212 protein-coding genes, 4 tRNA genes and 1 riboswitch (2 of these 217 only partly in view) are annotated in these 230,686 nt (G+C 60.1%); of the genes, 141 read left to right on the top strand and 75 right to left on the bottom strand.

Annotated features, from left to right (window positions below; translation table 11 throughout):
• The 44 genes from BLU71_RS13955 to BLU71_RS13740 form a co-directional block, all read left to right on the top strand.
• Positions 1-138: the 3' end of a flagellar hook-associated protein 3 gene (locus tag BLU71_RS13955; protein ID WP_042607508.1), read on the top strand. 1,431 nt of this gene lie to the left of the window's left edge; 138 of the gene's 1,569 nt are visible here — the last part of the coding sequence; its start codon lies off the left edge, out of view; the stop codon is at positions 136-138.
• A gap of 109 nt (positions 139-247) precedes the next feature.
• Entirely contained in the window at positions 248-3,841 is a 3,594-nt protein-coding gene (locus tag BLU71_RS13950; RefSeq protein ID WP_083353321.1) for a glycosyltransferase, read from the top strand.
• A 701-nt stretch (positions 3,842-4,542) separates the two neighbouring features.
• On the top strand, positions 4,543-5,316 hold the full coding sequence (rfbF, locus tag BLU71_RS13945; protein WP_064362095.1) for a glucose-1-phosphate cytidylyltransferase: 774 nt from the start codon (positions 4,543-4,545) through the stop codon (positions 5,314-5,316).
• Entirely contained in the window at positions 5,298-6,380 is a 1,083-nt protein-coding gene (gene rfbG, locus BLU71_RS13940; protein ID WP_083353320.1) for a CDP-glucose 4,6-dehydratase, read from the top strand. The genes rfbF and rfbG overlap by 19 nt, the downstream gene beginning before the upstream one ends.
• Positions 6,377-6,937: a dTDP-4-dehydrorhamnose 3,5-epimerase gene (rfbC, locus tag BLU71_RS13935; RefSeq protein WP_083353319.1), complete on the top strand. Its 561-nt coding sequence runs from the start codon at positions 6,377-6,379 to the stop codon at positions 6,935-6,937. The genes rfbG and rfbC overlap by 4 nt, the downstream gene beginning before the upstream one ends.
• Positions 6,934-8,160, top strand: a complete 1,227-nt coding sequence (locus BLU71_RS13930; RefSeq protein WP_083353318.1) for a class I SAM-dependent methyltransferase — start codon at positions 6,934-6,936, stop codon at positions 8,158-8,160. Before rfbC ends, BLU71_RS13930 begins: the two co-directional genes overlap by 4 nt.
• The gene (locus BLU71_RS13925) at positions 8,157-9,014 is read left to right on the top strand and encodes an NAD-dependent epimerase/dehydratase family protein (protein ID WP_083353317.1); all 858 of its coding nucleotides are present in this window, start codon (positions 8,157-8,159) and stop codon (positions 9,012-9,014) included. The genes BLU71_RS13930 and BLU71_RS13925 overlap by 4 nt, the downstream gene beginning before the upstream one ends.
• Positions 9,015-9,078: 64 nt before the next feature.
• Positions 9,079-9,813: a cephalosporin hydroxylase family protein gene (locus BLU71_RS13920; RefSeq protein ID WP_083353316.1), complete on the top strand. Its 735-nt coding sequence runs from the start codon at positions 9,079-9,081 to the stop codon at positions 9,811-9,813.
• Between the two features lie 52 nt (positions 9,814-9,865).
• Positions 9,866-12,781 carry a glycosyltransferase family 2 protein gene (locus BLU71_RS13915; RefSeq protein WP_065617413.1) on the top strand — a complete coding sequence of 972 codons (2,916 nt, stop codon included), beginning with the start codon at positions 9,866-9,868 and terminating at the stop codon, positions 12,779-12,781.
• A 23-nt stretch (positions 12,782-12,804) separates the two neighbouring features.
• Positions 12,805-13,806 (top strand): UDP-N-acetylglucosamine 4,6-dehydratase (inverting), encoded by a 1,002-nt coding sequence (pseB, locus tag BLU71_RS13910; RefSeq protein ID WP_064362069.1) that lies wholly within the window; start codon positions 12,805-12,807, stop codon positions 13,804-13,806.
• On the top strand, positions 13,803-14,966 hold the full coding sequence (pseC, locus tag BLU71_RS13905) for a UDP-4-amino-4,6-dideoxy-N-acetyl-beta-L-altrosamine transaminase (RefSeq protein WP_083353315.1): 1,164 nt from the start codon (positions 13,803-13,805) through the stop codon (positions 14,964-14,966). The genes pseB and pseC overlap by 4 nt, the downstream gene beginning before the upstream one ends.
• A gap of 6 nt (positions 14,967-14,972) precedes the next feature.
• Positions 14,973-15,668: a pseudaminic acid cytidylyltransferase gene (gene pseF, locus BLU71_RS13900; protein ID WP_065617412.1), complete on the top strand. Its 696-nt coding sequence runs from the start codon at positions 14,973-14,975 to the stop codon at positions 15,666-15,668.
• Complete coding sequence (gene pseG / locus BLU71_RS13895; protein WP_083353314.1) at positions 15,665-17,170, top strand: UDP-2,4-diacetamido-2,4,6-trideoxy-beta-L-altropyranose hydrolase; 1,506 nt, start codon at positions 15,665-15,667, stop codon at positions 17,168-17,170. Before pseF ends, pseG begins: the two co-directional genes overlap by 4 nt.
• Positions 17,163-18,215 carry a pseudaminic acid synthase gene (pseI, locus tag BLU71_RS13890; protein ID WP_083353313.1) on the top strand — a complete coding sequence of 351 codons (1,053 nt, stop codon included), beginning with the start codon at positions 17,163-17,165 and terminating at the stop codon, positions 18,213-18,215. Before pseG ends, pseI begins: the two co-directional genes overlap by 8 nt.
• Positions 18,216-18,442: 227 nt before the next feature.
• Positions 18,443-19,369 carry a ketoacyl-ACP synthase III gene (locus BLU71_RS13885; RefSeq protein WP_083353312.1) on the top strand — a complete coding sequence of 309 codons (927 nt, stop codon included), beginning with the start codon at positions 18,443-18,445 and terminating at the stop codon, positions 19,367-19,369.
• 87 nt (positions 19,370-19,456) lie between these two features.
• Complete coding sequence (locus BLU71_RS13880) at positions 19,457-20,746, top strand: motility associated factor glycosyltransferase family protein (RefSeq protein ID WP_083353311.1); 1,290 nt, start codon at positions 19,457-19,459, stop codon at positions 20,744-20,746.
• Positions 20,743-21,009, top strand: a complete 267-nt coding sequence (locus tag BLU71_RS13875; protein WP_042607524.1) for a hypothetical protein — start codon at positions 20,743-20,745, stop codon at positions 21,007-21,009. The genes BLU71_RS13880 and BLU71_RS13875 overlap by 4 nt, the downstream gene beginning before the upstream one ends.
• Before the next feature lie 242 nt (positions 21,010-21,251).
• Positions 21,252-22,103 carry a flagellin domain-containing protein gene (locus BLU71_RS13870; RefSeq protein ID WP_042607525.1) on the top strand — a complete coding sequence of 284 codons (852 nt, stop codon included), beginning with the start codon at positions 21,252-21,254 and terminating at the stop codon, positions 22,101-22,103.
• A gap of 72 nt (positions 22,104-22,175) precedes the next feature.
• Positions 22,176-22,532 carry a flagellar protein FlaG gene (locus tag BLU71_RS13865; protein WP_042607526.1) on the top strand — a complete coding sequence of 119 codons (357 nt, stop codon included), beginning with the start codon at positions 22,176-22,178 and terminating at the stop codon, positions 22,530-22,532.
• 82 nt (positions 22,533-22,614) lie between these two features.
• Positions 22,615-24,063: a flagellar filament capping protein FliD gene (fliD, locus tag BLU71_RS13860; RefSeq protein ID WP_083353310.1), complete on the top strand. Its 1,449-nt coding sequence runs from the start codon at positions 22,615-22,617 to the stop codon at positions 24,061-24,063.
• Positions 24,064-24,192: 129 nt separating this feature from the next.
• Positions 24,193-24,591, top strand: a complete 399-nt coding sequence (gene fliS, locus BLU71_RS13855) for a flagellar export chaperone FliS (RefSeq protein WP_041479013.1) — start codon at positions 24,193-24,195, stop codon at positions 24,589-24,591.
• 11 nt (positions 24,592-24,602) lie between these two features.
• Positions 24,603-24,899: a hypothetical protein gene (locus BLU71_RS13850; protein ID WP_016771085.1), complete on the top strand. Its 297-nt coding sequence runs from the start codon at positions 24,603-24,605 to the stop codon at positions 24,897-24,899.
• Between the two features lie 172 nt (positions 24,900-25,071).
• Positions 25,072-26,547, top strand: coding sequence for a sigma-54 dependent transcriptional regulator (locus BLU71_RS13845; RefSeq protein ID WP_041479014.1), 1,476 nt, complete (start codon positions 25,072-25,074; stop codon positions 26,545-26,547).
• A gap of 110 nt (positions 26,548-26,657) precedes the next feature.
• Complete coding sequence (locus BLU71_RS13840) at positions 26,658-27,869, top strand: sensor histidine kinase (protein WP_042607529.1); 1,212 nt, start codon at positions 26,658-26,660, stop codon at positions 27,867-27,869.
• Positions 27,870-27,874: 5 nt separating this feature from the next.
• A complete protein-coding gene (locus BLU71_RS13835; protein WP_065617490.1) occupies positions 27,875-29,257 on the top strand; it encodes a sigma-54-dependent transcriptional regulator in 1,383 nt (460 codons plus the stop codon).
• A 128-nt stretch (positions 29,258-29,385) separates the two neighbouring features.
• A complete protein-coding gene (gene fliE, locus BLU71_RS13830) occupies positions 29,386-29,715 on the top strand; it encodes a flagellar hook-basal body complex protein FliE (RefSeq protein WP_016771081.1) in 330 nt (109 codons plus the stop codon).
• Between the two features lie 14 nt (positions 29,716-29,729).
• Positions 29,730-31,517, top strand: coding sequence for a flagellar basal-body MS-ring/collar protein FliF (gene fliF, locus BLU71_RS13825; protein WP_042607530.1), 1,788 nt, complete (start codon positions 29,730-29,732; stop codon positions 31,515-31,517).
• Positions 31,510-32,529, top strand: a complete 1,020-nt coding sequence (gene fliG / locus BLU71_RS13820; RefSeq protein WP_039761172.1) for a flagellar motor switch protein FliG — start codon at positions 31,510-31,512, stop codon at positions 32,527-32,529. Before fliF ends, fliG begins: the two co-directional genes overlap by 8 nt.
• Before the next feature lie 4 nt (positions 32,530-32,533).
• A complete protein-coding gene (gene fliH, locus BLU71_RS13815; protein WP_064362065.1) occupies positions 32,534-33,340 on the top strand; it encodes a flagellar assembly protein FliH in 807 nt (268 codons plus the stop codon).
• Positions 33,330-34,688, top strand: coding sequence for a flagellar protein export ATPase FliI (gene fliI, locus BLU71_RS13810; protein WP_083353309.1), 1,359 nt, complete (start codon positions 33,330-33,332; stop codon positions 34,686-34,688). Before fliH ends, fliI begins: the two co-directional genes overlap by 11 nt.
• Positions 34,689-34,694: 6 nt before the next feature.
• On the top strand, positions 34,695-35,144 hold the full coding sequence (gene fliJ, locus BLU71_RS13805; RefSeq protein WP_064362064.1) for a flagellar export protein FliJ: 450 nt from the start codon (positions 34,695-34,697) through the stop codon (positions 35,142-35,144).
• Positions 35,145-35,306: 162 nt separating this feature from the next.
• A complete protein-coding gene (locus BLU71_RS13800) occupies positions 35,307-35,612 on the top strand; it encodes an STAS domain-containing protein (protein ID WP_065617405.1) in 306 nt (101 codons plus the stop codon).
• 5 nt (positions 35,613-35,617) lie between these two features.
• Entirely contained in the window at positions 35,618-37,321 is a 1,704-nt protein-coding gene (locus BLU71_RS13795; protein ID WP_083353308.1) for an ATP-binding SpoIIE family protein phosphatase, read from the top strand.
• A gap of 30 nt (positions 37,322-37,351) precedes the next feature.
• Positions 37,352-37,699 (top strand): Hpt domain-containing protein, encoded by a 348-nt coding sequence (locus BLU71_RS13790; protein ID WP_083353307.1) that lies wholly within the window; start codon positions 37,352-37,354, stop codon positions 37,697-37,699.
• 105 nt (positions 37,700-37,804) lie between these two features.
• Positions 37,805-39,172 (top strand): flagellar hook-length control protein FliK, encoded by a 1,368-nt coding sequence (locus BLU71_RS13785; protein WP_083353306.1) that lies wholly within the window; start codon positions 37,805-37,807, stop codon positions 39,170-39,172.
• Positions 39,173-39,386: 214 nt separating this feature from the next.
• Positions 39,387-39,890 carry a flagellar basal body-associated protein FliL gene (gene fliL / locus BLU71_RS13780; protein ID WP_016771071.1) on the top strand — a complete coding sequence of 168 codons (504 nt, stop codon included), beginning with the start codon at positions 39,387-39,389 and terminating at the stop codon, positions 39,888-39,890.
• A 9-nt stretch (positions 39,891-39,899) separates the two neighbouring features.
• The gene (fliM, locus tag BLU71_RS13775) at positions 39,900-40,868 is read left to right on the top strand and encodes a flagellar motor switch protein FliM (protein WP_003222890.1); all 969 of its coding nucleotides are present in this window, start codon (positions 39,900-39,902) and stop codon (positions 40,866-40,868) included.
• Between the two features lie 55 nt (positions 40,869-40,923).
• Complete coding sequence (fliN, locus tag BLU71_RS13770) at positions 40,924-41,382, top strand: flagellar motor switch protein FliN (protein ID WP_016771070.1); 459 nt, start codon at positions 40,924-40,926, stop codon at positions 41,380-41,382.
• Complete coding sequence (gene fliO / locus BLU71_RS13765) at positions 41,383-41,835, top strand: flagellar biosynthetic protein FliO (protein WP_083353305.1); 453 nt, start codon at positions 41,383-41,385, stop codon at positions 41,833-41,835.
• Entirely contained in the window at positions 41,835-42,593 is a 759-nt protein-coding gene (gene fliP, locus BLU71_RS13760) for a flagellar type III secretion system pore protein FliP (RefSeq protein WP_042607538.1), read from the top strand. The genes fliO and fliP overlap by 1 nt, the downstream gene beginning before the upstream one ends.
• Positions 42,590-42,859: a flagellar biosynthesis protein FliQ gene (gene fliQ / locus BLU71_RS13755; RefSeq protein WP_016771067.1), complete on the top strand. Its 270-nt coding sequence runs from the start codon at positions 42,590-42,592 to the stop codon at positions 42,857-42,859. The genes fliP and fliQ overlap by 4 nt, the downstream gene beginning before the upstream one ends.
• Before the next feature lie 3 nt (positions 42,860-42,862).
• A complete protein-coding gene (fliR, locus tag BLU71_RS13750) occupies positions 42,863-43,648 on the top strand; it encodes a flagellar biosynthetic protein FliR (RefSeq protein WP_064362059.1) in 786 nt (261 codons plus the stop codon).
• A gap of 3 nt (positions 43,649-43,651) precedes the next feature.
• Positions 43,652-44,791: a flagellar biosynthesis protein FlhB gene (gene flhB, locus BLU71_RS13745; protein WP_039761196.1), complete on the top strand. Its 1,140-nt coding sequence runs from the start codon at positions 43,652-43,654 to the stop codon at positions 44,789-44,791.
• A 178-nt stretch (positions 44,792-44,969) separates the two neighbouring features.
• Positions 44,970-45,644 (top strand): hypothetical protein, encoded by a 675-nt coding sequence (locus BLU71_RS13740; RefSeq protein WP_064362057.1) that lies wholly within the window; start codon positions 44,970-44,972, stop codon positions 45,642-45,644.
• 186 nt (positions 45,645-45,830) lie between these two features.
• Here the strand turns inward: BLU71_RS13740 and BLU71_RS13735 are convergent, their stop codons facing one another.
• Together BLU71_RS13735 and BLU71_RS27570 are read right to left on the bottom strand one after the other, a co-directional pair.
• Entirely contained in the window at positions 45,831-46,190 is a 360-nt protein-coding gene (locus BLU71_RS13735) for a DUF6124 family protein (protein WP_042607541.1), read from the bottom strand.
• Between the two features lie 735 nt (positions 46,191-46,925).
• Positions 46,926-50,948: a hypothetical protein gene (locus BLU71_RS27570; protein ID WP_197680930.1), complete on the bottom strand. Its 4,023-nt coding sequence runs from the start codon at positions 50,946-50,948 to the stop codon at positions 46,926-46,928.
• Positions 50,949-51,757: 809 nt separating this feature from the next.
• Between BLU71_RS27570 and flhA the strand changes: the two genes are divergently transcribed.
• The 14 genes from flhA (at position 51,758) to BLU71_RS13660 (ending at position 66,297) form a co-directional block, all read left to right on the top strand.
• Positions 51,758-53,887, top strand: coding sequence for a flagellar biosynthesis protein FlhA (flhA, locus tag BLU71_RS13725; protein ID WP_064365467.1), 2,130 nt, complete (start codon positions 51,758-51,760; stop codon positions 53,885-53,887).
• A gap of 11 nt (positions 53,888-53,898) precedes the next feature.
• Complete coding sequence (gene flhF / locus BLU71_RS13720; protein WP_042607545.1) at positions 53,899-55,239, top strand: flagellar biosynthesis protein FlhF; 1,341 nt, start codon at positions 53,899-53,901, stop codon at positions 55,237-55,239.
• A 116-nt stretch (positions 55,240-55,355) separates the two neighbouring features.
• Positions 55,356-56,186: a flagellar synthesis regulator FleN gene (gene fleN, locus BLU71_RS13715; protein WP_016771060.1), complete on the top strand. Its 831-nt coding sequence runs from the start codon at positions 55,356-55,358 to the stop codon at positions 56,184-56,186.
• Complete coding sequence (gene fliA / locus BLU71_RS13710; RefSeq protein ID WP_016771059.1) at positions 56,183-56,923, top strand: RNA polymerase sigma factor FliA; 741 nt, start codon at positions 56,183-56,185, stop codon at positions 56,921-56,923. The genes fleN and fliA overlap by 4 nt, the downstream gene beginning before the upstream one ends.
• A 167-nt stretch (positions 56,924-57,090) precedes the next feature.
• Positions 57,091-57,462 carry a chemotaxis response regulator CheY gene (locus tag BLU71_RS13705; protein WP_024012118.1) on the top strand — a complete coding sequence of 124 codons (372 nt, stop codon included), beginning with the start codon at positions 57,091-57,093 and terminating at the stop codon, positions 57,460-57,462.
• Between the two features lie 18 nt (positions 57,463-57,480).
• Positions 57,481-58,269, top strand: a complete 789-nt coding sequence (locus BLU71_RS13700; RefSeq protein WP_042607546.1) for a protein phosphatase CheZ — start codon at positions 57,481-57,483, stop codon at positions 58,267-58,269.
• Positions 58,270-58,305: 36 nt separating this feature from the next.
• The gene (locus tag BLU71_RS13695; RefSeq protein ID WP_083353304.1) at positions 58,306-60,579 is read left to right on the top strand and encodes a chemotaxis protein CheA; all 2,274 of its coding nucleotides are present in this window, start codon (positions 58,306-58,308) and stop codon (positions 60,577-60,579) included.
• 49 nt (positions 60,580-60,628) lie between these two features.
• Complete coding sequence (locus BLU71_RS13690) at positions 60,629-61,768, top strand: protein-glutamate methylesterase/protein-glutamine glutaminase (RefSeq protein ID WP_083353303.1); 1,140 nt, start codon at positions 60,629-60,631, stop codon at positions 61,766-61,768.
• On the top strand, positions 61,768-62,508 hold the full coding sequence (locus BLU71_RS13685) for a flagellar motor protein (RefSeq protein ID WP_039763601.1): 741 nt from the start codon (positions 61,768-61,770) through the stop codon (positions 62,506-62,508). The genes BLU71_RS13690 and BLU71_RS13685 overlap by 1 nt, the downstream gene beginning before the upstream one ends.
• 12 nt (positions 62,509-62,520) lie before the next feature.
• The gene (gene motD, locus BLU71_RS13680) at positions 62,521-63,414 is read left to right on the top strand and encodes a flagellar motor protein MotD (RefSeq protein ID WP_371919904.1); all 894 of its coding nucleotides are present in this window, start codon (positions 62,521-62,523) and stop codon (positions 63,412-63,414) included.
• A gap of 43 nt (positions 63,415-63,457) precedes the next feature.
• Positions 63,458-64,246: a ParA family protein gene (locus BLU71_RS13675; protein WP_024012121.1), complete on the top strand. Its 789-nt coding sequence runs from the start codon at positions 63,458-63,460 to the stop codon at positions 64,244-64,246.
• Positions 64,247-64,364: 118 nt separating this feature from the next.
• On the top strand, positions 64,365-65,324 hold the full coding sequence (locus BLU71_RS13670) for a CheW domain-containing protein (RefSeq protein WP_083353302.1): 960 nt from the start codon (positions 64,365-64,367) through the stop codon (positions 65,322-65,324).
• A gap of 90 nt (positions 65,325-65,414) precedes the next feature.
• Positions 65,415-65,900: a chemotaxis protein CheW gene (locus BLU71_RS13665; RefSeq protein ID WP_016771050.1), complete on the top strand. Its 486-nt coding sequence runs from the start codon at positions 65,415-65,417 to the stop codon at positions 65,898-65,900.
• 1 nt (position 65,901) lies between these two features.
• On the top strand, positions 65,902-66,297 hold the full coding sequence (locus tag BLU71_RS13660; protein ID WP_042607551.1) for a DUF2802 domain-containing protein: 396 nt from the start codon (positions 65,902-65,904) through the stop codon (positions 66,295-66,297).
• 126 nt (positions 66,298-66,423) lie between these two features.
• Here BLU71_RS13660 and BLU71_RS13655 read toward each other — a convergent pair whose 3' ends face one another.
• Complete coding sequence (locus BLU71_RS13655) at positions 66,424-66,753, bottom strand: EscU/YscU/HrcU family type III secretion system export apparatus switch protein (protein ID WP_042607552.1); 330 nt, start codon at positions 66,751-66,753, stop codon at positions 66,424-66,426.
• Positions 66,750-68,324 (bottom strand): flagellar hook-length control protein FliK, encoded by a 1,575-nt coding sequence (locus tag BLU71_RS13650; protein ID WP_083353301.1) that lies wholly within the window; start codon positions 68,322-68,324, stop codon positions 66,750-66,752. Before BLU71_RS13650 ends, BLU71_RS13655 begins: the two co-directional genes overlap by 4 nt.
• Before the next feature lie 197 nt (positions 68,325-68,521).
• Here BLU71_RS13650 and ccmA point away from each other — a divergent pair, with 197 nt between their 5' ends.
• From ccmA to BLU71_RS13600, 10 genes are all read left to right on the top strand, one after another.
• Positions 68,522-69,157, top strand: coding sequence for a cytochrome c biogenesis heme-transporting ATPase CcmA (gene ccmA / locus BLU71_RS13645; RefSeq protein ID WP_065617395.1), 636 nt, complete (start codon positions 68,522-68,524; stop codon positions 69,155-69,157).
• The gene (ccmB, locus tag BLU71_RS13640; protein WP_039763615.1) at positions 69,154-69,822 is read left to right on the top strand and encodes a heme exporter protein CcmB; all 669 of its coding nucleotides are present in this window, start codon (positions 69,154-69,156) and stop codon (positions 69,820-69,822) included. The genes ccmA and ccmB overlap by 4 nt, the downstream gene beginning before the upstream one ends.
• 97 nt (positions 69,823-69,919) lie before the next feature.
• Positions 69,920-70,675, top strand: coding sequence for a heme ABC transporter permease (locus BLU71_RS13635; protein WP_065617489.1), 756 nt, complete (start codon positions 69,920-69,922; stop codon positions 70,673-70,675).
• Complete coding sequence (gene ccmD, locus BLU71_RS13630; protein WP_039763617.1) at positions 70,672-70,848, top strand: heme exporter protein CcmD; 177 nt, start codon at positions 70,672-70,674, stop codon at positions 70,846-70,848. Before BLU71_RS13635 ends, ccmD begins: the two co-directional genes overlap by 4 nt.
• The gene (gene ccmE, locus BLU71_RS13625) at positions 70,845-71,300 is read left to right on the top strand and encodes a cytochrome c maturation protein CcmE (RefSeq protein ID WP_083353300.1); all 456 of its coding nucleotides are present in this window, start codon (positions 70,845-70,847) and stop codon (positions 71,298-71,300) included. The genes ccmD and ccmE overlap by 4 nt, the downstream gene beginning before the upstream one ends.
• 3 nt (positions 71,301-71,303) lie before the next feature.
• Positions 71,304-73,292, top strand: a complete 1,989-nt coding sequence (locus tag BLU71_RS13620) for a heme lyase CcmF/NrfE family subunit (protein WP_064365458.1) — start codon at positions 71,304-71,306, stop codon at positions 73,290-73,292.
• The gene (locus BLU71_RS13615) at positions 73,289-73,825 is read left to right on the top strand and encodes a DsbE family thiol:disulfide interchange protein (protein WP_064365457.1); all 537 of its coding nucleotides are present in this window, start codon (positions 73,289-73,291) and stop codon (positions 73,823-73,825) included. The genes BLU71_RS13620 and BLU71_RS13615 overlap by 4 nt, the downstream gene beginning before the upstream one ends.
• Positions 73,822-74,292: a cytochrome c-type biogenesis protein gene (locus BLU71_RS13610; RefSeq protein WP_083353299.1), complete on the top strand. Its 471-nt coding sequence runs from the start codon at positions 73,822-73,824 to the stop codon at positions 74,290-74,292. Before BLU71_RS13615 ends, BLU71_RS13610 begins: the two co-directional genes overlap by 4 nt.
• Positions 74,289-75,488: a c-type cytochrome biogenesis protein CcmI gene (ccmI, locus tag BLU71_RS13605; RefSeq protein ID WP_042607559.1), complete on the top strand. Its 1,200-nt coding sequence runs from the start codon at positions 74,289-74,291 to the stop codon at positions 75,486-75,488. Before BLU71_RS13610 ends, ccmI begins: the two co-directional genes overlap by 4 nt.
• A 25-nt stretch (positions 75,489-75,513) precedes the next feature.
• Positions 75,514-75,918: a hypothetical protein gene (locus BLU71_RS13600; protein WP_042607560.1), complete on the top strand. Its 405-nt coding sequence runs from the start codon at positions 75,514-75,516 to the stop codon at positions 75,916-75,918.
• Between the two features lie 44 nt (positions 75,919-75,962).
• On the opposite strand, the gene BLU71_RS13595 is transcribed toward BLU71_RS13600, so the two are convergent.
• Entirely contained in the window at positions 75,963-76,538 is a 576-nt protein-coding gene (locus BLU71_RS13595; protein ID WP_042607561.1) for a PIN domain-containing protein, read from the bottom strand.
• Positions 76,535-77,002: a helix-turn-helix domain-containing protein gene (locus BLU71_RS13590; RefSeq protein WP_042607562.1), complete on the bottom strand. Its 468-nt coding sequence runs from the start codon at positions 77,000-77,002 to the stop codon at positions 76,535-76,537. The genes BLU71_RS13595 and BLU71_RS13590 overlap by 4 nt, the downstream gene beginning before the upstream one ends.
• 215 nt (positions 77,003-77,217) lie before the next feature.
• Between BLU71_RS13590 and BLU71_RS13585 the strand changes: the two genes are divergently transcribed.
• Positions 77,218-77,622 carry a type II toxin-antitoxin system HicB family antitoxin gene (locus tag BLU71_RS13585; protein WP_064365452.1) on the top strand — a complete coding sequence of 135 codons (405 nt, stop codon included), beginning with the start codon at positions 77,218-77,220 and terminating at the stop codon, positions 77,620-77,622.
• A 112-nt stretch (positions 77,623-77,734) separates the two neighbouring features.
• Here BLU71_RS13585 and BLU71_RS13580 read toward each other — a convergent pair whose 3' ends face one another.
• From BLU71_RS13580 to gcl, 9 genes are all read right to left on the bottom strand, one after another.
• Positions 77,735-78,934, bottom strand: a complete 1,200-nt coding sequence (locus BLU71_RS13580) for an MFS transporter (protein WP_083353298.1) — start codon at positions 78,932-78,934, stop codon at positions 77,735-77,737.
• 408 nt (positions 78,935-79,342) lie between these two features.
• A complete protein-coding gene (locus BLU71_RS13575) occupies positions 79,343-80,341 on the bottom strand; it encodes a sulfate ABC transporter substrate-binding protein (protein ID WP_042607566.1) in 999 nt (332 codons plus the stop codon).
• A 175-nt stretch (positions 80,342-80,516) separates the two neighbouring features.
• The gene (locus tag BLU71_RS13570) at positions 80,517-81,341 is read right to left on the bottom strand and encodes an ion transporter (RefSeq protein ID WP_064365449.1); all 825 of its coding nucleotides are present in this window, start codon (positions 81,339-81,341) and stop codon (positions 80,517-80,519) included.
• A gap of 21 nt (positions 81,342-81,362) precedes the next feature.
• Entirely contained in the window at positions 81,363-82,277 is a 915-nt protein-coding gene (locus BLU71_RS13565) for an urea transporter (protein ID WP_083353297.1), read from the bottom strand.
• A gap of 145 nt (positions 82,278-82,422) precedes the next feature.
• Positions 82,423-83,838 (bottom strand): pyruvate kinase, encoded by a 1,416-nt coding sequence (pyk, locus tag BLU71_RS13560; RefSeq protein WP_065615110.1) that lies wholly within the window; start codon positions 83,836-83,838, stop codon positions 82,423-82,425.
• Complete coding sequence (locus BLU71_RS13555) at positions 83,835-85,109, bottom strand: glycerate kinase type-2 family protein (RefSeq protein ID WP_083353296.1); 1,275 nt, start codon at positions 85,107-85,109, stop codon at positions 83,835-83,837. The genes pyk and BLU71_RS13555 overlap by 4 nt, the downstream gene beginning before the upstream one ends.
• A 154-nt stretch (positions 85,110-85,263) precedes the next feature.
• Positions 85,264-86,157: a 2-hydroxy-3-oxopropionate reductase gene (locus BLU71_RS13550; RefSeq protein ID WP_016771028.1), complete on the bottom strand. Its 894-nt coding sequence runs from the start codon at positions 86,155-86,157 to the stop codon at positions 85,264-85,266.
• 160 nt (positions 86,158-86,317) lie between these two features.
• Entirely contained in the window at positions 86,318-87,100 is a 783-nt protein-coding gene (gene hyi / locus BLU71_RS13545; RefSeq protein WP_083353295.1) for a hydroxypyruvate isomerase, read from the bottom strand.
• 179 nt (positions 87,101-87,279) lie between these two features.
• Positions 87,280-89,055, bottom strand: coding sequence for a glyoxylate carboligase (gcl, locus tag BLU71_RS13540; protein ID WP_042607573.1), 1,776 nt, complete (start codon positions 89,053-89,055; stop codon positions 87,280-87,282).
• A gap of 268 nt (positions 89,056-89,323) precedes the next feature.
• Between gcl and BLU71_RS13535 the strand changes: the two genes are divergently transcribed.
• Entirely contained in the window at positions 89,324-89,764 is a 441-nt protein-coding gene (locus tag BLU71_RS13535; RefSeq protein WP_064365443.1) for a GlcG/HbpS family heme-binding protein, read from the top strand.
• 212 nt (positions 89,765-89,976) lie between these two features.
• Positions 89,977-90,435, top strand: a complete 459-nt coding sequence (locus BLU71_RS13530; RefSeq protein ID WP_064365442.1) for an REP-associated tyrosine transposase — start codon at positions 89,977-89,979, stop codon at positions 90,433-90,435.
• A gap of 102 nt (positions 90,436-90,537) precedes the next feature.
• Here the strand turns inward: BLU71_RS13530 and BLU71_RS13525 are convergent, their stop codons facing one another.
• The gene (locus BLU71_RS13525) at positions 90,538-91,143 is read right to left on the bottom strand and encodes a TetR/AcrR family transcriptional regulator (protein WP_042607576.1); all 606 of its coding nucleotides are present in this window, start codon (positions 91,141-91,143) and stop codon (positions 90,538-90,540) included.
• A 135-nt stretch (positions 91,144-91,278) separates the two neighbouring features.
• Between BLU71_RS13525 and BLU71_RS13520 the strand changes: the two genes are divergently transcribed.
• On the top strand, positions 91,279-92,193 hold the full coding sequence (locus BLU71_RS13520) for a DUF808 domain-containing protein (RefSeq protein ID WP_083353294.1): 915 nt from the start codon (positions 91,279-91,281) through the stop codon (positions 92,191-92,193).
• 174 nt (positions 92,194-92,367) lie between these two features.
• On the opposite strand, the gene BLU71_RS13515 is transcribed toward BLU71_RS13520, so the two are convergent.
• Both BLU71_RS13515 and BLU71_RS13510 read right to left on the bottom strand, forming a co-directional pair.
• Entirely contained in the window at positions 92,368-93,156 is a 789-nt protein-coding gene (locus tag BLU71_RS13515; protein ID WP_024012144.1) for a VacJ family lipoprotein, read from the bottom strand.
• Entirely contained in the window at positions 93,149-94,447 is a 1,299-nt protein-coding gene (locus BLU71_RS13510; RefSeq protein ID WP_064365440.1) for a hypothetical protein, read from the bottom strand. Before BLU71_RS13510 ends, BLU71_RS13515 begins: the two co-directional genes overlap by 8 nt.
• 224 nt (positions 94,448-94,671) lie before the next feature.
• Here BLU71_RS13510 and BLU71_RS13505 point away from each other — a divergent pair, with 224 nt between their 5' ends.
• Together BLU71_RS13505 and BLU71_RS13500 are read left to right on the top strand one after the other, a co-directional pair.
• Positions 94,672-95,055, top strand: coding sequence for a hypothetical protein (locus BLU71_RS13505; protein WP_083353293.1), 384 nt, complete (start codon positions 94,672-94,674; stop codon positions 95,053-95,055).
• A gap of 254 nt (positions 95,056-95,309) precedes the next feature.
• The gene (locus tag BLU71_RS13500) at positions 95,310-96,281 is read left to right on the top strand and encodes an IS110 family transposase (RefSeq protein ID WP_083353292.1); all 972 of its coding nucleotides are present in this window, start codon (positions 95,310-95,312) and stop codon (positions 96,279-96,281) included.
• A 75-nt stretch (positions 96,282-96,356) separates the two neighbouring features.
• Here BLU71_RS13500 and BLU71_RS13495 read toward each other — a convergent pair whose 3' ends face one another.
• Positions 96,357-97,952, bottom strand: a complete 1,596-nt coding sequence (locus tag BLU71_RS13495; protein WP_083353291.1) for a beta (1-6) glucans synthase — start codon at positions 97,950-97,952, stop codon at positions 96,357-96,359.
• A 297-nt stretch (positions 97,953-98,249) separates the two neighbouring features.
• Here BLU71_RS13495 and BLU71_RS13485 point away from each other — a divergent pair, with 297 nt between their 5' ends.
• The 3 genes from BLU71_RS13485 to BLU71_RS13475 all read left to right on the top strand — a co-directional run bounded on the left by BLU71_RS13485 (position 98,250) and on the right by BLU71_RS13475 (position 101,308).
• On the top strand, positions 98,250-99,101 hold the full coding sequence (locus BLU71_RS13485) for a glycine betaine ABC transporter substrate-binding protein (protein WP_056783890.1): 852 nt from the start codon (positions 98,250-98,252) through the stop codon (positions 99,099-99,101).
• Positions 99,102-99,341: 240 nt separating this feature from the next.
• Positions 99,342-99,653 carry a DUF485 domain-containing protein gene (locus BLU71_RS13480; RefSeq protein ID WP_042607582.1) on the top strand — a complete coding sequence of 104 codons (312 nt, stop codon included), beginning with the start codon at positions 99,342-99,344 and terminating at the stop codon, positions 99,651-99,653.
• A complete protein-coding gene (locus BLU71_RS13475) occupies positions 99,650-101,308 on the top strand; it encodes a cation acetate symporter (RefSeq protein WP_083353290.1) in 1,659 nt (552 codons plus the stop codon). The genes BLU71_RS13480 and BLU71_RS13475 overlap by 4 nt, the downstream gene beginning before the upstream one ends.
• A gap of 391 nt (positions 101,309-101,699) precedes the next feature.
• Here the strand turns inward: BLU71_RS13475 and BLU71_RS13470 are convergent.
• A protein-coding gene (locus BLU71_RS13470) for an IS3 family transposase (RefSeq protein WP_408980746.1) occupies positions 101,700-102,841 on the bottom strand; the annotation gives its coding sequence in 2 pieces (ribosomal slippage) (positions 101,700-102,580 and positions 102,580-102,841; 1,143 coding nt in all).
• Positions 102,842-103,241: 400 nt separating this feature from the next.
• Positions 103,242-104,531: a citrate synthase gene (gene gltA, locus BLU71_RS13465; RefSeq protein WP_042607584.1), complete on the bottom strand. Its 1,290-nt coding sequence runs from the start codon at positions 104,529-104,531 to the stop codon at positions 103,242-103,244.
• Between the two features lie 363 nt (positions 104,532-104,894).
• Here gltA and sdhC point away from each other — a divergent pair, with 363 nt between their 5' ends.
• The 12 genes from sdhC to BLU71_RS13405 all read left to right on the top strand — a co-directional run bounded on the left by sdhC (position 104,895) and on the right by BLU71_RS13405 (position 119,331).
• Positions 104,895-105,269 carry a succinate dehydrogenase, cytochrome b556 subunit gene (gene sdhC / locus BLU71_RS13460; protein WP_016773673.1) on the top strand — a complete coding sequence of 125 codons (375 nt, stop codon included), beginning with the start codon at positions 104,895-104,897 and terminating at the stop codon, positions 105,267-105,269.
• Positions 105,263-105,631: a succinate dehydrogenase, hydrophobic membrane anchor protein gene (gene sdhD / locus BLU71_RS13455; RefSeq protein ID WP_008049683.1), complete on the top strand. Its 369-nt coding sequence runs from the start codon at positions 105,263-105,265 to the stop codon at positions 105,629-105,631. The genes sdhC and sdhD overlap by 7 nt, the downstream gene beginning before the upstream one ends.
• A gap of 3 nt (positions 105,632-105,634) precedes the next feature.
• Positions 105,635-107,407: a succinate dehydrogenase flavoprotein subunit gene (gene sdhA / locus BLU71_RS13450; protein ID WP_042607585.1), complete on the top strand. Its 1,773-nt coding sequence runs from the start codon at positions 105,635-105,637 to the stop codon at positions 107,405-107,407.
• 11 nt (positions 107,408-107,418) lie between these two features.
• Complete coding sequence (locus BLU71_RS13445; protein ID WP_016773675.1) at positions 107,419-108,123, top strand: succinate dehydrogenase iron-sulfur subunit; 705 nt, start codon at positions 107,419-107,421, stop codon at positions 108,121-108,123.
• A 251-nt stretch (positions 108,124-108,374) separates the two neighbouring features.
• Positions 108,375-111,206 carry a 2-oxoglutarate dehydrogenase E1 component gene (locus BLU71_RS13440; protein ID WP_042607586.1) on the top strand — a complete coding sequence of 944 codons (2,832 nt, stop codon included), beginning with the start codon at positions 108,375-108,377 and terminating at the stop codon, positions 111,204-111,206.
• A 44-nt stretch (positions 111,207-111,250) separates the two neighbouring features.
• The gene (odhB, locus tag BLU71_RS13435) at positions 111,251-112,477 is read left to right on the top strand and encodes a 2-oxoglutarate dehydrogenase complex dihydrolipoyllysine-residue succinyltransferase (RefSeq protein WP_024012151.1); all 1,227 of its coding nucleotides are present in this window, start codon (positions 111,251-111,253) and stop codon (positions 112,475-112,477) included.
• A 108-nt stretch (positions 112,478-112,585) separates the two neighbouring features.
• Complete coding sequence (gene lpdA / locus BLU71_RS13430; RefSeq protein ID WP_042607587.1) at positions 112,586-114,022, top strand: dihydrolipoyl dehydrogenase; 1,437 nt, start codon at positions 112,586-112,588, stop codon at positions 114,020-114,022.
• A 184-nt stretch (positions 114,023-114,206) separates the two neighbouring features.
• Positions 114,207-115,373 carry an ADP-forming succinate--CoA ligase subunit beta gene (gene sucC, locus BLU71_RS13425; protein WP_016773679.1) on the top strand — a complete coding sequence of 389 codons (1,167 nt, stop codon included), beginning with the start codon at positions 114,207-114,209 and terminating at the stop codon, positions 115,371-115,373.
• Positions 115,373-116,257, top strand: coding sequence for a succinate--CoA ligase subunit alpha (sucD, locus tag BLU71_RS13420; protein ID WP_016773680.1), 885 nt, complete (start codon positions 115,373-115,375; stop codon positions 116,255-116,257). The genes sucC and sucD overlap by 1 nt, the downstream gene beginning before the upstream one ends.
• 361 nt (positions 116,258-116,618) lie before the next feature.
• On the top strand, positions 116,619-117,932 hold the full coding sequence (gene brnQ, locus BLU71_RS13415) for a branched-chain amino acid transport system II carrier protein (protein WP_042607588.1): 1,314 nt from the start codon (positions 116,619-116,621) through the stop codon (positions 117,930-117,932).
• Between the two features lie 260 nt (positions 117,933-118,192).
• Positions 118,193-118,930, top strand: coding sequence for a DUF599 domain-containing protein (locus BLU71_RS13410; protein ID WP_042607589.1), 738 nt, complete (start codon positions 118,193-118,195; stop codon positions 118,928-118,930).
• Positions 118,930-119,331 (top strand): MAPEG family protein, encoded by a 402-nt coding sequence (locus tag BLU71_RS13405; protein WP_065615116.1) that lies wholly within the window; start codon positions 118,930-118,932, stop codon positions 119,329-119,331. The genes BLU71_RS13410 and BLU71_RS13405 overlap by 1 nt, the downstream gene beginning before the upstream one ends.
• 62 nt (positions 119,332-119,393) lie before the next feature.
• Here the strand turns inward: BLU71_RS13405 and BLU71_RS13400 are convergent, their stop codons facing one another.
• Positions 119,394-119,630 carry a hypothetical protein gene (locus tag BLU71_RS13400; RefSeq protein WP_007959016.1) on the bottom strand — a complete coding sequence of 79 codons (237 nt, stop codon included), beginning with the start codon at positions 119,628-119,630 and terminating at the stop codon, positions 119,394-119,396.
• A gap of 158 nt (positions 119,631-119,788) precedes the next feature.
• On the opposite strand from BLU71_RS13400, the gene BLU71_RS13395 reads away from it, so the two are divergent.
• From BLU71_RS13395 to BLU71_RS13380, 4 genes are all read left to right on the top strand, one after another.
• The gene (locus tag BLU71_RS13395) at positions 119,789-120,265 is read left to right on the top strand and encodes a PaaI family thioesterase (protein ID WP_083353289.1); all 477 of its coding nucleotides are present in this window, start codon (positions 119,789-119,791) and stop codon (positions 120,263-120,265) included.
• Entirely contained in the window at positions 120,262-120,714 is a 453-nt protein-coding gene (locus BLU71_RS13390) for a PaaI family thioesterase (RefSeq protein WP_083353288.1), read from the top strand. Before BLU71_RS13395 ends, BLU71_RS13390 begins: the two co-directional genes overlap by 4 nt.
• A gap of 81 nt (positions 120,715-120,795) precedes the next feature.
• Positions 120,796-122,700, top strand: a complete 1,905-nt coding sequence (gene htpG / locus BLU71_RS13385) for a molecular chaperone HtpG (protein WP_042607640.1) — start codon at positions 120,796-120,798, stop codon at positions 122,698-122,700.
• Positions 122,701-122,769: 69 nt separating this feature from the next.
• Positions 122,770-123,498, top strand: coding sequence for a dienelactone hydrolase family protein (locus BLU71_RS13380; protein WP_083353287.1), 729 nt, complete (start codon positions 122,770-122,772; stop codon positions 123,496-123,498).
• Positions 123,499-123,955: 457 nt separating this feature from the next.
• On the opposite strand, the gene BLU71_RS13375 is transcribed toward BLU71_RS13380, so the two are convergent.
• Positions 123,956-124,822 (bottom strand): pirin family protein, encoded by an 867-nt coding sequence (locus BLU71_RS13375; protein ID WP_083353286.1) that lies wholly within the window; start codon positions 124,820-124,822, stop codon positions 123,956-123,958.
• A gap of 61 nt (positions 124,823-124,883) precedes the next feature.
• Positions 124,884-125,300, bottom strand: coding sequence for an OsmC family protein (locus BLU71_RS13370; RefSeq protein WP_042607595.1), 417 nt, complete (start codon positions 125,298-125,300; stop codon positions 124,884-124,886).
• A 129-nt stretch (positions 125,301-125,429) separates the two neighbouring features.
• Between BLU71_RS13370 and BLU71_RS13365 the strand changes: the two genes are divergently transcribed.
• Both BLU71_RS13365 and BLU71_RS13360 read left to right on the top strand, forming a co-directional pair.
• Entirely contained in the window at positions 125,430-126,476 is a 1,047-nt protein-coding gene (locus tag BLU71_RS13365; RefSeq protein ID WP_083353285.1) for an amidohydrolase family protein, read from the top strand.
• A 139-nt stretch (positions 126,477-126,615) separates the two neighbouring features.
• Positions 126,616-128,241, top strand: a complete 1,626-nt coding sequence (locus BLU71_RS13360) for a methyl-accepting chemotaxis protein (protein ID WP_065615122.1) — start codon at positions 126,616-126,618, stop codon at positions 128,239-128,241.
• A 241-nt stretch (positions 128,242-128,482) separates the two neighbouring features.
• Here BLU71_RS13360 and BLU71_RS13355 read toward each other — a convergent pair whose 3' ends face one another.
• Genes BLU71_RS13355 through purM form a run of 3 tightly spaced genes read right to left on the bottom strand, consistent with a single transcriptional unit; the run spans position 128,483 to position 130,913 of the window.
• Positions 128,483-129,196 carry a DUF3108 domain-containing protein gene (locus tag BLU71_RS13355; RefSeq protein ID WP_083353284.1) on the bottom strand — a complete coding sequence of 238 codons (714 nt, stop codon included), beginning with the start codon at positions 129,194-129,196 and terminating at the stop codon, positions 128,483-128,485.
• An 8-nt stretch (positions 129,197-129,204) separates the two neighbouring features.
• Complete coding sequence (gene purN / locus BLU71_RS13350) at positions 129,205-129,855, bottom strand: phosphoribosylglycinamide formyltransferase (RefSeq protein ID WP_083353283.1); 651 nt, start codon at positions 129,853-129,855, stop codon at positions 129,205-129,207.
• Positions 129,855-130,913 carry a phosphoribosylformylglycinamidine cyclo-ligase gene (purM, locus tag BLU71_RS13345; RefSeq protein ID WP_039763675.1) on the bottom strand — a complete coding sequence of 353 codons (1,059 nt, stop codon included), beginning with the start codon at positions 130,911-130,913 and terminating at the stop codon, positions 129,855-129,857. Before purM ends, purN begins: the two co-directional genes overlap by 1 nt.
• Before the next feature lie 373 nt (positions 130,914-131,286).
• Between purM and BLU71_RS13340 the strand changes: the two genes are divergently transcribed.
• The 5 genes from BLU71_RS13340 to BLU71_RS13320 all read left to right on the top strand — a co-directional run bounded on the left by BLU71_RS13340 (position 131,287) and on the right by BLU71_RS13320 (position 135,913).
• Positions 131,287-132,345 carry a DUF2066 domain-containing protein gene (locus tag BLU71_RS13340; RefSeq protein WP_083353282.1) on the top strand — a complete coding sequence of 353 codons (1,059 nt, stop codon included), beginning with the start codon at positions 131,287-131,289 and terminating at the stop codon, positions 132,343-132,345.
• Positions 132,346-132,380: 35 nt separating this feature from the next.
• Complete coding sequence (locus tag BLU71_RS13335; protein WP_042607601.1) at positions 132,381-133,454, top strand: AI-2E family transporter; 1,074 nt, start codon at positions 132,381-132,383, stop codon at positions 133,452-133,454.
• Positions 133,455-133,660: 206 nt separating this feature from the next.
• Complete coding sequence (hda, locus tag BLU71_RS13330) at positions 133,661-134,365, top strand: DnaA regulatory inactivator Hda (RefSeq protein ID WP_007919828.1); 705 nt, start codon at positions 133,661-133,663, stop codon at positions 134,363-134,365.
• A gap of 178 nt (positions 134,366-134,543) precedes the next feature.
• The gene (locus BLU71_RS13325) at positions 134,544-135,161 is read left to right on the top strand and encodes a C40 family peptidase (protein ID WP_016773699.1); all 618 of its coding nucleotides are present in this window, start codon (positions 134,544-134,546) and stop codon (positions 135,159-135,161) included.
• A 215-nt stretch (positions 135,162-135,376) separates the two neighbouring features.
• Complete coding sequence (locus BLU71_RS13320) at positions 135,377-135,913, top strand: C40 family peptidase (protein WP_042607602.1); 537 nt, start codon at positions 135,377-135,379, stop codon at positions 135,911-135,913.
• 133 nt (positions 135,914-136,046) lie between these two features.
• Here BLU71_RS13320 and BLU71_RS13315 read toward each other — a convergent pair whose 3' ends face one another.
• Both BLU71_RS13315 and BLU71_RS13310 read right to left on the bottom strand, forming a co-directional pair.
• A complete protein-coding gene (locus BLU71_RS13315; protein WP_083353281.1) occupies positions 136,047-137,360 on the bottom strand; it encodes a PQQ-dependent sugar dehydrogenase in 1,314 nt (437 codons plus the stop codon).
• 66 nt (positions 137,361-137,426) lie between these two features.
• On the bottom strand, positions 137,427-138,011 hold the full coding sequence (locus BLU71_RS13310) for a hypothetical protein (protein WP_064365427.1): 585 nt from the start codon (positions 138,009-138,011) through the stop codon (positions 137,427-137,429).
• A 162-nt stretch (positions 138,012-138,173) separates the two neighbouring features.
• A riboswitch (cobalamin riboswitch) is annotated at positions 138,174-138,403 on the top strand.
• 80 nt (positions 138,404-138,483) lie between these two features.
• Between BLU71_RS13310 and cobO the strand changes: the two genes are divergently transcribed.
• The 14 genes from cobO to BLU71_RS13245 all read left to right on the top strand — a co-directional run bounded on the left by cobO (position 138,484) and on the right by BLU71_RS13245 (position 150,027).
• Positions 138,484-139,095, top strand: coding sequence for a cob(I)yrinic acid a,c-diamide adenosyltransferase (cobO, locus tag BLU71_RS13305; protein WP_083353280.1), 612 nt, complete (start codon positions 138,484-138,486; stop codon positions 139,093-139,095).
• The gene (locus BLU71_RS13300) at positions 139,092-140,474 is read left to right on the top strand and encodes a cobyrinate a,c-diamide synthase (RefSeq protein ID WP_083353279.1); all 1,383 of its coding nucleotides are present in this window, start codon (positions 139,092-139,094) and stop codon (positions 140,472-140,474) included. The genes cobO and BLU71_RS13300 overlap by 4 nt, the downstream gene beginning before the upstream one ends.
• A complete protein-coding gene (bluB, locus tag BLU71_RS13295; RefSeq protein ID WP_083353278.1) occupies positions 140,471-141,121 on the top strand; it encodes a 5,6-dimethylbenzimidazole synthase in 651 nt (216 codons plus the stop codon). Before BLU71_RS13300 ends, bluB begins: the two co-directional genes overlap by 4 nt.
• On the top strand, positions 141,118-142,026 hold the full coding sequence (gene cbiB, locus BLU71_RS13290) for an adenosylcobinamide-phosphate synthase CbiB (RefSeq protein ID WP_041479543.1): 909 nt from the start codon (positions 141,118-141,120) through the stop codon (positions 142,024-142,026). Before bluB ends, cbiB begins: the two co-directional genes overlap by 4 nt.
• Positions 142,019-143,011 carry a threonine-phosphate decarboxylase CobD gene (gene cobD / locus BLU71_RS13285; RefSeq protein WP_042607608.1) on the top strand — a complete coding sequence of 331 codons (993 nt, stop codon included), beginning with the start codon at positions 142,019-142,021 and terminating at the stop codon, positions 143,009-143,011. The genes cbiB and cobD overlap by 8 nt, the downstream gene beginning before the upstream one ends.
• Positions 143,008-144,459 carry a cobyric acid synthase gene (locus tag BLU71_RS13280; protein WP_083353277.1) on the top strand — a complete coding sequence of 484 codons (1,452 nt, stop codon included), beginning with the start codon at positions 143,008-143,010 and terminating at the stop codon, positions 144,457-144,459. Before cobD ends, BLU71_RS13280 begins: the two co-directional genes overlap by 4 nt.
• Positions 144,460-144,582: 123 nt before the next feature.
• On the top strand, positions 144,583-145,104 hold the full coding sequence (cobU, locus tag BLU71_RS13275) for a bifunctional adenosylcobinamide kinase/adenosylcobinamide-phosphate guanylyltransferase (protein WP_083353276.1): 522 nt from the start codon (positions 144,583-144,585) through the stop codon (positions 145,102-145,104).
• Positions 145,101-146,156: a nicotinate-nucleotide--dimethylbenzimidazole phosphoribosyltransferase gene (cobT, locus tag BLU71_RS13270; RefSeq protein WP_083353275.1), complete on the top strand. Its 1,056-nt coding sequence runs from the start codon at positions 145,101-145,103 to the stop codon at positions 146,154-146,156. Before cobU ends, cobT begins: the two co-directional genes overlap by 4 nt.
• A complete protein-coding gene (gene cobC / locus BLU71_RS13265; RefSeq protein ID WP_083353274.1) occupies positions 146,153-146,728 on the top strand; it encodes an alpha-ribazole phosphatase family protein in 576 nt (191 codons plus the stop codon). Before cobT ends, cobC begins: the two co-directional genes overlap by 4 nt.
• A 1-nt stretch (position 146,729) precedes the next feature.
• Positions 146,730-147,452, top strand: a complete 723-nt coding sequence (locus BLU71_RS13260; protein ID WP_083353273.1) for an adenosylcobinamide-GDP ribazoletransferase — start codon at positions 146,730-146,732, stop codon at positions 147,450-147,452.
• Positions 147,453-147,627: 175 nt separating this feature from the next.
• A complete protein-coding gene (locus BLU71_RS13255; RefSeq protein ID WP_064365418.1) occupies positions 147,628-148,032 on the top strand; it encodes a MarR family winged helix-turn-helix transcriptional regulator in 405 nt (134 codons plus the stop codon).
• Positions 148,033-148,084: 52 nt separating this feature from the next.
• Entirely contained in the window at positions 148,085-149,293 is a 1,209-nt protein-coding gene (locus tag BLU71_RS13250) for an MFS transporter (protein ID WP_083353272.1), read from the top strand.
• Positions 149,290-149,412, top strand: a complete 123-nt coding sequence (locus BLU71_RS27915; RefSeq protein ID WP_258640897.1) for a hypothetical protein — start codon at positions 149,290-149,292, stop codon at positions 149,410-149,412. Before BLU71_RS13250 ends, BLU71_RS27915 begins: the two co-directional genes overlap by 4 nt.
• Positions 149,413-149,466: 54 nt before the next feature.
• Positions 149,467-150,027: a glutathione peroxidase gene (locus tag BLU71_RS13245; protein WP_064365416.1), complete on the top strand. Its 561-nt coding sequence runs from the start codon at positions 149,467-149,469 to the stop codon at positions 150,025-150,027.
• Positions 150,028-150,237: 210 nt separating this feature from the next.
• Here BLU71_RS13245 and BLU71_RS13240 read toward each other — a convergent pair whose 3' ends face one another.
• The 3 genes from BLU71_RS13240 to BLU71_RS13230 form a co-directional block, all read right to left on the bottom strand.
• Entirely contained in the window at positions 150,238-151,509 is a 1,272-nt protein-coding gene (locus tag BLU71_RS13240) for an OmpP1/FadL family transporter (protein WP_042607617.1), read from the bottom strand.
• Positions 151,510-151,655: 146 nt separating this feature from the next.
• Positions 151,656-152,138 (bottom strand): hypothetical protein, encoded by a 483-nt coding sequence (locus tag BLU71_RS13235; RefSeq protein ID WP_083353271.1) that lies wholly within the window; start codon positions 152,136-152,138, stop codon positions 151,656-151,658.
• A gap of 272 nt (positions 152,139-152,410) precedes the next feature.
• Positions 152,411-152,635 carry a hypothetical protein gene (locus BLU71_RS13230; RefSeq protein WP_083353270.1) on the bottom strand — a complete coding sequence of 75 codons (225 nt, stop codon included), beginning with the start codon at positions 152,633-152,635 and terminating at the stop codon, positions 152,411-152,413.
• Positions 152,636-153,546: 911 nt separating this feature from the next.
• Here BLU71_RS13230 and BLU71_RS13220 point away from each other — a divergent pair.
• Both BLU71_RS13220 and rmuC read left to right on the top strand, forming a co-directional pair.
• Positions 153,547-153,870, top strand: a complete 324-nt coding sequence (locus BLU71_RS13220; RefSeq protein ID WP_065615135.1) for a hypothetical protein — start codon at positions 153,547-153,549, stop codon at positions 153,868-153,870.
• A 175-nt stretch (positions 153,871-154,045) separates the two neighbouring features.
• Positions 154,046-155,410, top strand: a complete 1,365-nt coding sequence (gene rmuC / locus BLU71_RS13215; protein WP_173867402.1) for a DNA recombination protein RmuC — start codon at positions 154,046-154,048, stop codon at positions 155,408-155,410.
• 438 nt (positions 155,411-155,848) lie between these two features.
• Here the strand turns inward: rmuC and BLU71_RS13210 are convergent, their stop codons facing one another.
• Both BLU71_RS13210 and BLU71_RS13205 read right to left on the bottom strand, forming a co-directional pair.
• Entirely contained in the window at positions 155,849-159,319 is a 3,471-nt protein-coding gene (locus tag BLU71_RS13210; RefSeq protein ID WP_083353268.1) for a PAS domain-containing hybrid sensor histidine kinase/response regulator, read from the bottom strand.
• Between the two features lie 222 nt (positions 159,320-159,541).
• On the bottom strand, positions 159,542-160,084 hold the full coding sequence (locus tag BLU71_RS13205) for a TetR/AcrR family transcriptional regulator (RefSeq protein WP_083353267.1): 543 nt from the start codon (positions 160,082-160,084) through the stop codon (positions 159,542-159,544).
• Between the two features lie 90 nt (positions 160,085-160,174).
• Between BLU71_RS13205 and BLU71_RS13200 the strand changes: the two genes are divergently transcribed.
• From BLU71_RS13200 to BLU71_RS13185, 4 genes are all read left to right on the top strand, one after another.
• On the top strand, positions 160,175-161,374 hold the full coding sequence (locus tag BLU71_RS13200; RefSeq protein WP_083353266.1) for an MFS transporter: 1,200 nt from the start codon (positions 160,175-160,177) through the stop codon (positions 161,372-161,374).
• Between the two features lie 49 nt (positions 161,375-161,423).
• Entirely contained in the window at positions 161,424-161,735 is a 312-nt protein-coding gene (locus BLU71_RS13195) for a cupin domain-containing protein (protein ID WP_042607622.1), read from the top strand.
• Between the two features lie 105 nt (positions 161,736-161,840).
• Entirely contained in the window at positions 161,841-162,992 is a 1,152-nt protein-coding gene (locus tag BLU71_RS13190; protein WP_064365412.1) for a TDT family transporter, read from the top strand.
• Between the two features lie 96 nt (positions 162,993-163,088).
• The gene (locus BLU71_RS13185; RefSeq protein ID WP_064365411.1) at positions 163,089-164,960 is read left to right on the top strand and encodes an MFS transporter; all 1,872 of its coding nucleotides are present in this window, start codon (positions 163,089-163,091) and stop codon (positions 164,958-164,960) included.
• Between the two features lie 114 nt (positions 164,961-165,074).
• Here the strand turns inward: BLU71_RS13185 and sugE are convergent, their stop codons facing one another.
• From sugE to rdgC, 3 genes are all read right to left on the bottom strand, one after another.
• Positions 165,075-165,389: a quaternary ammonium compound efflux SMR transporter SugE gene (gene sugE, locus BLU71_RS13180; RefSeq protein ID WP_041479526.1), complete on the bottom strand. Its 315-nt coding sequence runs from the start codon at positions 165,387-165,389 to the stop codon at positions 165,075-165,077.
• A gap of 117 nt (positions 165,390-165,506) precedes the next feature.
• Positions 165,507-166,472 (bottom strand): bile acid:sodium symporter family protein, encoded by a 966-nt coding sequence (locus tag BLU71_RS13175; RefSeq protein WP_083353265.1) that lies wholly within the window; start codon positions 166,470-166,472, stop codon positions 165,507-165,509.
• A gap of 148 nt (positions 166,473-166,620) precedes the next feature.
• Positions 166,621-167,541, bottom strand: coding sequence for a recombination-associated protein RdgC (gene rdgC / locus BLU71_RS13170; protein WP_042607627.1), 921 nt, complete (start codon positions 167,539-167,541; stop codon positions 166,621-166,623).
• Positions 167,542-167,700: 159 nt separating this feature from the next.
• Here rdgC and BLU71_RS13165 point away from each other — a divergent pair.
• The 4 genes from BLU71_RS13165 to BLU71_RS13150 all read left to right on the top strand — a co-directional run bounded on the left by BLU71_RS13165 (position 167,701) and on the right by BLU71_RS13150 (position 168,234).
• A tRNA-Val gene (locus BLU71_RS13165) sits at positions 167,701-167,776 on the top strand.
• A 19-nt stretch (positions 167,777-167,795) separates the two neighbouring features.
• Positions 167,796-167,872 (top strand) — tRNA-Asp (locus tag BLU71_RS13160).
• Positions 167,873-168,062: 190 nt separating this feature from the next.
• Positions 168,063-168,138, top strand: a tRNA-Val gene (locus tag BLU71_RS13155).
• A 19-nt stretch (positions 168,139-168,157) separates the two neighbouring features.
• Positions 168,158-168,234: transfer RNA gene (locus BLU71_RS13150), tRNA-Asp, on the top strand.
• An 89-nt stretch (positions 168,235-168,323) separates the two neighbouring features.
• Here BLU71_RS13150 and BLU71_RS13145 read toward each other — a convergent pair.
• Together BLU71_RS13145 and BLU71_RS13140 are read right to left on the bottom strand one after the other, a co-directional pair.
• Positions 168,324-169,493, bottom strand: a complete 1,170-nt coding sequence (locus BLU71_RS13145; protein WP_083353264.1) for a catalase family protein — start codon at positions 169,491-169,493, stop codon at positions 168,324-168,326.
• A complete protein-coding gene (locus BLU71_RS13140; protein ID WP_083353263.1) occupies positions 169,490-171,301 on the bottom strand; it encodes a di-heme-cytochrome C peroxidase in 1,812 nt (603 codons plus the stop codon). Before BLU71_RS13140 ends, BLU71_RS13145 begins: the two co-directional genes overlap by 4 nt.
• A gap of 269 nt (positions 171,302-171,570) precedes the next feature.
• Here BLU71_RS13140 and BLU71_RS13135 point away from each other — a divergent pair, with 269 nt between their 5' ends.
• The 7 genes from BLU71_RS13135 to BLU71_RS13105 all read left to right on the top strand — a co-directional run bounded on the left by BLU71_RS13135 (position 171,571) and on the right by BLU71_RS13105 (position 179,705).
• Positions 171,571-172,287: an FKBP-type peptidyl-prolyl cis-trans isomerase gene (locus BLU71_RS13135; protein ID WP_016773732.1), complete on the top strand. Its 717-nt coding sequence runs from the start codon at positions 171,571-171,573 to the stop codon at positions 172,285-172,287.
• A gap of 293 nt (positions 172,288-172,580) precedes the next feature.
• Complete coding sequence (locus BLU71_RS13130) at positions 172,581-173,036, top strand: YkvA family protein (RefSeq protein WP_064365408.1); 456 nt, start codon at positions 172,581-172,583, stop codon at positions 173,034-173,036.
• Positions 173,037-173,148: 112 nt separating this feature from the next.
• A complete protein-coding gene (locus BLU71_RS13125) occupies positions 173,149-173,490 on the top strand; it encodes a helix-turn-helix domain-containing protein (protein ID WP_042608528.1) in 342 nt (113 codons plus the stop codon).
• Positions 173,487-173,858, top strand: coding sequence for a hypothetical protein (locus BLU71_RS13120; RefSeq protein WP_003223109.1), 372 nt, complete (start codon positions 173,487-173,489; stop codon positions 173,856-173,858). Before BLU71_RS13125 ends, BLU71_RS13120 begins: the two co-directional genes overlap by 4 nt.
• Positions 173,859-174,266, top strand: a complete 408-nt coding sequence (locus tag BLU71_RS13115) for an SEL1-like repeat protein (protein WP_042608527.1) — start codon at positions 173,859-173,861, stop codon at positions 174,264-174,266.
• Positions 174,267-174,504: 238 nt separating this feature from the next.
• Positions 174,505-179,289 (top strand): RHS repeat-associated core domain-containing protein, encoded by a 4,785-nt coding sequence (locus tag BLU71_RS28155; RefSeq protein ID WP_083353262.1) that lies wholly within the window; start codon positions 174,505-174,507, stop codon positions 179,287-179,289.
• Positions 179,286-179,705 carry a hypothetical protein gene (locus tag BLU71_RS13105; RefSeq protein ID WP_083353261.1) on the top strand — a complete coding sequence of 140 codons (420 nt, stop codon included), beginning with the start codon at positions 179,286-179,288 and terminating at the stop codon, positions 179,703-179,705. The genes BLU71_RS28155 and BLU71_RS13105 overlap by 4 nt, the downstream gene beginning before the upstream one ends.
• Positions 179,706-179,769: 64 nt before the next feature.
• On the opposite strand, the gene BLU71_RS13100 is transcribed toward BLU71_RS13105, so the two are convergent.
• Both BLU71_RS13100 and BLU71_RS13095 read right to left on the bottom strand, forming a co-directional pair.
• Positions 179,770-181,515, bottom strand: a complete 1,746-nt coding sequence (locus tag BLU71_RS13100; RefSeq protein WP_083353260.1) for a bifunctional diguanylate cyclase/phosphodiesterase — start codon at positions 181,513-181,515, stop codon at positions 179,770-179,772.
• A 118-nt stretch (positions 181,516-181,633) separates the two neighbouring features.
• The gene (locus BLU71_RS13095; protein WP_162276424.1) at positions 181,634-183,718 is read right to left on the bottom strand and encodes a carboxy terminal-processing peptidase; all 2,085 of its coding nucleotides are present in this window, start codon (positions 183,716-183,718) and stop codon (positions 181,634-181,636) included.
• A 138-nt stretch (positions 183,719-183,856) separates the two neighbouring features.
• On the opposite strand from BLU71_RS13095, the gene BLU71_RS13090 reads away from it, so the two are divergent.
• The gene (locus BLU71_RS13090; RefSeq protein WP_083353259.1) at positions 183,857-184,819 is read left to right on the top strand and encodes a zinc-binding dehydrogenase; all 963 of its coding nucleotides are present in this window, start codon (positions 183,857-183,859) and stop codon (positions 184,817-184,819) included.
• Positions 184,820-184,887: 68 nt separating this feature from the next.
• Here BLU71_RS13090 and BLU71_RS13085 read toward each other — a convergent pair whose 3' ends face one another.
• The 6 genes from BLU71_RS13085 to BLU71_RS13060 all read right to left on the bottom strand — a co-directional run bounded on the left by BLU71_RS13085 (position 184,888) and on the right by BLU71_RS13060 (position 190,321).
• Positions 184,888-185,541, bottom strand: a complete 654-nt coding sequence (locus BLU71_RS13085) for an HAD family hydrolase (RefSeq protein ID WP_083353258.1) — start codon at positions 185,539-185,541, stop codon at positions 184,888-184,890.
• A 112-nt stretch (positions 185,542-185,653) separates the two neighbouring features.
• Positions 185,654-186,643, bottom strand: coding sequence for an ABC transporter ATP-binding protein (locus BLU71_RS13080; protein WP_083353257.1), 990 nt, complete (start codon positions 186,641-186,643; stop codon positions 185,654-185,656).
• The gene (locus BLU71_RS13075; RefSeq protein ID WP_042608520.1) at positions 186,640-187,440 is read right to left on the bottom strand and encodes an ABC transporter permease; all 801 of its coding nucleotides are present in this window, start codon (positions 187,438-187,440) and stop codon (positions 186,640-186,642) included. Before BLU71_RS13075 ends, BLU71_RS13080 begins: the two co-directional genes overlap by 4 nt.
• Entirely contained in the window at positions 187,427-188,263 is an 837-nt protein-coding gene (locus BLU71_RS13070) for an ABC transporter permease (protein WP_162276428.1), read from the bottom strand. The genes BLU71_RS13075 and BLU71_RS13070 overlap by 14 nt, the downstream gene beginning before the upstream one ends.
• Positions 188,264-188,268: 5 nt before the next feature.
• On the bottom strand, positions 188,269-189,075 hold the full coding sequence (locus BLU71_RS13065; RefSeq protein ID WP_064364636.1) for an alkaline phosphatase family protein: 807 nt from the start codon (positions 189,073-189,075) through the stop codon (positions 188,269-188,271).
• Positions 189,076-189,253: 178 nt separating this feature from the next.
• Positions 189,254-190,321, bottom strand: a complete 1,068-nt coding sequence (locus tag BLU71_RS13060; RefSeq protein ID WP_042608517.1) for an ABC transporter substrate-binding protein — start codon at positions 190,319-190,321, stop codon at positions 189,254-189,256.
• Positions 190,322-190,670: 349 nt separating this feature from the next.
• Here BLU71_RS13060 and phnR point away from each other — a divergent pair, with 349 nt between their 5' ends.
• On the top strand, positions 190,671-191,384 hold the full coding sequence (gene phnR, locus BLU71_RS13055; RefSeq protein WP_042608516.1) for a phosphonate utilization transcriptional regulator PhnR: 714 nt from the start codon (positions 190,671-190,673) through the stop codon (positions 191,382-191,384).
• Between the two features lie 609 nt (positions 191,385-191,993).
• On the opposite strand, the gene BLU71_RS13050 is transcribed toward phnR, so the two are convergent.
• Entirely contained in the window at positions 191,994-193,106 is a 1,113-nt protein-coding gene (locus BLU71_RS13050) for a M20/M25/M40 family metallo-hydrolase (protein WP_083353256.1), read from the bottom strand.
• A gap of 311 nt (positions 193,107-193,417) precedes the next feature.
• On the opposite strand from BLU71_RS13050, the gene BLU71_RS13045 reads away from it, so the two are divergent.
• Both BLU71_RS13045 and BLU71_RS13040 read left to right on the top strand, forming a co-directional pair.
• Positions 193,418-195,328, top strand: coding sequence for an S-type pyocin domain-containing protein (locus BLU71_RS13045; RefSeq protein ID WP_083353255.1), 1,911 nt, complete (start codon positions 193,418-193,420; stop codon positions 195,326-195,328).
• Positions 195,328-195,582 (top strand): bacteriocin immunity protein, encoded by a 255-nt coding sequence (locus BLU71_RS13040; RefSeq protein WP_083353254.1) that lies wholly within the window; start codon positions 195,328-195,330, stop codon positions 195,580-195,582. Before BLU71_RS13045 ends, BLU71_RS13040 begins: the two co-directional genes overlap by 1 nt.
• A gap of 48 nt (positions 195,583-195,630) precedes the next feature.
• On the opposite strand, the gene BLU71_RS13035 is transcribed toward BLU71_RS13040, so the two are convergent.
• The 7 genes from BLU71_RS13035 to minC form a co-directional block, all read right to left on the bottom strand.
• Positions 195,631-197,787, bottom strand: a complete 2,157-nt coding sequence (locus tag BLU71_RS13035; protein WP_083353253.1) for a mechanosensitive ion channel family protein — start codon at positions 197,785-197,787, stop codon at positions 195,631-195,633.
• Positions 197,788-197,861: 74 nt separating this feature from the next.
• Positions 197,862-198,038 carry a hypothetical protein gene (locus BLU71_RS27500; protein ID WP_165839208.1) on the bottom strand — a complete coding sequence of 59 codons (177 nt, stop codon included), beginning with the start codon at positions 198,036-198,038 and terminating at the stop codon, positions 197,862-197,864.
• 193 nt (positions 198,039-198,231) lie between these two features.
• Positions 198,232-199,521 carry a M18 family aminopeptidase gene (locus BLU71_RS13030; RefSeq protein WP_064364632.1) on the bottom strand — a complete coding sequence of 430 codons (1,290 nt, stop codon included), beginning with the start codon at positions 199,519-199,521 and terminating at the stop codon, positions 198,232-198,234.
• Positions 199,522-199,698: 177 nt separating this feature from the next.
• Positions 199,699-200,334, bottom strand: coding sequence for an RluA family pseudouridine synthase (locus tag BLU71_RS13025; RefSeq protein WP_024012204.1), 636 nt, complete (start codon positions 200,332-200,334; stop codon positions 199,699-199,701).
• 91 nt (positions 200,335-200,425) lie between these two features.
• Positions 200,426-200,680 (bottom strand): cell division topological specificity factor MinE, encoded by a 255-nt coding sequence (gene minE / locus BLU71_RS13020; protein ID WP_003223146.1) that lies wholly within the window; start codon positions 200,678-200,680, stop codon positions 200,426-200,428.
• Positions 200,680-201,492, bottom strand: a complete 813-nt coding sequence (gene minD / locus BLU71_RS13015; protein WP_007913953.1) for a septum site-determining protein MinD — start codon at positions 201,490-201,492, stop codon at positions 200,680-200,682. The genes minE and minD overlap by 1 nt, the downstream gene beginning before the upstream one ends.
• Positions 201,493-201,661: 169 nt before the next feature.
• Positions 201,662-202,399 carry a septum site-determining protein MinC gene (gene minC, locus BLU71_RS13010; RefSeq protein WP_038861964.1) on the bottom strand — a complete coding sequence of 246 codons (738 nt, stop codon included), beginning with the start codon at positions 202,397-202,399 and terminating at the stop codon, positions 201,662-201,664.
• A 117-nt stretch (positions 202,400-202,516) separates the two neighbouring features.
• On the opposite strand from minC, the gene BLU71_RS13005 reads away from it, so the two are divergent.
• Positions 202,517-203,449, top strand: coding sequence for a lipid A biosynthesis lauroyl acyltransferase (locus BLU71_RS13005; protein WP_042608512.1), 933 nt, complete (start codon positions 202,517-202,519; stop codon positions 203,447-203,449).
• Positions 203,450-203,484: 35 nt separating this feature from the next.
• Entirely contained in the window at positions 203,485-204,657 is a 1,173-nt protein-coding gene (locus BLU71_RS13000; protein WP_083353252.1) for a patatin-like phospholipase family protein, read from the top strand.
• Positions 204,658-204,747: 90 nt separating this feature from the next.
• Here BLU71_RS13000 and BLU71_RS12995 read toward each other — a convergent pair whose 3' ends face one another.
• From BLU71_RS12995 to puuE, 8 genes are all read right to left on the bottom strand, one after another.
• Positions 204,748-205,533 (bottom strand): outer membrane protein OmpK, encoded by a 786-nt coding sequence (locus BLU71_RS12995; RefSeq protein ID WP_042608510.1) that lies wholly within the window; start codon positions 205,531-205,533, stop codon positions 204,748-204,750.
• A gap of 372 nt (positions 205,534-205,905) precedes the next feature.
• Positions 205,906-206,691, bottom strand: coding sequence for an outer membrane protein OmpK (locus BLU71_RS12990; protein ID WP_083353251.1), 786 nt, complete (start codon positions 206,689-206,691; stop codon positions 205,906-205,908).
• A 159-nt stretch (positions 206,692-206,850) separates the two neighbouring features.
• Positions 206,851-208,203 (bottom strand): nucleobase:cation symporter-2 family protein, encoded by a 1,353-nt coding sequence (locus BLU71_RS12985; RefSeq protein ID WP_042608508.1) that lies wholly within the window; start codon positions 208,201-208,203, stop codon positions 206,851-206,853.
• 210 nt (positions 208,204-208,413) lie between these two features.
• Positions 208,414-209,733, bottom strand: coding sequence for a urate hydroxylase PuuD (locus BLU71_RS12980; RefSeq protein ID WP_083353250.1), 1,320 nt, complete (start codon positions 209,731-209,733; stop codon positions 208,414-208,416).
• Between the two features lie 51 nt (positions 209,734-209,784).
• Positions 209,785-210,288 (bottom strand): ureidoglycolate lyase, encoded by a 504-nt coding sequence (locus BLU71_RS12975; RefSeq protein ID WP_083353249.1) that lies wholly within the window; start codon positions 210,286-210,288, stop codon positions 209,785-209,787.
• 148 nt (positions 210,289-210,436) lie between these two features.
• Positions 210,437-211,432, bottom strand: a complete 996-nt coding sequence (alc, locus tag BLU71_RS12970) for an allantoicase (RefSeq protein ID WP_083353248.1) — start codon at positions 211,430-211,432, stop codon at positions 210,437-210,439.
• An 86-nt stretch (positions 211,433-211,518) separates the two neighbouring features.
• Positions 211,519-212,034 (bottom strand): 2-oxo-4-hydroxy-4-carboxy-5-ureidoimidazoline decarboxylase, encoded by a 516-nt coding sequence (uraD, locus tag BLU71_RS12965; protein WP_064364561.1) that lies wholly within the window; start codon positions 212,032-212,034, stop codon positions 211,519-211,521.
• On the bottom strand, positions 212,031-212,957 hold the full coding sequence (gene puuE, locus BLU71_RS12960) for an allantoinase PuuE (RefSeq protein ID WP_042608504.1): 927 nt from the start codon (positions 212,955-212,957) through the stop codon (positions 212,031-212,033). Before puuE ends, uraD begins: the two co-directional genes overlap by 4 nt.
• Positions 212,958-213,376: 419 nt before the next feature.
• Here puuE and uraH point away from each other — a divergent pair, with 419 nt between their 5' ends.
• Complete coding sequence (gene uraH / locus BLU71_RS12955) at positions 213,377-213,730, top strand: hydroxyisourate hydrolase (RefSeq protein WP_041479332.1); 354 nt, start codon at positions 213,377-213,379, stop codon at positions 213,728-213,730.
• Positions 213,731-213,856: 126 nt separating this feature from the next.
• Here uraH and BLU71_RS12950 read toward each other — a convergent pair whose 3' ends face one another.
• The 5 genes from BLU71_RS12950 to BLU71_RS12930 form a co-directional block, all read right to left on the bottom strand.
• Positions 213,857-215,704, bottom strand: coding sequence for a hypothetical protein (locus BLU71_RS12950; RefSeq protein ID WP_156889234.1), 1,848 nt, complete (start codon positions 215,702-215,704; stop codon positions 213,857-213,859).
• Between the two features lie 90 nt (positions 215,705-215,794).
• Complete coding sequence (locus tag BLU71_RS27565; RefSeq protein ID WP_197680941.1) at positions 215,795-219,319, bottom strand: calcium-binding protein; 3,525 nt, start codon at positions 219,317-219,319, stop codon at positions 215,795-215,797.
• A gap of 194 nt (positions 219,320-219,513) precedes the next feature.
• Positions 219,514-220,143 (bottom strand): LysE family translocator, encoded by a 630-nt coding sequence (locus BLU71_RS12940; RefSeq protein WP_064364565.1) that lies wholly within the window; start codon positions 220,141-220,143, stop codon positions 219,514-219,516.
• A gap of 85 nt (positions 220,144-220,228) precedes the next feature.
• Positions 220,229-221,578, bottom strand: coding sequence for an NCS2 family permease (locus BLU71_RS12935; RefSeq protein WP_024012217.1), 1,350 nt, complete (start codon positions 221,576-221,578; stop codon positions 220,229-220,231).
• Positions 221,579-221,866: 288 nt separating this feature from the next.
• Positions 221,867-222,313, bottom strand: a complete 447-nt coding sequence (locus BLU71_RS12930; protein ID WP_064364566.1) for a MarR family winged helix-turn-helix transcriptional regulator — start codon at positions 222,311-222,313, stop codon at positions 221,867-221,869.
• A gap of 81 nt (positions 222,314-222,394) precedes the next feature.
• Here BLU71_RS12930 and BLU71_RS12925 point away from each other — a divergent pair, with 81 nt between their 5' ends.
• Positions 222,395-223,561, top strand: a complete 1,167-nt coding sequence (locus BLU71_RS12925; protein WP_083353246.1) for a PLP-dependent aminotransferase family protein — start codon at positions 222,395-222,397, stop codon at positions 223,559-223,561.
• 155 nt (positions 223,562-223,716) lie between these two features.
• Here the strand turns inward: BLU71_RS12925 and BLU71_RS12920 are convergent, their stop codons facing one another.
• The 5 genes from BLU71_RS12920 to BLU71_RS12900 form a co-directional block, all read right to left on the bottom strand.
• Complete coding sequence (locus BLU71_RS12920) at positions 223,717-224,088, bottom strand: glutathione S-transferase N-terminal domain-containing protein (protein ID WP_042608536.1); 372 nt, start codon at positions 224,086-224,088, stop codon at positions 223,717-223,719.
• A gap of 103 nt (positions 224,089-224,191) precedes the next feature.
• The gene (gene folE / locus BLU71_RS12915; RefSeq protein WP_016773769.1) at positions 224,192-224,737 is read right to left on the bottom strand and encodes a GTP cyclohydrolase I FolE; all 546 of its coding nucleotides are present in this window, start codon (positions 224,735-224,737) and stop codon (positions 224,192-224,194) included.
• A gap of 77 nt (positions 224,738-224,814) precedes the next feature.
• Positions 224,815-225,372, bottom strand: coding sequence for a Smr/MutS family protein (locus tag BLU71_RS12910; RefSeq protein WP_065615163.1), 558 nt, complete (start codon positions 225,370-225,372; stop codon positions 224,815-224,817).
• Between the two features lie 73 nt (positions 225,373-225,445).
• Positions 225,446-225,766: a hypothetical protein gene (locus tag BLU71_RS12905; RefSeq protein WP_065615164.1), complete on the bottom strand. Its 321-nt coding sequence runs from the start codon at positions 225,764-225,766 to the stop codon at positions 225,446-225,448.
• A gap of 131 nt (positions 225,767-225,897) precedes the next feature.
• Positions 225,898-226,488 carry a cysteine hydrolase family protein gene (locus tag BLU71_RS12900; protein ID WP_042608497.1) on the bottom strand — a complete coding sequence of 197 codons (591 nt, stop codon included), beginning with the start codon at positions 226,486-226,488 and terminating at the stop codon, positions 225,898-225,900.
• A 239-nt stretch (positions 226,489-226,727) separates the two neighbouring features.
• On the opposite strand from BLU71_RS12900, the gene prmB reads away from it, so the two are divergent.
• The gene (gene prmB, locus BLU71_RS12895; protein ID WP_042608496.1) at positions 226,728-227,636 is read left to right on the top strand and encodes a 50S ribosomal protein L3 N(5)-glutamine methyltransferase; all 909 of its coding nucleotides are present in this window, start codon (positions 226,728-226,730) and stop codon (positions 227,634-227,636) included.
• A gap of 100 nt (positions 227,637-227,736) precedes the next feature.
• Here prmB and BLU71_RS12890 read toward each other — a convergent pair whose 3' ends face one another.
• Together BLU71_RS12890 and BLU71_RS12885 are read right to left on the bottom strand one after the other, a co-directional pair.
• Positions 227,737-228,528, bottom strand: a complete 792-nt coding sequence (locus BLU71_RS12890) for a hypothetical protein (protein ID WP_042608495.1) — start codon at positions 228,526-228,528, stop codon at positions 227,737-227,739.
• Positions 228,529-228,627: 99 nt separating this feature from the next.
• Positions 228,628-229,581, bottom strand: a complete 954-nt coding sequence (locus BLU71_RS12885; protein ID WP_064364628.1) for an alpha/beta hydrolase — start codon at positions 229,579-229,581, stop codon at positions 228,628-228,630.
• Positions 229,582-229,711: 130 nt separating this feature from the next.
• On the opposite strand from BLU71_RS12885, the gene aroC reads away from it, so the two are divergent.
• Positions 229,712-230,686, top strand: the 5' portion of a protein-coding gene (aroC, locus tag BLU71_RS12880; protein ID WP_064364608.1) for a chorismate synthase. It continues 117 nt past the right edge of the window; the window shows 975 of its 1,092 coding nt (coding positions 1-975); the start codon lies at positions 229,712-229,714; its stop codon lies beyond the right edge, outside the window.

Below are 230,686 nucleotides of genomic sequence, written 5' to 3'. Positions count from 1 at the left end.
AGCACGACCCAGGGTTCGATCCGTGATTCCGATCCGGCTGAAGTCATGACCCGTCTGACGCTGCAACAGACCATGCTGCAAGCCGCGCAACTGGCGTTCAGCAAGATCAGTCAGTTGGGTCTGTTCAACAAGATCTGATGCCTGGCGGGCGCGTGAGCGCCCGCTAACGTTGTCCCTCTGTTAATGATTTTTTGCGGTATCAAGGGCTCGTTTTTCCGAGCGGGCTCGTACCGCCTGTGAGCCCGCCGTGAATTCACTTCCTCTCGTCAGCATCGCTATTCCTGCCTTCAATCCGCGCTTCTTCGAGCGGACGCTGAGCAGCGCCGTCAGTCAGACTTACGGCCATCTGGATATCGTCGTGTGCGATGACAGCTGTGGCGACCAGATCGAGTCCATCGTCAACGCGGTCGTGGAGCAGACGGGCGTGATGGTGCGTTATGTGCGCAATCCTCAGACGCTCGGGCTGGTAGGCAATCTGAAGGTCTGCCTCGAGCAGGCGCGTGGCGAGTTCATCAAGTTTCTGTGTGACGATGACTTGCTTTATTCGGCCTGTATCGAACAGCAAGCCCATGAGCTGCAACGCGAAGAAGTCAGTCTGGTAATCGCGCAGCGGCTGTTGTGGGACGCTAACGACATCATTCTGCCGGGGCGTCTGGAAAATAGTTCGTTGTCGCCGGTCAGTGGGTTGCTCAAGGGGGACGATCTCCTGAGCATCTTCGAAAAATTTCCGGTCAACGTCCTCGGCGGCTTCAGCAGCGCGTTGTTCCGCCGTTCCGACGTTGCCGAGCTGTTGCCGGCCCTGACGGAAGAGGGCGCGTGCTTCGTCGCCACTCTGGATTTTGCCTTGTATGTCTGCCTGCTGCGGCGCGGCAACATGGTCACCTCCAACAATGTACTGAGCGCCGAGCGACTTTATCCTGAGCGTCTGAGTGCGCAGCAGGCGATGAAGGACGCGGCGGAAACCGAGCGCGAGTGGATTTCGCAAATGCTCAAGGTCCGCAGCGGTGAGTCGGCACCCGCACCAGGCTGGGTTCGCTTTGTGCGACTGACCAGGGCGGACGAGTCACCGCGTATTTGGGAAGAGTTGCCGCTGAGCCGTACCCTTGGCACCAAGCAGAGCCGTCAGGAGTTGGGCGTGGGTGTCGACAGCTTCAGTTTCGGCGAGCTCTATGCGCAGTGGCTGGCGTGTCGGGTGCTCACCGAGGCGCAGCGCAAATGGCTGCCAGAAACCCTCGCCGGCTGGCCGCATCAACCCCGAATCGTACCGATCATTATCGACGTGCAGGGCAGTCGCGATGCTCTGGAGCGCACCTTGGCCGCGCTCGCCGCCCAGGACTATCCGCCGGAACTGGTGCTGGTGTTGTCCGCGGCCTGTAGCGAAGCGCAGTTGCAGGAAAGGGTGTTCCATATGCCGTTGCAGGATGACGGTCTGGAACAGATCAACACGCTGCTGCCGCAACTCGAAGGCGCCGACTGGTTCTATCTGCTGCAACCGGGTGATTGCCCGGTGGCGCCGGCGTTGCTGGTGATGGCCGACCGCATTGCGCATTCGCGGTCGCTGACCTGCCTGTACAGCGACGAAGGCAGTCTGCGCGACGGCGAATCGGCGGAGCCGGCGTTCAAGCCGGATTTCAACCTCGACCTGATGCGCAGCTATCCGTACGTCGGCCGTGCACTGGCATTCCAGCGTGAACGCTTTCTGGCGCTCGGCGGTTTTGCTCCGGCGTTCGCCGAACTGGCACCCCACGATGTGCTCTGGCGGATGGTCGAAAGCGATGGCCTGCAAGTCGTCGGGCATATCGCCGAGGTGTTGCTGGAATCGAAATTCGACCTGTCGCAATGGCTCACTGAGCCGGGCGTCGTCGAACAGAGTCCGCGCATTCTCGAGGCGCATCTGCAGCGTCTGGGAATTGCTCACGACATCCGCCGCGGCAGCCGGGAACTGCTCAACCGTGTCGACTACCATCACCCACGGCGCCCCTTGGTTTCGGTGATCATCGTCACCCAGGATCAGACCGCAGCCTTGCAGCGTTGCGTCGAGACGTTGCTGGAAAAGACCGCTTACAGCGAGTACGAATTACTGCTGGTCGACAACGGCAGCGAAAGCGCCGAAGCGTTGGCCTGGCTGGATGGCATGGCGCAATTGGGTGGTGAGCGCATTCGCGTGCTGAGGTGTCGGCAAAAGGGCAATGCTGCTGCCGTGCACAATTTTGCCGTGCAACAGGCGCGCGGTGAGTACGTGCTGATGCTCAATGCCTTCGCTGTGATCACCCAGGCTGACTGGCTCGATGAATTGCTCAATCATGGGCAACGACCGGAAGTCGGTGTGGTCGGTGCCAAGCTGTTCAACCCGGACGGCGGTATATTGCACGCCGGCCTGATTCTCGGATTGAACGGGCCGGTCGGGCTGCCGTTCTATGGCCAGCCGATGCAGTCGGAAGGTTACATGTACCGCTTACAGGCAGTGCATGACCTGAGTGCCGTGGGCGGTGATTGCCTGATGATTCGAAAGTCGGTGTTCGACGCCGCTGGTGGCCTGGATGAGCAGGATCTCAAACAAACGCTGAATGTCGCAGACTTGTGTCTGCGCGTCGGCCGCGACGGTTATCTGGTGGTGATGAATCCGCACGCCGTGCTGGCCGTTGGCGCACGGCCAAGTGCGGCGACCACCCCGCAAGAGGAAGCGCAGCACGCCGAGGAAAAAGACACGTTTTATCAGCGCTGGTTGCCACTGGTTGCCCGTGACCCGGCTTACAATGTCAACCTAACGTTGCAGGGTGTGGGCGCCACCAATTTCAGTCTGGAACCGGGTCTGCGCACCGGCTGGAACGCTTTCTCCACGGCCCTGCTGCCTAACGTGCTCGCGGTGCCGATCAACGCTTCTGCCATCGGCCACTACCGGATCAGCCAGCCGATGATCGAGCTGGAAGCAGCCAATCGGGTAGAAGGGCGCATCTGCTATGGCTTGCCGTCGATCATCGATATCGAACGGCAGTCACCCGATGTGATCGTTCTGCAGGGGCGTTACTCGGAGCACACCATCGATGAAATCCCGCCGCTGAAAAAGTTTTTCAACGCGCGACGGATCTTCGAACTCGACGATTATGTCATCGACGTTCCCCATCGCAACGCACACATCCGCAATATGCCGGGCAAGGCGGACATGGAGCGCATGGTGCGCCGGGCGATCGGCCTGTGTGATCGCGTGGTGGTCTCGACTGCGCCGCTGGCCAACGCATTGGCGGACATGCACCACGACATTCGTGTGGTGCCGAACATGCTGGCCAAGGATTTGTGGGGGCACCTGCGCAGCCAGCGTCGCACCTCGAAAAAACCGCGCGTCGGCTGGGGCGGCGGCACCAGTCACCATGGTGACCTGGCGGTGATCGCCGACGTAGTGCGGGAATTGGCCAACGAGGTGGACTGGGTGTTCTTCGGTATGTGCCCGGATGATTTGCTGCCGTACATGCATGAGTTTCATGGCGTTATTGCGCTGGATGTCTATCCGGCAAAACTGGCCAGTCTGAATCTGGACCTGGCGTTGGCGCCGTTGGAGTTCCACATCTTCAACGACTGCAAAAGCAACCTGAGGCTGCTCGAGTACGGCGCCTGCGGGTTTCCGGTGGTCTGTACCGATACCGAGGCTTATCGCGGCTACCTGCCGTGTACGCGGGTCAAGACAAACACGACCGATGAATGGCTACAGGCTATCCGCATGCATTTGGCTGACCCGGATGCCAGTTATCGCATGGGCGATGAATTGCGTGAGGTGGTGCTGCGCGACTATGTCTTGCGGGGGGATAACTTGCGGCATTGGGAATATGGGTGGTTGGCGGATTGATTGGAATGCAGTCGTGACCATACGAACAGGCGCCTTTGACAAAAGCCGCCTGTTTTTTCTAGCTTGTTATTTACGCTTCTCTCGAAAGAATTTCTGTTCACGGCTAAAGCTTTAATCATTTGCTGTCGGTATTTACCTAATCGTCTGTCTTCAACGTTCGCTGCAATGACCTGTGATCACCACACGAACCTGTACCGATTCACAACAAGGCAAGGAAGAAAAATTGGCGGTCATAAACGGAACAAACGGCGCGGATACGCTGGTGGGTACTGCCATGTCATTGCAAAGGACGAGGGTGGGCGATGACCTGATCCTTAATGACTCCGGCAGAACCGATCAGGGAGTCAAGCTGCAGGACTGGTTCGCAGGCCAAAACACTATCGAGTAATTCGAGGCGGCCAACGGCGATGTTCTGCCAATCAATGATGGGTTCAGTATGTTTGGCTAGTTTTCCGACTCGTCTGAGTAATTGAATGAAAGGGATGAATCCGCCAAAGGATTCATCCCTTTTTTGCTCTACGGCCCATCCAATACGGAAGCCATCGAGCTGGCGCGTTTCCTGCAGGCTCCCCTCAAATCGCCATAAAACGAGCGCTCGCGGTCATTCCTCCTGCGCCCGGATCGGCAGAAGGTTCAGCGAGAAGGCCCGCAACGCTCAACAAAGCAGTGCGCAGCGCGGTGAACGTACGAGAGGGGAGATGATGAAGGCAGTTATTTTGGCGGGTGGCCTCGGCACCCGCATCAGTGAAGAGTCGCACCTCAAGCCCAAGCCGATGATCGAGATCGGCGGCAAGCCAATTCTCTGGCACATCATGAAGCAGTATTCCGCCCACGGGATCCACGACTTCGTCATCTGCCTGGGCTACAAGGGCTACGCAATCAAGGACTTCTTCGCCAATTATTTTCTGCACACCTCCGATGTCACTTTCAACATGCGTGAAAACCGCATGGACGTGCACCAGAACTACAGCGAGCCGTGGAGCGTGACCCTCATCGACACCGGCGAGGAGACCATGACCGGTGGACGCCTGTTGCGTGCCGGCCGTTACCTCAAGGATGAAGAGGCGTTCTGCTTCACCTACGGCGATGGCGTTTCCGATTTGAACATCCGTGAATTGGTCGATTACCACAAGGGCCATGGTCGTTTGGCTACCGTCACCGCCGTGCAGCCACCGGGGCGCTACGGTGCACTTGAGCGTCAAGGCGATCAGGTCCTCGGCTTCACTGAAAAACCCCGTGGCGACGGCGGCTGGATCAATGGCGGCTTCTTCGTCCTGTCGCCGAAAGTCTTGCCCTACATCGCTGGCGATGAGACCACCTGGGAAGCCGAGCCATTGGCGCGTCTGGCCCGCGAGGAGCAATTGAAAGCGTTTGAACACGACGGCTTCTGGCAACCGATGGACACCCTGCGCGACAAGAACCATCTCGAAGCGCTGTGGCAAAGCGGGGAGGCCCCATGGAAGCAATGGGCCTGAATGCGGATTTCTGGCGTGGCAAACGCGTGCTGGTCACCGGACACACCGGTTTCAAGGGCAGTTGGCTGACCCTGTGGCTGCAAAGCCTCGGCGCGCAGGTCAGCGGTTTTTCGCTAGACCCATCAACCGAACCGAGCCTGTTCGAACTGGCGCGCGTACACGAAGGCATCAACGACCAGCGCGGCGATTTGCGTGACCTCGGTGCCTTGCTCGAGATCATCGCCGAGACCGAGCCGGAGATCGTTCTGCATCTGGCGGCGCAGCCCTTGGTGCGCGAGGGCTATCGCGATCCGCTCGGCACCTATTCCAGCAACGTCATGGGCACGCTGAATCTGCTCGAAGCGATCCGTCAGGTCGGCGGCGTGCGGGCATGCGTGCTGGTGACCACCGACAAGGTCTACGCCAACAAGGAATGGCTGTGGCCGTACCGCGAAGACGAAGCCCTCGGTGGCCACGATCCTTACAGCAGCAGCAAGGCCTGCTGCGAATTGCTCGCGCAGTCCTATGCCGCGTCGTTTTTCCCGGCGGACAAACATGCCCAACACGGGCTGGCCCTGGCTACCGCACGCGCCGGCAATGTGCTGGGCGGTGGTGATTTTGCGCCGGAGCGACTGATCCCCGACGTACTGAAAGCCTGGACCGCCGACGAGCCGGTGACCCTGCGCTACCCGCAAGCCGTGCGCCCGTGGCAGCACGCGCTGGAGCCGCTGGCCGGATATCTGCAACTGGCTGCCGCGCTGTACGAATACGGCCCGGAATACGCCGGTGCGTGGAACTTCGGCCCCGGTGAGGCAGACATGTGCAGCGTCGGTGAAGTGGTTGAACTACTCGCCAATCGCTGGCCGCTGGCCCGTGGCTTGCGCATCGAACCGAGTGAACTGCACGAAGCCGGTCTGCTGCGTCTGGACAGCAGTCGCGCGCGGCAGGTGCTCGGCTGGCAGCCGCGCTGGTCGTTGCAGGCTTGCCTGGCGCAGACCCTCGATTGGCACTTGGCGTGGCAGAACGGCGATGACATGCGCGCCGTAACTCTGGGCCAATTGAATTTGTACCGAGGCGCGCTGTGAGCGAGTTTTCCCTGAAAGCGTTGCCGCTGGCCGGTCTGTTCTGCGTTCAGCACAAGCGCTTCGAAGATCAGCGCGGGCACTTCGCCCGGTTGTTCTGCGAGGGCAGCCTGAGTGCGTTTGGCAGCGCTTTCCACATCCGCCAGATCAACCATTCCTGCACTCGCGAGAAGGGCAGTGTGCGTGGCCTGCACTATCAGAATGCCGACGCCCCGGAAGCCAAACTGATCACGTGCCTGCGCGGTGAAGTCTGGGATGTCGCGGTGGATCTGCGTCCTGACTCGGAAACCTTTTTGCGCTGGCACGCCGAGCACTTGAAGGCGGCCGATGGCCGCAGCCTGTTGATTCCGGCCGGTTTCGCTCATGGCTTTCAGACGCTCACCGACGACGCCGAATTGCTCTATCTGCACAGCGCCGATTACGCGCCGGAACACGAGGGCGGCTTGTCGGTAAACGATCCTCGACTGGCGATTGCCTGGCCGTTGCCTGTCAATAATTTGTCAGCGCGTGATTCCAGCCATTCCGCGCTCGATCAACACTTTGCTGGAGTGCGTCTATGAATTGCCGTGGGTGCGCCGCACCGCTGAGCCTGCCGCTGATCGACCTCGGCACTTCGCCGCCGTCCAACGCCTATGTGCATGCCGATCGCCTGGAGAAGGCCGAGCAATGGGTGCCGTTGAAGGTTGCCGTGTGTGAGCAATGCTGGCTGGTGCAGACCGAGGACTACACCAGTGCCGACAGCCTTTTCGACGCCGAATATGCCTATTTCAGCTCGTTCTCCAGCACTTGGCTGAATCACGCCGAGCGCTATGTCGCCGAGATGAGCGAGCGCTTCGGTCTCAGCGCCGACAGTCGCGTGGTCGAAGTCGCCGCCAACGATGGTTATCTGCTGCAATACGTCGCCGCGCGCGGCATCCCGTGCCTGGGTGTCGAGCCGACCCGCAGCACCGCGCAAGCGGCACGGGAAAAAGGCCTGGAAATTCGCGAGCTGTTCTTCGGCCGCGACACCGCCACGCAATTGCGCAGCGAAGGCTGGAGCGCTGACCTGATGGCGGCCAACAACGTGCTCGCCCATGTGCCGGACATCAACGATTTCCTCGCCGGCTTCGCGACGTTGCTCAAGCCGACCGGTGTCGCCACTTTCGAGTTTCCGCAACTGCTGACGCTGATGGCCGGCGCGCAGTTCGACACGCTGTATCACGAACACTATTCCTACCTATCACTGACCGCCGTGCAGACCTTGTGCGAGCGCAATGGCCTGGAAGTGTTCGACGTCAGCCAGTTGAGCACTCACGGTGGCTCGTTGCGTGTATTCGTGCAACGCAAGGACGGCCAGCGCCGTGCTGTTCTCCCGGCAGTGCAGCAACAACTGCAGGCCGAACTCGTTGCCGGGGTGAAAACCGCCGAGTACTACGCGACCCTCGCGCCGGCTGCCGAACGCATCAAACATGACCTGCTGCGCTTCCTGTTGCGGGCCAAAGCCGACGGTAAACGTGTGGTCGGATACGGCGCGGCGGCCAAGGGCAATACCTTGCTCAATTACGCCGGCGTCAAAGCGGATCTGCTGGCCTGGGTGGCCGATGCCAATCCGCACAAGCAGGGCAAATTCTTGCCGGGCAGTCGCATTCCGATCGTGGCGCCGGCGCAGATCGAAATCGACAAACCGGACTACGTGCTGGTGCTGCCGTGGAACCTGCTGCAAGAAGTCAGTCAGCAACTGGCGCAGGTGCGTCAGTGGGACGGGCGCTTCGTCATCGCCGTGCCTGAGTTGAAAGTACTGTGAAGGTTCTGGTTACCGGCGCTACCGGTTTTGTCGGTCGGCATCTGGTTGCTGCATTGCTTGAACGCGGCTGCGAAATTCGTGCGGTGGCGCGCAACGCAGAAACGGCGCGAAGCATGCCGTGGATCGATGACGTGGAGTTCGTCAGCGCGGATATTCACGCTGCTGATCTGAATGTCGTCGCGCTGACCGAAGGCATCGACGCACTCGTGCATCTGGCCTGGCCGGGGCTGCCGAACTATCGGGCGCTGTTTCATTTCGAGCACAACCTGATGGCCGATTACCGCTTTATCAAAAGTGCGGTCGAGGCGGGCGTGCAGCAGGTTCTGGTGACCGGTACCTGTTTCGAATACGGCATGCAAAGCGGCCCGCTCAGCGAGTCAACCGAGCCACGGCCGAGCAATCCTTACGGTCTGGCCAAGCACACGCTGCACCTGTTTTTGCAAAACCTGCAGCAGGAGCGGCCGTTCACTTTGCAGTGGGCGCGGTTGTTCTATCTGCATGGCGAAGGGCAGAACCCCAACAGCCTGTTGGCCGCGCTTGACCGGGCGATCGATAGCGGTGAGCCGACCTTCAACATGTCGGCCGGTGAGCAGTTGCGCGATTTTCTCGCAATTGAAACCGCTGCGAGTCATCTCGCCGCGATCCTCCATCAGCGCGACTTCGCTGGCGTAGTCAACTGCGCCAGCGGTCAACCGGTGTCGGTGCGTGCGTTGGTCGAACAGCGCTTGCGTGAGCGTGGCGCAGCGCTGGATTTGAACCTCGGCCATTACCCCTATCCGACCCATGAGCCCATGGCGTTCTGGGCTGTGGTGGAGCGGTTACAACAATTACTCGAGGCCCAGCGCAGCAACTGATGCGCCTGCCGCGAAGGCCTTTTGGCCATGTGCAAACCCAATGAATTTTCAGTGAGACCGGACAATGAGCGATAACCTGATCAAGACCTTCGAAGCAGAGTGCCAGGCTGAAGTGGTTGCCCAAGGCCAGAACAAGGAACTCAAGGCGCTGGCCCAGGAGTTCTACAACCAGTCGGCCAAGCACAAGTACACCTATCACTTCTCGTGGATGGGCCGACCGATCATTCAGTTGCCGCAAGACATGATGGCGATGCAGGAACTGATCTGGCGGATCAAACCGGACTTGGTCATCGAGTGCGGTATCGCCCACGGCGGTTCGATCATTTACTACGCTTCGTTGCTGGAGCTGCAGGGCCATGGCGAAGTGCTCGGCATTGATCGCGATATCCGCGCGCACAACCGTGAGGCCATCGAAAGCCATCCGATGATCAAGCGCATCAGCATGATCGAAGGTTCCAGCCTCGACCCGGCGGTGGTCGAGCAGGTTCGTCAGGCGGCTGCTGGCAAGAAAGTCATCGTGGTGCTCGACTCCAACCATACCCACGAACACGTCCTTGAAGAGTTGCGTCTCTACGCACCGTTGGTGTCGGTGGACAGCTATTGCGTGGTCATGGACACCGTCGTCGAGGACATGCCGGCCGATGCTTTCCCGGATCGTCCGTGGGGCCCTGGTGACAACCCGAAGACTGCGGTGTGGGCTTATCTCAAGGAAAACGCTGATTTTGAGATCGATCAGCAGATGCAGGACAAGTTGCTGATCACCGTTGCTTCGGACGGTTATCTGCGTCGGGTTCGTTGACAGTTTTTTCATTACAGCGTTTTCGCACGGTTTGATCGCGGCAGGAGAAGTTATGCAAGGCAAGTACGGTTCTGAAAACACGCTGCCATTGAGCGAGTTGCTGACAGTGGTACTGATCACCCACAACCGCCCGGCTTTTTTGCGCCGAGCGCTGCAGTACTACAGCAGCCTGCCTTGCAAGGTGCTGGTGCTGGACTCTTCCCCCGAGCGCCCGGAAGGTGATTTTTCGGCGGTCGATTATCAGCACTTGCCGCAATTTGCCTACTGGGGCATGCAGGCCAAACTGACTTACGGCGTTGCGCAGTTGACCACGCCGTACATGGTGTTTGCCGCCGACGACGACTTTATCCTGCATGAGTCGCTGGCCGAATCGGTCAGGTTCCTCGAAGCGAACCGTGACTACGGCCTGTGCCACGGTTACTGCCTGATGTACCTGGCGCTGGCGGGCAGCGTCAGCTACTACCGTCGCGACAAGAAGATCTGTGAAGACTACGCGTCCGAGCGCGCCGAGGATCGCGTCCTCGATTTCATGCATCAGTACGTACCGCCCTTTTACGGCGTGTGCCGTACTTCGATCATTCAGGACTGGTACGCCGCTTTGCCGGCGGGCACCAGTTTCCAGTGGCAGGAAATCGGCCATACCTATTATCTGCTGGCGAACGCCAAGGCGCGGATCCTGCCGATCCCGTACGTCGTACGCGAAATCAACGTCGGCTTCTCCGATCACAACACCGATGTCTACCACTCGCTGTCTTATACCGACGCCAAGTCGGTGGCCGAGCGGGAGGCCTTCGCCGAATTCCTCGCGTCCTTGCCGACCGCTATTACCGGCCTTGATCAGGCGCAGCGCAAGGCATTTGTCCTGAAAAGCTTCGAAGCCATGACCGACAGTCTGGTCTCCGGGCGGGCATTGACCAACGAGCTGATTTTCGAGTCGACCTGGAATCAGGTCACCAAAGAGCCAGAACGCAAATTCGGCCCACGGCAATACGTCGAGATGCCGTTTTACAACCAGCACTTCTTCGACTTGCTGACCCAGTTCGAATTCCTCCTGCATGCGATGCCCGCCGGGCGTATTCAGCTTGAGAAGCTTGAAGGCGTCTGGGCCCGGCAGGAGTATCTGTTGCAGGCGCGAAATAACGACACTCCGGAAAGCGTCATCGACCGGCTGTGGCAAGCCCATGACAGCAACGCGTTCAACCGTCGCGTGGTCAAGCGTCTGGCCGAGCAACTGCAGTCGGCTGGCGAGGAAGCTCCAGCGCAGGAAATGCTTGAGTGGGGCGCGCGTCTTCAAGCCGTGTCGAACCTTGATCACTACCCGGTCTTTGGCAAGATGCGCTCGGGGCGTTTGCTCGATTGGCTGGCGGCGCGCAAGCCTGACGCCGAACAATCTGCTTCAATCGCTGCCCGTCTGGCCGCCAGCAACGGCGGACCGCAGTTCGGTATTTTCCTGCTTGACCTGGATGACAGCGTCGAGAAGCTGCAAATTACCCTCGACAGCCTCGTCGAAGGTGTCAGCAAAGCGTTCAAGATCGTGGTCTTCACCACTGGCGAACCGCAGACCGCGACCACCGCGCAAAACACCTTGCACTTTGTTCGGGTTACCCCGGGCAATCTCGTCGACAAGCTCAACCAGAGCGCTGCGCAGTCGCCTTGCGACTGGTTGCTGCTGGCGAACGTGGGCGACGAATTCACACCGGCCGGCCTGGCGCGCGCCGGTCTGGAACTGATGGCGGCCAGCGGTGTTCGCGCAGTAGCGACTGATGAAATTCAGCGCACTGCCGAAGGCGCACTGGTCGACGTATTCCGCCCCGGTTTCAATCTTGATCTGCTGCACAGCGTGCCGTCGCTGATGGCGCGGCACTGGCTGATCCGCCGCGAAGTCCTGCTTGAAGCCGGCGGTTATCAGGCCGACTTCAGCAAGGCGCTGGAATTCGATCTGTTGCTGCGCATCATCGAACAGGGCGGCCTCGACGGCCTGGCGCATCTTGATGAGCCGCTGCTGATCACCGAGCAGGCGCCTCTGGAAGAAAACGCCCATGAGCGTCTGGCGCTGCTGCGTCACTTGGGCAATCGCGGTTACAAAGCCAAGGTCACCTCGGCGCTGCCGGGTACCTGGCAGATCGATTATCGCCATACCGAACAACCGCTGGTGTCGATCATTGTGCCGGTCATTGATGATCTGCCGGCACTGCGTCGCTGCCTCGAAGGCGTGCTGCTGCGCACCCGTTACAGCCGCTACGAAGTGCTGCTGGCCGCCAACGGCAATCAGTCGGCCGAGGTCAACGATTGGCTGGGCACGCTGCGCCACGCCAAGGTCAACGTACTGCGTGCCGATCAGCCGCTCGGCGAAATCGCGTTGTATAACGCCGCCAGCGAGCAGGCGCAGGGTGAATACCTGGTGCTGCTGGCCGCCGACAGCGAAGTGGTCAACCCGAACTGGATCGATTCGCTGCTCAACCATGCCCAGCGTCCGGAAGTCGGCGTCGTCGGCGCCAAACTCGTCGATCGTGACGGCAAGGTTGCCCAGGCCGGTCTGATTCTCGGCCTCAACGATGGCGTGTGTTCGCCCTTCATCGGCGAGAAACACAAGGCCGAGGGTTACATGCAGCGTCTGGCTGTCGAGCAGAATTACTCGGCGGTTTCCAAGGTGTGCCTGATGATTGGCAAGGACATGTTCAATGCCCTTGGCGGCCTGGACGAGGTGACCTTCGCTGCGGGCTATGCCGATGTCGATCTGTGCCTCAAGGCCGGTCAGGCCGGTTACCTCACCGTGTGGACGCCACTGGTGCAGGTGCTGCACACCGGCGAGCTGCCACAGGCGCCAGCGGCATTGGCGGCATTGCGTGAAAAATGGCCCGACGCCTTTGCCCAGGATCCGGCGTACAACGCGAACCTGGCCCTGAGTGGCAAAGGTTTCACTCTTGGCGAAAACGCCTCGATCAATTGGGCGCAGTTGCTCGCCTGAGCAGGCCGGACAGGAATCACCACATGTTCAACGGACAATCGATTTTCATCTCCGGCGGCACTGGCTCGTTCGGCCGTAACTTCATTCGCCGCTTGCTCGAGCAATACCAGCCCAAGCGCGTCGTGGTGTTCTCTCGCGACGAGCTGAAGCAGTACGAGATGCAGCAGACGTTCAACGCGCCATGCATGCGTTATTTCATCGGTGACGTGCGTGACGCCGAGCGCTTGCGTCAGGCCATGCGCGGCATCGATTACGTCGTCCATGCCGCTGCGTTGAAGCAGGTGCCGGCGGCGGAATACAACCCGACCGAATGCATCCGCACCAACGTCAATGGCGCGGAGAACATCATCGCCGCCGCCATCGACAATGGCGTGAAGAAGGTCGTCGCGCTGTCCACCGACAAGGCGGCCAGCCCGATCAATCTGTACGGTGCGACCAAGTTGCTCTCGGACAAATTGTTTGTCGCCGCCAACAACATTGCTGGCGAGCAGCAGACCCGTTTCGCTGTGGTGCGCTACGGCAACGTCGCTGGCTCGCGCGGTTCGGTGGTGCCGTTTTTCAGCAAGCTGATCGCTGACGGCGCGCAGGAGCTGCCGATCACCGACGAGCGCATGACGCGGTTCTGGATCACCCTCGATCACGGCGTGCAGTTCGTCCTCGACAGCTTCGCGCGCATGCACGGCGGTGAAGTGTTCGTACCGAAGATTCCGTCGATCCGCATCGTCGATCTGGCGCGGGGCATGGCCGAGCATTTGCCGCACAAGAACGTCGGCATCCGTCCCGGCGAGAAGCTGCATGAGCTGATGGTGCCGCTGGACGATGCGCGGATGACCCTTGAGTTTGACGACCACTACACGATTCAGCCGTCGATTCGTTTTACCAGCGTCGATGTCGATTTCGCCGTCGATAAACTTGGCGAACGCGGCCGTGCCGTGGGCGAGGATTTCGAGTATCGCTCGGATACCAACCCGCATTTTCTTTCGGTCGGGCAGATCGCCGATCTGCACGCGAAGCTGTCGGTATGATCCCTTACGGTCGGCAGAGCCTCGATCAGGCAGACATCGATGCGGTGGTCGAGGTGTTGCAATCGGACTGGCTGACTCAGGGGCCGACCATCGAACGCTTCGAGCAGGCCATGGCCGAGCGCTGTCAGGCGGATTTTGCCGTGGCGGTGTGCAATGCCACGGCGGCGCTGCACATTGCCTGTCTGGCGGCGGGTCTGGGGCCGGGCGATCGCTTGTGGACTTCGCCTAATACCTTTCTCGCCTCGGCGAATTGCGGGCGCTATTGCGGCGCCGAGGTGGATTTCGTCGACATCGATCCGCTGACCTGGAACCTCGATGCGTTCGCGCTTGAGGCAAAGCTCGAACAGGCCGAGCGCGACGGCACGCTGCCAAGAGTCCTCGTCGCCGTTGCCTTCTCCGGGCAGAGCTGTGACCTGCGCAAGATTGCCGATCTGGCGGTGCGCTACAACTTCACCGTGATCGAAGACGCCTCCCACGCAGTGGGCGCGAGCTACGCCGGGCGTCCGGTCGGTTGTGGTGAATTCGCGGCGATGACGGTGTTCAGTTTTCATCCGGTGAAAATCATCACCAGCGCCGAGGGCGGCATGGTCCTGACCAATCGCCCGGCGCTGGCCGAACGTCTGCGACGCCTGCGCAGCCACGGCATGACCCGCGATCCCGAGCACATGACCGAGCCGAGCCACGGGCCGTGGTATTACCAGCAGATCGAGCTGGGTTTCAATTATCGGATCACCGATCTGCAAGCGGCGCTGGGTCTGTCACAACTGCGCAAGCTCGACGAATTTGTCGCACGGCGCCGCGAACTCGCAGCGCGTTACGATCAGTTGCTCGCCTACCTGCCGCTGACCTTGCCGAGTGCGCAGCCGGAGGCCGAATCGGCGTGGCACTTGTACGTGGTGCGTTTGCAGGCCGAGCGCTGCAATCTCAGTCATCGCCAGGTGTTCGAAGGTTTGCGTGCCGCCGGCATCGGCGTAAATCTGCACTATATTCCGGTGCATCTGCAGCCGTACTATCGCGAGCTGGGTTTTGCCGAGGGCGATTTCCCCGAGGCCGAGCGCTATTACGCCGAGGCGATCAGCTTGCCGCTGTTCCCTTTGCTCAGCGAAGAACAACAGGATCAGGTGGTCGAGCAACTGCGCCGGCTGCTGCTTGAGGAGTAAGGCACCGTGAGCTGCGTCGCGATCATCCCCGCCCGTGGTGGCAGCAAGCGCATCCCGCGCAAGAATCTCAAACCGTTCGACGGCGTACCGATGATCGTCCGCTCGATTCGCACGGCGCTGGAATCAGCGCTGTTCGACGCCGTGGTGGTCAGTACCGACGATGTTGAAATTGCCGACGTCGCACGGGCGCACGGCGCCGAAGTGCCGTTCATGCGACCGGCCGATCTGGCGGATGATTTCACCGGTACCGCTGCGGTGATCGTGCATGCCCTGCAGCAGCTGCCGGCATTCGATTACGCCTGTTGCCTGTATGCGACGGCACCGCTGTTGCAAGTGCGCTACCTGCGTCAGGGCCTGGAATTGCTCAAGCAGCATCCGCACAAGGCGTTTGCCTTTTCGGTGTGCGGCTTCGGGTTTCCCGTGCAGCGCGCCCTGACCCTCAACGAGGAGGGCGCCCTGATGTCGCTTTATCCGGAGTTTCGTACCACCCGTTCGCAGGATCTGCCCGAAGCGTTTCAGGATGCCGGGCAGTTTTACTGGGGGCGCAGCGAAGCGTGGTTGCGCGGCGAGACGCTGTTCTCGCCAGCCAGCCTGCCGGTGATCCTGCCGCGCCATCTGGTCCAGGACATCGACTCCCCCGAAGACTGGCAACGCGCCGAATACCTCTACGCCGCGCTCAAGGCCGGCGGAGAGCTGCCATGAGAGTGCTGATCCGTGCCGACGCTTCGCCGGCCATCGGCAGCGGCCATATCGCCCGCTGCCTGACGCTGGCGCGAGTGTTGCGCGGGCAGGGCAGTCATGTTGCGTTTGCCTGTCGGCGCTTGCCGGGACATCGACTCGAAGCCTTGAAGGCCGAAGGCTTCGAGACCTTCGCGCTGCCCGAGCGCTATCGTGATGAAGACCCGCTGCAGGCCATCGAATCGATGTTGCCGTGGCAGTTCGACATTGATGCGCTGGGCTTGCTGCTGGACGGGCAGGCGCCGTTCGACTGGATCATCGCCGACCATTACGGCCTCGATCATCACTGGCAAACCGCTGCCCGGCGCTGGGCGCATCGAATCGCCGCGGTGGATGATCTGGCGACGCGGCGCTACAGCGTCGATCTGCTGCTCAATCAGAACCTGTCCGGCTTAAGTGAAAACTACGCGCCGCTGCTGCCGCCGGGCTGTCGCACCTTGCTCGGCCCGCGCTACGCCATGCTCCGTGAAGAATTCAACTGCGAAGCCATCGAGATCAAACCGAAGGCGCGGCGGGTGCTGGTGAATTTCGGCGGTTTCGACGCGGCGATGCAGACTCATCACGCGATGTTGGCGCTGGCTGATTTCACTGAGTTGCAGGTTGATTTCGTCGCGGGCGCCGACAACCCGGCGTGGGCGCAGATGCAGGCCTTGGCCGAGACACGGCCGAACTGGCGCCTGCACAGTTTCGTCAGCGATTTCCATCAACGCATGACTGAAGCCGATCTGTTTATCGGCGCCGGCGGCGGCACCAGTTGGGAGCGTGCGGCGCTCGGCTTGCCGACCATCTGCATCGCTGTGGCGAACAATCAGCAGGCCAACGGTGAAGTCATGGCGGCGGCCGGCGCGCATGTGTTCATGGGAGCGCGCGAGCAGGTCAGCGTCGAGCAACTGCGCGATGCGGTCGGCTTTGTGATGGACAATCATTTTCTGCGCCAGAGCCTCGCCGAGCGCTCGCGGCAACTGGTCGACGGACGCGGTGCCGAACGCGTGGCGGCGGCGCTGGCCGGCGCGGTACTGAAACTGCGCCCGGCGACGCTGGACGATGCGCAGTTGCTGTTCGATGGGCGCAATGCCGAGCCGGTGCGGCGCTGGTCGCTGGAATCCGGCGTGATCGATTGGGCGCAGCATCTGAACTGGTTGATGGCAAGTTTGCGCAATCCGCAGCGGCTGCTGTTGATCGCCGAGGCGGATGACGGCCCGGTCGGGGTGCTGCGCTACGACTTGCGCGGATTCGAAGCGGAAGTGTCGATCTATCTGCTGGAAGGGCGTTTCGGCCTCGGTTGGGGCAGGGCAGTGCTCAGCCGTGGCGAAGCGTTCGTCGCTGCGCACTGGCCGCAATTGACGCGCATCAATGCCCGGGTCATGCCCGCCAATCAGTCTTCATTGAAAGTCTTCCGCGACGCCGGGTTCATCCAGGAAACCTGCGCGTTCAGCCGTGTTTTGAAGGATCACTCGCATGCCTAGTTTCAAGATTGGCCACCGCACGATTGGTGCCGACGCGCCGCCGTTCATCATTGCCGAGATGAGTGGCAATCATAACCAGTCTCTCGATGTCGCCCTGCAAATCGTCGAGGCTGCTGCGAGGGCTGGTGCGCATGCCTTGAAGCTGCAAACCTACACCGCCGAAACCATGACCCTGGATTTGGCCGAAGGCGAATTCTTCATCAAGGATCCCGGCAGTCTGTGGGCCGGCACTTCGCTCTACGATCTGTATGAAAAAGCCCACACACCGTGGGAATGGCACGCGCCGATTTTTGCTCGAGCCAAGGAGTTGGGGATGCTCGCGTTCTCGACGCCGTTCGACGACAGCGCGGTGGATTTTCTCGAAAGCCTCGAGGTGCCGGCGTACAAGATCGCCAGTTTTGAAAACACCGATCTGCCGTTGATCCGCCGTGTCGCCGCCACCGGTAAACCGCTGATCATCTCCACCGGCATGGCCAGCATTGCTGAACTGGATGAAACCGTGCGCGCCGCACGCGAGGCCGGCTGCAAGGATCTGGTCCTGCTCAAGTGCACCAGCACTTATCCGGCCACGCCCCTCAACAGCAACGTGCGCACGATCCCGCATCTGCGTGAGTTGTTTGGCTGCGAGGTCGGGCTGTCGGATCACTCGATGGGCGTCGGCGTATCGGTGGCGGCGGTGGCGCTGGGAGCGACGGTGGTGGAGAAACACTTCACCCTCGATCGTTCGGCCGGTGGCGTCGACGCGAGCTTTTCCCTGGAACCGGCGGAACTGGCCAGTCTGGTGGTCGAAACCGAACGTGCCTGGCAGGCCATGGGGCAGGTGCATTACGGCGTGACCGAGGCTGAGCGAAAATCGCTGGTCTATCGCCGTTCGCTGTACGTCACCGCTGACATGGCCGCCGGTGAAGCATTTACCGTGGACAATCTGCGCGCCATCCGTCCTGGCCTCGGTCTGCCGCCCAAGCACACCGATGCCGTTCTCGGACGCCGCGCGCGCACCGCGATCAAGCGTGGTACGCCACTGGATTGGTCGCTGATCGAATAAGCCAATCTGCCATCGATTCGGCAAAATAGCGTGACCTGCGAGTCATAACGCGCATCTTCACTGTATTGTATTGACCGGGGAGATGGCGCCTGGCCCGTTTTGCGGTTCCAGTGATAGCCCTTTGCGCTTCCCGTGGCTGCCCGTCGTGGCGGCCGTTTTCTGTTTGTCGGCGCCCCTCGAATCCTTGCGAGCGGTGGTTTTGGGCTGTTTTTTATTGGGAAGCCGTAATGATTGGCATAAAAAGCATTGCGAGCTACGTTCCTGTAGCCGGCGTGGACAATTACGCACAAGGTGCAAAATTCGAGAAGGATGAAGAATTCATCCTTGGCAAGATCGGTTCGGCGTTCCTGCCGCGCAAAGACGCTGAGCAGGAAACCTCCGATCTGTGCGTGGAAGCGGCCAATGCGCTGTTTGCCAGCAACCCTGAACTGAAACGTGAATCCATCGATGCTCTGATCGTCGTCACCCAGAACGGTGACGAAGAAGGCCTGCCGCATACCGCTGCCATCGTCCAGGACAAACTCGGCCTGCCAACCAATGTTGCAGCGTTCGACATTTCTCTGGGCTGCTCCGGTTATGTCTACGGCATTTACGCGATCAAGGGCTTCATGGAAGCCGCCGGCCTGAAGAACGGCCTGCTGATCACCGCGGACCCGTATTCGAAAATCGTTGACCCGGAAGACCGCAACACCACCATGCTGTTTGGCGATGCCGCCACCGCTACGTGGATGGGCGAAAACCCGAGCTGGGCGCTGGGCAAGGCCAAGTTCGGCACCGACGGTTCCGGGGCACCGCACCTGAAAGTCAGCAACGGCGTGTTCTTCATGAACGGTCGTCAGGTCTTCAATTTCGCATTGCTGAAAGTCCCGGCGCACTTGCATGAACTGCTTGACGATTCGGGGCTGAAAGCCGATGACATCGATGCATTCTGCATTCACCAGGGCAGCGCGGCGATTGTCGACGCCGTGGCGCGACGCTTCGAAGGCGAGCCGGAGAAATTCATCAAGGACATGGTCGAGACCGGCAACACCGTGTCGTCGAGCATTCCGCTGCTGTTGGAAAAGCACGTGCTCGACTCCGACTGGCAGCGCGTTGCGCTGAGCGGTTTTGGTGTTGGCCTGTCGTGGGGCTCGGCGATCATCTATCGTCCGTAAACTGCAGCAAAAACCACTGATACAAAAATAGCGTTCAAGGTTAACCTTGAACGCTATTTTTTTGCCCGAGAAGGAGCGCGAGGCGCCATGAGCGAGTTTTTCCAAGCCAATGCCGAGGTGTTGCAACGGCGCTGGCCGGCGCTGTTCGAGCGATTGATGGCTGAAGACAGCGCGTCCGTGCAGGCCGAACTCGTGCAAGGGCTGGGCTCGACGCTGAGCGTCGACGGCATTCAGCTCACCAGCCGCCATGATCGCCTGCATGAGGCGAAGATTCAGGCGGCGAGCCTGCCGGAAAAACCGCAACTGCACGTCTATGGCACTGGCTTGGGCGACTTGCCCGGTGTGCTGCTCGAGCGCGCGGGGCTCGAGCGCCTGTACGTACACATCCTCAATGGCGCGCTGTTCGCGCTGGTGCTGCAACTGCTCGATCAGCGCCAGTGGCTGCAGGACCCTCGGGTCGAACTGTTTTACGCCGGCGATCACCCGGACTTCTTCACGCCGTTCTTTGCCCTGCCGGCCGAGATGCTGCTGGCCGATGACTTCAATGCGAAGATTCGCGACCGGCTGATCAATGAAGTGCACCTGACATTCAATAACCGCGATTTCGATCCGCAGTCACCAGAAATCCGGCAGCGCTTGCAGGAAAGTCTGCCAGTGTTGCTCGGCGATGGCGATGTGGCGCAATTGTTCGGTAGCTGCGCTGGCCGCGAAGTCTACGTAATCGCCACCGGGCCGACACTGGAGCAGCATTTCGAACGTCTCGCGGCGATCCGTCAGCTTGCCGAGCGACCGGTGTTCATCTGCGTTGATACGGCCTACCGACCATTGCGCGAACACGGCATCGTGCCTGATCTGGTGGTAAGCATCGATCAACGCATCGGCTTTCGGCATTTGCCCTTCGAGAAGTCTGACGGCATTACGCTGGTGTACCTGCCGATGAGCGATCCGCAGATATTGAAGGCATGGAAGGGCAAGCGCTATGGCGGCTATTCGGCCAGCCCGATCTATGCCGAGCTGAAAGAACAGTATCCACGCGGCGAGCTGCACGTCGGCGGCAGCGTGATCCATCCGGCGGTGGACCTCGCGGTAAAAATGGGCGCGCCCCGAATCACTTTGTTTGGCGCCGACTTCGCCTTCCCGATGAACAAGACTCACGCCGGTTGGGGCGACGGCGATCTGGGCCCGCCGCTGGCCCAGGCGCGGCACTGGGTGCGCGATGGCCATGGTCAGCGCGTCAGTACCCAGCTGAATTTTCGCGGCTATCTGTGTGTGCTCGAGCGTTATATCGCCGCGCACCCACAGGTCGAATTTCTCAACAGCAGCCGCGCCGGCGCGCTGATCGCCGGCACCGCTTTCAATCCGGAGTTCGTGCAATGAGTGCGCTGAATCACAGTCAGGATCAGTGTCGCCAATGCGCTGCATTGTTTCGTCTGGGGCGTGACGTAGAAGCGGCGTTGACCATGGTCGATGTGTTCGAGCAGGCCCAGCAATGTCTGTCGTCTGCCCCAATAGAGATCCAGCAGGCGTGGGCGCAGGTGCTCATGCAAATGCTCGATTGCCAGGAGCGCCAGGACTGGTTGGGACTGGCCGACTCTATGGAATACGAACTGGTTGAATTGCTGGAAAGTGCCAGGCGCTGAACTGCTGCGCAGCACTGGCCCGCGGCTTTGCGTGACAGGCAGTTTTATGACGTCATTTTTATGCGGTTGAAGTACAGCTAAGTCATTGTTTTCTCGGGGGTGGCGTGGTGATGGCAAAATTTTTTCAAAAAGCCCTCAAGCAACCTGCAAACCCGACGATAACTATTACGAAGGTTCTCTAGGCCATACCCGGCGGTTGCCAGGGCCGGAAGCCGCAGTACCCAACCAACGAGGAATTCGTCATGGCTTTAACAGTAAACACCAACACCACATCGTTGAACGTTCAGAAAAACCTGAACCGCGCTTCCGACGCTCTGTCCACCTCGATGCAGCGCCTGTCTTCCGGCCTGAAAATCAACAGCGCCAAAGACGACGCCGCTGGCCTGCAGATCTCCAACCGTATGTCTTCGCAGATCCGCGGTAACACCCAGGCCATCCAGAACGCCAACGACGGTATCTCCGTTGCCCAGACCGCTGAAGGCGCTCTGCAAGCCACTACCGACATCCTGCAGCGTATGCGTGAACTGGCTGTTAAAGCCCGTAACGGTACCAACGGCACCGCTGACCAGACCGCTACCAACTCTGAATTCGCTCAGATGTCGGACGAGATCACCCGTATCTCCGCTTCGACCAACCTGAACGGCAAGAACCTGCTGGACGGTTCGGCTGGTACTGTGACTCTGCAAGTGGGCGCAAACACTGGTTCGGCTAACCACATCGACCTGGTACTGAGCTCCAAGTTCGACGCCGTCAGCCTGTCGGTTGGTAGCGGTACTCTGGCCCTGACCGGCGCCAGCCCGTCTGACGCAGCCGTTGCCATCGACAGCGCGATCACTGCAATCGACGCCGCTATCGCTGCAATCGGTGCAACCCGTGCCAGCCTCGGTGCTTCGCAGAACCGTCTGACCAGCACCATCTCCAACCTGCAGAACATCACTGAAAACACCACCGCTGCTCAGGGTCGTGTACAGGACACCGACTTCGCCGCAGAAACTGCTAACCTGACCAAGCAGCAAACTCTGCAGCAAGCTTCCACTTCGGTTCTGGCCCAGGCCAACCAACTGCCTTCCGCTGTACTGAAACTGCTTCAGTAATTCGGAACAGGTTTGAGCGGGGGAGTGCGCTGGTCGTGCTCTCTCGCTTTTTTTCGTTAAGAGGTGATGGGCATGGACATGAGCGTGAAGCTTAACGTGTCTTATCCGGCTCCCAAGCCAGTGCCACCGGTTGCTGACAAAACGTCAGAGCTGCCTAAAGTCCAAAAGACTGAAGCGCCGGTCGCTGCCAAGGATCAGGATTCGGACGGCGCCAAGTTGAAACTGGCGGTGCAAGAGATCGAAAAATTCGTCCAGTCGATCAAGCGTAATCTGGAGTTCTCGATTGACGAGCATTCCGGCAAGGTCATCGTCAAGGTGATTGCGAGCGAGACAGGTGAAGTGGTTCGACAGATTCCTTCCGCTGAAGCCCTCAAACTGGCGGACAGCCTCGCCAACGCAAGCCACGTGTTGTTCGACGCCAAAGTCTGATAAATGGCATGAATAGTGTTTGCTCGTTCTCAAGACGCCTGTAACGGTCAAAAGAATGGCAACAATCTGAAGGGAGATGCACATGGCAAGTCCAATTCTACCGGGTTCCGGACTGGGTTCCGGCCTGGACATCGGCGCGATCGTGACCGCGCTGGTCAACGCCGACAAGTCTGCCAAGCAGACGCAGATCGATACCGCGACCAAAACCAACAGCCTGAAGATCTCCGGTGTCGGTTCGCTGAAAAGTGCACTGGCTGCGTATCAGAAAGCGATGGGTGATCTGAACAAAGCTTCGAGCCCGGCGTTTGCCGGTTTCACTGCGACGTCGGACACGCCGACTGTTGTCGGTGCCACATCGGATAAAACCGCCGTACCGGGTACCTACAGCGTTGTTGTGAAAAACCTGGCCACCGGCTCGAAAGTAGCCAGTGCCGCCTTCGCCGGCGGGGCCGCCAGTGCCATTCCGAGTGGTACTCTGAAAATCAGTCAGAATGGCATTGATTACAATGTCGCGATTCCGGCCAATGCCACTTTGCAGTCCACGCGCGATGCGATCAACACCGCTCAGGCCAGCAACGGTATTTCGGCCAACATTGTGACCGACAGCACCGGCTCGTCGCGGCTGGTGCTCAGCTCGAACAAGACAGGTGCCGGCATGGACCTGCAGGTCAGCGGGATCGCTGGTCTGGAAATCGACGGTACCCAGAAGATGGGCGCCAGCCCGGCGGCAGGGGCGTCGGGAGCCGTCGGTGAACTGGCCATGGATGCCAGCCTGACCATCGACGGACTGGCCGTTACCAGCAAGACCAATACCGTGACCGGTGCGATCAGCGGCATGACACTCAATCTGGCCTCGGCCAGCCCGGTGGTCAATGGCGTTGCTACTCCAGCGACCGTTTCGGTTGCGACCAATACCGCCGGCATCCAGACTTCCCTGCAATCGTTCATCGATTCCTACAACACCCTGAAGAAAACCATCGACACCTTGTCCAAGGCTACGCCGGATGCCGATGGCAATCTGACCGTGTCGGCGGCGTTCACGGGCGATGCTCTGCCGCGTTCGTTGATGGCGGATGTGCGTGCTCAGTTGACCGATCCGGGGGCGGGCGGAGCAGGACAATTGTCCGTGCTGTCGCAGATGGGCGTGTTGACCGATAGCAAGACCGGTTTGCTGACGCTCGACACTGCGGTGTTCAACAAGCGTATGGAAACTCCGGGCATGGCTGGCCAGGTTCAACAGCTGTTCAGCGGTACCGATGCCAAGAATGGTCTGTTGGCGCGTATGACTGCGGCGGTTGATCCGTACGTCAAGACTGGTGGACTGCTCGATCAGCGCAGCTCCAACCTTACGAATCTGACATCGAGCCTGCAAAAGCAGCAGGCGGCGCTGGATCTGCGCGTGGCTAACCTGACGTCGACATTGACCGCCAAGTACAATGCCATGGACTTGCTGGTCGGGCAGATGAAGGCAACGGCGAGCAACATCACCTCGTTCTTCAGCTCGCTGAACGCGCAGCAGTCGGCGAAGTAACAGTCAGTCACGACAAAAACCCGGCTACGCTTTATCGGCGTGCGCCGGGTTTTTGTCTTTTGATCTAAAGTTTTCGGAGCGGTTGGCGATACACTGGTTATACGAGTCAACGTGGCAATGAGGTAGAACATGAACCCGATGTTAGCCCTTCGGCAATACCAGAAAGTCGGCGCGCACGCGCAGACGTCCGAAGCGAGCCCGCACCGCCTGGTGCAAATGTTGATGGAAGGTGGCCTGGCCCGTATTGCTCAGGCCAAAGGCGCCATCGAGCGCAAGGACATCCCCGGCAAATGCACGGCGATCAGCAAGGCTATCGGCATCGTCAGTGGCCTGCGCGAAGGTCTCGATCTCGAAAATAATGCAGAGGCGCTGGCCGATCTGGATGGCCTGTACATCTACATGATGAAGCGCCTTGCCGAAGCAAATATCAGCAGCGATCCACGTGTCCTCGACGAAGTGGCCGGCCTGCTGACAACGGTCAAAGAAGGCTGGGACGCCATCGCGCCTGTGCCGGCTCCGCAGTTCTGAAGGAGATCACCATGAGTCTTGTATTGCAGCGAATAGCCGATACCCGTGAAGCGTTGGTCGGTGCTCTGGCCGAGCGAAACTGGGAAGCCATTGGCGAGCTGGATCTGGCTTGCCGTTCCTGCATGGAAGACGTCATGGCGGAAGCTTCGCTGGACGAAGTTGCGTTGCGCGATAACCTTGAAGAGCTGCTATTCGTGTACAAAGAGCTTCTTGAGGTGGCAATGGGCGAGCGGCAGGCGATAGCCAACGAGATGTCGCAGATCACCCAAGCGCAAAAGGCTGCAAAGGTTTACCATCTGTTTGGTTGATTAACCGTCAGTTGAACCAGAGATGTGCGCCATAAATTTGACTGTGCACGGTTTTTTGACTTAACTAGTGGCTATTATCAGGTTTAGGGCGTCTACAGGCACATGGTGTCCTGCAAGCGTCTCGCTTGCCTTATTTTTCGGGCATTGAGTTGACTAGGGAAGTTGCTATTGCATGTGGCGTGAAACCAAAATTCTGCTGATCGATGACGATAGCGTCCGCCGCCGCGACCTGGCGGTGATTTTGAATTTTCTTGGCGAAGAAAATTTACCCTGCGGCAGCCATGACTGGCAGCAGGCAGTCGGCTCTTTGTCGTCTAGTCGTGAGGTCATTTGCGTACTGATCGGGACCGTCAATGCTCCTGGCGCGCTTTTGGGCTTGCTAAAGACACTCGCAACCTGGGATGAGTTCCTTCCGGTTTTGTTAATGGGCGATAATTCTTCCGTTGACCTGCCTGAAGACCAGCGTCGCCGCGTCCTTTCGACCCTGGAAATGCCGCCCAGCTACAGCAAATTGCTCGATTCGCTGCACCGCGCCCAGGTCTATCGCGAGATGTACGACCAGGCCCGTGAACGCGGCCGTCATCGCGAACCCAATCTTTTCCGCAGCCTCGTCGGCACCAGTCGTGCGATCCAGCACGTCCGTCAGATGATGCAGCAGGTGGCCGACACCGACGCCAGCGTGCTGATCCTCGGCGAGTCCGGCACTGGCAAGGAAGTGGTCGCGCGCAACCTGCACTACCACTCCAAGCGCCGCGACGCGCCGTTCGTGCCGGTCAACTGCGGGGCGATCCCTGCTGAGCTGCTGGAAAGCGAACTGTTCGGCCACGAGAAGGGCGCCTTCACCGGTGCGATCACCAGCCGTGCCGGACGCTTTGAACTGGCCAACGGCGGCACGCTGTTCCTCGACGAAATCGGCGACATGCCGCTGCCGATGCAGGTCAAACTGCTGCGCGTGCTTCAGGAGCGTACCTTCGAGCGCGTGGGCAGCAACAAGACCCAGAGCGTCGACGTGCGCATCATTGCCGCGACCCACAAGAATCTCGAAAGCATGATCGAGATCGGCTCGTTCCGCGAAGACCTCTACTATCGCCTGAACGTGTTCCCGATCGAGATGGCGCCGCTGCGCGAGCGTGTCGAAGATATCCCGCTGTTGATGAACGAACTGATCTCGCGCATGGAGCACGAGAAGCGTGGTTCGATCCGTTTCAACTCGGCGGCGATCATGTCGCTGTGCCGTCACGGCTGGCCGGGCAACGTCCGCGAACTGGCCAACCTCGTTGAGCGTATGGCGATCATGCACCCGTACGGGGTGATCGGCGTGGTCGAGCTGCCGAAGAAATTCCGCTACGTCGACGACGAAGACGAGCAAATGGTCGACAGTCTGCGTAGCGATCTTGAAGAGCGCGTGGCGATCAATGGCCATACTCCGGACTTCAGCGCCAACGCACTGCTGCCGCCGGAAGGTCTGGACCTCAAGGACTACCTCGGTGGCCTGGAGCAGGGCCTGATTCAGCAGGCGCTGGACGATGCCAATGGCATTGTCGCCCGTGCTGCTGAGCGTCTGCGTATTCGTCGCACCACGCTGGTCGAGAAGATGCGCAAGTACGGCATGAGCCGCGCTGGAGGAGATGAACAGGCGGATGATTGACGCCTGTTTTTCAACCGCTTCATTTATAAGCGGTTTTTTTTAGGCACGGGTATTGCTATAGCCCTCGCAACGTTCCGTTTCACTGACGGTCAGCCAAGCGAGAGAGCCCAATGCCCCAAGCCGCCCAGATCTCTTCTGCCTCCAATATCGTGGGGCAACCCTCGTCCGTAGAGCAGGCAAGTCGTCAGGGACTTGAGCAGGCCTTTCAGCTGTTCAACCAGATGTCGAGCCAGCTGACTGACTCTTACAGTCTGCTCGAAGCGCGCGTCACCGAGCTCAAGGGTGAGCTGGCGGTGGTCAGCGCCCAGCGCATGCAGGAGCTGGCGGAAAAAGAACGCCTGGCCAATCGCCTGCAAAACCTCCTCGACCTGTTGCCCGGCGGCGTGATCGTTATCGACGGCCACGGTCTGGTGCGCGAAGCCAACCCGGCCGCCATCGACCTGCTTGGCTCGCCACTCGAAGGCGAGCTCTGGCGCCATGTGATCGCACGCTGCTTCGCTCCGCGTGAAGACGACGGTCATGAAATCTCTCTAAAAAACGGTCGACGCCTGTCGATCTCCACCCGCTCGCTGGACGCCGAGCCGGGGCAGTTGGTGCTGCTCAATGACTTGACGGAAACCCGTCATCTGCAAGATCAACTGGCACGGCACGAGCGGTTGTCTTCGCTGGGGCGCATGGTTGCGTCTCTGGCCCATCAGATTCGCACGCCGCTGTCCGCCGCTTTGCTTTACGCCAGTCATTTGACTGAGCAGCAATTGCCGGTGGAAACCCAGCAGCGCTTTGCCGGACGCCTGAAAGAGCGTCTGCACGAACTCGAGCATCAAGTGCGCGACATGCTGGTGTTCGCCCGTGGTGAATTGCCCCTGACCGATCGCCTCACCCCCGATGCCTTGATGCAGTCGCTGCAGGCCGCGGCGCTGACCCACGTGCAGGATCTGCCAATCCGCTGGCAGTGCGACAGCCATGCCGGTGAGCTGCTGTGCAACCGCGATACGCTGGTCGGCGCATTGCTGAATCTGATTGAAAATGCCATCCAGGCCAGCGCCGGCGAGGCGCGCTTGAAAGTGCATTGCTACACCAGAGGCAACACCCTGCGGGTGTGTGTCAGCGACAGCGGCAGCGGCATTGAGCCGACAGTTTTGGCGCGCCTCGGCGAGCCTTTTTTTACTACCAAAGTCACCGGGACCGGCCTTGGCCTGACCGTGGTCAAAGCGGTGGCGCGTGCCCATCAGGGAGAATTGACCCTGCGTTCGCGGGTCGGGCGCGGTACCTGCGCGCAGGTCAGCCTGCCGCTGTTTTCCGCTGCACAGGGAGTTGAATGATCGTCATGGGCATCAAGGTGTTGCTGGTCGAGGATGACCGTTCGTTGCGCGAAGCGCTGGCCGATACGCTGTTGCTCGCCGGCCACGACTATCACGCCGTCGGCAGCGCCGAAGAAGCACTGACGGCCGTCGCGCAGCAAGCCTTCAGTCTGGTGGTCAGCGACGTCAACATGCCGGGCATGGACGGCCATCAATTGCTTGCCCTGCTGCGCGCGCGCCAACCGCAATTGCCGGTGCTGCTGATGACCGCCCACGGCGCAGTCGAGCGTGCGGTCGATGCCATGCGCCAGGGCGCGGCGGATTATCTGGTCAAGCCGTTCGAACCCAAAGCGTTGCTTGATCTGGTGGCCCGGCACGCGTTGGGCAGCATTGATGCTGGCGAAGCGGAGGGCCCCGTTGCTGTCGAGCCGGCCAGTGCGCAGTTGCTTGAACTGGCCGCACGAGTCGCGCGCAGTGATTCGACTGTCCTGATCTCCGGCGAGTCCGGCACCGGTAAAGAAGTATTGGCGCGCTACATTCACCAGCAATCGCGGCGGGCCAGTCAGCCATTTATTGCGATCAACTGTGCGGCGATTCCCGACAACATGCTTGAAGCGACACTGTTCGGGCATGAGAAAGGCTCGTTTACCGGCGCTATCGCCTCGCAGGCCGGCAAGTTCGAGCAAGCGGACGGTGGCACCATTCTGCTCGATGAAATTTCCGAAATGCCGCTGGGTCTGCAAGCCAAACTGTTGCGGGTCCTGCAGGAGCGCGAAGTCGAGCGCGTGGGCGCACGCAAGCCGATCAGTCTGGATATCCGCGTGGTCGCCACGACCAACCGTGATCTGGCTGGCGAAGTGGCAGCGGGGCGCTTCCGTGAAGACCTGTTTTACCGCTTGTCGGTTTTTCCTCTGGCCTGGCGTCCACTTCGCGAGCGCACTGCCGATATCCTGCCGCTGGCGGAAAAGTTGTTGGCCAAACACGTCAATAAAATGAAGCACGCTGCGGCGAAGCTTTCCCCCGAAGCACAAGCCTGCCTGACCGAGTACCCGTGGCCGGGCAACGTGCGTGAGCTGGATAACGCCATTCAGCGCGCGCTGATTCTGCAGCAGGGCGGCTTGATCCAGCCGCAGGATTTCTGCCTGACCGGTGCGGTGACATTTGCCTCGTTGCCGGTCGCGGCACCGGTGATTCGCGAGGTGGAAATCGAGGCGGATTCCACCGGAGCCCTGGGCGACGACCTGCGCCGCCGGGAGTTTCAGATGATCATCGACACCCTGCGCGCCGAGCGTGGCCGCCGCAAGGAAGCTGCCGAAAAGCTCGGCATCAGCCCCCGCACCCTGCGCTACAAACTGGCGCAAATGCGCGACGCCGGGATGGACGTCGAAGGCTATCTGTTCGCCACCTGACAGAAGCTGCAAAACATTCCAGATGCTTTTCTCAGAAGGGTGCCCATGAGCTGGCACCCTTGTTGCTAATACCTGTGTACCCGCCGAGTGAGTGTCAAAAAATTGCGGGCCGCCCAAGAGAGTAGACCATGAGCCAAGGTATTGAATTTAATCGGTTGATGATGGACATGCAGGCCATGAAAGTGGATGCCATGTCTGCGCGTAAATCGACTGCCGCTGTCCCTGAAATTGCCGGCAGCAGCTTTTCCGACATGCTCGGTCAGGCGATCAATAAAGTCAGCGATACCCAGCAGGCGTCGACTCAACTGGCCAATGCGTTCGAGATCGGCAAGAGCGGTGTCGACCTGACCGACGTGATGATCGCATCGCAAAAAGCCAGCGTGTCGTTCCAGGCTCTGACCCAGGTGCGCAACAAGCTGGTCCAGGCTTACCAAGACATCATGCAGATGCCGGTTTAAGGGCGAAATAAGTCATGGCAGAAGCAGTCGCTGATAACGTTCCGGCCAAGGCCACCCCGATCGACGGCAAACCGCCGCTGTTCGGCCTGTCCTTTCTGGAAAACCTTTCCCAGATGACCGTGCTGCGTCAGGTCGGCCTGTTGGTCGGCCTGGCTGCGAGCGTGGCGATTGGCTTTGCCGTGGTGCTGTGGTCGCAGCAGCCGGATTACCGTCCACTGTACGGCAGCCTTGCCGGCCTGGACGCCAAGCAGGTCATGGAAACCCTGGCCGCCGCTGACATTCCCTACAACGTAGAACCCAATTCCGGCGCCTTGCTGGTCAAGGCCGACGACCTGTCCCGTGCGCGGATGAAACTCGCTGCCGCTGGTGTCACTCCCAGCGACGGCAACATCGGTTTCGAAATCCTCGACAAGGAACAGGGTCTGGGCACCAGCCAGTTCATGGAAGCGACCCGTTATCGTCGCGGCCTCGAAGGCGAACTGGCGCGCACCATCTCCAGCCTGAACAACGTCAAGGGTGCCCGCGTGCACCTGGCAATTCCGAAGAGTTCGGTGTTCGTCCGTGACGAGCGCAAGCCGAGCGCTTCGGTACTGGTCGAGCTGTATAGCGGGCGTTCGCTGGAGCCGGGTCAGGTGGTAGCGATCATCAACCTGGTCGCGACGTCCGTGCCTGAGTTGAGCAAATCGCAGATCACCGTCGTCGATCAGAAGGGCAATCTGCTCTCCGATCAGGCGGAGAACTCGGAAATGACCATGGCCGGCAAGCAGTTCGATTACAGCCGCCGCATGGAAAGCATGCTCACCCAACGCGTGCACAACATTCTGCAGCCGGTATTGGGCAATGATCGCTACAAAGCGGAAGTCTCCGCCGACATCGATTTCAATGCCGTGGAATCGACTGCCGAGCAGTTCAACCCGGACCAACCGGCGTTGCGCAGCGAGCAGTCGGTCAACGAACAACGCACCGCCAGCAATGGCCCGCAAGGTGTGCCGGGTGCCCTGAGCAACCAGCCACCGTCGCCAGCCTCGGCGCCGCAGACCACCGGTGGCACCGCCGCACCGGCCGGCATGATCCAGCCGGGTCAGCCACTGGTTGACGCCAACGGTCAGCAGATCATGGACCCGGCCACCGGCCAGCCGATGCTCGCGCCGTATCCGGCCGACAAGCGTCAACAATCGACGAAGAACTTCGAGCTCGACCGTTCGATCAGCCACACCAAACAGCAACAGGGCCGTCTCAATCGCCTGTCGGTGTCGGTGGTGGTCGATGATCAGGTCAAGATCAACCCGGCCAACGGTGAAACCAGCCGTGCGCCGTGGAGCGCCGACGAATTGGCGCGCTTCACGCGTCTGGTGCAGGACGCCGTCGGTTTCGACGCCAGCCGTGGTGACAGCGTCAGCGTGATCAACATGCCGTTCTCCGCCGAGCGCGGTGAAGTGATTGCCGATATTCCGTTCTACTCCCAGCCATGGTTCTGGGACATCGTCAAACAAGTGCTGGGTGTGCTGTTCATCCTCGTGCTGGTGTTTGGTGTGCTGCGTCCGGTGCTCAACAACATCACCGGCGGTGGCAAAGGCAAGGAGCTGGCCGGTCTGGGCAGCGACGTGGAACTCGGTGGCATGGGCGGCCTGGACGGCGACCTGGCCAACGACCGCGTGAGCCTCGGTGGTCCGCAGAGCATTCTGTTGCCGAGCCCGAGCGAGGGTTATGACGCGCAGCTGAATGCAATCAAGAGTCTGGTAGCTGAAGACCCGGGTCGCGTGGCTCAGGTCGTAAAAGAGTGGATTAACGCAGATGAGTGATAACCGAGCCGCCGCCGTCAAACTGACCAAGGTCGACAAAGCCGCGATTCTGCTGCTGTCCCTGGGTTCGACCGATGCCGCGCAAGTGCTGCGCCACATGGGCCCCAAAGAGGTTCAGCGCGTTGGCGTGGCCATGGCGCAGATGGGCAACGTGCACCGCGAGCAGGTCGAGCAGGTGATGAGCGAGTTCGTCGACATCGTCGGCGATCAGACCAGCCTCGGCGTCGGTTCCGACGACTACGTGCGCAAGATGCTCACCCAGGCCCTGGGCGAAGACAAGGCCAACGGCCTGATCGACCGCATCCTGCTCGGTGGCAACACCAGCGGCCTCGACAGTCTGAAATGGATGGAGCCGCGCGCCGTCGCCGACGTCATCCGTTACGAACACCCGCAGATCCAGGCGATCGTGGTCGCGTACCTCGACCCGGATCAGGCCGGTGAAGTGCTCGGCAACTTCGACCATAAGGTGCGTCTGGACATCATCCTGCGCGTTTCGTCGTTGAACACCGTGCAGCCGGCAGCCTTGAAAGAACTCAACCAGATTCTCGAGAAACAGTTCTCCGGCAACTCGAACGCCTCGCGCACCACCCTGGGTGGCATCAAGCGTGCGGCCGACATCATGAACTTCCTCGACAGCTCGATCGAAGGCCAGCTCATGGACTCGATCCGCGAAGTCGACGAAGACCTGTCCGGTCAGATCGAAGACCTCATGTTCGTCTTCAACAACCTTGCCGACGTCGATGACCGTGGCATTCAGGCGCTGTTGCGCGAAGTCTCTTCCGATGTGCTGGTACTGGCCCTCAAGGGCTCGGACGAAGGCGTCAAGGAAAAGATCTTCAAGAACATGTCCAAGCGTGCCGCCGAACTGTTGCGCGACGACCTCGAGGCCAAAGGCCCGGTGCGCGTCAGCGATGTCGAAACCGCGCAGAAGGAAATCCTCACCATCGCCCGTCGTATGGCCGAAGCCGGCGAGATCGTGCTCGGTGGCAAGGGCGGCGAGGAAATGATCTAAGCCCATGGATAAGCCTGACGAGTCTGTGACGGATCTGATCCGCGCCCGCGATGTTCGTGGCTTCGAATCCTGGGCGATGCCCAGCTTCGATCCGCCGAAACCGGAACCCGAACCTGAGCCGGAACCCGAACCGCCGGAAATGGAAGAAGTGCCGCTGGAAGAAGTCCAGCCACTGACTCTGGAAGAACTCGAAAGCATCCGTCAGGAGGCTTACAACGAGGGCTTTGCCATTGGCGAAAAGGAAGGTTTTCACAGCACCACGCTGAAGGTGCGTCAGGAAGCCGAAACAGCGCTGGCGGCGAAAATCGCCAGCCTTGAGCTGTTGATGGGCAACCTGTTCGAGCCGATCGCTGAGCAAGACACACAGATTGAAAAGTCGCTGGTCGACCTCGTGCAGCACATCACCAGACAGGTGATCAAGCGCGAACTGGCCATCGATTCGACGCAGATCGAACACGTCATGCGCGATGCCCTCAAGCTGTTGCCGCTGGGCGTGGAAAACGTCCGCCTGTACGTCAATCCGCAGGACTTCGCCCAGGTCAAAGCCCTGCGCGAACGCCACGAAGAAACCTGGCGCATCGTCGAAGACGAGTCGCTGTTGCCGGGCGGCTGCCGGGTTGAAACCGAGCACAGTCGCATCGATGCCAGCGTCGAATCGCGGGTGACTCAGGTCATGGCCAAACTGTTCGACCAGTTGCACGAACAAGCGTTGCACCCGGCGACGCCTGACCTGAGCCTGGAAATTCCTCAAGACACCCCAGCGCCTGTCGACTCCGACGAGCCGCGCGCGGACGCCAGCGATGCGCCTTGAACGCACCAGCTTCGCCAAGCGCCTGAGCACCTACGCCGAGGCCACCGAGATTGCCGGCGCGCCGATCCTTGAAGGTCGACTGCTGCGCATGGTCGGTCTGACCCTGGAAGCCGAAGGGCTGCGCGCCGCCATGGGCACCCGCTGCATGGTGATCAATGACGACAGCTATCACCCGTCCCAGGTGGAAGCGGAAGTCATGGGTTTCTCCGGCAGCAAAGTCTTTCTGATGCCGGTCGGCAGCGTCGCCGGCATCGCCCCGGGCGCCCGCGTGGTGCCGCTGGCCGACACCGGTCGGCTGCCGATGGGCATGAGCATGCTCGGCCGAGTACTCGACGGCGCCGGCCGCGCGCTGGACGGCAAGGGCGGCATGAAAGCCGAAGACTGGGTGCCGATGGACGGCCCGACAATCAACCCGCTCAACCGTGACCCGATCAGCGTGCCGCTGGACGTCGGCATCCGTTGCATCAACGGTTTGCTGACTGTCGGCCGTGGCCAGCGTCTCGGTCTGTTCGCCGGTACCGGTGTCGGTAAATCCGTGCTGTTGGGCATGATGACCCGCTTCACCGAGGCCGACATCATCGTCGTCGGCCTGATCGGTGAACGTGGTCGCGAAGTTAAAGAATTCATCGAGCACATCCTTGGTGAGGAAGGCCTCAAGCGTTCGGTGGTAGTCGCCTCGCCAGCGGACGATGCGCCGTTGATGCGTATGCGCGCGGCGATGTATTGCACGCGCATCGCCGAGTATTTCCGCGACAAGGGCAAGAACGTTCTGCTGCTGATGGACTCGCTGACCCGTTTCGCCCAGGCCCAGCGGGAAATCGCTTTGGCCATCGGCGAACCGCCGGCGACCAAAGGCTATCCGCCCTCGGTGTTCGCCAAACTGCCGAAACTGGTGGAGCGCGCCGGTAACGCGGAGAAGGGCGGCGGTTCGATCACGGCGTTCTACACCGTTCTGTCCGAAGGCGATGACCAGCAGGATCCGATTGCCGACTCGGCGCGGGGCGTGCTCGACGGCCACATCGTGCTGTCGCGGCGCCTGGCTGAGGAAGGTCACTATCCGGCGATCGACATCGAAGCCTCGATCAGCCGGGTCATGCCGGCGGTGGTTTCGCCGGAGCACATGCAGCGTGCGCAGTACTTCAAGCAGTTGTGGTCGCGCTATCAGCAGAGCCGCGATCTGATCAGCGTCGGCGCTTACGTCGCCGGCGGTGATCGCGAGACCGATCTGGCGATTTCCCTGCAGCCGCAACTGGTCAGGTATCAGCGCCAGGGCCTCAACGACAAAATCACCATGGGTGAAAGCCAGGCCTACCTGGAAACCCTGTTCGCCCCAGCGGCGGGCGGGTAACCGGCCATGGCCGTCAGCCGAGCAGCGCGCCTGGCACCGGTGGTGGAAATGGCCGAGAAGGCCGAAAAAGCCGCCGTGCAACGACTGGGCTATTTCCAGGGTCAGGTCAAAGTTGCGGAAAGCAAACTGGCCGACCTCAATGCCTTTCGTCTGGATTACTCGCAGCAATGGATCGTGCGCGGCAGCACCGGCGTGACCGGGCAGTGGCTGCTGGGTTTTCAGGGCTTTCTGGCGCAACTCGACACCGCCGTCGATCAGCAACGGCAGAGCCTGGTCTGGCACCAGAACAAGCTCGACAAAGCGCGTGAGGAATGGCAACAGGCATTCGCCCGGGTTGAAGGGCTACGCAAGCTGGTGCAACGTTATCGCGAAGAGGCGCAACGCCTTGAGGACAAACGCGAGCAGAAGCTGCTGGATGAACTGTCGCAGCGTTTGCCGCGGCGTGATGCCTTCTAAAGATCAAAAGATCGCAGCCTTCGGCAGCTCCTACAGGGGAATGCATTCCAAATGTAGGAGCTGCCGAAGGCTGCGATCTTTTGATCTTTGCTTGTTTCTTGCCCCGAGGCCCGACAGCTGCTAAACCTTGTACAGGTTCGTCAATGACAAGGAAGCCAGTCAATGTCAGTCGTTACACAAGTATCACCGGATGGTCAGAAGCTGACGATCTCGGTCAAAGGGCGCTTCGATTTCGGTCGCCATCAGGAGTTTCGCGAGTCGTATGAGCGGCTCGACAAGAAACCCGAATCCATCGTGGTAGATCTCAAAGAGGCCACCTACCTCGACAGCTCCGCGCTGGGCATGCTGCTTCTGCTGCGTGATCACGCGGGTGGCGACGAGTCGGATATCCGCGTCGTCAACAGCAGCACCGATGTGAAGAAAATCCTCGCGATTTCCAACTTCGACAAACTCTTCGACATCAGTTGACGCCCATGCAGGCGCAAGAGCCGCTGACCATTCTCATCGCCGAAGACAGCGCCGCCGACCGGTTGCTGCTGTCGACCATCGTCCGTCGTCAGGGCCATCAGGTACTGACGGCCGCCAACGGTGCTGAAGCGGTCGATACGTTCCAAAAGCAGCAACCCGATCTGGTGCTGATGGATGCGCTGATGCCGGTGATGGACGGCTTCGAAGCGGCGCGGCAGATCAAGGCGCTGGCGGGCGAAGCGCTGGTGCCAATCATTTTTCTTACCTCGCTGACCGAGAGCGAAGCGCTGGCCCGTTGTCTTGAGGCCGGCGGCGACGATTTTCTGGCGAAGCCGTACAACCAGGTGATCCTGGCCGCCAAAATCAAGGCGATGGATCGATTGCGCCGGCTGCAGGCGACGGTTCTGCAGCAGCGCGACTTGATCGCCAGACATCACGACTATTTGCTCAACGAACAGCGCGTGGCCAAAGCGGTGTTCGACAAGGTTGCGCATTCTGGCTGCCTGAGTGCGCCGAACATCCGTTACCTGCAATCGCCGTACGCACTGTTCAACGGCGATTTGTTGCTGGCGGCCTACACGCCGGCCGGTGACATGCACGTCATGCTCGGCGATTTCACCGGGCATGGCTTGCCGGCGGCAGTCGGCGCGATGCCGCTGGCCGAAGTGTTCTACGGCATGACCGCCAAGGGCTACGGTCTGGCCGAAACCCTGCGCGAGATGAACGCCAAGCTCAAGCGCATCCTGCCGGTGGACATGTTCTGCTGCGCCACGTTGCTCTGTCTGAGCTTCCAGAGCCGCTCGGTGGAGGTGTGGAACGGCGGCATGCCCGACGGTTACTTGCACCGCATGGCGAGTGGCGAGCGCGTGCCGCTGCCGGCGCGGCATTTACCGTTGGGAATTCTCAGTGCGCAGGCCTTCGATGACCGCACGGATGTGTATCCGATGGCCGTTGATGATCGGGTGTTTCTGTTATCGGACGGGGTGATCGATACCTGCGATGCCAATGACCAGTTGTTCGGTGTCGAGCGTTTGCAGCAGGTCTTTGCCGCCAATAGCGAGCCGGATCGGCTGTTCGAGGACATCGAGCAGGCGTTGCGCGATTTTCGCGGACAGGCCCGTGATGACGTGAGCATGGTCGAGGTCAGCCTGCTCGAGTCGACGCAGGCGCACGGCGCGGCACCGGTGTATTCGGACAGCGGCCAGTCGTGCCCGCTGGACTGGTCGGCCAGTTTCGAGTTTCGCGGTGCCACGCTCAGGCGCTTCAATCCGCTGCCATTTCTCTTGCAGTTGTTGCTCGAGGTGCACGGCCTGCGCTCGCAAAGCGGAGCCATGTACAGCGTACTCGCCGAGTTGTATTCCAATGCGCTGGAGCATGGCGTGCTCGGGCTCGATTCCAGCCTCAAGCGCGATGCGGCCGGGTTTGCCCGCTACTACGAAATGCGTGCGGCACGCCTGGAGGCGCTGCAGGAGGGTTTCGTGCGGGTGCATCTGCAGGTGCAACCGCGAGGCGAGGGCGGGCGTCTGGTCATCCGGGTCGAGGACAGCGGCAAGGGTTTCGATGTGGCGCGGGTCATGCAGCGGCCCCTGGACAATGTCCGCCTGTCGGGACGCGGCATCAGCCTGGTCCGGCAACTGGGACACAACGCCAGCTGGTCGGACCAAGGTCGTAGTGCCAGCGTGGAGTTTTTCTGGGAGATTGAGGCATAATCCGCCCATTCTTGATCAAGGAGTGAGCAAGTGACTGACCTACATGTAGATCGCGACGTTCTCGATACCTTGCGCGAGGTAATGGAGGGCGATTATCCAGAGCTTCTGGATACTTTTCTGAATGACTCTGAGGAGCGCTTGAGCAACTTGCGCGCAACCAAAGACGCCGATCAGCTAATGAGTTGTGCCCACAGTTTCAAAGGCAGCGCCTGCAATATGGGCGCGGTTCGACTCGCTGAGTTGTGCCAGGACCTTGAGTCGAATGCCAAGGACAAAAGCCCGGAAGCACTCGCTCAGCTGGTTGCCGACATCCATTCCGAGTTCGCCGACGTACGCCCCGTGTACGAAGACGAAAAGCACCACGCCCATACCCACTGAAGCCGCCTTCCGGCGTTTTTCGCAAGTGCCTGGCCAAACTGGCCCGGCACTTGCAGTCATCTTGCTCAACTGTACCTACGATCCCAGTGCAGCGGAGACCGTGTCATGCCTGCGACCCCCAACATTCTTCTTCAGACCGCCGCCCAGGCCAAGGCGCAAGCCGCCTCTGCCAAATCGTCGGCAATGGCCGCAGACGCCGGGGACAAGGCTTCGAGCTTCGCCAAAGTGTTCGCCAATCAAGCGCCGGCCAAGCCTGCCGCCAGCGCCGATAATTCAGTCAAACCGGCACGCGACAAGGTCGCTGACAACAGCGGCAAAAAGGATATCGGCAAAGATCAGTCTGCCGCGCCCGAGCCAGCAGTTGCCGATAGCGGCAAAGCGTTGCCTGCGGACAAAGCGGCGGCGAGTGACGACGCAGCTGCCACTGCCGATGACACCGCTGAAACCGTACAAACCCCTGTGGTCGATACCGCGCCTGTAGACCCGGCGCTGGATCCAGCCCTGGCTCAAGTCGTCCAGCCATTGGTCGCAGCGCCTGTCGTGCAAACCCCGGTAGTCGCGGCGCCAGCCCAGCCGGAGACTGAGACACCTGCATTGACTGCTGTGCCGGGCATGGTCAAAGATCCGGCGGCTACCGACAGCGATTTCGATCCCTCGGCCGACCCGCTCGACTCGATGCCGGCCGTGCGCATGGCGATGGAGCAGGGCGGGCATATTTCTGCCGCCAGTCAGGCACAACCGAAAGCCTCTCCCGCTCAGGCTCAGGCCGACGGCGAACTGACCGCTGCGCAGAACTTTGCCGCCGGCATGGCCAGCATGCTCGACGTCCAGGCCGACAAGGACAGCACCAGCCAAGGTGGCGAAAAAGCCTTCAGCGGGCTGATCGATGATGGTCTGAAGGATCTGAAATCAGCCACCAGCGATACCCGCGTCGACGACTTCGCCAACCGTCTGGCGGCACTGACCCAGGCCGCTACGCCAAAAACCGCGAATGCGCTGCCGGTCAATCAGCCGATCGCCATGCACCAGAGCGGCTGGACCGAAGAAGTGGTCAACCGCGTCATGTATCTGTCCAGCGTCAACCTCAAGGCCGCCGATATTCAGTTGCAACCGGCTGAACTGGGGCGTCTGGATATCCGCGTGAACATGGTTCCCGATCAGCAGACCCAGGTGACCTTCATGAGCGCGCACCCGAGCGTGCGTGAAGCGCTCGACAGCCAGATGCATCGCCTGCGCGACATGTTCAACCAGCAGGGCATGGGCCAGGTCGACGTCAACGTCTCCGACCAGAACCGTGGCTGGCAGGGCCAGCAAGGCCAGGAACAGGCGCAGCAGGGCCACACCGGACGCACCAGCGCCGCCGGCGGGCGTCTGGATTCGGCGGATGAAGAATTGGCACCGGCCACTGTGGCTGAAGTGGCGGCGCAGACCACCAGCGTCATCGGCACCAGCGCGGTCGACTATTACGCCTGATAAAGCACAGCCCCCCCCTGTAGGAGTGAGCCTGCTCGCGATTGCGGTGTGTCAGTTAGCGGACTCGTTGACTGACACACCGCAATCGCGAGCAGGCTCACTCCTACATTTGTTTTATGTCGCCCTCCCTTCAGCCTCCGACACTTCTGGCATAACACTTGCTCTTGCCTTGCCGTGCGACTGTGAAACCCCCGATTAGTGACGGATTATTGGCATGGCGAAGAGCGAAGCTGCAGCAGTAAAAGACCCCGCAACCAAAGGCAAACTCAAGCTGATCATCGTGATCGTGCTGGCGTTGCTGGTGGCCATTGGTGCATCCGTCGGGGCGACCTGGTTCTTCATGCACGGCGCCCAGAGCAAGCCTGCCGAGGCCGCTGAAGCAGCGCCGGTCGGCAAGCAGGCAGCGATTTTCGAGCCGATGGCGCCAGCCTTCGTTGCCAACTACAACCAGAACGGCCGTCAGCGCTACATGCAGGTGAGCATCACCATGCTGGCGCGTAACCAGGCCGATCTGGACGCGCTTAAAGTGCACATGCCGGTTATCCGCAACAACCTGGTGATGCTCTTCTCCGGTCAGGATTTCGCCACACTGGCGACCCCGGTCGGTCAGGAGATGTTGCGCCAGAAGGCCACCGCCAGCGTCCAGGAAGTGGCGCAGAAAGAACTGGGCAAAGTGGTCATCGAACAGTTGCTTTTCACTAATTTCGTACTGCAGTAGGAACACGACATGGCCGTGCAGGATCTGCTGTCCCAGGATGAAATCGATGCGCTGTTGCATGGCGTCGATGATGGTCTGGTACAGACCGATAATGCTGCCGAACCCGGCAGTGTCAAAAGCTACGACCTGACCAGCCAGGATCGCATCGTCCGTGGACGCATGCCGACGCTGGAAATGATCAACGAGCGTTTCGCCCGCTACACCCGCATCAGCATGTTCAACATGCTGCGCCGCTCGGCGGACGTTGCCGTCGGTGGCGTGCAGGTGATGAAATTCGGCGAATACGTGCACTCGCTGTACGTGCCGACCAGCCTCAATCTGGTCAAGATCAAACCGCTGCGCGGCACTGCGCTGTTCATCCTCGACGCCAAACTGGTGTTCAAACTGGTGGACAACTTCTTCGGCGGCGACGGCCGTCACGCCAAGATCGAAGGGCGTGAATTCACCCCGACCGAACTGCGCGTGGTGCGCATGGTTCTCGAGCAGGCCTTCGTCGATCTGAAGGAAGCCTGGCAGGCGATCATGGAAGTCAATTTCGAGTACATCAACTCGGAAGTGAACCCGGCCATGGCCAACATCGTCGGCCCGAGCGAAGCAATTGTCGTCTCCACCTTCCACATCGAACTCGATGGCGGTGGCGGCGACCTGCACGTGACCATGCCGTACTCGATGATCGAGCCGGTGCGGGAAATGCTCGACGCCGGTTTCCAGTCCGACCTCGACGATCAGGACGAGCGCTGGGTCAATGCCCTGCGCCAGGACGTGCTCGATGTCGACGTGCCCATCGGTGCCACCGTGGCCCGCCGCCAGTTGAAGCTGCGCGACATCCTGCACATGCAACCGGGTGATGTGATCCCGGTCGAGATGCCGGAAGACATGATCATGCGCGCCAACGGCGTGCCGGCCTTCAAGGTCAAGATGGGCTCGCACAAAGGCAACCTCGCGTTGCAAGTGATCGAGCCGATCGAGCGTCGCTGAGGCGGCGCCTTTCACCCCCGTATTTAACCGAATTGTTGCCCGCCGAGGACACATGATGAACGACGATATGAACGCGCAGGACGATCAGGCACTGGCCGATGAATGGGCTGCGGCCCTGGAAGAAACCGGTGACGCCGGCCAGGCTGACATCGATGCACTGCTGGCCGCCGACGCCGGCACTTCAAGCTCCAACCGTCTGCCGATGGAAGAGTTCGGCAGCGTGCCGAAGAACAACGATCCGGTGACCCTCGACGGTCCGAACCTGGACGTGATCCTCGACATTCCGGTGTCGATTTCCATGGAAGTCGGCAGTACCGACATCAACATCCGCAACCTGCTGCAACTCAACCAGGGTTCGGTGATCGAGCTCGATCGTCTGGCCGGTGAGCCGCTCGACGTGCTGGTCAACGGCACCTTGATCGCCCACGGCGAAGTAGTGGTGGTCAACGAGAAGTTCGGCATCCGCCTGACCGACGTGATCAGCCCAAGCGAACGCATCAAGAAGCTGCGCTGAGTGAAAAGGTTTCTCTGGGGTCTGCTGGCATTGCCGTTGAGTGTGCTGGCTGCCGAGCCGGGCGCAACCACTGCTGCGCCTGCCGCCACCGCGCCAATGGTCAACAGCGGCGTGGCCGGGCAGTTGACGCAACTGGTGTTCGGTTTGCTGCTGGTGCTGGGCTTGATCTTCTTCCTCGCCTGGCTGCTGCGCCGCGTGCAGCAGGCAGGGCCGGCGGGCAAGGGGCAGGTGATCGAGTTGATCGGTTCGCGCGCGCTCGGCCCGCGTGACCGATTGATGCTGGTGCAGGTCGGCAATGAGCAGATCCTGCTCGGCCTCAGCCCCGGCACCATCACCGCGCTGCACGTGCTCAAGGAACCGGTCGAAGTCCCCTCCGCCAGTGAAAAAGCGACGCCGGAATTTGCTCAGCATCTGCTGAAAATTCTCGGCAAGGATCAGAAGGATACGAAGTAATGGGTGCGCTCCGCATCGTCTTGACGCTGGTCCTGTTGCTGGCCGCGCCGCTGGCGTTGGCCGCCGATCCGTTGTCGATCCCGGCGATTACGCTGGGCACCAATGCCGACGGCGCGCAGGAATATTCGGTCAGTCTGCAGATCCTGCTGATCATGACTGCGCTGAGCTTTATTCCGGCGGCGGTCATTCTGATGACCAGTTTCACGCGGATCATCATCGTCTTCTCGATCCTGCGTCAGGCCCTCGGTCTGCAACAGACGCCGTCGAACCAGATCCTCACCGGCATGGCGCTGTTCCTGACGCTGTTCATCATGGCGCCGGTGTTCGACCGGGTGAACAACGACGCATTGCAACCGTATCTGGCGGAAACCCTCACTGCGCAGCAAGCGGTGGAAAAGGCTCAGGTGCCGATCAAGGACTTCATGCTCGCGCAGACCCGCACCAGCGATCTGGAGCTGTTCATGCGCCTGTCCAAGCGCACCGACATCGCCACCCCGGATCAGGCGCCGCTGACCATCCTGGTGCCGGCGTTCGTGACTTCCGAACTTAAAACCGCGTTCCAGATCGGCTTCATGATCTTCATCCCGTTCCTGATCATCGACCTCGTCGTGGCGAGCGTGCTGATGGCCATGGGTATGATGATGCTTTCGCCGCTGATCATCTCGTTGCCGTTCAAGATCATGCTGTTCGTGCTGGTGGATGGCTGGGCGCTGATCATCGGCACCCTGGCCAGCAGTTTTGGAGGTGTTTCGCCATGACGCCGGAAGTCGCGGTCGATATCTTTCGTGAAGCGCTGTGGCTGACCACCATGATGGTCGCCATCCTGGTGGTGCCGAGCCTTTTGGTCGGCCTGCTGGTGTCGATGTTCCAGGCCGCCACGCAGATCAACGAACAGACCCTGAGCTTTCTGCCGCGTCTTCTGGTGATGCTGGTGACCCTGATCATCGGCGGTCCGTGGATCGTGCAGACGTTCATGGAATACATCATCCAGCTGTACAAAAACATCCCGATGGTCATCGGCTAAGCCATGCAATCGCTGCTTCAGTTGACCGACACCCAGATCAGCACCTGGGTGGCGTCGTTCATGTTGCCGCTGTTTCGCGTGGCGTCGATGTTGATGGTCATGCCGGTGTTCGGCACCACCCTGATCCCGCGCCGCGTGCGCCTGTATTTCGCCGTGGCGATCACCGTGGTCATCACCCCGGCGCTGCCGCCGATGCCCGCCGTCAGCCCGCTTGACCTCAGCGGTCTGCTGTTGATCGGCGAGCAGATTCTGGTCGGCGCCGTGCTCGGATTTTCCCTGCAACTGTTCTTCCAGGCCTTTGCCGTTGCCGGGCAGATTGTCGCGGTGCAGATGGGTATGGGCTTCGCTTCGATGATCGACCCTACCAACGGCGTTTCGGTGGCGGTGATCGGTCAGTTCTTCACCATGCTGGTGACGCTGCTCTTCCTGTCGATGAACGGCCACCTAGTGGTGTTCGAAGTCCTGACTGAAAGCTTCACCACGCTGCCGGTCGGCGGCGGTCTGATGGTTGAGCATTACTGGGAGCTGGCCGGCAAACTCGGCTGGGTGCTTGGCGCCGCGTTGCTGCTGGTGCTGCCAGCGATCACCGCGTTGCTTGTGGTCAACATCGCCTTCGGCGTGATGACCCGCGCCGCGCCGCAACTGAACATCTTCTCGATCGGTTTTCCGCTGACCATGGTGCTCGGCCTGTTCATCGTCTGGGTGGGTCTGGCGGACATTCTCAACCAGTATCAACCGCTGGCCAGCGAGGCCTTGCAGTTGCTACGCGAACTGGCACGGGCGCGCTGAGTCATGGCAGAGAGCGAAAGCGGTCAGGACAAAACAGAAGACCCCACGGACAAACGTAAAAAGGATGCCCGAGAGAAGGGTGAGATTGCCCGTTCCAAAGAGCTCAACACCCTTGCGGTGATGATGGCCGGTGCCGCTGCGCTGCTGATTTTTGGCGGCATGCTCGCGCAAGAACTGATGGACGTGATGCGCCTGAACTTCACCCTGTCCCGTGAAGTGGTCATGGACCAAGGCGCCATGGGCCGTTTTCTGTTGGAGTCAGGGTTGATTGCCTTGCTGGCGATTCAGCCAGTCATGATCACCCTGTTGCTCGCCGCCGTGATCGGCCCGATCTCCCTCGGTGGCTGGCTGTTCGCCGCAAGCTCCCTGGCGCCCAAATTCAGCCGGATGAACCCGGCCGCCGGCCTCAAGCGCATGTTTTCGTTCAAGGCTGTGGTCGAACTGCTCAAGGCACTGGCGAAGTTTCTGATTACCCTGGGCGTGGCGTTGGTGGTGTTGTCCGCCGACGTCGATGACTTTCTGCGCATCGCCCACGAGCCACTGGACATGGCGATCATCCACAGCGTTTTGCTGGTGGGCTGGAGCACGCTGTGGCTGGCCTGCGGCCTGATCATCATCGCCGCCGTCGACGTGCCGGTGCAGCTTTGGGAAGCGCACAAGAAACTGCTGATGACCAAGCAGGAAGTGCGCGACGAACACAAGGACCAGGAAGGCCGCCCCGAGGTCAAGCAGCGCATCCGCCAGACCCAGCGCGAAATGTCCCAGCGGCGGATGATGGCGGCGATCCCCGAAGCCGATGTGGTCATCACCAACCCGACCCACTACGCCGTCGCCCTCAAGTACGACTCGGAGAAGGGCGGCGCGCCGGTGCTGCTGGCCAAGGGCAGCGACTTCATCGCCCTGAAAATCCGCGAAATCGCCGTCGCCAACAACGTCATGCTCCTCGAATCGCCGGCGTTGGCCCGGTCGATCTACTACTCCACCGAACTGGAGCAGGAAATCCCCGGCGGGCTGTATCTGGCCGTAGCGCAGGTATTGGCTTACGTCTACCAGATCCGCCAACACCAGGCGGGCAAGGGTAAACGGCCGGATCCGCTCAAGGATGATTTGCCGATTCCGCCTGATCTGCGGCGCGATTCCTGACGGTTACCGTCTGTCTGGAAAACCTCTCAACCTGTCAAGTCTGACAGTAGACGGCCGCGCCCGCCGGCGCTCTCATTGCCATGGGAATTCTCCCGGCATTTCCCTGCATTGGTCGCTCTGATCATTTGATGCGAGTACCAGGGAGCGGCGCCTGCATCGGGTTTCAGAGGAAGCAATCATGGCAGACCAGCCCTATATAAAGTTGCAAGGTATGGAGGTTGAATTCGTCTCGGGAGTGTTGGAACAACGTACAGCCGATCGCGCAATCGGTTACACCGTGACTTTCAAGTTGATGCTGGACTTCACCCATTTCAAGCAGATGGCCAACGCCTACAGCGCCAATTACCTGGAGGTGTCGAGCAACGCGATTCGGCCGGAGCTGGAGGGTTTGGCGTACCACAATCACTACAGTGTGATTGGTGGTTCTGCAGGAAAAATCGTCAACAGTGCGATGCTTTTCGAACTCTTCACCGATCCGGATTTGTACCTGGATGGCTGGATCAACGATGAAATGGAGAGGCGATTTGGCAAGCCGGAATTCGTCATTGAGGGAAGTGCGCTTTTGATGACGGCGCGGCAGGACTTTCGTTGGGAAGATCCGGAGCGCGAAATCAGGATCGAAGACCTCCCCATCATTTGGTTTGATTGGGCACTGACCCTCATAGAGCAGCGGACAAAAGTGTCTTGGGGGCTGCCGGAGCGTACGACGCCGGTATCGGTGGTGACGTTTATGTACACGCAGGACGCGGTCGTCGTTATCGAGGGTACGGAGCTGCTCAAGGGCGCGCGCTATATCAACGGCAAGAATCTCGGTTTCGGCCCGATTACCCCTGAACAGGTTTTAACGGCGTAGTGATCTGCAACCCGCCGCCCCGATTGAAAGGGGGCAGCGGGCTTTTTCTGCCTCAAGGTTTTGTGTTGGGCCTTAGCCAGTATTCGCGCTCCCACTTTGGAAGCCGTTCAACGGTGGGAGCGAGCCTGCTCGCGAAGGCGTCAGAATTGACGCTGGATCAATCAACTGGTGTCCCCAATGCCTGCGTCAACCCGGCAACTCCAGATTATCCAGCACCCGATTCACCGCCAATTCGCCGAGCATGATCAGCTGCGCGATGCCCATCAGCGTCCGGCGCTGCGACGGTTTCACCAGTCCGGCGAATTCCTGGGCGATGGTTTTGGCCGAGGCAAGGGTTTCGCAGGCGTTGGCCAGCAGGTCTTCGTTTTTGGTGTCGGCGGTGACGGCGTACATGGCGCGAGGGCTGAAGGGTGGTGGCGTGGAGCCGGGTGGGCAGAGGTAGTGGTCGAGGGCGCGGTCGGCGGCTTGGTGGAGTTTTTTAGAGTCGAGGGATTCGTAGGGGGAGGTGGGGTCTGTTTCGGGTGGGTTGGGTGTTGGTTTGATCATGGTGAAGTTCCTTTGTGGAGCCGCTACAACCTGTCGCTAAACAGGAGGGTGGCGGCTGTACGCAGGTTAGCGAACCGGTCAAAGGCACCCGGCAGACCCGAAGGTCTCCCGCATACAGCCACCATGACGAAATCGCGAAAATACAGATCCGCAACGAAGCCTGGAACGCCGATGCACCTTTGACTTGAGTTCGAGTCGCTAAACCCGATCGCTGGTTCGTCAGCGACCGCACCACAATAGAACCCGCCCCCAAGGCGCACAAGCCGGCGGATTCTGGCTTGGCTGTAGGCAATGGCGCAAGGATTTGTAGCCTGAAAGGCGTGTCTGAAGGTGTCTTTTAAACGCCTGAGTTTAAAAGGCGATTTGCGCTGACTTCACTGGCCCCTTCGCGAGCAAGCTCGCTCCCACATTTGGAATGCGTTTCCCTGCGGGAGCGAGCTTGCTCGCGAAAGGGCAATACCGGTCAGCAGTAAATCTCGATCAAGTCCCGCTGTTTAAATCACTGGTTAAATTCCCCTTTGTGCGTCCCTGTAGGCAATGGCGCAAGGAGGTGTAGCCTCGAAGGCGTGTCTGGATGTCTTTTGAATATATGAGTTTAAGAGATAAAGACTAGGATGAAACATGGTCTGCTCCTGTTAAACCAACGTAATCTGCCTTATTGAAGAACATCACTGAATACAGGTCAGTAATCGTTATCTGTTCCCATAACGTCCCCGACATCGCCAAGAGGCACAATTAAACAGGAATCATGGCCACCACACTGTTACGAGACACATCCCCACCACTATCAATACCCATTAGATAGGCTTGAGACGAGTGAGATTCGACGGCATAAAACCTCGTAGTCGATCCAGTGTACTGAGTTCCTAGTTCGCCATCATTCGAGCACAAGCGTTGCAGTGTGTTCATTACATATTCTCCGCCGTTGATACCACCAACAGAGGCAATCCAAGCATTTCCTTGTGCGGACGTTACGGTGCCACGGCGGATTGTGATGCGATGAACATTGGTCACGTTCACTTCGTAGGTTCCTGAATTCAATCTCGCGTCAGTTACAGTGATTATTGATTTGCCTTTGTTTACGCTGGTTACTTTTCCAGAGGAGTCGACTGATGTGATCGATGGATTGGATGACACGTAACTAACCGGTTCTGCTGCTACTGTCGGACGGCGAGTTTGCGTGGTACCTGGTTCTACAGCGCCCGATTTTTTCCACCTGGGTGAGTTGGATGGATCCAGAATCAAACATAAACCATTGAGATTCATGGGCGACCGATCCAGCGTGAATGCTTGCACGGTGACCTTCCACGCGGTCGAGACAGCTCCAGAACCGTAAACTGCTTTAGCGGTGAATGTGTGCGAGGTAAGGCTCAGACCTGTAATCAGCTTTTCCCAAATACCCAATGTCGCGGTGACTTCACCTATGGAAGTCGTACCGTCGAATATTTCGACTTTCTGACCGATGCTGGCGCTGCCTTTGAGTGTCAGAGACGTACTGAGAGTGTTTGTATTCTTTGGCACTACCACCCCTTTGTCGTCCAATACATTGTCCAGTGTCGGAGCGGTGGCTTCCGTTACGGTCAGTGTGCGCACATTTGACCATTGCGGGGACGATGTATACAGCGATCCTGCGTATAACCTCCGGGCACCCACTGCAACAGTAATAGGCAACTCCCACATGCCTGTTGCTGTCGAGGCGGTGGCCACCCCCTTGGAGGTGTGGCTCGGGCCGTTTCCTTCAAAAATTTCGACTCTCTGGCCCTTGCTCGCGGTGCCTATGAGCTTCAGGGCGGTGCTGACGGTAGTTTGTCCCTCGGGGATTTCAACGTTCTTGTCGTCAAGCACGTTGCTCAGCGTAGGGACGACAACCGGCGTCACGGTCAGTGTTCTGGCTGCCGACACGGCGCCGGAGCCGTACAAAGCCTTGACGGTAAAGCTGTGCGCTGCCACAGCCAGGGCACTGACGAGCAGCGTCCAGACACCGGTTGTGGCATGTGCCGTTGCCTGATCTTTGGAGACCGTGCCGTCAAAGATTTCGACCTTCTGGCCTTTGGCCGCGACGCCGCTCAGGGTGACGGCAGTTTCCACCGTAAGGCCGCCGTGAGGGATTTCATCCCCGCTGGGTGAGCCTTTTACCGAGCCGAGGGTCGGCACAACGTTTTCGTAGGCCTTGATCCTGTAAGTCCGTAGGGCAAACGTAACGGCCTCTGTCTCGACTTGAGTGCCGCCAAAACCTGCCTTGAACTCCAATTCCAGGTCTCTGCCATCTTCCAGGCTTTGCAAGTCCGGCAGCGGAAAGCCGTTCTGGGCGTAAAAACCCTGATTAATCCATGTCGCGCTGACATGCGAACCCGGCGGTTGCCAGAAGGTTTTCAAGTAGTCGCCCCCGCCTTTCAATGTCCCTTTCGCTTTCAGCCAGACATATTGTTTCAGCGCAATGTGCGGATAACTGTTCGCGCGAAGGGTGGCGTTGGTGGTCAATTGACTGACGTCCAGCTCCGGCCCTTCGCCTTGTTCGGAGGCCTGCACGATCAACGGCTTGGGCAAATCGCTTTGCGCAATGGGCGACACCGCCAGCGCACGAATCCGCGACTCTTTCGGATCCTGGGTGCTGCGCGTAACCGTGTAATCCAGCGTGATGGACTTGGCGAGGTTGAAGGCGATCACCGAGACGGCCAGCGGTATTTCCTGCAGGCCGACGGTGGTGACGGGCCATGGCTCGGTGGTGTGCGAACCGGCAGCCGGCGTTCCGGGGGCGCCGGTCAAGCGGACGATAATCCTGTCGCCGACCAGCATGCCGTCATAGTTGATCACGGAGGTCAGTGCGTTCTGGGCCTCCAGTGGGTCAAGGCTGGTGTCGTTCGGGGCTTGCTTGATTTTCGGCTCTTTCAGATCCAGCGCCACGCCGACACGAAACTCCAGCGGCTCGGCATAACTGGTCCTCCCATCCGCACGCTTGATTTCGTACCTGGCCACCACCGTCCCGCCTTCGTTGTCCTTGATCATCGCGGCCGGGATGGTGAACGGTATTTCCTTACCGGCGGTAAATTCGTTCAGCTTGATCGAGTCGGGATACTCACCGGTGATCGAGCCGACCCAGAACATGAACGCTTCATCGCCTTTGACCGTTTCCGTGTAGATGATCGTCGCGGTGGTGCCGGGGGTGTCGGCGGGCAGGACGCCGTCCACCACGCCGGCCACCACCGGTTCGGGCAGTTCCCGGCGTGGTTTGCCGACTCGCAGGATGTCGGTGTGGATCGACTCGCGAATGGCGTGGGAGGCCTGGTACGCGTCCAGCTTGGCGAACGCCGCGCTCGGGATCAGGAGTTGGTAGTAGAACTCCGCCGTGCCGCCGTTGACCGGGGTCAGGTGGTTGCCGTCAATGCTGTACGACAGCGGTTTGGCTGCGACGATGTCGTTGTGGGTGATGGGGCGCGTTGGCAGAGCAGGCAGGTAGGGCTTGAGGCCTGACGTGGTGCCGAGCATGAATATGTTGAGCTCCTGACCTTCGGCAAAGGATTTGTCGAAGGGGATTTCGAGACGCACCTGGGGCAGTGCGGGATCCAGCGCCCCGGAGTTCTCGTCCAGCATGATCGGCGCGGCCAGGCGCTGGACTTCGCCGATGGCGCGGATGAATTGGCCGTTGGATATCAGGTCGGCGCTGCCATCGGCTTTTTTCAGGCGGTAAGACACGGTGATCTGGGACTTGGCCAACTGACGCAGCACGGCATTGGGGGCCTTGGTTTCAACAACGCTCGGCACGCTGATCAGCGGGAGGCCTTCTATTTCCAGATCAATCGGTGGACCTTCGACCGGCGTGCCCTTGATCTTGATGAACGGGATGTCACCGATTTTGAAGTGGGCATTGTCTGTGGCGACCACTTGCACGGTGCCATCGGCGTCGCCCAATTGGTCGACGTCCAGCACGTTGTTCAGCGCCTCCTTGAGCAACGGCGCACCCAGCCGGGTCGCATGAACGGCCACCACCACACGCTGTTCAGGACTCCAGTCCTCGGAACGGTTGAAAACCTTGTCGTACACCTCGAACACCACGGCCACTCCGGGGATCCCTGGACCACCGGCATCACCCGCTTCACGGATGATATCTTCTTTGATTTTCACGATGATCGGCGCCGTGCCTTCGGCCTGGTCCTGGGTCAGTGGAGCACTGAGCACGAAGATTCCACCCCAACTCACGCGGCAAATATCGCCGGCCGCGGCGAAGGGATAGGGCGGTGTGCCGTCGGCCTTGCCAATGCTGATGTCCACGCCAGCGGCCACGTTGCCCTCGTGGATGCCGCCGTCAAGAATCTCCTGCGCAATGATCATGATCAGCCTGGAATGGCCGTCGTCACCGTTGTTATCGTGGCCACCCGGGCGCGTCAGCTTGACCAGCACCTGCATGACTTCGGACGGTTGATCTGTGCCGCCCAGCGGCTTGACGGAATAGGACACCGCAAACTCGCCGTCGACCATGTGCCGCGAAGGCACGAACATGCGCAGTTGCGTATCGACCTCATCCTTGAGGACGGTCTGGGTCAGCACGTTGTGCCCGGTGCCCCAAAATATCGTCAGCCTGTCGCCACTCGCCATATTTCCCCACGGCCCCGCCTCGCACCGCAGGCCGTGATACGGAAAGTTGTCCAACGCGGCGGCGATGTTGATACCCCAGACATCGGGATCCTTCGACACCGGGTCCTTGCTGCGACCAGGAATGCCAAGTTCTGCGAGTAGCAGGGGTTTTTGGGGGCTGGACATGGAGACGGCTCCGACGGGAAGTGACGGAACGAGTTAACGCGACTTGGCGTGAATGCACACCTGTCAGACTTGACAGGTGTGCGGTGATATCCGACGAGCGGTCACCTTCGCGGACGCCTCGCCCGAAAAAGCATCGTCAGTTGCAAGCGCCTTATCAGCGGTAACGACGTCCATAGACCAGAGGCTTAACGGTGGTTGCGTGGAGCCGGGTGGGTAGAGGTAGTGGTCGAGGGGCAGCTATACGCGGGTCGCAGACCGGAACTCTAGAACGGCAGACCCGAAGGTCTCCCACGTACAGCCGCCATAAAAAAACGGGTGATGTGCGTCCAGAGATCGACGGGCTGCGAGACCCGATCGCTGATTCGTCAGCGACCGGACCACAATAGAACCCGCCCCCAAGGCGCACAAGCCGGCGGATTCTGGTTTGGGTGTAGGCAATGGCGCCAAGGATTTGTGGCCTCAAAGGCGTGTCCTGAAGTGTCTTTTGAACTCCTCGGTTTAAAGGGCACTTTGTGCTGATTTCACTGGCCCCTTCGCGAGCAGGCTCGCTCCCACAGTCTGGAAGGCATTTCAATCTGACATCTGGAATGCGGTCCTCTGCAGGAGTGAGCCTGCTCGCGATACCGGTCTGTCTGATGTAAATGCATTGACTGAAAAGTCCTCATCGCGAGCAGGCTCACTCCTACAGTGGTCGCGTTCAACACCCTGTCTGTTTCAATCAATCGCGAAAGTTGGAAAGCTTCTTGCAGTAGCCGCCCTGCGCCCGTTCGGGGCGTCAAAAGTTTGCTTTAAAGGAACGGGGAAAACCGGTGGATCGCACTCAGTTATTCAATACAGCACGCACCAACGTTGCCGACCTCAGTCGAGGCAATCTGGGCGTGCCGTTGTTGCTGCTGGTCATGCTGGCGATGATGATGTTGCCGGTGCCGCCGTTCCTGCTCGACGTCTTCTTTACCTTCAACATTGCCCTGTCGATCGTCGTCCTGCTGGTCTGCGTATATGCGCTGCGGCCGCTGGATTTCGCGGTGTTCCCGACCATTCTGCTGGTGGCAACGCTGCTGCGCCTGGCGTTGAACGTGGCCTCGACGCGGGTGGTGATGCTCCACGGTCAGGACGGCCACGCCGCGGCCGGTAAGGTGATTCAGGCCTTCGGTGAGGTGGTGATCGGCGGTAACTACGTGGTCGGTATCGTGGTCTTCGCGATCCTGATGATCATCAACTTCGTCGTGGTAACCAAGGGTGCCGGGCGGATTTCCGAGGTGAGCGCGCGTTTCACCCTCGATGCGATGCCCGGCAAACAAATGGCGATTGACGCCGACCTCAACGCCGGCCTGATCGACCAGAACCAGGCCAAGGCGCGCCGTCAGGAAGTTGCCCAAGAGGCGGAGTTCTATGGCTCGATGGACGGTGCCAGCAAGTTCGTCCGCGGTGACGCCATCGCCGGTTTGCTGATTCTGTTCATCAACCTCATCGGCGGCATGGCCGTTGGTATCTTCCAACACGGCATGAGCTTTGGCGACGCCGGCCGGGTTTACGCGTTGTTGACCATCGGTGACGGTTTGGTGGCGCAATTGCCATCACTGTTGTTATCGACAGCGGCGGCGATCATGGTGACCCGTGCTTCCGGCTCGGAAGACATGGGCAAGCAGATCAACCGCCAGATGTTCGCTTCGCCGAAAGCGCTGGCCGTCGCCGCTGGTCTGATGGCGGTGATGGGCCTCGTGCCGGGCATGCCGCACTTCTCCTTCCTGACCATGGCAGCGCTGGCCGCGGGCGGCGCGTACCTGTTCTGGAAGAAGCAGAACGTCGCCAAGGTCGTGGCGCTGGAAGAGGTCAAGCGTCAGCAGGAACTGCTGCCGTCGCCGGCTCGCGCCATGGAAACCAAAGAACTGGGCTGGGACGACGTCACGCCGATCGACATGATCGGTCTGGAAGTCGGCTATCGCCTGATCCCGTTGGTGGACCGCAATCAGGGTGGGCAATTGCTCGCGCGGATCAAGGGCGTGCGCAAGAAGCTCTCGCAGGACCTGGGCTTCCTGATGCCGACCGTGCACATCCGCGACAACCTCGATCTGGCGCCGAGCGCTTATCGCCTGACCCTGATGGGCGTGATTCTCGCCGAGGCCGAGATCTACCCGGATCGCGAACTGGCGATCAACCCCGGCCAGGTCTACGGCTCGCTCAACGGTATCAACGCCAAAGATCCGGCTTTCGGCCTCGAGGCGGTGTGGATCGAAATCAGCCAGCGCGCCCAGGCGCAATCGCTCGGCTACACCGTGGTTGACGCCAGCACCGTGGTCGCCACGCACTTGAACCAGATTCTGTACAAGCACTCCAGCGAGCTGATCGGCCACGAAGAAGTGCAGCAACTCATGCAATTGCTGGCCAAGAGCTCGCCGAAACTGGCTGAAGAGCTGGTGCCGGGCGTGGTGTCGCTGTCGCAGTTGCTCAAGGTCCTGCAAGCGCTGCTCGCCGAACACGTGCCGGTGCGCGACATTCGCAGCATCGCCGAAGCGATCGCTAACAACGCCGCCAAGAGTCAAGATACCGCCGCTCTGGTCGCCGCCGTGCGGGTCGGCGTATCCCGCGCCATCGTCCAAAGCATTGTAGGCACTGAGTCCGAGCTGCCTGTGATCACATTGGAGCCAAGGTTGGAACAGATATTGCTCAATAGTCTGCAGAAGGCAGGACAAGGCTCGGAAGAGGGTGTTCTGCTGGAGCCAAGCATGGCCGAGAAGCTGCAACGTTCGTTGATCGAAGCGGCCCAGCGGCAGGAAATGCAAGGCCAACCGGTGATCCTGCTGGTAGCAGGCCCGATTCGCGCGATGCTCTCGCGCTTTGGCCGCCTCGCAGTCCCTGGGCTGCATGTGCTGGCCTACCAGGAAGTACCGGACAACAAGCAAGTGACCATCGTTGCGACAGTAGGGCCCAACGGCTGAGGTAGTGGTTTATGCAAGTTAAGCGTTTTTTCGCCGCCGATATGCGTCAGGCCATGAAGCTGGTTCGCGATGAGCTGGGCGCTGATGCCGCCATCATCGGCAACCGCCGCATCGCCGGCGGCGTCGAGTTGACGGCGGCACTGGATTACAAATTGTCGGCGCTGGCGCCGCGGGTTCCGAACATGGAGCTCGAAGACGAACTGCGCAAGACCCAGTCGCGCATCGTCACCGCCCAGGCCGAACTGAGCCTGCGTGGCGAAGCCGACGGCAACACCAATCAGCAATTGTTCGCCGGGCTGCCATTGACCGCAGGCCTGCCGCTGACCGCTGCCGAGCCGCTGAGCGAGCCAACCTACGCTGCCCCGGCGCGTCCGGCCGCAGCGCCTGCGCAGGCCTCGGCGGGTGTCGATCCGCGAGCACTGGATTCGATGCGTTTTGAATTGAACAGCCTGCGCGAGCTGATGGAAGTGCAGCTCGGCACCCTGGCCTGGAATCAGCTGCAAGGCAGCCGTCCGGCCCAGGCCAATCTGTATCGCCGTTTGCAGCGCATCGGCCTGTCGGGCCCGCTGTCGCGTGATCTGTTGGCGCTGATCACCGATATCGAAGAGCCGCGTCAGGCCTGGCGCATGCTGCTGGCGCATCTGGCGCGGATGATTGCCGTACCGGAAGTCGAGCCGCTGGAAGAGGGCGGTGTGATTGCCATGGTCGGCCCGGCCGGCATGGGCAAGACCACCACGCTGGCCAAGCTTGCCGCGCGTTATGTGCTCAAGTACGGCGCGCAGAATGTTGCGCTGGTGAGCATGGACAGCTTCCGCATCGGCGCGCAGGAACAACTGAAAACCCTCGGGCGCATTCTCAACGTGCCGGTGACCCACGTCGATCCGGGCCAGTCGCTGGTCCAGGCATTGGATCCACTGCTACGCAAACGCGTGGTTTTGATCGATACTGCCGGGCTGCAGGCCAGTGATCCGGCGTTGCGCATGCAGCTTGAGAGCCTGGCCGGGCGTGGCATTCGCTCGAAAAATTATCTGGTGCTGGCAACCACCAGCCAGAAACAGGTTCTAACCGCCGCTTATCACAGTTACAAGCGTTGCGGGCTGGCCGGTTGCATCCTGACTAAACTGGATGAAACGGCCAGTCTCGGCGAAGTGTTGAGCCTGGCGATCAGTCATGAATTGCCGGTCGCGTACCTGACCGATGGCCCACGGATTCCGGATGATCTGCATCTGCCGCGCCGTCATCAACTGGTCAGCCGCGCCGTCAGCGTGCAAATGCAGGAAGAACCCAGCGAAGAAGCCATGGCTGACATGTTCGCTGATATCTATCACAGCCCGACCAAGCAGGTTGGCTGAGGTAATCATGAACAGTTTTTGTACCTACATCGATGGTCTGCCACGCATTGTTCCGATCGGGAACGCGCAGCCAGTAATGTGGCCTCCGTCTATGCAAGACAAGGTAAAGAAATAACATGGGCAGCATGCATCCCGTACAGGTGATCGCGGTGACCGGCGGCAAAGGTGGCGTCGGCAAGACTAACGTGTCAGTGAACTTGTCGCTGGCGCTGGCAGAGCTTGGCCGTCGGGTCATGCTGCTGGACGCCGACCTGGGCCTGGCCAACGTCGACGTTCTGCTGGGGCTGACGCCCAAGCGCACACTGGCCGACGTTATCGAAGGCCGTTGCGAACTGCGCGACGTGCTGTTGCAGGGCCCGGGCGGGATTCGCATCGTGCCGGCGGCCTCCGGCACGCAGAGCATGGTGCACCTGAGCCCGGCCCAACACGCCGGCCTGATCCAGGCGTTCAGCGACATCGGCGACAATCTCGACGTGCTGGTGATCGACACCGCTGCGGGTATTGGTGACTCGGTAGTCAGTTTCGTTCGCGCCGCGCAAGAGGTGTTGCTGGTGGTCTGTGACGAGCCGACTTCGATCACCGACGCTTACGCGCTGATCAAGTTGCTCAATCGCGACTACGGCATGAACCGCTTCCGCGTGCTGGCCAATATGGCGCAGAGCCCGCAGGAAGGGCGCAACCTGTTCGCCAAGTTGACCAAGGTCACGGATCGCTTCCTCGACGTCGCCCTACAATACGTCGGCGCCGTGCCGTATGACGAAAGCGTGCGCAAGGCGGTGCAGAAGCAGCGCGCCGTCTACGAAGCCTTTCCCCGTTCCAAGTGCGCGCTGGCCTTCAAGGCCATCGCCCAGAAGGTCGACACCTGGCCGCTGCCCGCCAACCCGCGCGGTCATCTGGAATTTTTCGTCGAGCGTCTCGTGCAGCAAACCGCAGGGCCTGTGATATGACCGCCAGTGGCATGAATCTTTACAAAAAGTCGGCGCGTGACGCGCAATACGAATTGATCGAGCGCTACGCGCCACTGGTCAAGCGCATTGCCTATCACTTGCTGGCACGCCTGCCGGCCAGCGTGCAGGTCGAAGACCTGATCCAGGCCGGGATGATCGGTTTGCTCGAAGTGTCGACCAAATACGACGCCAGCAAAGGCGCCAGTTTCGAAACGTACGCGGGCATTCGAATCCGCGGCGCGATGCTCGATGAAGTGCGCAAAGGGGACTGGGCGCCACGCTCGGTTCACCGCAATACCCGGATGGTCAGCGACGCGATTCGCTCGATTGAAGCTAAAACCGGCCGTGACGCTAAAGATCACGAGGTTGCGGCCGAACTCCAATTGAGTCTCGACGATTACTACGGGATTCTGAATGACACCTTGGGCAGTCGCCTGTTCAGTTTCGACGACCTGTTGCAGGACGGCGAACACGAAGGTCTGCACGAGGATGGCGCCAGTGCGCATATGGAGCCGTCACGCGATCTGGAAGATGAACGCTTCCAGGCGGCGCTGGCGGACGCGATTGCCAATTTGCCGGAGCGTGAGCGACTGGTGTTGGCGCTGTACTACGACGAAGAGCTGAACCTCAAGGAAATCGGTGAAGTCCTTGGCGTCAGTGAATCGCGGGTCAGCCAGTTACACAGCCAGTGCGCGGCCCGTTTGCGGGGGCGTTTGGGGGAGTGGCGAGCGCGCTGAAGGCAGTGTGGGGACACTGCGAAACGAGGCTGGTGCGGTGATGAACGGCGCCGGTCTCGATCCGTTGTGCTCCAGACAAACTTTAAGTGCTGCGCCGATTGATTGAAGTGGCGCGTCCAGGTGCTGGGCGCGTTTAAGACTGCTTGGAGGTCGAATTGAACAAAGACATGAAAATCCTCATCGTTGATGACTTCTCAACGATGCGGCGGATCATCAAGAACCTGCTGCGCGATCTTGGGTTCACCAACACCGTCGAGGCCGACGATGGCACCACTGCCATTCCGGTGCTCAACAGCGGCAGCATCGACTTTCTGGTAACGGACTGGAACATGCCGGGCATGACCGGGATCGACCTGCTGCGCCACGTGCGTGCCGATGAAAAACTCAAGCACCTCCCGGTGTTGATGGTGACTGCCGAAGCCAAGCGCGAGCAGATTATCGAGGCCGCCCAGGCCGGTGTGAACGGTTACGTGGTCAAACCTTTCACGGCTCAAGCGTTGAAAGACAAAATCGAGAAGATTTTCGAACGCATCGGCTGATGAATGCGCGGGGGAGCTATGGAGCATAACGAATCTTCACAGGGCGATTTTGAATCGACCCTGAAAAAACACGCGGTCGAACTGGTCGAAAGCCTTGAAAAAGGCAGGTTCGGCGACGCGGTGCAACTGATCCATGAGCTCAATCAGACCCGTGACCGCGGCCTGTATCAGGAAGTGGGCAAGCTCACACGTGAACTGCACAGTGCGATCGTCAATTTCCAGATCGATCCGCACATGCCGCAGGCCGAGGAAGTGTCGCAAATCACCGACGCGACCGAACGCCTGGGCTACGTGGTCAAGCTGACGGAAGCCGCGGCCAACCGCACCATGGATCTGGTGGAAAGCGCCACGCCGGTGGTCAACAGTCTGGCTGATGAAGCGCAGACGTTGAGTGCCGATTGGGGTCGCTTCATGCGTCGCGAGGTCGGGGCTGAAGAGTTCCGCGAACTGGCGCGCCGGGTAGACGGTTTTCTGTCACGCAGCAGCACGGACAACCGTGCGGTGTCGAGCAACCTCAACGACATCCTGCTGGCTCAGGATTACCAGGACCTCACCGGTCAGGTGATCAAGCGCGTGACCCAACTGGTCACCGAAGTCGAAAGCAATCTGCTCAAACTCGTGCTCATGGCCAGTCAGGTCGACCGCTTTGCGGGCATCGAACATGACCGCGCCGCAATGCTCGCCGAAAAAGATCCACAAAAACATCTCTCGCAGGGTGAAGGTCCGCAGATTCATGCCGATAAACGAGAAGACGTTGTGTCCGGTCAGGACGATGTGGACGATTTGCTATCCAGCCTTGGATTTTGAAGTTAGGTTTTTAGACCTGTTAGGAGCACCCCATTAATGAGCTTCGGCGCCGATGAAGAGATCCTTCAGGATTTCCTGGTTGAGGCCGGCGAGATTCTTGAGCAACTGTCCGAACAACTGGTCGAGCTGGAAAGCCGCCCGGATGATGCAGATCTGCTCAATGCAATTTTTCGCGGTTTCCACACTGTAAAAGGGGGCGCCGGCTTCCTTCAGCTCAATGAGCTGGTGGAGTGCTGTCACATCGCCGAAAACGTGTTCGACATCCTCCGTAAGGGTGAGCGTCGCGTTGATGCAGAACTGATGGACGTTGTGCTCGAAGCACTGGACGCGGTGAACAGCATGTTCAGCGAAGTCCGTGAGCGCGCACCGATCACCGCCGCCACCCCGGAACTGCTGGCCGCGCTGGCGCGTCTGGCCGAGCCGCAATCGGCGGATGAAGCCGTGGCCGCACCGGTGGAAGTGGTGGAAGAACCGGTCGCCGAAAGCGCATCGGAAGACATCACCGACAACGAATTCGAACAACTGCTGGACTCGCTGAATGCCGTCAAGGCGCAAGCCGAGGCCCCGGCCGCTCCTGTGGCATCCGCGCCGGTTGCCGACACTGCGGCCAGCGATGAAATCACCGACGCCGAATTTGAATCGCTGCTCGATCAACTGCACGGCAAAGGCCAGTTCGCTGTCGATGCAGTCGCTCCGGCGCCAGCGGCAGCGGCTCCGGCCGCGCCTGCTGCGGGTGACAGCTCGGACATCACCGACGACGAATTCGAAGCGCTGCTCGATCAGTTGCACGGCAAGGGCAACTTCGCCGTTGACGCGCTGGAATCGGCGATCGCTTCGGCGCCGGCAGCCCCTGCTGCACCGGCCGCCGCTGCGGCCGGTAGCGACCTGATCAGCGATCACGAATTCGAATCGCTGCTCGACGAATTGCACGGCAAAGGTAAGTTTGACGCCGCCGCGGCGACTGCCGGCTCCGCATCAAGCGTCGCCACGCCAGCCGCGAAAGCTCCGGCCGCCGCTGCTGCGCCGAAACCTGCGGCCAAGCCTGAACCGAAAGCCGAGGCGCCGAAACCGGCCGCCGCTGCTGCTCCGGCTCCGGCCCGCGCGCCAGCCGCTGCACCGGCAGAAAAACCGGCCAGCGAAGCAGAAACCACCGTGCGCGTCGACACCGCGCGGCTCGACGAGATCATGAACATGGTCGGCGAGCTGGTGCTGGTGCGTAACCGTCTGGTGCGCTTGGGTCTCAACAGCGGCGACGAAGCCATGTCCAAGGCCGTGTCGAACCTCGACGTGGTCACCGCTGACCTGCAGACCGCCGTGATGAAGACGCGGATGCAGCCGATCAAGAAGGTCTTCGGGCGCTTCCCGCGTCTGGTTCGCGACCTCGCACGTCAGCTCAAGAAAGAGATCAACCTGGAACTGGTGGGCGAAGAAACCGACCTCGACAAAAACCTTGTCGAGGCTCTGGCCGACCCGCTGGTCCACTTGGTGCGCAACGCTGTCGACCACGGCATCGAGTCGCCGGAAGAACGTGAAGCGTCGGGCAAGGCCCGTGGCGGTCGCGTGGTGCTGGCGGCCGAGCAGGAAGGCGACCACATCCTGCTGTCGATCTCCGACGACGGCAAAGGCATGGACCCGAACGTCCTGCGTTCGATCGCGGTAAAACGCGGTGTGATGGACAAGGACGCAGCCGATCGCCTGAGCGATACCGAGTGCTACAACCTGATTTTCGCCCCGGGTTTCTCGACCAAGACCGAGATCTCCGACGTGTCCGGCCGTGGTGTCGGCATGGACGTGGTGAAGACCAAGATTTCCCAGCTCAATGGTTCGATCAACATCTACTCGACCAAGGGCCAGGGCTCGAAGATCGTCATCAAGGTGCCGCTGACGCTGGCGATCATGCCGACGCTGATGGTCATGCTCGGCAATCAGGCGTTCGCGTTCCCGCTGGTCAACGTCAACGAAATCTTCCACCTCGACCTGTCGACCACCAATGTCGTCGACGGTCAGGAAGTGGTGATCGTGCGCGACAAGGCGCTGCCATTGTTCTACCTCAAGCGCTGGCTGGTCAGCTCCGCCGCTCACGAAGAGCAGCGCGAAGGCCATGTGGTGATTCTTTCGGTGGGCACTCAGCGGATCGGCTTCGTCGTCGATCAACTGGTCGGCCAGGAAGAAGTGGTCATCAAGCCATTGGGCAAAATGCTCCAGGGCACTCCGGGCATGTCCGGCGCCACCATCACCGGTGACGGCCGCATTGCGCTGATTCTCGATGTTCCAAGCATGCTCAAGCGTTACGCCACAAAGCGTATTTGAATCCGGGACGGCGGCGCGATGACGCGCCGCTGCACCTAATGGAGTGTTTATGGCAGTCAAAGTCCTGGTGGTGGACGATTCGGGTTTTTTCCGCCGCCGCGTCTCGGAAATTCTTTCGGCGGATCCGAGCATCCAGGTGGTCGGCACGGCCACCAACGGTAAAGAGGCGATCGATCAGGCCATGGCCCTCAAGCCTGACGTGATCACCATGGACTACGAGATGCCGATGATGGACGGCATCACGGCGGTGCGGCACATCATGCAGCGCTGCCCGACCCCGGTGTTGATGTTCTCCTCGCTGACCCACGAAGGCGCCCGGGTCACCCTGGATGCGCTGGACGCCGGCGCGGTGGATTTCCTGCCGAAGAATTTCGAAGACATCTCGCGCAACCCCGAAAAGGTCAAGCAGTTGCTGTGCGAGAAAGTCCACAGCATCTCGCGCAGCAATCGTCGTTTCAGTGCCTACAGCGCGCCGGCCCCCGCCGCTGCGCCAGCGCCGACGCCTGCCCCGGCAGCGTCGAGCTACAGCAGCCACAGCAGCCACAGCAGCCCTGTGCCGGCGCGTCCGGCGCCAGCGCCTGCTCGTGCATCCGCTGCCAGCGCTTCGTCGTCGGCCCCGAAACGCAAGGCCTACAAACTGGTTGCCATCGGCACCTCGACGGGCGGCCCGGTTGCGCTGCAACGCGTGCTGACGCAATTGCCGGCGAACTTCCCGGCGCCGATCGTGCTGATCCAGCACATGCCGGCAGCGTTCACCAAGGCCTTTGCCGAACGTCTCGACAAGCTCTGCCGCATCAGCGTCAAGGAAGCCGAGGATGGCGACATTCTGCGTCCGGGCCTGGCGCTGCTGGCGCCGGGTGGCAAGCAAATGATGATCGACGGCCGTGGCGCGGTGAAGATTCTGCCGGGTGACGAGCGTCTGAACTACAAGCCGTGCGTGGACATTACCTTCGGTTCGGCGGCGAAATCCTACGGCGACAAAGTTCTGGCAGTGGTCCTCACCGGCATGGGCGCCGACGGTCGCGAAGGCGCACGTCTGCTCAAGCAGGGCGGCAGCTCGGTGTGGGCGCAAGATGAGGCAAGCTGCGTGATCTACGGCATGCCGATGGCCATCGTCAAAGCCGATCTGGCTGACGCCGTGTACGGTCTGGACGATATCGGCAAGCACATCGTCGAGGCGTGTATCTGATGGATGTTCTCAGCCTTATCGGCCTCATCATGGCGTTCGTCGCCATCATCGGCGGCAACTACCTTGAAGGCGGTCACCTCGGCGCGCTGGCCAACGGCCCGGCGGCGCTGATCGTGCTGGGCGGCACGGTCGGCGCCGCGCTGCTGCAATCGCCGATGAGCGCGTTCAAGCGCGCGATGCAGATTCTCGCGTGGATCTTCTTTCCGCCGCGTGTCGACCTGGCCGGCGGCATCGACCGCGTGGTCAATTGGAGCCTGACGGCGCGCAAGGAAGGCTTGCTCGGTCTCGAAGGCGTGGCCGACGCCGAACCCGACAGCTACTCGCGCAAGGGCCTGCAACTGCTGGTCGATGGCGCCGAGCCGGAAGCGATCCGGAGCATTCTCGAAGTGGATTTCTACACCCAGGAATCACGTGATATCGAAGCGGCCAAGGTCTTCGAAAGCATGGGCGGCTACGCGCCGACCATCGGCATCATCGGTGCGGTGATGGGCCTCATCCATGTGATGGGCAACCTCGCCGATCCGTCGCAACTGGGTAACGGCATCGCGGTGGCTTTCGTCGCGACGATCTACGGCGTGGCCAGTGCCAACCTGATCCTCTTGCCGGTCGCGGCCAAGCTCAAGTCCATCGCGTTGCGGCAGTCGCGTTATCGCGAAATGTTGCTGGAAGGAATTCTGTCGATCGCCGAAGGTGAAAACCCGCGCTCTATCGAGCTGAAGCTTCAGGGCTTCATGGATTGATGGGGGATATGGATCATGGCTCGTCGCAGGCATCAGGAAGAACACGTTAACCACGAGCGCTGGCTCGTGTCCTACGCGGATTTCATCACTTTGCTGTTCGCGTTTTTCGTGGTGATGTACTCGATCTCGTCGATCAACGAAGGCAAGTACAAAGTCATCTCCGAAGCGCTGATCGGCGTGTTCACCGATTCCGATCGCTCGCTCAAACCGATTCCGATCGGCGACGAGCGGCCGAAGACCGTGACCCCGGCCAAGCCGCTGGTCAAGGATGCCGAGCAGGTCGACGCCGGTATCGCCGGGGCCAGCGATCCGCTGAAAAGCATCGCCGATGACATCAGTGCCGCGTTCGGTGACTTGATCAGCTCCAACCAGATGACCGTGCGCGGCAACGAGCTGTGGGTCGAGATCGAACTCAACTCCAGCCTGTTGTTCGGCAGCGGCGACGCAATGCCGAGCGACATCGCCTTCAACATCATCGACAAGGTCGCAGCGATCCTGAAACCGTTCGACAACCCGATCCACGTTGAAGGCTTTACCGACGATCAACCGATCCGCACCGCGCAGTACCCGACCAACTGGGAGCTGTCCTCGGCACGCTCGGCGAGCATCGTGCGCATGCTCGCCATGCAGGGTGTCAACCCTGGGCGTCTGGCGTCGGTGGGCTACGGCGAATTCCAGCCAGTGGCCAACAACGCCACGGTCGAAGGCCGGGCGAAGAACCGTCGCGTGGTGCTGGTGGTGTCGCGCAACCTCGATGTACGCCGCAGCCTCACCGGTACCGGAACCGCCAATGCGCAACCGGACGCGGCACTGAAGCGCGCTGGCACACAAACTGCACCGACCCCGGTCAAGACGCCGGGACGCGAGAGTGCCGTCAATTCTCCGTCGCCCGCATTAACACGCTGAAGCATGTCTCGGTCAATCAACCTGGCCGGGAGGAACGAACTGAATGAGAGTCTGGGCAGTCGCCAATCAAAAGGGTGGTGTCGGTAAAACCACATCCTCCATCGCTTTAGCCGGGTTGCTGGCCGAGGCGGGCAAGCGCGTGGTTGTGGTCGATCTCGACCCGCACGGCTCGATGACCAGCTATTTCGGTTACGACCCCGACAGCCTGGAACACAGCAACTACGACCTGTTTCTGCACAAGGGCAGCGTGCCGCAAGGCCTGCCGGGGCAGTTGCTGCTGTCGACCAGCGACGAACGCATTTCCCTGCTGCCGTCGAGCACTGCGCTGGCCACCCTTGAGCGGCAGTCGCCGGGGCAGAGTGGCCTGGGTCTGGTGATCGCCAAGAGTCTGGCGCAGCTGTGGCAGGACTTCGATTACGCGATCATCGACAGCCCGCCGTTGCTCGGCGTGTTGATGGTCAACGCCCTTGCAGCGAGCCAGCAACTGGTGATCCCGGTGCAGACCGAGCACTTGGCCGTGAAAGGTCTGGAGCGCATGGTCAACACCCTGGCGATGATCAATCGTTCGCGCAAACAGCCACTGCCGTTCAGCATCGTGCCGACCCTGTTCGACCGCCGTACGCAGGCGTCGATGGGCACGCTGCGCGTGCTGCGCGACAAATTCCCCGACGATATCTGGCACGGCTACATCCCGGTCGATACCCGCCTGCGCGATGCGAGTCGCGCCGGTGTCACGCCTTCGCAATTCGACGGCAAGAGCCGTGGCGTGCTGGCCTACCGCGCGCTGCTCAAGCACCTGCTCGCGCAGCAACTTGTTCCGCAGGTGGCCTGAACATGATCTTTATTCCTGTAGGAGCTGCCGAAGGCTGCGATCTTTTGATCTGGCCTGTCAGTGCTCCTGAAAAGATCAAAAGATCGCAGCCTTCGGCAGCTCCTACAGGGAGTCGCGCATGAACCGGCCGGTTAAGCTGACTTCACGTCCGCAACAGGCCTTGCAGTCCTACCTGGAAGACCTGCTGCTGGACCTGCCCGAAGACGTGCTGCCACCAGTCGAAGCGCAGCCGCCAGTCGTCGAACAGGCGCAGCCTGAAGTGATGGAAAGCGCCGAGGCCATGGACGAGTTCCAGGCGGCGGTGCTCGAAGAACAGGCTCGCGACGCGCAGAAAACCGTCAGCCCGGTTGCCGCCCCCGCAGTTGCGCCTGTGGCGAAAGCACCAGTCGCGCTGATCGACGAACCGCGCGCGCCGCTGTCGACGCTGGCGCCGCTGCTGCAAACACAGTTATTGACCGTTCCGGAACCAGAACCCGAGCCGGAGCCAGAACCGGCGCCGCCAGTGGCAGAGCCGCAGGTGCTGATTCCGCCGCTGGTCGAAGTGCATCTGCCGCCGAACAACCCGCCGCCACCGGTTGAACCCGATGGCCGTCCGGCCTGGGCTGCTGAGGCCTTCGAATGTCTGTTGTTCGATGTCGCCGGGCTGACGCTGGCCGTGCCGCTGGTGTGCCTGGGGTCGATCTATTCGCTGGCCGGCCATGAGCTGACGCCGCTGTTCGGTCAGCCGGAGTGGTTCCTCGGAATTCTGCCGAGCCAGGCCGGCAACCTGAAGGTCCTGGACACCGCGCGCTGGGTCATGCCGGATCGGTACCGCGATGACTTCCGGCAGGGCCTGCAATACGTGATTTCGGTTCAGGGTTACGAGTGGGGGCTGGCGGTGCATCAGGTCAGTCGCTCGTTGCGCCTGGACCCGAATGAAATCAAATGGAGAAGTCATCGGGGTCAGCGGCCATGGCTCGCCGGCACGGTGATCGAGCACATGTGTGCATTGCTTGACGTATCCGCGCTGGCCGAGCTGATCGCCAGCGGCGGGGCAAAGCACTTGAGCGGCAACAAGCCGCTACATAAACCGACATAGCAGCCGACATAACAATCAGGCGATGGCATTTTTCAATGCCACCACACAGAACACACACCGCCCAGGGCGGTTTTTTCGAGGGGTCAGGGTATGAGTAGTCAGGCGTCGAATGCAAAAGGTTCTGAAGATCCGATCCTGCAATGGGTGACCTTCAAACTGGATAACGAAACCTACGGCATCAACGTGATGCGCGTGCAGGAAGTGCTGCGCTACACCGAGATCGCCCCGGTACCGGGTGCGCCGAGCTATGTGCTGGGCATCATCAACCTGCGCGGCAACGTGGTCACCGTGATCGACACCCGTCAGCGCTTCGGCCTGCACAGCGGCGAGATCAGCGACAACACCCGTATCGTCATCATCGAGGCCGACAAGCAAGTCGTCGGCATCATGGTCGACAGCGTCGCCGAAGTGGTTTACCTGCGTCAGTCGGAAATCGAAACCGCACCGAACGTCGGTAACGAAGAGTCGGCCAAGTTCATCCAGGGCGTGTGCAACAAGAACAACGAGCTGCTGATTCTGGTCGAGCTGGACAAGATGATGAGCGAAGAAGAATGGTCGGAACTGGAGAGCATCTGATTTGATTCTCGAGGTTGCGGTAATTGTTCTGTTCCTGTTCTGGGCCGGCACGCTGGCGATGTTCGTGTCGTACATCAAGGCGCAGCGGGTGATCGCTGCGCAGCAGGCCCAGGGCGATGCGCTGCGTGATCAGCGCATCAAGGAACTGGCCAAACGCGTCGACGATTACCAGAACGGCAACGTGCGCATGGGCGAAGCCCTGCACGAGTTGCGCGCGGTGGTGAGCCCGTTGCCGGACAAGATCGTTGCACTGGAACAACGCGACCCGTCGAGCCTGTCATTCGCCCAGGCGGCGAAACTGGTGGGCATGGGCGCGAGCGTCGATGAACTGACTCAGTCGTGCGGCTTGACCCAGGCTGAGGCGGAGTTGATGCGCAAACTTCACAAGAGCAGCTAGAAGCTTCAAGCTTCAAGCTTCAAGCAGCAAGCAAGATCAAAAGATCGCAGCCTTCGGCAGCTCCTACATTGGATTCGCATTTCCCTGTAGGAGCTGCCGAAGGCTGCGATCTTTTGCTTTTAAGGCTTAATAATCATCGCCGCGCAGGGTCACATCTTTCTCGACCATCGGCGCGTTCGGGTCTTGTCCCTCGGGGAATTTGCCCTTCAGATTCCACGCAAACGCGATGATCTCGGCGATCGTGCGGTAGAGCTCTTCGGGGATGCTGTCGCCCAGTTCCATCCGCGCCAGCAGGCGCACCAGTTCGGCGTTTTCGTAGATCGGCACTTCGTAATCGCGAGCGATGCGCAGGATTTCTTCGGCCAGTTCATCGTCGCCCTTGGCGGTGAGGGTCGGGGCGTGGTTGCCGTCGTATTTGAGGGCGATGGCCTGGCGTGGGGCAGTGGAATCGTTCATGCGGTTTCGTCGACCCAGCGGTGTTCGAGGCGGGTTTGGTTGCCTTGCGGCGGGGTGCCGTGGTGGCAGTCGAGGTCGCCGACGTTGAGCCCGGAATCGAGCAAGCGCTGGCGCAGTGCAAACAGATTGCTTTCGATCAGGTCGGCGGTGTACGGCCGCTCGGCCCACAGCTGACTGGACAGGCTGCCAGCAATCAGTTGCGCCTGAATCTGCATCGGTCCGAGGGGTTCCAGATCGAAGGCCAGATCGACCCGCCACAGTTGCTGTTTGGCTTCACGCTCGTCGCGGCGTTCGTGGGGTTGCGGTTCGCGCTCCGGCGCTTCTTCACGCTGAAACTTGACCTGCAGCGGCACGATGTCCTGCAAATTGCGCATGGGAATTTCCAGCTGCCAGGTGCTGAGCAGGCGGCCATCGTCGGTGACGCCAGTCTGTTCCAGGCTCGACAACTGATGGCTTTGCAGGCGCGACACCGCAGCGGCGGCGAGGCGCAGCAGCTGTTCGAGATCGCCTTCGCCTTCCAGTTTCGCCAGCAGCCGTTCGGGTAACGGAAAGCTGCTCGGCAGCGGTTTGGCGCTGACCTGACCGAGGGTGCCCAAGGCATTTCGAACGAAACTCGGCAAGGCCTGCGCCAGGGTGTTGGCGGCGATGATCGCGTTGAAATTGGTGTTGCTCGGCAGGCCGGGGGTCAGTTGCGCGATCAGCTTGAGCAGGTCGGCCTTCATGTCCGGGGCAAGCGCCGGGTTTTGTCCGCCGAGCAATTTGGCTTCGAGGAACGCGCCGCTGTTGGCCAGGGCGAGTGCCACGCCTTTGGCCGTGCTCATTTGCTGCACGTCCGGCAGGCTGGCGAGCAGCTTGTCGACCACTGCGCGCAGATCGGCCGAAGTCTGATCGGTGGCCGGCGGCAGGTTCTGCAGCAATTTCAGCAAACCATCGAGCGAGCCTTGGCGACTTTGCTGACCGAGCAATTGCTGACTGACCGCCAGTTGCTCCTGACGGCTGCTCAACGGCACGAATTTGAGGGTTTGCGCGTCCTGCACCTGCGCCGACAACAAGGTGCCGATGCGCAGCGGTTGCGGACTGTCGACGGTCAATGTGCTGCCGCTCAACGCAGTGTTGAGCAGGGTCACCATCGAACGGAACACCGCCGCTTGTCCTGGGGTTTGCGGCAGAGCCTGTGAGGTCACGACTTTGCCTTGCAGCAGGGTGCCGGCCGGCAACTGCGCGGTGTCGATGCGGGTGAGGGTGGCGACGCTGCTGGCAATCGCTTGCTGCACGGTGATTGCCAGATTCCCGGCCGATGGCTGGGTGATCGCCAGGTTGGTGCCCTGTGGCAACGGCAGATTGCTGCTGGCTTGCACGGTGGTCTGGCGACCGCTGTCGAGGGTCACTTTGAGCAGCAATTCAAAGGTCTGATCGGCCTGCTTGAGCGACAACACCTCGGCCTTGGCGCTTTGCCCCGCGCCTATCAAGCCCTCGACCGGCGTCAGCAGCTTGAGCAGTTCACCCATCTGCGGGCGAGCGCTCGCCGGCACGGTGGGCGGCAGCGGGAGGATGTTCATTTCGCCTGTCATACGCGGACACAACCTGAGGAAATTGCACTCTTGAGAGTAAGGCACGGCATGTATAATGCCGCGCGTCGTGCGCTTCGTTCAAAAAACCTAGCAATTGTTTGATCCAGCTCGCCAGATCGAGCGATCAAAGCATCTATGCTGCTTCTCTTTAACGGCCGCGCCAGAGCCGACTTGAACCGTATAAGGCCCGTGATCCCTTGACCAGTCCTGTCCTGCAAACCGTTGCCCTGGCGTGTGAACGCGATCTGCGGCTGCTGTTCGAACACCTCGAATTGCGCCTGGTCAGCGGTGACATGGTGCAGATCAGCGGTCCCAACGGCAGCGGCAAGACCAGTCTTTTACGTCTGCTCGCCGGTTTGATGCAACCCACCGATGGCCAGGTGCTGCTCAACGGGCAACCGCTGGCCGAGCAACGCAGCGAACTGGCGCGCAATCTGTTGTGGATCGGTCACGCCGCCGGGATCAAGGATCTGCTCACTCCCGAAGAAAACCTGTCGTGGCTCTGCGCCCTGCATCATCCCGCCGAGCGCGAGGCGATCTGGCAGGCACTGGCAGCGGTAGGATTGCGCGGTTTCGAAGACGTTCCCTGCCACAGTCTTTCCGCCGGTCAACAGCGCCGCGTAGCGCTGGCGCGGTTGTATCTGGACAGCCCGCCGTTGTGGATTCTCGACGAACCTTTCACGGCGCTGGACAAGCAGGGCGTCGCGCAACTGGAAGAACATCTGGCCGGGCATTGCGAGCGCGGCGGTCTCGTGGTCCTGACCACGCACCATACGCTGAGCCGCATGCCGGCCGGTTATCGCGACATCGATCTGGGGAAATGGGCGGTATGAGTGTCTTCGGCCTGCTGCTTGCCCGCGAATCGCGCCTGCTGTTCCGCCGCCCGGCGGAGCTGGCCAACCCGCTGATTTTCTTCGCCATCGTCATTGCACTGTTCCCGCTGGCCGTCGGCCCGGAAACTCAAGTCTTGCAAAACCTGTCCCCGGGGTTAGTCTGGGTGGCGGCGTTGTTGTCTGTCCTTCTGTCGCTGGACGGATTGTTTCGCAGTGATTTCGAAGATGGTTCGCTGGAGCAGTGGGTCCTTTCGTCGCACCCGCTGCCGCTATTGGTCCTGGCCAAGGTACTGGCACACTGGCTGTTCTCCGGTCTGGCACTGGTCCTGCTGTCGCCATTGCTGGCGTTGATGCTCGGTTTGCCGGCCGCCTGTCTGCCGGTGCTGCTGCTGTCGTTGCTGCTGGGCACGCCGGTGCTGAGCCTGCTCGGCGCAGTCGGCGCGGCGCTGACGGTCGGCCTCAAGCGCGGCGGTCTGTTGCTGGCGCTGCTGATTCTGCCGTTGTACATCCCGGTGTTGATCCTTGGCAGCGGCGCGTTGCAGGCCGCGCTGCAAGGCATGCCGGCGACCGGATACCTGTTGTGGATGGCCAGCCTCACAGCGCTGGCGATCACCCTGACACCCTTTGCAATAGCCGCTGGCCTGAAGATCAGCGTCGGCGAATAATAATGAGGCCTGGTCAAAAATTGACCACTTCTTCCAGAAGAAAGGCATGACCCTCTGCCAGCTCGCGATGATGAGCGGCAACCGTGATGGAAACAGTATGAACTGGACCTGGTTTCACAAGCTCGGCTCGCCCAAGTGGTTCTACGGCATCAGCGGCAAGTTCCTGCCGTGTTTGAGCATCGCAGCGTTGCTGCTGATTGGCGTTGGTGTGGTCTGGGGGCTGGCGTTCGCGCCGCCGGATTATCAGCAAGGCAACAGCTTCCGCATCATCTACATTCACGTGCCTGCCGCGATGCTCGCCCAGTCGATCTACGTGATGCTCGCGGTGTGCGGCGTGGTCGGGCTGGTGTGGAAGATGAAACTGGCCGACGTCGCTCTGCAATGTGCTGCACCGATCGGTGCTTGGATGACTGCCGTGGCGCTGGTCACCGGGGCGATCTGGGGCAAGCCGACCTGGGGCTCGTGGTGGGTCTGGGACGCGCGCCTGACCTCGATGTTGATTCTGCTGTTTCTGTATTTCGGCGTGATCGCGCTGGGCAATGCCATCAGCAACCGCGACAGCGCCGCCAAGGCCTGCGCGGTGCTGGCGATCGTTGGGGTGATCAACATTCCGATCATCAAATACTCGGTGGAGTGGTGGAACACCCTGCACCAGGGCGCGACGTTTACCCTCACGGAAAAGCCGGCGATGCCGGCGGAAATGTGGCTGCCGCTGCTGCTGACGGTGCTGGGCTTCTACTGCTTCTTCGGCGCTGTGCTGTTGCTGCGCATGCGCCTTGAAGTGCTCAAGCGCGAAGCCCGCGCCAGTTGGGTGAAAACCGAAGTGCAGCAGAGTCTGGAGGCGGCACGATGAGTTTTGCTTCATTCGGCGACTTCCTCGCCATGGGCCATCACGGCCTGTATGTCTGGTCGGCCTACGGCATCTGTCTGGCGGTGCTGGCCCTCAACGTGGTGGCGCCGATTGCGGCGCGCAAGCGTTATCTGCAACAAGAGGCGCGTCGTCTGCGCCGGGAGAACGGCCAGTGAATGCGCTGCGCAAAAAACGTCTGATCATCATTCTGGCCATCCTGGTCGGGGTCGGCGCCGCTGTCGGCCTGGCCCTGAGCGCGCTGCAGGAAAACATCAATCTGTTTTACACGCCGACGCAGATCGCCAACGGTGAAGCGCCGCAGGACACGCGCATCCGCGCCGGCGGCATGGTCGAGGCCGGTTCGCTGCAACGATCCAAGGATTCGCTGAACGTCAAGTTCGTCGTCACCGATTTCAACAAGTCCGTGACCATCGCTTATCGCGGCATCCTCCCGGATCTGTTCCGCGAAGGGCAGGGTATCGTCGCCCTCGGCAAGCTCAACGCCGACGGCGTGGTGGTGGCCGATGAAGTGCTGGCCAAGCACGATGAGAAGTACATGCCGCCGGAAGTGACCAAAGCGCTAAAGGATAGCGGTCAATCCGCGCCAACGCCTGTGAAGGAGGGTTGATCGATGGCAGCCGCACTGTTTATTCCTGAGCTGGGCCATCTGGCGATGATTCTCGCCCTGTGTTTTGCGCTGGTCCAAGCGGTGGTGCCGATGCTCGGCGCTTGGCGCGGCGACCGTTTGTGGATGAGCCTGGCGCAACCGGCAGCGTGGGGTCAGTTTGCCTTTCTGCTGTTTGCCTTTGGCTGCCTGACCTACGCGTTCATGACCGACGATTTCTCCGTCGGCTATGTGGCGATGAACTCCAACAGCGCGCTGCCGTGGTACTACAAATTCAGCGCGGTGTGGGGCGCCCACGAAGGCTCGCTGCTGCTGTGGGCACTGATCCTCGGCGGCTGGACGTTCGCCGTGTCGGTGTTTTCCCGGCAGTTGCCGCAAGTCATGCTCGCTCGCGTGCTGGCGGTGATGGGCATGATCAGCACCGGTTTCCTGCTGTTCCTGATTCTTACCTCGAACCCGTTCTCGCGGATCCTGCCGCAGATTCCCGCCGATGGCCGCGACCTCAATCCGTTGCTGCAGGACATCGGTTTGATCGTGCATCCGCCGATGTTGTACATGGGTTATGTCGGTTTCTCCGTGGCCTTCGCATTCGCCATCGCCGCGCTGCTCGGCGGTCGTCTCGACGCGGCTTGGGCGCGTTGGTCGCGGCCATGGACCATCGTCGCCTGGGCGTTCCTCGGCATCGGCATCACCCTCGGTTCGTGGTGGGCGTATTACGAACTCGGCTGGGGCGGCTGGTGGTTCTGGGACCCGGTGGAAAACGCCTCGTTCATGCCATGGCTGGTCGGCACTGCGTTGATCCACTCGCTGGCGGTCACCGAAAAACGCGGCGTGTTCAAGAGCTGGACGGTGTTGCTGGCGATTGCCGCGTTCTCGTTGAGCCTGCTCGGCACCTTCCTCGTCCGCTCGGGCGTGCTGACCTCGGTGCACGCGTTTGCCTCGGACCCAGAGCGCGGCGTGTTCATTCTGATTTTCCTGCTGTTCGTGGTGGGCGGTTCGCTGACCCTTTTCGCCCTGCGCGCGCCAGTGGTGAAAAGTCAGGTCGGCTTCAATCTGTGGTCACGTGAAACCTTGCTGCTGGGCAACAATCTGGTGTTGGTCGTCGCGGCGTCGATGATCCTCCTCGGCACCTTGTATCCGCTGATTCTCGATGCCATCAGCGGTGCCAAGCTGTCGGTCGGCCCACCGTATTTCAATGCGCTGTTCATTCCGTTGATGGCGTTGCTGATGCTGGTCATGGCGGTCGGTGTGATCGTGCGCTGGAAGGACACGCCGGTGAAATGGCTGGCGAGCATGCTCACCCCGGTGCTGCTCGGCAGCGTCGCACTGGCCGTGGTGGCCGGCGTGGCCTATGGCGACTTCAACTGGGCGGTGATCGCGACGTTCCTGCTGGCCGCGTGGGTGCTGCTTGCCGGCGTGCGCGATCTGCTCGACAAGACCCGCCACAAAGGCCTGATCAAAGGCTTGCCGACGCTGACCCGCAGCTATTGGGGCATGCAGATCGCCCACCTCGGCATCGCTGTGTGCGCGCTGGGTGTGGTGTTGTCGAGCCAGAACAGTGCCGAGCGTGACCTGCGCCTGGCGCCGGGCGAGGCGATGGACCTGGCCGGCTATCAGTTCGTCTTCGAAGGCGCCAAACATTTCGAGGGGCCGAACTTTACCTCGGACAAAGGCACCATCCGCGTCATTCGCGACGGCCAGGAAATCAGCGTGCTGCATCCGGAAAAACGTCTGTACACGGTGCAGAATTCGGTGATGACCGAAGCTGGCATCGATGCCGGTTTCACCCGCGATCTCTACGTCGCCCTCGGCGAGCCGCTGGATAACGGCGCCTGGGCCGTGCGCGTACACGTCAAACCGTTCGTGCGCTGGATCTGGTTCGGCGGCTTGCTCACCGGATTGGGTGGTTTGCTGGCGGCGCTGGATCGGCGTTATCGGGTCAAGGTGAAAAGCAAAGTGCGCGAAGCGCTGGGCATGACGGGAGCGGCGGCATGAGGCGTTGGTTGATGTTATTGCCGCTGGCGATTTTTCTGCTGGTGGCGGTGTTTCTTTATCGTGGCCTGTATCTCGATCCGGCGGAGTTGCCGTCGGCGATGATCAACAAGCCGTTCCCGGAGTTTTCCCTGCCGAGCGTGCAGGGTGACAAGACACTGACGAAGGCCGACATCCTCGGCAAACCGGCGCTGGTCAATGTCTGGGGCACCTGGTGCATTTCCTGCCGGGTCGAGCATCCGGTGCTGAACAAACTCGCCGAGCGCGGCGTGGTGATCTACGGCATCAACTACAAGGACACCAACGCCGATGCCTTGAAATGGCTGGCCGAGTTCCACAATCCGTACGCGCTGGATATTCGTGATGACGAAGGCTCGCTGGGCCTCAACCTCGGTGTCTACGGCGCGCCGGAAACCTTCTTCATCGATGCCAAAGGCGTCATCCGCGACAAGTTCGTCGGGGTGATCGACGAGCAGGTCTGGCGCGAGAAACTCGCGGCCAAGTATCAGGCGCTGGTCGATGAGGCCACGCCATGAAGCGTTTTCTCGCAGCAGTGCTGTTGGGCTTGAGCCTGGCCGGTGTCGCCCAAGCGGCCATCGACACCTACGAGTTCGCCAACGAGGGCGACCGCGAGCGTTTCCGCGAACTGACCAAGGAACTGCGCTGCCCCAAGTGCCAGAACCAGGATATCGCCGACTCCAACGCGCCGATCGCCGCCGACCTGCGCAAAGAGATTTTCCGCATGCTCGGCGAGGGCAAGGATAATCAGCAGATCATCGACTTCATGGTCGATCGCTATGGTGATTTCGTCCGCTACAAACCGGCGCTCAATGCGAAGACCGTGCTGTTGTGGTTCGGCCCGGCCGGTCTGCTGCTCGGCGGTTTCGTAGTGATCGTGCTGATCGTGCGCAGGCGTCGCGGGCAACGTGCCGAAACCCCGTCATCGCTGTCTGCCGAAGAACGTCAGCGCCTCGACCAACTGTTGGATAAAAACCAAGAATGATTGATTTCTGGCTCGCCGCAGGGCTGTTGCTTCTGGTCGCCCTGAGTTTTCTGCTGATCCCGGTGCTGCGCGAACGCCGCGCTCAGCGTGAAGAAGATCGCACCGCGCTGAACGTCGCGCTGTATCAGGAGCGGGTTGCCGAACTGCAAGCGCAGCAGGCCGAAGGCGTGCTCGATGCCGCGCAACTGGACAGTGGCCGCGCGGAAGCTGCACGTGAATTGCTCGCCGACACCGAAGGCGTCACCGCACCGCGTGTCTCGCGCCTTGGCAAGCCGTTGCCGCTGCTGGCCGCCGTGTTGGTGCCGGTGCTGGGCCTTGGTCTGTACCTGCATTTCGGCGCCGCCGACAAAGTCGAACTGACCCGCGAATTCGCCCAGGCACCACAGTCGATGGAAGAGATGACCCAGCGTCTGGAGCGTGCGGTCGCCGCACAACCGGATTCCGCCGAAGGTCTGTATTTCCTCGGCCGTACCTACATGGCTCAAGACCGCCCGGCGGATGCGGCGAAGATGTTCGAGCGCGCCGCCAACCTCGCCGGTCGCCAGCCGGAACTGCTTGGCCAGTGGGCGCAGGCGCAGTATTTCGCCGACGGTAAGAAATGGTCAGAGAAGATTCAGGCACTGACCGACGAAGCGCTGAAGGCCGACCCGAAAGAAGTCACCAGCCTCGGCCTGCTCGGTATCGCCGCGTTCGAAGGCGAGCGGTATCAAGAAGCAATCGACTACTGGAATCGCCTGCTCGCGCAACTGCCGCCGGAAGACAACTCGCGCGCTGCGCTGCAAGGCGGCATCGAGCGTGCCGCCGAACGCCTGAAGGCCAGCGGTGGTCAGGTTGCCGAGGCACCGGCGCCGAAAGCTGCGTTGCTGAAAGTCAGCGTTGATCTCGCGAGCGAACTCAAAGGCAAGGTGCAACCGGGCGACAGCGTGTTCATCTTCGCCCGCGCCACTTCTGGCCCACCGGCGCCGCTGGCGGCCAAACGCCTGACCGTCGCCGACCTGCCAGTGACCGTCGAACTGGGCGACGCCGATGCAATGATGCCGCAGTTGAAACTGTCCAACTTCCCTGAAGTCCAACTGGTTGCGCGCATCTCTCGGGCCGGTCAACCGACTGCCGGGGAATGGATCGGTCGCAGCGGCCCCTTGGCCAGCAGCACCACTGCGCCACAAAAACTGACCATCGACAGCCCGGACCAGTAACCGGACCCAACAGGAAAGCACCGCCATGCACACCATCGCCCGCATCACAGTCCTCACACTGGCCCTGGGCTTGAGTGCATGTGCGGTACAACGCCCGGAACCGACCACCAGCCTGCCGCCGATTCCGCCGTCGCAACCGAGCCCGACCCCGTCGACCTCGCCGACCCCCGGCAAAACCATCCCGGCCAAACCCGCCAAGCCGGTGCCACGCACCTCCGCCAGCTTCGCCCCGCCACCGGGCGGCAACAGCCACTGGGACCAGAAACTCGGCGTCTACGTCCTCGACGACCAGACCAACACCTTCTACCGCCAGCGCACCTACTACCGCTGGAACAACGGCTGGAGCCGCTCGGTCAGCCCCAACGGCCCGTGGGAAGACACCAACATCCACGGCGTACCGCCGGGGTTGGGCAAGCAGTTCGGGCAGTAAGAGAAACGGCGATCTTGGGATCGCCGTTTTTTTGCGTCTGATTCTCAGAGAATCGCTCGATAGTTACCTAACGCCTTTACCGATTCGACCAAGCCTTGCCGCTGGAGAAAGCCAAGATATTTGTCCACCTCCACAGTGGGCGTTTTCAATTGCCGTCGCTGGCTTTGAGCCGCAGCGACGACGGCAGCCGAATCAAGATGAAAAAGGTTTTCCACAAACTCATCCGGGTGTTGAGCTTCGATGCCATATGGCGCGAGGTGACAGGAGGGGAAATCTTTCAGGTTGAACGTCACTATTACATCGGCACCGCATCGGATAGCGGCCGCCAGAACATGGCGGTCGTTCTCATCAGGCAGCGTCAGGCCTGACACCAAGTCTTCATAGCCATCGATACACGCATCTGGAATGGCCAGGTCCATCAATTGCGATGTGCGATCGAGTTGTTCGAGGGTCAGGTCGGACCTGTTCTTCAATAAGTTACGCTTCCATTCGTGGTGTATTTCCTGAGTCCAGCGAGCTCGATACAGCCCAGACAACGCGAGCCACATAAGGAAGTCTCTCAAAGGGGCCGGATATAAGACGCATGCATCGTATACAGCAGTGAAAGAGGAATGCCTCACTCGTATCCTGTCCTTAGCGCCTGTGCCTGCTCCGCGAGAAGCGTCATTGCCTGCTCGCTGGCGGTGTCTCGCCGGGTTTTATATTCCATCAGATCGGCAAAACGCACACGTCGGTGCTTGCCTGTTTTGTGGTAGGAAATCTCACCGCTCTCCAGCAGTTTGATCATGTGCGGACGTGAGACGTTGAGCAGATCGGCAGCTTCTTGAGTGGTCAGCTCGGCATGGATCGGCACGACCTTCACAGCGTTGCCCTCCGCCAGCGCTGCGAGGATATCGCTCAGCAAGCGCAATGCCGACGTTGGCAGCTCGACGCTGTGGGCTTCATTCTGCTCATCAAAAATCTGGATTCGCTGGGTATCGAAACCTGTGGCGAGGAAAGCGGTGAGGGTGCGCTGGCCTTCAATCGCGGCTTTGACTTCGCGTTCAACTGGCAAATTTGTAGTGGAAGGAATTGGAGTGGGCATAAGACTGTTCCAACATTCTAGAAACGATGCGCGAACGTTATTCGAATTAAACGAAAATCGCAATAAACGAAACTGGCGTCAGGAATACTTTGCAAAACAACCAACCATCACCCCGTCCCATTCTGTGCTTGAGTAAAGATAACTCTAGAGTTATTTTTAGTTGGCCAGGCCAAGGAGGCGGTTGGTGCAGAGCAGGCTATTGAAGGAGATCCGTAATGCAATATCCCATCTGCATCGAGTGGGGTGACGAGAACACTGCCATCGGTATTCAAATCCCCGATATTCCCGGCGCAGTCACGGCCGGGGACAGCTTCGAAGAGGCTTACAACGCGGCCGTGGAAGTCGCGCATCTCATGCTGCAGGAGATCGCGGCGGCCGGGCAGGCGATTCCGATGCCGACTTCGGCAGCGGCGCATCGCAGCCATCCGGATTTTGCCGGGATGGGCTGGGGCATGCTGGAGCTGGATATCTCGCCGTATCTGGGCAAGACCGAGAAGGTCAACGTTACGCTGCCTGGCTATGTGATTCAGCGTATTGATCGCTATGTGCGCGAGCATAACGTCAAAAGCCGCTCCTCGTTTCTGGCGGATGCGGCGATGGAGAAACTGGTGCGGTATTGAGGGTCTACGCAATTGTGGGAGCGAGCCTGCTCGCGAAGGCGTCAGGTCAGGCACTGATTTGCGGCAGACACACCGCCTTCGCGAGCAGGCTCGCTCCCACTGTAACAACGTTTCAGGACGCGACTTTGCGTTGCGCCAGAGAGGCGTTTTGCGATGCACTCAAAAACCGCAACAACGCCAACAACGGGAACACGCTGCCGACAATCACGATCCACAACCAGCCGCCATGCTCGTACACCGCGCTGGCTACCGACGAGCCGAAGGCGCCGCCGATGAAGATGCTGGTCATGTACAGCGCGTTCAGTCGACCACGGCTTTTTGCGTCCAGCGAGTACACCGCGCGTTGGCCGAGGACCATGTTCATCTGCACGCAGAAGTCGAGGACCACGCCGGTCACGGCCAGGCCGATGACGCTGTAGACCGGGTGGATGAAGGCGGGCAGGAAGCTCAGGCTGGCGAAGAGCATGGCCAGCAGCGAGGCGATGCGTGTGTGCCCGGCATCGGCGAGGCGGCCGCTGATCGGTGCGGCAATGGCACCGATGGCGCCGACCAGGGCGAATATAGCGATTTCGCTTTGCGACAGGCCATGGTTGCGCGCCAGTTCCAGCGGCACGGCGGTCCAGAACAGGCTGAACGTGGCAAACATGCAGCCCTGATAAAACGCCCGCTGACGCAGCACGGGTTGTTGGCGCAGCAGTGTCCACAGCGAGCCGATCAATTGGCCATAGGTGGCGCTGTGATCGGGCTGGCGCTTGGGTACGGTCAGTGCCAGCACCACGCTGATTGCCGCCATCAACGCTGCGGCGATCATGAACATGGCACGCCAGCCGAGGTGGTCGGCGACCACGCTCGACACCGGTCGCGCCAGCAGAATACCCAGCAGCAGACCGCCCATGATGCCGCCGACCACGCGGCCACGGGATTCTTCCGGCGCCAGATGCGCGGCCAGCGGAATCAGGATCTGCACCGACACCGAGCTGAAGCCGACCAGCAGCGAGATCAGCAGAAACACGTTGGGCTGCTCGGTAAACGCCGCGCCCAGCAGACTGGCGATCGCCACCAGCGTGGTGATGATCATCAGCCGCCGGTTTTCCAGCAGATCGCCCAGCGGCACAAGAAAGAACAGGCCCAGCGCGTAACCGATCTGGGTCAGCGAGACGATGAAACTGGCCATGGTGTCGGAGAGGCCGATGTCCGGCGCGATCAGGCCGATGATCGGCTGTGCGTAGTAGATGTTGGCAACGATGGCGCCGCAGCAGAACGCGAACAGCAGGACCATGCCTCGGGTCATTGCGTGAGGAGTGGTGGTCATAGGGGATCTCGGGTCGGGCACAGGAAAGCGGAGAGGCTAATGGACAAACTGGACGGGCAGAAGACGTTTTCGGATGATAACTGTTATTACGTTGTGTAATGACTTCTGGATGGTTACGGGGGAAGGCTGGATGTGTTTGTTCATTCAACAAAAGCCCCTCACCCTAGCCCTCTCCCGGAGGGAGAGGGAACTGATTGGGGGATGCTTGGGATATGCGCCGACCTGAAGGTGCGACAGTGAATCCATGATCGTTCCAAACCATAATCCACTCGGTCCTTCAGGTCGATGTTTGACGCGAGACGGCTCGGTCGGCTCCCTCTCCCTTTGGGAGAGGGCTGGGGTGAGGGGCTTCTGGCTCAACAAAAAGGCGACCTTGGTGGGTCGCCTTTTGATTTTTCAGATCAAGCCTTACTGCCCGCTATAAATCTGATCAAACACCCCACCATCATTGAAGTGGGTTTTCTGCACCGTGCGCCAGTCACCAAAAGTCTTCTCCACCGAAAGGAAATCGACTTTCGGGAAGCGATCGGTGTACTTCGCCAGCACCGCCGGGTCACGTGGGCGCAGGTAGTTGGCCGCCGCAATTTCCTGACCTTCCGGCGACCACAGGTACTTCAGATACTCATCCGCCGCAGCGCGCGAGCCTTTCTTGTCGACGACTTTATCGACCACGGACACCGGTGGCTCGGCTTCGGCGGAGACGCTTGGGTAGATCACTTCGAACTGATCGCGACCGAATTCGCGGGCGATCATTTCCGCTTCGTTTTCGAAGGTCACCAGCACGTCGCCGATCTGGTTGGTCATGAACGTGGTGGTAGCGGCGCGGCCACCTGTATCCAACACTGGCGCCTGCTTGAACAGCTTGCCAACGAAGTCCTTGGCCTTGTTCTCGTCACCGCCATTCTTCAGCACATAACCCCAGGCCGACAGGTAGGTGTAACGGCCGTTACCCGAGGTTTTCGGGTTGGGCACGATCACTTGCACGCCATCCTTGAGCAGGTCCGGCCAGTCTTTCAACGCTTTCGGGTTGCCCTTGCGAACGATGAACACCGTGGCTGATGTGAACGGCGCGCTGTTGTTCGGCAGGCGCGTGACCCAGTTGTCCGGCACCAGTTTGCCGTTGTCGGCGAGGGCGTTGATGTCGGTGGCCATGTTCATGGTGATGACGTCAGCCGGCAGGCCATCGATCACCGAGCGTGCCTGCTTGCTCGAGCCGCCGAAGGACATCTGTACGGTGATGTTTTCCTTGTGCTCGGCTTGCCAGTGTTTCTGGAACGCAGTGTTGTAGTCCTTGTAGAAATCGCGCATCACGTCATAGGAAACGTTAAGCAGCGTCGGTGCTGCCTGGGCAATGTTGGCCAAGGCCAGGCCGGCGGCGAGAAGTGAGGCGCCAAAGAGTTTTTTCACTGCGCATTCCTTGTTGGTTATCGATGTAGGAGCTGCCGAAGGCTGCGATCTTTTGATCTTGAAAACAAAGTCAAAAAGATCGCAGCCTCCGGCAGCTCGTACAAGGGGTGATGTTCAATTGCCAGCGACTATAACGGGCCACGCATAGGCGCTTAAAGATTAAAAAGCTCTGTGCTTATTCCACTTTCTTGAACAGCTGACTGCCGCAGCGCGAACAGAACGCCGCGCTCTGCTCGTGGGTCTTTTTCTGACACCCCGGGCAGTCATGTTGCAGCTGCTCGCCGCGCATGGCATTGGCCAGCTCAGCGGTGAAAATCCCCGTGGGCACAGCGATGATCGAATAACCGGTGATCATCACCAGCGAGGAAATCACCTGGCCCAGCGGCGTCTTCGGCACGATGTCACCGAAACCTACGGTGGTCAGGGTGACGATCGCCCAATAAATGCCCTTGGGAATGCTGGTGAAGCCATGTTCCGGGCCCTCGATCACGTACATCAGCGTGCCGAACACTGTCACCAGCGTGCACACGCTGACCAGAAACACGACGATTTTCTGCTTGCTGCCGCGCAGCGCCGACATCAGGTAGTTGGCCTGCTTGAGATAGGGGCTGAGTTTGAGCACGCGAAAAATCCGCAGCATCCGGATAATCCGGATAATCAGCAGGTACTGCGCATCGCTGTAATACAGCGCGAGGATGCCCGGGACGATCGCCAGCAGATCCACCAGGCCATAAAAGCTGAAGGCATAGCGCAGCGGCTTGGGCGAGCAGTACAGCCGCAGGATGTACTCACCGAGGAAGATCGCCGTGAAGCCCCACTCTATATAGGCCAGTACGTCGGCGTAATTGCGGTGAATGCTGTCGATACTGTCGAGCATCACGATCACCAGACTGGCGAGGATGATCAACAGCAGGATGCCGTCGAAGCGACGCCCGGCCGGGGTGTCGCTCTGGAAAATCATGACGTAGAGCCGTTCGCGCCAATTGTTGCTGCTGTCCATGGATAACGCCTGAATCGAAGATCAGCGCAGCCTAGGGTGATTGTCCTCGTGAGCGCAAGACTCATGCGCAAGCGACGCTTTGCCCAGCATCTGGATGCCGGCGCGAATCAGCCAGCAGGCGAGGATGAACGGCGCGGTCAGCGTCGCCAGTCCCGCAGCAGCAAACAGCGGCGTCACCAACAGCGCCAGGACAACTCCCAGCAGCGGCAGCCACGGATGTTGCCGTTGGGCGCTGAAGGCGAGGGCGGCAAGCACGGCGTTGTAGCCACCGAGGCCGAGCAGCGCGGCGGATGTCTCGTGGTGCAGCAGACTGGAGCCGAGGCCGATCGCCGAAGCCAGCAGCGCCCAGCAGAAAGCGCGACGATCGGCGAGCAGCAAACCACTGGCGATCAATGCCCCGGCCAATGGATGGTCGAGGAACATCACCTGGCCGAATCCGCGCAGTTCAGCGGCCAGCACATTCGCCGTGTTCAGATCGATCAACGCCGCCGGCGCGGACGGTTCGGCGAACACCAGCAGCACCCAACCTATCGCCACGAACGGCGAGGTGTACGCCGGTATGGAACGGCTGCGATACACATGTTTGAGCCATTGCTGAGTGAGCATCGCGCTCAAGCCGCCGGCCGCGAGAATCAGCGGCGGTAGCAGCGGCGACCAGGGGAAATACAGGCTCAACAGCAGACCGAGCAATACGCCGTTGTAGCTGAACAGCCCGGCCTGGCGATCAGGCTTGGCGTAGTTGCGCCGCTGCGCGGTGAGCAGACCGGCGACGCCACCGAGCAACGCCCCGGCAAACAGCACCGGCGCCGTCAGCAGAATTGCCAACAGACACAGCAGGCCGCACAGCGGATGGCGCTGGAAGAAAATCTGACTGAAACCGTTGAGCAAAGCCTCGGCCCAGTCGGGGCAGTGGGTGTTGAAGTGATTGGCAGGCATGGCAGTTCTGAAAGTCAGGGAAAACCGAGGCGCCTGCTTCGCGAGCAGGCTCGCTCCCACATGGATCTGCGTCCAGTCTCGGTTCTGTGATCGACGCAGAACCAATGTGGGAGCGAGCCTGCTCGCGAAGAGGCCGGTACAAGCGCTAAATCAACGTCTCGATGCGCAGCGAATTGGTCGAGCCCGGCTGGCCGAACGGCACGCCGGCGGTGATCAGCAATGTGTCGCCACGCTCGGCCATGCCTTGCGCCTGAGCAATCTCCAGCGCGGTCGAGCAGACTTCGTCGACCTGACGCAGGCGATCGTTGACCACCGAATGAATGCCCCAGGCCACGCTCAAGCGCCGCGCGGTTTGCAGGTTGGGCGTCAGATTGAGGATCGGTGCTTTCGGCCTCTCCCGCGATGCACGCAGCGTCGAGGCGCCCGACTCGCTGTAATTGACCAGCACCGCCACCGGCAGCACGTTGCTGATACGGCGGATCGCGCAGCTGATCGCATCGGAAACGGTCGCCTCGGCTTTCGGTCGGCTGACGTCGAGCTGGGTCTGATAATCCGGGCCGTTTTCCACCTGACGGATGATCTTGCTCATCATCTGCACGGCTTCCAGCGGGTACTCGCCAGAGGCGGTTTCCGCTGAGAGCATCACTGCATCGGCGCCTTCGGCCACGGCGTTGGCGACGTCAGTCACCTCGGCACGGGTTGGGGCAGGGGAGAAGCGCATCGACTCGAGCATCTGCGTCGCCACCACCACCGGTTTACCCAGTGCGCGGCAGGTGGTGATGATGTTTTTCTGAATCTGCGGCACGCTTTCCGCCGGCACTTCCACGCCAAGATCCCCGCGCGCGACCATGATCGCGTCGCTCAGCTCAGCGATTTCACGCAATTGCTCGACCGCCGAAGGCTTCTCGATTTTTGCCATCAGAAACGCCTTGTCGCCGATCAATGCGCGGGCTTCGACGATGTCTTGCGGACGCTGCACGAACGACAGCGCAACCCAGTCCACGCCCAGCTCCAGACCGAAGCTCAGGTCGCGGCGATCCTTGGCGGTCAGCGGGCTGAGGTCGAGCACCGCTTGCGGCACATTCACGCCTTTGCGATCAGACAATTCGCCGCCGTTGAGCACCGTGGTGTCGATTGCATCGGCGTACTTGGTGACCACACGCAGGCGCAGTTTGCCGTCGTCGAGCAGCAGGTCCATGCCGGCTTCCAGCGCAGCAATGATCTCTGGATGCGGCAGGTTGACCCGGCGTTCATCGCCCGGTGTCGCATCGAGATCGAGACGGAACGCCTGACCGCGATGCAACTGCACCTTGCCGTCGGCGAACTTGCCGACGCGCAGTTTCGGCCCCTGCAGATCCATCAGAATGCCCAGCGGGTAGTTGAGCTGGCGCTCGACTTCGCGGATCCATTGATAGCGCTTGGCGTGGTCGGCATGATCGCCGTGACTGAAGTTCAGGCGGAAGATGTTGACCCCGGCCTCGACCAGCTCGCGAATGTCGTCAATGCCATCGACCGCAGGGCCGAGGGTGGCGAGGATTTTGACCTTTTTATCAGGCGTCATGATTTGCAGTTCTCAAGGATCAGAATGGCGCGGAAGTCGTTGACGTTGGTGCGGGTCGGCTCGGTGACGATCAGCGCATCGAGCGCCTGGAAGTAGCCATAGCCGTTGTTGTTATCCAGCTCGTCGCTGGCGCTCAGACCGAGGGCGGCGGCGCGGGCGTAGCTGTCCGGGGTCATGATCGCGCCGGCGTTGTCTTCCGAACCGTCGATGCCATCGGTGTCGCCGGCCAGCGCGTAGACGCCGGGCTGGCCCTTGAGGCTGTCGGTGAGGCTGAGCAGGAATTCAGCGTTACGTCCGCCCCGGCCGTTGCCGCGCACGGTGACCGTGGTTTCACCGCCGGAGAGAATCACGCAAGGTGCCGCCAGCGGCTGGCCGTGGTGGATGATCTGCCGGGCGATGCCAGCGTGGACTTTCGCCACTTCGCGGGACTCGCCTTCGAGGTCGCCGAGAATCAATGTGCTGAAACCGGCCTGACGGCACTTCACCGCCGCCGCATCCAATGATTGCTGCGGCCGGGCGATCAATTGGAAATGGCTGCGCGCCAGACTCGGGTCGCCGGGTTTTACGGTTTCCGATTCCGGACTCTGCAGCCAAGTGCGCACAGAGGCGGGGATGTCGATGCCGTAGCGCTTGATGATCGCCAATGCTTCGGCGGAGGTGCTCGGGTCGGCCACGGTCGGGCCGGAGGCGATGACCGTGGCGAGGTCGCCCGGTACGTCGGAAATCGCATAGGTGTAGACAGTCGCCGGCCAGCAGGCCTTGCCGAGGCGGCCGCCCTTGATCGCCGAGAGGTGCTTGCGCACGCAGTTCATCTCGCCGATGGTCGCGCCGGATTTCAGCAAGGCTTTGTTGATCGCTTGTTTGTCAGCGAGGGTGATGCCTTCGGCCGGCAGGGCGAGCAGGGCAGAGCCACCACCGGAGAGCAGGAAGATGACGCGATCGTCTTCGCTGAGGTTGCTGACCAGTTCGAGTACGCGTTTGGCCACGGCCAGACCGGCGGCGTCCGGCACCGGGTGCGCGGCCTCGACCACTTCGATTTTTTCGCACGGAGCGCCGTGACCGTAGCGGGTGACCACCAGGCCGGTGACTTCACCCTCCCAGCAACGCTCGACCACTTGCGCCATGGCGGCAGCGGCTTTGCCGGCGCCGATGACGATGACTCGACCGCTGCGATCGGCAGGCAGATGGGCTTCGAGGACTTGGTTCGGATGCGCCGCGTCGATGGCTGTGGCAAACAGCTCGCGCAGCAGTTGTTGCGGATCGACCGACATGGCGGGCTCCCGGAATTCTTGTTATTCGAATGGGCGACTCAGATCCCTTGTGGGAGCGAGCCTGCTCGCGAACGCGGTATGTCAGCCAACATGGTTGTTGAATGTGAAGCCGCTTTCGCGAGCAGGCTCGCTCCCACAGGGTTTTGTGCAGGCTTTATTTATTGTCGCGGATCGAGAAATTGGCCATGTGCTCAAGGCCCTTGATCAGCGCCGAGTGATCCCAATTGCTGCCACCGATGGCCGCGCAGGTGCTGAACACTTGCTGGGCGTTGGCGGTGTTCGGCAGGTTGATGTTCAGCTCCTTGGCGCCTTGCAGGGCCAGGTTCAGGTCCTTCTGGTGCAGGCTGATGCGGAAGCCCGGGTCGAAGGTGCCTTTGATCATGCGCTCGCCGTGCACTTCGAGAATCTTCGAAGAGGCGAAACCACCCATCAGGGCTTCACGCACCTTGGCGGGATCGGCACCGTTTTTCGAGGCGAACAGCAGCGCTTCGGCAACGGCCTGGATGTTCAGGGCAACGATGATCTGGTTGGCGACCTTGGCGGTCTGGCCGTCGCCATTGCCACCGACCAGGGTGATATTTTTGCCCATGGCCTGGAACAGCGGCAGGGCGCGTTCGAAGGCATCGGCGTCGCCACCGACCATGATGCTCAGGGTCGCGGCTTTGGCACCGACTTCACCGCCTGACACGGGAGCGTCGAGGTATTGCGCGCCTTTCTCGTTGATTTTCGCCGCGAAGGCTTTGGTGGCGGTCGGCGAGATCGAGCTCATGTCGATGACCACTTTGCCCTTGCCGATGCCGGCGGCAACGCCGTCGGCGCGGAACAGCACGTCATCGACCTGCGGGGTATCCGGGACCATGACGATGATGAATTCGGCTTCCTGCGCCACTTCGCGCGGGTTCGCAAGGGCAACGGCGCCAGCGGCGACCAGATCGGCCGGGGCCGCGTCGTGGTGTTGCGACAGGAACAGGCTGTGACCGGCTTTCTGCAGGTTCGCCGCCATTGGGTGGCCCATGATGCCGGTGCCGATGAATCCGATTTTAGCCATGAGAAAATCCTCTTGTTTTTGTCGTGCGCAAGCAAATAGGGGAGCTGCATTTCTGTAGGAGTGAGCCTGCTCGCGATAGCGGTTTGTCAGGCGAGATGGATATTGAATGTGCCGGCCTCATCGCGAGCAGGCTCACTCCTACAGAGGATTTGCTGTGTTCTCAGATTGCGTTGTGGGTTTTCAGCCAGCCGAGGCCCGCTTCGGTGGTGGTCAACGGCTTGTATTCACAGCCGACCCAACCCTGATAACCGATGCGGTCGAGGTGTTCGAACAGGAAGTGGTAGTTGATTTCACCGGTGCCCGGCTCGTTGCGCCCCGGGTTGTCCGCCAGTTGCACATGGTTGATCGCGCCCAGGTGCGATTGCAGGGTGCGGGCCAGATCGCCTTCCATGATCTGCATGTGATAGATGTCGTATTGCAGGAACAGATTGGCGCTGCCGACCTGCTCGCGAATCGACAGGGCTTGCGCCGTGTTGTTCAGGTAGAAACCGGGAATGTCGCGGGTATTGATCGCTTCCATCACCAGTTTGATGCCCGCCGCTTGCAGCTTGTCGGCGGCGTATTTGAGGTTGGCGACGAAGGTTTTTTCCACCGTGGCATCGTCAACGCCTTGCGGACGAATGCCGGCCAGGCAGTTGACCTGGGTGTTGCCCAGCACTTGTGCGTAGGCAATCGCCAGATCGACCCCGGCGCGGAATTCTTCGACCCGATCCGGCAGGCAGGCGATACCGCGCTCGCCCTTGGCCCAGTCACCGGCCGGCAGGTTGAACAGCACTTGGGTCAGACCGTTGGCCTCGAGTCTTGCCTTGATTTCGGCGGAGCTGAAGTCGTACGGGAACAGGTATTCCACGCCACTGAAACCGGCCTTGGCGGCGGCGTCGAAACGGGAAAGGAAATCCTGTTCGGTGAACAGCATGGACAGGTTGGCTGCGAAACGCGGCATGGTGGTCTCCTAAAAACTGATGAGGCACGGTAGATCAGACTGAACGCGATCAGTCCCCTCTCCTTGGGGAGAGGGTTAGGGTGAGGGGGGAATCCTGAATCTGATCCCGATTGTACGAGCACCGCAAAACCTTTCCCTCACCCCAGCCCTCTCCCAGAGGGAGAGGGGGCTAAAAGCAATCAATCAAGCAACGAAATCGCCGTCGGCGCGTCGTTGCCGACCAGCGCCAGGTCTTCGAATTCGTTGACCGCGTTGATCTCGGTACCCATGGAGATGTTGGTCACACGCTCCAGGATGATCTCGACGATCACCGGCACCTTGAACTCTTCGATCATCTGTTCGGCCTTGCGCAGGGCAGGGGCGATTTCCGATGGTTCGAACACGCGCAGCGCCTTGCAACCGAGGCCTTCAGCGACTGCGATGTGGTCAACCCCGTAACCGTTGAGTTCCGGCGCATTCAGGTTATCGAAGGACAGCTGTACGCAGTAGTCCATTTCGAACCCGCGCTGCGCCTGACGGATCAGGCCCAGGTACGAGTTGTTCACCACGACGTGGATGTACGGCAGTTTGAACTGAGCGCCGACCGCCAGTTCTTCGATCATGAACTGGAAATCATAGTCCCCCGACAGGGCCACGACTTTGCGGTTCGGATCGGCCTTGACCACGCCCAGCGCCGCCGGAATGGTCCAGCCCAACGGGCCGGCCTGGCCACAGTTGATCCAGTGACGCGGCTTGTAGACGTGCAGGAACTGCGCGCCGGCAATCTGCGACAGACCAATGGTGCTGACGTAGCAGGTGTCCTTGCCGAACACCTGATTCATTTCCTCGTAAACGCGCTGCGGTTTGACCGGCACGTTGTCGAAGTGAGTCTTGCGGTGCAGGCTGGCTTTGCGCTGCTGGCAATCCTGCAGCCAGGCACTGCGGTTTTTCAGCTTGCCGGCGGCTTGCCATTCCCGCGCCACTTCGATGAACACGGTCAGCGCGGCGGCGGCGTCGGAGACGATGCCCAGATCCGGGGTGAACACACGGCCGATCTGCGTGCCTTCGATGTCGACGTGAATGAACTTGCGACCTTCGGTGTACACGTCCACCGAACCGGTGTGACGGTTGGCCCAGCGGTTGCCGATACCCAATACCACGTCGGATTTCAGCATCGTCGCGTTGCCGTAACGGTGCGAAGTCTGCAGACCGACCATGCCGACCATCAGCGGGTGATCGTCAGGAATGGTGCCCCAGCCCATCAGGGTCGGGATGACCGGGATGCCGGTCAGTTCGGCGAACTCGACCAACAGATCGCTGGCATCGGCATTGATGATGCCGCCACCGGCGACCAGCAACGGACGCTCGGCTTGATCCAGCAGCGCCAGAGCCTTCTCGACCTGCACGCGGGTCGCGGTCGGTTTGGCCAGTGGTAGCGGTTGGTAAGCGTCAATGTCGAATTCGATCTCGGCCATCTGCACGTCGAATGGCAGGTCGATCAGCACTGGGCCCGGACGGCCGGAGCGCATTTCATAAAAAGCTTTCTGGAAGGCGTAAGGCACCTGGCCCGGTTCGAGCACCGTGGTCGCCCACTTGGTGACTGGCTTGACGATGCTGGTGATGTCGACAGCCTGGAAGTCTTCCTTGTGCATCCGGGCGCGGGGTGCTTGCCCTGTGATGCAGAGAATTGGAATCGAGTCGGCCGAGGCGCTGTAGAGCCCGGTGACCATGTCGGTACCGGCCGGGCCGGACGTGCCGATGCACACGCCGATGTTGCCGGCCTTGGTGCGGGTGTAGCCCTCGGCCATGTGCGAGGCGCCTTCAACGTGGCGAGCAAGGACGTGATCGATGCCACCGACCTTTTGCAAGGCGGAGTACAGCGGGTTGATCGCTGCGCCCGGGATGCCAAAAGCGGTATCAACCCCTTCGCGGCGCATCACCAGAACGGCGGCTTCGATTGCTCTCATTTTGCTCATGGTTTTGTGCCTCTTTACGTTTTGTAATTGTATACAAGTGGCTTTGCGCAGAGTGTATTCACGGCGGACGGCGCAGGTCAATCCATTTTCTCAAGCGCCTGTTTCATTCGTCGGAAGCCGCTTGTGCTGTGGCTTTTCGTCGCATGCGGCGCTTTTCGAGAATTATTGTATACAAAAAACTAACTCATTGTGTTCTATTTGTTGCATCGGACTGTGGCAGAAACGCGCAGTCCCACGACTTTCCCTATAACAAAATGAGGACGGCACCATGAGCGCTTTAACCTTGAAAGTCGCAGTCAACCTGGTCAGCGAAGCCATCAGTGCGGGGCGCGGCATCAACGCCGCGCCACTGACCATCGCGGTACTCGACACCGGCGGCCACCTGATCGCCCTGCAACGCGAAGACGGTGCCAGCCTGTTGCGCCCCGACATCGCCATCGGCAAAGCCTGGGGCGCCATCGCCCTGGGCAAAGGCTCACGCCTGCTCGCCCAGGACGCCCAACAACGCCCGGCCTTTTTTTCTTCGTTGAACAGCATGGGGCAGGGCAGCGTTGTGCCGGCACCGGGTGGTGTGTTGATTCGCAATCAGGCGGGTGAAGTGCTGGGCGCGATCGGGATCAGCGGAGATTTGTCGGATGTGGATGAGCAGGTGGCGATCAAAGCGGTAGAGGCGCTGGATCTGAGGGCGGATGGGGGGGTGGTTGCTTGAATTTGCGGTGATTGAGCTATGGCCATCGCGAGCAGGCTCACTCCTACAGTAGATCTGGGTTCAGACACAAAATGTTGGAACGCCACAAAACCCCTGTAGGAGTGAGCCTGCTCGCGATAGCTATCTTCCGGACACATCCTGCCAACAGTCTGCCCACTCCATTTGCATCCCCGGTACTAGCCTCTTATGACTTGATCACAGGAGGCAAAGGAATGCCAGATCTACCTGCTGCACATAAATTGCGAGTCGGGCGCTATGCCGAAGTCAGCCGAATCTATCTGTTAACCAGCAACACCCATGAACGAAGGCCGGTTTTCAAGGATTTTGCCTTGGGCAAGCTGGTCGCTGATCAATTCCAAAATGCCCAGGATTCCGGGCTGGTGCATTCACTGGCCTGGGTCGTCATGCCTGATCATTTTCACTGGCTGATTGAATTACGGCGGGGCTCATTGAGTGAGCTGATGCAGAAAACCAAGTCGATGAGTACCAGATCCGTAAGACAGGCTACCGGAGATAACAGTGTTCTCTGGCAGAGAGGTTTTCATGATCGGGCGTTGCGGCGGGAGGAGAACCTGGTGAAAGTGGCGCGGTATGTAGTAGCCAACCCATTGCGGGCCGGGCTGGTGGAGAAGCTTGGCGACTATCCGCTATGGGGTGCGATTTGGGTTTGAGTGGGGACCGTATCGCCTCGATCGCGAGCAGGCTCACTCCTACAGGGGAACGTATTCCAAATGTAGGAGTGAGCCTGCTCGCGATTGCGTCGCTGCGGTCTTTCAGTCCGGCTCACACCCTTTTAAAACCAACCGGATAATCGTCTGCGCGGCCGCTTCATAATCGGCTTCGTCGAGTTTGTCTTTCCCGGTCACCGCAGAAATCTGCCAGTCGAAGTCGGCGTAGGTCTGGGTGGCGGCCCAGATGCTGAACATCAGGTGGTTGGGGTCGATCGGGGCGATCTGGCCGCGGTCGATCCAGCTCTGGATGCAGGCGATGTTGTGCTTGGCCTGGGCGTTGAGCTGCTCGACCAGGTCGGCGCTCAGGTGCGGCGCGCCGTGCATGATTTCGCTTGCGAATACCTTGGAGGCGTAGGGCAGGTCGCGGGAGATGCGGATCTTCGAGCGGATGTAGCCGCTCAGCACTTCGCTCGGCACGCCATCCGGGTTGAACGGGGTCGAGGCCTGCAGAATCGGCTCGATGATGCTTTCCAGCACCTCGCGGTAGAGGTTTTCCTTGGATTTGAAGTAGTAGTAGACGTTGGGCTTGGGCAATCCCGCCTTGGCGGCGATGTCGCTGGTTTTGGTCGCCGCAAAGCCCTTGTCGGCAAACTCTTCGCTGGCGGCGCGCAGGATCAGTTCTTTGTTACGCTCGCGGATTGTGCTCATAAACCCGGTGGTTCCTTGCCTGTTCTGGCGGTGGCGCATGGTAGCACCGGCCTTGAGCGGCGCTCAACAATGCAGCCTGTGGCCGGCGGTCGCGTTATGCTTGGCAACATTCATACACAGAAGGAAACAGGATTCATGGCAGGAAGCAGTTTGCTGGTGCTGATCGATGACATCGCCACCGTTCTGGATGACGTTGCATTGATGACGAAAATGGCCGCCAAGAAGACTGCCGGCGTGCTCGGTGACGACCTGGCGCTCAACGCCCAGCAGGTCTCGGGCGTGCGCGCCGAGCGGGAAATTCCCGTGGTCTGGGCGGTGGCCAAGGGCTCGTTCGTCAACAAACTGATCCTCGTGCCGTCGGCGCTGGCAATCAGCGCCTTCGTGCCATGGCTGGTGACGCCGCTGTTGATGGTCGGCGGTGCATACCTGTGCTTCGAGGGTTTCGAGAAACTCGCACACAAGTTCCTGCACAGCAAAGAGGAAGACGAAGCTGGGCACGCGCAGTTGACCGAGGCCGTCGCCGACCCGACCACCGATCTGGTGGCGTACGAAAAGGACAAGATCAAAGGCGCGATCCGCACCGACTTCATTCTTTCGGCAGAAATCATCGCCATCACCCTCGGCACCGTGGCAGATGCCTCGCTGACCCAGCAAGTGGTTGTCATGTCCGGCATCGCCATCGTCATGACCGTCGGCGTTTACGGTTTGGTGGCGGGCATCGTCAAACTTGACGATCTGGGCCTGTGGCTGACGCAGAAACCCGGGCAGATGGCGAAAAAAATCGGCGGCGGCATTCTCAGCGCCGCGCCGTACATGATGAAAACCCTGTCGGTGGTCGGCACGGCGGCGATGTTCCTGGTCGGCGGCGGCATCCTGACTCATGGCGTGCCGGTGCTGCATCACTGGATCGAAGGTGTCGGCGCAGCGGCGGGCAGCGCCGGGTTCGCCGTGCCAATGCTGCTCAATGGTGTTGCGGGGATTATTGCCGGCGCCGTGGTGCTGGCGGTAGTGACTGTCCTGGGCAAGCTCTGGCGCGCAATCAAAGGCTGAATACAGCCCCCTGTAGGAGTGAGCCTGCTCGCGATAGCGGTTTGTCAGCCAGACAGGTGGTGACTGGTACACCGCTATCGCGAGCAGGCTCACTCCTACAATTTGATCTGTGTGATGCCATGAAAAAGGGCCATTCGACTCGCATCGAATGGCCCTTTTTTGTACCCGCCGAAATTACTCGGCGATCTGCAACTTGCGCGCTTCGGTGTAGACGTAGCGCACTTTCTCGTACTCGAACGGCGAGTTCATCTGACCGTAGCGGAAGCTGGTCTGGTAGCGCTTGTCGATCGCACGCAGTGCCCAGACTTCCGGATGGTTGGAGCTGACTTCCGCGACATTGAGGAAGTTGATCGCAGTGTCGGCGGTGTAATCCACGGCAAGACCTGCAGTGTCGCGAATGTTCGACGGGCCGAAGATCGGCAGTACGAAGTACGCACCGCCCGGCACGCCATAGAAGCCCAGGGTCTGCCCGAAGTCTTCGTTCTGGCGCGGCAGGCCCATGGCGGTCGCCGGGTCCCACAGGCCGGCGATGCCGATCGTGGTGTTGAGCAGCAGGCGCGCGGTGGTTTCCATCGAGCGCTGGCCCTTGAACTGCAGCAGGCTGTTGACCAGGTTCGGCACGTCACCAATGTTGTTGAAGAAGTTGCTCACCCCGGTACGCACAAAGCTTGGCGTGATGTAGCGATAGCCATCGACCACCGGCAGGAACACCCACTGGTCGAAACGGTAGTTGAAGTGGTAGACCCGACGGTTCCACGATTCCAGCGGGTCATAGACGTTCAGCGCGTTGAGCGTCGAGCGCTCGAACTCGCGCTGGTCCAGGCCCGGGTTGAATTTGAGTTTGGTCAGCGGTTCCTTGAAACCGTCGCTGTCGACCACCACCGGTGCGTCGGCTTTACTGTTGTCGGCCTGGGCCACGCCTGCACAGAGGAACGCTGCAATCAGCAGGAGATATTTAGCCACGGAAGAACTCCAGCATGGCGTCGCTGTTGACGCGGTAGTTAAGGTTGCCGCAGTGGCCGCCCAGTGGATAAACGGTCAGGCGATCACCGAAGGTTTTACGCAGGAAGCCCAGGTCGCCAGGGCCGAGGATGACGTCGTCGGCGTTGTGCATCACGGCGATTTTCGGGCTGTCGTGCAGGTAATCCTTGAGCGCATACAGGCTGACCTGATCGATCAGTTGCAGCAGGCTGCCGCCGTCGGTGCGGGCGCGCCACATCGGAATAACCTGTTCGGTGATGTAGCAGTCGAAGTCGCATTGCAGCGCACGCTTGAGGAACGGCGTGAGGCTGGTGCCTTCGGTGATCGGGAATTTCGGCGGGGTGATCAGGCCGCGACGGTTGACCAGGTCAGAGGTGTAGGCAATGTCGGCGGCCGAGAAGCGGAACGACGTGCCGATGAGCATGGCCATCTGTTCGTTGGTCAGATGCTGCTTGGACTGCTGGAAGTCATACAGCAGCGCATCGTTGAGGTCGATGTAGCCTTTCTGCTGGAAGTAGCGGGTCAGTTTGGCCAGCACCAGCTCATAGAAAGTGGTGCTGTTGTTGATACCCTTGACCTCGGTCTGCACCAGCTTGTCGAGGTTGGTCACCGAGGTATAGAGATTGACCGGCGGGTTGAGCAGCAGGACTTTCTTGAAGTTGAAGCTGCGGCGGGTCTCGTCCAGATGCGCGACGAACGCGGCATCCAGGGCGCCGAGGCTGTAACCGGTCAGGTAGTACTCGGTGACCGGCAGTTTCGGATTCTGCGCCCGCACGGCCTGCATCACCCGGTACATGTCTTCGGCATCTTCCTTGGTCACGCCCGGGGTGGCGAAACGCGAAGCGGCGCTGATGAAGTCGAAACTGGTCGGCGAAGACAACTGCACGACGTGGTAGCCGGCCTTGTAATACAACTTCTTCAGGTATTCGTTGAGCGTGCTGTCAAAGCGCGCGCCGGTGCCGGCGATCAGGAAGATCAGCGGCGCCGGTTTGTCCTGGGTGGCGATGCGGTAGGTGAGTTTTTTGACTGCCCAGAAATTGTCCGGCAGCTGGAATTCACGCTCCGGGCGCAGGGTAAGGCTGCGATCCGACTGAGTGATGTCGTCGTCCAGCGGCAACTCCGGACGCAGGTCCGGTGGTGTCGTGGCGATCGTCGCCTCGAACGGGTTGGTCAGCGGGTAGCCATAACTGGCGGCGTCGATATCCACCGCCAGCGCGGACGCACTCAAAATTAGGCCGCTGAACAGCGCGGCGAAGCGCAAGGAACGGAGCATGACTAGATCCCTTAGAGGAAGGTGCCGATTGAAGTTCGCAGGCTATGACCACCGGCCAAGCGCCAAAGTGCCATGCTGCGGCACCAAACAGGCGGAATTCGGGGTAATAGTAGCTGGACGATACACGTTGCGAGGGCTCGCTGAACAGTTAACAGTTGTTAGTGCTTGCGAATACCGGCCGGCAGATTAAGCTGGCCGCCGATTTCCGCAGATTGGAGTGCTCCATGTCCCGCCGCTTGCCCGTGATTGTGCTGCTCGTTTTGTTGCCGCTGTGGCTGGCCGCCAGTTATGCCGCGCGTTACGGCTTCATGGAAGACGGACAGTGGGTGGGCATCTGTGTCGACGAGGCCAGTCGCTGGGAATGCGCGGTGCGCTCGAACCTCGGGCTGATGATTCATTTCAAGGTGCTGGGCTGGGCGGCGGTAGGCGTAGCGCTGTTGGGATTCGTCGTGTCCGGACGGGCAGGGTGGTGGCTGGCGGTGCTGGCGCTGGTGTTCGGGTTGCCGGCCCTGGCCTTGTACAACACGACGTTGGCGGTGTTTGCCGTAGTGGTTGCCGGGTTGCGCTTGGTCAGATCCTCACGCAACGCGTTACAGAACAGATCGTAGCCTTCGGCAGCTCCTTGTATCTCGACTAACGCTCCGCCAGGAGCGATAGTTCTCGACTGATCATCGAGGGAGGGACTTGGAAGCCGCGCAGCTCCTTAGGCTTTTTGCCTGTGACGTAGATCGTGCTCCAGCCCTCCACACTCACTCGTACAGTTCGCACGGTATCTTGGGCCCGCCTCCGGCGAGAGCCCGCATTCGCAAGGTTGGACAGAGTGAAGTGATGATCGCAACAGGGAACAAGTGGAGAAACGATCATGTCTGGTTTCGTTGGCGTCGACATCGCAAAGAACACCTTTGATATCGCTACACACCTGCCCAATGGCAAGCACAAAACCAAGGCCAAGCTGGCCAACGACCCAAAGGGCTTTAAAGAGTTTGAGGCGTGGCTAGAAAAAAACGCCGAGCGTTCGGCCCTGATCGTGATGGAAGCCACGAGCGTCTACCACTTGGAGCTCGCGGAGTTCGTTTACAACAAAGGCTTCCGGGTCTGCGTCGTGAACCCGGCTACGACCAAAGCGTACGCTGACAGCGAACTGCGCCGCATCAAGACTGATAAAAGTGATGCCAAACTGATCGCTGACTTTGCCCGGGAAAAGGATCAAAAACTTCACCCATGGGCGCCTGAGCCGCTGAAATACCGCCAGTTGAAAGCAATGGTGCGCCGCCTGGATGACCTTCAGGAAATGGAACAAATGGAGCTTAATCGTCTGGACGTTTCCGACGAAAAGGTCAAAGACTCGATCAACTCTGTTCTGCGCCATATCGAAAAAGAGATCGTGGAAACGCATAAGGCGATCAAAAAACACATCGATGACGACCCGGATATGCGTCAGATGCGGAATCTGATCGTAACCATCGACGGCATCGGACAAAAAACGCTTGAACGATTGCTGGCCGAACTGGGTGACTTGCGCAAATACAGTGACCCTCGCCAACTGGTCGCTGCTGCGGGGCTCAATCCAAAGCTGCAGGAATCAGGAAAGCTCAAAGGTCATACCCTGATCTCAAGAGTAGGGTCAGCACGGCTGCGTGCAGGCCTCTACATGCCTGGCATGGTGGCGCTGAAACACAATAAGGCGATCAAGGCGATGAAAGAACGCCTGGAAGCCAACGGCAAGGCTCCCAAGCAGATCATCTGCGCAGCAATGCGCAAGCTGCTGCACTTCGTTTACGGAGTGCTCAAGTCAGGACTGCCATATGACCCGAAACTTGCGCTTGCCCGGTAAGGCTCAAGACGGTATCTACAGTTGCATGTCGTACACCTGTAGGAGCTGCCGAAGGCTGCGATCTTTTGATCTTGCTCAGCCGTTGCGAACCCGCAGACAGCGCCACAACGCCACCACCATCAACCCACTGACCAGCGCCCATCCCCACGCCTGCTGATTCTGCAATCCTTCCTGATACAACTGCGGCACGATCCCCGCACCGACCATGAAAGTCAGCAACGCAATCTCCCGGCGCGGCACACTCACCGGGCGGCACAGGTAAACCAGCGCTGGCAGCACAAACGCCATGCTGGCAAAACTGCGATAACGCGGGTCGAAGACCATTTCGAGCATCATCACCGCCGCCGCAAAACCGGCCGCTGCGACCAGCCAGCCGGCGCGATGCTCGAGGAAATCGAAGGCTCGCGCGCGCCATCCGCTACGGGCACTCAACGTCAGCGCGGCGTGGGCAAGCACCAACAGATTCAACCCGGTCAGCAAACCGACCCACAGCCATTCGCCGGCAAACCTCGTGGTCAACCGCGCCAGATCGCCCCAGGCTCCGATCGAGCAAGCAGCGACGGCGCCCAGCAGCGGCAGCAGCAGCGCCGAACGTGTGCTGCGAACGCGACCGCCGAGAATCAGTGTGCCGAGGAAAATCACAGCACCGACCGCCAGCCAGTCTTTCCAGTACGGCACATTGCTCACCGGCCCGGCGAGTACACCCTTGTCCTGGCGATCGGCATCGAACAGCCCCCAATAGCCGCCAACCGCGCCTTCACTGCCGCGCTTCCACGGTTGATCGAAGGCTTCGATCAGGTTGTAGCGCCAGCCTTCCTGCTCGGCCATCGCCACGAATCCACGAATGAATTTTGCCTCGTTGACCCGGCTCGGTACGGCGGTTTCGCGTTGACGGCCTTCGCTTGGCCAACCGGTTTCACCGATCATCACGTCTTTGGGCGCGAACTTGTTGCCGAACACCTGACGCACATTCGCCACATGCCGTAGCGCCACGTCGATGTTCGACGGATCGTCTTCCCAGTACGGCAGCAGGTGAATGGTCAGGAAATCCACGGCCGGGGCCACTTCCGGGTGCTTGAGCCAGAATTCCCAGACGTCGGCGTAGGTCACCGGTTGCTTGACCTGGCTTTTGACCTTGTTGATCAGCCGCGCCAGTTGCGCTCCGGTGACCTCTTTGCGCAGCAGCGCCTCGTTACCGACGATCACCGCCGTCACCACGTCGGGGTTGGCGTTGGCGGATTTGATCAGCAGCTCGACTTCCTGCTCGGTATCGACGGGGTTGCTGTTGACCCAGGCGCCGATCATCAACTTCAGACCGTGCTTGCGCGCCAGATCGGGCAGAGCGTCGAGGCCGGTCATCGAATAGGTGCGGATACATTCGAAGCGCGTCGCCAGGAGCGCGAGGTCGGCGTCCATGCGCTCCGGGCGCAATTTGAACGGCACGTCGAACGGCGACTGGTCCTTGTCGAACGGCGTGTACGAGGCGCATTGCAGCTTGTGCGTCGGCGTTGCAGCGTCCGGCAGGATCACCGGTTGGCCGAGGCCGTACCAGAAACCGCCAAGGGCCAGCAGCCCGAGCAGGCAGGCGAACAGATAAGGCAGAAAAGGAAATCGGAACGTAGCGGACATGGTCGGGCCGAGTGGCTGCAAAGCGACGCATGTTACCTGCATTTATAGAGGGGCAGGGGGCTTGCAGGCGTTGTACATGCAAAGTTCGGGCGGATTGTCTGGCGTCAATTAATCTTGGTTGATTAATGGCTTTCTGATGTCGTTTCTCGTTGCCTTGAGGTCGCTGACAGAGCAGGTCGCCTGCCGCTTGAGGTTGATGATCAAACCATCAGTACCCTTTTTGAAAAATCGGCTGATGTTCGGTGTGTGAGGTCCGGCGTGATGGGGGCGCTGTGCACCATAACAATACGTTGACGATGCCCGGCATCCGTCGGGCGCAGCATTTCGGGGAAGTAAACGATGAAGATGCGACGACTTTTAGGCGCAGGTGCCGCTCTGGTGCTTGCGATGAGTTCCACTTTCGCCAACGCTGAAAAACAGACCCTGAACATCGGTTACGTTGACGGCTGGTCCGACAGCGTCGCGACCACCCACGTGGCGGCCGAAGTGATCAAACAGAAACTCGGTTATGACGTGAAGCTCCAAGCCGTCGCCACCGGGATCATGTGGCAGGGCGTAGCCACCGGCAAACTCGACGCCATGCTCTCGGCCTGGCTGCCCGTGACCCACGGTGACTACTGGACGAAAAACAAGGATCAGGTCGTCGATTACGGCCCGAACTTCAAGGACGCAAAAATCGGCCTGATCGTGCCTGAGTACGTCAAAGCCAAATCGATCGAAGACCTGAAAACCGACGACACCTTCAAAAACCGCATTGTCGGCATCGACGCCGGTTCAGGCGTGATGCTCAAGACCGATCAGGCGATCAAGGATTATGGTCTGGACAAGTACAGCCTCAAGGCCAGTTCCGGCGCCGGCATGATTGCCGAGCTGACCCGTGCCGAGAAGAAAAACGAATCCATCGCCGTCACCGGTTGGGTGCCGCACTGGATGTTCGCCAAGTGGAAACTGCGCTTCCTCGACGACCCGAAAGGCGTGTATGGCCAGGCTGAAACCGTCAACAGTATCGGCAGCAAAGGACTGGACGCCAAGGCACCGGAAGTGGCGAAGTTCCTGAAGAATTTCCAGTGGGCCTCGAAAGACGAAATCGGTGAAGTGATGCTGGCGATTCAGGACGGCGCTAAGCCTGATGCAGCGGCCAAGGACTGGGTGGCCAAACACCCGGATCGCGTGGCTGACTGGACCAAATAATTTAAATCCTGCCACACCCCTGTAGGAGTGAGCCTGCTCGCGATAGCGTTCCGTCAGTTGAGAGAAATGTCGACTGACACGACGCCATCGCGAGCAGGCTCACTCCTACAGTTGTTTTGGGTGTCCGGAAAATGGCAGAAGGATCATGGCCATCTACTACTAAGGTCGTCTGGAACCTGTCTCGCAGCCGCATACATTAGCTACGTTCCAACAATAATTTGTGCTGCGAGGATAAAAACAATGAACGACAGCATTTACCTCTCGATTCAAAACAGTCCCCGATTCAAGGAGCTGGTTCAGAAAAGGGAACGATTCGCCTGGATTCTCTCGGCAATCATGCTTGGGCTCTACTCCGCATTCATCCTGCTGATCGCCTACGGGCCGCACGTGCTCGGGGCGAAACTCAGTCCTGAATCGTCGATCACCTGGGGCATCCCGATCGGTGTCGGCCTGATTCTCTCGGCCTTCGTCCTGACTGGCATCTACGTGCGCCGCGCCAATGGCGAGTTCGACGACCTGAACAATGCGATTCTCAAGGAGGCTCAGCAATGATCCAGCGTCTACTGGCTCTTCTGAGCGTTGCCGCGTTCGCACCCGGCGCCTGGGCGGCTGACGCCCTGACCGGTGCGGTGGCCAAGCAACCGCTGAACATCCCGGCGATCCTGATGTTCGTGGCCTTCGTCGGCGCGACCCTGTACATCACTTACTGGGCGTCGAAGAAAAACAACTCGGCCGCCGACTACTACGCGGCGGGCGGCAAGATCACCGGTTTCCAGAACGGCCTGGCGATTGCCGGTGACTACATGTCGGCGGCGTCCTTCCTGGGCATTTCCGCGCTGGTGTTCACCTCCGGCTACGATGGCCTGATCTACTCGATCGGTTTCCTCGTTGGCTGGCCGATCATTCTGTTCCTGATCGCCGAGCGCCTGCGCAACCTGGGTAAATACACCTTTGCCGACGTCGCGTCCTACCGCCTCGGGCAAACCCAGATCCGCACGCTGTCCGCTTGCGGTTCGCTGGTGGTGGTGGCGTTCTACCTGATCGCGCAAATGGTCGGTGCCGGCAAGCTGATCCAGTTGCTGTTCGGCCTCGATTACCACGTTGCGGTGATTCTGGTCGGCGTACTGATGTGCATGTACGTGCTGTTCGGCGGCATGCTCGCGACCACTTGGGTGCAGATCATCAAGGCAGTGCTGCTGCTGTCCGGTGCTTCGTTCATGGCGCTGATGGTGATGAAGCACGTCGGCTTCGACTTCAACACGCTGTTCTCCGAGGCGATCAAGGTGCACGCCAAGGGTGAAGCGATCATGAGCCCGGGCGGTCTGGTCAAGGATCCGATCTCGGCGTTCTCCTTGGGTCTGGCGCTGATGTTCGGTACCGCTGGCCTGCCGCACATTCTGATGCGCTTCTTCACCGTGAGTGACGCCAAGGAAGCGCGCAAGAGCGTGCTGTACGCTACCGGTTTCATCGGCTACTTCTACATCCTGACCTTCATCATCGGCTTCGGCGCTATCCTGCTGGTCAGCACCAACCCGGCCTTCAAGGATGCAGCGGGCGCCTTGCTCGGCGGCAACAACATGGCGGCGGTGCACTTGGCCAACGCGGTCGGCGGCAGCATCTTCCTGGGCTTCATCTCGGCGGTGGCGTTCGCGACCATTCTCGCGGTGGTAGCCGGTCTGACGCTGGCAGGTGCCTCGGCGGTATCCCACGACCTGTACGCCAGTGTGATCAAGAAGGGCAAGGCCAACGAGAAGGATGAGATTCGCGTGTCGAAGATCACCACCATCGCCCTGGCAGTGCTGGCGATTGGTCTGGGCATTCTGTTCGAAAGCCAGAACATTGCGTTCATGGTGGGCCTGGCGTTCTCGATCGCGGCGAGCTGCAACTTCCCTGTGCTGCTGCTTTCGATGTACTGGAAGAAGCTGACTACCCGTGGCGCGATGATTGGCGGCTGGCTGGGGCTGATCAGTGCCGTGGGCCTGATGATCCTTGGTCCGACCATCTGGGTGCAGATTCTGCATCACGAGAAGGCGATCTTCCCTTACGAGTATCCGGCGCTGTTTTCGATGATCATTGCGTTCATCGGGATCTGGTTCTTCTCGATCACTGACAAGTCGGCGGCTGCGGACAATGAGCGGGCGCTGTTCTTCCCGCAGTTTGTGCGTTCGCAGACCGGGTTGGGGGCGAGTGGGGCGGTTTCGCACTAAGAGATCAGCTGCAAGCTTCAAGCTTCAAGCTTCAAGAAAACGCCCTGGTTGAGAGATCGGGGCGTTTTTTTGTGGGCGGTTATCGGTTGGTCTGGTGTGTATATCCGTTGCGATCAATCCCTCCACTCAGCCTTCCGACGTCGCCTGTGGATCAAGATCAAGAGCACTCGAGCTAACGCTCATTGTTGAGTGGTTAGAAGCGTCGCATGGCTTGAGATTTTCGGTGGATTCGCCCCTCACCCCAGCCCTCTCCCGAGGGAGAGGGGGCCGATCTGTGTGGTGTTCAAAACCTGCATTCGACTCGGTATCTCAGGTCGGCGTACTTCGCCTGTACAACTCGGTTGTTCTGGTCAAACGATACTGGACACGGTTATAGGGTTTAGGTCATTTCTCATGCTGCCAAGGCTTCCATTGCTACCGGAGTCCGATATCCGTTGTGACTGTGCAGCCTGATCCGATTGTAATAATGGGTCAGGTAGCGCAACACATCGGTACTAGCCTCATCTTCGTTTCGGTAGCCAGCCTTGGGTATCCATTCAGATTTCAAACTGCCAAAGAAACGCTCCATCGGGGCGTTATCCCAGCAGTTTCCTCGTCGACTCATGCTTTGTTTTATGCGCATGTCCGCCAGCATTTCACGAAATACTTTACTGCTGTAATGACAGCCCTGATCCGAATGGAACATTAGGTTTTCAGGGCGTCCTCGCGACTCGAAAGCCATCTTTAACGCTCGACAGGTCAGAGCTGAATCCGGGCTTCTGGACATCGCCCAGCCGACGATACGCCGGGCATGCAGATCAAGTACAGCAGCCAGATAAACCCAGTAAGTACCGGCCCAAATGTAAGTCACGTCGCCACACCACACTCGATTGGGGATCTCGACATTGAATTTACGCTCCAAATGATTGGGGGCGTATTGCGCCTCCGCACCGCTGGGTTTGTAACGATGCCTGCGCCGTTGCTGACTCTTCAACCCGAGCTCGCGCATCAGGCTACGAGCCATGTAACGACCCACCGACTCTTTTTCGTTACATAGCGCCTTTGACAGGCTGCGCGCGCCCATTGAGCCGCGACTTTGCTCATGTAATTCAGCAGCTTTGATCTTTAGGCGATTGCGCCCGTCATCTACTTTCGCCCGCTGTTTCAGACGCTCGTAATAACTGCTGCGGTTGATTCCAAATACAACGCACAACTCGGATCTTGAATATTGCTCGCTTAACTCCTCGACCAGCCTTACCGATCGAGGGAATCCGACATCAAGAGAGCTGTAGCCTTTTTTAAAATTTCCTTCTCGCGCTCAATCCGTCGAATTGTTGCTTCCAGTTCCTGGATGCGTTGTTGGTCAACGGTCATGGCCTTGGACTTCTCAGGCGTCTTGCCGCTGCGCTCCGCACGCAGTTGCTCAACCCAGCGACGCAGAGCTGTAGGGCCCACGCCCATTGCTTCGCAGGCTTCACTCACCGAATAGTCTTTATCCAAAACCAGGCAAGCCGCATCCCGTTTGAAATCTGTCGAAAAATATCGTCTGGTCAAATCACACCTCGTCTATGGGCGTAGATTACCGCCCTTTAGGGGTGTCCAGAATCATTAAGCCAGATCAGGTCAGTCCCCTCTCCCTCCGGGAGAGGGCTAGGGTGAGGGGCTCTTGATCCGGCTTTTGATCTTTTGCCCCTTCGGCGGCTGCGCCCGGATCGGTCCCGTAACGAAGGAACCCCGAGCTTTAGCGAGCGGGCCGTACGCCGGGGCAAAGCCTTTTGGGTTACCTTTTCGGCGTTTGGAAAAGGTGACTCGCTGTAAGAGCGAAACCATAAGAAGCCGTTACCGCAGCAACGGATATGCCCCCAATCCAATAAACACCAACAGAAACAAAAACGGCCTCTATATAAGAGGCCGTTCCTGACACACCACTAACCCATCACAAAAAGAAAAAACCTTATTTGCGATCTTCCAGCGAGGTAATGTCACGCGACTCGTAACCCGTGTACAGCTGGCGCGGACGGCCAATCTTGTACGGGCTCGAGAGCATTTCCTTCCAGTGCGAAATCCAGCCGACAGTACGCGCCAGCGCGAAAATCACAGTGAACATGCTGGTCGGAATGCCGATCGCCTTGAGGATGATCCCCGAGTAGAAATCGACGTTCGGGTACAGCGAGCGCTCGATGAAGTACGGGTCGGTCAGGGCGATCTCTTCCAGGCGCATGGCCAGTTCGAGTTGCGGATCGTTGTTGATGCCCAGTTCCTTCAGCACTTCGTCGCAGGTCTGCTTCATGACAGTCGCGCGCGGGTCGCGGTTCTTGTAGACGCGGTGACCAAAGCCCATCAGCTTGAACGAGTCGTTCTTGTCCTTGGCCTTGGCGATGAACTTGTCGATGTTCGACACATCGCCAATCTCGTCGAGCATGGTCAACACGGCTTCGTTCGCACCGCCGTGGGCAGGGCCCCACAGTGCGGCGATACCGGCGGCGATACAGGCGAACGGGTTGGCACCCGAGGAGCCGGCCAGACGCACGGTGGAGGTCGAAGCGTTCTGCTCGTGGTCGGCATGCAGGATGAAGATCCGGTCCATGGCCTTGGCGAGTACCGGGCTGATCGGTTTGATCTCGCACGGGGTGTTGAACATCATGTGCAGGAAGTTTTCCGCGTACGTCAGATCGTTGCGCGGGTACATCATGGGTTGGCCCATGGAGTACTTGTAAACCATCGCTGCCAGGGTCGGCATCTTCGCAACCAGACGGATCGCGGAGATTTCGCGATGCTGCGGGTTATTGATGTCCAGGGAGTCGTGGTAGAAGGCCGAGAGGGCGCCGACTACACCGCACATGACGGCCATCGGGTGGGCGTCGCGACGGAAACCGTTGAAGAAGGTTTTCAGCTGCTCGTGAACCATGGTGTGGTTCTTTACGGTGCTGACGAACTGGGCCTTCTGTTCTGCGGTCGGCAATTCGCCGTTGAGCAGCAGGTAGCAGGTTTCCAGGTAGTCCGACTTTTCAGCCAGCTGTTCGATCGGGTAGCCGCGGTGCAACAAAATCCCGTTGTCGCCGTCGATATAGGTAATTTTCGATTCGCACGAAGCGGTCGACATGAAACCCGGGTCGAAAGTGAAGCGGCCCGTGGCCGTCAGGCCCCGAACATCGATTACATCGGGACCAACGGTGCCGGTTAAAATGGGCAGCTCGACGGGGGCTGCGCCCTCGATGATCAACTGCGCTTTTTTGTCAGCCATGTGGCCTCCTATTTATGCTTGAACCATCAGACAGACCCCCCACGCAGGGCCCGCACCACTATAGTGAGATAAATTCGAATGTCAATTTGCCTAAAGTCTTGCTCCAGAAGGCTTTAAGCCGACTTTTTCCTCGAAATTGCCTGCCATTTACGCCTTTTATGCAACTTGTGCAATCCGCTATTGGGGGTAGGTGAACGCGTTGTCATTAGTAGCCTAACTGTCTATACTCGGCCACCGACCGCCAAGGGCTTTTGGGCTTGCTTTCATTGGGGGTCGCATCCCTGGGTGGTGGTTACCTGACCAGTGCACTCCCCAACAACTTTGCCCTGATTGTTAGGGGCTCTTCAGTGTGAAAAAAAAGCCGTGAAAAGCCAACGACCTGTAAACCTAGACCTAAGGACCATCAAACTCCCAGTCACTGCTTACACGTCCATTCTTCACCGTATCTCCGGTGTCATCCTCTTCGTGTGCCTTGCCATCATGCTTTACGCATTGGACAAGTCGCTCAGCTCCGAGGAAGGCTTCGGTCAGGTGAAAGCGTGTCTGACCAGTCCGCTAGCCAAGCTAGTGATTTGGGGCATCCTGTCCGCTCTGCTGTATCACCTGGTAGCCGGTGTGCGCCATTTGATCATGGACATGGGCATCGGTGAGACGCTGGAAGGCGGCAAACTGGGCTCGAAAATCGTTATCGCCGTTTCCGTGGTGGTAATCGTTCTGGCAGGAGTCTGGATATGGTAACTAACGTCACTAACCTGTCGCGTTCGGGCCTCTATGACTGGATGGCACAGCGTGTGTCTGCGGTCGTTCTCGCGGCTTACTTCATCTTTCTGATCGGATACATCGTCGCCAATCCTGGCCTCGAGTATGCCCAGTGGCATGAACTGTTCGCTCACAACGGAATGCGTATTTTCAGCCTGCTGGCCCTTGTTGCTCTGGGCGCTCACGCCTGGGTCGGCATGTGGACCATCGCGACCGACTACCTGACGCCGATGGCGTTCGGCAAGTCTGCAACGGCGATACGTTTCCTTTTCCAGGCAGTATGCGGCGTTGCGATGTTCGCTTACTTCGTCTGGGGTGTGCAGATTCTCTGGGGTATCTGATTCATGGCTAACATTCCAACGATTTCTTTCGACGCCATCATCATTGGTGGTGGCGGTGCCGGCATGCGCGCTGCGCTGCAGCTGGCACAGGGCGGCCACAAGACTGCGGTGATCACCAAGGTTTTCCCGACCCGTTCGCACACTGTTTCCGCTCAGGGTGGCATCACTTGCGCCATCGCCTCTGCCGACCCGAACGATGACTGGCGCTGGCACATGTACGATACCGTCAAGGGTTCCGACTACATCGGTGACCAGGACGCTATCGAATACATGTGTCAGGAAGGCCCGGCTGCCGTGTTCGAGCTGGACCACATGGGTCTGCCGTTCTCGCGTACCGAGCAAGGCCGCATCTATCAGCGTCCGTTCGGTGGCCAGTCCAAGGACTACGGCAAGGGCGGTCAGGCTGCACGTACCTGCGCTGCGTCCGACCGTACCGGTCACGCGCTGCTGCACACCCTTTATCAGGGCAACCTGAAAGCCGGTACCACGTTCCTCAACGAGTACTACGCTGTCGATCTGGTGAAAAACCAGGAAGGCGAATTCGTTGGTGTGATCGCGATCTGCATCGAAACCGGCGAAACCTCCTACATCCGTGCCAAGGCCACCGTTCTGGCGACTGGCGGTGCAGGCCGTATCTACGCGTCCACCACCAACGCCCTGATCAACACCGGTGACGGCGTCGGCATGGCTCTGCGTGCTGGCGTGCCGGTGCAAGACATCGAAATGTGGCAGTTCCACCCGACCGGTATCGCCGGCGCTGGTGTACTGGTTACTGAAGGTTGCCGTGGCGAAGGTGGTTACCTGATCAACAAGCACGGCGAGCGTTTCATGGAGCGTTATGCTCCGAACGCGAAAGACCTGGCTGGTCGTGACGTGGTTGCCCGTTCGATGGTTAAGGAAATCATCGCCGGCAACGGTTGCGGTCCGAATGGCGACCACGTAATGCTCAAGCTCGACCATCTGGGCGAGGAAGTGCTGCACAGCCGTCTGCCAGGCATCTGCGAACTGTCGAAGACTTTCGCCCACGTTGACCCGGTGGTTGCGCCGGTTCCGGTTGTTCCGACCTGCCACTACATGATGGGCGGCGTTGCCACCAACATTCATGGCCAGGCGATCACCCAGAACGCCGAAGGTCAGGACCAGATCATTCCTGGCCTGTTCGCAGTAGGCGAAGTGGCTTGCGTATCGGTACACGGTGCGAACCGTCTGGGCGGCAACTCGCTGCTCGACCTGGTGGTATTCGGTCGCGCTGCCGGCCTGCACCTGGAAAAGGCGTTGACCGATGGCATCGAATACGACGACGCTACCGAGTCCGACATCGAAGCTGCACTGTCGCGTCTGAACGCGCTGAACAACCGTACCGACGGTGAAGACGTTGCCACCCTGCGTCGCGAGCTGCAAAGCTGCATGCAGAACTACTTCGGTGTATTCCGTACCGGCGAATACATGCAGAAGGGCATCGCTCAGCTCGCTGACCTGCGTGCTCGCATCGCCAACGTGAAGATCAACGATAAGTCGCAGGCGTTCAACACTGCACGTATCGAAGCGCTGGAACTGCAAAACCTGCTGGAAGTGGCTGAAGCTACCGCCATCGCGGCCGAAGTACGTAAAGAGTCCCGCGGCGCTCACGCCCGTGAAGACTTCGAAGACCGTGACGACGAAAACTGGCTGTGCCACACCCTATACTTCCCGGGTGACAAGCGCGTCACCAAGCGTGCCGTGAACTTCTCGCCGAAGACTGTTCCGACTTTCGAACCTAAAGTCCGGACTTATTAAGGGTGACCGCCATGTTGCAAGTCAGTGTTTATCGCTACAACCCTGATCAGGACGCTGCGCCGTTCATGCAGGATTTCCAGGTCGATACCGGTGGTAAGGACCTGATGGTGCTGGACGTGCTGGCCCTGATCAAAGAGCAGGACGAAGGTTTCTCCTATCGTCGCTCCTGCCGTGAAGGCGTCTGCGGCTCCGACGGCATGAACATCAATGGCAAGAACGGCCTGGCGTGCATCACGCCGCTGTCCGCTGTTGTAAAAGGTAACAAGCTGATCGTTCGTCCGCTGCCAGGTTTGCCGGTTATCCGTGACCTGGTCGTCGATATGAGCATCTTCTACAAGCAATACGAGAAGGTGAAGCCTTACCTGCAGAACGACACGCCGGCTCCGGCCATCGAGCGTCTGCAGTCGCCAGAAGAGCGCGAAAAGCTCGACGGTCTGTACGAGTGCATCCTGTGCGCCTGCTGCTCGACCTCTTGCCCGTCCTTCTGGTGGAACCCGGACAAGTTCCTCGGTCCAGCTGCGCTGCTGCAAGCCTACCGCTTCCTGGCAGACAGCCGTGACACCAAGACCAGCGAACGTCTGGCTTCACTTGACGACCCGTTCAGCGTTTTCCGCTGCCGGGGCATCATGAACTGCGTCAACGTATGTCCGAAAGGCCTGAACCCGACTAAGGCCATCGGTCACATCCGTAACATGCTGCTTTCGAGCGGCGTGTGATTCAGCTGCTGTAACCGTTGCACCGTAGAGGCTGTGGCGCGGGCTTCAACCCGCGTCATGGCTATAACCAGAGCCGTAGCCATAAGCTGCAGCTCTTCTTTTGAAGAAATGAGACAAGCAGGGGCATCCGGGCTGGTACCCGGACTATCAGTGTGATCCTAGGTGGCTTGTTTTAGTCGCTGCATTCGGACTTCTGCAAGTTTGCTCGGTGTCGACACCGATGGTGTTCCCCTAACCGAGGGTGACCAAGCATGCAAGAAAGCGTGATGCAGCGCATGTGGAACAGCGCCTACCTTTCAGGTGGAAACGCTGCCTATGTGGAAGAGCTTTATGAGCTCTACCTGCACGACCCTAACGCTGTGCCAGAAGAGTGGCGCACCTACTTTCAGAAGTTGCCAGCCGACGGCAACTCTGCCACTGATGTTTCGCACTCGACGATTCGCGATCATTTCGTGCTGCTGGCAAAGAACCAGCGCCGCGCCCAACCGGTTTCCGCCGGCAGCGTGAGCAGTGAGCACGAGAAGAAGCAAGTTGAAGTGCTGCGATTGATCCAGGCCTACCGTATGCGTGGCCACCAGGCAGCCCAGCTTGACCCGCTGGGGCTGTGGCAGCGTCCTGCACCTGCAGACCTGTCGATCAATCATTACGGCTTGACCAATGCCGATCTTGATACGACCTTCCGTGCCGGCGACCTGTTCATCGGCAAAGAGGAAGCGAGCCTACGCGAAATTCACGAAGCGTTGCAGCAGACATATTGCCGCACCATCGGCGCTGAATTCACGCACATCACCGATTCCGAGCAGCGCCAGTGGTTCCAGCAGCGTCTGGAAAGCGTGCGCGGTCGTCCGACGTACTCCGCCGACATCAAGAGCCACCTGCTCGAGCGCGTGACGGCCGGTGAGGGCCTGGAAAAATACCTCGGTACCAAATACCCGGGCACCAAGCGTTTCGGTCTGGAAGGCGGCGAAAGCCTGATTCCGATGCTCGACGAACTGATCCAGCGTTCCGGCTCGTACGGTACCAAGGAAGTCGTCATCGGCATGGCCCACCGTGGCCGTCTGAACGTGCTGGTCAACACCTTCGGCAAGAACCCGCGCGAGCTGTTCGACGAGTTTGAAGGCAAGAAGAAGGTCGAGCTCGGTTCCGGTGACGTGAAATATCACCAGGGCTTCTCGTCCAACGTGATGACCACCGGCGGCGAAGTTCACCTCGCCATGGCGTTCAACCCGTCCCACCTGGAAATCGTTTCCCCGGTGGTCGAAGGTTCGGTGCGCGCCCGTCAGGACCGTCGCAACGACCTGACCGGTGAGAAAGTCCTGCCGATCTCCATCCACGGTGACGCGGCATTCGCCGGTCAGGGCGTGGTCATGGAAACCTTCCAGATGTCGCAGACCCGCGGTTTCAAGACCGGCGGTACCGTGCACATCGTGATCAACAACCAGGTCGGTTTCACCATCAGCAACCCGCTGGACTCGCGCTCCACCGAGTACGCCACCGACGTTGCCAAGATGATCCAGGCGCCGATCCTCCATGTGAATGGTGATGATCCGGAAGCCGTGCTGTTCGTGACCCAGTTGGCCATCGACTACCGCATGCAGTTCAAGCGTGACGTGGTGATCGATCTGGTCTGCTACCGTCGTCGCGGCCACAACGAGGCCGACGAGCCAAGCGGCACCCAGCCACTGATGTATCAGCAGATCACCAAGCAGCGCACCACCCGTGAGCTGTACGCCGAACGCCTGACTCAGGCCGGTGTGCTCGATGCTGAACGCGTTCAGGCCAAGGTCGACGAATACCGCAACGCGCTGGACAACGGTCTGCACGTGGTGAAATCGCTGGTCAAGGAGCCGAACAAAGAGCTGTTCGTCGACTGGCGTCCGTACCTGGGCCATGCCTGGACTGCGCGTCACGACACGCGTTTCGATCTGAAGACCCTGCAAGAGCTGTCCGCCAAGCTGCTGGAAATCCCGGAAGGCTTCGTGGTTCAGCGTCAGGTCGCGAAGATCTACGAAGACCGTCAGAAGATGCAAGCCGGCGGCCTGCCAATCAACTGGGGTTACGCCGAAACCATGGCGTATGCGACCCTGGCGTTCGAAGGTCACCCGATCCGCATGACCGGTCAGGACATCGGCCGCGGTACGTTCTCGCACCGTCACGCTGTGCTGCACAACCAGAAAGACGCGGGCACCTACATCCCGTTGCAGAACCTGTACGACGGTCAGCCACGTTTCGACCTGTACGACTCGTTCCTTTCGGAAGAAGCGGTACTGGCGTTCGAATACGGTTACTCGACCACCACGCCAAACGCGCTGGTGATCTGGGAAGCCCAGTTCGGCGACTTCGCCAACGGTGCACAGGTCGTGATCGACCAGTTCATCACCAGCGGCGAGCACAAGTGGGGCCGTCTCTGCGGTCTGACCATGTTGCTGCCACACGGCTACGAAGGCCAGGGCCCTGAGCACAGCTCGGCACGTCTTGAGCGTTACCTGCAGCTGTGCGCCGAGCACAACATTCAGGTGTGCATGCCGACCACGCCAGCGCAGATCTACCATTTGCTGCGTCGTCAGGTGATTCGTCCGCTGCGCAAGCCGCTGGTCGTGCTGACGCCGAAGTCGCTGCTGCGCCACAAGCTGGCCATCTCGACGCTGGAAGATCTGGCCGAAGGTTCGTTCCAGACCGTGATCCCGGAAATCGACGCACTGGACCCGAAAAAGGTCGAGCGTGTGGTTCTGTGCAGCGGCAAGGTCTACTACGACCTGCTGGAAAAACGCCGTGCCGAAGGCCGCGAAGATATCGCCATCGTGCGTATCGAGCAGCTGTATCCGTTCCCTGAGGACGACTTGAAAGAAGTCCTGGCTCCGTACACCAACGTCAAGCATGCCGTCTGGTGTCAGGAAGAGCCGATGAACCAGGGTGCCTGGTACTGCAGCCAGCATCACTTGCGTCGCAGCATCGCCAACCTCGACAAGACTCTCGTACTCGAGTACGCGGGCCGTGAGGCGTCGGCTGCCCCAGCTTGTGGTTATGCATCGATGCACGCCGAGCAGCAGGAAAAACTGCTGCAAGATGCTTTCACTGTTTAACGCCTTCGCGCTGACTGAAACCGAATTTTAAGGACCCACAGATAATGGCTATCGAAATCAAAGCCCCGTCATTCCCGGAATCGGTTGCCGATGGCACCGTTGCCACCTGGCACAAGAAACCAGGTGAGGCCGTCAAGCGTGACGACCTGATCGTCGACATCGAAACCGACAAGGTCGTGCTCGAAGTGTTGGCTGAAGCGGACGGCGTGCTGGGCGCAATCGTTGCCGAAGAGGGCGCTACCGTTCTGTCGAACCAGGTTCTGGGCTCGATCGAAGAGGGCGGCGCTGCTGCTGCCGCTCCTGCCGCCGCTGCTGCTCCGGCTGCTACTGCCGCTGCCGCACCAGCTGCTGCCGATGGCGAAGATGACCCGATCGCAGCTCCTGCCGCTCGCAAGCTGGCTGAAGAAAACGGCATCAACATCGCTTCCGTTGCCGGCACCGGCAAGGGCGGTCGCGTGACCAAGGAAGACGTGGTAGCCGCTGTTGCTGCGAAGAAAGCCGCTCCGGCTGCCGCGCCTGCCAAGGCTGCTGCTCCTTCGGCTGCTGCGCCTGTGTTCGCTGCTGGCGACCGCATCGAGAAGCGCGTACCGATGACCCGCGTACGTGCCACCGTGGCCAAGCGTCTGGTTGAAGCCCAGTCGAACATGGCGATGCTGACCACGTTCAACGAAGTCGACATGACTGAAGTCATGGCTCTGCGTTCGAAGTACAAGGACCTGTTCGAGAAGTCGCACAACGGCGTACGCCTGGGCTTCATGTCGTTCTTCGTGAAAGCGGCCACCGAAGCGCTGAAACGCTTCCCGGCTGTCAACGCGTCGATCGACGGCGGCGACATCGTTTACCACGGCTACGCGGACATCGGCGTTGCCGTTTCCAGCGACCGTGGCCTGGTGGTACCGGTTCTGCGTAACGCCGAGCTGATGAGCCTGGCGGAAATCGAAGGCGGCATTGCCACTTTCGGCAAGAAAGCCCGTGACGGCAAACTGTCGATGGACGAGATGACCGGTGGTACCTTCACCATCACCAACGGTGGTACCTTCGGTTCGATGATGTCGACGCCAATCGTCAACCCGCCGCAGGCAGCGATTCTGGGCATGCACAACATCATCCAGCGTCCAATGGCCATCAACGGTCAGGTCGTGATCCGTCCGATGATGTACCTGGCACTGTCCTACGATCACCGTCTGATCGATGGCAAAGAAGCTGTGACCTTCCTGGTGACCATCAAGAACCTGCTGGAAGATCCGGCTCGTCTGTTGCTGGATATCTAAAAAGCAGCTGCAAGCTTTCAGCTACAAGCCTCAAGCTCAAGGCGAGCGGGTGGGCTTGCAGCTTGAAGCTTGCGGCTTGTAGCTTTATTGCTAAAGAGGATTTTTTGAATGTCGCAGAAATTTGACGTAGTAGTGATCGGTGCCGGCCCTGGTGGCTATGTAGCGGCCATCAAGGCTGCGCAGTTGGGCCTGACCACTGCCTGCATCGAGAAGTACACCGACGCAGAGGGCAAGCAAGCCCTTGGCGGTACCTGCCTGAACGTGGGTTGCATTCCTTCCAAGGCGCTGCTCGACAGCTCGTGGAAATACAAGGAAGCCAAAGAGAGCTTCAACGTTCACGGTATCTCGACCGGCGAAGTCAAAATGGACGTCGCTGCGATGGTTGGCCGCAAGGCTGGCATCGTCAAGAACCTGACCGGCGGCGTTGCCACCCTGTTCAAGGCCAACGGCGTTACTTCGATCCAGGGCCACGGCAAGCTGCTGGCCGGCAAGAAAGTCGAAGTCACCAAGCCTGACGGTTCGGTTGAAGTCATCGAAGCGGAAAACGTCATCCTCGCGCCAGGTTCGCGTCCGATCGACATCCCACCGGCTCCGGTTGACCAGAAAGTCATCGTCGATTCGACGGGCGCTCTGGAATTCCAGTCCGTACCCAAGCGTCTGGGCGTGATCGGCGCTGGTGTGATCGGTCTGGAACTGGGTTCGGTATGGTCGCGTCTGGGCTCCGAAGTGGTTGTTCTGGAAGCGCTGGACACTTTTCTGATGGCAGCGGACACCGCTGTTTCCAAGGAAGCGCTGAAAACCCTGACCAAACAGGGCCTGGACATCAAGCTGGGCGCTCGCGTTACCGGTTCGAAAGTCAACGGTGAAGAAGTTGTCGTCAACTACACCGATGCCAACGGCGAACAGACCATCACTTTCGACAAGCTGATCGTTGCCGTTGGTCGCCGTCCGGTGACCACTGATCTCCTGTCTGCCGACTGCGGCGTGGAAATCGACGAGCGCGGTTTCATCGCGGTCGATGACCACTGCGTCACCGCCGTACCGGGCGTCTTCGCCATTGGCGACGTGGTTCGCGGCATGATGCTGGCCCACAAGGCTTCGGAAGAAGGCATCATGGTTGTCGAGCGCATCAAAGGCCACAAGGCTCAGATGAACTATGATTTGATCCCTTCGGTTATTTATACTCACCCGGAAATCGCGTGGGTTGGCAAAACCGAGCAGGCGCTGAAGGCCGAAGGCGTTGAAGTCAACGTCGGCACCTTCCCGTTCGCCGCTTCCGGCCGTGCCATGGCTGCCAACGATACCGGTGGTTTCGTCAAGGTCATCGCCGATGCCAAGACCGACCGCGTATTGGGCGTGCACGTGATTGGCCCGAGCGCTGCGGAACTGGTTCAGCAGGGCGCGATCGGTATGGAATTCGGCACCAGCGCTGAAGACCTGGGCATGATGGTTTTCTCCCATCCGACCCTGTCCGAAGCCTTGCACGAAGCTGCTCTGGCAGTGAATGGCGGCGCCATTCACATTGCCAACCGCAAGAAGCGTTAAGACACACAATAAGAAACCACGGCGGTAGCGGCCCGTCGTGAGCCTTGCGAGCAAGACTCACCGCGGAATGTCCGCCGGACGCAGTCTTGCGTAGCTCAGCTACGCAAGCAGCAGTCACAGGTGGCGCGGCACTCAAACGAGCGCAGCGCCGAATGCGCAGTACCTAACGAAGACGGTAAAAAGCATGAATCTTCACGAGTATCAGGGTAAGCAGCTGTTCGCTGAATACGGCCTGCCAGTTTCCACTGGCTACGCAGTAGACACCCCGGAAGCAGCAGCAGAAGCTTGCGACAAGATCGGCGGCAACGAGTGGGTCGTCAAAGCCCAGGTTCACGCCGGTGGTCGCGGTAAAGCGGGCGGCGTAAAGCTGGTCCGCAGCAAAGAAGACGCCAAGGCCTTCGCACAGCAATGGCTGGGCAAGCGTCTGGTGACTTACCAGACTGACGCCAATGGCCAGCCAGTCACCAAGATCCTGGTTGAATCGTGCACTGATATCGCTAAAGAGCTGTACCTGGGCGCTGTCGTTGACCGTTCGAGCCGTCGCATCGTGTTCATGGCTTCCACCGAAGGTGGTGTGGACATCGAGAAAATCGCTCACGACACGCCAGAAAAAATTCTCAAGGCCACTATCGATCCACTGGTTGGCGCTCAGCCATCCCAGGGTCGCGAGCTGGCATTCCAGCTGGGTCTGGAAGGCAAGCAGGTCACTCAGTTCGCCAAGATCTTCGTAGGTCTGGCCAAACTGTTCAAAGACCACGACCTGGCTCTGCTGGAAGTGAACCCGCTGGTGATCAAGGCTGACGGCGATCTGCACTGCCTCGACGCCAAGATCAACATCGACGCCAACGCCATGTACCGTCAGCCTAAGCTGAAGGCTTTCCACGATCCGTCGCAGGACGATCCGCGCGAAGCGCACGCTGCCAAGTTCGAACTGAACTACGTAGCCCTGGAAGGCAACATTGGCTGCATGGTCAACGGTGCCGGTCTGGCCATGGGTACCATGGACATCGTCAACCTGCATGGCGGCAAGCCAGCCAACTTCCTCGACGTAGGTGGTGGCGCAACCAAGGAACGCGTTACTGAAGCGTTCAAGATCATCCTGTCCGACCAGAACGTCGCGGCAGTACTGGTCAACATCTTCGGCGGCATCGTTCGCTGCGACATGATTGCCGAAGGCATCATCGGCGCCGTGAAAGAAGTCGGCGTGAAAATCCCGGTTGTTGTTCGCCTTGAAGGCAACAACGCTGAGCTGGGCGCTAAAGTACTGGCAGAAAGCGGTTTGAACATCATCGCTGCTACCAGCCTGACCGACGCTGCTCAACAAGTTGTCAAAGCTGCGGAGGGCAAGTAATGAGCGTCCTGATCAATAAAGACACCAAAGTTATCTGCCAGGGTATTACCGGTTCGCAAGGTAGTTTCCACACCCAGCAAGCCATCGAATACGGCACCAAGATGGTTGGTGGCGTAACTCCTGGCAAAGGCGGCACCGAGCACCTGGGTCTGCCAGTGTTCAACACCGTCAAAGACGCGGTAGCTGCCACAGGCGCTACCGCCAGCGTGATCTACGTTCCGGCTCCGTTCTGCAAGGACTCGATCCTGGAAGCGGCATTCGGCGGCATCAAGCTGATCGTCTGCATCACCGAAGGCATTCCTACCCTGGACATGCTGGACGCCAAAGTTAAGTGCGACGAACTGGGCGTAGTCCTGATCGGCCCTAACTGCCCAGGCGTGATCACCCCAGGCGAATGCAAGATCGGCATCATGCCAGGTCACATTCACTTGCCAGGCAAGGTCGGTATCGTTTCGCGTTCCGGCACCCTGACCTACGAAGCTGTGAAGCAGACCACTGACGCCGGTTTCGGTCAGTCGACTTGCGTCGGCATCGGCGGTGACCCGATCCCGGGTTCGAACTTCATCGACATCCTGAAACTGTTCCAGGAAGACCCGAAGACCGAAGCGATCGTAATGATCGGCGAGATCGGCGGTTCGGCTGAAGAAGAAGCGGCTGCCTACATCAAGGCAAACGTAACCAAGCCGGTTGTTTCCTACATCGCTGGTGTGACTGCTCCTCCGGGCAAGCGCATGGGCCATGCTGGCGCAATCATCTCTGGCGGCAAAGGCACTGCAGACGAGAAATTCGCTGCGCTGCAAGACGCAGGCGTGAAAACCGTGCGTTCGCTGGCAGACATCGGCAAGGCCCTGGCCGAGCTGACTGGCTGGGAAGTGAAGAAGTAAGCCACGGCTGACTTTTTAGCTCCAGCAACAAAGGCCACCTTCGGGTGGCCTTTGTCGTTTCAGAGCAGCAGCAAGCTTCAAGCGGCTAGCTGCAAGATAGAAACTTGCAGCTTGAAACTTGTAGCCTTCTGCTGCTTTTCTTATGTAAACGCGACACTGAAACGTCGCGTATCGGATAGTTCGCCCTCTAACAGTGCGTTTATCAGCCGAATTCGTTAGGCTGGCAGCCATTTTTGCGTCCGCCGCCCACAAGGCAGCTACGCGCTTTAAGGGTCAGTCCCATACGGATCGACAGCATTTCCCTAATCCAACAGGGCAATCCCCCTCTAAATTCCGATTTCAGTAGTGTGGTATTACCTTAATGAAAGTTTTGAAAGGTCAGGACATCCTGGCACTTGGTTTTATGACGTTCGCCCTGTTTGTCGGGGCCGGTAACATCATCTTCCCGCCGATCGTCGGCTTGCAGGCCGGGCCTCACGTCTGGATGGCTGCATTGGGCTTTCTGATCACCGCGGTAGGTTTGCCGGTGATCACCGTGGTGGCGCTGGCCAAGGTCGGCGGCGCCATGGATGCGTTGAGCAGCCCGATCGGCAAGATCGCTGGCGGTATCCTCGCGGCGGCGTGCTATCTGGCGGTGGGTCCACTGTTCGCCACCCCGCGTACCGCGACCGTATCGTTCGAGGTGGGTCTGGCGCCGTTGACCGGCGAAAGCCCGCTGGCGCTGTTTCTCTACAGCTCGGTGTACTTCCTGCTGGTGTTCTTTGTTTCGCTCTACCCTGGGCGTTTGCTGGATACCGTCGGCCGCTTCCTCGCGCCGCTGAAAATCATTGCGCTGGCAGTGCTGGGTATCGCCGCATTCGTCTTGCCGGCGGGTGACATCGGTCACGGCACGCCGGAATATGTGGCGGCACCGTTCTCCCAGGGCTTCATCAATGGTTACCTGACCATGGATACCCTCGGCGCGCTGGTGTTCGGCATCGTCATCGTCAACGCGATCCGCTCCCGTGGCGTCGAATCGCCGGCGTTGATCACCCGTTACGCGATCATCGCCGGGCTGATTGCCGGTGTCGGTCTGGCGCTGGTCTACGTCAGCCTGTTCCGCCTCGGTTCCGGCAGCCATGAAGTCGCGGTCGGCGCCACCAACGGTGCGGCGGTGTTGCATGCCTACGTGCAACACACCTTCGGCTCGCTGGGCAGCGGTTTCCTCGCGGTACTGATCTCGCTGGCGTGTCTGGTCACGGCGGTCGGCCTGACCTGCGCCTGCGCTGAGTACTTCAGCCGTGTGCTGCCACTGTCCTACAAGACTCTGGTGATTATCCTTGCGGCGTTTTCGCTGCTGGTCTCCAACCTCGGTCTGACCAAGCTCATTGCCTTCTCGATTCCGGTGCTCACTGCGATCTACCCGCCGTGCATCGTTCTGGTTGCGCTGAGCTTCTGCAAGGATTTCTGGCATGAGCATGCGCGCATTCTTGGCCCGGTGATGCTGGTGTCGTTCCTGTTCGGCACCATCGATGCCTTGAAAGGCGCCGGTCTGGCCGACTGGATGCCAACTCAGCTTACCCATCTGCCGTTGAGCGAGCAGGGGCTGGCGTGGCTGGTGCCGTGCGTGATGACCCTGGTGGTCGCCGTCGTGTGCGATCGCCTGCTGGGCAAGCGCAGCGAAGTCACTGCCTGACGTGATATGACCCGCCACAAGCGGGTCAGACGCGGTTAAACAGAAATGCCCCGTATCAATCGATACGGGGCATTTTTTTATGCGCGTGAGGCAGTGTCTTTTTTGCTGAGCTAACGTCGAAGGGTTGCTTAGCTTTTATGTAGGAGTGAGCCTGCTCGCGATAGCGGTTTGTCAGTCAACACCATGCTGACTGACAAACCGCTATCGCGAGCAGGCTCACTTCTACAGGTGTACAGCGTTTACATTTCACAGGGAATTGCATGTCGTTCATCCAAGCCAATCTGATCCACCTGCTCGCCGCTGTCTGGTTTGTCATCTGCTGGGGCGGTTACACCCGTTATGCCTCCTGGAAGGCCCGCGACACGGCGTGTCTGGCCAGCGTATTGCACCTGTATCGCGAAGACTGGATGCGTCGCATGCTCCTGCGTGACAACCGCATCGCCGACGCCAGCGTGATCGGCAATCTGGAGCGCAACGCCTCGTTCTTCGCCTCCAGCACGCTGATCATTCTCGCCGGTATCCTCACCGTACTCGGTGCGTCAGAACGGGCCGTGTCGTTGTTGGCGGATATTCCGATGGTGCAGCAGGCGTCGCAGGGCATGTCGGAGATCAAATTGCTGTGTCTGGCATTGGTGTTCGTCTACGCGTTCTTCACGTTCAGTTGGTGCATGCGGCAGTACAACTTCGCCGCGATTCTGGTCGGTTCGGCGCCGATGATCGGCGAGCGCCAGGTCACCGAGCAGGAGCGCAAGGCGTTCGCATCACGTGCGGCGCGGGTGATCTCGATGGCGGCCAACCAGTTCAACTTCGGCCTGCGTTCTTACTATTTCGGCATGAGCATGCTGGCGTGGTTCGTCAGCCCGTGGTTATTCATGATCATGAGCGCGGGCGTCGTGGTGGTTTTGTATCGCCGCGAGTTTCATTCCGACGTTCTCGATGTCATGGTCTATACCCCTACAGAGGCGCCCGTCCCTGAGGCAAACAAAGAGGCTGTTTGATGAGTATTCCGTTCTGGTGTGTGTTTATCAGTGCTTTATTGATTTATGTGGCGCGCATGCCGGTGGCCAAGGCCATGAAAGAGCAGGGTGGCTATGACAATCATCAGCCCCGTCAGCAGCAGGCACAGTTGACCGGCTTCGGTGCGCGAGCGCTTGCGGCCCATCAAAACAGCATCGAAGCCTTCATCCTGTTCGCCGTCGGTGTGCTGATGGCGCACACCACGCAAACCGCAGGCTGGCTGATCGATGCGCTGGCGATCATCTTCGTGATCTCGCGAATCCTCTATCTGTGGTTCTATCTGGCCGACCTGGCGAAGTTACGCAGCCTGATGTGGCTAGTTGGCTTCATCTGCTCGTTGTTGCTGATGATTAGTCCGACTTTTAGAACCGTGTTGCTATAACCGGTAAATCGCAGGCAAAAGAAAACCCGCACTTGGCGGGTTTTCTTTTCACACCAGAAAGCTTATTGCTTTTTGGCGGCTTCTTCTTGAGCAGCGGCGTTCGATTCAGCCTGAGCTTTGGCAGCTTCGGCGTTTTCTTTTGCTGCGTCGTTCACTTTATCCTGAGCTTTGTTCATGTCTTGCTGAGCCTGCTCAGCATGTTGGTTGGCATCTTGAGCTTTGTCCTCGGATTTTTTATCGCAGGCAGCGAGACCGAGGGAAGCGGTCAACATCAAGGCAATAGCTAAAGTCTTACGCATGGGGTGTATCTCCTTATGGAAAATAACTACTGGCCTTAAGAACTCGGCGCTACGGGTTAAGTTCCTCATTTGTTTCAGATATATAAGTTTGTTTTATCACGGAACTTTTGCCGCTTTTCTCACTACTGGCACAAGGCCCAAACGCGAGTAATTATCACATGGCCGAAAACCCCGTTTTTGAGCGCGCCACGCGTTTTTTATCGGCATTGCGTCACTGTCAGGTCTTGGGTCTGCAGGTACACAGTGCCTCCAGCGAAGGCATGACAGTGATCCTGCCCTATAGCGAAAAAATCGTTGGTAATCCCGAAACCGGAGTCATCCATGGCGGCGCCATTACGTCGTTGATGGACACCGCCTGCGGTATGTCGACCTTGTGCGTACTGCCGGAGTTCGAAGTCTGTCCGACCCTTGATCTGCGCATCGACTACATGCACGCCGCTGAACCGAACAAAGCCGTGTACGGCTTTGCCCAGTGCTACCGCGTCACCACTGACGTGATCTTTGCCCGTGGTTTCGCCTACCAGGACAATCCCGAGCAGCCGATCGCCCATGTCGTCGGCACGTTCATGCGCATGGGCATCGGTCTGAAGGGCAGCAGAGGATTCGCGGGCGCTATAAAGGGAGGCGGGAAATGAGCGTCGACCTCAGGGAACAGCTGCAACAGGCCCACGCGCAGGGCGATTACGCGCCGCTGCTGGCGTTGATCCCTTATGCCGGGCTGATAGGTATCGAATGTTCGCGGGTCGGCGATGAGCTGCTGTTCAAGCTACCGGCGAACAAGGACAACATTGGTAACCCTTTATTGCCGGCCATCCACGGCGGGGTGATTGCCGGCTTCATGGAGCTGGCCGCAGCCCTGCATTTGCTGATTTTCACCGGCACGCCGGGTGTGCCGAAGATCATCGATTTTTCCCTCGATTACCTGCGCGCCGGGCAGTTTCGCGACACTTGGGCCAGGTGTCAGGTCTGCCGTCAGGGCCGGCGCGTGGCCAACGTCGCGGTCACTGCGTGGCAGAGTACCGAGGGCGAACCGATCGCCACCGCCCGCGCGCACTTCAAAATCGATGAGCCCTTGAAATCCTGAACAGCGCCCCCAACTCAGATGACAACCCGCCGCAGACCATTCGGGTCGCGGCCAATGCCATCTGATTGGAGTTTGATGACCATGAGTGTGGAAACTCAAAAGGAAACCCTGGGCTTCCAGACCGAGGTAAAGCAGCTGCTGCACCTCATGATCCATTCGCTGTATTCGAATAAGGAAATTTTCCTGCGCGAATTGATCTCGAACGCCTCTGACGCTGTCGACAAGCTGCGCTTCGAAGCCCTGGCCAAGCCTGAGTTGCTCGAAGGTGGCGCTGACCTGAAAATCCGTGTGAGCTTCGACAAGGACGCCAAGACCGTCACCCTCGAAGACAACGGTATCGGCATGAACCGTGACGATGTGATCACCCACCTGGGGACCATCGCCAAATCCGGCACCGCCGATTTCATGAAAAACCTGTCCGGCGATCAGAAAAAAGATTCGCACCTGATCGGCCAGTTCGGTGTGGGGTTCTACTCGGCCTTCATCGTTGCCGACAAGGTTGATGTCTACAGCCGTCGCGCCGGCACCGATGCCAGCGAAGGCGTGCACTGGTCGTCGAAAGGCGAGGGCGAGTTTGAAGTCGCCACCATCGACAAGCCAGAGCGCGGCACCCGCATCGTCCTGCACCTGAAGTCCGGTGAAGACGAGTTCGCTGATGGCTGGCGTCTGCGCAATATCATCAAGAAGTATTCCGATCACATCGCTTTGCCGATCGAACTGCCGAAGGAAGTTACCCCGGCCGAAGGCGAAGAGGCTCCTGCCGTTGAATGGGAAACCGTCAACCGCGCCAGCGCCTTGTGGACCCGCCCGCGCACTGAGGTGAAGGACGAGGAATACCAGGAGTTCTACAAACACATCGCTCACGATTTCGAGAATCCGCTGTCGTGGAGCCACAACAAGGTCGAAGGCAAGCTCGAGTACAGCTCGCTGCTGTACGTGCCGGCCCGCGCGCCGTTCGACCTGTACCAGCGTGAAGCGCCGAAGGGCCTGAAGCTGTACGTGCAGCGTGTGTTTGTAATGGATCAGGCCGAGTCGTTCCTGCCGCTGTACCTGCGCTTCATCAAAGGCGTGGTCGATTCCAATGACCTGTCGCTGAACGTGTCGCGGGAAATCCTGCAGAAAGACCCGATCATCGATTCGATGAAAACCGCGCTGACCAAGCGTGTGCTCGACATGCTGGAAAAACTGGCGAAGAACGAGCCTGAGCAATACAAGGGCTTCTGGAAGAACTTCGGTCAGGTCATGAAAGAAGGCCCGGCAGAAGACTTCGCCAACAAAGAGAAAATTGCCGGTCTGCTGCGTTTCGCATCGACCCAGGGCGACGACGGCGAGCAGGTTGTCGGTCTGGCTGACTACCTGGCACGCGCCAAGGAAGGTCAGGACAAGATCTACTACCTCACCGGCGAAACCTACGCGCAGGTCAAGAACAGCCCGCACCTGGAAGTCTTCCGCAAGAAAGGCATCGAAGTGTTGCTGTTGACCGACCGCATCGACGAGTGGCTGATGAGCTACCTCAGCGAGTTCGACGGCAAGACCTTTGTCGACGTGGCGCGTGGTGACCTCGATCTGGGCAACCTGGACTCGGAAGAGGACAAGAAAGCTGCAGAAGAAGTCGCCAAGTCCAAAGAAGGTCTGGTCGAGCGTCTGAAAACCGCACTGGGCGATTCCGTGGCTGAGGTGCGTGTGTCCCATCGTCTGACCGATTCGCCGGCCATTCTGGCCATCGGCGAACAGGACCTGGGCCTGCAAATGCGCCAGATCCTCGAAGCCAGCGGGCAGAAAGTCCCGGATTCGAAGCCGATCTTCGAATTCAACCCAAGCCACCCGCTGATCGAGAAACTCGATGGCGAGCAGAGCGAAGAGCGTTTTGGCGATCTGTCGCACATCCTCTTCGATCAGGCCGCCTTGGCTGCGGGCGACAGCTTGAAGGATCCGGCCGCTTATGTGCGCCGTCTGAACAAGCTGCTGGTTGAACTGTCGGTTTGATCACGTTGTAGGAAAAACCCGCTTCGGCGGGTTTTTTCGTTCTGGTGTCTACCCAATCAGGAGTCAGAAATGAGCCAAGTCACTGTACGTTCCGTGGTCTATCAGATTGACGGCCAAGCCTATGAAGGTCGCCTTGCCTTCGACGCCGAGCACAAGGCCGCGCGCCCGGGTTTGCTGATGGCGCCGAACTGGATGGGCGTCAGCGCCGGTGCCGAAGACATCGCCAAAGCGGTGGCCGCCGAGGGTTACGTGGTACTGATCGCAGATGTCTACGGCCAGACCGTGCGTCCGCAGAATGCTGATGAGGCGCTGGCAGCGATGATGCCGCTCAAGGACGACCGTGCGCTGCTGCGCAAACGTCTGCAAGTGGCCTTCGAGCAATTGCAAAGCCAGGGCGAAGCAACGGTTGATACGTCGAAACTGGCGGTGTTCGGTTTCTGCTTCGGTGGTTGCTGCGCGCTGGACCTGGCCCGCACTGGCGCGCCTGTGAAAGCGGCGGTGTCGTTCCACGGCACGCTGGATTCGCCGAATCCGGCGGATGCGCAGAACATCAAGGGCTCGGTGCTGGTGCTGCATGGCGCATCCGATCCGTTGGTGCCGAAGGAGCAACTGCCGGCGTTCGAAGATGAAATGAACGCGGCGAACGTCGATTGGCAACTGCTCAGCTACGGCGGTGCGGTGCACTCGTTTACCGATCCGAACGCCAACGTGCCGGGCAAAATGATGTACGACGCAAAGACCGCCAAGCGCGCGTTCAAGTCGATGCATGATCTGCTGGATGAAGTGTTCAACGGCTAAAAGCGAAAAGCCCCTCACCCTAGCCCTCTCCCGGAGGGAGAGGGGACTGATTGGGGGATGCTCGGGAGTGAAGTCGACCTGAACGTGAATAGGCGAATCCATAATCGCCGGGACTTTTCAGGTCTTTGTATGACGCAAGCCAGCTCGTTCGGCTCCCTCTACTTCTGGGAGAGGGGACTGATTGGGGGAGGCTCGGGAGTGACGTCGACCTGAACGTGAATAGGCGAATCCATAATCGCCGGGATTTTTCAGGTCGATGTATAACGCAAGCCAGCTCGTTCGGCTCCCTCTACTTCTGGGAGAGGGGACTGATTGGGGGGTGCTCGGGAGTGACGTCGACCTGAACGTGAATAGGCGAATCCATAATCGCCGGGATTTTTCAGGTCGATGTATAACGCAAGACACCTCGGTCGGCTCCCTCTCCCTCTGGGAGAGGGCTGGGGTGAGGGTAAGCGGCCTAGCGCGGTAGTTCGATCCGCTCGACTTCCCCCGGCACCGTCGGCCAGTCCTTAGCCGCCCACTTCCGCCTGGCTTCATCAATCGCCGCCGGATCACTGGCGACGAAATTCCAGTTGATCCGTCTCGGACCGTCCAGCGGCGCACCGCCGAACACCACCGCGTGCACATCGCTTTCAGCAAACAGACTCATTGCTTCGCCAGCGGGCAACACCACCAGCGCATGCGGCTCAACCGCCTCGCCATTCAATTGCGCATCGCCGCTCAATACATACACCGCGCGCTCTTGATGCTCGGTTGGAATCAGCAGTGTGGTCGCAGTCTGCATTTTCACTTCGGCATACAGCGTAGGAGAAAGCACCGGCACTGGCGATTCCAGGCAAAAACCTGACCCGGCAATCATCCGAATCTGCACGCCAAGGTTATCGCTGACCGGAAGTGTCGCTGCCGGGTGATGGCTGTAATGCCCCGGGCCCTGTTCGTGTTCCCTGGGTGAGGCCAGCCAGACTTGCAAGCCATGCAAGGTGAAGGTCTCGGCAAGCAGCGGCGCAGGGGTGCGCTCGACATGGGCGATGGCGCTGCCAGCGGTCATCCAGCTGACATCGCCAGCACCGACCACCTGATCGGAGCCAAGACTGTCTTTGTGCTGCAGCTGCCCTTCGAACAAATAGGTCAGGGTCGACAGACCGATGTGCGGGTGCTGTCGGATGTCCATCCCTTTGCCCGTCGGATAAATCGTTTCGAGCATGTGGTCGAAAAACACGAAAGGCCCGACGTTGCGGCATTTGGCTGACGGCAGCGGGCGCAGGATCGGCTGGCCTTCGACGTCTTCGGCGCGTGGGCGGATGATCAGGAGTGGCATGTCCATGGTGCATTCCAGGCTGAGCGGGTGATGCCAGAAGCATAACCCGCCGCTGGCATCGGGAGGATTATTGGCTGTCGAAGCCTTGTGGCGCGTGGGTTTCGATGCTGACTTCGCTGGTGGTCATCAGCTTGTGAATCGGGCAGCGATCGGCCACACGCAGCAGTTCCTCGCGCTGGGCGTCGGTCAGTACGCCTTTGAGCGTCAGGGTGACGTGCAGGGCGTATTTGCCTTTCTGCTCTTCGCTGTTGTCGCGCTTGACTTCGACACCCACGCCTGTGAGCGGGATGTCTTTTTTCTTCGCGTACATTTTCAGGGTCAGCGCTTTGCAGGCACCGAGAGCGGCATCGAAGTAGTCGTGCGGCTCCGGCGCGGTGCCTTCACCGCCGGCGGTTTTCGGTACGTCGGCAAACAATTCGTGATCGTCGATCTGGACGGTATGACGAAAACCTTCGGCAGAGACGGTATTGACGGTGACAGTCATGGAAACCTCACAGGCGGCAGGAAAAATCGTTCGATCAAAACAGACCTTGCAGTTATAGAGCATTCCCGGCAGTTGGCGTTCCGCTTTTTGGCAGGGATGAACCCTTGTCGTTCGGGCGCGGTCTAGGCTATGCCCATCTGCCGGAGATTACTTGTGTCCTTGTCTCGTCTGAGTATTGCCTGTCTGCTGCTGTTCGCTGGAAGCGCGGGCGCCCGCGAATACACCTACAGCGATGCGCACCTGCATTACGTGGATTTTTTCCAGGAAAGCGCCGGCATGCAGAAATTGCTTACGGCCATGAAGGAAAACTCCATCGAGCACGTGATGATTTCCGGCATTCCCGTGGCGAAGAAATGGCATGAAGACGAACCCAAGCGCCCGCGTTACTACGCCGGTGATGATGCCGATGCCTATTGGTACAGCGCCACCGACGTGATCATCGCCGACGCGGTGCAGAAACTCGCGCCGGAGCAGCGCCAGTACTTTCATCCGTTCCTGTCCGGCTTCAATCCCAATGACAAGAATTCCGCTGCGCATATCCAGCGCATGCTCGACCTGTATCCGGGGTTGTGGCAGGGCATCGGCGAGGTGTTTACCCGGCACGACGATCTGACGGCGCTGACCGCCGGCGACACGCCCCGCGCCAACAACGAGGCAATGACCAAGATCTATCACCTCGCCGCGGAAAACGATCTGCCGGTGATGTTGCATTCCAACATCACCTCCAAGCGTGAGAAAAATCCGCTGTACCTGAAGGAAGTGGAAGAGCCGCTGCGCAATCACCCGCACACACGCTTCATCTGGGCGCATGCCGGTACCAGCGCCGAGATTCATCGGCATCAAACCCAGTTGCCGTTCTTGTTGCCAACCCTGACGCGCATGCTAGAGGCCTATCCGAATCTGTTTATCGACCTGTCGTGGAGCATGCTCACGCCGTACCTGTTGGACGAGCAGGGCAAGCCGCGCGCGGAATGGCTGGCGCTGGTGGAGAAATACCCCGAGCGCTTCATGCTTGGCTCTGACGTGGTAGGACGATTCAACAAGCTCGGTAAGGAGATGCACGCTTACCGCCCGTTCCTGGATGCCTTGCCGGAAGGGGTGGCGCGTAAAGTCGCTCGTGACAACTTCCTGGCCATACTGCCCCGCGATCCAGGCAGAACCGCTGGTCAGCGCTGAAACGTCAAGGCCAGGGGTTCGAACTAGCCGCTCGTCTGTCTATCGCCTTTTCGTCTTACGCAATTTTCTTGCAATGCCGATACCTTCTAAAGCAACCCGCTGCAGGCTGATGCAGCGCTTTTTGGAAGGAGCCAGTGTCATGAATATCCGTAGTCTCAATATTGCCCCGCGCGCCGGTCTGGGTTTCGGTCTGCTGGCCTTGATGGTGTTCGCCCTTGGGGCGTTCGCCTTGCTGCAAATGTCGAACATGCGTGCGCAGTCCGATGAAGTCGACAACAACTGGCTGCCAAGCGTGATGGCAGTCGGGGAAATGAGTCAGGACATGCTGCGTCTGCGCGCATTGACCATGCGCCTGTTGCTCAACCGTGACCCCAAGGCACTGGAGCAGAACGTCGCCAAGCTCAACGAACTGCGCAGTGGCTTGAGCGAAGCGCAGCAGCGCTATGACCGGTTGATCGCCTTGCCTGAAGAGCGTGCGCTGTTTGATCGCTTCAAGGTTGCCGAGCACAAATACCTCGAGCTGCAGGCACAAGTCCTACAGCTGTCAGCGCAGAATCGGGTCGCTGAGGCCTCCGCGATTCTCAATGATCAGATGAGTCCACTGGCCGATGAGATTGCCGTGACTCTGCGCGATCTGGTCGAGATGAATAAACACAACGCCAACCTGGCCACCGAGGCTGCACGGTTGGTGTTCAGTCAATCGCGGGTGTGGGTCGGGGTGATGATCGCCATGGCCGCACTGATCACCATTGGCCTGGCATTGCTACTGACACGCAGCATCGTCGTGCCATTGTCGCAATCGCTCAGCGTGGCTGAAGTGGTGGCCAGCGGGGATTTGACCGGTGATATTCACATCGCAGGCAATGACGAGCCGGCGCGCTTGCTGCAAGCGCTGAAAAGCATGCAGCACAATCTGCGCGACACGATCCGGCGCATCTCCGAGTCGTCCACGCAACTGGCCTCGGCGGCCGAGGAGTTGAGCAGTGTCACTGAAGACGCCACGCGCGGTCTGCACCAGCAAAGTCAGGAAATCGAGCAGGCCGCCACGGCGGTCAATCAGATGACGGCTGCGGTGGAAGAGGTGGCGAACAACGCTGTCGCCACGTCCGAAGCTTCCCGCGAATCCGACCGCATCGCCCGGCAAGGGCGCGAGCAGGTGCAGCAGACGGTGACGTCGATCGAGTTTCTCGCCGGTGACGTCACCAACAATGCGGCGCAGGTCGAGGCGTTGGCGCAAAAGGTCCACGGCATCAGCAAAGTGCTGGACGTGATTCGCTCAATTGCCGAACAGACCAATCTGCTCGCCCTCAACGCCGCGATCGAAGCGGCGCGCGCCGGCGATGCCGGGCGTGGCTTTGCGGTGGTTGCCGATGAAGTGCGCGCGCTGGCTCATCGCACTCAGCAGTCGACTCAGGAAATCGAGCAGATGATCGGCGGGATCCAGCAGGGCACCGATTCGGCTGTCAGCTCAATGCAGCAAAGCAACGCACGGGCGCGTTCGACCCTGGAATTAGCCAAGAGCGCAGGTTCTGCTCTGGAGGAAATCGCCTCGGCGTTTACCTTGATCAACGAGCGCAACCTGGTGATCGCCAGTGCCTCGGAAGAACAAGCCGCGGTGGCGCGCGAGGTGGATCGCAATCTGATGAACATCCGGGATCTGGCGATGCAGACCTCGGCGGGGGCCAATCAGACCAGTGCGGCGAGTCAGGATCTGTCGCGTTTGGCAGTGGATCTGAATGGGATGGTGGCGCGGTTTTCTGTCTGAGTTTGACCTTCAAAACCCCCTCACCCTAACCCTCTCCCGGAGGGAGAGGGGACTGATCGTGCGATGCTTTGGAATCCATATTCGACTCGGTTTCTCAGGTCGATGGATAGCGGCAGACACCTCGCTCGGCTTCCTCTCCCTCGGGAGAGGCTGGGGTGAGGGGTAGGGCCGCCGGGCAGTATCGTTGAGCAGATAAACAAAAGCCCCGCATTCGCGGGGCTCTTTCGTTCCAGCAGCGCGATTAGCTGCCTTTGACAGTCTTGCCGTTGACCGTGCCGTCCTGGAGCATGATGTTGTACTCCTTGCCGTCAGTCTCGACCTGCTGCAGACGCACCAACAGGTAATCCCAATCCTTGGCGAACCACAGCACGGTGATGCGCTTGCTTTGTGTCGGGTCGCGCACGCGTTCTACCTTGATCGCGTCGATCTGGCCGGCCTTGGTGTCGACCTTTTCCGAACCCAGCACGCGGAAGTCGTAGGTATCGACTTCGCCATCATCGACGACCTGATAGCTCATGCTTTTCTTGCCGGCGGCGACGTCATGTTGCAGCGCCAGCTGGTAGGTCGACTTGTCGACCATGCCACGGTTCAGCGGGATCTTCACCGCGTCGCCACGGTCGGTACCGGTCACCATTTTGTTGGCCCAGTCGAAGTCCAGATCAGCCTTTTTCGCTTTGCCCAGACCGCCGCGTTCGAAGTGGTAGGACTGCGGCAGCAAGGTGTCCTTGTCCAGCTTCAGGGTGCTTTCTTCGGTCAGGCTGGCGATCATCATCGACGCCTTGAAGCTGAGTTTCCAGACGCCGTTGGCTTCCTTGGTCAGGCTGCGTTCGGCGGTGCCGCTCATGGGCAGCTGCTTCCAGTCGGCGGTGTAGCTGGCGGAGAACGGTTGAAGGTCCGCTGCCTGCGCGAAGGGCAGGGCGAGCAGAGCGCAGGCGAAGAGCAGGGCGCGACGCATAATATCTCCTAGTTTCGAATCAAGTGGCCGCTGGCGGCGAGTAGCTGGCCGTCGAGTAAAGCACCCTGGTCTCCGAGTGTCAGTCTGCCTTCGGCAAACCAGCGTACCGCCATCGGATAGATCAGGTGTTCCTGAACGTGGACTCGTTGCGCCAGACTCTGCGGCGTGTCGTGCAACTCTACCGGTAATACTGCCTGTACGACCAGTGGTCCGCCATCGAGTTCCTCGGTGACAAAGTGTACGGAGCAGCCATGTTCCGTGTCGCCGGCCTCCAGCGCGCGCTGATGAGTGTGTAACCCTTTGTATTTGGGCAGCAACGACGGGTGGATGTTGAGCAGGCGACCCTGATAGTGGCGAACGAAATCAGCGCTGAGAATGCGCATGAAACCGGCCAGTACCACGAGTTTCGGGTTGAATTGATCGATCAGTTCGATCAGCGCGGCATCGAAGGCCTCGCGGCCCTCGAATGCCTCGTGATCCAGCGAGCGGGTGGCGATACCCGCGTCGCGGGCGCGTTGCAGGCCGTAGGCGTCGGCGCGGTTGGAAATCACCGCAGCGATGCGGACCGGGCTGTCGCCGGTCCGCGTGCTGTCGATCAGAGCCTGCAAGTTACTGCCGGTGCCGGACAACAGCACCACGACATCACAGGGCTTTGGCATCAGTGGGCCTTGAGGTTCTTCAGCTCGACCTGCGCAGCGCCTTCGGCGGCCACGGCGATCTGACCGATGACCCAAGGCTGCTCGCCGGCGTCACGCAGGGTGTTCAGGGCAACTTCGACGTGCTCCTGAGCCACGCAGATGACCATGCCGACGCCGCAGTTGAGCACGCGGTGCATCTCGGTTTCGTCAACATTGCCTTTCTCTTGCAGCCAGTCGAACACGGCCGGGCGAGTCCAGCTGGCCACATCAACTACAGCCTGAGCGCCTTTTGGCAGTACGCGCGGAATGTTGTCGAGCAGGCCGCCACCGGTGATGTGGGCCATGGCCTTGACGGCGCCAGTGTCCTTGATCAGCTTGAGCAGTGGCTTGACGTAGATGCGGGTCGGGGCCATCAGCAGGTCGGTCAGCGGCTTGCCGTCGAGCTGGGTGTTCTCGATGTCGGCGCCGGAGACTTCGATGATCTTGCGGATCAGCGAGTAGCCGTTGGAGTGCGGGCCGGACGATGGCAGGGCGATCAGGGCGTCACCGGTGGCGACTTTCGAGCCGTCGATGATTTCCGATTTTTCCACGACGCCGACGCAGAAGCCGGCCAGGTCGTAGTCTTCGCCTTCGTACATGCCTGGCATTTCAGCGGTTTCGCCGCCGACCAGCGAGCAACCCGACAGTTCGCAGCCAGCGCCGATGCCGGTCACAACCTGGGCAGCGGTGTCGACGTTGAGTTTGCCGGTGGCGTAGTAGTCAAGGAAGAACAGCGGCTCGGCGCCGCACACCACCAGGTCGTTGACGCACATGGCGACAAGGTCGATGCCGATGCTGTCGTGCTTGTTCAGGTTCAGCGCCAGACGCAGCTTGGTGCCGACGCCGTCGGTGCCGGAGACCAGCACCGGCTGCTTGTAGCCGGCCGGGATTTCGCAGAGGGCGCCGAAACCGCCCAGGCCGCCCATGACTTCCGGGCGCGCAGTGCGCTTGGCGACGCTCTTGATGCGTTCGACCAATGCTTCACCGGCGTCGATGTCTACACCGGCGTCCTTGTAGCTCAGGGAGGGTTGCTTGCTCATGATCCAGGCCTTTAGGGGAGGGGATTCAGGGGGTAACGACCGAGTTCAGCGGGAACGTCGAACTCGATGGGCGATCGCCTCACGCGAGTTTCGAGGGGCCCGGCTGTTGCCGGTCTGCGAAGGCGCGCGATTTTATCAGGCTTGAGGGGCAGCGGCCATCCTCGCACCGACGGGCAGGGCCATATCGGCGGAAATTTTTTGCAATCGCAGGGGATGACTGCCTGTATAAGGTGTGGCGATTAACCGTCTATCGTTAGGACTGTGCAAAAACTTACCGCTACCGTGTGAATGTTTTGCCAGAGGAGGGGGTCACAGCCTTGCTCAAACGGTTCACGCGGCGTGTTCCAGCCGCTCCTGTCGACGGGAATTTTCCATGCGTTTTTGTAAATTTTTATTTGTGGGCTGCCTGACACTGGTCAGCCTGGCGAGCCATGCCGAAAACCTCAAAGGCCTTTATCAGGTGCGTCAGCCGGTCAACGGCCAGGCTGCGCAAGAGCGCGATCGCGCCACGCAGGCAGCGCTCGATACGCTGGTGCTGCGCCTGACCGGCGACCCGAAAGCCGCGCAGAGCCCGGGGCTGGCACCGATCCGCAAGGACCCGCAGCAGATCATCAGCCAGTTCGGTTTCGATGCCGGCCCACCGGAAGTGCTGAAAGTCGATTTCGATCCGGCAACCACCGAGCAGGCGTTGCGCCGCGCCGGGCTGCCGGTGTGGGGCGCCAGTCGGCCGTCGATTTTGAGCTGGTGGCTGAACGATTCGACTGAAGGTGCGAGTCTGGTCGGTGACGGTCAGGCCGCTGCCTCAACGTTGCGCACGGCTGCGCAACATCGCGGTTTGCCACTGCGTCTGCCGCTGGCGGATCTCAGCGAACAACTCGTCGCCACTGCGCCGGCGCTGGAAAGTGCTGATCCCGCGCCCCTGCGCAGTGCTTCGGAACGCTACAACGCTGACGCCTTGCTCGCGGTGCATGCCCGTGAAGAGAGCGGGCAGTGGCAGGCGAAATGGCGGCTGTGGCTCGGCGATCAGAAAGAGGCCGGCAGCGTGCAGGGCGCCGACCAGGCTGCGGTTGCCGATGCGGTGATGCTGGCGGTGGCCGAGCGTCTGGCGCCGCGATTCGTTGCCAAGCCCGGCGCATCGGGTCAGCAGACTCTGGAAGTGCAGGGCATGAATCTGGAGCATTATGCGGCGCTGCTGCGGTTACTCGAACCGTTCGGCGTGCGTCTGCAGAGCGTGCAGGGCGATCGCATCGTCTATCGGGTCAATGGCAGCGCCGATCAGTTGCGCGCGCAATTGTCGCTGGCGAAGTTGCAGGAGCTGCCTGCCGAGGAGCCGGTTCCAGCGGCAGCTGTGCAGCCAGCCGTCGAGGGTGCGCCTGCGGTAGCAGCGCCAACCCCGGCAGCGGTGGCACCGTCGTTGCGGTTTCGTTGGTAAGTCTTTTCCTTATATAGAAGCATCAGGAGTGGTAAATGGCCGATACGCGGCGTTGGTTCTGGCTCGGTGGGGTAATCCTGCTTTGCGCGTTTGTATGGTTGCTGCACCCGATCCTCACGCCGTTTCTGGTCGCGTTGTTGCTGGCTTATCTGTTCGATCCGCTGGTGGATCGCCTGGAGCGGCTCGGGTTGTCGCGAACCTGGGGCGTGATTGCCGTGTTTGCCTTGTTCACCCTGATCGTCACCGCGTTGATGCTGGTGCTGGTGCCGATGCTCGCCAAGCAATTGCTACGTCTGTACGAGCTGGCGCCGCAGATGCTCGACTGGTTGCAGCACACCGCTGTGCCATGGGCGCAGGCGAAACTGGGCCTGTCGGACGGCTTCTGGAAGTTCGACAAGGTCAAAGCCGCAATCAGCGAACACATGGGCCAGACCACCGACATCGTCGGCGTGGTGCTGAGCCAGGCCACGGCCTCGAGCCTGGCGCTGATCGGCTGGCTGGCGAATCTGGTGCTCATCCCGGTAGTCAGCTTCTATCTGTTGCGCGACTGGGACGTGATGATGGGCAAGATCCGCAGCCTGCTGCCGCGTGATCGCGAAGAACGCGTGGTGGCGCTGGCGGGTGAGTGCCACGAGGTACTCGGCGCATTCGTGCGTGGCCAGTTGCTGGTGATGGTTGCGCTGGGGGTGATTTATGCCGCCGGCCTGATGATCGTTGGTCTGGAACTGGGTCTGTTGATCGGCCTGATTGCCGGTCTCGCGGCGATCGTGCCGTACATGGGCTTTGTCATCGGCATCGGTGCGGCGTTGATCGCCGGGTTGTTCCAGTTCGGTGGCGATCTCTATCCGATGGTCGGGATTGTCGCGGTGTTCATGGTTGGTCAGGCGCTGGAAGGCATGGTGCTGACGCCGCTGCTGGTCGGGGACCGAATCGGCCTGCACCCGGTGGCGGTAATCTTTGCCATCCTCGCGGGTGGCGAGCTGTTCGGGTTCACCGGCGTGCTGCTGGCGCTGCCGGTGGCGGCGGTGATCATGGTGCTGGTGCGGCATGTCCACGTTCTGTACAAGGATTCCGAGATCTACAGCGGCGTCGACGAACCCGAGCTGTGATGTCGCGGGCGGCCGGGCCTTTGGCCGGGCTGCCCGGTGTCGTACGGGCGAGGGCGCCAGAGAATCCGTCACAAAACCGGTGCGTCAACGCAAACCTTTGATTTTGCTTGGAGTCTGTCGCATTGTGCGCTCAGCCTCACGGGTATAAACTTCGCAAACTTTACACAGAGGCCACTAACGGTTCCTTTGAGAACTGTTCAGTCAGCATGAAACCGATTCAGCTGCCCCTAGGTGTGCGTCTGCGTGACGACGCCACCTTCATCAACTACTACCCAGGCGCCAATGCCGCTGCACTCGGCTATGTCGAGCGTCTCTGCGAAGCCGACGCCGGGTGGACGGAGAGCCTGATCTACCTGTGGGGCAAGCACGGTGTCGGGCGTACGCATCTGTTGCAGGCAGCGTGCCTGCGCTTCGAGCAGATGGGCGAACCGGCGGTGTATCTGCCGCTGGCCGAGTTGATGGACCGCGGCGTAGAAATCCTCGACAACCTTGAACAGTACGAACTGGTCTGCCTGGATGATTTGCAGGTGATCGCCGGTAAGGCGGACTGGGAAGAGGCGATGTTTCATCTGTTCAACCGTCTGCGGGACAGCGGCCGGCGCCTGCTGATCGCTGCATCCACTTCACCACGCGAATTGCCAGTGAAGCTGGCTGACCTGAAATCACGCCTGACCCTGGCGCTGATTTTTCAGATGCGCCCGCTTTCCGATGAAGACAAATTGCGTGCGCTGCAATTGCGCGCCTCGCGTCGCGGTCTGCACCTGACCGATGAAGTCGGGCATTTCATTCTGACTCGCGGCACGCGCAGCATGAGCGCGTTGTTCGATCTGCTCGAGCAGCTCGATCAGGCCTCTTTGCAGGCGCAACGCAAGCTGACCATTCCCTTCCTAAAGGAAACTCTGGGCTGGTGATGGTGGGCTTTTGCCAGCTTTCAGGCCCTGCGAGCGGCGATTGGCCGGCCAGGCAAGTTAAGCGCTTAGATGTAAACGCGAAACCGGGAAGTCACATAAAGTTCGATTGAATTTGCAAATGAGGACGATAGCGGGCATAGTCTCGGCTTCTTTACAACTATCAGCCACGGTCGTGCCCATGCTAAAGCGCTTCGCACCCCTCGTGCCTCTCGCACTCGTTACCCTGTTATTCGGTTGTGCTGCTCATTCTCCGGTTCAAGAGCCGCCGCAACAGGTCAAGAATTCTGCCACTGCCCAGTCTTCCGTTATTTACCAGGAAGAGCTGGACACCGAAAAAGAACTCAACCAGTTCAACGGCAGTAAGCCTTATCAGCTTCCTGTACTGGCTGACAGCATCCTCGAACGCGGTATGTCCCTGATCGGTACTCGTTACCGCTTCGGCGGTACTTCTGAAGCCGGTTTCGATTGCAGCGGTTTCATCGGTTACCTGTTCCGTGAAGAAGCGGGCATGAACCTGCCGCGCTCCACTCGCGAAATGATCAACGTTGATGCGCCACTGGTTTCGCGCAGCAACCTTGAGCCGGGTGATCTGCTGTTCTTCGCCACCAATGGTCGTCGCGGTCGTGTCAGTCACGCCGGTATCTACCTGGGCGACAACCAGTTCATCCACTCCAGCAGTCGTCGCAGCGGCGGTGTTCGCATCGACAGCCTGGGTGACAGCTACTGGAGCAAGACCTTCATCGAAGCCAAGCGTGCACTCGCCATGGCGCCGACCGTGGTCACTGCTCGCAAGTAAGCCCGATGTCGCTGCGTTCGCGGCGACAATACGGTCCGGCAACGGAGTAGACCTAAACTTTACAAGGTGAAGTTAAAGTCTTACTTGAAGTTTGCCGCGTAGCCGCTAGAATCCTGAATCTATATTGATGGCAAACCGCCTGCGTGATGACGCAGGCGGTTTTGTTTCTGTCCATTCGGCAGAGAAAGCCGCAGCGAGATCAGGATGTTCTGCTTATGACGATGTCGGCCCGCCTCACCTTGATTATTTGCGCCGCGCTGCTCAGCGCCTGCGCCAGCCGCACACCGCCGCCAGCCCCCGTGGTTCGTGCGCCGATCGTGTTCGCTCCCTCACAAGCCTTTTCTCCCGCCGCGGAAGACGTGCTGTTCCGTGCCCTCGGCCTGGTCGGTACGCCGTATCGTTGGGGCGGCAATACGCCGGATTCGGGTTTTGATTGCAGTGGCCTGATCGGTTTCGTCTACCGCGACGCGGCGGGGATTTCCCTGCCACGCTCGACCCGCGAAATGATCGTCATGCAGGCGCCGAATGTCGGCAAGGAAGGCTTGCAGACCGGCGACCTGATCTTCTTCGCCACCAATGGCGGTTCGCAGGTCAGTCATGCGGGGATTTACGTGGGCGAGGGGCGCTTCGTGCATGCACCTGCCACGGGCGGCACGGTCAAGCTCGACAGCCTGTCGAAGGCCTACTGGCAGAAAGCGTATCTGAGCGCCAAGCGGGTGTTGCAGCCGGGGCAGTTGGCGCATAACCCATAATCAAATCTGACAAAGATCCAATGTAGGAGTGAGCCTGCTCGCGATAGCAGTGTATCTGTGACGTAAATGTCGACTGATACACCGCTATCGCGAGCAGGCTCACTCCTACAGTTGTTTCGTGTCAGGCGTCAGCTTATTTACTGGCCGAAACGCGCCACACCTTGTTGCCCACATCATCCGCCACCAGCAAACCACCTTGCTGATCGATCACCACGCCCACCGGGCGGCCGAGCGCGTTCTCGTCCTTGTCGAGGAAACCGGTCAGCACATCCACCGGTTGACCGGTCGGCTTGCCGCCAGTGAACGGCACGAAAATCACTTTGTAGCCGCTGTGCGGTTTGCGGTTCCACGAGCCATGCTGGCCAATGAACGCGCCTTCCTTGAATTGCGCCGGCAGGCTGTTGCCTTCGGCGAAGGTCAGGCCCAGCGAAGCGGTGTGCGGGCCGACGGCGTAATCCGGGGCGATGGCCTTGGCCACCAGATCGAGGTTCTGCGGTTTGACCCGCACATCGACGTGCTGGCCGTAATAGCTGAACGGCCAGCCATAGAAACCGCCGTCCTTGACCGAGGTGATGTAGTCCGGCACCAGGTCGCTGCCGATTTCGTCACGCTCGTTGACCGCCGTCCACAGCGCGCCGCTGGTGGGTTCCCAAGCGAGGCCGTTGGGGTTGCGGATGCCCGAGGCGAAGATCCGGTGATTGCCGGTTGCGCGATCGATTTCCCAGATTGCCGCGCGGCCTTCTTCCTGATCCAGACCGTTTTCGCCGACGTTGCTGTTCGAGCCGACCGTGACGTACAACTTGTTGCCGTCCTTGCTCGCAATAACGTTTTTGGTCCAGTGGTGATTGAGCGTGCCACCCGGCAGGTCGACGACTTTGATCGGTTGGGTTTTGATCTCGGTGGCGCCCGGCTCGTAGTTGAAGCGCAGCAGGCGATCGGTGTCGGCCACATACAGGTCGTTGCCGACCAGCGTCATGCCAAACGGTGAGTTGAGGTTTTGCAGAAACACCGTGCGGGTTTCTGCGACGCCATCGTGGTCGGCATCACGCAGCAGAGTGATGCGGTTCGGGCTCGGCACGCCAGCGCCGGCCTTGCCCATGACTTTCTTCATGACCCAGCCGCGAATGCCTTTGCTGTCATCGGGTTTGGGTGGCGCGTTGGTTTCCGCCACCAGCACATCGCCGTTGGGCAGCACATACAGCCAGCGCGGGTGATCGAGGCCTTCGGCAAACGCGGCGACCTGAGTGCCGGCCGCTGCGGTCGGTTTCGCACCTTCCGGCCAGCCCACCGCCGGGGCGATGTTCACTGTCGGGATCAGCGTCTTGTTCGGTTCGGGCAGTTTCGGTGACGGGCCGGTGCCATCGGAGACTTGCAGGCTGGAGGTTTCACCGCAGGCGGCGAGCCCGCCGGCGACGGCGATGATAAGAGCGAGTTGGGCCTTGCGCATTGCTGATCTTCCCTATGAATGCATTCCTAATCATAGAGGAGGGTGCAGGCCCGATGGTTCAACTGCTCAGCCGCGGGCTTCCTTGAACAGCACGGCGATGCCTGGATGATAGTTGCCCGCTTCGCTGTGCAATTTGCGATAGGCGTAAGGGAAATACCAGGCAACGGCGCAGGTGTGCTCTTTTTGCAAGTCGTCGACCATGTCCTGCAGCTCTTCGGGGCTGGCGCTGTGCTGGGCTTTTTGCGGGGCGACGAAGAGGCAGCCGAGCTTCAGGTCGCTGGCGTAGCTGATGCGCCTGGCATCCACGGTGATGTCGAGCAGCGCCTGGGTCAGGTTGAGGTTGTTGACCCGTGGCCAGCGTTGCGTGGCCTGAATGTACGCGCGGTCTTCGCTGCCGGCAATCAGCAGATCGGCGCGGGCATTGCGCTCGCCTTCTTCGTTCTGTTTGCGCGTGGCCGTGTCGTTTAGCGTGACCATTTCAGCCATCCACGCCGCCGCTGAAAGCAAGCCGAGGTTGGCTTTTTCGTCGTGCCAGTACGGCGCGTCATTGTCGCCGCGCACGCTGTTGTAGCGATCGATACAGTCAAACCAGCGTTCCAGCACCGGGCGCAGAAATTCCAGGCGCGGGTTGCTGATGATCATGCCTTGCATCGTCGTCATCCTTATTGTTGTGGTGAGATTGTCGAGAAAAGCATGGCTCTTTGATATCATTTGTCACAGTCTGGCACAAGATTGCCGCTGCACAATGGATCAGCGGCAGTTATTCGCGCGCAAAGCGCCTCTTCAATTGACGCTCCACCCCCAACCCTCTAACCTTCGCCGCTTGTTTCAGGTGCTCTGTGGCCCAGTGTCGACAGAGTGAAACAGGGAAGCCGGTGAGGGTGGTCTTCAAGCGAAGCCACGACGATCCCGGCGCTGCCCCCGCAACGGTAAATGAGTGAAAACTGCGCCTTGAGCCACTGCCTCGACAGAAGCGGGAAGGCGCGCAGTCCGGCAAATGCCACTCATGAGCCCGGAGACCGGCCTGATCCATCTCAGCGGCATCACGGTGGGCGATGCCAGGCTTTTTGCCGTCTATTCTTGTGCCTGCCCGCCGTTATCCAGCCTCAACGGAGAGCTCCCCATGACTGATTCCCCCGAGCGCGACGAGCGCCATCTGGCGCGCATGCAGCGCAAGAAAGCCGTGATCGACGAACGCATCGCCAAATCGCCCGACGAGTGCGGCCTGGTTCTGGTGCTGACCGGCAATGGCAAAGGCAAGAGCAGTTCGGCGTTCGGCATGCTCGCCCGTGCCATGGGCCACGGCATGCAGTGCGGCGTGGTGCAGTTCATCAAGGGCCGCAACAGCACCGGCGAGGAATTGTTCTTCCGCCGCTTCCCCGAGCAGGTGCGTTTTCACGTCATGGGTGAAGGCTTCACTTGGGAAACCCAGGATCGCCAGCGCGATATCGCCGCTGCAACCGCAGCCTGGGACGTCTCCCGCGAATTGTTGCGTGATCCGTCGATCGGTCTGGTGGTGCTCGACGAGTTGAACATCGCCCTCAAGCACGGCTACCTCGACCTCGATCAGGTGCTCAGCGATTTGCAGGCGCGCCCGCCGATGCAACACGTGGTCGTCACCGGTCGCGGCGCCAAGCCGGAAATGATCGAGATGGGCGACACGGTCACCGAAATGGGCATGCTCAAGCACGCTTTCCAGGCCGGGATCAAAGCGCAGAAAGGCGTCGAACTTTGAAGCAACCACGTCACTGCCCGGCGGTACTCATTGCCGCGCCGGCCTCCGGTCAGGGCAAGACCACCGTCACCGCCGCGCTCGCCCGTTTGCATCGCAACCAGGGGCGCAAGGTGCGCGTGTTCAAATGCGGCCCGGACTTTCTCGACCCGATGATTCTCGAGCGCGCCAGCGGTGCGCCGGTGTATCAATTGGACATGTGGATGGTCGGCGAGCAGGAAAGTCGCCGGCTGTTGTGGGAAGCCGCCGCCGAGGCTGATCTGATTCTGATCGAGGGCGTGATGGGCCTGTTCGACGGCACGCCGTCCAGTGCTGATCTGGCGCGGCACTTCGGCGTGCCGGTGCTTGGCGTGATCGACGGCACTGCCATGGCGCAGACCTTCGGCGCTTTGGCGCTGGGCCTGGCGAAGTATCAGCCGGACTTGCCCTTTGCCGGTGTGCTGGCCAACCGCGTTGGCACCTTGCGCCACGCGCAATTGCTCGAAGGCAGCCTCACCGAAGGTCTGCGCTGGTACGGCGCGTTGTCCCGCGAGACCGGTATCGAATTGCCAAGTCGTCACCTCGGCCTGGTCCAGGCCAGCGAATTGAATGATCTGGATCTGCGCCTCGATGCGGCCGCCGATGCACTGGCCAGCAGCTGCGAAGTCGCGCTTCCACCGGCCGTGGAATTCGCCGCGCCTGACGTTATCGCTGCCGAGCCTCTATTAAAGGGTGTGCGCATCGCCGTCGCCCGCGACGAAGCTTTTGCCTTCACCTACGGTGCCAGCCTCGATCTGCTGCGGGCGATGGGTGCCGAGCTGCAGTTCTTCTCGCCGATCCGCGACACACAATTGCCCGCCGCCGACAGCCTGTATCTGCCGGGCGGTTATCCGGAGTTGCACCACGTCGCGCTGGCGCAAAACACCTCAATGCTTGCAGCCATCCGCGCGCACCATGCGGCGGGCAAACCGTTGCTCGCCGAATGCGGCGGGATGCTTTATCTGCTTGATTCGCTGACTGACGTGGAAGGCACCCGCGCTGAACTGGTCGGTTTGCTCAAGGGCGATGCGGTGATGCAGAAGCGTCTCGCGGCGCTGGCGTTGCAGGCGGTTGAATTGCCGGAAGGTTCTTTGCGTGGGCATACCTATCATCATTCGCTGACCACCACCGAGCTGACGCCGATTGCCCGTGGACTTAGCCCGAATGGCGGGCGCGGGGCCGAGGCGGTTTATCGTGAGGGGCGGATGACGGCTTCTTATGTGCACTTTTATTTTCCGTCGAATCCGGTGGCTGTCGCTGCGCTGTTTGCGCCGAACTTTGAAACCGCTATCGCGAGCAGGCTCACTCCTACAATGGATCACCTGAACCCTGTGGGAGCGAGCTTGCTCGCGAAAGGGCCATGACCGACAACACATTCTCCGAAGCCGAACGCGCTGCGGTCTACAAGGCCATCGCCGAACGCCGCGACATGCGCCACTTCACCGGCGGCACCGTCGAGCCGCAACTGCTGCGACGTTTGTTGGAAGCCGCCCACCAAGCCCCAAGCGTCGGCCTGATGCAGCCCTGGCGCTTCATCCGTATCAGCGATCGCGCTCTGCGCGGGCAGATCCGCGATCTGGTGGAAGCAGAACGCATCCGCACCGCCGAAGCCCTCGGCGAGCGCAGCGATGAGTTCATGCAGCTCAAGGTCGAAGGCATCAACGATTGCGCCGAAGTGCTGGTCGCGGCACTGATGGACGATCGCGAAAAACACATCTTCGGTCGGCGCACGTTGCCGGAAATGGACATGGCCTCGTTGTCCTGCGCGATCCAGAATCTGTGGCTGGCGTCCCGTGCCGAAGGCCTGGGCATGGGCTGGGTCTCGCTGTTCGAGCCGCAGGCCCTGGCGGGTTTACTCAAGTTGCCGGCCGGTGCCAAGCCGCTGGCGGTGTTGTGTCTGGGGCCGGTAAAGGAATTCTATCCAGCGCCGATGCTGGTGCTCGAAGGCTGGGCGCAAGCGCGGCCGCTGAACGAGTTGCTGTATGAAAATTATTGGGGAGTGAGTCAATGAGTGTGGCGTTGCTGAGTGTCGCTGCGGTAGCGCTGGATGCGCTGCTCGGTGAACCGAAACGCTGGCATCCGCTGGTGGCGTTCGGCAATTTCGCCGGGCGCATAGAGCAACGCTTCAACGCCGGCGGTCGTGGCTGGCGCAGCCACGGCGTGACCGCGTGGGTCCTCGCGGTACTGCCGCTGACTCTGCTCGCCACCGCATTTTCCTGGGCGCCCTATGTGGGCTGGATTGTCGAGATTCTCGCGCTGTATTGCGCCCTGGGCATGCGCAGTCTCGGCGAGCATGTCGCGCCGGTCGCGGCGGCGTTGCGCGCTGATGATCTGGACGAGGCGCGCAAGCGCGTCGGCTATCTGGTCAGCCGCCAGACCGATGAACTCGACAGCACTGCCGTAGCCCGCGCCGCCACGGAGTCAGTGCTGGAAAACGGCAGCGATGCGGTGTTCGCTGCGCTGTTCTGGTTTGTCGTCGCCGGCGCACCGGGCGTGGTCCTGTATCGCTTGAGCAATACCCTCGATGCGATGTGGGGTTATCGCAACGAACGCTTTGAACGTTTCGGCTGGGCGGCGGCGAAGATCGACGACGTGTTGAACTACATTCCTGCGCGTCTGGTGGCGTTGACCTACGCGCTGCTCGGCAAAACCCGACTCGCGCTCAAGTGCTGGCGCACCCAGGCGCCGCAGTGGGACAGCCCCAACGCCGGCCCGGTGATGGCGGCAGGTGCCGGTGCGCTGGGCGTCGAACTGGGTGGCCCGGCGATTTATCACGGCGAACTGCACGAGCGCCCGCAACTGGGCGAGGGCGCCCCGGCGGACGCCGACTCCATCGACCGTGGCTGGCAATTGGTCCAGCGCGGCGTATGGTTATGGCTGCTGATGCTTTGCCTGGGGGCGGAATTTTATGCTTGAGCACGGTGGACGGCTGCGCAAGGCTGCACTCGATTACGGAATTGCCGAGGCTGACTGGCTCGACTTGTCCAGCGGCCTCGCGCCGTGGCCATTTGCGATCCCGGAGATCCCGCTGCGCGCCTGGGCCCGCCTGCCGGAAACCGACGACGGCCTGGAACAGGCGGCCTGCGACTACTACGGCGCCGCCCAGGTGTTGCCGGTGGCCGGCTCGCAAATGGCCATCCAGTTGCTGCCGCGTCTGCGCCGGGCCGGCAAGGTCGGCGTGTTGTCGCCGTGCTATGCCGAGCATGCCGAGGCGTGGCGGCGCAGCGGTTACATCGTCCGTGAAGTGCTTGAGCAGGAGGTCGAGTTCTTTCTCGACAGCCTGGATGTGCTGGTGGTGGTCAACCCGAACAATCCGACCGGCCTGAGCCTGACCCCGGCGCGCCTGCTCGACTGGCATGCGCGGCTGGCGCAACGCGGCGGCTGGCTGGTAGTCGATGAAGCATTCATGGACAACACCCCGCAACTGAGCCTGGCGCCCTATGCGCATCAGGTCGGGCTGGTGGTGTTGCGTTCGTTCGGCAAGTTTTTCGGTCTGGCCGGGGTGCGCCTCGGTTTCGTTCTGGCCGAGCGCAAGTTGCTCAAACTGCTCGCCGAACAGGTCGGGCCGTGGGCGGTGAGCGGGCCGACGCGAGTGCTCGGCACGGCGTGCCTGCAAGACACCGAGGGCCACACCCGTCAGCGGATTCGCAGTGACCAAGCGAGCGAGCGTTTGGCGGCGTTGCTGACCCGTTGTGGCTTCGCGCCGCAGGGTGGCTGCGCGCTGTTTCAGTGGCTGATCACCGAGCAGGCGGAAGCGCTGCACGAATTCCTCGCCCGGCGCGGCATCCTCCTGCGCCTCTTCACGCACAACAGCAGTGTGCGCTTCGGCCTGCCTGCCGATGCCGCGCAAGAACTGCGCCTCGAACAGGCTTTGCAAGCTTTCGCCAAGGAAAAACCATGACCACTCTGATGGTGCAAGGCACCACGTCCGATGCCGGCAAAAGTACCTTGGTGACGGCGTTGTGCCGCTGGGCCACCCGCCAGGGCATTGCGGTGGTGCCGTTCAAGCCGCAGAACATGGCGCTCAACAGCGCGGTGACCGCTGACGGCGGCGAGATCGGCCGGGCGCAGGCGGTGCAGGCGCAAGCCGCCGGTCTCGAACCGCACACCGACATGAATCCGGTACTGCTCAAGCCCAACAGCGACACCGGCGCACAAGTGATCATTCATGGCCGCGCCGTGACGACGATGAACGCCGTTGCCTATCACGATTACAAAGCCATCGCGATGCAAGCGGTGCTCGCTTCCCATGCGCGGCTCAGCGCGGCGTATCCGCTGGTGATGGTCGAAGGCGCCGGTTCGCCGGCTGAGATCAATCTGCGCGCCGGCGACATTGCCAACATGGGCTTTGCCGAAGCGGTGGATTGCCCGGTTTTGCTGATCGCCGACATCAATCGCGGTGGCGTGTTTGCGCATCTGGTCGGCACGCTGGAGTTGCTGTCGCCAAGCGAACAGGCGCGGGTCAAAGGCTTCATCATCAACCGCTTTCGCGGCGACATCGCCTTGCTGCAACCGGGCCTCGACTGGCTCGAACAGCGCACCGGCAAACCGGTGGTCGGCGTGTTGCCCTACGTGATGGATCTGCACCTTGAGGCTGAAGACGGCATCGACCAGCGCCAGACCGACAAGGCCGAGCAGGTCTTGAAGGTAGTGGTGCCGGTGCTGCCGCGCATCAGCAATCACACCGACTTCGACCCGCTGCGGCTGCACCCGCAGGTGGATCTGCAATTCGTCGGCCCGGGGCAGGCGATTCCGGCCGCCGACCTGATCATCCTGCCGGGCTCGAAAAGCGTGCGCAGTGATCTGGCTTATCTGCGCGCCAACGGCTGGGACGCAGCGATCAATCGGCATCTGCGCTACGGCGGCAAGGTGCTGGGGATTTGCGGCGGTCTGCAGATGCTCGGTGAGCAGGTGCACGACCCGCTCGGCCTTGAAGGTATTGCCGGCTCCAGCGCGGGTCTGGGTCTGCTGGCGTTTGAAACGCAGCTTGAAGCCGAGAAACAACTGCGCAATGTGCATGGCCGGCTGGCGCTGGAAAACGCTGAAGTCAGCGGTTATGAAATTCATGCTGGCGTGACCACCGGGCCGGCGCTGGAGAACCCGGCGGTACATTTGGACGACGGTCGTTGCGATGGTGCGCAAAGTGCCGATGGCCAGGTGTTCGGCACCTATCTGCATGGCTTGTTCGAATCCCCCGAGGCAAGCGCGGCGTTGTTGCGCTGGGCCGGGTTGAGTGATGTGCAAGAGGTCGATTACCACGGCTTGCGCGAGCGCGATATCGAGCGCCTGGCGGATCTGGTGGAGAATCATCTGGATACCGATTTGTTGCGTCAGCTCTGTGGGATTTGAGTTGTCTGGACTGGCCTCTTCGCGAGCAGGCTCACTCCTGCATTTGAAATGCGGTCCCCTGTAGGAGTGAGCCTGCTCGCGATAGCGCCGGTCGCCTCAATACATAATTTTCAGGATGTTCTCATGCTCCAACTGATCCTCGGCGGCGCCCGCTCCGGCAAAAGTCGTCTGGCGGAAAAACTCGCCAGCGACAGCCATCTCGCCGTGACCTACATCGCCACCAGCCAGCCGCTCGACGGCGAGATGAACCAGCGCGTCGCCCATCACCGCGCGCGCCGACCCGCCGAATGGGCGTTGATCGAGGAACCGCTGGAACTGGCCCGCGTGCTGCGCGAATCTGCCGACGCCGAGCGCTGCCTGCTGGTTGATTGCCTGACCCTGTGGCTGACCAATCTGCTGATGCTCGACGACGCCGAGCGTCTCGCCGCCGAGCGTGAAGCCCTGCTGGACTGCCTGGCCGCGCTGCCGGGTGAAATCATTTTTGTCAGCAACGAGACCGGAATGGGTGTCGTGCCGCTGGGCGAATTGACTCGCCGCTACGTCGATGAAGCCGGTTGGCTGCATCAAGCTCTGGCCGAGCGTTGTCAGCGAGTGGTGCTGACCGTCGCCGGCCTGCCCCTGACTTTGAAAGGACCTGCATTATGAGCCCGACCTGGTGGCTGAACCCGTGCCAAGCCGTGAATGCCGACATCGTTGCGCAAGCGACCGAGCGCCAGCAGCAATTGACCAAACCGGCCGGTTCGCTCGGGCGTCTTGAATCGGTGGCGGTGCAACTGGCCGGTCTGCAAGGTCAGCTCAAGCCGACGCTCGATCAGATCTGGATCGCGATTTTCGCTGGCGATCATGGTGTGGTGGCGGAGGGCGTTTCGGCTTATCCGCAGGAAGTCACCGGGCAGATGCTGCTGAATTTCGTCAGCGGCGGCGCGGCGATCAGCGTGCTGGCGCGTCAGCTCGGCGCGCAACTGGAAGTGATCGATCTGGGGACAGTGAATCCGACGCTGAATCTGCCCGGCGTGCGCCATGTGAACATTGGCCCGGGCACGGCGAATTTCGTGGCGGGCGCGGCAATGACTCAGGCTCAGGGCGAACTGGCCTTGCGGGCCGGTCGCGACAGCGTGTTGCGCGCGAAAGCCGCCGGGGCGCGGTTGTTTATCGGCGGTGAAATGGGCATCGGCAACACCACGGCGGCGAGTGCGCTGGCCTGCGCCTTGCTCGACTGCCCGGTGGCGCACCTGACCGGTCCCGGCACCGGGCTGAATGCCGCTGGCGTCAGCCACAAGGCGCAAGTTATCGAACGTGCGCTGGCGCTGCATGCCGCGCAGCGCGGCGATGCCTTGCAGACGCTGTTCAATCTCGGCGGTTTCGAGATTGCCGCGTTGGTCGGCGCTTATCTGGCCTGCGCGCAGGAAGGCATCGCGGTGCTGGTCGACGGTTTTATCTGCACGGTCGCGGCGCTGGTCGCGGTGCGCTTGAATCCGGCGTGTCGCGAGTGGCTGTTGTTCGGCCATCGCGGCGCCGAGCCGGGCCATCGCCATGTGCTGGAAACCCTGAGCGCCGAGCCGTTGCTGGAACTCGGCCTGCGCCTGGGCGAGGGCAGCGGCGCGGCGTTGGCGGTGCCATTGTTGCGCCTGGCCTGTGACCTGCACGGGCAAATGGCGACGTTCGCCGAAGCGGCCGTGGCGGATCGCCCGGCATGAGCCTGCGCCTCGACCTGCTGCGCCACGGCGAAACGGAACTGGGTGGTGGCTTGCGCGGCAGCCTCGACGACGCACTGACCGAAAACGGCTGGGTGCAGATGCGTGCGGCGGTGGTCGAAGGCGGGCCTTGGGATCGCATTGTCAGCTCGCCATTGCAGCGCTGCGCGCGGTTTGCCGCCGAACTCGGCGAGCAACTGAAGCTGTCGGTGCATCTCGACAAGGATCTGCAGGAACTGCATTTCGGCGCGTGGGAAGGGCAAAGCGCGGCGGCGTTGATGGAGACGGATGCCGAGGCGTTGGGGCTGTTCTGGGCGGATCCGTATGCATTTACGCCACCGCAGGGTGAGCCGGTCAGCGAATTTTCTGCGCGGGTGCTGGCGGCAGTCGCGCGCCTGCATGCCGCCTACGCCGGTGAACGGATTCTGCTGGTCAGCCACGGCGGCGTGATGCGCTTGTTACTGGCCCAAGCGCGAGGTTTGCCCCGTGAACAATTGCTCAACGTCGAAGTCGGTCACGGCGCGCTGTTTGCGCTGACGGTCGGGGCTGACGGCGCGCTCAAGGAAGGTCACTGAGATGTTGCCGCTGTGGATTGCCTTGCAGTTTCTCAGCAGCCTTCCGATTCGTTTGCAGGGCATGCCCGAGCCGCAACAGCTCGGCCGTTCGCTACTGTTTTATCCGCTGGTGGGATTGCTGTTCGGGTTGATCCTCTACGCTTCGAATCTACTGCTTGGCGGCACACCAGTGTTGCTGCATGCGGCGCTGTTGTTGACCGTGTGGGTGCTGCTCAGCGGCGCGCTGCATCTCGATGGCCTGGCCGACAGCGCTGATGCCTGGCTCGGCGGCTTCGGTGATCGCGAGCGTACGCTGACGATCATGAAAGATCCACGCAGCGGGCCGATCGCGGTGGTCACGCTGGTGTTGGTGCTGCTGCTGAAATTCGCCGCGCTGTTGGCGTTGATCGAACAAGGGCAGGGTATGGCGCTGATCATCGTTCCGGTGCTCGGGCGGGCAGCGTTGCTGGGGTTGTTTCTGACCACGCCGTATGTGCGTAAGGGTGGGTTGGGCCAGGCGCTGGCCGATCATCTGCCACGTAAAGCGGGTGGGTGGGTGCTGGGGCTGAGTGCGCTGGGCTGCGTGTTGATCGCCGGGTTTGGTGCGGTGCTGATTTCGCTGGGGGTGTTTGTCTGGCTGCGGCGGGTGATGATGCGGCGGTTGGGCGGGACCACCGGGGATACGGCGGGGGCGATGCTGGAATTGCTGGAGATGGCGGTGTTGGTTGGCCTCGCGTTGGTCTGAAGGATTTGCGTTGATGATGCCGGCCCCTTCGCGAGCAGGCTAGCTCCCACTTTCGGAATGCTATCCCCTGTAGGAGCGAGCCTGCTCGCGAAGGCGGCCTCACCGGCAACAAAGATGTTCAGAATCAACTCATCTGTAACTTGATTTAACACACTCGCGGGTATATACACGCATCATGCTTCCTTCTCAGTGTTTGTGCACCAACCTGCGTCGCGCCGCGCGTGGCGTCAGCAGGCATTACGACGGCGCTCTCGACGGCTTCGGGATCAACGTTGCCCAGTATTCTCTGCTGTGCAATCTGCAGCGGCTGGAGCAACCGAGCATCTCCGAACTGGCCGAAGCCATGGGCCTGGATCGCAGCACCCTCGGGCGCAATTTGCGTGTGCTTGAGGGCGAGGGTCTGGTGACGCTGGCGGAGGGCGAGGACATGCGCAACCGCATCGTGCGCCTCACCGAAACCGGTGTGCAACGCCTGGCAGCGGCCTTGCCAGCGTGGGAAGCGGCGCAACAGCGGCTGATCGACCGTCTCGGTGCCGAGAAGCGCGAAACCTTGCTCAAATTGCTCGACGAGCTGGCCTGACGGCCGTTTCTTCGAGCTCAAGCGGGTATATACCCGCGACTGGAGAATAACAATGACAACAATGTGGCGTACGTGCGGTTGGGTATTGCTGGGAAGTGCGCTGATCCTGGCGTTGTCATTGGGCGTGCGCCACGGGTTTGGCCTGTTCCTGTCGCCGATGAGCGCGCAATTCGGCTGGGGGCGCGAGGTGTTTGCCTTCGCCATCGCCCTGCAGAACCTGATCTGGGGCCTGGCGCAACCGTTCACCGGCGCGCTGGCCGACCGCTTCGGCGCGGCGAAAGTGGTGCTGGTCGGCGGTGTGCTCTACGCGTTGGGTCTGGTGTGCATGGGCTTGTCCGATTCGCCGGTGACCCTGTCACTGAGCGCTGGTCTGTTGATCGGTATCGGTTTGTCCGGCACCTCGTTCTCGGTGATCCTCGGCGTGGTCGGTCGCGCCGTACCGGCCGACAAACGCAGCATGGGCATGGGCATTGCCAGCGCCGCCGGTTCGTTCGGCCAGTTTGCAATGTTGCCGGGCACCCTCGGGTTGATTGGCTGGCTCGGCTGGTCGGCTGCGCTGCTGGTGCTGGGCTTGCTGGTGGCGATGATCGTGCCGCTGGTGAGCATGCTCAAGGACAAGCCATTGCCGGTGCTCGGCCACGAGCAATCCCTTGGCGAAGCGCTGCGCGAAGCCTGCTCACATTCAGGGTTCTGGCTGCTGGCGTTCGGCTTTTTCGTCTGCGGCTTTCAGGTGGTATTCATCGGGGTGCATCTGCCGGCGTATCTGGTCGATCAGCATCTGCCCGCGAGCGTCGGCACTACGGTGCTGGCGTTGATCGGACTGTTCAATATTTTCGGCACTTACACTGCCGGCTGGCTCGGTGGGCGCATGTCCAAGCCGCGTCTGTTGACTGCGCTGTATCTGCTGCGCGCGGTGGTGATCGTGCTGTTCCTGTGGCAGCCGGTGACGACCACATCGGCCTATCTGTTCGGCATGGCCATGGGCTTTCTGTGGCTGTCGACGGTGCCGTTGACCAACGGTACGGTGGCGACCTTGTTCGGCGTGCGCAATTTGTCCATGCTCGGTGGCATCGTCTTTCTGTTCCATCAACTCGGCTCGTTTCTTGGCGGCTGGCTGGGCGGGGTGGTGTACGACCGAACCGGGAGTTATGACTTGATCTGGCAAGTGGCGATTCTCTTGAGCCTGTTGGCGGCGGCGCTTAACTGGCCGGTGCACGAGCGTCCGGTGGCACGCCTGCAAGCCAGTGCGAGCGCGGCATGAGCCGAATCTGCACGCGCCTGGTCGTCAGCGCACTGGCTGCGGCGCTGTTGGCGCTGGTGTGGTGGGGCTGGCAGCGCGGCGGTCTGGCGCTGATGCAGTTGGGCATGAGCATTTGCTAGATGGCAGCGTGGCGAGTAACGTCGAAACCTTATGACTGCCCAAGGAAGTTCGACATGTTGATGCGCTGGTGTGCTGTTCCCGCGTTGCTGATGGCGTTGACTGGCCTGGCCCAGGCCGCCGATTGTCCTGACCTGTTGCAAGGCTCGCTGCCGAAGTTGCGCGCCAAGGAATCCATCGATCTGTGCAAGCAGTACGCCGACAAGCCGCTGGTGGTGGTCAATACTGCCAGCTTCTGCGGTTTCGCTCCGCAGTTCGAAGGACTTGAAGCGCTCAACAAGCGCTACAAGGCGCAAGGGCTGGAGATGCTTGGCGTGCCGTCGAACGACTTCAAGCAAGAATCCAGGGACAGCGCGGAAACCGCCAAGGTCTGCTACGCCAACTATGGCGTGACGTTCAACATGACCGAACCGCAGAAGGTTCGCGGTGATGACGCCACGCATCTGTTCCAGGTGCTGGCGGCGCAGAGCAATGCGCCGAAGTGGAATTTCTATAAGTACGTAGTCGATCGGCAGGGCAAGGTTGTGGCGAGTTTTTCCAGTTTGACCAAACCGGATGATCCCGAATTTATTGCAGCGATCGAAAAGGCCATTGCCTCCAAACCGCTAAAGCCCTGATTAACGTTGTTCCCTGTGGGAGCGAGCCTGCTCGCGAAGCGGTGTGACAGGTCAGTACATCAACATCTGACATACCGCCTTCGCGAGCAGGCTCGCTCCCACAATGGAAATTTGTCGTTTCAGTGAAAAGTTGCAGGCATGAAAAAGCCCCGCCTCTGCAAAGAGAGCGGGGCTTTTTCGTGGGCGAGGATTGCGCCTCGCCACGGTGCATCAGAAGCGGTAAGTCGCGCCGACACCGAAGCCGTTTGCCGAGTTTTCATACTTGGCATCGTAGCTCTGGCCACGCGCGTTTTCGTTGCGGATCTTGACCGACTCTTCTTTCAGGTACGAGTACGCGACGTCGATGGTCAGGTCGTCGGTCGGGCTCCAGCCGGCACCGATACTGAAGATGGTGCGGTCGCCAGTCGGGATGCGTGGCGAGCGGTCTTCGTTGTTAGTCGGCGACTGGTCGAAGGTCAGACCGGTACGCAGTACCCATTCCTTGTTCAACTGGTACGAGGTACCCACCGCGTAGGCCCAGGAGTCATGCCAGTTCTGGTCTTCGTTGATCGAACCGAACTGACCGGCCAGCAGAGGCTGCACGCCGGAGTTCTTCACGGTGATCTTGTCCAGCTGGCTCCAGCGAGTCCAGGTGGTACCGGCGTAGACGTTCCAGCGATCGTTGATCGCCTGGGTGACCGAGAAGTCCACGGATTCCGGCGTGGTGATCTTCAGCGAAGCGTCGTACTTCTGATTCGCGCCTACGCCCACGAGCGCCAGTGCGCCGTAGTTGACCTTGGTGTTGCCTTCGAGTTTGTAGTCGACCTTGGAGTGATAGGTCAGGCCCAGGCGGGTGGTGTCGGTGGCCTGGACCAGCAAGCCGACGTTGTAGCCCAGTGCGGTGTCGTCACCCTTGATTTTGACCTTGCCGTCCGGCAGTGCCTGGGTGATCGAGAGGTTGGATTCCAGCGAGCCGTCGATGCGGTTGATCGTCGGGCCGAAACCGATCGATACCTTGTCGTTGAAGGCGTAGCTGACGGTTGGCTGGAAGGTGATCACCTGTACTTCGGACTTGCTGCCGAAGTAACGGCCGGCGAAGCCTTTTTCGTAATCCGTGATCAGGCCGAACGGCACATAGACACCCAGACCAAAGGCCCAATGGTCATCGATCGGTTTTACATAGAAGCCCATAGGTACGGCGGTGAAGGGCACCATGTCGCCTTTGTTGCTGCCGCCGTTCGGGCTGGAGCTGGCGTTGCTGATATCGGTGTGTGCATCGACAACGGCGACGCCACCGGTGACTTGTTCGCGCTTGATGCGCGCCATGCCGGCCGGGTTGCCATAAACAGTGCTTGCGTCGTCGGCAGAAGAAGATCGCCCGGCAAAACCAGTCCCCATCCCACTGATGCTTTGTTCGTTGAGGGCAAAACCTGCCGCGAAGATCTGCGTGGAGGCAAGGGTAACGGCGAGGCTAAGGGTGGTTTTGAGCATGACTTTTTTCATTATTAGAACTCCTGGTGATCACCGGGGCGAAAATTACCAACATTTTCGTCCCAGCGCTATAGCCCGTATGCCTTGAGTTAGAGCGGTTTTGTAGGACAATCCGACCAGAATGGCGGCCTGTTGCGAGAACTTGTGGAACCGCACGGTCAGCAAGCGACCTGATTCAGCGGTGAAACACAGGTTTGCCAGGCATAGGTGAAGTCACGCAGACGACCTTGCGGTTGAAAGGTCTGGCGCCAGATGCGCGCCATGCCGAGCAGGTCGGTCGGAGCGGGGAGGGTGGGGTTCTGTTCTTCTACCAGCAGCCAGGCAATGGCAGTGGCGTAACGCAGGTTGACGGTCAGTTCCAGGTGCGGGCCGCTGAGAAATGCGTGCTGGCTGGCGAGGCCGCGCACCAGGCTGGCGCGCTCCGGATCGAGCGCTAGATAATCGTCCCACAGCGCCTGATGCCGATGCTCGGCGATCCGGTACAGGCCGTGTCCACGGCGGTCATGCAGGGCAGTCCCGAGGGCGGACTGGCTGGCGGCGATGCCCAGCAGCAGGGATTCGGCAGTTGCGCAGTGGCGTCCCAGATAGATCAGTGTAGGACGGATCACATAGCGGCACAGTTCGCTGGCAGCGATACCCATAACACCCTCGTTTCCTGTTGTGGAGGGCGAGTCCTGAAGGGGGCTTTGGCAGCAGTGGATCGACTCAGGCTCGCCGCAAGCGGGTCACGCCGCTTGAGTTGAAGTGTAGTGTCATATTCAGCGTGTAAAGGCCTGTTTTTAAAATATTTCCGCTATCGCATCCCGAGCGTTAGATCGGAACATGCTTAGCAGCGCAGCGCTAACAGTGAAATATCAGGCAATAAAAAGCCCCGCTTTTCAGCAGGGCTTTGCTTTTGCAGCCTGGTCGGCTTTCAGGCAACCAGTGCCTGACGCGTACGCTCGATCACGGCCTGCAGCGGTTCGGCGCTGGAGTATTGATCGGGGTACAAACGCTCGCTGTGACGAGCGATGCCGTATTCATTGACCACGGTGAAGCTGAAGCAGCCTTTGCGAGCGGCCATGATCAGGCAGTTCATTGGAGCAAAAGCGTTGGTTAGGGTGCGAATGGCATCCTGAGTCTGGATTTGAGTAGACATAGTTATTAGGTGTTCCTACAAATGACACGGATAAGAACCGTGCAACGTTAAAACGTTCCAGTAACGTTGATCACCATTGATCGAACGAAGAACCCGACTGGAACAAAGCAGCCAGTTTGAAGCGCTGATAAATGAGCGCGCTTGGGCTGGCAGGTAGGTACTTAGGAGGACAGGCATCACAGCGAGGGCAAAGGTTCTGGGCCCGGGGTGAAGATCCTGATCAATTTGCAGGTTGGTTCGGTCAGAGTAAGTGTTCTTCGCAACGCCCTTTGCTTTCATTCAAAGGCAGCGTCGTCGCAAGATTTACCTGGAAACCATCGAGGGGTCGGTCCCGCTTTTTTCGGATATTTCTTCCTGTTGGAAGATTGACCGTGGGAGATGTTCGACCGGAATTGACTTTCAGCTTGGTACTAACGCCGCGGATAGTAACGGATCCATCGGGACGAAGCAAACCCCGCAATGAAAAAAAGCCTGAAGGGACGTGGCTGCGCGCGACCATCCGTCGGAGCGCGGGCTTTCTCGCAAAGACGCTTGGCCTCTTCCGCTGCATAAAACGACCCGAAAAAGCGCACGCATATAACCGTCTCACAGGTACTTGTGCACATTAGTTGCACAGACCGTAACGTCACTGTCACATCAATCCTGACTCCAGCCGCTGCCTGTATCAAAAGTTTAAGTCAATGAAAAATATCGCCTTTTTTTGTTGGTGAAAAAATCGTCAGTTTGACTGCGAGCCCCATTCCACAAGGCTTTGCGAGGATCACAGAGGGGTTGTCCACTGACTTATCCACAGCTTCTGTGGATTGTCCCTAGCGCTTGCTCTAGGACGGGCGTGCCGGGTTTTTTTCGACTTTACCTGTAAGAAAAAGAGAGTAAAGTGGCGCGCCTTCCGATCTGTCCCGCAGTGCTTTATGAAGTTTCGCTCAGTATCAGACTCTGTTACCCCAAACCCGAATCCTGTTACCCCGCCCAAGCGCTTCTCCGTCCGCGTGGCTGAATGGTTGCTCGATGCCCCGCGCCTGAGCGATAGCCCCAGCGCCAAGCATCTCGCCGGCCGTCTGCTCAAGCAACCGGCCCGTGAAGGCGTGGTCGCCGCGCAAAGCCGTCTTGGCCAACTGATCTGCCGTGAATGCGGCAACGCACGGGACCGGCGTATCGGTCAGGAGCTGCTGCGTCAGGCCGCCCGTGCCGGTGACCGGCGCGCGCAGCAGGAACTCGGTCTGATCGAAGACTGAGCTGTCCAAGCCCTGACACCTTGGTTAACCTTCAGGCTTTATCCGATTGGCAGGAGTCGCTATGGCTATGGACTTGACCAGCTTATTGCTTGGTCTGGCGGCAGCAGGGTTGCCGCTGCTGGCGTTGGCCTGGCAACTGCAGCGCCGGGCCAGCGGCGCCCAGGCCGATCTGGCCTTGCTCGAAGAGCGCCTGGCCATGGCGCAAATGGCTCAGGACGGCCTCAACGCGCAGCTTGAAGCCAGCCGCGATGAGATCGCCGACCTTGGCCAGGCCAACGCCGCCAAACAGGCAGACCTCGCCGCGCTGCGCCGCGAAGTCGAGTTGTTGCAGATCGAGCGCGACGACGCCCGCGATGCGTCCCACGCCTGGAACCTCGAACGCGCCAACAAGGACGCCGAATTGCGCCGTCTCGACGCCCAGGCCGCCTCGTTGAGTGCCGAGTTGCGCGAGCAACAGGAAAGCCATCAACAACGCCTCAACGACCTGCAAGGCTCGCGGGATGAATTGCGTGCGCAATTCGCCGAGCTGGCCGGCAAGATCTTCGATGAGCGTGAACAGCGCTTTGCCGAGACCAGCCAGCAACGCCTCGGCCAGTTGCTCGACCCGTTGAAAGAGCGCATCCAGTCCTTCGAAAAACGCGTGGAAGAGAGCTATCAAGCCGAAGCCCGCGAGCGTTTCTCGCTGGCCAAGGAACTGGAGCGTTTGCAGGCGTTGAATCTGCGTCTGAGCGACGAAGCGACCAACCTGACCCGCGCCCTCAAGGGCCAGAAAACCCAGGGCAATTGGGGCGAGCTGATTCTCGAGCGCGTTCTGGAACACGCCGGTCTGGAAAAGGGCCGCGAGTACCAGACCCAAGTCAATCTCAAAGGCCCGGACGGCGAGCGCTTCCAGCCCGATGTGATCATTTACCTGCCCGGTGACAAGCAAGTCGTGGTCGACTCGAAAGTCAGTCTCACGGCCTATCAACAATATGTGGCGGCCGACGATGACACATTGGGGCAGATCGCGATCAAGCAGCACGTGCTGTCGCTGCGCAATCACGTCAAAGGCCTGGCCGGCAAGGACTACAAGCGCCTGGAAGGCTTGCACAGCCTCGATTTCGTTTTGCTGTTCGTGCCGATCGAAGCGGCGTTTTCCGCTGCGTTACAGGCTGAGCCTTCGCTGTTTCAGGAAGCCTTTGACCGCAATATCGTGATTGTCAGCCCGACCACGCTGTTGGCTACGCTGCGGGTGATCGACAGTCTGTGGAAGCAGGAACGCCAGAGCCAGAACGCCCGGGAAATCGCCGAGCGCGCGGGGTGGCTGTATGACAAGTTCGTGTTGTTTATTCAGGATCTGGATGAAGTCGGCAATCGTCTGCAGCAACTGGACAAGGCCTACAGCTCGGCGCGTAACAAGCTGACAGAAGGGCGCGGCAATCTGGTCAGTCGCAGTGAGCAGTTGAAGTTGCTCGGTGCGCGGGCGAGCAAGAGTTTGCCGGCGGATTTGTTGGAGCGGGCGATGACTGATGTTGATGGGTTGGTTGAGTTGCCTGAGTAGGCGTCGTTTTTTTGGCTGATTGTGAGTACATATCCGTTGCTGCGGTGATGGCGGCTGGCGGTTTCGCCCTTACGGCGAGGCACTTTTTCCAGACGCCCGGAATGCCGGCCCAGAAAAAAGTACCCAAAAAGGCTTGCTCCTGCGTTCGGCCCTCGCAGGCTCGGGTTCCTTCGCTCCGGGACTGATCCGGGCGCAGCGGCTCCGGTTTGCTTCGCTGCACCTACACTCGCTGTGTTTGGCTGCGCCAAACGGTCGCTGCGCTCCCACCCCCGGATCAATCCCTCCGCTCAGCCTTCCGACGTCGCCCGTGGATCAAGATCAAAAGCACTCGAGCTAACGCTCATTGTGTAGGAGCCGCCGAAGGCTGCGATCTGTGCTTTTGACTTTGCTTTTCTGTGGGAGCGAGCCTGCTCGCGATGGCGTCGGCGAAATCACCGGCTACAGCGGCAGATACCGACTCAACAGGGCCCGCAAGGCCGCGGGCTTCACCGGTTTGGCCAGATAATCCAGTCCCGCCGCGTGCACTTGCGCCACCGTCTCCGGGCGCCCATCCGCACTGATTACCACGCCGGGCACCGGTTCGCCCAGACGCGTACGCAACCACGCCATCAGCTCCGTACCGGTGTCGCCGTGATCGAGGTGATAGTCGACCAGGGCAAGTTGCGGCCGTACCCCCTCATTCAATATCGCGGCGCATTCGTCGCGATTGCGCGCCGTCCACACCTGGCAGCCCCAGCGGCTGAGCAGGCTGTTCATGCCAATCAAAATGCTGTCTTCATTATCGATGCACAGCACTTGCGCGCCGCTAAGCAATTTACCGTTCAGTTCCACGGCGGCGTTCGCGGGAGGCGTTTGTGTGCGCGCCAGCGGCACCGTCACGCTGAATACGCTGCCACGGCCCGGCCACGAACGAACGCGCAAGGTATGCCCGAGCACCCGGCACAAGCCGTCGGCGATTGCCAGACCCAGGCCCAGGCCTTTCTCCGCGCGGGTCTGGTGGCTGTCGAGGCGCTTGAATTCTTCGAAGATCACCTGCTGCTTGTCTTCCGGAATGCCCGGCCCGCGATCCCAGACCTCCAGACACAGCTCGCCGTCACGCCGGCGCACGCCCAGCAGCACCGGGCCCTTGGCGTAGCGGAAAGCGTTGGTGAGGAAGTTCTGCAGAATCCGCCGCAGCAGCTTGATGTCGCTGTCGATGCGCAATTGACTGCCGCGCACCCGGAACGTCAGCTTCTGCTCCTGGGCAAGCGCTTTGAATTCCGCACCGAGGGTGTCGAACAGTTCATTGACCGCGAAGGGCTTGCGATCCGGGTTGATCTTGCCGTTTTCCAGGCGCGAGATGTCCAGCAGATCGCTGATCAGGTCTTCGGCTGAACGCAGCGAGCTGTCGAGGTGTTGCACCAGTTGTTGCGCCTCGGCGCTCAAGCCTTCGTTTTGATGGGAGAGGGCGGCGGAGAACAGCCTTGCGGCGTTCAGCGGCTGCATCAAGTCATGGCTGACGGCGGCAAGAAAGCGGGTTTTCGACTGGTTCGCCGCCTCGGCGGTGCCCTTGGCTTCGGTGAGTGCGACGTTGAGTTGCGAGAGTTCCTGGGTGCGCGCGCTGACCCGTTGTTCGAGGCCTTCGTTGGCCTCGGTGAGCGCCTGTTCGGCCTCGCGGAACGCGGTAATGTCGGTGAAGCTCATGACGAACCCGCCGCCGGGCATCGGGTTGCCGATCAGCTCGATCACCCGGCCATTGGGGAACAGCCGTTCGGAGGTGTGCGCGCGGCCCTGGCGCATCCAGTGCAAGCGGCGCGCAACGTGCACTTCGGCCTCGCCGGGGCCGCATAGGCCACGTTCGGCGTTGTAGCGAATGATGTCGGCAATCGGTCGGCCGACGCTGATCAAACCGTCAGGGTAGTTGAACAGTTCCAGATAACGTCGGTTCCACGCCACCAGTTTCAGCGATTGATCGACCACGCTGATGCCTTGCGTGATGTTTTCGATCGCGCCTTGCAGCAGCGCACGGTTGAACTGCAGCACCTCCGAGGCTTCGTCGGCGATGCGGACTACGTCCTCCAGCTGCATTTCCCGACCTTCGATGGCGGCTTTTACGACAGCGCGCGTCGAAGAGGCACCGAGGACACCGGCGAGCAAGCGTTCGGTGTGAGCAATCCATTCGCTGTCGGCGTTCTGGTTGGGGTTGAAGCCCTTGCCCTGGCGGTAGGCGAAACGAATGAAGCTCTGTCGCGCCCGTTCTTCGCCGACAAAACGCGCCGCCAATTGCAGCAGATCGTCGATCTGCACCGCCAGCATCGAGCGACCATTGGGCCGCGCGCTGATTTCCTGGCCGATGAAACGCCCGGCCTGCCAGTGCTCCGAAACCCGCGTGCGCGACAGCACCGAGACCCAGGCAAACAGGGTGAAGTTACCCGCCAGCGACAGCACCACGCCTTGGGTCAGCGGCGTGATCGGCAGGTTCAGCGGATTGCTGTGCAGCCACGCCAAGCCGGGGAAGCTCGCCAGCGACCAGCCGAGACTGTGCGCGGCAATCGGCAGCACCAGCGTGTAGAACCACAGGAAAGTGCCGGTGGCGAGACCGGCAAACACGCCACGGCGGTTGGCCTGTTTCCAGTACAACGCGCCGAGCATCGCTGGCGCCAGTTGCGTTACCGCCGCGAAGGCGATCTGGCCGATGGTCGCCAGGCTCGCGGTCGAGCCGAGCAAGCGATAGCTGACGTAGGCCAGCAGCAGAATCACCACGATGCTGACCCGGCGCACCGAGAGCATCCACTGGCGGAACACTTCGAACGGGCGCTCGGCGTTGTTGCGGCGCAACAGCCACGGCAACAGCATGTCGTTGGAGACCATGGTCGACAGCGCGACGCTGGCGACAATCACCATGCCGGTCGCTGCCGATGCACCACCGATGAACGCCAGCATGGCCAGCGCCGGATGCGCCTGGGCCAGCGGCAGGCTGATCACGAAGGAGTCGGGCAGCACGTGGCTGGGCAGCAGCATCTGACCGGCGAGTGCGATCGGGACTACGAACAGTGCGGCCAACGCCAGATAGGCCGGGAACACCCATTTCGCCAGCCGCAGATCCTGCGGGTCGATGTTTTCCACCACGGTGACGTGAAATTGCCGGGGCAGGCAGATGATCGCCATCATCGCCACCCCGGTCTGCACCACCATCGACGGCCAGTTGATGGTTTCCTTCCAATAGGCTTCAAGGCGCGGGGCGAGCATCGCCTGATTGAACAGGTCGTCGAAACCGTCATACAGGCCGTAAGTAACGAAAGCGCCGACGGCGAGAAAAGCGAACAGCTTGACCAGCGATTCGAAAGCGATCGCCAGCACCATGCCACGGTGGTGTTCGGTGGCATCAAGGTTGCGCGTACCGAAAACGATAGTGAACAACGCCAGCACCAGCGACACGATCAGCGCCGTGTCCTGAGCGCGGGTGCCCATGGCATCGGCGCCGGCGCCGATCAGCAGGTTCACGCCGAGGACGATGCCTTTGAGTTGCAGGGCGATATAGGGCAAGACGCCGACCAGGCAGATCAGCGCCACGACCACCGCCAGCGATTGCGATTTGCCGTAGCGCGCGGCGATGAAGTCGGCGATGGAGGTGATGTTCTCCTGTTTGCTGATCATCACCATTTTCTGCAGGACCCACGGGGCGCATACCAGCAGCAGGATCGGCCCAAGGTAGATCGGCAGGAACGACCATAGTTGTTCCGCCGCCTGTCCCACCGCGCCGAAGAACGTCCAACTGGTGCAGTAAACCGCCAGCGACAGGCTGTACACCCAGGCACGCACTCGCGGCGGCAACGGCGTGCTGCGACGGTCGCCGTAAAAGGCGATGGCGAACATGATGGCCATGTAGGCCAGGGCAACGACGGCGATCAGCCCGGTGGACAACGACATGCAGCACTCCCGACAAAAGACTCCCCGGCACTCCTGCCCGGGCGAACAGTCTCGCACGGGCGCGGCGGTTAGTCAGTGTCGACCAAGGTCGTGGCGTGGCGGGGTGTCGCAGGCGGGGTAGCGGGTGGTTTTTATGGTAACCGGGCGGGCCTCTTCGCGAGCAGGCTCGCTCCCACGGTTGGAATGCATTCCCTTGTGGGAGCAAGCCTGCTCGCGAAGGCGTCAGTCCAGACGCAGCGCGATATCGATCAGGCGATGGAGCTCTTCAATCTCCAGCGCCGTCGCCGAAAACAGAATCCGGAACACCACCGGCGCCACCACCAGATTGATCAAGCGATCCACGCTCGGCGCCTTCTCATGCGCATAGCGATCGACAATGGTCTGCAACTGCGCACCAATGATTGCCACGCAATAGCCCGGCGTAGCGCTCGCTTGCACGTCACGCATCATGTTGCGCCCGACCTCCGAACTCATCTCGTCGAGATACTGCTCGGCCCACGCGCGGATATCGCCGCGCAGACTTCCAGTGTCCGCCGGTTCGCTGTCCGGGCGCATGCGGGCGAGGGCGACGTCCGCCAGCAACGCCGCCAGATCACCCCAGCGCCGATAGATCGTCGACGGCGTAACCCCCGCGCGGGCGGCGATTTGCGGGACGGTCACGGTGGAACGTTCCTGCTCTTGCAGCAGCGCATTGACAGCCGAATGGATCGACTCTTGCACCCGGGCACTGCGGCCACCGGGGCGTAAACCTTCTTTAATAGCCATGGTTCAGACCTTAACACAAAGAATTTGCTTTAAGCGCGAGGCGGTAGCACACTGCGTAAAAGCAAAAAGTTAGCTTTTGCGGAGTTTCCTATGACCAGCCCTTTGAAAGACGTTGCTTCCCATCGATCCAGCCTGTGGTTTCTGGCGATCACCTTACTGAGTTTTCTCGCCGCTTCCACCGCGCCGACGCCGTTGTATCACCTGTATCAGGACCAATTGCATTTCTCCTCAGCGATGCTGACGCTGATCTTCGCCGTTTACGCCTTGAGTCTGTTGGCGGCGTTGCTGACGGTCGGTTCGCTTTCCGACCATTTGGGCCGCAAGCCGGTGATCTTCAGCGCGGTTCTGCTCAATGCCCTGGCGATGCTGCTGTTCATTTATGCCGACAGCGTCGCCTGGTTGATCGGCGCGCGGGTGCTGCAGGGTTTCGCCACCGGCATGGCTACCGCCGTTTTGAGCGCAACATTGCTCGACACCGATCGCCAGCAGGGGCCGTTGATCAACAGCGTCGCGCCGTTACTCGGAATGGCTTTGGGCGGTTTGGGCTGTGGCTTGCTCGCAGAATTCGCACCCGCGCCGTTGCAGCTGACCTACTGGTTGCTGCTGGCGTTGTTCGTGTTGCAGGGCGTGTATGTGTGGCGCTTGCCGGAAAGTGTTTCGCGACAGAGCGGGGCGTGGGCGTCGTTGCGGCCGACCTTGCATGTGCCGGTGCAGGCGCGTTCAACATTGTGGCGAGTGTTGCCATTGAATACTGCAACCTGGGCGCTCGGAGGTTTTTATGCCTCGCTGGCACCGTCATTGGTACGCACAGCCACCGGCTCGACCTCCAACCTGATCGGCGGCGCGACGGTGGCGGCATTGACCGTGACGGGCGCGTTGATGATCTTCACCATGCGCAACCGCCCGGCTGCTCAGGCGCTGCTGCTGGGCGCGAGCTTGCTGCCGGTCGGGCTGATATTGATTTTGCTTGGGGTACACGGCGCCAGTCTGTCGCTGTTTTTCTTTGGCACCGTGGTCGCCGGTTGTGGCTTTGGCTCGGGTTTTCTGGGTGCGGTGCGCACTCTGGTGCCGCTGGCCTTGCCCCACGAGCGAGCCGGGTTGATGTCTGCGTATTACGTGCTCAGTTATCTGGCGTTCTGTCTGCCGGCGCTGCTGGCCGGGCATCTGGCGCGCAGCTTCGGATTGCTGGCGACCACCGACGGTTACGGCGTTGTGCTGATCGTGCTGGCCGTGGCTGCGCTGCTGCTCAGTCTGCGGCCCCAGGCGGGTAAAATTTGTAGTGCTCCTTGAGCGCCGCGGTTTCGGTTAGCCTTGGCGAACTTCTCTCACGGATCGATTCATGAAGATTATCCGCAGCAAATCGTTTACCGCCGAACGCGCCTGGGGTGCCTTGGACATCGCCAACATGAACGGCATCACCACGCGCCTGCACTGGACCGATCAGCCGTACAAATGGCACGTCAACGACGGAGAAGAAGTGTTCGTAGTACTCGATGGTCGGGTGCGGATGCACTACCGCGAAGGCGGCGAGGAGCGGCAGGTTGTGTTGGACACAGGTGATATTTTCTATGCCTCGGTCGGCACCGAGCACGTCGCCCATCCGCAAGGCGAGGCGCGGATTCTGGTAATCGAATCGGAGGGTAGCGTTTAGCTGTTTATCTGCAAAACAGATAACAGTTAGAGATATTACCCGTTATATCGATATTCGATTCGGATCTACCATGAGCTCAACCTCACCAGAGGACAGGAGCTCATGATGATTTGCCCCAACAGTGTCACCCCCGGCTTCAAGCCTTTCAGCCAGCTTCAGCATCCGCGCGAAGTGATCCGGCAATTCACGCCGAACTGGTTCGCCGCGACCATGGGCACCGGTGTGCTGGCATTGGCGCTGGCGCAATTGCCGCTGGCCATTCCCGGATTGCACGCCGTGGCTGAAGGGCTGTGGCTGTTCAACATTGTCTTGTTCACGCTGTTTACCGCAGCCTACGCCGCCCGCTGGATGTTGTTCTTCGATGAAGCACGACGGATTTTCGGCCATTCAACCGTGTCGATGTTCTTCGGCACCATTCCCATGGGCCTGGCGACGATCATCAACGGTTTTCTGCTGTTCGGCGTGCCGCGCTGGGGCGACGGAGTAATCCAACTGGTTGAAGCGTTGTGGTGGATCGATGTGGCGATGTCGCTGGCCTGCGGCGTGCTGATTCCCTACATGATGTTTACTCGTCAGGAGCACAGCATCGATCAGATGACGGCGGTATGGTTGCTGCCGGTAGTGGCGGCGGAAGTGGCTGCGGCCAGCGGCGGCTTGCTCGCCCCGCATCTGACGGACGCCCATGCGCAACTCATCGTACTGACCACCAGCTACGTGCTCTGGGCCTTCTCCCTGCCGGTAGCGTTCAGCATTCTGACCATCCTGTTGTTGCGCATGGCCTTGCACAAACTGCCCCACGAAAACATGGCCGCGTCGAGCTGGCTGGCCCTCGGGCCGATCGGCACCGGTGCGTTGGGCATGTTGCTGCTGGGCGGTGAGGCCCCAGCGATTTTTGCCGCGAATGGTCTGCCCGGTGTCGGCGAAATCGCCTCGGGTCTGGGCCTGGTGGCGGGAGTGACGTTGTGGGGTTTTGGTCTGTGGTGGATGTTGATGGCGCTGCTGATCACCGTGCGTTATCTGCGTGACGGCATTCCGTTCAACCTCGGCTGGTGGGGCTTCACCTTTCCGCTGGGCGTGTATTCCCTGGCGACGCTGAAACTGGCGAGCATCCTCAGCCTGACGTTTTTCAGCGTGTTCGGTACGGCGCTGGTGATTTTGTTGGCGGCGATGTGGCTGATCGTCGGCAAGCGCACCGTGCAGGGCGCGTGGCGTGGCGAGCTGTTTGTCTCGCCGTGTATCGCAGGTTTGAAGAAATAAACTGAAAAGTTTAGGTAAGGTGTGGCCTGGATCGTGGTGCGGCATTCCAATGACAAGCATCCAGGCCTCTCTACCCAACATCAGGAAACACGGAAGATGAGTCACCCCTCACAGTTCAACCTGTTGCGTACCCGGCGCTTTTTGCCCTTCTTTATTACCCAGTCGCTCGGCGCGTTTAACGACAACGTATTTAAACAGTCGTTGATCCTCGCCATCCTCTATCGGCTGACCATCGAGGGTGACCGCTCGATCTGGGTCAACCTTTGCGCGCTGCTGTTTATCCTGCCGTTTTTCCTGTTCTCGGCACTGGCCGGGCAATTCGGGGAAAAATTCGCCAAGGACGCGCTGATCCGCCTGATCAAGCTCGCAGAAATCGCCATCATGGCCGTAGGATCGATCGGCTTTCTCTTCGATCATCTGTCACTGATGCTGGTCGCGCTGTTCGCCATGGGCACGCATTCGGCATTGTTCGGCCCGGTGAAGTATTCGATCCTGCCGCAGGCCTTGCGCGATGACGAACTGGTCGGCGGCAACGGTCTGGTGGAAATGGGCACGTTTCTGGCGATTCTCGCCGGGACCATCGGCGCCGGGATCATGATGTCGACCGAGCACTACGCGCCGGTGGTCTCCGCAGCGATCGTCGGCATTGCCGTGCTGGGTTACCTGGCCAGCCGCAGCATTCCGCGTGCGGCGGCATCGTCGCCGGAAATGCGCCTGAACTGGAACATCTTCAGCCAGTCCTGGGCGACGCTGAAACTCGGCCTGGGCCAGACGCCGGCGGTGTCGCGCTCGATTGTCGGCAACTCGTGGTTCTGGTTTGTCGGGGCGATCTACCTGACGCAGATCCCGGCCTACGCCAAGGAGTGGATGCACGGCGACGAAACAGTGGTGACGCTTATTCTGACGGTGTTCTCGGTGGGGATCGCGCTGGGTTCGATGCTCTGCGAAAAGCTCTCCGGGCGCAAAGTCGAGATCGGTCTGGTGCCGTTCGGCTCGTTCGGCCTGACCGTGTTTGGCCTGTTGCTGTGGTGGCATTCCGGGGGAATCCCGGACAGCGTCACCGGCCATAGCTGGATTGCCGTATTGGGCTTCGTTCACACCTGGGCGGTGTTGATCGATATTCTTGGTCTGGGCATTTTTGGCGGCTTCTATATTGTGCCGCTGTACGCGCTGATCCAGTCGCGCACGGCTGAAAACGAACGGGCGCGAGTGATCGCCGCCAACAATATTCTCAACGCGCTGTTTATGGTGGTGTCGGCGATTGTTTCGATCGTTTTGTTAAGCGTCGCCAAGCTGTCGATCCCGCAACTGTTCCTGGTGGTGTCGCTGCTGAACATCGGCGTCAACGCCTACATCTTCAAGATCGTCCCCGAATTCAGCATGCGCTTCATGATCTGGCTGCTCAGCCATTCCATGTACCGCGTCGAGCATCGCAACCTTGAAGCGATCCCGGACGAAGGGGCGGCGCTGCTGGTGTGCAATCACGTGTCATTCGTTGACGCCTTGCTGATCGGCGGGGCAGTGCGTAGGCCGATTCGCTTTGTCATGTACTACAAGATCTACAACCTGCCGGTGCTGAACTTTATCTTCCGCACGGCGGGTGCGATTCCTATCGCCGGACGCCAGGAAGACATCCAGATCTACGAAAAAGCCTTCACGCGCATTGCTCGGTATCTGAAGGAAGGCGAGCTGGTGTGCATTTTCCCGGAAGGAAAGTTGACCGCTGATGGCGAGATCAATGAATTCCGAGGTGGGGTGACGCGCATTCTCGAGGAGACGCCGGTGCCGGTGATTCCGCTGGCGTTGCAAGGATTGTGGGGGAGTTTCTTCAGTCGCGATCCGAACAAGGGCTTGTTCCACCGCTTGTGGTCGCGGGTGACGCTGGTGGCGGGGCCGGCGATTACCGAAGGGACGGAACCGGCGAAGTTGCAAGGGTTGGTGGGGGAGTTGCGCGGATCCGTCAGATAGTCGCTGCATCAAAAGGCCCCTTCGCGAGCAGGCTCGCTCCCACAGGTGACCGTGTTCCAATGACGGAATGCGGTTGAATGTGGGAGCGAGCCTGCTCGCGAAGACGGTAGTGGCTTAAGCGCTCACTTTAAGGCCTATCAAACCCGTGACGATCAACGCCACACTGGCCAGCCTGATCAGCGCCATCGATTCACCAAACAGAATGATCCCGGCGATCACCGTACCCACGGCACCGACGCCGGTCCAGATCGCATAAGCCGTACCCAATGGCAATTCCTTCATCGCCAGGCCCAGTAGGCCGAGGCTGATAGCCATGGCGGCAACGGTCAGGGCGGTGGGGAGCGGGCGGGTGAAGCCGTCGGTGTATTTCAGCCCGACGGCCCAGCCGACTTCGAACAGGCCGGCGCAAAACAGAATGATCCAGGACATGCAGGACCTCCATCGATTGACGGGGTCGTCCCCAGGTTAATGACTCGATCGAGCCGCAGGGTCGTCCCCGCGTTGCGCAATAGTGACGAGCATTAACCCGAGGATCAAGTTTTCAGCTCAGTCGGCGGCCCGTTGCGCAAGATTGTCGCGATCTTCCTTTTCACTCATGCGCCGGAAGTACGTCGACAGCAGCGCCCCGGAAATATTGTGCCAGACGCTGAACAACGCGCTCGGCACCGCCGCCAGCGGCGAGAAATGCGCACTGGCCAGCGCCGCACCGAGGCCCGAGTTCTGCATGCCGACTTCCAGTGCCAGCGATTTGCGCTGAGCCAGAGGCAAACCGAACAAGCGCCCGGTGAAGTAGCCGAGCAGATAGCCGAAGCTGTTGTGCAGCATCACCACGGCCATGATCAACAGCCCGGACTCGGCGATTTTCGCCTGACTCGCCGCCACAACAGCGGTGACGATAATCACGATGCTGACCACCGACACCAGCGGCAGCACATCCACCGCATGCCGCACCTTGTCACCAAGCAGACGTTGCGCAACTACGCCGAGAATGATCGGCAGCAGCACCACTTGCAGGATCGACCAGAACAGCTCCATGAACGACACCGGCAGCCATGCTGAGGCCAGCAGCCAGATCAGCGCCGGAGTCAGCAACGGAGCGAGGAGGGTGGTGACCGCGGCGATCGCCACGGAAAGCGCCAGATCACCGCGCGCCAGCCAGGTCATCACGTTCGACGAGGTGCCGCTCGGGCAGCAGCCGACCAGAATCACCCCGACGGCGATTTCCGGCGGCAGGTGGAACACCTGGCAGAGCAACCACGCCACACCGGGCATGATCACGAAATGCGCGACCACGCCCAGCGCCACTCGCCACGGATGGCGAGCGACGGCGGCGAAGTCGTCGAGTTTGAGGGTCAGGCCCATGCCGAACATCACCAGACCCAGCAGCGGTACGATCGCGCTTTTCAGGCCGATGAACCACGCCGGTTGCAGGAACGCCACGACGGCGAATATCAGAACCCAGTAAGCGAAGGTATTGCCGACAAAGCGGCTGAGTGCAGCCAGTGCGCGCATGGCTTGATCCTTATTATTAAATGAACAACACAAAACAAATGTAGGAGTGAGCCTGCTCGCGATAGCGGTCTATCAGTCAACATATTCGTTGAATGTCAGTCCCTCATCGCGAGCAGGCTCACTCCTACAGTTTGGACCTCGCAGGGCTTTAGATCCCCTGCGGCATCTCTTCCCCGCCCAACGCTTCAACCAGCGCCGGCAGGAAGTCGCCGAAGGTCAGCATCATCAAGGTGAAGCTGGCATCCAGTTGACCCAACGCTTCATCGCCACCGTCCTGTTCCGCCTGATCCTGCAGCAGATCCTCGAACTTCAGGCGCTTGACGGTCATCTTGTCGTCGAGCATGAACGACAGTTTGTCCTGCCAGGCCAGCGACAGCTGAGTGACGACTTTGCCGGTGCTCAGGTGCAGCTGGATTTCTTCGCTGGTCAGGTCCTGACGCTTGCAACGGACAATGCCGCCGTCTTCATGGGTGTCGCGCAGTTCGCACTCGTCCAGCACATAGAAATCGTCGGCGGCTTTCTGTGTGGTGACCCAATCGGTCATCACCGCAGTCGGCGCCATTTTCACGGTCAGCGGACGGACGGGCAGGGTGCCGATCACTTCGCGCAGGGTCGACAGCAAATCCTCGGCGCGTTTCGGGCTGGCCGAGTTGACCAGGATCAGGCCCTGTTTCGGCGCGATGGCAGCGAAGGTCGACGAACGACGAATGAACGCGCGCGGCAGGAAGGCCTGGATGATTTCATCCTTGATCTGATCGCGTTCCTTTTTATAGACCTTGCGCATCTGCTCGGCTTCGATCTCTTCGACCTTTTCCTTGACCGCGTCACGCACGACGCTGCCCGGCAGAATGCGTTCTTCTTTACGGGCAGAGATCAGCAGGAAATCCCCGCTGACATGCACCAGCGGCGCATCTTCGCCCTTGCCGAACGGTGCGACGAAACCGTAAGTGGTCAGCTCCTGGCTTGCACACGGCCGCGCCAGTTTGGTCGCCAGTGCAGTCTCCAGCGCCTCGGCATCGACAGGCAGGTCTTGGGTCAGGCGATAGATCAGCAGGTTCTTGAACCACATGGGGTGAGTCACTCCTTTATACAAAGGGGGGCATTATTGTCTTCGCCGGGGCATAGGCCAACCCTTCTCTAAGCCTTTGGAAGGCCTCGGAAAATTATTTAAAAAAGTGCTTGCCAGAGGTTGGGGTGCTCCGTAGAATGCGCGCCACACCGAAGCGAAGGGTGATTAGCTCAGCTGGGAGAGCGTCTGCCTTACAAGCAGAATGTCGGCGGTTCGATCCCGTCATCACCCACCATTCGTTTCAAGTGTTTAGCGCAGCGGTAGTTCAGTCGGTTAGAATACCGGCCTGTCACGCCGGGGGTCGCGGGTTCGAGTCCCGTCCGCTGCGCCATATTCGGTAACCTGGACCACTGAACGCCAGGTCACCACGGAAAAACCCGCTGAGGCGGGTTTTTTTCTGTCTCAAGGTTGTACCCGCGGGATGTGTCGTTTCACCGGTTTTCAGATTTTTTTGAAAAATATTCAATTAAATCAACACTTTACGAAAACTTGTGGCATAATGCGCCCCGTAACGAAGCGAAGGGTGATTAGCTCAGCTGGGAGAGCGTCTGCCTTACAAGCAGAATGTCGGCGGTTCGATCCCGTCATCACCCACCATTCGTTTCAAGCGTTTCGCGCAGCGGTAGTTCAGTCGGTTAGAATACCGGCCTGTCACGCCGGGGGTCGCGGGTTCGAGTCCCGTCCGCTGCGCCATATTCGGTATCTGGAACTGAACGCCAGAAACCACGGAAAGCCCGCCTTGTGCGGGCTTTTTGCTGTCTGCGATTTATAAAATCGCCGCGCTACTGCGCCGCATTGCGGGCATGCCGATAATCGCTCACCGCCTCGTACACCGCCTTGCGCAGGCGATTGATCCCGCCGATCGGCCGATGCGCCTCGATGCCGAACCACGGATTGAATGACAGGTTGTCACATTGCAGATTCAGCGCCGGCGTGTCGAAGTCCTGCGCGGGCAAAGTGATCCGCGCCACCGTTTCAAACGGTGCATCCTGCTCACGCCACTCGATACTGGTGTCTTCGATAGGCATGTACTTGTGCGCGTCCTGGCGCTGGATCTGCAGGACAAAACACGCCGGCACCCGATCCGTCGACAACTGCTGATTAAGTGCGCTGCGCAGGAAATTCGGCAGGTCGTGATTCTGTTTGGGCAGGGTATACGCCGGGCAACTGTCCGGATCCGGCGCGACGCGGAATTTCGCATTGGCCTCACCGAATTTGTAGGGCGATACCGAGAAGTAGGTGGTCGCGGTCGGGCTGTCCGGCGGCGCTGACAGCGTAGCCAGCGCGATGAATAGATGGCGGACCTGCCAGGTACGCGGATCCCATGTCGGAAAAAACGCCATGACCTTCTTGCCGTCAGCCTGCGCCGCCACATTCTGACGGTACTCGGCGACATCGCTGACAAAGAAGTTCGGGTGGCTGAACATCACGAAATCCTGTTCATGCCGGTCACCGCTATCGCTGAGCAATTGCTTGCCCGGTACGTCGAGAAGCTTGATCGCCATTCCTCGAGCGTCGCGGATGCTGTCGAATTGCGGATACGCATTGCCGTTGGACAGCCGGATCAGAGCCTGCCAGGTCTTGCCCGGCTCGCTGAACACACCTTGCCGAAGCGACTGCTCCAATTCCGGTAGCACCTGGAGTTGCGCCTTCACGCAGCCATGCGCCTTGGCGTGGGCATCGCGCAGATAACGCGTGCTTTCGCGGTGTTGGTCGACGATCCGCACTGCGGTTTGAATGACGTCCTGCGTCATCGCCGCTTCGCCTGCGGGAATCTGTTCCTGGGCCGACACCGGCCCGCGGTGCTGCCAGGCAAACCACGCGGTGGCGATGGCCCAGCCGAGCAGGGCGATGACCAGCACGATCAGCAGCATCTTGCCGAGCAAACGCCCCAGCAATAGCCAGAAGCGCGCCAGTGGCGGCAGTTGTTTTTTGAATGTCGGCATGATCATGGCAACTGCGCCTCCAGTGGTCCGCCCAGTACTTTCAGGTATTCGAGCAACGCCCAGCGCTCCTCGGGTTGCAGGAGGCGGCCGATCACCCCGTTGTCGCGTGCGCCGGCGCGGAATTCGTGGCCGCTGTTGTGATTGCCGCTGATGCGCGTGTCGAACAGGAACGCGTTGGTGAAGGCTTCGGTGCGATAGCCGAGGTGGCGCGGGTCATATTCGAGCGTGCCTTTATAGAAGGTCGTTGCGCGCTCATCCTGCGGTGACAACAACTGATAGAGGCTCGGCACTGAACCGTTGTGCAGAAACGGCGCAGTCGCCCACACGCCAGCCAGCGGCCGCGCCTTGTAAGCGACTTTCTCGCGCACGCCGATCGGCAGGCCAAAGCCATCCATTCGCGGCTTTTCCTCCGGCGTGATCTTCGCTTCGCGATAGGCGCGGTTTTCCACGAACGCGGTGACGTAAGCCAGGCCCTTGGCCACCGATAGTTGGCTCGGATCGAGCGACTCTTTGGGTTCGGGGTGCAGTTTGACGTCCATCTTTTCCAGCTCTTTGACATCCCATTGCAGTGCGCTCAGGTCGAAACGGTGGCTGGCAATGTTGTTGGCCGCGTTCGGATCCGTGCCGATGACATTCACCGGAATCATGTGCAAGTGCTGCACCCAGCGTTCGCCTTCCCGGGATTGGCGCGGCACGTGACAGCCGGCGCAGTTTTCGGCGAACAGCGCACGGCCCTTGGCGGCCAGCGGCTTGTCGATCGCACCGAACAGATCCTCGGGCCAGGTTGGCGGCTTCAGTTGTTGCAAGGTTTCTTCGATGGCGTGCAGATCGCGCACGCGTACGCTGGAGGGGTAGCGCTCAGCGCCTTGCAGCGGTTGGCCGTTGGCGTCAAAGAAACTCAGTGTGGCGCCGACGCCGAGCGCTTCGCCGATATTGCGCGCCATCGGCTGCTGTGCCGAGCCGTTCCACTGCACCCAATCGAACGTCCACATGTCCCACAGTTGCGGGTAATCCACCGGCGCATCGGCCACGCGGTAGTTGGCAGGAGAAATCGCATCGCCAAACGTCGCGTTGGCAATCCGGCCGAACGCGTCGGTGCGCCCCGGGCCTTCCTCGGTCGGGTAGAGGCCACGATGGGTATCGTTCCAGGCCACTTTGAGGAAAATGTTGAGCGAGGTTTTGAAGTCTTTGCGCAATTGCTCGTGGCGCGCGTCGTAATCGGCACCGAGGACCTGGCGGGCGAAGCGTTCGAATTTCCACGGGTTGTAGTAGGTCGAGGCCAGACTTGCGACCAGGGCCTGGCCGAAACTGCCGCCGCGCAATGTAGGAACGCTGGAAGGCAAAACATGTTGCGCGGTGCCGCCATCGATGCGCACGGCCTGACCTTTGAAGCGCAACTCGCCGGTGTGGCAAGCGGCGCAGGTGATGTCCAGATAGTGCTCGGAAGCGTTGCCGGGATTCTGGTGCCGGGCGAAACCGACTGGCAGGTTGCCCGGGTTGCTGGCGCTCGCTTTCTGCTGCGGATCGACCAGGAAACCGAAACGGGCGAGGTACTCGGGGGAGGCGAAGCGCTGTTCTGAGAAGGGCAGTTCCAGCGCCTCGAACCACTCGTAACGCAGGCCTTTGACTTGCGTACCTTGCGGCGTGAAGTAGTAGGTCTGCCGTTGCTCTGCGCTCCATTGATCCAGGTAGCGCACCTGTTGGGGCGGGGTGTAGAAGGGCAATTTCGGATTGGCGACGTAATAGACAATCACCGCAACGGCGATTAGCGCCAGTACGATCACCAGAGTGAGAACGCGGAATAGGAGGCGCAAGTTAAACATCCTTGTCGAATTGTTGCGCTGTTATGCCTGAGCCGTGACTGCTGGGCAAGTGGCCATTACGCCAGAGGCTGTGGCAAGTGCCGACGACCTTTGTCGTCCGCGGATGACAGAAGCTTCATCCACACGTTGCGCAAATGCGTTTTAATCCCTGAACTTATCAGAAGATTCCTGCTCTCATGCCGGTAGCCATTGGTCGTGGCGGCCTGATAAGCTCGCGGCTTTACTCGATTGCCCATTCGGCGCATGAACAAGGAAATAGCATGAAACAGCATCGGTTGGCGGCGGCGGTAGCCCTGGTTAGCCTGGTACTCGCGGGTTGTGACTCGCAGACCAGCGTAGAGCTGAAAACCCCGGCGCAAAAAGCTTCCTACGGCATCGGCCTGAACATGGGCAAAAGCCTTGCCCAGGAAGGCATGGATGATCTGGACTCCAAAGCGGTAGCCCAGGGCATCGAAGATGCCGTTGGCAAGAAAGAACAGAAGCTGAAAGATGAAGAACTGGTCGAAGCCTTCGCGTCGCTGCAAAAGCGTGCTGAAGAGCGTATGGCCAAGATGAGCGAAGAGTCGGCAGCCGCCGGCAAGAAATTCCTCGAAGAAAACGGCAAGAAAGCCGGTGTAACCACCACCGCTTCCGGCCTGCAGTACGAAGTGGTGAAGAAAGCCGATGGCCCACAGCCTAAGCCGACCGACGTCGTCACTGTGCACTACACCGGCAAGCTGACCAACGGCACCGTGTTTGACAGCTCCGTCGAGCGCGGCAGCCCGATCGATCTGCCAGTCAGTGGCGTGATCCCGGGTTGGGTAGAAGGTCTGCAACTGATGCACGTTGGCGAGAAGTACAAACTGTACATCCCTAGCGATCTGGCTTACGGCGCTCAGTCGCCAAGCCCGGCAATCCCGGCCAACTCGGTTCTGGTTTTCGACCTGGAACTGCTGGCTATCAAGGATCCAGCCAAAGAAGACGCCGCTGCCAAGTAACAGGCAACGGCATCAACAACAACGCCTCGCTTATGCGGGGCGTTGTTGCATCTGAAGGCTGGCAAAGGTAAACAGAGCGAACTGACGCCCGTCGACACAGTCATAGCTTTGAGGCTCCTCGCGCTAGCCGCCCTGAGCCGCCAAGTCAATGAAATATTGGGCTTTTTTATGTGAGTAAAAAACGCCCGATCTGAGCGCAGCCCTTATGAAACGGGGCTCTCAGCGCTGAAATGCAGCTCTGTTCACAAGGTTATCCACAATTTGTGTGGATAACATTTCAACGGGAAGAATAGATGAAAGCTCCATGGAATTTTGCTCGATTCCTGCCGTTGGCCGGTCGCCTGCTGGCCCGTGGACGTCTGCCAACCCTATTGTTCGCCGTGGCCAGCAAGGGTGCCGCGCAAGGCAATCGTCTCGGCAAACTCAAGGATGATCTGCGCTTGCTGCAGTCGCTGTGCCTGGCCTATTGGAGGGGTGAATACCGGGCGATCAGTGCCAAGTCGCTGATCTCGGTGGTCGCGGGCTTGATGTATTTTCTCAGCCCTGTCGATGCGATTCCGGATTTCATTCCCATGTTCGGCATGCTCGATGACATTGCCGTTCTCGCCTGGCTGATGAAAACCCTCGATGACGAGCTCAATGCCTTCCGCCTGTGGCGCAGGCGCCAGCAACCGGAGAAGCTGGCGGTGGTCGAACGCCTGCCCGACACCCCTGAGCAATTGCAACTGCAAGGCCCGAAAAAGCCCTGACTCACAAAGTCTGGCTGTAGATAGATACCCCCCGCGACCTTGGCCGCTGTTAGGATTACACTTCTAGGGAAAAGTGCCGACTCGCTAAGTGTTGTTGTCCTACGGGGTAGTCATGGATATTCAGATAATTGCACGCGATGGCGAACCCGAATACGCGGTTCTGCCGTGGGCTCAATATCAGGCTCTACTGAAAGCAGCAGGGATCAACGCAACACCGGCGCAGCAGCCCGCAGTGCCGCTCGCCACTTCACCAGAGCCGATTCTTCCGGGTCTGGATCAACTACGCAGTTTGCGCGAAGGGAAGGGCATCGCCATCGAGGCGCTGGCCCGCACGGTAGGCATCAGCCCGTCTTATCTGGCCATGATCGAAAGTGGTGAGCGTCAACCCGACGCCGCGATTCGCCGCAGCCTGGCCTGGGAACTGACGGTGCCAGGTTGGAGGGATGAATCGTGAGCGTACGCATCAGCCGTCAACATTGGGACGGATTGCTGGGGGAACTGGATCAGGCGCGCCGCCAGCGCCATCTTCTGACTTATCGAGCCTTGCTTGAGCGTTTGCAGCTGCCGACTCCGGCGATGCAGACGCTGACGGCGGCGCTTGAGCATCTGGCCGCACTGGATGCCAAAGCCGAGCAGCCGTTGCGCAGTTCGCTGGTCATCAGTCAGGGTGCGAGTCGTTTGCCGCGTACCGGTTTTTTTGAATGTGTCGAGCGTCTGGGTCGCTTTTCCGGGCCGTCGGATGGCGTGGCGGCGGCGTCCTGGCATGCGTCAGAAGTGGTGCGCGTCTTCGAATACGAGTACCCGGAATCGGCGGAGGCCTGAGTGTTTCTGCGCCTCAAGGCGCGGGCCGGATATTGGCTGGCCCGCAGGCTGTTTCATTGGTCGTGGTTCGTTCGCCAGCCGCGCGGCTGGCGCTGGCTTGAAGGCCAGTTTGCGCGCATGGCCAACCTCGGCGATGTCGGCGCGCAAAGCTTTTACGGGCACATTCTGACCTTTCGTGGCGTCGGTCTGGGCGCGCGTGAAGAAGGCGTGCGTTTACTGCGTCTGGCGGCGTTGGCCGGCGACGCTAAAGCGGCCTATCAAGTCGGCGTGATCAGCCTCGCCGGTACCCCGAGCAAAGCACCGGATCCCGCTGAAGCCGTTCGTTGGTGGAGCATGGCCGCCAAGGCCGGGCATCCGTTGGCCGAGCTGAAGCTGCAACAGCTGAAAGCTGGGGATTCAACGCTGTAATTCCAGGTATGTCTTTCAAATAAACGCGGCGTGAGGTTTTCCTCACGCCGCGTTTTGCGTTTTTGCCTGCGCGTTTTGCGAGATGCGGGATTGCAGATTAGTCCTACATCCTTTGCCTACTCGCCTGAATTCTTTCCTTTCTGATCCCCCGCACAGTTCCCGCGACTAATTTCTTGCGCGAGGGACCGCTCATGCTTCAGCCCGTTTTTCAGCTCACCTTGTCTGCCTGCGTGTGTTGATGGAAGCCATCGCTCGCATCGAGCAGGAACTCGACAGCTTTCCGCAAACGCTCAACCTCTATCGCAAACAGCTCGATCACTGGCTCAGTCGCAGCGCGGACCAGATCAGCGAGGCTGCGGACCTGCCGTCGCTGGTGGGCATGGAGCGGATCATTCGCTTCGGTGATCGCAGCACGGCGGTCAGTAGCAGCGACGAGGCGTTTTCCTCCAGCGTCGTCCAGTGCCCGCAGGGCGGGCTGATGCAGATCGAGAGCAAGTTCGAATCGGTTTACGAGATCCCGCTGGGCAACATCACCATCGATGTGATCGACGTGGCGGGCGGCAAGATCACCCCGATCACCCTTGATCAGCACGGCAAGGGCGAGTTCAGAGGCGAAGAGGGCAAGTTTTACCGCGTGCATGTACACGGCGCGGTCACTTCCGATCAGGTCGCCGACCTGTTCGAATCGTATGACGGTTTGACCGGCGAACTGGTCGGGTGGCTGAGGAGCGAGTGGCAGGGTTTCAAGCCGCAATGGTCACAGTCGGTGGCGACAGCGGCCAGCAACGGCATGCTCGCCGGCAGTTGGGCGGCTATAGAAGGCGTGTGGGACAGCCTCGGTCTGCTCTCGGAAATTCTTCAGGATCCCGGCAAGTTTGCCGAGCGTTTGGGCAGCGGCGCGGCTGAACTGATCGAGCTGGCGCAGACCGCACCTGAGCTCATGGAAAAGCTGCAACTGCTGGTCAGTGACGAGGCGGCGATGTGCTTGTTGCTGCGGTCGTCGAGCCTGTGGCTGGACATGCTGCCGCCCAGCGAGATTGCTGGCAAGTCCGCTGAAATGGCGTCGATGATGATCGTGCAACTGATCATCGATGTCCTGATCAGCGTGGTGCTGACCTTTGTCGGAGCGGGGGCGGGGATCGCTTATCTGACGCTGCGTCTGGCCGACCGTGCAGTTCAGTTGTTCAACGTGGCCAAGCGTCTGGTCAAAGCGCTGTTCAGCATCATCAACGCCTTCATTGGATACGTCGACCGCTACAAAGCCGTCGCCGCACGCGGCATCGCCGCCGGGGTGAAAAAGGGTCGGATGCAATTGCGCTGGGACGCCAAGCGCAACGCCATGTTGAAGAAAGACGAGCATCACGACGACGTCCCCGACCAGGCGAAAAACCCCAACGGTGATGCCGCCGACTGCGTGCCCAACACCTGCACCAACGGCTGTCCGGTGTCGATGGTCACCGGCGAAGAACTGCTGACCCTGACCGACGCGGTGCTCGATGGCGTACTGCCCTTCGAGTTCACCCGCTTGTACCGCAGCAGCGCCGTCGAGATCGACATCGGCCTGGGTTTCGGCTGGAGCCACACCCTGGCTCATCGCCTGGCTTTCGACGGCGATGGCGTGATCTGGATCGACCACGAGAACCGCCGCACCCGCTTTCCCCTGCCCAATGTCGCACGGCCAACAATTCATAACAGCCTGTCGCGGGCGGCGATTTTTCTCGGTGATGAACCGGAGGAACTGATCCTCGCCATGGCCGGCGACAGCGCGCGGTTCTATCACTTTCGCGCCGGCCGGCTGACCGCAATCAGCGACGTCTACGGCAATCGTCTGACCCTGCAACGCGACCGCTCCGACCGCATTCAGCGTCTGGACAACGGCGCCGGCCGCTCATTGCTGTTGCGTTATGACCGGGCACAACTGGTGGCGGTCGATTATCAGGTGTTCGTGCAGGGTGAGTGGAGCACCCAGCAAAACCTCGCCACCTACCGCTTCGATGCCCGGCAACGGCTGCTGACCGCGACCAACGCGGTGGGCGACAGCGAGCGCTACGACTACGACGACCACCACGTCATCCTCCAGCGCCAGCTCACCGGCGGCGCGAGCTTTTTCTGGGAGTGGCAACGCGAGGGCAAGGCGGCGCGCTGCGTGCGCCACTGGGCCTCGTTCTCGCAGATGAACACCCGCTACGTCTGGAACGATGACGACGCCAGCGTGACCGTGCATTACGTCGACGGCACCGAAGAAGTCTACGTCCACGACGAGCGCGCGCGGCTGGTGCGTCAGGTCGCGGCCGATGGCGGCGAGCAGCTCAAGGCCTATGACGAGCAGGGCCGGTTGATCGCCGAGCAGGATGCTCTGGGCGCGGTCACCGAATACCGCTACGACGAGGTCGGACGGCTGATCGCGCTGATTCCGCCGGACGAGGCGCCAACGTCCTACGAGTACCGCAACGGTTTTCTCTACAAGCGTTGCCGAGGCGACGCGGTGTGGATCTATCGGCGCAACGCCGAAGGTGCGGTCACCGAAGCGGTCGACCCTGACGGTCAGGTCACCCATTACTACTACAACCTGCGCGGCCAGTTGTTGTCGCTGCGCTACCCCGACAGCAGCCGCCATCGCTGGGTGTGGAACGAGCTCGGCCAGCTCATCGAAGAAACCCTGCCGGACGGCGGCGTGCGGCGCTTTTCCTACGATGCGCTGGGCCGGCGGATTACCACCCAGGATGAATTTGGTGTTGTCAGCCGTCAGCAGTGGGACGCCGCCGGCCGACTGATCCTGACGACTTCTCCGACGGGCAGCACCCGCGCCTACAGCTACGGCGCCTACGGCCAGATCACCGCCGAACGCGACGAACTCGGGCGCATCACCCGCTACGAATATGACGACGACCTGCACCTGGTCTCGCGGCGCATCAACCCCGACGGCACCCGCGTGCAGTACCGCTATGACCATGCGCGGTTGCTGCTGACCGAGATCGAAAACGAGTCGGGGGAAAAATACCGCCTGGATTACACGCCGACCGGATTGATCCGACAGGAGACCGGTTGTGATGGGCGGCGTACCGCGTACGCCTACGACCTCAATGGCCACCTGCTGGAAAAAACCGAGTTTGGTGATTTTGGCCTGAGTCTGCTCACCCGGTATGAGCGCGACAAGGCCGGGCGTTTGCTCGTCAAAACCCTGCCCGACGGGATGAAAGTCCGCTACGACTACGACCGCCTCGGCCGCTTGGTTGCCGTCGATGACGGGCAGAACCATCCGCTGGCCTTCGAGTACGACCGTCAGGACCGGCTGATCACCGAGCACCAGGGCTGGGGCACCTTGCGTTACGCCTATGACGCCTGCGGTCAGCTCAAACGCCTGCGCCTGCCGGACAACAGCAAGCTCGATTATCACTACGCCAAGGGCGGTGCGCTGAGTGCGATCGACCTCAACGGCACGCCGCTCACGCGCCATGTCTACCAGTCCGGTCGCGAGCAGCAACGTCAGCAGGGCCTGCTGCTCAGCGAATACTCCTACGACGATCAGGGCCGACTACTTGCCCACGCCGTAGGCCATCGCGGCGCCTCGCTGTACCGCCGCGATTATGCCTACAGCGCCAACGGCAATCTCGAGCACATTGCCGACAGCCGCCACGGCCAGCGCACCTACGGCTACGACGCCCTCGACCGATTGATTCGGGTTCGCCATTCGCGCGACGAACTGCCCGAATCCTTCGCCCACGACCCGGCCGGCAACCTGCTGATGCAGGACCGCCCCGGCCCCGCGCAGATCAAAGGCAATCGCCTGCTGATGCAAGGTGATCGCCACTACGACTACGACGCCTTCGGCAACCTGATCCGCGAACGCCGAGGCCACGGCCAGACCCTCGTCACCGAATACCGCTACGACTGCCAGCACCGCCTGATCGGCCTGACCCGCCCCGACGGCCAGACCGCCACTTACCAATACGACGCCTTCGGCCGGCGCATCCGCAAAACCATCGACGGAGCCGTCACCGAGTTCTTCTGGCAAGGCGAGCACCTCGTCGCCGAAAGCAGCGCCACGCAATACCGCAGCTTCCTCTACGAACCCGGCACCTTTCGCCCACTGGCGCTGCTCGACGGCAAAGGCCCGAAAAAAGCCTGCCCGTTCTACTACCAACTCGACCACCTCGGCACCCCGCAGGAACTCACCGACTACAGCGGCGAAATCGTCTGGTCCGCGCAATACGACGCCTACGGCAAAGTCGCCGCCGTCACCCTCGCCGGCGAAGACTACCTCGACCAGCCGCTGCGCTTTCAGGGGCAGTACTTCGATGTTGAAAGCGGCCTGCACTACAACCGCCATCGGTATTACGACCCGAGGTTGGGACGGTACCTGACGCCGGATCCGGTGAAGCTGGCGGGTGGGTTGAATCAGTACCAGTACGTACCGAATCCGACGGGGTGGGTGGATCCGTTGGGGTTGAGTTGCATTTGTCCACCGTCAGCGCCGCGACGTCCGATGCGATACGAGGCTGGTCGCGTGGTCGTCGAAGAGGGGGCGCCGCCACTGCCGAAAATGACGGCGCAGGAGCGTAGGGCGAGAATTGATGAGGTCGCTGAGGAGAACGCTAAGCGTCGGGTGCATGAATATGAAGATCTTTATGACATGCACACTATAAAAAAACATAGCTCAGAAATTTCTGATCCAGCGCTTAGGCAGCGCGGCATTAATGGCGCAGACCCTCACACCGGAATTGTCCCAATACGTGCCAGAGGAAATCTAAGCTCGCAGTTCCACAACTGGCGGATGCATCTGAGCGCGTTGAATAAAGCGATGACGAGAGATAAACATGGCCAGATAATACATACCGGTTTTGACCATAATAATAATCCAATAGTGAGGTTGGAGCTGCCTGGGGCCGGTCGCGGGTATAGGCCAAACAGGCGGGATGCTCAGAACCCAATTTTAAATGAGAACCTAAATTGGTTTGAGGTTAAGTTTGATGATGTAAACACTCAAAGGCCATTTACTGGATTTCCTTCGGAGGTGAGATGATGTTGAAAAACCCTTACATTAATAAAAAATTTGAACCTGGTTTAAGTTGGTTTGTTGGTGTGCTTGATGTTTATGATCGCGAAGAAACAAAAGGCGTGGAGCTTGCCGCTTATAATCCAAATGATGCGCGTGACAGAGAGGTATTGATCAGAAAATATTGTCTGAATCTTCCCTATCTTTCATATAGGCATAAGCTCGCTTTAATTGAAAATCTTGCAGAAAAACTTAGGGATCCTAATTATGAATTCCAACTTCTTTTTGAGATCGACCCGTATGAGGCTGCAAGTTGGCCTCGGGAAGAATGGGATTCCCTAGAAAACCCCCGGGGTTTCTTTCAAGAGCTCTACAGGTTGGCGGTGGAGGTCTGGGAGCAGGATCTTACGAGAGCATCTGAAGAGGATCGATCGACATGGTAGAAATGGGGGTGTCTCGACATTTAACCATCATGTAAAACTATTGCTTCGTCCCAAGGCATAGTGTTCAGCTTTCGATAACATGCACACTGAACCCCGAAACATTCTTCGCATGATGCTTAGCCTGCGACGCCATCTCCGCTAGCTGGCTGGCATCAAGCGTTGCGCAAGCTTCAGGTCGCAAATGCACCACTCCGATCGATAACGACAACAGCTCAAACTCCTGCCGCACGCCTTGGCGATTGGGTGCAACGAAGCAGCCGGCTTCCAGATGCTCGGGGCGGTAGAAGCGGCGGCATTGGCTTTGGAAGTCGTCGAGGAGTTGGTTGAGGCGTTTGCGCCAGTCTTCGGGGCCGAGGACGAGGAGGAAGTCGTCGCCGCCGATGTGGCCGACGAAGTCGCGGGTGGGGTCGATGCGTTCGTTGAGGCATTGGGCGAGGCAGAGCAGGACTTCGTCGCCGCGGCCGTAGCCGTAGATGTCGTTGAAGGGTTTGAAGCTGTCGATGTCCACGTAGCAGATGATCGATTCGCGGGCCTGTTGCAGCAGGCGGGTGAGGCATTGCTGGATCGGTACGTTGCCCGGCAGCAGGGTGAGTGGATTGGCGTAGCGCGCCTGTTGGATTTTCAGTTCGGTGATCAGTTTCAGCACGTCGATCACCCGGCCGAGGCCCAGGTAGCCGCCGTTGAGAGTGATGATGAAGTCTTCTTCGATGCGTTGGCGGGCGCGGCTGGTGATCAGGCGGCTGACTTGTTGCAGTGACTGGCTCATTTCCACGGCGAGAAAATCATCGTTCATCAGGCGGCTGATCGGTTTGCGCGCAAACAGGTCGGTGGCAAACGGTTTGAGCAGGGCGTCGGAAAGCGAATGGCGATGGACGATGCCGCAGGGCTGGCCTTGTTCGTCGAGCACGGCGAGTGAATTGAGGTTGGCCTGGCGACGGAAGGCTTCCAGCACGGTGGCGGTCGGCGTATCACGCTGCACGGCGGGCTGGTCGTTGAGCAGGGCGCTCAGGTCGCTGCCTTCGTCGTTCAGCGCGACGGCGCTGCTGTCGTGTTTGGGCATCATGGCGCGGGCGTCGCGGGATGGATGTTCCTGCGGACGGCCGAGCAGGTAACCCTGCACCAGGTCAACGCCCATTTCAGTCAGCACCGCGAGTTCTTCCGGTAGCTCGATACCCTCGGCAATGACTTGCGCGCGGGACGCCTTGGCTATCTGCAGAATTGAACCGACAAACTCTCTTTTCAACGCATCCTGATGAATGCCATCGATAAAGTGCCGATCGATCTTCACATAATCCGGACGTAACTCCGACCACAGGCGCAGGCTTGAATACCCCGCACCCAAATCATCCAGCGCGATGGAGAATCCCATCGCCCGGTAGTGGTGCAGAGCGGTTTGCAGCAAATGGAAGTCATCGATTGGCGTCTGCTCGGTGAGCTCGATCACCACTTGGCTTGGCGCGATGCCCAAGTCCTGCAGCAGTTGCAGGGTGCGCCCCGGTTGGTGCGCGGCTTCGAGCAGGGACTCCGGGGAAACGTTGAGGAACAGTTTGCCCGGCAACTGCTGCTCGTTGAAGCGGCGGCAGGCGCTTTGTCGGCAGGCGATTTCCAGTTCGCTCAAGCGACCAGCCTGCCGGGCTACGGCGAACAGGGCAATTGGCGAGTGAAGAGGGCTGTTGGACGGGCCACGGGTGAGGGCTTCGTAGCCGAGAATGCGGCGTTCGGAGAGGCAGATGATCGGCTGGAACAGACTGTGTAAACCGCTTTGAGTCAGGATCGAGCTCAAGGCGCTCAGCTGTTCGGTCGTGGTCATGGCAGTCTCTGGCGATAAAAAAAGGACCGGGAGCGATTGCTCCCGGTCCTTTATTGCACGACAGAATGATGACTGTTTGATGACGATCCGAGGATCGTCAGCACTAAATTGCCATCACTTACTTCTTGGCCACCTGATTGCTCAGTTTCAGGTAATCCAGAAGTACGCGCCCGGTTTCGCTCAGGTAGGCATCGTCTTCCGGCTTGACCTTGTCCGGCTCGGCAGCGGCCAATGCGTCTTCGTCTTCTTTCTTCAGCTCTTTGAGCGGCTCTTCGCCTTTGGCCTTGCGACGGATGTTCTCCATTGCCAGCTGCTTGGCGTCGATGTCGGCGTGCTGGGCACGACGATCGGCTTCGTTGAGGCTGACGGTTTTTTCTTCCATCAGTTTCTGCGCCAGGGCCAGCTTGTCGCGAATGAACACGAACTCGGCATCCTTGTTGGTGCGCGCGTCATGCTCGGACTTCAGCTGGGCGAGGAACGGTTTGAACGGATCGGCGGCCGGTTTGATCGCCGCGCGGATGGTGTCCCACGGCATGGCCTCGGGCAGGGCGCTTTCGCCGATTTCCTTGGTGTCGATCAGCGACGGATAGTCGATGTCCGGCAGCACGCCCTGATGCTGGGTGCTCTGCCCGGAGACGCGGTAGAACTTGGCCAGGGTCAGTTTCAGTTCGCCATGGTTCAGCGGCTGAATGGTCTGCACGGTGCCTTTGCCGAAGGTCTGGCCGCCGATGATCAATGCACGATGGTAGTCCTGCATGGCGCCGGCGAAGATCTCCGAAGCCGAGGCGGACAGGCGGTTGACCAGCAGTGCCATCGGGCCTTTGTAGAACGCACCCGGGTTTTCGTCTTCAAGCACGTCGACGCGGCCATCGGCGTTACGCACGAGTACGGTCGGGCCTTTGTCGATGAACAGGCTGGTCAGCTCGGTGGCTTCCTGCAGGGAGCCGCCGCCGTTGTTGCGCAGGTCGATGACCACGCCGTCGACTTTGTCTTTCTGCAACTCGGTGAGCAGCTTCTTGACGTCGCGAGTGGTGCTCTTGTAATCCGGATCGCCGGCACGGAACGCCTTGAAGTCGAGGTAGAAAGCCGGGATCTCGATCACGCCGAGTTTGTAATCCTTGCCGTCCTGTTTCAGGCTGAGGATCGACTTTTTCACGGCCTGGTCTTCGAGCTTCACCGCTTCACGGGTGATCGGCACGATCTTGGTGGTCTGGTCATTCGGCGCATTGCTCGCCGGGATGACTTCCAGACGCACCACGGTGCCTTTCGGACCGCGAATCAATTTGACCACTTCGTCCAGACGCCAGCCGACGACGTCGACCATTTCCTTGTTGCCCTGCGCAACGCCGATGATCTTGTCTGCCGGAGCGACCTGCTTGGTCTTGTCCGCCGGGCCTGCCGGTACCAGACGTACGACTTTGACTTGATCGTTGTCGCTCTGCAACACGGCACCGATGCCCTCGAGGGACAGGCTCATGTTGATGTCGAAGTTTTCCGCGTTATCCGGCGACAGATAGTTGGTGTGCGGATCGTAGGACATGGCGAAGGTGTTGATGTACGCCTGGAAGATGTCCTCGGCACGGGTCTGGTCGAGGCGCGCCAGCTGGTTCTTGTAGCGCTTGGTCAGGGTTTCCTGGATCTGCTTCGGCTCTTTGCCGGCAATCTTCTGGCGCAGCACTTCATCCTTGACGCGTTTGCGCCACAGGTCGTCGAGTTCTGCGGTGGACTTGAGCCAAGGCGCGTCCTTGCGATCGATCAGCAAGGTCTCCTTGGTATTGAAGTCGATCTTGTCGACGCCCTTGTTCAGCTCGGCAAGGGCGAAGTCCAGACGCGCCTTGACGCGGTCCAGGTAGCGCTTGTAGATGGTGAACCCGGCGTTGAGGTCGCCGCTTTTGAGGAAATCGTCGAACTGGGTTTTCCACTTGTCGAATTCGGCAATGTCGCTGGCCATGAAATAGCTGCGGGACGGGTCGAGCAGCTTGATGTAGCTGTCGTAGATGATCACCGAGCGCGCATCATCGAGCGGCGGCTTGCTGTAGTGGTGACGCTTGAGCAACTCGACGACGTTCAGGCTGGCGATGACTTCATCGCGATCAGGCTGCAACTTGTCCCAGCTGTTGGCTGCGAATGTGGTGCCCGACACCGGCAACAGACCGATACCGATGAAAAGAGCGAGGGCGGTGCTGGGGAGCAGATGCTTCATGCTGATTCGACGCGGGGACAATTGATAACGCATATTAGGCCGTCTTTGAAGTCGCCGGTTCTTTGAGAGCCGGTCGCATAATGCAAAAAGCCCGGCGCTACAGCTTCGGGCTCAGTCCAGACTCACTATGGAGGCACTGTGAAGGCATTGCAAGGCGTTGAAGGTCAAGTGGCATGGGTTGAAGAGCCGAGTCCTACATGTGATGTAGGACAAGTCCGCATCCGTGTGGCGGCAGCCGGCCTCAATCGCGCCGATTTATTACAGAAGGCAGGGCTTTATCCGCCGCCGCCCGGGGCCAGCCAGGTGCTCGGTCTTGAGTGCTCGGGCGTGATCAGCGAGGTCGGCGCGGGCTCGGCCTGGCAGGTCGGCGATCGGGTCTGCGCCTTGCTGGCCGGGGGCGGCATGGCCGAAGAAGTGGTCGTCGACGGACGGCATGTATTGCCGGTCCCTGAAGGTGTTTCGCTGATCGAGGCAGCGGCATTGCCCGAGGTCTACGCCACCGTCTGGCTGAATGTGTTTCAACTTGCAGCGCTGAAACCCGGTGAGAAAATTCTCCTGCACGCCGGCGCAAGTGGAATCGGTTCAGCGGCCATTCAGCTGTGCAAAGCGTTTGGTAACCCGTGCTGGGTCAGCGTCGGTACCGCCGAACGCCTGGCTTACTGCGAAGCACTGGGGGCTCAGGGCGGCGTGGTGCGCACCGATGATATCGAGGGCCTGCGCGACTTCGGGCCATTCGACGTGATTCTCGATCCGGTGGGCGGCAATTATTCGGCGTTGAACCTCAAACTGATAGCGCTGGACGGACGTTGGGTGTTGATCGGCTTGATGGGCGGCCGCGAGGCAAAACTGGATCTGGCCCAGATGCTGGCCAAGCGCGTGCAACTGCTCGGATCGACATTGCGCAGCCGTGACGATCAGTTCAAGGCCGATCTGCTCAGTGATCTGGGCCAGCATGTATGGCCGCTGTTCGCCGAGGGCCGCTTGCGTGCGCAATTGGCCAAAGCGTTTGCGGTGAAGGATGCCGAAGCGGCGTTCGCCGAGCTGGCGAGCAATACGGTGGCGGGCAAGTTGGTGTTGGTGATTAACGACAGTCTCACCTGACATCACTAAGCCTTGTGGCGAGGGAGCAAGCTCCCTCGCCACAGGTAGCGTGCACACTGGATCTTCGGTTATCTCCAGTGATGGATCGGCCAGCCGGCCTTTTCTGCGTGCTCCAGCAGCACCGGATCCGGGTTGACCACGTGCGGGAAATCCACCTTCAGCAGCAGCGGCAGATCATTGCGTGAGTCGGAATAGAAACTCGCGCCTTCGAGGTTTTCCTCTTCGGCATCGAGCCATTCCAGCAAGCGGGTGATCTTGCCTTCGCGGTACGTCAGGGTGCCGACGGTGTTGCCGCTGTACACGCCATGGGCGACTTCAAGTTCGATGGCCAGTATCTCGTCGATGCCCAGACGATCGGCGATCGGACGAACCAGGTGCGTACCGGACGCCGAGATCACCAGAATCCGGTCGCCGGCCTTGCGATGGGCGGCGATGGTTCTCGTCGCGTCGCTGAAAATGATCGGCTCGATGAAGTCTTCAACCCAAGGCCCCACGAGGTGCTCGACCTCTTCCGGGGTACGCCCGATCAGCGGTTCGAGGCTGAAATCCATGTACTCTTCCATGCGCAATTTGCCATGGCTGTAGGCGTCCATCAGCTCATTGTTGCGACGCATGAACGACTCGGGATCGACCCAGCCCAGGCGCCCCATCTGCTCGCTCCAGAGGGTCGCGCAGTCGCCGTGGATCAGCGTTTCGTCCAGATCAAAAATTGCCAAAGCCATCGGGTTCTCTCCGAGAACAGCTGCAAGCTACAAGCCTCGAGCTGCAAGAATTAAAATCAGGTGGACCGAAGTCTACAGCTTGAAGCTTGCAGCTCGAAGCTTGCAGCTGCTTTTAAGCTACTTCGCACAAGGCCGTCGGATCGATGGAAAGTGCCAGGCGCTGTCCGTCGGGATGCAGATCGGCGGCCGAACGGTTGAGCACATCGACCACCAATTCCACACCGCGCGCTTCGATGCGATAACGAATGACGTTGCCGAGCAGGCTGTGGCTGCGGATCTGTGCCTCCAGTTCGCCGTCGAGGCTCAGCTCGATGGCTTCCGGGCGGATGGCGATGCGGTGGTTGACCGGCCGTTGCAACAGCTTCGAGGCGGCATCGGCGTCGAGCAGGTTGTAGTTGCCGATGAAGCCGGCGGCGAATACATCCACCGGCGCGGTATAGAGGGTTTCGGCGTCGCCGCTCTGGACGATCTTCCCCTGGTTCATCAGGAAAATGCGATCGGACATGGTCAGCGCTTCTTCCTGATCGTGGGTGACAAAGATCGTGGTCAGGCCGAGCTCCCGCTGGATCTGGCGGATCTGCTCGCGCAGGTGCTTGCGAATCCGTGCGTCGAGTGCTGACAGCGGCTCATCCAGCAGCAACAAACGCGGGCGGGTCACTAGCGAACGGGCGAGGGCAACCCGTTGGCATTGGCCACCGGACAGTTGATGCGGATAGCGGCTGGCGAAGTCATGCAACTCAACCAGTTTCAGCACTTCAGCGACGCGCTTGTGACTGTCATCGGCATTGACCTTTTGCATGCGCAAGCCGAAAGCGACGTTCTGCTCGACGGTCATGTTGGGGAATAGCGCGTAACTCTGAAAGACCATGCCGATGCCGCGTTTCTGCGGGCTCAATGGCACGATATCGACGCCGTCGAGGAGGATCTGGCCGCCATCCACCGGGGTCAGCCCGGCAATGCAACGCAACAGGGTGGATTTGCCGCACCCGGACGGGCCGAGCAGGGTGACGAACTCGCCCTTGTGGATTTCGCAATCGATATCGCTGAACACCGTGGTGCCGGCATAACTTTTCTGCAGGTGTTGGACGCTGACATAGCTCATTCGCTTTTGTCCTTGTTCAAGATGTTGGCGATCCAGGTCAGGACCAGCACGAAGAAGAAATACGAGATGACCAGCGCACTGGTGAAGTGACCGCTGCTGTTGCGCATGTTGTTCAGATACACCTGCAGGGTTTCGTAGCGCGTGCCGACCAGAATATTGGCGAACACGAACTCGCCGAAGAGGAATGAGAACGACAGCAGCAACGCCACCATCAGACCCTTGCGCAAATTCGGCAGCACCACCAGGAACGCCGCTTGAAAGGTGCTGGCGCCGAGCAGTTGCGCGGCGTCCATCAGGTCGCGCAGGTTGATCGCTTGCAGGTTGTTGGTGATCGCCCGGTACATGAAGGGCAGCGCCACGGTGAAGTAGCAGCCGATCAGAATCCACGGCGTGCCGACCATCGCCATCGGCCCGGAACCGTAGAGCTGCAACAACCCCACCGAGGACACCACTGGCGGCACCGCGAAGGGCAGCAGGATGAGGATGTTCATCAGCGCATCGAGCCTGGGAAAGTAGTAATGCACGACGAACAGCAGCGGCAGGATCAGCACCACCGAGAGCACCAGGGCACCGACGCAGACGATCAGCGACTGGCCGAAGGCGTGCAGAAAGCGCGGATCGCTCCACAGCTGGATGTACCACTTGAAGGTGAAGCCGCTGGGCAGGATCGTCGCCGACCAACTGCTGGCGATCGAGTAGACCAGTGTGCCCGCCAGCGGCAACAACAGGATGGCGAACAGCAGGTAGACCACGACGCGGTGGTAGAGGCCGGCCGGGCCGGATTCAGCGCGAGACATGGTAGCTCCTCTTCAGCAGCAGTTGATGCACGACGGTGACGATGGTCATCAGCGCCACGAGCACCACGGCCAGTGCACTGGCCAGGTTCGGATCGAGGGAAATGTCCCCGGACACCATCGCTGCGATACGGATCGGCAGAACGTTGAAGTTGCCGGTGGTCAGCGCATAAACCGTGGCGTACGCGCCAAGGGCGTTGGCCAGCAGGATGACGAAAGTGCCGAGCAGTGCCGGGGTCAGCACCGGCAGACCGATGTGCCGCCAGAACTGCCAGCTGTTGGCGCCGAGCAACGCAGCGGACTCGCGCCAGTCTTCACGCAGGGCGTCGAAGGCCGGGTAGAGCAGCAGCACGCCGAGGGGAATCTGGAAGTAGGTGTAGAGAATGATCAGGCCGGTTTTCGAATACAGGTTGAAGTCCTGAATGATCCCCGACTGCTTGAGCATGATGGTGATGCTGCCGTTGAAACCGAGCAGGATGATGAACGCGAACGCCAGCGGCACGCCGGCAAAGTTGCTGGTCATGTTGGCGAAGGCATTCACGAAGTTGCGCAGCTTCGAATCGACTCGGCGCAATGAATATGCGCCGAGCACGGCGATGATGATGCCGAATACGCTCGACCAGAAACTGATCTCGAGGCTGTACTGGATCGCCTGCCGATAGAATTTCGATCCGAAGACCTTGCTGAAATTGGCCAGGCCCCAACCGGACTCTTCCGATTGCAGGCTGTTGATCATCACCCAGACCAGCGGGGCGATTTCGAAAACGATGAAGAACAGCGCGAAGGGCACCAGACACAGCGCCGCGAGCCATTTGCCGCGAGTCATGGAGTTCACTTGAGCAGCTCCCGGCACACAGGTTTGTCGTGGGGCACGCCGAGCAGTTCGCAGACTGTGCCGCAAAGCTCGGTCTGTTTCGGTGTGGCGTCAGGGTTGAGGCTGAACGCATCGCCGAGGACGAACAGCGGCACCTGACGTTCTTCCACCAGCAGGCCGTTGTGCGAGCGATCGTTGTTCATGCCGTGGTCGGCGGTCACCAATACCTGATAACCAGCGTCGAGCCAGGTCTGCAGATAGTCGGCGAGGATGATGTCCGCGGAGCGGGCGCTGTTGCGGTATTGCGAGCTGTCGAGGCCGTGCTTGTGCCCGGCATCGTCGATGTTCATCGGATGGATCAGGAGGAAATTCGGCGCGTGACGCAGTCGCAGGTTTTCCGCGTCGGCGAACAGGTGCGAATCCGGATAATGATCGTTCCAGTAGAAATGGCCGTGCTGGATCGGCAACGTCGGATCGTCGGTGTGGCGGTCGCGCGCCGCCACGAACGGTGAGCGGTTATACAACTCGCTGACCCAGTGGTACGCCGCAGCGGCGGTTTTCAGTCCGGCATCGCGGGCGTAGTGATAGATGCTGCGCTGGCTGGACAGGCGCGAGACGTTGTTGTGGACGATGCCGCTGTCGATCGGCGGCACGCCGGTGAGAATGCATTCATAGAGCGGCCGGGACAGGGCGGGCAGTTCGCACTCCAGTTGATAGAGCGCCGCGCGTCCTGCGCCGACATAAGCCTGCAGATGCCCCATGGCGTGACGCGCAACCTCGTAATTGAGGCCGTCGAGCACGACAAGGATGACGTTGTGCTTCATAGGGGCAAGAACTCCGCGAAACAGGAAAATTCAGATCCAACCGAGATCTCCTGTAGGAGTGAGCCTGCTCGCGATGGCGGTGGTTCAGCCAACATCGTCGTTGAATGTTCGACCGCTATCGCGAGCAGGCTCACGCCTACATGGGGATTTGTTTCAGGTCACATAGTGGTGATCAGGTTTATTTCATCTCTACGATGACTTCCTCGTTCCACTGCTGCGGCAGGGCTTTGGAGGTCTTTTCCCACGCGTCGGCATCCTTGACCGGCGTGACCTTCTTGTACTGCTCGTTCGGCAGCAGTTTGGCTTTCACGTCTTCCGGCAGTTGCAGGTGTTCGGCGCGGATCGGACGGGCGTTGCCGCGGGCGAGGTTGGTCTGGCCGGCGTCGCTGAAGATGTATTCGCGGGTCAGCTTGGCGGCGTTGGGGTTTTTCGCGTATTTGTTGATGATCGTGGTGTAGCCGGAAATCACCGAACCGTCGGACGGGATCAGCACCACGTAATCATCCGGGTTGGCCATCTTGGCTTTGTAGCTGAGGCCGTTGAAATCCCAGACCACACCGACTTCGATTTCGCCTTTTTCCATGGTGGCGATGGTCGGGTTGGCCATCGACAGGCGACCCTGTTTGGCGAGGTCGGCGAACAGCAGCAGGGCTGGCTTGATGTTCTTCTCGTCACCACCGTTGGCCAAAGCCGCAGCGAGCACGCCGTTGGCGGCCTGGGCGGCGGTGCTGACGTCGCCGATGGAGACCTTGTACTTGCCGGTTTTCAGATCCGCCCATTTGGTCGGCACGTCGGAGCCATGCAGCAGCTTCTTGTTGACGATAAAGGCGATGGTGCCGGTGTAGGCCAGCGCCCAGTTGCCGTCCTTGTCCTTGGCCCAGTCCGGAACCTGGTCCCAGGTGCTCGGCTTGTACGGTTGCACCACACCTTGCTTGACCGCGATCGGGCCGAAGGCGGCACCGACGTCGCCAATGTCGGCAGTAGCATTGTCTTTTTCGGCGGCGAACTTGGCGATTTCCTGGGCCGAACTCATGTCGGTGTCGATGTGTTTCAGTCCGTATTTCTTGGCCAGGTCTTCCCAGGTGCCTTTCCAGTTGGCCCAGTCATCGGGCATCCCGACGCTGTTGACGGCGCCTTCCGCCTTCGCAGCGGCTTCGAGTGTTTTCAGATCGGTGTCGGCCGCCATGGCGGCGGTGCACATTGCAATGGTCGAGCCTAACAGTGTTGCCAGGAAAAGCTGTTTCATTCCGAAGCTCCTTGGTCGTGTTCAACGCTGCGATTGCGGTTGTGTTGGTCTAGGTCAGCAATACCTGAGCCAATTTAGGCGGGCTGGATGACACTTTGATGTCGATGGCCTTGTGGCAGGTCGTTTGCCTGCCCGGGATCGGTGGCTGCCAAATAAGCGTAGACCATGGCGCAGGCCCGGCGGGCAGGGGACTTGGCCGATGTATTGCAAGCCGTGAACGCGACCGTTCGGCAGTTTTGTCATCTGTCGGTCATCTGCACTGCCTAGGCTTGCAATCTACGCAAGCGCTTTGATCGGCGGTCAGTTACGCCCCGAAACAGTGCTGGTCTAGTCCAGATAGGTAACGTTGATGCGCGACGAGGCAACGAAAGCGGTGACAACCATTGGCCAAGTGCTGCAGGAGCAGATTGATCATGGTTTGCTGGCGGCCGGGAGCAAATTGCCGGCCGAGCGCAAGCTCAGCGAGTTGTTCGGGACCACGCGGATCACTGTGCGTGAGGCGTTGTTGCAACTGGAGGCGCAGGGGCAGATTTATCGCGAGGAGCGGCGCGGCTGGTTCGTGTCGCCGCCGCGTCTGGCTTACAACCTGATGCAGCGCAGTCACTTTCACGCGATGGTCAGTGCGCAGGGGCGCGAGCCTTCGACCGAGGTGATTTCGGCGCGCTTGCAGCCGGCTTCGGCGGCGGTGTGTGCGTGGTTGCAGTTGCCGGCGTTGTCGAGCGTCATTCAGATTTGCCGTTCGCGGCGCATCGATGGGCGGTTGGTGTTGTATGTGGAGCACTATTTGAATCCGCAGTTTTTTCCGGGGATTCTTGATTTTGATTTGAATCAGTCGATTACCGAGCTGTATGCCGGGCATTACGATTTGCACTATGGCCGGGTGCGGTTTGAGATTGTGCCTACGTCTTTATCTGTCGATGCGGCGGCGGCTTTGCGGGTGTCGGTGGGGAGTCCGGGGTTGCGCATTGCGCGGGTCAATTATGATCAGCATGGGCGGTTGATTGATTGTGATCTGGAGTTTTGGCGGCACGATGCGATTCACGTTGGGGTTGATGTGGTTTGACCTTGGCGGCCTCTGGGCCGACCAGGCTGTGGGTGGTTTGGGTGCATATCCGTTGCTGCGGGTGTTGCTTCTGGCGGTTCCGCCCTTACGGCGGGTCACTTTTGCAGACGCCCAAAAGTAACCAAAACGCTTTGCCCTGACGTTCGGCCCGCTCGCTGGGGCTCGGGGTTCCTTCGCTGCGGGATCGATCCTGGCGCAGCGGCTCCGGTTTGCTTCGCTGCACCTACACTCGCTGTGTACGACTGCGTCGTACGGTCGCTGCGCTCCCACGCCCGGATCAATCCCTCCGCTCAGCCTGCCGACGGGCTCCAAGATCAAGATCAAGATCAAGATCAAGAGCTACTCGAGCTTGCGCTCATTGTTTTGAGTGGTGAAAAGCATGCGGTGTCTGGCTTTGGTTTTGTGCTGGATTCGCCCCTCATCGGAACGCCGCCCGCCCAGCCCTCTCCCGAGGGAGAGGGAGCCGATTTGTGAGTTGTTCAAAATCTGCATTCAACTCGGTATCTCAGGTTGGCATACCTCATTCGAACAACCCGGTCAGTCCCCTCTCCCTCTGGGAGAGGGCTAGGATGAGGGGCTTTTGACCTTCAGGATTCCAGCCATCTGGGTTTATTTGCCCAACCCCGCATTCCCATACAGATAATCCGTGGCCAACGAAGCCAATGTCCTGACCCCAACCACCAGCGCCGATTCATCCACGAAGAACCCCGGATTATGATTCGGCGCGGCTTTGCTCATGTCCTGATCCCGGGGCGTCACTCCGAGAAACACGAACAACCCTGGCGCCTCTTTGGCAAAGAACGAGAAATCTTCCGCACCACCCACCAGTGGACCCTGCACCACATCATCCTTGGCGGCCCACTTCAGGGTCGGCAGCATCTTTTCCGTCAGTGCCGGGTTGTTGATCGTCGGGTCGTACTTTTCGATGATGGTGACGTCGGCTTTGGCGCCGCCGCTTTCGGCGATTTTCTCGATCGTCTGGCGTACGTCGGCATGCAGTTTCTGGCGGATGCCGTAGTCGTAGGAGCGGATGGTGCCGGTCATGTCGAGTGATTCGGGGATGATGTTGTAGCGGGTGCCGCCGTTGATGGTGCCGATGCTGACTACCGACGGGTAAGAGGAAATGTCGGTGCGACGGCTGACCACGGTTTGCAGGCCGACGATGGTTTGCGCGCCGACGGTGATCGGGTCGATGCCGTCCCACGGGCGGCCGGCGTGGGTTTGTTTGCCGTGGATCTTGATCCGCAGGTCGTCGGAACTGGCCAGGGTCGGCCCGGGGCGGTAGGCGATCTGGCCGGCGGGAACGCCGGCCCAGGCGTGCATGACGTCGACTTCCTTGTCGAGATACGTGCCTTTGGCTTTCGAAGCGAACGGCAAGTCGGAGACTTCCTTGACCGGCAGCGCGTCCATGTCGGCGCGCAGCGCCACGGTCGGGCCGGGCAGGGCGCCCTTCAGGATAGCAACCACACCGGTCCGGGCGACGCCGGTTTTCACTTCCAGGCCCATGGCTTGCAGCTGTTTGGCGACCAGCTCAGCGGTGCGTTTTTCGGTGTTGCCAAGTTCCGGATGGGCGTGAAGGTCGCGGCGGGTTTCCAGCAGCTCCGGCTCAAGCTTTTGCGCCTGCTCGGCGATCTGTGTGCGGGCGCTGTCCATCGTCGCGGCGCCGGCGTGGCTGGCGACCAGCGTGAGCAGGATGGTTTGGGCAATGCGCGTCAGGTGCATGGGGTTCTCCTTGATTATTGTTGTCGGGCTTCCTTGCCTGTGACAAAGGCTCTGCACGCAAGTGCGATCGGTTCAGGAACGCGCCACGCGGTCCGACAGATTTACCTCTGAGCCTGAAGTTTTTAACGAAAACTCCTACCGCTTTATCAGTTCCGTCCGGCGTGACAGATAAAACCCGGGCGATAACTATGTACCGCACCGCGCAACATTCATTTCCATAAATTTCTCCAAGTGCCGGTCACGTTATTGGCTATTCGACATTAACGGTGACCGGTCAGAGCGACGAACCCAATGTCCATGGAGGATTATAAATGCAGCGTAATGGATTAACGCTTCCGCCGATTGTTGTGCGTCCGGATAAACAAGATGAGTACTTACATTATTTAGGTGCAGGAGACGGCTCGGGACCAGGTATCAACGTTGCACCCTTGGGTGAAATACTCGATATGGAAAGTATCTACAAAGATACTTCCAGAAACATTGCTCAGGTCATCGAACTTGAACTGGCAGAAGTACGGGCAGCGGGTGATCAAAGTGTCTTGCCTCCTTTGGATGCGCTGGCGCGGGAGATGCGTTTCAGGGAGTCGCTGATCGCCAGAAAATTTGGCGCGCTTCTGGTGGCCAAGGACGTGGCCATCCAGCGTTTCGGCCACGACCAGGTTGAAACCTTTTTCAACGGGGGGCGCTTACCGCAAGTCAATCGGCGAGGCGGCAACGTCAGCGTAAGGCAGGCATACAGCGCCTTGTTCAATGCCAAGTTGCTGGTCGAAGGCATTGGCGTATTGAACAGCCAGTCGGCCACGGTCAAGGGCATGATTGCTGTGGTGCAAGCGCAGGAAGCCGAGCGGATCGCTCAAGAGCAGGCGCGGTTGGCGGCGGAACACGCCCGGCAGGTTGCACAGGAACAGGCCCGCGTTGCTCAGGAGCAGGCGCGGCGGCTGGCGGAAGAACTGGCGCGGCAGGCCGCCGCCAATGAACTCAGGCGGCTTGAAGAAGAACAGGCACGCTTGGCGGCTGAAGCACTGGAGCGCAAGCGTGCCGAGGAACAGGCGGCGCTTGAGGCTGAAGCCGAAGCACGCAGGGTGGCTGAGGAAAAGCGCCGGCAGCAAACCCCCGGTGGGCACAATAGCCCATTGCGCTTTCAGGGCAATATCAGCCACGCCCAACTGGTATTTGCGACCTCGGGTGGGGCGGTTGCGATTGCCGACAGCCTGATGGCGGGTCTTGCCGCTTCGATTCGCTCGGCCGTTGCCGTTTTGTCGGGGCTTGCTGCTGGCACAGCGTCCGGACTGATGGTGGGGGTGAGTGCGTTCGTCTACTCGCCGGTGTTGGGCAATGGTGAGCTGCCTGAACGCTTTCTGCTCAGCCTTCCGTTGGCAGATCTGCTGCCCGGTCCGTTGCCTGATCTGAACACGCTGGCGAACGAAAGAGCACGACTGAATCTGCCGGTGCGTTTGAGCACCCGGCCACTGACGGGATCTCTCGCCGAACTGCTTGTCGTTCCGGTAGCGGGGACAAAACTGCCTTCCGGCGTTCGCGTGATCGCAGCTGGCTACAACGCTGGGGATAACACTTACAGCGCGACGCTCACCGACGTTCCACCTACAAGCGCGGTCTGGACGCCAGCGGTAACGCCGGCAGACAGTTCAACGCTGTTCCCCACCGGAAATCCGGCCCCACCGCGCTACATCGGCGGCAACCTGGTGCCGATCGAAGGGCGGATCGACGCTTATCCGGGTCGGGGCAACATTCGTTTCGACGACTTCATTCTGGTCTTCCCCCCGGAAACGGGTCTGCCCCCGCAGTACGTCATGTTCCGGGATCGACGCAATGATCCTGGGGTGGCGAGTGGTTATGGAGCGTCGGTTCAAGGTGGATGGCTGGAGGCGGCTACGCAAGGTGAGGGCGCGGCGATTCCCTCAAAAATCGCAGATCAATTGCGAGGCAAGAATTTCAAGGATTTCAGGGCATTCAGGGAGACTTTCTGGAAAGCGGTGAGCGCTGACGCGGAACTGGCGATGTCGTTTGATCCAGGCAGTCTCAGCGCAATGAGCAAAGGCCGATCACCGTATGTGAAAGCGGGCGATCGAGTTGGTAAACGAGTGAAGTTTGAGTTGCACCACGTCTCATCGTTATCGGATGGTGGGCAGTTGTACGATATCGATAATCTGCGGTTGCTAACTCCGAAACAGCATTTGGCAGTTCACAAGGGAGCCGAGTAATGAAAAAATTAATGATCAATGAAATGTCCGAAGAGCAATTCTTGCATTTTGTACAAAAGATATATCAATCGGATTATGCGACTGAAAAGGGGCAAACCATAGCTGTAATGGAGTTTGAACGACTGAGCGAACATCCAGCGGGTTCCGATTTAATCTACTACCCAGAGTCGGGAAAAAGTGGTCCGGAAAATATTGTGGCGGAAGTAAAAAGGTGGCGCGCCGCTGAAGGAAAACCGGGTTTCAAAGCCAGATAAAACTAGCCCCCTATTGGTATCACCTGCCAATAGGGGGGCCATCTTTCTTCAGCCTTCCTTTTTCATTTCAACCCCAGGCGTAATCACCTGCACACTCATCCGCGGTGTCGCCAGATCCAGCCCCGCCTCATCCAGTTGCCTTTTCAGCGACAAGTTGAACGCTCGGGAAACCTCCCACTGTTTGATCGGCGCAGTCTTGAAGCGTGCGCGCAGGATCGCGCTGCCGGATTCGAAACTTTCCACGCCCTGGATTTCCAGAGGCGACCAGATGTTGCGGCGTTGCAGCGGATCGCTGCGCATCTTCTGGCCGACGTCGCGCATCAGCTTGATCGCGTCGTCGATTTCCATGTTGTACGGCACGGCAACGCGGAAGATCGCGTAGCCGAATTCCCGCGAGTAGTTCTTGATGCTTTTGATTTCGCTGAACGGGATGGTGTGGACGATACCGTCGATGTCGCGCAGGCGGACGGTGCGGATGGTCAGCCCCTCTACAGTGCCGAGGTGGCCGCCGACGTCGACGTAGTCGTCGATTGCCAGCGAGTCCTCGATGATGATGAACAGGCCGGTGATCAAGTCAGCGACCAGCGACTGCGCGCCGAAACCGATCGCCAGACCGATCACACCGGCACCGGCGAGCAGTGGCGTGACGTTCATGCCCATGTTCGCCAGAGCGACGATCAGCGCGATGATGAAGATCGCCACGAACAGCACGTTGCGGATCAGCGGCATCATCGTCTGCGCGCGGGCGTTGGCCAGGCCTTTGCGCGAGCGGGTGAGGGCGTGGTGCACGGCGGTGTCGGCGAGGATCCAGATCAGCCAGGAGAAAATCAGCGTGCCGATCAGGCTGAACAGTCTGACGCTGATGTCATGGCCATCACCTTCGGCGAACGCGATCAGCGAATGGCCCCAGACACGCAGGCCCAGCTCGATGAAGATCAGCCACACCAGCAAATGCGCGAGGGTATAGAAGAAGTTCTTCAGGCGCTCCGAGTACAGCGCATGGCGTTTCGGCCCGCGTTGCGGCTTCAACGAATGACGACGCACGAGGCCGTTGATGACCATGCACAACACCAGCAGAACCGTGCAGATCAGCGACTGCCGCAGCGCGGTGCTGGTGTCGCCGGCGGAGACGAACGTGGCGAACAGCGAGATGCCGACCAGCACCAGCGCCGGCACGTACCAGAAGGTGCCGAGGATCTCGATGGTGTCGCTGAGGGCGCGGCGGGTCAGGCGGCGTGACAGTGGCTGGTTGCGGATCAGGTGCGCGATCGGCCGGCGGAATCGCAGAATGAACAGGCCGGTCGACAGTGCCGCGAGTACGTTGGCGGTGGTCGCTGCAGTGTGGGCCAGATGCACGCCCAGGCTTTCCACCAGACGCGGATCGCTCAGCGCTTCACCGAACGCAGCAAAGCTGCCGATCAGCCACAGTGGCCGGAACGCCTGATGACGAAGAATGTACAGCGCGCGATGGCGGTGCGGGCCGTCGAGCAGAGAGAAGGCAATCACGCAGATCGCCGAGAAACAGGTGCCCACCACCAAGGCATACGCCAGCACCATTGCCAGGCTCTTGCCCAGCGATGACGGCAGCACGTAGCTCATGTAGACCGTCATCACCAACGCGATCAGCCACGGCCCGAGCTTGCGCAGGGCGAAACGCAGCATGTCGAGGGCCTTGGGGTGTTGCGGCAGTTCTTCGGTAAGGCCGAAGCGCATACGGACGCGGTGGCCAAGCCAGATCAGCGCAGCGGCGAGCAGGCTCCAGACCATCAGGATCACGGCGAAGCCGAAGATGATCGGCAGCCATTCATTGGCCGGCAGCAGCTTGCTGGTCAGTTCGTCCTTGGCCAGGTCGAATTCGTTGGACCAGCGGGTGAGCGGGCTGTCGGCGCCGGAAAACTGTTTTTCGAAGTTGGCGAGGGTGCCACCGATCAGGCCCAGCACGCCTTCTTCCGGGGTGGCCTGGGCCTTCTTCGTGGCGTCGCGCAGCTTCTTCAGATCGCTGAGCAACTGTGCGCGTTGCTTATCGTTTTCCAGTGACTTGATCACTTCGTCCAGCGACTGGCCGAGGGGTTCCTGGGCTTCGGGCTGCGGCTTGGAAGTGTTGAGCAGGCCGGGCAGACCGACCGCTTGCGCGGGCGCCAGCGGCAGCAGCGTCATGATCAAGACAAGCAACAGACCGGGTACAGCAAAAAGACGAGCGAACACCAGAAGACAACCTCGCGATAGGCGGATGCGCTGGAGTGTACGAGGCCCTCCGGCGCAATGCGAGCCGGGCGCGGTCATTCGTTGAGTTTGGCGAGGATCTTGTAGACCACGGTGGCGAGGATCATCAGCATGCCGATCCACATGGCCAACACCCCGGCATTCTTGTCACGGAAGTTGAAGCCGATGGCCAGCAGGATCATTCCGCTGAGGATGGGAATAAGCATGGCGTGGAAGGAGGACATCGAGATCATGGAGACTGCCTTGTCTGGTGGGATCCGTTGAGTCTAGGCAGGTTTTCGAGGCGGGGTGTGATGTGGCTCAGGAATGCATCGAGTCAGAGAGGATTCTGCTGCGTGCACAGGCGCTTTCGCGAGCAGGCTCGCTCCCACAGGTTGGAATGCTACTCAATGTGGGAGCGAGCCTGCTCGCGAAGTTTTTCAGCCTTTACGGCAACTCACGACTGGCATAAAACGCGCTGAGCACTTTGACCAGATGCGCCAGGTCATGGCTGCCGCACAGCTCGCGGATCGAGTGCATGGCAAAGGTCGGCAGACCGATGTCGACGGTGCGAACCCCCAGGTGGCTGGCGGTGATCGGGCCGATGGTCGAGCCGCAGCCCATGTCGCTGCGCACCACGAAACTTTGCACCGGGACTTCTTCAGCCATGCACAGATGGCGGAAGAAACCGGCGGTTTCGCTGTTGGTGGCGTAGCGCTGGTTGCTGTTGACCTTGATCACCGGGCCGGCGTTGAGTTTCGGGCCGTGATTGGCGTCGTGTTTTTCCGCGTAGTTGGGATGCACGCCGTGGGCGTTGTCGGCCGACACCAGCAGGGATTTCTGGATGGTGCGGACGAACTCGTCACCTTCCGGCAGCAGGCGGCGCAAAGTCTGCTCGAGCATCGGGCCATCGGCACCGCAGGCCGAGCAGGAGCCGACTTCTTCGTGGTCGTTGCACACCAGCACGCAGGTTTCGTCGGTCTCGGCGGTGAGCAAGGCTTGCAGGCCGGCATAGCACGACAGCAGGTTGTCGAGACGCGCACCGGCAATGAAATCACCGTTCAGACCGATGACCGCTGCGCTTTGCGTGTCGTAGAAACTCAGCTCGTAATCGAGCACGACGTCGGCATTCAGGCCGTGTTCGCGGGCCAGTTGATCGGTGAGCACGGCGCGGAAATCGACGCGCTCGTCACCGGCGAACTGGGCGAGGATCGGCGGCAGTTCGGTCTGCGCGTTGATCGCCCAGCCCTGATTGGCTTCACGGTTGAGGTGAATGGCCAGGTTGGGAATGATCGCGATCGGTGCCTTGAAGTCGATCAACTGGCTCTCGACCTTGCCGTCACGGCGGAAGGTGACGCGGCCGGCCAACGACAGATCGCGATCAAACCACGGCGCCAGCAACGCGCCGCCGTAGACTTCAACGCCCAGTTGCCAGAAGCCCTGACGCTGCAGTTCCGGCTGTGGCTTGACCCGCAGGCACGGGCTGTCGGTGTGGGCGCCGACCAGGCGGATACCGTCGTGCAGTGGCGAGTTGCGGCCCATTTTGATCGCGACGATCGAGGAGTCGTTGCGGGTGACGTAATAGCGGCCGTTGGCCTCGGTGGACCATGGCTCGCGCTCGTCGAGGCGCACATAACCGGCGGCCTCCAGACGCTGCACGAGGCTGGCGGTAGCGTGGAACGGGGTAGGAGAGGCCTTGAGAAAGTCGATCAGGCCCTGGTTCAACTCTGCGCGCATAAGAAACTCCAGACAGCAATGGGCGGGAGTTTAACGTATTGGCCGGGGAATTGAATCCAATGCAGATCCCTGTAGGAGTGAGCCTGCTCGCGATAGCACTGTGTCAGTCAACTGATACTTATCTGACACACCCCTATCGCGAGCAGGCTCACTCCTACATTAAATCGTTGTGGCCGGTCAGAACGGGGCGGGGCACTCGAAGCGCAGGCGTTCGCCGGTTTGCGGGTGGGTGAAGCTGAGCATGCTGGCGTGCAGGCACAGCCGTGGCCAGGCCGCCAGCGCTTGCTCGTGGGCATAGAGCCCGTCACCCAGCAGCGGATGGCCGATCGACAACATGTGTACGCGCAACTGATGGGAGCGACCGGTGATCGGTGTCAGTTCGACACGGCACCAGTCGCCGCAGCGCTCCAGTACTTTCCAGAACGTCAATGCATGCTTGCCGAATTCGTGATCGACCACGTGACGCGGCTTGGTCGGTGGGTCATAACGCAGGGGCAGGTCGATGCTGCCGCTGTCGAGTTCCGGCTGACCCCAGGCCAGAGCGGTGTAGGCCTTTTCGGTTTCGCGGTCATGAAACTGCCGCGACAGCTCGCGATGGGTGTCGGCATCACGGGCCAGCAGGATGATGCCGGAGGTTTCCCAGTCCAGGCGATGGACGATGCGCGCCTCCGGGTAGCCGTTTTCCTGCAGACGGGTAATCAGGCAGTCCTTGTTGTCGTCGGCACGGCCGGGCACCGAGAGCAGCAGGGTCGGTTTGTCGACCACCAGAACGGCGGCGTCCTCGTGGATGATGCGGATGTTGGACAGCGGCATTAAAACAGCCTCGTAACAAATGCCAACGGCGGTTCAGGGCCATTCCCGCATGGGGATGGCCCTGAACCGCCGTTGTTCCTGCCGGATCGACTCAGCGATCGGGCAGGGTGATGTTGAGTTCCAGAATCGAGCAACTGCCCTGGCTTTCCAGTGCAACGTGTACGTCGTCGTTGCCGATGTTGACGTACTTGCGGATCACGTCGACCAGTTCCTTTTGCAAGGCTGGCAGGTAATCCGGCGTGCTGCGCTGGCCGCGCTCATGCGCCACGATGATCTGTAGACGCTCTTTCGCTACCGAGGCGGTACTTGGCTTTTTGTTGGCACGAAAGAAGTCAAAAAGGTTCATTACCTACCTCCAAACAGGCGCTCGAAGAATCCCTTCTTCTCGACATCGAGGAATCGGTGGGCTTTTTCTTTGCCCAGCAGGCGGTCGACGGTATCGCTGTAAGCCTGACCGGCATCGCTCTGGTCGTCGAGAATTACCGGCACGCCCTGGTTGGAAGCCTTGAGCACTGCCTGGGATTCCGGGATGACGCCGAGCAGGGTTACCGAGAGGATTTCCTTGACGTCTTCAACGCCGAGCATCTCGCCCTTTTCAACGCGCTCCGGGTGGTAGCGGGTGATCAGCAGGTGTTCCTTGATCGGGTCTTCGCCACGTTCGGCGCGACGCGATTTGCTCGCCAGCAGGCCGAGCATGCGGTCCGAGTCACGAACCGAGGAGACTTCCGGGTTGGTCACGACGATCGCTTCATCGGCGAAGTACATGGCCAGGTGCGCACCTTTCTCGATGCCCGCCGGGGAGTCGCAGACGACGAACTCGAATTGTTCCTTGAGCTCCATCAGGACTTTTTCCACGCCTTCGACGGTCAGCGCGTCTTTGTCGCGGGTCTGGCTGGCCGCCAGTACGTAGAGGTTTTCCAGGCGCTTGTCTTTGATCAGCGCCTGTTGCAGGTTGGCTTCGCCGTTCACGACGTTGACGAAGTCATACACCACGCGGCGCTCGCAACCCATGATCAGGTCGAGGTTACGCAAGCCCACGTCGAAGTCGACGATCACTGTTTTGTGGCCGCGCAGAGCGAGACCGGTACCGATAGCGGCGCTGGTGGTGGTCTTACCCACACCACCCTTGCCGGATGTAACCACGAGAATCTTGGCCAAGGTGTTTCACCCCTAAGGAAGAAGGACTGTTCAGCCCCTGAAAAACATCTCTTGAAAACTACTGCAGTCGGACAGCCTTGGCTGGAATTTGGCTTTAGGCCTTTTTCCTACTTCGTTTGAGCCGTTTTCGCTACGTTTTAGAGATGCTTGGAAAATGCGGCAGTATCCGTTAAAGCCGAATGATGTTCAACACGTCGCCCGACAGGCTGACCTGGACGCCCGAGCCCCACATCGGATCGCGACGCAGATCCTCGGAGACCTTGTAATGACCGGCGATGGAGATCAGTTCAGCGCTCAATTGCTGACAGAAAATCCGTGCCTTGGTGTCACCTTTGACGCCGGCCAGTGCACGGCCGCGCATCGGGCCGTATACATGGATGTTGCCATCGGCGAGAAGTTCCGCCCCCGGACTGACCGAGGAGACCACGACCAGATCGCCACCCTGGGCGTATATCTGTTGGCCACCACGTACTGGCGTAGTGATCACGCGGGTCGGTTTGACGGTCGGCTCAGGCGGTTTTTCCGGCTTCTTTTTGACCTCGACTTCCGGCGTCTCCAATGGGCGCTCGCGGGCGCCGGAGGGTGGCAGCACGGGAATGTCGATGGCGATGGCGGCGGCGATGTCTTCGATGCGGCTGGCACGAATCGCCAGGGTGCGCAGGCCATGCTGGCGGCAGACACGCATCAGCCCCGGCAGGTCGACTGCGCCCTGGTTCGGCGGCAGTTTGTCCAGCGCCAGAACCAGCGGTGCATTGCTGAAGAAATTCGGCGCCTGGGCGACTTTGGCGGCCAATTGCCGATCGAGGCTTTCGAGGTCGTTACGGGCCAGTTCCAGCACAGTGATGGCCAGCATGCTGCCCTTGAGCTGGAATACGGGATCTTGGTCTAACGGGTCGGTTTGGCTCATGTCGGCATACAACGGCTTGTCACTAAAAGTGCCGAGACTTATAACGAGAACGCCCGCGAGCCGCAAGCCGGGTCGAACGATGTAGAATGCGCGGCCACTGTATTTACGGAAGCTTTAATGGATCGCCCGCGTTTTCGAAAAGCATATCTTGCTCCGCGCTTCTGGCCGCTCTGGTGCGGCCTGGGGCTTTTGTGGCTGATCGTGCAGTTGCCGTATCCGGCGCTGCTGACCATCGGTCGAGTTTTGGGTGCGTTGATGTATCGCGTCGCCAGTGACCGGCGGACCATCGCCCGGCGCAATCTGGAATTGTGCTTCCCGGAGAAATCCGCCGCCGAGCGCAAACGCCTGCTCAAGGAAAACTTCGCCTCCACCGGCATCGCCTTCTTCGAAATGGCGATGAGCTGGTGGTGGTCGCGCGAACGTCTGGCGAAACTGGCGCATGTCGAAGGCCTTGAACATCTGCAGAAGGCCCAGCGCGAAGGCAAGGGGGTGATCCTCATGGCCGCGCATTTCACCACCCTGGAAATCGGCGCGGCGCTGCTCGGCCAGCAGCACACCATCGATGGCATGTACCGCGAGCACAAAAATCCATTGTTCGACTTCGTCCAGCGCCGTGGCCGCGAGCGACACAATCTGGATTCGCTGGCCGTGGAGCGCGACGACGTGCGCGGGATGCTCAAGCTGCTGCGCTCGGGCCGGGCGATCTGGTACGCACCGGATCAGGACTACGGCGCCAAGCAGAGCATCTTCGTGCCGCTGTTCGGCATCCAGGCCGCCACGGTCACCGCAACGACCAAATTTGCCCGCCTGGGCAAGGCGCTGGTGGTGCCGTTCACCCAGGAACGGCTGGCCGATGGCAGTGGTTATCGGCTGGTGATCCATCCGCCACTGGAGGATTTTCCCGGCGAGAGCGAAGAGGCCGATTGCATCAGGATCAATCAGTGGGTCGAGAGCGCCATGCGTGCCTGCCCCGAGCAGTATCTGTGGGCGCATCGGCGCTTCAAGAGCCGCCCGCCGGGCGAGCCGAAGCTTTATCCCAAGCGCCGTTGAATCACCCGTCCTGACAAGCATCCCGGAGTGTTGCGATGAGTCCTGCTGAACCGGTCACAGGTTTGATTCTTTCCGGCGGCGGGGCTCGGGCGGCGTATCAGGTCGGGGTGCTGGCGGCGATTGCCGAGCTGCTTCCGGCCGGCGCGGACAATCCGTTTCCGGTGATCGTCGGCACCTCGGCCGGGGCGATCAATGCGGTCAGCCTGGCCAGTGGCGCCACGGATTTTCGCGCCGCCATCGAACGCCTGACCCAGTTCTGGCAAGGCTTTCGCAGCCATCGCGTATTGCGCAGCGACTGGCCCGGAGTCATCCATCAAGCCAGCCGTTTCGTCAGCCACAGCCTGCTCGGTCTCGGTCGACAAATGCCGGTGGCGCTGCTCAACAGTTCGCCACTGCGCGAACTGCTCGAGGAAAAACTGCACCTGCCCGGCATCGCCGAATCCATCGCGCGCAAGCAACTGCATGCGGTAGCGGTGACTGCGTTCGGCTACGAGTCGGGACAAGCGGTGACGTTCTATCAGGGTGGCGGCACCATCGACGCCTGGCTGCGGCATCGACGCATTGGCATGCCGACCCAACTGTCGGTCGATCACCTGTTAGCCAGTTCGGCGATCCCGCTGTTGTTCGCGCCGGTGAAAATCGGTGAGGAATATTTTGGTGACGGCGCGGTGCGTCAGTCGGCGCCGATCAGTCCGGCGTTGCACCTGGGCGCCAGTCGCGTGCTGGTGGTGGGCGTCAGCGGCAACCCGCGCGGCCTCGATCCGCAGCAGCCACTGGAGCGCGCCTACAGCGGCCAGCAACCGACGCTGGCGCAGATCGGCGGGCACATGCTCAACAGCACGTTCATCGACAGTCTGGAGAGCGACATCGAATTGCTGCAACGGCTCAACCAATTCAGTCATTTGCTCCCGGCCGGCACGCCTACCCGCGTGCTGGGTGTGGCGCCGGTGGAGGTGCTGGTGATTGCGCCGAGTCAGCCGATCGATGAAATCGCGGCACGCCATCGCCAGGAACTGCCAGCGGCGTTGCGCCTGTTTTTGCGTGGGCCTGGGGCGACAAAGACGAGCGGAGCGGGGGTGTTGAGTTATCTGTTGTTCGAGGCGGGGTATTGCAGCGAGTTGATCGAGTTGGGGCGGCGGGATGCGTTGGCCAAGCGCGAGGAGCTGTGCCGGTTTCTGCGGATATCCGAAGCAGTAGCTCCCGCCTGAAATCTGCGGTAAGGCCTTCGCAAGCAGGCTCGCTCCCACACTGGAACTCGGTCGAATGTGGGAGCGAGCCTGCTCGCGAAGCTTTTAGGGTCAGAAGTGGAACTTCACCAGGAAGCTCGTGGTGCTCTGATCGGTCTTGAAGTACTGGCTGTCCTTGATCCCGTACTTGTCCGACCAGTAGTCGTATTCGACACCGACATACAACTGCTTCTCGCCGAAATTCAGCGCCTTGCCCAGGTCGTATTTGACCTGCGGGTTGAAGTGCAGGTTGGCATGGTAGTCGCCTTTTGAGTTGGAGTCGTTGTCGACCACCCAGTCCATGAAGCCGTCGATGAGGATGTTCGATTTGCCCACCGGAATGGTGTAGGACCAGACGGGGGTGATCTGCCAGACATTGTCACCGGCGCGGGCGCCCTGGGTGTGACGCTGGTAGAAGTTCAGCTGGAAGTAATCGAAGCCCGGGATCGCCAGGTCGAAGCCTGGACCGATCAGGTAGGCCTCGGTATCGCCTTCACCGAATTCGTAGGTCATGGCGACCAGGACGTCCTTGACCGGGCCGAACTCGATCTTCTGGTCGAGCACCTTGCCTAGCGAGATGCGTGGGCTGAATTCACCGTAGTAGGTATTCGGACCGTTGCTGAAGTCTTTGCCACCGTTATAGAAGATCTTGTCGAAGAAGAAGAAATTATCCCCGTACGTCCACGCATCGGCGTGTTCGAAAGTCACGGTCTGCTGAATGCGCGGGTTGACCTGGAAGTCCTTGCCATACAGATAGGTCAGGCTGTTGTTCTGCCACTGCAGCAGGCCTTCGGCCATCGCCTGGCCGCCAGCGAACATCGATCCGGCCAGCATCAGGCTGGTGCACATGCGTTTCATTCGGTTGCTCCCAAAAATAGGTGTTCCACGTTATTTTTTTAAGTTCGGCGCTCTGATGTGGCGCCTTTTTTCGTACCGCAAATTTCATCCGATCGGTCAGCTTTGGATGCTGGTAGCAAAAGCTGCGCCAAGGCTTTCGAAAAACCAAAAAACGCCCGTTCGGCTGCTGAAAAACAGTCGACGAGCGTGTTTTCGGGAGGCCTCAGGACTGACCGTGGCCGGGATAAGTTGGCTTTTCGGTCAGAAATTGAATCCGGGCTTTTTTTTACAGCGAATGCGGAAGGCCGCGGAGAATACTGACTCCTCGGCCAGCGCTCAAGTGCCCCGCAACAGAGCACCGACAACAGGCATGGCGCACGGTTGCGGGCCATCTCAGAAGTGCACCTTCAGCAGCAGGCTGGCGGTGTTCTGGTTGGTGTCGAAGGTATGGGTGTTCTCGATGCCGTATTTGTTCTTCCAGTAGCTGTATTCGGTGCCGACGTACACCTGCTTCTGGCTCCAGCCCAGGGCTTTGCCGAGGTCGTATTTGATCTGCGGATTGATGTGCAGGTTGGCGTGGTAAGTGCCGCGCGAGTTCTCGTCATTGTCGACGACCCAGTCGAGGTAGCCGTCGATCAGCACATCGGAATTGCCGAGCGGGAAGCTCCACGACCACGCGGGGGTGATCTGCCAAACGCCATCGCCGGGGCGCGGGCCTTCGGTGTGGCGGCGGAAAATGTTCAGCGTGAAGTAGTTGAAACCGGGCACTTTCAGGTCGAAGCCGGGGCCGATCAGGTAGGCCTCGCTTTCGCCTTCGCCGTACTCGTAGGTCATCGCCAGCAGCACGTCCTTGATCGGGCCGAACTCGAGCTTGCGGTCGAGGATCTTGCCGAAGGACAGGCGCGGGGTGAACTCGCCGTAGAAGGTGTGCGGGCCTTTGTTCGCATCTTCCTTGCCGTTGTAGAAGATCTTGTCGACGAACAGAAAGTTGTCGCCGTACTTCCATTTGTCGGCGTGTTCGAAAGTGACTGTCTGCTGGTACGACGGGTTGATCGCGAAATTCTTGCCGTACAGGTAGCTGAGGCTATTGCTCTGCCACAGCAGCAGATCGCCGGCCATGGCCTGACTCGCGCCCAGCAGGCCGCCACTCAACAGAACGTTGCCTTGCGTGCGGATCATCTGTTGCTCCCTCTTGTTTTTATTTTCAAGGCACAGAGTTGCGATCCCTTTGGAGGAGTGAGCCTGCTCGCGATAGCGGGATTACATTCAACAAATCAGTTGACTGAAAAGACGCAATCGCGAGCAGGCTCACTCCTACAGGGGGAATTGGTGAGGCTGTCAATGAGCATGGCAATCGTTGATCGCCGCACGCTCCTTGCCGCCGAGGATGTTGAACAGCAGGTTCAGGGTCAGCGCGCTGAGGGTGGCCATGGCGATGCCGCTGTGGGTGATCGGGCTCATCCACATCGGCAGATGAGCGAAGAATTCCGGACGCACCACCGGGATCAGGCCCATGCCGATGCTCACCGCGACCAGCAACTGATTGCGCCGGTCACCGATGTCGGCTTCTTGCAGGATCTTGATGCCAGTGGCCGCGACCATGCCGAACATCGCAATCGCCGCGCCGCCCAACACCGCCGGTGGAATCGATGCCACCAGAAATGCCGCTTTCGGCAGCAGGCTGAGGACGATCAGCAGACCGCCGGCGACGATCGTCACCGAACGGCAGCGCACGCCGGTCATCTGCACCAAGCCGATGTTCTGCGCGAACGAGGAGTGGGTGAAGGTGTTGAAGAAACCGGCGAAGAACGACGCGCCGGCATCGCACAGCAAGCCGCGACGGAGCATGCGCGGGCAGACTTCCTGGCCGGTGATCTTGCCCAGCGCGAGGAACATCCCGGTGGACTCGACGAAGATGATCACCACCACCAGACACATCGACAGAATCGGCGCGAGCTCGAACTTCGGCATGCCGAAATGCAGCGGGGTGACAAACTGAATCCACGGTGCGCTGGCCATGCCACTGAGGTCGACCATGCCGATCACGCCGCACAATACGTAGCCCAGGCACATGCCGATCAGCACGGAAATGTTCACCCAGAATCCGCGCATGAAGCGGTGGACCAAAAGGATGGTGGCCAACACCAGCGCAGCGATGGCCAGATAAATCGGCGAACCGAATTGGGCGGCGTCGACACCGCCACCGGCCCAGTTCACGGCCACGGGGAACAGCGATAAACCGATCGAGGTGATGACCGTGCCGGTGACGAGCGGCGGGAAGAAACGCACGACCTTGGACATGAACGGTGCGATCAGCATGCCGAAGAAACCGGCGGCGATCGTCGCACCGAAGATGCCTTGCAGACCGATACCGGGCATGCCGGCCATGGCGACCATGCTGCCGACCGCGGCGAAACTGGCGCCCATCATCACCGGCATACGAATGCCCATCGGGCCGATGCCGAGCGACTGCACGATGGTGGCAATCCCGGCGACCAGCAGATCGGCGTTGATCAGGAAGGCGATTTCTTCACGACTCAGGCCAGCGGCCTGTCCGATGATCAGCGGCACCGCGATGGCACCGCCGTACATCAGCAGAACATGTTGCAGACCGACCAGGATCAGTTGCAAAAGGGGCAAACGCTGAATGGCGGGTGCGTCGGGGATGCGCGCTTTGGACAGCTCGGACATGCAACACCTCGGATCTTTTTTATTCTTGTGATTAACAGCTGCCGGGTTGCTCACAGCTGTTTATTTGCATCAGGTCTTATGGCGAGGGAGCTTGCTCGCGCTGGGGCGCGAAGCGGCCCTCTCTTCAGAAGAGCAGGGCCTGCTGCGCAGTCCAGCGGGAGCAAGCTCCCTCGCCACAAAAGCCTGCTTTTACACAGGCTGTTGTGTGGCTTAGTTGGTCTGCGCTCCCTGGGCAATCCAGGCACCGATCAGGTCACGTTCCTGCTGGGTCATCTGGGTGATGTTGCCCAGTGGCATGATCTGCGTGGTGATGGCTTGCGCCTGAATGCGCGCGGCGTTCTGGCGGATCTGCTCGGGGGTGTCGAACATCACCCCGGCCGGGGCTGCGCTGAACAACGGACTGGTCGGTTTGGACGAATGGCACACCGTGCAACGCTCTTGAATCACGTTGTGTACTTTGTCGAAACCGGGTCCGGCATTCGAGGCTTGCGCTGGCGCTGGCGCTGTTGCAGGGGCTGCCGGTGCCGCAGGTGTCGCCGCTTCAGCCGGTTTTGCGCCACCGCCCAGTGCCGTTTCCGGCAGCGGTTGGTATTCGATTTTGGCTGGCGCCTTGGCTACTTCAGGTGCGTTCGACATCGGCGTCGGGCCGGTGACGTAGGCCAGGCTGATCATGCCCACCGCTGCGACCGGCAGGGTCCAGGCAAACTTGTGGCTGTCGTGACGGGTGTTGAAGTAGTGACGCACCAACACCGCCAACACCGCGATCCCGGCCAGGATCAACCAGTTGTACTGGCTGCCGTAAGTGCTCGGGAAGTGGTTGCTGATCATGATGAACAGCACCGGCAGGGTGAAGTAGTTGTTGTGCCGCGAACGCAGCAGACCCTTGGCCGGCAGGGCCGGATCCGGCGTGCGGTTCTCGGCGATCGCCGCGACCAGTGCCCGTTGTGCCGGCATGATGATGCGGAACACGTTGCCGACCATGATGGTGCCGATGATCGCGCCGACGTGCAGGTACGCACCCCGACCGCTGAACACTTTGCTGAAGCCATAGGCCGCGGCAATGATCAGGACAAACAGGATGAAGCCGAGCAGGGCGGGCTTCTTGCCCAGGGCCGAATCGCAGAGGAAGTCGTAGACGAACCAGCCGACGATCAGTGAGCCGATACCGATGGCCACGCCTTCAGGACCGCTGAGGCCGCTGCCGGGTGCCACGAGGTAGAGCACCGGGTTGGAGTAGAACACCACGCAGAGCAGCGCGATCCCCGACATCCAGGTGAAGTAGGCTTCCCACTTGAACCAGTGCAGGTTGTCCGGCATGGACGGTGGGGCCAGTTTGTATTTTTCCAGGTGGTAGATGCCGCCGCCGTGGATCGCCCACAGATCACCGGCCAGACCGGTTTTCGGGTTGACGCGGTTGAGGTTGTTCTCCAGCCAGACGAAGTAGAACGACGCGCCGATCCAGGCCACGCCAGTGATCATGTGAACCCAGCGCACGCTCAGGTTCAGCCATTCCAACAGATGTGCTTCCACAGTCTTTACCTCTCGCCTGTCACTCTTGTTGTCGAGTGATCAGACCTTCTCTTATTGGTGGGGGGCGAGGATCAGACGCTCATCCTCTTTGAAAAAATGCTCATCGCAGTTATTGCCTGTGCCACTGCGATCAACCACCAGGAAGTCATCCCGCTTTTCGATCGTCAGCACCGGGTGGTGCCAGACGCCGCGATGGTAATTGATGCCCTGCCTGCCGTTGGTGACGAAGGCGCGGACCAAGCCTGATACAGGTGCATCGCCAACTGGCGCGACCACGATCAGAAAGGGGTTGCCGAGCAGCGGAATGAAAGCCTGGCTGCCCAGCGGATGGCGTTCCAGCATGCAAACGGTCAGCGGCATGGCCTGCGCATCCGCGCGGAAAATGCTGATGATTGCGTTGTCCTCAGGCGTCGCGGTTTCGACCGTCGCCAGTTTGTGGAAGCGCATGGTCGAACCGTTGTTGATCATGAAGTGATCGCTGCCGTCGGTTTCGATCACGTCACCGAAAGGGGCGAAGGCTTCTTTGGTCAGCGGTTCAATCGTCAATGTGCGCATGCTGTTCTTCTTATCCAAAATTCTGTGTTGTTCAACTTGCCAGTGCGTCTTGCGCAATCCCTGTAGGAGCTGGCGAAGCCTGCGATCTTTTGATTTTGTTTTTAAGATCAAAAGATCGCAGCCTGCGGCAGCTCCTACAGACTCAGCATTACTTCGCGACCTTGCCCAATACACGCAAGCGACTCACGCCACCATCCGGGAACACGTTCAGGCGGATGTGGGTGATCGGGCCCAGCGCTTTGATCTGCTCGACGAAGGTGTGCTCGGCGTGCATTTCCAGCTTCTGGCTTGGCAGCAGTTCGCGCCAGAACAGCGACTGGGTTTCGATCTGGCTGTCAGTGCCACCCTTGACGAACGCGCCCTGGATCGAGCAGGTGTCCGGGTAGTTGCCTTTGAAGTGCAGGGTATCGACGACGATCTTCTCGATCTCGCCCGGATGACCCAGGGCGACGATCACCCAGTCATTGCCCGGGGTGCGACGACGCGCGGTTTCCCAGCCGTCGCCCATGTTGATGCCGCGGCCCGGGTTGAGGATGTTGCTCATGCGGCCGAAGTGTTCGTCGGAGCAGGCGAGGGCGCGGCCACCGTTCAGGGCTGCGGCCAGATCGACTTGCTCGTTGTCACCCACTGCCGACCAGTCGCGGAACGGAATGCCGTACACACGCAGACGCGCGACGCCGCCGTCCGGGTAGATGTTGAAACGCAAGTGGCTGAAGGCCTGGTCGTTGCTGATTTCGTGGTAGTGGTGGCTGTTGCCCTGCAGCTCGACGGCCGACAGCACTTCGGTCCACTGGGTGTTTTCATCCGGCTCGCCCGAGGTCAGGAAGCAGGCTTCCAGCGAGGCCGATGGCGGGTAGTTGCCGGTGAAGAATGAAGTGTCGATGTCCACGCCTTTGATCGAGCCCGGTACGCCCAGACGGATCACCGCGCTGTCGTAACCTTCGAAGCGCTTGCGGCGCGACTCCCAGCCGTCCATCCACTTGCCGTTGTCATCGAACACGCCCTCCTTCCATACGGCCGGGGTCGGCTGAAACAGACGATTGGCGTCTGCGAACCAGTCATCGGTGACCGAAATGATCTTGGTGCCCAGACGGGCGTCGGCCAGGTTGACGTATTTTTCGAAAGGTACGGCGTAAGCTTTCATTCTTCTTGTCTGCCTTTGAATTAGTGGCTGGGGATGCTTGCAGGGCCCTGGGCGTTACGCGTTCATTCACGCTCGGGCCAAGCTTGCTAAAGGGTCAGTAAACGGAACAGGGCAATCTTGTTGATCTCCGCCAGCGCACATTTGAATTCGGCTTCCACCGAATTGTTGATGCGCGTTTCGAACGCCGCGAGGATCTGATGCCGGTTGCTGCCTTTTACCGCCATGATGAAGGGAAACTTGAACTTGGCCTTGTAGGCGTCGTTCAGCTCGGTGAAGCGCTGGAACTCTTCGGCCGTGCATTGGTGAATACCGGCGCCAGCCTGTTCATTGGTGCTGGCTTCGGTCAGTTGGCCCTGGACGGCGGCTTTGCCGGCCAGGTCCGGGTGAGCGTTGATCAGGGCCAGCTGGCTGGCATGATCGGCGCTCAACAGGATATCGCTCATGCGCTGGTGCAGGGTTTCGATCTCGTCGATCGAAGCATCCGCACCGAGGTCGTAGGCCTTTTCGGCCACCCATGGCGAGTGTTCGTAAATGTCGGCGAAAGCGTTGACGAAAGCGTCGCGGCTCAGGGTCGACGGTTGCAGGGTTTGAAAGCGGCTCATTTTGCAGTCCCTTGGTACGGGTGGGTTTGCTGCCAGTGACGCGCGATGTCGACGCGACGGCTGAACCACACCTGTTCATGACTTTTGGCGTATTCGATAAAGCGCTTGAGCGAAGCGAGGCGACCGGGGCGGCCGATCAGACGGCAATGCAGACCGATCGAGAGCATTTTCGGCGCCTCGGCCCCTTCGGCGTACAGCACATCGAAGGCGTCTTTGAGGTATTCGAAGAAATCGTCACCCTTGTTGAAACCCTGCACTTGCGTGAAGCGCATGTCGTTGGTGTCGAGGGTGTACGGGATCACCAGATGCGGCTTGCCGGTCGGGTTGTTCGGTTCCCAGTAGGGCAGGTCGTCGTCGTAGGTGTCGCAATCGTAGAGGAAACCGCCTTCTTCCATGACCAGGCGACGGGTGTTCGGCCCGGTGCGACCGGTGTACCAGCCCAGCGGACGTTCACCGGTGAGTTCGGTGAGGATGCGGATCGCTTCGAGCATGTGCTCGCGCTCCTGCGCTTCGTCCATGTACTGGTAGTCGATCCAGCGGTAACCGTGGCTGCAGATCTCGTGGCCGGCTTCGACCATCGCACGGATCACGTCCGGGTGACGCTGGGCGGCCATGGCCACGGCGAAGATGGTCAGCGGAATGTCGAATTCCTTGAACAGTTTCAGAATGCGCCAGACGCCGGCACGGCTGCCATACTCGTAAAGCGATTCCATGCTCATGTTGCGCGCGCCTTGCAGCGGCTGAGCGGCGACCATCTCGGACAGGAAGGCTTCGGATTCCTTGTCGCCGTGCAGAATATTGCGCTCGCCGCCTTCTTCGTAATTGAGCACGAAGGACAGCGCGATCCGGGCATTGCCCGGCCAGTGTGGGTGAGGAGGGTTACTGCCGTAACCGATCAGGTCGCGTGGGTAGTCAGCGCTCACTGCAGTCTTCCTTCTTGTACGTTGACAGATTGGTGTGGCGGCCTGGCAGGCTGGCGTCACAGCGATGGGCTGATTGTATACAACTTTATTTACATTTTGTAAGCCTGAATTTTCGCATTTTTCACCGGCCGTCATCTTTTGCTGTTAACGGTTCAAGCCTGCAAGAAACCTGCCTGACCAGTCAGCTAATGAATAGAAGGTTCAATGAGCAGGCGCTTTACTTGCAGTTTGGCGATAAACGCCCGGATGGCGGGGGTGAAGCGAAAAATGTCGTTTTTATTGTGTACAATTTTTTTGAAAAGTGTCTTAATCAGTCGCTCGCCGCAACTTTTCGTGCTCCGAATCGGTGCGGCCTCCTTTCACCTGACTTCGGGAGGCGCGAAGTCTGATCGCCCATGGCGGCCAGGCGCGCAGAATCAATGGGACGTTTGACAACACACGTTTTGGACGCTGCACACGGTTGCCCGGGCAGCTCGATCAAGGTTGAGCTGTACCGCGTTGAAGGATCGCACCTGGAATTGGTCGCCAGTGCGACAACCAACAGCGATGGCCGGGTCGATGCGCCGCTGCTGCAAGGCGACGATTATCGCACTGGCGTCTATCAGGTGCAGTTCCATGCCGGCGATTACTACCGCGCCCGCGGTGTGCAACTGCCCGAGCCAGCATTTCTCGACGTGGTGGTGCTGCGTTTCGGTATCTCTGCGGAGCAGGAGCACTACCACGTGCCCCTGCTGATTTCGCCTTACAGCTATTCCACGTATCGCGGCAGCTGACCCCCAAGCAGCAGCCCCACCGGGAAGCGACTGCGCATATAGCTTCTTTGGTCTTTCGCCCGCTCACACTGCGGGCTTTTTTTATTGCTGCAAGATGCCATCCTGACCGCCGTTCGAGGGCGATGCTCAGCGCTCGCGGATGATGAACACCGAGTCAGGCTTGCCGGCAACTTTCAATACACCTCCGATCAGCCACACCACTTTGTGTTGCGCAGCGGCCTCGGTGAGAACCTTGAAGGCGTCCTGCCCGATCCGCGCGGGCAAGCTCGGTTCGGTCAGTTCATTGCCGGGCACGTGAGTCAGGCCCGCCTGGTCGATCGCTCCCAGTTTCAGCAGGAAAACCTGATCGTGATGGGCTCGTCTGAACACCAGCGTCGGCATGCGATGTTCATGCGTCAGCGGGAATATGTCGTAGCCGCTGTTTACCAGCAAGGAGCCGAGCAGACGTCTCAGGTTGAGGTCGGAGGGATAGGTTTTGTAATGATTCCAGGCCAAGGGAAAACGCTGCGGATCGAAGGTCAGCCGTTGCAACTCACTGGCCTCCTCGGACGGCATCCGGATCAGCCTTTTGCTGCCGAGATCGATATCAGGCGCCACGGCCAGCATGCTGATCGGGTGGGCCAGTGTCGGCGTCGTCGAAAGTTGCGGGTGCAGCCACTGATGCAGCGCGGTGTGGATATTCATCAGCCCGGTGCCGGTAATGGTCGGCGAGTGATCTGCCAGCTCAAACAACCGTCTGGCAACCGCACGTGCAGTCACGGCGGAGAAATCAGGGAATGCACGAGCAACAGACTGGCTGATCGGCTCTTCGAACAAACGTTTTCCCGGAGGGATTTTGCGCGGATCGCTGTCGGTTCGAGACGTTGCCACGGGCTGCAGCGCGGGCGTGTGGGCCAGCATGTTTTCGAAAGCCTCAAAGTGTGCCGGCACAAACTCCGGGTGACGCAGGAAATACACGTTGGGCGCGAGGTTCGAGCCGATTGGCACGATGGGATAATGCAGCCAGCCAAGCTGCACCGACTCGATGCCTGCAAGCTTGTTCATTTGGCCCCATGACAGCCAGAAGTACGTGGTCTGCTGATCAGGCTCGGCTGCCGCGTGCGTGGCCGCTGGTTCGGCTGCGGTTTCCAGCCGTGGCCGTTTGCTCGGCCCGGCCATCGGTTCGTCTGCGTCAGCGATCGGTTGGCGGCCAGAGGACGGCGTGTCGTCGAGCTGTGTGCGGCTGGTTTTCTGCCGCCAGAACACGGTGCCCGGGATCTGCTCAAAATAGATATCAGGCGCCTCGTGGCTTGACGCAAATGCCTGCTGATATTCCCCGGCCTTGTTTTGGCGGACCATCACCGTGCCGTCCGCCGTAGTCACAAAGGTCTGCTTGAGCTTGTTGTAGCGGATGCCATCGGTCGCGAGGTCTGCTTTGGTCAGCCCGCTGGCTTGCGAGGGTGTCAGATAGGTCGGGCGGAGTGGGTCAGTTGAGGCGGGCCGGATCGATTGCCTGTCAGGGCGCTGGATGCGCCAGCTTGGCTGTCCTTCGTTGCGCACCAGGGCAGGACCGTGGACGCCGGGTGCGAAGGTCAGCGGCAAATGGTAGTGACCGTGCTGATCCCGTTCGACCTCAAACCGTCCTTGGCCGGCGATTTGTGCATAGGTGCGCTGATCCGGACCGGTGAACAGTCCATTGTCGTCCGACAGCGGAACCAGCTCGTGAATACGTTCCTGCGGCCAAGCGCTCGCGCTGCGTGCCGTGCCGGAATTGTCCACTGGCGGCGGTATCTCGTGAATCCTCACGGTAGGCATGCTGTCGGCTGCTGCAGGGCTGTTCGCGCCACGGCTGACGGGCGTCGGGTCAATGCCCAGCAACAGCGCGTCAGGCATGTCGAGACCGACGCTGTTCCTGCGTGTTGGTGCACCTGCACTTGAAGTGGCGGGCGCGTCGGCTTTTGTCGTGACAGAGATTTTTTTCGGTGGTCTGGCCATTGTGAAAACTCATGAAGTGAGGCGCAGGCGCGCACAGGCGCCTGGCTGAAAGCACTATTCGCTAAGGGATCGATAGACGATATTTCGACGTCAAGCGGGTGGAACGTCGCTCTGTGGCGCGGGTATGAAGATGCCGGATTGGTGACTGCAGCGATTCGTCACCCGCACCTCACAGGCTTCAACGCGTGACTTGTCGGTACGCAGTACCCAGCCGTGGGCGGCGAAGTTGTAACTGAGCGCAGTTGTCCCATCGAAAATCCACTCGGCGTTCCTGACCTTGACCACATTGGCAGCCAATGAGGCGAGCGCTGCTGGTAGCGGTTTCGCAGCATCGGGTGCTTCGAAGAAGCGTGCATCCAGGCCATCCGGGTAGACCCGATCGAACACCAGATCGACCGTATGCACTACGCCGTTCGCAGTGATGACGCGGATCTGATCGATCAGGTCGTCGCTTTCATACACTGGTAGATGAATGGTGCAGGTGCCGATGGATAACCGGTTGTCGGTGAGTTCGATATCGACCGTACCAAGCTTTGTGGCGTCGAGTTCCCACGTGGAGGAATTCGCTAGCCGCACGCTCGCTTCGGCGAGTGCACCGGGTGTCGAAAGTTTAAGGGTCGTGTCGGCAACGAGATGAATCAGGTACGTCGAGCCTTCACCGATGAGGCTTTCCATGGCGGTTTGCACGGTCAGGGCAGTGAGCGTGGCACAGGAGTGTCGATTGCCCATTTCGTGCGCCTGGTTTTCCGGCAATGCATAACTGTAACGCCGTGAGCGAAAAGCCAGGGGCAGGGTCATCGGAGTGATCCACTCCCTTGCCACCGCGTAATCGGAAAACGCCGGCAGGGCATCGGTTTCATCCGTGAGGCCGGCATTCAAGGCGACACCGTCCTTGAAGATCAGCACATAGCGAAAAAACGGCCGGCCCGCCATGGTGCGCAGAATTTTAGTCAGATTGTCATGGTCATCTTCATTACGAGCGGCGGCGAAATAATTCAACTTGATACGTTTATCGCCGAAGTGATAAACGAGATGGCAACCTGCAGTCAGCCGATAGGATTCATGTTTGACGGCAAAGAAATGCGCCTCGGCTTTTGTCAGCTCATCGCTGTTGTAGTCCAGATGGATATTACTGACTATTCCAGGACGAAGTACCGAGTAGAAGGTGGTCATGTTATTAGCGCGCGGCAGGTAGTAACTCGCTTCCTGCTGATGTCTGATCCAGCATTCATCTGCGTAAACGATGATGGGTCTTTGCGGCTGGCCGAGCTTGATAATGGTTTCGGAAAAATCGGCGGTCTTTTCCTCGGTGACTTTCTCTGGCAGATCAAGTGTGAACTGGTAACCGTCGCGGGTGATGAACGTCAGGTTTTTATTGATCAGTTTCCGTTCATCCGCGTCCTCTTCGTAAACGTCATGGATGGTCAGGATATTCTTCGGGATGTCATCGAATTCGAATCCGGAAGTGATGATCAAGTGGTTACCTGCAATTTGCCAGGAATCAATCAGCTCTTTCTTCCAGTTCAATACGATGTAGCTCGGCTGTTTGCCATCTTCGAAGATCGAGAAGCGCCCCGCCACGTGAGCGATGAAGTACTGGTCGGCGCCGGCATCGCCGCAGGCCTGAGCGTCCTTGTGCGACAGGTAAATCTGGTCGTCCCCGGCGCCGGCGTTGATGACGTCGCTGCCGCGCGCCTTGATGATGTTGGGTTGCGCTGTACCGGTCACGATGCTCGCCGCGCTGTCGACGGTTTCAACGTTTTCGATGCTGTCTATCAAGCTGTGCAGGACATATTGCTTGCCCTGTTCGGCAGATGGATCGGTTGAGATGATCTGCAGCGTACCGGCCAGCAAGTCGACGTCATAACCGGTTTTCGCTGTGCGGAAACTCGAATAATGGCCGCCGAGAACCAGTGTGTCGTTGCCATCCGCGCCTCGCAGTGTCGAATGGTGCGTGGCATCCGTGCCTTGTTTGAGAAAGTCCGCCGCATTGTCGAACACGAATTGATCGTCTTTCTCGCCGCCAGCCAGGTCCTTTTTTCCCGACTTGTAATGAAAGACATTCGTTTTTTTTTCGACCCCCTTGATCGAGTCGTCGCCTTCGGTCAGCAGCCAGAGAACGCTCTTGTTCTCCGCTGCAGTGCCCAGGTGCGCACCGGGCGTGTCCTTCGTTACCCCTTCGCGCGCATCGATGGTGTCGTCAGTGCCTACTATTTCCGGGACATGTACCGATTCCCAGGCATCCTGTTTGGTCCACCAGTTCCGCTTCCAGACCTGGGTCGGCCTCAGGCGCACCTCGAACTGACCGTTGACGATGGCTTCGGTGGTGTCCTTGAGAGGGCCATCGAGCAGTTGCCTTGCCGTCGCCTTCAACTTGGCGGAGTGCTGCAGCAAGGTCTTGGCCTTGACGTAGCGATGTTGAATGTTCTGATCGATATCCAGCATGCAGAACGCAAACCATCCGGTGCGCCACCGCTCATCAAGGGTGAGCTCGATGTAGTCATCAATGTCGTCGACGATGCGCACCGCACCATAAACCTGCGAGCCGATAGCGAGAATCGCCCCGGCAGCCAGCCCGACCGGGCCGGCGAACGAAAATCCGGCCATCGCCGCAGTCCCAAGGATCACGGTCATGGCCGCGCTGGTAATGCTCAGGCCGGCGCTGACATAGTGATCCATCGCCTCCTTGCCCGTCGCATTCTCGGCGGCATTCATGGATCGCACCGCGGTGTAGATATCGAATGGCAACGTCAAAGCGCCACCGATCAGGCCGCCCGAACGTCCCAGCCTGACCGCCATTCGCGTCCTGGCGAAGTCGCGGTAGGCGTGCTGCCCGGCGGTGAGCATCTGCGTGGCAACTTTACTGACGGTAACGTCGACAGCGATCGATCCCAGTTCGGATGCGATTCCCACGCTGTTTATCGCGATTTCCGTGGTGTTGTCGGCCTTGATCGCATCGACGACTCCGCGCAGGCCCATGAAAATCCCGAAGCCCTGAATGCCGACACTGGAGCCGAGTGCTGCGTAGCTTTTGGTCAATGTTTTCCAGCGCGGATGATGCTTGGGCAGATGCACATGCTGCAGGTCGAGTGCCTGCGCGGCGTTGGCAAGTTTCAGGAGTTTGCGGCGGTAGTTACCCGGACCACTTTCGTCGGTGATGGCTTCGCTGAACAATGCCGGCGCGGTCAGAGGACGGTGACTGGCCATTTCAAACAGCAGGTTCGGCAACAAGTATGTATCACTGCCAGTGGCGGTCTTCATCGCGTGTTCGACTTTGTTCAGGTCGAATTGCAGGGCATTGATAAAAGAGCGTTTAAGTACTCGACTGAAAGTATTACGACCATTTAAAGGTTTGCCATCGACCGTCGCGCCCAATCGGTCCAGCGCTACTCGTGTTATTGATATGTCGCCAATCTGCAATGGTCCGAATATGTTGTCTGCGAACTTCAACTGGTTCGGCTTGGATGAATCTTCAGGTGCGTCAATGGTTGCAGGCTTGCGCTCGTTGCTCTCGAAACGCATATCCGTGACAACAACCGTGTCGGTAACTTTGTGGTTGTTCGGGTCAATTGCCGGATCGGTTTGAATTGATGCTTCATGTATCAAAGTGGCCATGAGAACTTCCTTGTTCAGGCTGTTGTTATCGAATTGCAGCGGATATTAAGGTGCTCTTTTCAGCGCTGTACATAAGGCGGTTGTTGCCATGTATTGCCTGTCAATGATTACAGGCTTGGCGCGCGGTGATTAATTGAAAACAGCACCCTCCCGATTTGAATCCGTTCAGTCGGGAGGGTGGGCCATACGATGTCTTAATGGCTGCTGAGCAATGATGTCGCGCCGGCACCGCCAAACAATCCGGCACTGATTCGGTTGAACCAGCTCTGCCCCTTGCCACTGCGCAGATAACGCGCTGCGCCATGGGCGCCCAGGCCGTAGGCCAGTTTGCAGCACAGATCGAGTACTACCCAGGTCGCGATCATGATCAGCAACTGCGGCAGGAACGCTTGGTTCGCGCTGAGGAACTGCGGCAGAAACGCGGCGAAGAAGAGGATATCTTTCGGATTGCTCGCGCCCAGTACAAAAGCGCGCCCGAATAGCGTGCGGAAGCGTGGCACCGGTGCGGCTTGGGGCACTTCGGCTGCCACTGAAGGCTGACGCGATTGCTGCCAGCTCTGCCAGGCAAGATAGAACAAATACAATGCGCCGACGATTTTCAATGCGCTGAACAGTTGCTCCGAGGCCAGCAACAAAGCGCCAAGCCCCAGTGCCGAAGCGCTGAGCAGGCAGATAGAGGCAATCACCCCGCCGAGAAACGCCGGGTACGAGCGGCGCAGACCGTAATTCAGACTGTTGCTGATCATCAGCAGCGACAGCGGCCCCGGGATCAGGATTACCACCAGTGCAGCACCACTGAACAGCAGCCAGGTTTCCAGACTCATCGTTTTGCTCCTTTGTTGTTATCGATATGTGCAAAAGCCCCACCGGTGAGGGTGAGGCTGGTTTGAAGCGTGAACCGCGCAGCGCTTACAGGAAGATGAACTTGGCGATGAAGATCGCGCAGAGCACCCACAGGCTGACGGAGATTTCCTTGTACTTGCCGGTGCCGGCCTTCAACGCCACATAAGTGATGAAGCCCAGCGCGATGCCGTCGGCCACCGAAAAGGTCAGTGGCATCATGATCGCCGTGACGATTGCCGGGATCGCGTCAGTGGCTTCGTCCCATTCGATGTGGGCCATGCCGCCCATCATCAGCATCGCCACGTAGATCAAGGCGCCCGCCGTGGCATAAGCGGGAATCATGCCAGCCAGCGGAGCGAAGAACATGGCCGCTATAAATAGCACACCGACTGTGACGGCGGTAAGACCAGTCCGACCACCAGCAGCCACGCCAGCGGCACTTTCCACGTAACTTGTCACGGGCGGCACGCCGACCACGGCGCCGAATACGCTGGATGCGCTGTCAGCCTTCATCGCTCGGGAAAGGTTCTCGATACGACCGTCAGCGGCGACGAGGTTGGCCCGCTGAGCCACGCCCATCAGCGTGCCGGCGGTGTCGAACATGTGCACGAAGAGAAAGGCCAGCACGACGCTGATCATGCTGACGTTGAACACGCCGGCGACGTTCATTGCCATCCAGGTCGGCGCCAGGCTCGGCGGCGCGGACATGATGCCCTCGTAGTGCACCAGGCCCAGACCCCAGCCGGCGAGGGTGACGGTGATGATGCTGATGAGGATTGCACCGAACACGCGGTGGTAACTGAGGATCGCGATCATCAGAAAGCAGATCGCGGCGAGCAGCGGGCCGGGTTCACGCAGCGAGCCGAGCTTGATCAGCGTTGCCGGGCTGTCGACGACGATACCGGCAGTCTTCAGACCGATCAGGCCGAGGAACAGACCGACACCGGCGCCCATCGCAAACCGCAAACTGACCGGAATACTGTTGAGCAGCCACTCGCGAATCCGCGAAAAGGTCAGGAACATGAACAGCACGCCCGAGACGAACACCGCGCCCAGCGCCGTTTCCCAGTTGTAACCCATGGTGCCGACGACGGTGTAGGTGAAGAACGCGTTGAGGCCCATGCCCGGCGCCAGGCCGACCGGCCAGTTGGCATAAAGGCCCATCAACAGGCAGCCGAGTGCGGCAGCGATACAGGTGGCGACGAAGGCCGCACCGTGATCGATGCCGGCATCGGCCATGATGTTCGGGTTGACGAAGATGATGTAAGCCATGGTGATGAAGGTTGTCAGACCGGCAATCAGCTCGGTCTTCACCGTGGTGCCATGCAAGCTGAGTTTGAACAGACGCTCCAGCAGGCCATTGCGTAATGGCGGCGTGAGCTCGAGCGGCGGTGCTTCGGATTTGCGGCTTTCCACAGCGAGTACTCCTCAAGAGTTTTATTGTTATTTCCAGGGCCGGACCCATGAGGGGTGGCAGCGGCCCTTTGAGGCATACGCGAATTTGTTGACCGTGTAGTCAGGAACTCGCACGCAGTGGATTATGCTTTTGTGTACAAATAAAGCAAATATTGTTTTGGGTTTTGTCGACGATTTTTTTGCCGATAGGGATATATAGCTATGAGGCCATTCGCGAGCGGGCTCGCTCCCACCTTTGTAATGCGTTCACATGTGGGAGCGAGCCTGCTCGCGAAAGCGCCTGTTGATTCACTCAAGAGTTTCCAGACTGCCACCCAACGCCAGATTCACCGCCAACCAGCCATTCACCGCCGCTTCGCCAGCCTCGGCAAATACCCGTTCCAGCAATTTCACCTGTTCCCGGCGCAGTGCCTGCTCGAACTTCGCACCTTCCGCCGTCAGCTCCAATAGCCGCTTACGCTTGTCCGTCTGTGAAGCGACACTGTCGACCAGATGCATTTCCTGCAACTGGCGCAGCGGCATGTTCAATGCCTGTTTGCTCACGCCGAGTAAAGCCAGCAACTCCTTCACGCTCAGGTTCGGATAGCGCGCGATGAAAAACACAATGCGCTGATGCACCCGTGAGAGGCCGCGGCGCTCGAGCATTTCATCAGCCTTGGCCGTGAACGCCTGGTAGCCGAAGAAAAACGCTTCCATGGCCTGTTGCTGGCTGGTGGGATTTTTAAGGTCAAACATATTGACGTACTCACTTACGCTGCCGTAATTTCAGTCAAGCAGTTTGACTCATTTTCCGCATGCCTTGCTACGGTGACCTCAATGGCTTTTTCCGAACGTGTCTCACGCCTCAAAAGTTCCTTGATCCGAGAAATCCTTGCGGCGGCCCAGCGTCCGGAGGTGATGTCGTTCGCTGGCGGTTTACCCGCTGAAGCGATGCTGCCGAAAGTGGACTGGGCCGAGATGCCCATAGCGCTGGGCCAGTACGGTATGAGCGAAGGCGAGCCGGCATTGCGCGAGGCGTTGGCGGCAGAGGCGAGGGCGCTGGGCCTTGAATGCCAGGCGAGTCAGGTGCTGGTGGTCAGCGGCTCCCAGCAAACCCTCGATCTGGCAGCCAAGCTTTATATCGATAAAGGCACGGAAATTCTGCTGGAGGCACCGACGTATCTGGCCGCGTTGCAGATCTTCCAGCTGTTCGGCGCTGATTGCCTGACCGTGCCGCAAGAACCCGAGGGCCCGAACCTGGCGCAACTGCGCAGTCGTCTCGAGCGGCATCGTCCAGCATTCATTTACCTGATCCCGACCTTCCAGAATCCATCCGCCGTGCGCTACAGCGAGGCCAGGCGCGCCGCGGTTGCCGCATTGCTTGATGAATTCGGCGTCACTCTCATCGAGGACGAGCCGTATCGCGACTTGACCTTCGACGGTGGCAGCGCAACACCAATTGCCGCCCGCCTGAAAAAAGCCAGTTGGATCTACACCGGTACCGTGTCGAAAACCTTGCTCCCAGGCTTGCGTGTCGGTTACCTGATTGCCAGTGCGGATCTTTTTCCGCACTTGCTCAAGCTCAAGCAATCGGCTGATCTGCACACCAATCGCATCGGTCAGTGGCAGGCGCTGCAATGGATCGGCTCAGAGAAGTATCAGCAGCATTTAAGCGAATTGCGTGATTTCTATCGGCAGCGGCGTGATGCGTTCCAGTTGGCGCTGGAACAACATTTTGCCGACCTGGCTGACTGGAACATGCCCCAGGGCGGGCTGTTTTTCTGGCTGACACTGAAGCAACCGCTGGATACGCGGACATTGCTCGAAGAGGCCTTGGCTAACGACGTGGCGTTCATGCCCGGTGAGCCGTTCTTTCCCGAGCCGGACAAACATCATGGGCATCTGCGCCTGAATTTCAGCCACATCGATCCGGCTCGGCTGGATGAAGGGTTGAAGCGATTGGCGGCGGTGGTGCGGCGGGCGCAGCTGGAGAGGGCGGCGTGAATATAAATAAAACGGCACAAGGACCGGTTTTTTGTCTGAGATTATGGGGGCCTGTAATGGCCTCATCGCGAGCAGGCTCACTCCTACAGTTGGAATGCGTCCCCCTGTAGGAGTGAGCCTGCTCGCGATAGCGCTTACGGCATTCCCCGGAAATGTCAGACCGCAGCAAACCGCTTATCCAGATAATCAATGATCACCTTGGATTCATACATCCAGGTGGTCTGCCCATTCTCTTCAATACGCAGGCAAGGCACTTTGATTTTGCCGCCCTGTTCGAGCAGCGTCTGGCGATCCTGCTCGTTGTTCTTCGCGTCTCTCAACGCTACCGGCACGTTCAAGCGATGCAGGGCGCGGCGGGTTTTCACGCAGAACGGGCAGGCGTGGAATTGATAAAGTGTCAGATCTTTCGCGGCCGCGTCGACTTGCGCCTGAGCAGCGGCGGGGCGTTTCTTCTTGGCCGGCCGAGTGATGAAATCGATGAAGACAACCAGTTGGCCGAGGCCGACACGAAGCGCTTTGACGAACACGTTGAAAGCCTCACGGTGCAAATGAAGAAAGGCGCGCAGCTTACCCGATTTTTCACGGGCGAAAAAAAACCGGCGATCAACGCCGGCTCTTTTCTGTTGCGAATTACTTGATGAGGCTGAGGAATTCGCTACGGGTTGCTGCGTTTTCGCGGAATTCACCGAGCATCACCGAGGTGATCATCGAGGAATTCTGCTTTTCGACGCCGCGCATCATCATGCACATGTGCTTGGCTTCGATCACTACAGCGACGCCCAGCGCGCCGGTGACTTGCATCACCGCATCGGCGATCTGCCGGCTGAGGTTTTCCTGAATCTGCAGGCGACGGGCGTACATATCGACGATCCGCGCCACTTTCGACAGGCCCAGCACTTTGCCGCTCGGAATGTAGGCGACATGCGCCTTGCCGATGAACGGCAGCAGGTGATGCTCGCACAACGAATACAGCTCGATGTCCTTGACCAGCACCATTTCGCTGTTGTCGGAGCTGAACAGGGCACCGTTGGTGACCTCTTCGAGCGTCTGTGCATAACCGCGGCAGAGGTACTGCATGGCTTTGGCGGCACGCTTTGGCGTGTCGAGCAGGCCCTCGCGGGACACGTCCTCGCCCAATTGGCCGAGAATCGCGGTGTAATTCTGTTCCAGGGACATGAAACTACCTGTGGGGATTTTCGCAAAGGGCAAGGGTACGGTGGCGGACACAACCCTGCAAGTTCGGTGTGACGGCTTTATTCGTCGCGACCTTCCATCATCGTCCGTTTAAGCATCACATAAACGGCGCCGGCGCCGCCGTGGCGGGCCTGGCAGGAGCAGAAGCCGAGGACTTGGGCGTGCTGGCGCAGCCAGGTGTTGACGTGGCTTTTGATCATCGGCCGCTTGCCATCCAGGCGCACCGCCTTGCCGTGAGTCACGCGTACGCAGCGGATTTCGAATCTGGTGGCTTCGGCGAGAAACGCCCAAAGCGTTTCCCGGGCCTTTTCCACGTTCATGCCGTGCAGGTCGAGGCTGCCTTCGAACGGGATCTGCCCGACCTTGAGCTTGCGCATCTGGCTTTCCTGCACCCCATCGCGGGACCACATCAGCTCGTCTTCCGGGCCGACGTCGATCACGAACTGGTCGGACAGGCCGTCAATGATAGTGGTGTCGCTGCGCACGGTGGCGGACTGACGCAGCTTGGCGATCTGCGCGCGGTCAGCCTTGGGTTTGCCGGTGTCGGCGCGGTCGTGCTTGATCGGCTTGACGCCCTGGATCGCACTTTTGAACAGAGAAAAATCGTCGTCTTGCATGTCAGCCTCCGCGAAGGGCGGCCAGTTTACCCAAGTCGACACGAAACGGCCCGGCAAAAAGCCAGGCCGTCGGTCAGTCGTGTTTTTTCATCAGGTGCGGGGACATGTTCAGTTCCCGCGATTGCCGTGCGCGACGGCGGCAGCGGCGCCAAAGGGCAACGCCGAAGTACAGGAACAGCAAACCGACCGCGAGCATGATTGCCGAGCCCAGCGGTGATGCATTCAGGTCACCCAGCGCCGGCGGGCGCCCGAGCAGGCTGGCTGCGCCGGCCATCGCCAGCAGCACGCCGAACGTCGCCAGAACGGCCGAGATCGCCGCGCCAAATCGAAAACGCCAGTTGCTTTGGCCTTTGGGCCGCAAACGGCGTGCGTCAAATCCATCGGATAACTTCATTCCGACCTTCCTCAATGGTATCGGCCCTTCGACCGGGAGTTGACCGGGTTGTTCCTGAGGCTATGGCATTTGCGGCAAATCAGCGGATATAGCGGATGAGCGGCGCCAGCGCACCGCCCACAAGGGCAGGATCAGATCAGCTCCTGAGTCTTCGCCAGCGTGGCAAAGTTGTCGGCCATGATCGCCATTTCCGCTTCTTGGACGCGTTCAGCACTGAGCACGCCGCCCTTGAACGGCAGATCGCGGGTCGCGCAGGCATCTTCGACCAGGGTGCAACGGAAACCGAGGTTCTTCGCCGCGCGCACCGTGGTGCTGACGCTGGAGTGACTCATGAAACCGCAAACGATCAGGTCCAGCGAACCAAGGTTTTGCAGACGCTCGAGCAGTTCGGTGCCATGGAACGCGCTCGGCAGCAGTTTGCCGATAATGGTTTCATCGCCCTGCGGTTCCAGGCCGGGGATGAATTCGCCACGTTCGCCCTGCGGGTCGAACAGGCCACCAACGGTGCCGAGATGACGCACGTGCACGATCGGCCGACCGGCGGCACGGGCTGCGGCAACCACTTGTTTGATGTTCGCGACGGCCGCGTCCATGCCGCTCAGGGCCAGCGGGCCACTGAGGTATTCCTTCTGGGCATCGATGATGACCACGGTGGCATGGCTCAGTGTGGCCGCTGCGTAACCGCGACCGCTGAGTTGAAACATCGTTTTTGGAACGGACATTCTGGGGCTCCTCGGGGTGGGGCTTTTGCGACATTGTCCTCTGGCTGAGCGGTTCTGTGAATCGCTACCATCGTAGGCGCCGTCGTTCTTGGCCTGCAGCCTTGTCAAGTTACACGTTCCGTTCAATGCCTGATGCAAAAAAAAGAAATCTCCTACCGTCGCCGCACGGTTTTTCCTGCGTCGTCGTCGGGCGTTTTGGCTGCTAGAATCGCCAGTCGTTTTTTCTGGAGCTCTACGCCGTGATCACTTCCCGACTTCGTACCCTGCGCGACCACATCCGTTGGGCCGTCAGCCGCTTCCATGGGGAGGATCTGTTTTTCGGCCATGGCACCGACAACGCCTGGGACGAGGCGCGCCAATTGGTACTGGGCGCCTTGCACCTGCCGTGGGAAATCGCCGACAGCTACCTCGATTGCGCACTGGAAGATGACGAACTGGTCAGCCTGCAACGGCTGCTCAAGCGTCGCATCGAAGAACGCATCCCAACCGCCTATCTGCTCGGCGAAGCATGGTTCTGCGGCATGTCGTTCATCGTCGACCAGCGCGTGCTGATCCCGCGTTCGCCGATCGGTGAGCTGATCGAAAACCGCTTTGCGCCGTGGATCGGCGACGAGCCGGCGCGGATTCTCGATCTGTGCACTGGCTCCGGCTGCATCGGCATCGCCTGCGCCTACGAATTCCAGAACGCCGAAGTGGTGCTCGCGGATCTGTCATTCGAAGCGCTGGAAGTGGCCAATCAGAACATCGAGCGCCATGGCGTCGATGAGCGCGTCTACACAGTGCAGGGCGATGGTTTCGATGGCCTGCCGGGGCAGCGCTTCGATCTGATCGTGTCGAACCCGCCCTACGTCGACGCGGAAGATTTCGCCGACATGCCGGACGAATACCAGCACGAGCCGGAACTCGGTCTGGCCTGCGGCGATGACGGTCTGAATCTGGTCCGGCGCATGCTCGCCGAAGCGGCGGATCATCTGACCGAGAAGGGTTTGTTGATTGTCGAAGTGGGCAACAGCCAGGTGCACGTCGAAGCGTTGTACCCGGAAGTCGATTTTGCCTGGCTGGAATTCCAGCGCGGCGGGCATGGCGTGTTCATGCTGACAGCGGAGCAGTGCCGCGCGCATCAGGCACTTTTCGCAGCTCGCGTCTGACCGGTTAAAAGCTTCGCGAGCAGGCTCGCTCCCACAGGGAAATGCATTCCAGGGTGGGAGCGAGCCTGCTCGCGAATAGCCGCGCCGCGGTCTCAAGCCATCAGCGGTGCGTCGCAATCCAGATCAACAACCCCGCCTGAAACACCGCAAACGCCACCAGACAGGTAATGGTGAAACGCAGTCCGGCGTCCTCACGCTTGAACTTGCTGACTTTCTCTTCCTGCTTCTTCAGCTTCACTTCCTGTTCGGCCAGATTCTGTTCGGCTTGCTGCAACATCTGCGCAGCCTCAAGAATCTCGACGATCTGCAGCTTTTCGCTGTTCCAGTCACCCAGCAGATCGCCGACCTGCACAGCCTTGATGCTGCCTTTCAAATGCTGGGCATCGGCATAAGCTACGTCGAAGCCGTGCACGCGCAGAAAATGATCACGCCGCAAACGAGTGTCTTCGTTGAGCGCGTCCTTGTTGTTCAGGTCCATGCCGTCGACGGTGTAACCGGGCCAGCGCTTTTTCGCCCAGTTGATGCCTTGCGCGGCCATGAAGCGGCCGATGCCGCGGTTCAGCGGCTCGATCTGCAAGCCGCTGTCGGGACCGAAGCTCACCCGTTTGGTCGCGTGGTCGACCCACACATCAAGATGATTCTGCTCTTTGCGCACGCGCTGGTTTGGCAGCTTGATCGCCATGCGCATCAGGCTGCGCTCTTTGCTGTTGCGCTCGGCGTAACCGAATTCGACGAAGCGCAACGGCCGGCCACCGGTATTGCGGTCGGTCTGCAGCGGCGCGAGGCGGAGCATCTTGTGGTGCTCGGCCTGCACGTCCGCCCACGGCAGTTCGACCGCTGGCGGAGCGTCTTTTTCGGCGGTGGTGTCGGGTGAAGTCTGGGTGTCAGTCATAACGGCGAGATCCTGTCCAAGCCCTGCTTGCCGCCAGACGTTGCGCTGGCGACAAAGGCTTATCGGCCGTTTTCTGCCGGACTGGAGGGCAAACAGCAGTTAACTCGCGCGAATTCCGTCAATAAATTCGATGACGGCGGCGCCCAGTTCGGCGGCCAGTGGCAAATTCGGGTCCTTGTAGGAGGCCAATTGCCGCTTCATATCGTTGTGCACGATGCGCAGCACATGATTCATGCCTTCGATCACCGTCAATTGCGCGTCCGGTTTTGCCGCCTTGAGCAGCTTCGCATCCTCGGTGCCGACCTGAATGTCGTTGCTGCCTTGGACGATCAGTGCCGGCATTTTCAGCTGTGCAAAGGCTTGCGCCGGATCCTGGCGGAACAGCGAAATCAGGTACGGCTGGACGCTCGGGCGAAAAATCACCTGCAACGGTTGCGGCACGTTGTCATCGGTGTGCCCGGCCTTGAGGCTGTCGAGCAGTTCGTTGCTGCGCAGCATCAGCGGTGGCGGCAGGCTGCGGGCCAATTGCTCGCGGATCACCTGATCGACCGGCCGCGCGCTGCCGGACAGCGAGATCACCGCCGCTGCGTCCAGCTTCGGCGCGGCGAGGCTGGCAATCAGTGCGCCTTCGCTGTGGCCGAGCAGAATCAGTTTGCCGAAGCGCGGATCAGCCTTGAGCTTCTGCCCCCACGCCACCGCGTCCGCCGCATACCCTTCCACCGACAGATTACGTTCATCGGGAGCCGCCGCCAGGCTCGCCGCGACGCCGCGCTTGTCGTAGCGCACGCTGGCGATGTTGTGTTTGGCCAGCACCCAGGCCAGACGCTTGAGGCTGTCATTGCGTCCGCCGTCCGGGTTGTTTCCGTCGCGATCTGTAGGACCCGAGCCAGAAATGATCAGAACAATCGGCACCGGGCTGTCGGACTTGGGCAGCAACAGCGAACCGAAAAGTTCGCCGCTGCCGGTGTCCAGAGTGACCGGGCGTTGTAGGACTGTCGCTTGGGCAAAGCCGGTGAAGAGGGTAAGACTCAAGATCAGAACTCGCAGCATCATCACGCCATCATTGGTCAAGGTGCCGGTTGGACTCGCCAGCACCACTAAGGTTCGAGGATGAACTACTCGGTTAGCCTGCGTATACTGGCGCGCATCAAGAATTCGGGTTTGATTTCACGGAGCGTCCTGCATGTCCGGCAATACCTACGGCAAGTTGTTCACTGTCACCACCGCTGGCGAAAGCCATGGTCCGGCGTTGGTCGCCATTGTCGACGGCTGCCCGCCGGGCCTGGAGATTTCCCTGGAAGATCTGCAGCGCGACCTCGATCGCCGCAAACCGGGCACCAGCCGCCACACCACCCAGCGTCAGGAAGCCGATGAAGTCGAAATCCTCTCCGGCGTGTTCGAGGGCCGTACCACCGGTTGCGCGATTGGCCTGCTGATTCGCAACACCGATCAGAAGTCCAAGGACTACTCGGCGATCAAGGACCTGTTCCGCCCGGCCCACGCCGACTACACCTACCACCACAAGTATGGCGAGCGCGATTATCGCGGCGGCGGCCGCAGTTCGGCCCGGGAAACCGCGATGCGCGTGGCGGCCGGGGCGATCGCCAAGAAGTATCTGGCCAGTCAGGGCATCGTCATTCGCGGTTACATGAGCCAGCTCGGTCCGATCGAGATTCCGTTCAAGACCTGGGATTCGGTAGAGGAGAACGCCTTCTTCAGTCCCGATCCAGACAAGGTGCCGGAGCTGGAAGCCTATATGGACCAGTTGCGCCGCGATCAGGACTCGGTGGGGGCGAAGATCACCGTGGTCGCCGAAGGGGTGATGCCGGGTCTCGGCGAGCCGATTTTCGACCGCCTCGACGCCGAGCTTGCCCACGCGCTGATGAGCATCAACGCGGTCAAGGGCGTGGAGATCGGCGCCGGTTTCGCCTGTGTCGCCCAGCGCGGCACCGAACACCGCGATGAACTGACGCCGGAAGGTTTCCTCAGCAACAACGCTGGCGGCATCCTCGGCGGTATCTCGTCCGGTCAGCCGATCGTTGCGCATCTGGCGTTGAAACCGACCTCGAGCATTACCACGCCGGGGCGTTCGATCGATGTGAACGGCAACCCGGCCGATGTGATCACCAAGGGCCGTCACGACCCATGCGTCGGCATC

Origin of the sequence: Pseudomonas moraviensis (assembly GCF_900105805.1) — a bacterium.
Classification (GTDB): Bacteria; Pseudomonadota; Gammaproteobacteria; order Pseudomonadales; family Pseudomonadaceae; genus Aquipseudomonas; species Aquipseudomonas moraviensis_A.
This window is presented reverse-complemented; position numbering and strand designations above follow the sequence as displayed.

Coding starts and splice junctions, on each gene's coding strand:
- BLU71_RS13795 (WP_083353308.1), top strand. CDS start 35,618: ATGCAGGCGCAAGAGCCGCTGACCATTCTCATCGCCGAAGACAGCGCC.
- BLU71_RS13840 (WP_042607529.1), top strand. CDS start 26,658: ATGCCCCAAGCCGCCCAGATCTCTTCTGCCTCCAATATCGTGGGGCAA.
- phnR (WP_042608516.1), top strand. CDS start 190,671: ATGCGCGACGAGGCAACGAAAGCGGTGACAACCATTGGCCAAGTGCTG.
- sucC (WP_016773679.1), top strand. CDS start 114,207: ATGAATCTTCACGAGTATCAGGGTAAGCAGCTGTTCGCTGAATACGGC.
- lpdA (WP_042607587.1), top strand. CDS start 112,586: ATGTCGCAGAAATTTGACGTAGTAGTGATCGGTGCCGGCCCTGGTGGC.
- BLU71_RS13195 (WP_042607622.1), top strand. CDS start 161,424: ATGAAGATTATCCGCAGCAAATCGTTTACCGCCGAACGCGCCTGGGGT.
- cobC (WP_083353274.1), top strand. CDS start 146,153: ATGAGCCTGCGCCTCGACCTGCTGCGCCACGGCGAAACGGAACTGGGT.
- BLU71_RS13340 (WP_083353282.1), top strand. CDS start 131,287: ATGCGTTTTTGTAAATTTTTATTTGTGGGCTGCCTGACACTGGTCAGC.
- BLU71_RS13095 (WP_162276424.1), bottom strand. CDS start 183,718: ATGAAGCATCTGCTCCCCAGCACCGCCCTCGCTCTTTTCATCGGTATC.
- BLU71_RS13570 (WP_064365449.1), bottom strand. CDS start 81,341: ATGGACAGCAGCAACAATTGGCGCGAACGGCTCTACGTCATGATTTTC.
- BLU71_RS12925 (WP_083353246.1), top strand. CDS start 222,395: ATGGCTTTTTCCGAACGTGTCTCACGCCTCAAAAGTTCCTTGATCCGA.
- BLU71_RS13735 (WP_042607541.1), bottom strand. CDS start 46,190: ATGATCAAACCAACACCCAACCCACCCGAAACAGACCCCACCTCCCCC.
- BLU71_RS13205 (WP_083353267.1), bottom strand. CDS start 160,084: ATGGCTATTAAAGAAGGTTTACGCCCCGGTGGCCGCAGTGCCCGGGTG.
- rfbG (WP_083353320.1), top strand. CDS start 5,298: ATGGAAGCAATGGGCCTGAATGCGGATTTCTGGCGTGGCAAACGCGTG.
- BLU71_RS13375 (WP_083353286.1), bottom strand. CDS start 124,822: ATGGACATGCCACTCCTGATCATCCGCCCACGCGCCGAAGACGTCGAA.
- BLU71_RS13650 (WP_083353301.1), bottom strand. CDS start 68,324: ATGACAGGCGAAATGAACATCCTCCCGCTGCCGCCCACCGTGCCGGCG.
- fliI (WP_083353309.1), top strand. CDS start 33,330: ATGCGCCTTGAACGCACCAGCTTCGCCAAGCGCCTGAGCACCTACGCC.
- BLU71_RS12985 (WP_042608508.1), bottom strand. CDS start 208,203: ATGTCCGAGCTGTCCAAAGCGCGCATCCCCGACGCACCCGCCATTCAG.
- fliM (WP_003222890.1), top strand. CDS start 39,900: ATGGCCGTGCAGGATCTGCTGTCCCAGGATGAAATCGATGCGCTGTTG.
- sucD (WP_016773680.1), top strand. CDS start 115,373: ATGAGCGTCCTGATCAATAAAGACACCAAAGTTATCTGCCAGGGTATT.
- BLU71_RS13590 (WP_042607562.1), bottom strand. CDS start 77,002: ATGCCCACTCCAATTCCTTCCACTACAAATTTGCCAGTTGAACGCGAA.
- BLU71_RS13185 (WP_064365411.1), top strand. CDS start 163,089: ATGAGTCACCCCTCACAGTTCAACCTGTTGCGTACCCGGCGCTTTTTG.
- BLU71_RS13100 (WP_083353260.1), bottom strand. CDS start 181,515: ATGACCACGACCGAACAGCTGAGCGCCTTGAGCTCGATCCTGACTCAA.
- BLU71_RS13915 (WP_065617413.1), top strand. CDS start 9,866: ATGCAAGGCAAGTACGGTTCTGAAAACACGCTGCCATTGAGCGAGTTG.
- BLU71_RS13260 (WP_083353273.1), top strand. CDS start 146,730: ATGTTGCCGCTGTGGATTGCCTTGCAGTTTCTCAGCAGCCTTCCGATT.
- BLU71_RS13635 (WP_065617489.1), top strand. CDS start 69,920: ATGAACTGGACCTGGTTTCACAAGCTCGGCTCGCCCAAGTGGTTCTAC.
- BLU71_RS13475 (WP_083353290.1), top strand. CDS start 99,650: ATGATCCAGCGTCTACTGGCTCTTCTGAGCGTTGCCGCGTTCGCACCC.
- BLU71_RS13930 (WP_083353318.1), top strand. CDS start 6,934: ATGAATTGCCGTGGGTGCGCCGCACCGCTGAGCCTGCCGCTGATCGAC.
- BLU71_RS13690 (WP_083353303.1), top strand. CDS start 60,629: ATGGCAGTCAAAGTCCTGGTGGTGGACGATTCGGGTTTTTTCCGCCGC.
- BLU71_RS13380 (WP_083353287.1), top strand. CDS start 122,770: ATGAGCCAAGTCACTGTACGTTCCGTGGTCTATCAGATTGACGGCCAA.
- fliG (WP_039761172.1), top strand. CDS start 31,510: ATGAGTGATAACCGAGCCGCCGCCGTCAAACTGACCAAGGTCGACAAA.
- pseG (WP_083353314.1), top strand. CDS start 15,665: ATGAGAGTGCTGATCCGTGCCGACGCTTCGCCGGCCATCGGCAGCGGC.
- BLU71_RS13240 (WP_042607617.1), bottom strand. CDS start 151,509: ATGAAAAAAGTCATGCTCAAAACCACCCTTAGCCTCGCCGTTACCCTT.
- BLU71_RS13310 (WP_064365427.1), bottom strand. CDS start 138,011: ATGCAAGGCATGATCATCAGCAACCCGCGCCTGGAATTTCTGCGCCCG.
- BLU71_RS13410 (WP_042607589.1), top strand. CDS start 118,193: ATGTCGTTCATCCAAGCCAATCTGATCCACCTGCTCGCCGCTGTCTGG.
- BLU71_RS13565 (WP_083353297.1), bottom strand. CDS start 82,277: ATGCCTGCCAATCACTTCAACACCCACTGCCCCGACTGGGCCGAGGCT.
- BLU71_RS13875 (WP_042607524.1), top strand. CDS start 20,743: ATGAGTGCGCTGAATCACAGTCAGGATCAGTGTCGCCAATGCGCTGCA.
- fliJ (WP_064362064.1), top strand. CDS start 34,695: ATGGCCGTCAGCCGAGCAGCGCGCCTGGCACCGGTGGTGGAAATGGCC.
- BLU71_RS13255 (WP_064365418.1), top strand. CDS start 147,628: ATGCTTCCTTCTCAGTGTTTGTGCACCAACCTGCGTCGCGCCGCGCGT.
- BLU71_RS12950 (WP_156889234.1), bottom strand. CDS start 215,704: ATGGCCAGACCACCGAAAAAAATCTCTGTCACGACAAAAGCCGACGCG.
- BLU71_RS13335 (WP_042607601.1), top strand. CDS start 132,381: ATGGCCGATACGCGGCGTTGGTTCTGGCTCGGTGGGGTAATCCTGCTT.
- uraD (WP_064364561.1), bottom strand. CDS start 212,034: ATGAGCCGCTTTCAAACCCTGCAACCGTCGACCCTGAGCCGCGACGCT.
- BLU71_RS13390 (WP_083353288.1), top strand. CDS start 120,262: ATGAGCGTCGACCTCAGGGAACAGCTGCAACAGGCCCACGCGCAGGGC.
- rfbF (WP_064362095.1), top strand. CDS start 4,543: ATGAAGGCAGTTATTTTGGCGGGTGGCCTCGGCACCCGCATCAGTGAA.
- hda (WP_007919828.1), top strand. CDS start 133,661: ATGAAACCGATTCAGCTGCCCCTAGGTGTGCGTCTGCGTGACGACGCC.
- BLU71_RS13320 (WP_042607602.1), top strand. CDS start 135,377: ATGACGATGTCGGCCCGCCTCACCTTGATTATTTGCGCCGCGCTGCTC.
- BLU71_RS13530 (WP_064365442.1), top strand. CDS start 89,977: ATGCCAGATCTACCTGCTGCACATAAATTGCGAGTCGGGCGCTATGCC.
- BLU71_RS13060 (WP_042608517.1), bottom strand. CDS start 190,321: ATGAAACAGCTTTTCCTGGCAACACTGTTAGGCTCGACCATTGCAATG.
- odhB (WP_024012151.1), top strand. CDS start 111,251: ATGGCTATCGAAATCAAAGCCCCGTCATTCCCGGAATCGGTTGCCGAT.
- pseC (WP_083353315.1), top strand. CDS start 13,803: ATGATCCCTTACGGTCGGCAGAGCCTCGATCAGGCAGACATCGATGCG.
- BLU71_RS13865 (WP_042607526.1), top strand. CDS start 22,176: ATGGACATGAGCGTGAAGCTTAACGTGTCTTATCCGGCTCCCAAGCCA.
- BLU71_RS13355 (WP_083353284.1), bottom strand. CDS start 129,196: ATGCGTCGCGCCCTGCTCTTCGCCTGCGCTCTGCTCGCCCTGCCCTTC.
- fleN (WP_016771060.1), top strand. CDS start 55,356: ATGGGCAGCATGCATCCCGTACAGGTGATCGCGGTGACCGGCGGCAAA.
- BLU71_RS12940 (WP_064364565.1), bottom strand. CDS start 220,143: ATGAGTCTGGAAACCTGGCTGCTGTTCAGTGGTGCTGCACTGGTGGTA.
- pseB (WP_064362069.1), top strand. CDS start 12,805: ATGTTCAACGGACAATCGATTTTCATCTCCGGCGGCACTGGCTCGTTC.
- BLU71_RS13920 (WP_083353316.1), top strand. CDS start 9,079: ATGAGCGATAACCTGATCAAGACCTTCGAAGCAGAGTGCCAGGCTGAA.
- BLU71_RS13075 (WP_042608520.1), bottom strand. CDS start 187,440: ATGTCTCGCGCTGAATCCGGCCCGGCCGGCCTCTACCACCGCGTCGTG.
- BLU71_RS13395 (WP_083353289.1), top strand. CDS start 119,789: ATGGCCGAAAACCCCGTTTTTGAGCGCGCCACGCGTTTTTTATCGGCA.
- flhF (WP_042607545.1), top strand. CDS start 53,899: ATGCAAGTTAAGCGTTTTTTCGCCGCCGATATGCGTCAGGCCATGAAG.
- BLU71_RS13785 (WP_083353306.1), top strand. CDS start 37,805: ATGCCTGCGACCCCCAACATTCTTCTTCAGACCGCCGCCCAGGCCAAG.
- BLU71_RS13070 (WP_162276428.1), bottom strand. CDS start 188,263: ATGACTCGCGGCAAATGGCTCGCGGCGCTGTGTCTGGTGCCCTTCGCG.
- fliQ (WP_016771067.1), top strand. CDS start 42,590: ATGACGCCGGAAGTCGCGGTCGATATCTTTCGTGAAGCGCTGTGGCTG.
- BLU71_RS13535 (WP_064365443.1), top strand. CDS start 89,324: ATGAGCGCTTTAACCTTGAAAGTCGCAGTCAACCTGGTCAGCGAAGCC.
- BLU71_RS13000 (WP_083353252.1), top strand. CDS start 203,485: ATGAGTCCTGCTGAACCGGTCACAGGTTTGATTCTTTCCGGCGGCGGG.
- purN (WP_083353283.1), bottom strand. CDS start 129,855: ATGCCAAAGCCCTGTGATGTCGTGGTGCTGTTGTCCGGCACCGGCAGT.
- rdgC (WP_042607627.1), bottom strand. CDS start 167,541: ATGTGGTTCAAGAACCTGCTGATCTATCGCCTGACCCAAGACCTGCCT.
- fliE (WP_016771081.1), top strand. CDS start 29,386: ATGAGCCAAGGTATTGAATTTAATCGGTTGATGATGGACATGCAGGCC.
- BLU71_RS13135 (WP_016773732.1), top strand. CDS start 171,571: ATGAAACAGCATCGGTTGGCGGCGGCGGTAGCCCTGGTTAGCCTGGTA.
- BLU71_RS13005 (WP_042608512.1), top strand. CDS start 202,517: ATGGATCGCCCGCGTTTTCGAAAAGCATATCTTGCTCCGCGCTTCTGG.
- BLU71_RS27570 (WP_197680930.1), bottom strand. CDS start 50,948: ATGTCCAGCCCCCAAAAACCCCTGCTACTCGCAGAACTTGGCATTCCT.
- BLU71_RS13495 (WP_083353291.1), bottom strand. CDS start 97,952: ATGCAGGTAACATGCGTCGCTTTGCAGCCACTCGGCCCGACCATGTCC.
- cobT (WP_083353275.1), top strand. CDS start 145,101: ATGAGCCCGACCTGGTGGCTGAACCCGTGCCAAGCCGTGAATGCCGAC.
- BLU71_RS13800 (WP_065617405.1), top strand. CDS start 35,307: ATGTCAGTCGTTACACAAGTATCACCGGATGGTCAGAAGCTGACGATC.
- BLU71_RS13480 (WP_042607582.1), top strand. CDS start 99,342: ATGAACGACAGCATTTACCTCTCGATTCAAAACAGTCCCCGATTCAAG.
- BLU71_RS13585 (WP_064365452.1), top strand. CDS start 77,218: ATGCAATATCCCATCTGCATCGAGTGGGGTGACGAGAACACTGCCATC.
- gltA (WP_042607584.1), bottom strand. CDS start 104,531: ATGGCTGACAAAAAAGCGCAGTTGATCATCGAGGGCGCAGCCCCCGTC.
- minE (WP_003223146.1), bottom strand. CDS start 200,680: ATGAACCTTTTTGACTTCTTTCGTGCCAACAAAAAGCCAAGTACCGCC.
- BLU71_RS28155 (WP_083353262.1), top strand. CDS start 174,505: ATGGAAGCCATCGCTCGCATCGAGCAGGAACTCGACAGCTTTCCGCAA.
- fliS (WP_041479013.1), top strand. CDS start 24,193: ATGAACCCGATGTTAGCCCTTCGGCAATACCAGAAAGTCGGCGCGCAC.
- cobO (WP_083353280.1), top strand. CDS start 138,484: ATGACTGATTCCCCCGAGCGCGACGAGCGCCATCTGGCGCGCATGCAG.
- BLU71_RS13085 (WP_083353258.1), bottom strand. CDS start 185,541: ATGGCTTTGGCAATTTTTGATCTGGACGAAACGCTGATCCACGGCGAC.
- BLU71_RS13670 (WP_083353302.1), top strand. CDS start 64,365: ATGAACCGGCCGGTTAAGCTGACTTCACGTCCGCAACAGGCCTTGCAG.
- BLU71_RS13835 (WP_065617490.1), top strand. CDS start 27,875: ATGGGCATCAAGGTGTTGCTGGTCGAGGATGACCGTTCGTTGCGCGAA.
- BLU71_RS13065 (WP_064364636.1), bottom strand. CDS start 189,075: ATGAAGCACAACGTCATCCTTGTCGTGCTCGACGGCCTCAATTACGAG.
- BLU71_RS13315 (WP_083353281.1), bottom strand. CDS start 137,360: ATGCGCAAGGCCCAACTCGCTCTTATCATCGCCGTCGCCGGCGGGCTC.
- BLU71_RS13280 (WP_083353277.1), top strand. CDS start 143,008: ATGACCACTCTGATGGTGCAAGGCACCACGTCCGATGCCGGCAAAAGT.
- BLU71_RS13440 (WP_042607586.1), top strand. CDS start 108,375: ATGCAAGAAAGCGTGATGCAGCGCATGTGGAACAGCGCCTACCTTTCA.
- BLU71_RS13360 (WP_065615122.1), top strand. CDS start 126,616: ATGAATATCCGTAGTCTCAATATTGCCCCGCGCGCCGGTCTGGGTTTC.
- BLU71_RS13655 (WP_042607552.1), bottom strand. CDS start 66,753: ATGAACGATTCCACTGCCCCACGCCAGGCCATCGCCCTCAAATACGAC.
- fliA (WP_016771059.1), top strand. CDS start 56,183: ATGACCGCCAGTGGCATGAATCTTTACAAAAAGTCGGCGCGTGACGCG.
- flhB (WP_039761196.1), top strand. CDS start 43,652: ATGGCAGAGAGCGAAAGCGGTCAGGACAAAACAGAAGACCCCACGGAC.
- BLU71_RS13125 (WP_042608528.1), top strand. CDS start 173,149: ATGGATATTCAGATAATTGCACGCGATGGCGAACCCGAATACGCGGTT.
- sdhD (WP_008049683.1), top strand. CDS start 105,263: ATGGTAACTAACGTCACTAACCTGTCGCGTTCGGGCCTCTATGACTGG.
- BLU71_RS27915 (WP_258640897.1), top strand. CDS start 149,290: ATGAGCCGAATCTGCACGCGCCTGGTCGTCAGCGCACTGGCTGCGGCG.
- fliD (WP_083353310.1), top strand. CDS start 22,615: ATGGCAAGTCCAATTCTACCGGGTTCCGGACTGGGTTCCGGCCTGGAC.
- BLU71_RS13445 (WP_016773675.1), top strand. CDS start 107,419: ATGTTGCAAGTCAGTGTTTATCGCTACAACCCTGATCAGGACGCTGCG.
- BLU71_RS13365 (WP_083353285.1), top strand. CDS start 125,430: ATGCCCATCTGCCGGAGATTACTTGTGTCCTTGTCTCGTCTGAGTATT.
- BLU71_RS13190 (WP_064365412.1), top strand. CDS start 161,841: ATGATTTGCCCCAACAGTGTCACCCCCGGCTTCAAGCCTTTCAGCCAG.
- BLU71_RS13665 (WP_016771050.1), top strand. CDS start 65,415: ATGAGTAGTCAGGCGTCGAATGCAAAAGGTTCTGAAGATCCGATCCTG.
- htpG (WP_042607640.1), top strand. CDS start 120,796: ATGAGTGTGGAAACTCAAAAGGAAACCCTGGGCTTCCAGACCGAGGTA.
- BLU71_RS13695 (WP_083353304.1), top strand. CDS start 58,306: ATGAGCTTCGGCGCCGATGAAGAGATCCTTCAGGATTTCCTGGTTGAG.
- BLU71_RS12890 (WP_042608495.1), bottom strand. CDS start 228,528: ATGACTGACACCCAGACTTCACCCGACACCACCGCCGAAAAAGACGCT.
- BLU71_RS13040 (WP_083353254.1), top strand. CDS start 195,328: ATGAAAAAATTAATGATCAATGAAATGTCCGAAGAGCAATTCTTGCAT.
- BLU71_RS13520 (WP_083353294.1), top strand. CDS start 91,279: ATGGCAGGAAGCAGTTTGCTGGTGCTGATCGATGACATCGCCACCGTT.
- cbiB (WP_041479543.1), top strand. CDS start 141,118: ATGAGTGTGGCGTTGCTGAGTGTCGCTGCGGTAGCGCTGGATGCGCTG.
- BLU71_RS13200 (WP_083353266.1), top strand. CDS start 160,175: ATGACCAGCCCTTTGAAAGACGTTGCTTCCCATCGATCCAGCCTGTGG.
- BLU71_RS13610 (WP_083353299.1), top strand. CDS start 73,822: ATGAAGCGTTTTCTCGCAGCAGTGCTGTTGGGCTTGAGCCTGGCCGGT.
- fliL (WP_016771071.1), top strand. CDS start 39,387: ATGGCGAAGAGCGAAGCTGCAGCAGTAAAAGACCCCGCAACCAAAGGC.
- BLU71_RS13685 (WP_039763601.1), top strand. CDS start 61,768: ATGGATGTTCTCAGCCTTATCGGCCTCATCATGGCGTTCGTCGCCATC.
- purM (WP_039763675.1), bottom strand. CDS start 130,913: ATGAGCAAGCAACCCTCCCTGAGCTACAAGGACGCCGGTGTAGACATC.
- BLU71_RS13850 (WP_016771085.1), top strand. CDS start 24,603: ATGAGTCTTGTATTGCAGCGAATAGCCGATACCCGTGAAGCGTTGGTC.
- BLU71_RS13105 (WP_083353261.1), top strand. CDS start 179,286: ATGATGTTGAAAAACCCTTACATTAATAAAAAATTTGAACCTGGTTTA.
- BLU71_RS12995 (WP_042608510.1), bottom strand. CDS start 205,533: ATGAAACGCATGTGCACCAGCCTGATGCTGGCCGGATCGATGTTCGCT.
- pyk (WP_065615110.1), bottom strand. CDS start 83,838: ATGACGCCTGATAAAAAGGTCAAAATCCTCGCCACCCTCGGCCCTGCG.
- BLU71_RS13245 (WP_064365416.1), top strand. CDS start 149,467: ATGTTGATGCGCTGGTGTGCTGTTCCCGCGTTGCTGATGGCGTTGACT.
- folE (WP_016773769.1), bottom strand. CDS start 224,737: ATGTCCCTGGAACAGAATTACACCGCGATTCTCGGCCAATTGGGCGAG.
- BLU71_RS13705 (WP_024012118.1), top strand. CDS start 57,091: ATGAAAATCCTCATCGTTGATGACTTCTCAACGATGCGGCGGATCATC.
- BLU71_RS13400 (WP_007959016.1), bottom strand. CDS start 119,630: ATGCGTAAGACTTTAGCTATTGCCTTGATGTTGACCGCTTCCCTCGGT.
- BLU71_RS13525 (WP_042607576.1), bottom strand. CDS start 91,143: ATGAGCACAATCCGCGAGCGTAACAAAGAACTGATCCTGCGCGCCGCC.
- BLU71_RS13740 (WP_064362057.1), top strand. CDS start 44,970: ATGGCAGACCAGCCCTATATAAAGTTGCAAGGTATGGAGGTTGAATTC.
- fliN (WP_016771070.1), top strand. CDS start 40,924: ATGAACGACGATATGAACGCGCAGGACGATCAGGCACTGGCCGATGAA.
- BLU71_RS13235 (WP_083353271.1), bottom strand. CDS start 152,138: ATGGGTATCGCTGCCAGCGAACTGTGCCGCTATGTGATCCGTCCTACA.
- BLU71_RS12930 (WP_064364566.1), bottom strand. CDS start 222,313: ATGTTTGACCTTAAAAATCCCACCAGCCAGCAACAGGCCATGGAAGCG.
- sugE (WP_041479526.1), bottom strand. CDS start 165,389: ATGTCCTGGATCATTCTGTTTTGCGCCGGCCTGTTCGAAGTCGGCTGG.
- BLU71_RS13230 (WP_083353270.1), bottom strand. CDS start 152,635: ATGTCTACTCAAATCCAGACTCAGGATGCCATTCGCACCCTAACCAAC.
- fliH (WP_064362065.1), top strand. CDS start 32,534: ATGGATAAGCCTGACGAGTCTGTGACGGATCTGATCCGCGCCCGCGAT.
- BLU71_RS12900 (WP_042608497.1), bottom strand. CDS start 226,488: ATGTCCGTTCCAAAAACGATGTTTCAACTCAGCGGTCGCGGTTACGCA.
- BLU71_RS13045 (WP_083353255.1), top strand. CDS start 193,418: ATGCAGCGTAATGGATTAACGCTTCCGCCGATTGTTGTGCGTCCGGAT.
- BLU71_RS13600 (WP_042607560.1), top strand. CDS start 75,514: ATGCACACCATCGCCCGCATCACAGTCCTCACACTGGCCCTGGGCTTG.
- BLU71_RS13500 (WP_083353292.1), top strand. CDS start 95,310: ATGTCTGGTTTCGTTGGCGTCGACATCGCAAAGAACACCTTTGATATC.
- BLU71_RS13080 (WP_083353257.1), bottom strand. CDS start 186,643: ATGAGCTATGTCAGCGTCCAACACCTGCAGAAAAGTTATGCCGGCACC.
- BLU71_RS13025 (WP_024012204.1), bottom strand. CDS start 200,334: ATGCCGCTGTCCAACATCCGCATCATCCACGAGGACGCCGCCGTTCTG.
- BLU71_RS12990 (WP_083353251.1), bottom strand. CDS start 206,691: ATGATCCGCACGCAAGGCAACGTTCTGTTGAGTGGCGGCCTGCTGGGC.
- BLU71_RS13325 (WP_016773699.1), top strand. CDS start 134,544: ATGCTAAAGCGCTTCGCACCCCTCGTGCCTCTCGCACTCGTTACCCTG.
- uraH (WP_041479332.1), top strand. CDS start 213,377: ATGGGACGTTTGACAACACACGTTTTGGACGCTGCACACGGTTGCCCG.
- BLU71_RS13405 (WP_065615116.1), top strand. CDS start 118,930: ATGAGTATTCCGTTCTGGTGTGTGTTTATCAGTGCTTTATTGATTTAT.
- BLU71_RS12975 (WP_083353249.1), bottom strand. CDS start 210,288: ATGCGCACATTGACGATTGAACCGCTGACCAAAGAAGCCTTCGCCCCT.
- BLU71_RS13505 (WP_083353293.1), top strand. CDS start 94,672: ATGTCCCGCCGCTTGCCCGTGATTGTGCTGCTCGTTTTGTTGCCGCTG.
- BLU71_RS13885 (WP_083353312.1), top strand. CDS start 18,443: ATGATTGGCATAAAAAGCATTGCGAGCTACGTTCCTGTAGCCGGCGTG.
- BLU71_RS13675 (WP_024012121.1), top strand. CDS start 63,458: ATGAGAGTCTGGGCAGTCGCCAATCAAAAGGGTGGTGTCGGTAAAACC.
- bluB (WP_083353278.1), top strand. CDS start 140,471: ATGACCGACAACACATTCTCCGAAGCCGAACGCGCTGCGGTCTACAAG.
- BLU71_RS13615 (WP_064365457.1), top strand. CDS start 73,289: ATGAGGCGTTGGTTGATGTTATTGCCGCTGGCGATTTTTCTGCTGGTG.
- BLU71_RS13620 (WP_064365458.1), top strand. CDS start 71,304: ATGGCAGCCGCACTGTTTATTCCTGAGCTGGGCCATCTGGCGATGATT.
- brnQ (WP_042607588.1), top strand. CDS start 116,619: ATGAAAGTTTTGAAAGGTCAGGACATCCTGGCACTTGGTTTTATGACG.
- BLU71_RS13220 (WP_065615135.1), top strand. CDS start 153,547: ATGAAGTTTCGCTCAGTATCAGACTCTGTTACCCCAAACCCGAATCCT.
- BLU71_RS27500 (WP_165839208.1), bottom strand. CDS start 198,038: ATGATCTCGATGTCCTCCTTCCACGCCATGCTTATTCCCATCCTCAGC.
- BLU71_RS13580 (WP_083353298.1), bottom strand. CDS start 78,934: ATGACCACCACTCCTCACGCAATGACCCGAGGCATGGTCCTGCTGTTC.
- BLU71_RS12885 (WP_064364628.1), bottom strand. CDS start 229,581: ATGATGCTGCGAGTTCTGATCTTGAGTCTTACCCTCTTCACCGGCTTT.
- BLU71_RS13510 (WP_064365440.1), bottom strand. CDS start 94,447: ATGCTCCGTTCCTTGCGCTTCGCCGCGCTGTTCAGCGGCCTAATTTTG.
- BLU71_RS13845 (WP_041479014.1), top strand. CDS start 25,072: ATGTGGCGTGAAACCAAAATTCTGCTGATCGATGACGATAGCGTCCGC.
- alc (WP_083353248.1), bottom strand. CDS start 211,432: ATGAAAGCTTACGCCGTACCTTTCGAAAAATACGTCAACCTGGCCGAC.
- BLU71_RS13550 (WP_016771028.1), bottom strand. CDS start 86,157: ATGGCTAAAATCGGATTCATCGGCACCGGCATCATGGGCCACCCAATG.
- BLU71_RS13370 (WP_042607595.1), bottom strand. CDS start 125,300: ATGACTGTCACCGTCAATACCGTCTCTGCCGAAGGTTTTCGTCATACC.
- BLU71_RS13175 (WP_083353265.1), bottom strand. CDS start 166,472: ATGCGCGCACTGGCTGCACTCAGCCGCTTTGTCGGCAATACCTTCGCT.
- ccmI (WP_042607559.1), top strand. CDS start 74,289: ATGATTGATTTCTGGCTCGCCGCAGGGCTGTTGCTTCTGGTCGCCCTG.
- ccmD (WP_039763617.1), top strand. CDS start 70,672: ATGAGTTTTGCTTCATTCGGCGACTTCCTCGCCATGGGCCATCACGGC.
- BLU71_RS13030 (WP_064364632.1), bottom strand. CDS start 199,521: ATGCGCGCAGAGTTGAACCAGGGCCTGATCGACTTTCTCAAGGCCTCT.
- minC (WP_038861964.1), bottom strand. CDS start 202,399: ATGAGCCAAACCGACCCGTTAGACCAAGATCCCGTATTCCAGCTCAAG.
- BLU71_RS13870 (WP_042607525.1), top strand. CDS start 21,252: ATGGCTTTAACAGTAAACACCAACACCACATCGTTGAACGTTCAGAAA.
- gcl (WP_042607573.1), bottom strand. CDS start 89,055: ATGAGCAAAATGAGAGCAATCGAAGCCGCCGTTCTGGTGATGCGCCGC.
- BLU71_RS13250 (WP_083353272.1), top strand. CDS start 148,085: ATGACAACAATGTGGCGTACGTGCGGTTGGGTATTGCTGGGAAGTGCG.
- pseI (WP_083353313.1), top strand. CDS start 17,163: ATGCCTAGTTTCAAGATTGGCCACCGCACGATTGGTGCCGACGCGCCG.
- BLU71_RS13050 (WP_083353256.1), bottom strand. CDS start 193,106: ATGCACCTGACGCGCATTGCCCAAACCATCCTGCTCACGCTGGTCGCC.
- cobD (WP_042607608.1), top strand. CDS start 142,019: ATGCTTGAGCACGGTGGACGGCTGCGCAAGGCTGCACTCGATTACGGA.
- BLU71_RS13210 (WP_083353268.1), bottom strand. CDS start 159,319: ATGTCGTTGTCCACCGGGCTGATCGCCGTCGTTGCCCTGGCCTACATG.
- fliR (WP_064362059.1), top strand. CDS start 42,863: ATGCAATCGCTGCTTCAGTTGACCGACACCCAGATCAGCACCTGGGTG.
- ccmB (WP_039763615.1), top strand. CDS start 69,154: ATGAGTGTCTTCGGCCTGCTGCTTGCCCGCGAATCGCGCCTGCTGTTC.
- BLU71_RS13145 (WP_083353264.1), bottom strand. CDS start 169,493: ATGATCATGCCGACATTCAAAAAACAACTGCCGCCACTGGCGCGCTTC.
- BLU71_RS27565 (WP_197680941.1), bottom strand. CDS start 219,319: ATGGCCACTTTGATACATGAAGCATCAATTCAAACCGATCCGGCAATT.
- BLU71_RS13555 (WP_083353296.1), bottom strand. CDS start 85,109: ATGTCGGTCGATCCGCAACAACTGCTGCGCGAGCTGTTTGCCACAGCC.
- hyi (WP_083353295.1), bottom strand. CDS start 87,100: ATGCCGCGTTTCGCAGCCAACCTGTCCATGCTGTTCACCGAACAGGAT.
- BLU71_RS13880 (WP_083353311.1), top strand. CDS start 19,457: ATGAGCGAGTTTTTCCAAGCCAATGCCGAGGTGTTGCAACGGCGCTGG.
- fliP (WP_042607538.1), top strand. CDS start 41,835: ATGGGTGCGCTCCGCATCGTCTTGACGCTGGTCCTGTTGCTGGCCGCG.
- BLU71_RS12905 (WP_065615164.1), bottom strand. CDS start 225,766: ATGAAGTTATCCGATGGATTTGACGCACGCCGTTTGCGGCCCAAAGGC.
- BLU71_RS12910 (WP_065615163.1), bottom strand. CDS start 225,372: ATGCAAGACGACGATTTTTCTCTGTTCAAAAGTGCGATCCAGGGCGTC.
- fliF (WP_042607530.1), top strand. CDS start 29,730: ATGGCAGAAGCAGTCGCTGATAACGTTCCGGCCAAGGCCACCCCGATC.
- cobU (WP_083353276.1), top strand. CDS start 144,583: ATGCTCCAACTGATCCTCGGCGGCGCCCGCTCCGGCAAAAGTCGTCTG.
- BLU71_RS13130 (WP_064365408.1), top strand. CDS start 172,581: ATGAAAGCTCCATGGAATTTTGCTCGATTCCTGCCGTTGGCCGGTCGC.
- sdhA (WP_042607585.1), top strand. CDS start 105,635: ATGGCTAACATTCCAACGATTTCTTTCGACGCCATCATCATTGGTGGT.
- BLU71_RS13485 (WP_056783890.1), top strand. CDS start 98,250: ATGAAGATGCGACGACTTTTAGGCGCAGGTGCCGCTCTGGTGCTTGCG.
- BLU71_RS13700 (WP_042607546.1), top strand. CDS start 57,481: ATGGAGCATAACGAATCTTCACAGGGCGATTTTGAATCGACCCTGAAA.